Source organism: Pseudomonas sp. MF6747 (assembly GCF_963890955.1).
In the GTDB taxonomy this organism is placed as follows: domain Bacteria; phylum Pseudomonadota; class Gammaproteobacteria; order Pseudomonadales; family Pseudomonadaceae; genus Aquipseudomonas.
In genome coordinates this window covers 1-229370 of record NZ_CAWPSZ010000051.1, presented here as the reverse complement: position 1 = coordinate 229370, position 229370 = coordinate 1, and the positions used below count along the sequence as shown (strand labels likewise).

The following is a 229370-nucleotide window of genomic DNA, read 5'->3' as shown; positions in this document are numbered from 1 at the left end:
TGGGGATTTCGTAGCGCTGGATGATCGCATCAAGCATCTCAAGCATGGCGCAGATCGAGGCGATGCTGTCGGTGGCCGGGTTGATGCCGATCATGGCGTCGCCGTTGCCGTAGAGCAGGCCGTCGAGAATGCTCGCGGCGATGCCCGCCGGCTCGTCCGTCGGGTGGTTGGGCTGCAGGCGCGTCGACAGGCGCCCGCGCAGGCCCATGGTGCCGCGAAACTGAGTGACCACGCGGATCTTTTGCGCAACCAACACCAAGTCCTGCACGCGCATGATCTTGGAGACGGCGGCGGCCATTTCCGGTGTCAGCCCCGGCGCCAATGCGCGTAGGGCGTGTTCGTCGGCCGCGTCACTGAGCAGCCAGTCGCGCAGGCCGCCGACGGTGAGGTGGCTGACCACGCTAAACGCCTGTTTATCGTGGGTGTCGATAATCAGCCGGGTGACTTCGTCGCTTTCGTAGGGGATCAGCACTTCTTCGAGGAAGTGCTTCAACGGGATGTTCGCCAACGCCATCTGCGCCGCCACGCGTTCGCCGTCGTTCTGCGCGGCCACGCCGGCCAGGAAGTCCCCGGAACGCGCCGGGCTGGCCTTGGCCATCACGTCCTTGAGGCTGTTGAAGCGGTAGGTCTGTGCACCCACCGCGTGGGAAAAGCTTGCCATACAGTGTCTCCTTGGCGACGCGGGCCAGCTGCCCGCGTCGAGGTTTACGGCATTCAGTGCAAGGCGGCCTCTGCGGCCTGGATCGCGGCGAATTCTTCTTCGGGCGTGCCTGCTACCAAGTGATGCCGGCTGTAGAAAGCAAAGTAAGCAATTAATACTCCATAGATGATCGCGGCGCCAATCACCACCCGCGGATCCACCAGAAAGCCCGCCACTACGGCCACGCAGGCCAGTACCAGCGCGACACCAGAGGTGAAAATGCCGCCCGGCGTGCGGTACGGACGGTCCATTTTGGGGCGGCGGATGCGCAGGGTGATGTGCGCGGCCATCATCAGTACGTAGGAAATGGTCGCGCCGAAGACCGCCACCAAAATCAGCAAATCACCCTGGCCGGTCAGCGACAGGCCAAAACCGATGATGCCCGGGATCACCAGCGCCAGCACCGGCGCCTTGCTTTTGTTGGTTTGCGACAGCTTGCGCGGCAAGTAACCGGCGCGGGACAAGGCGAAGATCTGCCGCGAATAGGCGTAGATGATCGAGAAAAAGCTCGCGATCAGCCCGGCCAAGCCAACCAGGTTGACGAAGCTGCCCATCCAGGTCGAACCGCCGTAGGACAGTGCCAGCGCCTCAACCAACGGGTTGCCCGACTTGATCAGCGCGTAAGTGCCGGCGCCGCCGGGTGCGATGACCAGAATCAACAGGGCAAAACTGGTCAGCACCACAATGGCGCCGATCAAGCCACGAGGCAGGTCACGCTTGGGGTTCTTGGTTTCTTCGGCAGCCAGCGGCACGCCTTCGACGGCGAGGAAAAACCAGATCGCATAGGGAATCGCCGCCCAGACGCCGACGTACCCGAACGGCAAGAAAGTGCTGGCGCCTTTGGCCTCGGTCACGGGGATGTCCAGCAGGTTCGCAATGTTGAAGTGCGGCACCATCGACACCAGGAACACGCCCAAGGCAATCGCCGCTACAGCGGTAATCACAAACATCAGCTTCAAGGCTTCGCCCACGCCGAAGATGTGGATGCCGATAAAGATGATGTAGAACGCCAGGTAAATCATCCAGCCGCCAATGCCGAACAGTGACTCGCAATAAGCGCCGATAAACACCGCGATGGCCGCGGGGGCGATGGCGTATTCGATCAGGATCGCGGTGCCGGTAAGGAAGCCGCCCCAGGGGCCAAAGGCGCTGCGGGCAAAGCCGTAGCCGCCGCCGGCGGTGGGGATCATGGAAGACAGTTCGGCCAGCGAGAAGCACATGCACAGGTACATGGTGGCCATCAGCAAGGTGGCGAGGAACATGCCGCCCCAGCCACCTTGGGCCAGGCCGAAGTTCCAGCCGGCGTAGTCACCGGAGATCACATAGGCAACGCCAAGGCCGACCAACAGCACCCAGCCGGCGGCGCCTTTTTTAAGTTCGCGTTGTTGGAAGTAGTCGGTGCCGACTTTTTCGAAGTCGACGGAAGAGCCAGTGGGTTCGCTAGGCATGGGAAAGTACCGTCCATTCTTATTGTTTTAACTCGGCCTCTTTGTGCCGAATGCGAGTTGCGAGTACTTGCGTAGATCTAATGTGGGAGCTGGCTTGCCTGCGATAGCATCAACGAGCTGTGCCTGACACACCGAGGTGCCTGCATCGCAGGCAAGCCAGCTCCCACACTTGATTGCATGTCAAGTTGAGAGCTGGTCGCCTGTTACAGGTTTAAGTTAGAAGAAACCCAACGGATTAATGTCGTAGCTCACCAGCAAGTTCTTGGTCTGCTGGTAGTGATCCAACATCATCTTGTGCGTCTCACGGCCCACACCGGACTTTTTGTAACCGCCGAACGCGGCGTGCGCCGGGTACAGGTGGTAGCAGTTGGTCCATACGCGGCCGGCCTTGATCGCGCGGCCCATGCGGTAGGCGCGGTTGATGTCGCGGGTCCACACACCGGCGCCCAGGCCGAACTCGGTGTCGTTGGCAATTGCCAGGGCTTCGGCTTCGTCCTTGAAGGTGGTGATGCTCACCACCGGGCCGAAGATTTCTTCCTGGAACACGCGCATTTCGTTGGTGCCCTTAAGCAGGGTCGGCTGGATGTAATACCCGCCGGCCATGTCGCCGCTGAGCTTCTCGACCTTGCCGCCGGTGAGCAATTGCGCGCCTTCGCCCTTGGCGATTTCCAGGTAGGACAGGATCTTGTCGAACTGCTGCTCGGACGCCTGGGCGCCGACCATGGTGTCAGTGTCCAGCGGGTCGCCGCGTTTGATCTGCTCGATCTTTTTCATCACCACTTTCATGAAGTCGTCGTAGATCGACTCTTCCACCAGCGCGCGCGATGGGCAGGTGCACACTTCGCCCTGGTTGAAAAACGCCAGCACGAGGCCTTCGGCGGCCTTTTCGATAAACGACGGTTCGGCTTTCATGATGTCGGCGAAGAAGATGTTCGGCGACTTGCCGCCCAGCTCAACGGTGGACGGAATAATGTTCTCGGCCGCCGCGTGCATGATGTGCGAGCCCACCGGGGTCGAGCCGGTAAAGGCGATCTTGGCGATGCGTTTGCTGGTGGCCAGGGCTTCGCCGGCTTCTTTGCCGTAACCGTGCACCACGTTCAGCACGCCTGGCGGCAGCAGGTCGCCGATCAGTTCCATCAGCACGTTGATGCCCAGCGGTGTTTGCTCGGCGGGCTTGAGCACCACGCAGTTACCGGCAGCCAGGGCCGGGGCGAGTTTCCACGCGGCCATCAGCAGTGGGAAGTTCCACGGGATGATCTGGCCGACCACGCCCAGCGGTTCGTGGAAGTGATACGAGGCGGTCAGTTCGTTGATTTCGGCGCTGGTGCCTTCCTGCGCGCGGATGCAGCCGGCGAAGTAGCGGAAATGGTCGGCCGCCAGTGGGATGTCGGCGTTGAGGGTTTCACGCACGGCTTTGCCGTTGTCCCAGGTTTCGGTGATGGCCAGCAGTTCGAGGTTCTGTTCGATGCGGTCGGCGATTTTCAGCAGCACCAGCGAGCGGTCCTGAGCCGAGGTCTTGCCCCAGGCATCCGCGGCGGCGTGGGCGGCGTCGAGGGCTTTGTCGATGTCTTTGGCCGTGGAGCGCGGGAAGTCGGCGATGGGCTTGCCGTTGACTGGCGAGGTGTTGGTGAAGTAGTTGCCATCCACCGGCGCGACGAATTCGCCGCCGATGTAGTTACCGTACTTGGCCTTGAACGAAACAATCGCGCCTTCAGTACCGGGATGTGCATAACGCATGGTGGGTATCTCCTGACTTTTATGTTTATTGGAGTACAGCGGTGTTGCGCTTGATAAAGCGTAGAGCAAAGGTCGGGCCACTGCTTTGCAGGCCAGGTAAATCAAGGGCTTGAGGTTTAGTGCAAGGCGTTGCTGTGACAGGGCTGGTACAGGTGGGGTGACAGTGTGTGCCACAAACGGTACAGCCAGTGACCGGCGGGTCTGCCCGGGATTGCAATGCCTGGGTGGCTGGGGGATGCTGGCTGTTCTCACGCAGAGAGAATAATAAGAACATGCAAAACGATCATTTCAGTCGCCATGCCCAGCAAGTCCTCACCGTCACCCGTGGGCAGGACCTTGCCCAAGGCCCCGGCAGCGACCCGTCCATCGCCCGCTCCTGGCTGCGCTGCCTGGAGGATTATCACCTCGACCCCGCGTTGAGCATCGCCCCCACCGTGCTCGAACATGGCCGCCTGCTGGAAAGCCGCGAACGCCTGCAGCAGGTGCTGCACATTGCCGGCAGCGAAATGAACAGCCTGCATCAGCAGCTTTCCGGCGCCGGCCATGCGGTATTGCTCACCGATGCGCGTGGGGTGATTCTCAACTGTGTGACAGCACCTTCGGAACGCAAGATTTTCGAGCGCGCCGGGCTGTGGTTGGGCGCCGACTGGAGTGAGGCGTGCGAAGGCACCAACGGCATCGGCACCTGCCTGGTGGAGCGCCAGTCCCTGACCATTCACCGCGATGAGCATTTTCGCGGCCGCCACACCGGCCTGACCTGTTCGGCGAGCCCGGTATTCGACCCTCAGGGCGAGCTGTTGGCCGTGCTGGACGTGTCGTCGGCGCGCGAGGCCGTGTCGCGTCAGAGCCAATTCCACACCATGGCGCTGGTGAACCTGTCGGCGAAGATGATCGAGAGTTGTTACTTCCTGCGTCATTTTGAAAACCAGTGGTTGCTGCGTTTTCACCTGCAGGCCGAATCCGTGGGGCTGTTCAGTGAAGGGTTGCTGGCGTTCGATGGCGAAGGGCGGATCTGCGCCGTCAACCAAAGCGCGCTGAACCTGCTGGCACAGGTTCGTGGCGGTTTGCTGGGGCAACCGGTGGAAGCGTTTTTCGAGTGTTCCCTTGATCAGCTGCTCGGCCGTGCCAGCGCCAACGCCACGGCCAGTTGGCCACTGCGTACCCGTGATGGCCGGCATTTATTCGCCGCATTGCGCGGCCAGGCACGCAGCGTGCCGGCACCGCAGGCCAAGCCCCAGGCGCCGCGCCTGACGGGCATCTGCTTGGGCGACCCGGTGCTGCAGAATGAGTTTCGCAAGGCGCTGCGGGTGTTCGAGCGCGACGTACCGTTGCTGATCAACGGTGAAACCGGTTCGGGCAAGGAAGCTTTCGCCAAGGCCGTGCATCAGGCCAGTCAGCGGGCTGACAAAGCCTTTGTTGCGCTCAACTGCGCCGCCATTCCTGAGAGCCTGATCGAAAGCGAACTATTCGGGTATCGCGGCGGCAGTTTTACCGGCGCGCTCAAGGAAGGCATGCGCGGCAAGTTACAGCAGGCCGACGGCGGCACCTTGTTTCTCGACGAGATCGGCGACATGCCCCTCGCATTGCAAACCCGCCTGCTGAGGGTGCTGGAAGACCGTCTGGTCGTGCCCATCGGCGGTGAGCCGCAAGCAATCAATGTGCGGATCATCAGCGCAACGCACCGTGATTTGTTGGCGCGTGTGGCCAGCGGCAGCTTCCGCGAAGACTTGTACTACCGCCTCAACGGCCTTGAAATCGACGTGCCGCCTTTGCGTGAGCGCAGCGACAAAGCTCAATTGCTGGACTTTTTGCTGGCCGATGAGGCGCCAGGGCAGGTCGTGTTGCTCGACGAGACGGCGCGCCAGGCGCTGCTGGACTTTGCCTGGCCGGGCAACGTGCGGCAGTTGCGCAACGTCTTACGCACCTTGGCGGCGTTGTCCGAGGATGGGCGAATCAGGTTTGACGACTTGCCGTCAATCATTCGTCAGGCCCGACCCGCCGTAGCCTCTGAACCCGTTTCCGGCCTTGCCTTGAACGATGCGGAGCGCGTGGCCTTGCTTGAAGCGTTGCAGCAACACCATTGGCACATGACCCGCACCGCTGAGCATTTGGGGGTGAGTCGAAATACGCTTTACAGAAAGTTGCGCAAACACGGGATTGAACGCAGTTATTTAACTTAACCAGGCCATTAAACCCGATTAAGTGTTGCGTAATGTAGAGAGAGAAACAAACAGCAATTGACATATCCGAATGCAGACTTTTCGGCAGTTTGTTGTGATGTTTGTAGGTAGTTGCACCACTCAGTGCGTGAACAGTCAGCCAGACTGTTTTGCCTGCGAGGTGTTGAATGACTAATGTTTCGAAGTTTAGTCCACAGCCAATCTTTCCAACTCATGCAGCGGCGCCGGTCGTGAAGTCCGCCCCGGCGCCCGCCGATAAGCCTGCCAGTGGACAGGAGCGCAGTGCCGGGTTGTCGGACAGCACCGAATGCCGCGCCATGGGGGATGCCCAGTTGGCGAGGTTCTTCGCAAGCGCTTTGGCCACGCGCTCCTACCAGACGTCGGGGATGTCGCCTGATGTTCAAGTGCCCGCAGGGTCCACGCTTGGGCGGTGGCGCGCCCAACTGGACAGCGCCTTCAAAGGCCCAGGGTTGCTGGCGTGGGCGAAAGTGCAAGGGCTTGATACGGCGGGCATGCAGCTGGACCCGGCGCGTGGGGAACTTGCCGGCATCGTCGACGGCACAGTGCGCACGTTTACGCTACGGGACGATTCGGGGTGGTCCGATGTTTCCCGAACACTGTTGTCGATTGCCAGGGTGATCGCGCCTCAACCCGGGCAGGGGTTCAGTTACCCCTGGCCGGAAGGCAAAGTGCCGTTGTACACGGTGGGCCAGTTTTACAACCAGCCAATAGACCTCACACCTGCGCAAGCGGCCTTGCACCGCAAGAAACTGGCGAATAAGGCGCTGTTTGCGTTCGCGCCCTCGGCTTATGCGTCGCTGCGGTCTGCAGAGGCGTTGACCCGGCAGCAGACGGCGCTGGGTGATGACGCTAACCGTCATGCGCTCATGACTGCGCTGCGGTCTCAGACCGATGACGCCAGTGGGCGCATCGACCTGGACGCGATCATGCTTCAGATCGACCCGCGTTCCAGCCAATTTACCAGTGAGCAGCGCCCCCGGATGAGCGTGGCGCACATGCTCAGGCAGGAGGGGCATAAAGTGCCCGTCAATAGTCAGCAGGCCCAGGGTTTGGCGCTGGCGTTATCCTTTGACCTGGCCCATCGGGCGCCGCGCGCGAACGCTGGCGGGGCAAGGTCGATCGCTGGTTTATTGAGCGCGACGTCACTGCGCAAGGTCCGCGCAACGGTAGGTCAATGGCACAAGGCCCAGGTAACCCACCGATCAAATCCTCAGGCGGACGCCGGTGCGGGCAGCTTATTACGGCGGTTGATCTGCGAGCTTCCTCAGGCCACCAAGGCAACCATAGCGCGCAACCCTGCGTCGGCATTGGATCTGCTGATTCGATCACCCAAGGCGCGGGCCTTGGGTCAGGAGATACAAAAAAAGATCAAGGTGATCGAGACGCCCACCAGTGTAAACGAGTGTGTGAGTGTCGCCCTGGTGCAAGAGCTTGATCCTGGAATGGGCAAGTCCTGCTTCAACCTGGCGGGCTACAACCTGTATCAAGGGGACAACGCAGGTTGCTCACCTGCAACCATTGTCAAAGGTTTCACCGCTCACCTTGAGCGTAAGGTCGGGGTTGAAGCGGCGCCTGTGGCTGCGCAGTTATTATTAGCGGCCGCCGCCCCGGAGTTCCTGGTAAAAGACATACCGCCCAACCTTGTTTACGGCTCTCATACGTGGGCGAACTTCGCCATAGAAGTTTCACGTATTGAGCAACAAGTGCCTGGCGCTGCGGGGAACATGACGTTCAGCCAAGTAATGGCGTTTGGTGAAGCGCCGCTCACGTCCCTGGAAGGCGAGGATCAGCTGAGCGCCGCGTCGGGCAGTGCAATTATTACCTGGGGCCTGGCCAACGGTGTTATCGCGTTTAAACCCAACCACGACTATGGGTACACAGACGTCAAGCGTTCACAAGAGGCGTTGAATAAACAACAAAAAGAGCTGGCATGGGCAGGTGATACTTTGTCAGCACCTGCGACGACGCGAGAGCAGTTGGCGGTGGCTGAGTTGAAGCGGGTGTTTCCTGAGTTGGACCCCACCCAAAAGGTGTTGCAGGCACCGTGGGTCAAACATGACCCTGTTTCGCTGCTTGATGTGTATATGAGTGGTCCGATCAAACCAGAGCGCTGGCGGTCGCTGAATAATAAGGCGCTGCCTTGGGCGGCGATAACGCCACGCCTTGCTCAACTTGTTCCTGATATCAATCAGGTGTTTTCTACAACCTTTGAGAACTATAAAGTGGCGCATGACAGTGCCTGGGCCATTCAGTTTAAGTATCAGCTTTCGCTATTACCCAGGGTGGACCGAGCGCGTATCGAACAGTCGGCCGTCAGTTTTATCGAGGTGTCTCGCCCCTTTCTTGATACGGCGCCTGCACCGGGATTTTCCTGGAACAGTGCAGAGCCTGTATCAGGGCTCTCCTTGTACGCCGATATCAAGCCCCGAACGCCCACGGTACAAGAGGTCGAGGCACTCAAAGGCCGGCATGGTTTGCTCATGAAAGTAGCGGGGAGTGCGGGCCAGGCCAGCTACTACAGTTACTTCCCGGCATTGGGGCGGTTCGTCAAGGAAAGCGGGTTTCCGGGTGAACACACCAATGCTGACGATGGCGCCTATTTTGGCGGGAGCACCCAAGGTCGTGTTCCGGGCACGTACAACGTCTATACGCAATACGGCGCGACCCATCACGGGCGTGATCCCCTTGAACGCCCTGGTAAATTGAACGGGACGTACTTTTCCGCCAAAAGCGGCGCCCTTGGTATCACGGCGGCCAGTTTTTTTACCCGTGACTATGAAGCGCTGAAGTCCAAGGCGGCCGGGATCACGGCGATAGAAAAAGGAGAACGCTACGACAAACAGTTGAAAGCTTTTTTTCTTGGACTGATCCCTTTCTATGACGGCATTCACGACGCAATCAGGGGCGACGTGTCGGGAGCGATCTTCAATATCGGGTTCGACATTTTAGGCTTTGTTCTTCCGGCGCTTAACACTGCTCGAAAGACCGTCAAGCGCGGTCAGGCGCTCAGCAATGTCATCAAGAGTTCGGTCTTTGCCGGCGTTGGCGCTTCGGTGGGCTATACCGACGCGGCCGATATTGCGAAAAACCTTAATCGAGGCGCGAGTGCTGGGTATAAGGACATCAAGTACGTGCTTGAACATGGCGACCAGGTGTTGTCCCGATTAAGAGGGCACTCGCGCAGCTATGATGTGACAAAGATTTATAAAGACGATGATGTCGTCAAAGGGTTTCATCGCGCGCAAAGCAATAATTTGTGGGTGCCCGTGGTTGCTGTTTTCAAGAAAGGTGCGTGGTACGCCTACAATACGCTCACCAATACGCCGTTTGGCCCCCAGTTACTGCAGTTCGGTGTGGTGAACGCGCTGGCACCTGCGGCCACATAACTTAGTCAGTAATTATCGGGTGTTAAGTAACGGTCTCTGGGTGTTTGAGAAGTTATGGCTGTGGGTAAGTAGTCTGCTCATTAATCGGTTGTATATTTATAGAGTTTAATCGGAACGTTATTGGTTGTTCTGCCACGTATTAAATGAAGGAAATGGATGACTTTCTAATGTTAATCAACCATTAGGTAAATCATTATGATGTTTTCAAATTCAATCTCGCGGCCCTTGGCATTCTCAAAGATTGGGGATCTTTTCTCCTCAGGTTTTACCAGGGTAGACATCTCGGGTGTTCCTTCCGGTTCTACGCGGGTTATTGACGCGCCGAAACTCGAAGGCGGGTCAGGCAGCAAACCCGGGGCAGGTAATCAGGCCTATGATCAGCATTTGGTGGACGCACACGTGAATGGCTTCAGCGCGCCAGGCCACGCGAGCGGTACCCGCACGCCGGGAGAGGCACCTGACACCCCTGACACACCGGAAATGGCCGATTACCACGCCAAGCATCAAAAAGAGTGGCAGGCCCAAAAGGACGCTGGAATGCGAGATAAGTTGTTCGCGCAACCGACGCCCGGTCGAGTAGAGGGCCAGGAAGTCGAACCGTTTTCTGCACGAGGCCTGGAAGAAAACGCAGCGGAGCTGGTGCAGGCCAGCAGTGCGAAAGCGGACCGTGCGCTCCCGCTTCAGCGCAAGGACATTGCAAAAGTCGCCAGCATCACGGCAGTGGTGACAGTACCGCTTTCGACGGTTGGCGTGGTCGCCAGCGGAGCCATTCTGGAGGTCGTAAAACCCCTCATCAGTTCGACGAAGACGGCCGCCACTGAGCAAAGTGTTCAGGATGGGCGTCTGGTGGATCATAGTCAGAAGAGCGTATTTCTGTTGGCAAATACCTTGGCGGATCTTCGTTCCGAGCCGCATGTACAGCCAGGCCTGGAATGGGTCGCGAAAACGAACGAAGAGCGAATGGATTATCTCGAGGAGATGCTTGATTACATCGAGCCGGCATTTGCCAACGAAGCGCAGAAGCTGGGTATTTCCTTTCAGGCCGCCTCAACTGGGGCCGAAAAAGACGACATCAAAAGCCGGGCGCTTGGCTTGGAGTCCAGGATGGCGGCCCTTACCGCGTTGATGGGGGCAATGAAAGTGAAGCACCGGGGCAGCGCCGCCTAGGTGAGCGCCGGCGTCCCAGGCTCTGAGCCACAGAGCCAGCAATGAAAGAAGTGCGGCTGTCTTCGATGGGTTGCGTACTGGCAACCACAGCGTAGGCGGCGGCACTTCTTTTTCGGTAAACGGCCGTCTGGATTGACCCCATCGCCCCAGCACTGCGGCAGCTAAAGAGTGCGATTTTCCCCTCCCTGCGCTAACCTGCCTCGATGTTTTACGAGGTCAACCATGCACATTCATATTCTCGGTATTTGCGGCACCTTCATGGGTTCGATGGCGGTTCTGGCCAAAGAGTTGGGCCACCACGTCACCGGCTCCGACGCCAATGTTTACCCGCCCATGAGCACGCAACTGCAGGCCCAGGGTATCGAGTTGACCCAAGGCTACGATCCGTCGCAATTCGACCCGGTGCCAGACCTGGTGGTGATCGGCAACGCCATGGTGCGAGGCAACCCGGCGGTCGAGTATGTACTCAATAAAGGTTTGCCTTATGTCTCCGGCCCGCAGTGGCTGGCGGACCACGTGTTGCAAGGTCGCTGGGTACTCGCGGTGGCCGGCACTCACGGCAAGACCACCACCAGCAGCATGCTCGCCTGGGTGTTGGAGCACGCAGGCATGAGCCCGGGCTTTTTGATTGGCGGTGTGCCGCAAAACTTTGCGGTGTCGGCGCGCCTGGGTGACACACCGTTCTTCGTGATCGAGGCAGATGAATACGACAGCGCGTTCTTCGACAAACGCTCCAAGTTCGTCCATTACCGCCCGCGCACGGCGATCCTGAACAACCTTGAGTTCGATCACGCCGACATCTTCCCCGATCTGCCGGCCATCGAGCGCCAGTTCCACCACTTGGTGCGCACCATACCGAGCGAAGGCCTGGTCATCCATCCGACCACCGAGCCGGCCTTGCAGCGTGTGATCGATATGGGCTGCTGGACCCCAGTGCAAACCACCGGCGCGGGCGGGCAGTGGCAGGTCAACCTGCTCAGCGAAGACGGTTCCAGATTTGAAGTGCTGTTTGAGGGGCAAGCCCAAGGCATCGTCGAGTGGGGCATGACTGGCCAGCACAACGTCGCCAACGCCTTGGTCACCCTGGCGGCCGCGCGACATGTGGGCGTGGTGCCCGCCATGGGCATCGCCGCGTTGAGTGCTTTCAAAAGCGTGAAGCGCCGCATGGAGAAAGTCGCCGACGTCAACGGGATTACCATCTACGACGACTTTGCCCACCACCCGACGGCCATTGCCACTACGCTGGATGGCCTGCGCAAGCAGGTCGGCGATGCGCCGATCATTGCCATTGTCGAGCCGCGCTCCAATTCCATGAAGCTGGGCGCACACCGTGATGGCCTGCCGGAAAGCGTCAATGACGCCGACCAAGTGGTCTGGTATGCGCCGCCCAACCTTGGCTGGGACCTGCCGGGCATTGCTGCGCTGTGCACCGTGCCCTCAACCGTTTGCGATTCCATTGAGGGCATCATTGAGCACGTCAAGCATCAAGCCACGCCGGGCACCCACATCGTGGTGATGAGCAACGGTGGCTTCGGCGGCCTGCATGGCAAGCTGGCCGAGGCGCTGAAATGAGCGGCCCGGAACGCGTCACCCTGGCGATGACCGGTGCCTCCGGCGCGCCCTATGGCCTGCGTCTGCTCGATTGCCTGGTGCGCGAAGACCGCGAGGTGCATTTTTTGATCTCCAAGGCCGCGCAGTTGGTGTTGGCCACCGAAACTGATGTCGCGCTGCCGCCCAAGGTGCAGATGATGCAAGCCTTCCTCACCGAATACACCGGGGCTGCGGCAGGGCAGATCAAGGTTTACGGCAAAGAGGATTGGATGTCGCCCGTGGCCTCAGGCTCCGGGGCGCCGGCGGCGATGGTGGTGGTGCCGTGCTCTACCGGCACCTTGTCGGCGATTGCCACGGGCGCCTGCAACAACTTGATCGAGCGCGCGGCGGACGTGACCTTGAAGGAGCGCCGTCAACTGATTCTGGTGCCGCGCGAGGCGCCGTATTCGAGCATCCATCTGGAGCACATGCTCAAGTTGTCGAACATGGGCGTGACCATCTTGCCGGCTTCGCCCGGCTTTTATCACCAGCCGCAGACCATTGATGACCTGGTGGATTTTGTGGTGGCGCGGATTCTCAACCTGCTGAACATTCCCCAGGACATGCTGCCGCGTTGGGGCGAGCACCATTTGAGCAGCGATGAATAAAGCCCTGTTAGTGCTGCTGGCGCTGCAACTGACGGGCTGCGCCACCGCACGCACGCTGGACGCAGCGCAGCCTGGCGCGCCGGTGGTGTACGCCGGCACGCGGCTGGATTTGTATGCGATTGACGGTGGCTGTTGCGCCAAGGACAGATTTGGCGCTGAAGCGCCGAGCTATCCGCACATCGACCTGCCGGCCAGCGCGCTGCTCGATACACTGCTGTTGCCGCTGTCGGTTCTGACGGTGTTGGGTGTGGGCTTCAACGCAACCGGTGGTCTGTAGCACCGACCTTGCAGGCAACACAAAACCAATGTGGGAGCGGGCTTGTTCGCGAAGGCGGCGTGTCAGTCGATGCCTAAGTTGACTGATCCACCGCCTTCGCGAGTAAGCCCGCTCCCACCGTTTGTTGTGTGCCAAAGCTGAACGACGTTACTTGCCGAGCTTGCGCAACTCATCCGACTCGACCACCCGCACCCCGTCCTGCTCTTCCAGCGCCAGGCGCCACATGGCCCGAGCCAGCTCGCAGACTTCAATGCCGTGGTACTTGCCCGGAATCAGCCGCGACAACGGCCCGGCGAGCTGTTCAGCCAAACGGGGTTCCAGGCGCTCTCCCAGCAACAGCGAAGGTCGCGCGATGGTCAGTTGCGGCCAGTCCTGGGCCTTCAGCGCCTGCTCCATTTCGCCTTTGACGCGGTTGTAGAAGATCGAGGATTTCGGGTCGGCGCCAATTGCACTGATCACGATCAGGTGCCGCGCGCCCATTTCCCGAGCGCGCTTGGCGAAGGCCACGACCATGTCCAGGTCGACCGCGCGAAAGGCCGCTTCGGAGCCAGCCTGTTTGATTGTGGTACCCAGGCAGCAGAAGGCGATATCGACCTGGCCGCTCAGTTGCGGCAGCAACGCCACTGGATCACCCACCGGGTTTTCCAGGTGCGGGTGTTCAGCCAGCGGCTTGCGGCTAGGCGCCAGTACGCGGGTCACAGTAGGTTCGTTGAGCAGGCGGTCGAGCAGGTGTTCGCCGGTGAGGCCCGAGGCCCCGGCGAGCAAGATATGTTGTGGTGTCAGGTACATGGTGTTTCCCCCTTGTTACACGTTACAGCTTAGTTGCCCTTGGCTTCCTTGCTATTCATTGAGACGCTTTCGAGCGCCTTTCGTGCCTGCTGTTTACGTAATAACTGCCAATGGGCGATCACGCCTTTGGGCGCCCATATCTGCGGTTCGGACGCTTCGAAGTTGTCCGCCTGTTCGCGCTCGGACACGTGCATTTGTGCCAGTTTGAAAGCCTGCTGTAAGTCATCTGTCTGGTTTAAAGCTTGTGCGAAAAGGGCATCGCCAAAGTAGGTGAAGTCCGCTTCCTCGGAGCAGCCGAAGGACACGCGATCGGCACGCGAGGCGGTCATGATCAGCGTGCGCTCATCTTTGAGCGCCGGGATAAACCCACCGGAGTAGCAGGCGGAAATCACGATGACCTTGTCGCGGTTTTTCAGCGGGGCGAGCACGGCGGCCAGTTCATCGGCCGGCAGGTCGGCCAGTTCCATGCGCGGTTGGTCGAGCACCAGTTCGTGTTCGTGAGTGCCATGGCTGGTCATGTAGATAAACACCAGGTCTTCCGGCCCCGTGCGCTCGGCAAGGGTTTGCACGGCGCGGCGCAGGCTTTCGCGCGTGGCCAGCGGGCGGTCGGCAATATGGTCGCGGTGGTTGACCAGGCGAATCTGCCCGCGCGCGCCGAAACGGGTGGCGAGCATGTTGCTCACATAATCGGCTTCGCGCAGGAACACGCTTTGCTTGCCGTCGCCGGCCAGCACCAGGGTGTACAGCTCGACGGCGGGGGTGGAGGTGGGCACGGCGGCGAGGGCGGCATCGAGCAAGCGGCCTTGGGCCAGTATGCCGATTTCCAGCGGGTCGGGCAGCAGCTTGCCGTCGGCGTCGCGCACGCGCATGCCGTTGACCCAGGTGCCGGCCTCTACGGTGCCATCGGTGAGCACGAGGGTGCCCTTGCCTTGATAGCTGTCGCTGTCGAACCCCCCGATATAGAAACTGCCGTCGGTAAGGTTCAAGCGGCCTTCGCCGGTGAAGCGCCAGTCGCTGAACTGGCCGACATAGTGGCTGCCGTCCACGCCGATCAGCTCGCCTTTGCCGCTGAGGGCGCCTTCCTTGAACTGGCCGATCCACACGTCGCCGTCGGCGTTTTCATAGCGGCCTTTGCCGTTGAGCTGGTTCTGTTTGAACTGGCCGACATAGATGTCGCCGTCGGCGCTGTTGAACGTGCCATTGCCTTCGAGTTGGCCATCGACAAAGTGGCCGCTGAACTGGTTGCCACTGTCGTCGTTACGCTGGCCTTCGCCATTCGGTTTGCCGTGGGCGAACTGGCCCTGATACTGGCTGCCGTCGGCCAGCTCGAGGCGGCCGAGGCCGGAATATTGATCGTCCTTGAATTCGCCGCGATAGGTCATTTGCCCCTCTTTGAGGGTGCCCTCGCCGTTGCGCCGGCCATTCTTGAAACCACCGACATAACTGCTGCCCGCCGTGGTCAGGCTGCCCTGGCCATCGAACAGGCCTTGCTGGAACTGACCTTTATAGACCTCGCCGTTACTGCCATGCCATTCACCCTGGCCGTGCCATTGGCCTTTGTCGAACTGGCCGGCGTACCAGCTGCCGTTGGGGTAGTCGACCCGGCCCTGGCCTTGCAGCAAACCATTGACCACATCGCCCCGGTAACGGCCGCCATCGGGCAGGCGCGCATCGGGCGGCAACAGCGATTCGCCGTCTCCGCAAGCGGTGAGCAACAGGGCAAGGGCAAGGGGAGCGAGTGGGCGCATAGCGGGATCCGGATAATTGAGCGCCGAGTATGCCGCAGCTGCGAGTTTCATACATAAATTTACATACGCTGTGGTGAGGTTTATATCCCCACCACAGGCGCGGGCTTACACGAAGTAGAGCGACAACGACTCGGCGACGTAAGCCGGTTTTTCCTGCCCGTCGATTTCCAGGGTGGCGGTGGCTTTGAGTAGCCATTGGCCAGGCTTTTTCTCGGTGACGTCGTTGAGCGTCACGTTCAGGCGCACCTTGGAGTTGACCTTGACCGGTTGGATGAAGCGCACGCTGTCCAAGCCATAGTTGACCGCCATCTTCAGGCCTTCGGGCACGATCAGGAGGTCTTCCATTAGCTTGGGCATCAACGACAGCGACAGGAAACCGTGGGCAATGGTGCTGCCGAACGGGGTCTGCGCGGCCTTGACCGGGTCGACGTGGATGAACTGATGATCGCCGGTGGCCTCTGCGAACAGGTTGATACGCGCCTGGTCGATGGTGAGCCATTCGGAACGTCCCAGTTCCTTGCCGACATAATCTTTGAGCTGCGCTACAGGTACATAGGGCATTGCGACTCTCCTTGGTTCATCGTTTTTATAGGTGGGCCAAATCCAGGGTAGATCATCATGGGCAACCCACCCGGTCAACCCACCATGCTTTTGGCGAATGCCGAAGCATAGAGCCGGCGTGCTTATAATGCGGGCGGGTTTTGAGGGGGAGATAACCGATGCTGTTACGGGGCCTGACATGGCTGGTGCTGTTTCAATTGATCGGTACCGCGATCAACCATTTGCTGGTGCCGGTGCTGCCGGGGCCGATCATCGGCTTGCTGCTGATGCTGGGCTTCCTGATCTGGCGCGGTGAAGTCGGCGAGCCCTTGAGCCTGGCCGCCAGCAGCCTGTTGCGTTACTTGCCATTGCTGCTGGTGCCGCCGGCCGTGGGCGTGATGGTGTACGCCAAGGATATCGCTGCCGACTTCTGGGCTATCGTCGGCGCACTGGTGCTGTCGCTGGTGATCGCCATGGGCTTTGTCGGTGTGCTGATGCAGCAGATGGTCAAGCGCAAGGAGAAGGATCAATGACCTTCGACTGGCAAGGCGCATGGACGGCGGTCATTCATCACCCTCTGTTCGGCATCGGTATTACCCTTGGCGCCTATCAACTGGTGCTGGCGGCCTTCGAGAAAACCCGCTGGATCTTCCTGCAGCCGGTGCTGGTGTCCATGCTGCTGGTGATCGGCGTATTGCTCAGCTGTGGCCTGACCTACGTCGAGTACCGCAAAAGCACCGAGATCATGGGCATTCTGCTCGGCCCGGCGACCGTGGCCCTGGCCGTGCCGCTGTTCCTGAACCTGCGGCGGATCCGCCAATTGTTCTGGCCGATTTTTACTACGCTGGTGGTAGGTGGCGTGTTGGCCACCGGCCTGTGTGTGCTGCTGGGCTGGTGGTTTGGCGCTGAGCATAGGATGCTGATGACCATGGCGCCCAAGTCGGTGACCTCGCCGATTGCCATGCTGGTGGCCGAGCAGATCGGTGGCGTGGCGGCCCTGGCGGCGGTGTTTGTGTTGATCACCGGGGTGGTCGGCGCGATGATCGGCCCGGCGTACCTGTCGCGCCTGGGCGTGCACAGCCCCGAAGCGCGTGGCATGGCCCTGGGCATGACCGCCCATGCGGTCGGCACCTCGGTCGCGCTGCAGGAAAGCGAAGAGTGCGGCGCTTTCGCGGCGTTGGCCATGAGTCTGATGGGCGTGGCCACGGCGGTGTTCCTGCCGCTGGCCGTGTCCGTGATCGTTTAAACCGGGTTTAAGGAAACCTCTATGAGTCTGGCGCTGTTCCCGCTCAATACCGTGCTGTTCCCTGGCTGCACCCTCGACTTGCAACTGTTCGAGGCGCGCTACCTGGACATGATCAGCCGTTGCATGAAAAAGGGCGAAAGCTTCGGCGTGGTGTGCATCTTAAGCGGCAGGGAAGTGGGCATGGCCCCGGACGGCTACGCGCTGATCGGCTGTGAAGCGCTGATTCGCGACTTCAAGCAACAAGACAACGGCCTGCTGGGGATTCGCGTCGAAGGCGGGCGCAGGTTCCGCGTGCGTGACACCGGGGTGCAGAAGGACCAGCTACTGGTCGCCGAGGTGCAGTGGCTCGAAGAACTGCCGGATCAACCGCTGGGCGAAGAGGACGCCGACCTGCTGGCATTGCTCCAGGCGCTGGCTGAGCATCCGATGGTTGCCTCGCTGGACATGGGCACCCACGCCGATGGCCAGCAGGCCTTGGGTAACCAACTGGCCTATCTGCTGCCGTTCACCGAGGCCGACAAGATCGACCTGCTGCAACTCGACGACCCGCAGCAACGCCTGGATGCCATCCAGATGTTGCTCGACGAGTTGCAGGGCGAACTCTTCACTCAGTAGGCGTAGCGCAGCAGGGCGTGGGAGGTGCCGGTCAGGACGATAAAACTCATGAGCGCCACCAGCACCGGCAGCAGCAGCCACCAGGTCTTGCGCGGCATCGCCGGCAGCGAGCGTTGATGCTGGATGACGGTCAGGCTGAACGCACACACCGTCATCGCCAGCAACGTACCGGCCAGGATGTCCGTGGGCCAATGGGCGCCGAGATAGACGCGCGACAGCGCAATGAAGGCCGCCGGAATACAGCCCAGCAGCATCCAGGTCAGGCGCAATCGCGTGGGTTGGCCGCGACCGGCCAGTACCGCGAGCGCCAGGAAAAACGCAAATGCGCCGGAGGCGTGGCCGCTGGGCATGCTGAAACTGGTCAGCGGGTCCGTGAGGATTTCCGGCCGGCCACGGGCGAAAAACAGCTTGGTGCCGGTGTTGATCACCGCCGCGCCGGCCAGTGTAGCGCCGACGAACACCGCATGACGCCACTGCCGCGCCAGCAGCAGCAAGCCGGTGAAGATGGCGCTGGCGACAAACATCTTCCTGAACTCACCCAGCTGGGTAATCCGCACCATCACCTCGTCCAGCCAGGGGCTACGGTGTTCCTGCACCAGTGCGCTCAAACCCTGATCAAAGTCATTGAGGTGTGGGTAGCCAATGAACAGGGCAATCAACAACGTCAGGCTGGCGCAACCCATCCACAAGGTGGCGCGACGATGGCCGCGCAGGCTGCTGTTCAAGCTCAGGCCCAGCAACACCGCCAGGCAGGCCGCGACGATACCTGCCTGCGGCCAGAAACCGGCCGGCAGTGGCAGGCGGAAGGCCGCGCCGGTGGCCCAGCCCGGCAGCAGATAGGCCACCGACCAGCCGGCCGCCGCCAACACGCTCACGGCGGCAAAGCGCGGGAAGGGCATGTCGCACATCCCGGCCACCATCGGCAGCATCGGGCGTAACGGGCCGATGAAACGTCCTACCAACAGGCTGGCGATGCCGTATTTGTGGAAGTAGGTTTCTGCGCCGTTCATCCATTCAGGATGGTGGCGCAGGCCGGGCAAGCGTCGGATGTTCTGATGGAAATGTCGGCCCAGGTAGTAGGAAACCCCGTCGCCCAGCAAGCCGCCGAGGAAACCCAGCAACAGCGTTTCACTCAAGGACAGCGCGCCACTGCCGGCGAGCGCCGCAATGGCAAACAGCAGCACCGTGCCCGGCACGATCAGCCCGGCGATGGCCAGGCACTCCACGCACGCGACGATAAACACCGCGACGGCCAGCCATTGCGGATTCAGGGTCAGCCAGCCGGTAATGCTATCGAGCCATTGGCCCATAAAACGCCACTCCATGTAGGTAATACAGAATCTGAGACAGTGGTCATCACCTGTGGGAGCGGGCTTGCTCGCGAATGCGGTGTCTCAGTGAAGGAATCCGCAGCTGACACACCGCATTCGCGAGCAAGCCCGCTCCCACATTGGATCTGCTGTGTGGCTGGGATCAATGACCGGCGCGAACAGCAGTCTCAGTCTGTTCAAATCAAAAAGTAATCGCGGCCTTCGACCTGGCCCCGGCGCAGCGGGTTCCGGGTGCAGTAAGGCGCGTAGCCAGCATCGACAAAGCGGTACATCAAGTGTTCATCGCGCCCGCTGGGAATGCCCAGGCGCGTGGTCTGGATGATCTGCGACGGCGCCTGGCCCACGTCTTCAACGTAGAGCAGTTCCTGGTCAAAACGCTTGGCATCCCACATTGGCACTTTCAGTCCCAAGGCTTTGCACAGCAGCGTCTGGCCCGCGCAGAGTTTCTGCGCGGGGCGAGGGTGGCCGTTGGCATCGGGGTTGTTCAGCAGCATCTGCGCCAGACTCGCCGGGCCGCAGATCTCATCGACCCACGGATAGGCCGATTTGATCAGCACGGCATTGCCTGGGCCCTGGGCGCTGAAGTTCAGCGAATCGCCGCCACGGGCGTAGTACATGTAGATGTGCCCACCATCCAGAAACAAAGCCTTACGCTTTTCTGTATAGCCGAGCGACGCGTGACTGCCTTTTTCGGCCACGTAATAGGCTTCGGTTTCAATAATTCGCGCTGAAAGCCAGATATCGCCCACGCGGTGGCGTATGACTTTTCCGAGTAATTCGCGCGCGAGTATTTGCGCGTCGCGGTCGAAGAAGCTGTCGGGCAGGGCGCTGGCGGGGAGCTGAGGGGCAAAACTGGACATGGCGATCAGGGTTAATGCGGCTAAATGTGACGGAATAATAACAACTCCCACCTTAATTACCGCTGAACCCCAAGTTTTTACAGTTCATTTCGACCATCCGCCCCTCACCGCTGTCAGTCGGGCGGCGTCACAGCTATAATCTGCCGCTTTCCTCTTTGCCAAGACTCCCTGACCATGACTGAGTCCGTTCTTGACTACATGACCCGCCTGGGTCGCGCTGCCCGGCAGGCCTCGCGGTTGATCGCCCGTGCGAGCACTGCGCAGAAGAACCGTGCCCTGTTGGCCGCCGCCGATGCTCTGGATGCTTCGCGCTCCGAGCTGGCCGCTGCCAATGAACAGGACCTGGCCAATGGCCGCGCCAATGGCCTGGAGCCAGCCCTGCTGGACCGCCTGGCGCTGACCCCGGCGCGTATCGACGACATGATCGAAGGCCTGCGTCAGGTGGCCAAACTGCCTGACCCCATCGGTGAAATCCGCGACATGCGTTACCTGCCGTCCGGTATCCAGGTCGGCAAAATGCGCGTGCCCCTGGGCGTGATCGGCATTATCTATGAGTCGCGCCCGAACGTGACCATCGACGCCGCGAGCCTGTGCCTCAAGTCCGGCAACGCCACCATCTTGCGTGGCGGTTCCGAGGCGATTAATTCCAACCGCGCCATCGCCGCCTGCATTCAGCAGGGCCTGGCCGTGGCCGAGCTGCCGGCTGAAGTGGTGCAAGTGGTGGAAACCACCGACCGCGCCGCCGTTGGCGCGCTGATCACCATGCCGGAATTTGTCGACGTGATCGTGCCGCGCGGTGGCAAGAGCCTGATCGAGCGCGTGAGCCGCGATGCGAAAGTGCCAGTGATCAAGCACCTCGACGGCGTGTGCCACGTGTTCATCGACGTTGCCGCCGACATCGACAAAGCGATCCGCATCGCCGACAACGCCAAGACCCACCGCTACGCCCCCTGCAACACCATGGAAACCCTGCTGTTGCACGTCGGCATTGCCGATCGCGTGCTGCCGCCGCTGGCTGCCATCTACCGTGACAAGGGCGTGGAACTGCGCGGTTGTGAACGTACCCGTGCGCTGTTGGGCGCGGACGTGATCGAGGCGACAGAGCAGGACTGGTACACCGAGTACACGGCGCCGATCCTGTCGATCCGCATCGTCGACGACCTGGACCAGGCCATCGAGCACATCAATAAATACGGCTCCAAGCACACCGATGCCATTGTTTCCGAGCATTTCAGCGATGCCCGGCGTTTCCTCAACGAAGTGGATTCCGCTTCGGTGATGGTCAACGCCTCGACGCGTTTTGCCGACGGCTTCGAATATGGCCTGGGGGCGGAAATCGGCATCTCCACCGACAAACTCCACGCACGCGGCCCGGTTGGCCTTGAAGGCCTGACCAGCGAGAAGTACGTGGTGTTCGGCGACGGTCACGTGCGCACTTGATGGCTAAACGCATCGGGCTGCTCGGCGGTACCTTCGACCCCGTGCACATCGGCCATTTGCGCAGTGCCCTGGAAGTGGCGGACGCCCTCGCGCTGGATGAGCTGCGGGTGATGCCCAATGCGCGGCCACCGCATCGCGATACGCCGCAGGTATCACCGCAACAACGCCTGGAGATGGTGCGCCTGGCGGTAGACGGCATTGCGCCGCTGGTGGTGGACGACCACGAGCTCAAGCGCGATAAACCGTCCTACACTGTCGATACCCTGGAACTGATGCGTGCCGAGTTGGCCGCAGACGACCAGTTGTTTCTGCTTTTGGGCTGGGACGCATTTTGCGGCCTGCCCTCTTGGCATCGCTGGGAGGAACTCCTCCAGCATTGCCACATCCTGGTTTTGCAACGCCCGGATGCCGACAGCGAACCGCCGGATGCCTTGCGCAACCTGCTGGCCGCGCGGTCGGTAAGTGACCCCTTGGCCCTGACCGGGCCGAACGGGAATATTGCATTCGTCTGGCAGACCCCGCTTGCGGTGTCCGCCACCCAGATCCGTCAACTGCTGGCCAGCGGGAAGTCGGTACGTTTCCTGGTGCCTGACGCGGTCCTGGCCTACATCGATGCGCACGGGCTTTACCGTGCGTCGAACTGAAAAGGCGCGTTTGATCGCACGCACAGTCGTGCAGCAAGCGCCCGAACATACGAGCAAAACGAGTTTTATATGACGAACAAAGACGTAAGCAAAGTTAAGCGCAAAGGCACTTTCAAAAGCGCCCCGCTGCCAGTTGAAGCGCACACCGGCCCTGAGCTGGCTGGCGAAGAGCTGGTAAAAGTCGCCGTGGCTGCCCTGGAAGACGTTAAGGCCCAGGACATCCAGGTGCTGGACGTGCGCGACAAGCAGAGCATCACCGACTTCATGATCATCGCCACCGGTACCTCCAACCGCCAGATCGGCGCGATGCTGGACAAGGTTCGCGAAGCCGTTAAAGCCCAGGGCGTAAAGCCGCTGGGTGAAGAAGGCAAGGGCGACAGCGACTGGGTGCTGCTGGACATGGACGACGTCATCGTTCACATGATGACTTCCAATGCCCGTCAGTTCTACGACCTGGAGCGTCTGTGGAAAGGCGCCGAGCAGAGCCGTGCCGCTGATGGCAAGCACCACAGCCCGGAAGTGGGCCACGCGCACTTCGACAAGCTCAACAAAGACCAGGAATAAGGAACGGCTGTGCGCCTGCGTCTGATCGCTGTCGGTTCACGCATGCCCAAGTGGGTGGAAGAAGGTTGGCACGAATATGCCAAGCGTCTGCCCGCTGAGCTGTCGCTGGAACTGGTGGAAATACCGCTCAACACCCGGGGCAAGAATGCCGATGTGGCGCGCTTTATCCGTCAGGAAGGCGAAGCCATGCTGGCCAAGGTCGGCCCCAACGAGCGCATCGTCACCCTCGAGGTGCACGGCAAACCCTGGAGCACCGAGCAATTGGCGGTGGAGCTGGATCGCTGGCGCCTGGATTCGCGCACGGTCAACTTCATGGTCGGCGGCCCCGAAGGGCTGGCGCCGGAAGTCTGTGCGCGGGCGGACCAGCGCTGGTCGCTGTCAGCGCTGACGCTGCCGCACCCGTTGGTAAGGATTCTGATCGGTGAACAGCTGTATCGCGCCTGGACAGTTCTGTCCGGGCACCCTTACCACAAATAATCTGCGCCCCTCCCGATGACCCAGCCGATCCGCATCAAGGACCACGAGAAAGACGCACGTCTGGTACGCGCGCGGGTCGTGTTCGGTGCCTTTCTGGTGGTGGGGCTGATCGGTGTGCTGATTGCGCGCCTGTATTTCCTGCAGGTGATCCAGTACGACTATCACTCCACGCTGTCGGAAAATAACCGGGTGCATGTGCAGCCGATTCCGCCGACCCGTGGGCTGATTTTCGACCGCAATGGCGTGGTGGTGGCCGATAACCGGCCCAGCTTCAGCCTGAGCATGACCCGCGAGCGTTCCGGCGACTGGCAGCAAATCCTCGACGTGATCGTCGAGGTGCTGCAGCTGACGCCGGAAGACCGGGTGATCTTCGAAAAACGCATGAAGCAGGGGCGCCGGCCATTCGAGCCGGTGCCGATCCTGTTCGAGCTGACCGAAGAGCAGATCGCGCGAATCGCCGTGAACCAGTTCCGCCTGCCCGGTGTGGAAGTGGTGGCGCAGTTGGTGCGGCATTACCCGCAAGGGCCGCACTTTGCCCACTCCGTCGGTTACATGGGGCGCATCAACGAGAAAGAGCTGAAAAGCCTCGATCCGGTGAATTACAGCGGCACCCACCATATTGGTAAAACCGGCATCGAGCGTTTCTACGAGCCGGAGCTGCATGGCCAGGTGGGTTACGAGGAAGTTGAGACCAACGCCCGCGGCCGCGTGCTGCGCGTGCTCAAGCGCACCGACCCGGTGCCGGGCAAAGACATTGTGTTGAGCCTGGACATCAAGTTGCAGGAAGCGGCCGAAATGGCCCTGGGTGGCCGGCGCGGCGCGGTAGTGGCACTGGACCCGAGAACCGGCGAAGTGCTGGCGATGGTCAGTCAGCCAAGCTTCGACCCCAACCTGTTCGTCACCGGCATCAGCTTCAAGGCCTACGCCGAGCTGCGTGATTCCATCGACCGGCCGCTGTTCAACCGCGTGCTGCGCGGGTTGTATCCGCCGGGTTCGACCATCAAGCCGGCGGTGGCGATTGCCGGCCTGGATTCGGGCGTGGTCACCGCGTCAAGCCGCGTGTTCGACCCGGGCTACTACATGCTGCCCAACTACGATCACAAATACCGTAACTGGAACCGTACCGGTGACGGCTATGTCGACCTGGACACCGCGATCATGCGCTCCAACGACACCTATTTTTACGACCTGGCCCACAAGCTGGGCATCGACCGGCTGTCAGCCTACATGGGCAAATTCGGCCTGGGTCAGAAAGTCTCCCTGGACATGTTCGAAGAATCCCCCGGCCTGATGCCGTCGCGGGAGTGGAAGCGCGCCACTCGTCGCCAGGCGTGGTTCCCGGGCGAAACCCTGATTCTTGGTATCGGCCAGGGCTACATGCAGGCAACGCCCTTGCAGCTGGCGCAAGCCACGGCGCTGGTGGCCAACAAAGGCGTCTGGAACCGTCCGCACCTGGCCAAGACCATCGAAGGCGAAAAGCCTGTGGATGAAAACCCGATTCCCGACATCGTGCTGCGTGACCCGTCCGACTGGACCAAGGTCAACCACGGCATGCAGCAAGTGATGCACGGCGCCCGTGGCACCGCGCGCAAAGCGGCGGCCGGCGCGCAATACCGCATTGCCGGCAAGAGTGGTACCGCGCAGGTAGTCGCGATCAAGCAGGGCGAGAAATACGACCGCTCCAAGGTTCAGGAACGCCACCGCGACCACGCCTTGTTCGTCGGTTTTGCCCCGGCAGACGACCCGAAAATCGTCGTGGCAGTAATGGTCGAAAACGGCGAGTCCGGCTCCGGCGTGGCTGCGCCCGTGGTGCGCCAGATCATGGACGCCTGGCTGTTGGCCGACGACGGCAGGCTCAAATCCGAATATGGCGGCCCCCCTTCAAGCACCGAGGTTACGGCCCGTGAAGAGTAATTTTGACCGCATCCTCTCCAGCGAGGATGTGATGCGTCGCCGCGCGACGTTATTGCAGCGCATGCACATTGATGGCCCGTTGCTGATCCTGCTGCTGACCTTGGCGGCCGGCAGCCTGTTCGTGCTGTATTCGGCCAGCGGCAAGAACTGGGACCTGCTGATCAAGCAGGCGTCGTCGTTCGGTCTGGGCCTGTTGTCGATGGTGGTGATTGCCCAGCTCGAACCGCGTTTCATGGCGCGCTGGGTGCCGCTTGGTTATGTCGCTGGCGTACTGCTGCTGGTGGTGGTGGACGTGATGGGCCACAACGCCATGGGCGCGACGCGCTGGATCAACATTCCAGGGGTGATCCGCTTCCAGCCGTCGGAATTCATGAAGATTTTGATGCCGGCAACCATCGCCTGGTATTTGTCCAAGCGCACCTTGCCGCCGCAGCTCAAGCACGTGGGCATCAGCCTGATATTGATTGGCGTGCCGTTCATCCTGATCGTGCGCCAGCCCGACCTCGGCACCTCGCTGCTGATCCTCGCGGGCGGTGCGTTCGTACTGTTTATGGGCGGCCTGCGCTGGCGCTGGATCCTCAGCGTGCTGGCCGCCGCCATCCCCGTGGCCGTGGCCATGTGGTTCTTCTTTATGCACGACTACCAGAAGCAGCGGATCCTGACGTTCCTCGACCCGGAGAGTGACCCGCTGGGCACCGGCTGGAACATCATCCAGTCCAAGGCCGCCATCGGTTCCGGCGGAGTATTTGGTAAGGGCTGGTTACTGGGCACTCAGTCGCACCTGGACTTTTTGCCCGAAAGCCACACCGACTTCATCATTGCCGTAATGGGCGAAGAGTTCGGCCTGGTAGGCATTTGCGCGCTGTTGCTGATTTATCTGCTGTTGATTGGTCGCGGTTTGGTGATCACCGCGCAGGCGCAGACGCTGTTCGGCAAACTGCTCGCCGGCAGCCTGACCATGACTTTTTTTGTTTACGTTTTCGTCAACATCGGTATGGTCAGTGGCCTGCTGCCGGTGGTTGGGGTGCCGTTGCCGTTCATTAGCTACGGCGGAACTTCGCTGGTGACATTGCTGTCAGCGTTTGGGGTTTTGATGTCGATTCACACGCATCGCAAGTGGATCGCACAGGTTTGAATAAGGTGAAGATGTCAATGCAAGTAATGCGCGGCTGGGCGACTCGGCATGCGTCCTGGATGAGCCTGATTGGGCTGCTGGGCGCGACGCAAGAGGCGCAGGCCGGTGACTACGATGGCTCACCCCAGGTCGCCGAATTTGTCGGTGAAATGACCCGCGACTACGGTTTCGCCGGTGAACAGCTGATGGGCGTGTTCCGCGAAGCGCAACGCAAGCAGGCGATCCTCGATGCGATCTCGCGTCCCGCCGAGCGCGTGAAACAGTGGAAAGAATACCGCCCTATGTTCCTCACCGACGCCCGCGTGGCGCGGGGTGTGGACTTCTGGCGCCAGCACGAAGCCGCGCTGGCCCGCGCCGAGCAGGAGTACGGCGTGCCGGCCCAGGTCATCGTCGCGATCATCGGCATTGAAACCTTTTACGGGCGCAATACCGGCAGTTACCGGGTGATCGACGCCTTGTCGACCCTGGGCTTCGATTACCCGCCGCGCGCCGAGTTCTTCCGCAAGGAGCTGCGCGAATTCCTGCTGCTGGCCCGCGAAGAGCAGGTCGACCCGCTGACCCTCAAAGGCTCCTATGCCGGTGCGATGGGCTTGCCGCAGTTCATGCCGAGCAGTTTTCGTGCATACGCCGTGGATTTCGACGGCGACGGCCACATCAATATCTGGAGCAATCCGGATGACGCCATTGGCAGCGTGGCCAGCTACTTCAAGCGCCATGGCTGGGTGTCCGGCGAGCCGGTGGTGATCCGTGCCGATGTCACCGGCGAGCGCGCCGACGAAGGTTTGACCCAGGGAATCGAGCCGGTCAAGACCGTCGGGGAGTTGCGAGCCCTGGGCTGGTCGAGTCAGAATGCGCCACGCGATGATATGCCGGTGACGGCGTTCCGCCTGGAAGGCGAAAACGGCCCGGAATACTGGATGGGCCTGAAGAATTTTTACGCAATCACGCGTTATAACCGCAGTGTGATGTACGCCATGGCCGTGCATCAGCTGTCAGACATGCTGGTCCAAGCACGGGGCAACAAGTAATGCGGGCATCGCCGTTCCATAAACCGCTCAAGCTGGTGGCGTTTGCCGCGTTGTCCTTGCTGGTTGTCAGTTGTTCTTCTACCACCACCACAAGCCGCGCGCCGGCGCAGAAGGGCGGTGGCGGTATCGTTCGCGCCCAGCCGGGCCTGGACATCAACCGCGCGCACAAAGACGGCGCGCCGTGGTGGGATGTCGACGTATCGAAAATCCCGGATGCCACGCCGACCCTGCACACCGGGCCTTACAAGGCCAACCCGTATACCGTGTTGGGCAAGAATTACTTCCCGCTGCAGGATTCCAAGACCTACGTCCAATCGGGCACGGCGTCCTGGTACGGCACCAAGTTCCATGGCCAGAACACCGCCAACGGCGAAGTGTATGACCTGTACGGCATGAGCGCGGCCCACAAGACCCTGCCGCTGCCCAGCTACGTACGCGTGACCAATCTGGACAACAACCGCACGGTGATCCTGCGGGTCAACGACCGTGGGCCGTTCTATTCGGACCGGATCATCGACTTGTCCTACGCCGCCGCGAAGAAACTCGGTTATGCCGAAATCGGCACCGCGCGCGTGAAAGTCGAAGGCATCGATCCGGCGCAGTACTGGGCCCAGCGTGGCAAACCGGCACCGTTGATGCTCAACGAGCCACAAACGCCGCAGCCGCAGGTGACCGCGTCAACCGGCAAGATCGAACAGTGGACACCGCCACCGGCGCAGCACGCGCCGGACACGGTGGTCGTGCCGCACGCAGCACCGGGCGCTTCCACGGTGGGCGGTCAGTACCTGCAGGTCGGCGCTTTCGCCAACCCGGACGCGGCAGAACTGTTAAGGTCCAAGCTCAGCAGCATGGTCAATGCGCCGGTTTTCATCAGCTCCATCGTGCGTAACCAGCAGACTCTGCACCGTGTGCGCATGGGGCCAATTGGTTCGCCAAGTGAAGTGGCGCAAGTACAGAACAGCGTGCGCCTGGCTAACCTGGGGCAACCCAGCGTGGTCACCGCCGAATAAGAAAGATTGATGGCTCAGACGCGTGCGCGGGTCTGGGCCCTGGTTGTTGGCTCGTTGAACAATAAAAACCCAGGGGCAAGGGGTGAGCGGGCAACCGAACACGTGACAGTCTGGCAGCGGGCTGTCTGAATAGTTTTGCCCGCGAGGGCAAGTTTCCATAAGCAATTTCGAGAGACGGATGAACATCACCACCTTAGCCAAACGCACGTGCCTGCTTCTTTCGCTGATCATCACCCCGGCCGCCTGGGCGGTTGAAATGGTGCCGGCTTCCCCGCAACTGGCCGCCAAGGCCTGGGTCCTCATGGATGCCGCCAGCGGCAACGTGCTGGTCGAGAACAACGGTGACCAGCGCCTGCCACCGGCGAGCCTGACCAAGCTGATGACGGCGTACATCGCGACCCTGGAAATCCGTCGCGGCCAGATCGGCGAAAACGACCCGGTCACCGTCAGCGAAAACGCCTGGCGTACCGGCGGTTCGCGGATGTTCATCAAGGTCGGTTCGCAGGTGACTGTCAGCGACCTGCTGCACGGCATCATCATCCAGTCCGGTAACGACGCCAGCGTGGCCCTGTCCGAGCACATCGCCGGCAGCGAAGACGCATTTGCCGACATGATGAACAAGACGGCCGGCGACCTGGGCATGACCAACAGCCACTTCATGAACCCGACCGGTCTGCCGAACCCGGAGCACTACTCGTCGGCTCACGACATGGCGCTGCTGGCCCGCGCGATCATCCGCGTCGACCCGGTGCACTACGCGATCTACTCCCAGAAGGAATTCTTCTGGAACAACATCAAGCAGCCTAACCGCAACCTGCTGCTGTGGCGCGACAAGACTGTCGATGGCCTGAAAACCGGCCACACTGACGAAGCCGGCTACTGCATGGTGTCGTCCGCCGTACGTGACGGCCAGCGCCTGATCGCCGTGGTCTTCGGCACTAACAGCGAGCAGGCTCGTGCGGCCGAGACGCAAAAGCTGCTGACCTATGGTTTCCGCTTCTTCGAAACCCAGACCTTCTACCAGAAGGGTGCTGAGCTGGCTCAAGCCCCGGTATGGAAAGGCGCTACCCACCAAGTCAAAGCCGGCCTGGCTGACGACCTGACGTTGACCATGCCTAAAGGCCAGCTGAAAAAGCTCGCTGCCAGCATGACCATGAACCCGCAATTGGTTGCGCCAATCGCCAAGGGTGACGTTATCGGTAAAGTCGAAGTGAAGCTGGACGACAAGGTGGTGCACAGCGCCGACCTGATCGCGCTGGACGCCGTCGACGAAGGTGGTATCTTCCGCCGCGTGTGGGATAGCATTCGTCTATTCTTCTACAGCTTGTTCAACTGATAAGTGTGCACCTGCAAAGCCCCGCGTCGATCTGACGTGGGGCTTTGCCCGTCGCCACGGCTTACGCTTACGAGGCCGTTACGCCATGACCGATAAAGAAGTAGAAGTAAAGGCGCCAAAGATCGAATTCCCTAACGTGGACTATCCCGTCAAGGTGATCAGCGATACGGGTGTGGGCAACAAAGACAAGATTCTGGAGATCGTGCGTAAACACGCGACGATCAACGACAACCGTGTGGACGAGCGTTTGAGCTCCAACGGTAAGTACACCACGATCCAATTGCACATCGTTGCGACTGGTCAAGACCAGCTCTACGACATCAACAGCGAACTGCGGGCCACCGGCTTCGTGCACATGGTGCTGTGATGTCTCAGGTCCTGGGCTTTCGCGAGCTCGGTCAGATGGCCTACGAGCCGGTCTGGCATGCCATGCAGCGCTTCACCAACGAGCGCGGCAGCTCGGCCCCGGATGAAATCTGGCTGGTGGAACATCCGCCGGTATTCACCCAGGGCCAGGCCGGCAAGGCCGAGCATCTGCTGCTGCCGGGGGATATTCCGGTGGTGCAGGTCGACCGAGGTGGTCAAGTGACTTACCATGGGCCGGGTCAGCTTGTTGCTTATCTCTTGCTGGACGTACGCAAGCTGGGTTTTGGCGTACGTGACCTAGTGAGCCGCATGGAAGCTTGCCTGATCGAGCTGTTGGCCAGTTACGGCGTGAGCGCCGCGGCCAAGCCCGATGCACCCGGTGTGTATGTGAACGGCGCGAAAATCGCCTCCCTCGGTTTACGGATTCGCCACGGTTGTTCCTTTCATGGCCTGGCCCTGAACGTGGACATGGACCTGGCGCCGTTCGGGCGCATCAACCCGTGCGGTTACGCAGGGTTGGCGATGACCCAACTGAGCGACCACGCCACACCGATTAAATTTGCCGAGGTAAGTGCCCGGCTGCGTGCGCAGCTCGTCAAACACCTCGACTATGCTGAGCAGACGACCCTTACGGGCGGAATCGACTGATTATGACTACTGATGCAGTGCAAACCATGATCCCGACGCTGGACATCACCGAGCGTCCGGCCCCGCGTGCCAAGGTGGAAGCCGGCGTCAAGCTGCGCGGCGCCGAGAAGGTTGCACGCATCCCGGTCAAGATCATCCCGACCACCGAACTGCCGAAAAAACCTGACTGGATCCGCGTGCGCATCCCGGTTTCGCCGGAAGTCGACCGTATCAAGGCCCTGCTGCGCAAACACAAGCTGCACAGCGTGTGCGAAGAGGCGTCCTGCCCGAACCTGGGCGAATGCTTCTCCGGTGGCACCGCCACCTTCATGATCATGGGTGACATCTGCACCCGTCGTTGCCCGTTCTGCGACGTTGGCCATGGCCGGCCGAAGCCTCTGGACGTCAACGAGCCGCACAGCCTGGCCATCGCCATCGCCGACCTGAAACTCAAATACGTGGTCATCACCTCGGTAGACCGCGATGACCTGCGTGACGGCGGTGCCCAGCACTTTGCCGACTGCATTCGCGAGATCCGCAAGTTGTCGCCGAACGTGATGCTCGAAACCCTGGTGCCGGACTACCGTGGCCGTATGGACGTCGCGCTGGAAATCACCGCGGCCGAGCCACCGGATGTGTTCAACCACAACCTGGAAACCGTGCCACGCTTGTACAAGGCTGCGCGTCCAGGCTCGGACTACCAGTGGTCGCTGACCCTGCTGCAGAAATTCAAGCAGATGATGCCGCACATCCCGACCAAATCCGGCCTGATGCTGGGCCTGGGCGAGACCGACGAAGAAGTGATCGAAGTCATGAAGCGCATGCGCGAACACGACATCGACATGCTGACCCTCGGCCAGTACCTGCAGCCGTCGCGCAGCCACTTGCCGGTGCAGCGATTTGTGCACCCGGACACCTTCGCCTGGTTCGCCGAGGAAGGTTACAAAATGGGCTTCAAGAACGTGGCGTCCGGCCCGCTGGTGCGTTCCTCGTACCACGCTGACGAGCAGGCCAAGCTGGTCAAGGCCAGCCTGGTTTCCTGAGCCTGACCTGGAGTAATTTGGGCGTGGCTTGTGTGGGAGCGGGCTTGCTTGCGAAGGCGGTGTTTCAGTCACCTGATGTGTTGACCGACACCCCACCTTCGCGAGCAAGCCCGCTCCCACATTTCGTTCTGCGTCATAGATGGGAGACTTATGGATGAGCACTGAACTGGCAGCCGCCGTACCTGCCCTTCGAGCCGAAGGCATCATTGGCCTGATCGCCCCCGCCGGCCCTGCCGCCCTTGACGTTGAAAAAGCCGGGCAATGGATGCGTGCCCGTGGCCATGAGCTGCGGATTTTCCCTGGTGTATACGAACGCGACGGTTACCTCGCAGGCAGCGATGACGTGCGCCTGCGTGACCTTCACGCTGCCTTCGCCGACCCCGAAATCGATGCCATCTTCTGCCTGCGCGGCGGCTACGGTACGCCACGCTTGCTGGATCGCCTGGATTACGACCTGCTGCGCGCCAACCCCAAGCCGTTCGTGGGTTACAGCGACATCACCGCGTTGCACCTGGCGATCAGCCGCTACGCCGGCTTCGTGACTTTCCACGGGCCAATGCTCAGTGCCGATTTGCTGGGCGACAAACAACAGCCCACGGAGTCATCGCTGTTCAGCATGCTGCGCGGCCAGCTTGGCGCCGGCAGTGTCGTGGCGCACCCGGTGGCCTACCCATTGACCACCCTTGAGCCGGGTATTGCCTGTGGACGCTTGCTGGGCGGCAACCTGTCGATGATCGCCGCAGTCATGGGCACGGCTTATGAGATTGATGCCGAGGGCATCATTTTGCTGATCGAAGACGTCAACGAGCCGATCTACCGTATCGACCGCCTGCTGACTCATCTGCGCCTGGCCGGCAAGCTGGAGCAAATTGCCGGTGTGCTGGTGGGCGACGTGGCGGGTGTGGATAAAGCAGCGCTGGAGCGGCTGCTGAAGCAGACCTTCGCACCGTTGTGCATTCCGGTGTTGTCCGGCTGGCGCAGTGGGCACTGCGATCCGAACCTGACGCTGCCGATGGGCGCGTTGGTGCGGCTGGATGCGGGGGAGCAGCGGCTGGTGTTGGAGCAGGATGTAGTTTTGAAATAATTGTCGCCTGTGATGCCGTCTTCGCAAGCAAGCCCGCTCCCACATTCGACCGAGTTCCAACCTTGGAATGTCGTTGAATGTGGGAGCGGGCTTGCTCGCGAAGGCGATAGTCGCCATACGCCGACCTATTGGCTTTGCAACGACTCCAGCAGTTTCACCGTCGGATACCCGTCCGCTGGCCAACCCAGCGACTGCTGCGCCGCGCGAATCGCCTTGCGCGTGTTGGCGCCGATGATGCCGTCTGCATTGCCCGCGTCATACCCTTTGGCGCTCAGCACTGTCTGCAAATCGATGCGCTGGGAGCGGCTCAGTGGCAGCTCATCTTTGGGCCAATCGCCACGAATCACACCACCGCCGCCAAACCGTTCCGACAGCAGGCCAACCGCCAGCGCGTAGGACGACGAGTTGTTGTACTTGAGGATCGCGCGGAAGTTGTCCAGCACCAGGAAAGCGGGGCCACGGTAGCCTGCCGGCAGCAACAAGGCGGCGGACAGTTGGTCTACGTTGGGCGGCATGCTCGCGCCAGGTGGCAACTGGATACCGAGTTTCAGCCACTCGGCGACGGTCTTGCGTACGCCGCCGTCTGCCAGGGCGTAATCAAAGTTGGCCGGCAGCTGTTGCACCTCAAAGCCCCACGGCTGGCCTTTTTGCCAGCCAGAGCTTTGCAGGTAATGCGCCGTGGAGGCGAGGGCGTCGGCCGGGCTGTTCCAGATGTCACGGCGACCGTCACCGTCGAAGTCGACGGCGTGGGTGTTGTAAGTAGTCGGGATAAATTGCGTCTGGCCCATCGCGCCGGCCCAGGAGCCTTTCATCTGGTCGGCCTGGATGTCGCCATGCTGGATGATCTGCAGCGCCGCCAGCAGTTGCGCCTGGGCGAACGCCGGGCGACGGCCTTCGTAGGCCAGGGTTGCCAGGGAACGGATCACCGAATTATTGCCCTGGAACTGGCCAAAATTGCTTTCCATGCCCCACACCGAAACCAGCGCCTGGCGGTCGACGCCATAGCGTTGTTCGATGCTTTGCAGGATGTCGGCGTACTTGATCAGCAAGGCTTGGCCATTGCGTACGCGCACCGGCGAGAGGGCGCCGTCGAGGTATTCCCAAACCGGGCGGGAAAATTCCGGTTGGCTGCGGTCAGCGCGAATCACCGCCATGTCGGGGGTGACGCCGGCAAAGGCGTTGTCGAACACCGCAGGCGTGATCCCGGCTTTCAGGGCGTCCACGCGAAAGGCCGCTTGCCATTCGGCGAAGGTCTGGGTCGGTTGGATATCGAGGTTGTCCACGGCCAACGGCGCAACGACGGCGGGCGCGACGGCCGGCACAGTTTGCAGTTTTGGCAGGGGTTGCGCGTCTGCGGCGGTGGGTTTTTCCGCGCAGGCGACAAGCAGAATGAGGCTGGAGGCAGCGATCAATTGGCGAAGGTGCCAACGACGGGAAAGACTAGAGGGCATGCACAGGTCCAGGGATTACAAATCAGGTACAGACCTTATCATGCCGGAGGGGCGCTTGCCTTCAGGCAGCCAGAAAGTAAGAAGCCTCCCAGCTATTAGACTGGAAGGCTTCGCGGCGGTAGCTGCCTTTGCCCTTGCCGGCGCGTTCCTGACGGCTGCGGAACAGTGGCTGGGCGATGATGGATTTGGCCTTGTTGGGGCCATGCTTGGATGGCTTTTTGCTCATGTCGATACTCTCTGTCGGTGGGATGAAGCGGTGCAAATCATCTGCCGAAGTGACGCCGCTGTAAAGCCCGGCGCGGTGTAGGAAAGGTGCACGATCAAAATCGGGGAGCGGGCTTGCTCGCGAAGGCGGTGGGCCAGTCGCCTGATCTATAAACTGATACACCGTCTTCGCGAGCAAGCCCGCTCCCACATTCGGAGTGTGGAGTTTTGAGCGGGGCGTTATTCAGCCGGTAACGACAGGCGCTGACCAGACATCAAAAGTGACAAACGGCTCAGGCTCATCCACGGCGAACCCGCCGCCTGACCCTTGATTTGCGCATCGATGCGCTGCGCTTCAAGTAGCAGCTGTGCCCAGCGTTGCGCCGAGTGCCGTTGCAGGGCTTTGCTCATCAGGGGTTTGCGTTTGTCCCAGACCGGTGGCCGCGCCTGGCTGAAGCATTTGTCCAGCGGAGTGCCCTGGCTGTATTGCAGCGAAATATTGGCCAGCACCCGCAACTCACGGGCCAGGGCCCATAGAATCACCGGGGGTTCCACGCCTTCGCCGCGCAGCCCTTCGAGCATGCGCAGGGCGTGGGCAGGTTCACCATTAAGAATCGCGTCCACCAGCCCGAACACGTCAAAGCGAGCACTGTCGGCCACTGCGCCTTGCACGGTTTCGACGGTGATCTGCCCATCTTCGGCCATCAACTTGAGCTTTTCGATCTCCTGGGCGGCGGCAAGCAAGTTGCCTTCGACCCGGGCGGCGATCAGTTCAACAGCGTCTTGCGTCGCTGACAGCCCCGACTGGGACAGGCGCTGACGAATCCACTGCGGCAACTGGTTGCTGTCCACTGGCCAGATCTGGATGAACTGGGTCTGTGGTCCCTCTACCAGCGCCTTGCCCCATTTGGTTTTCTGCGCACTGCCGTCGAGCTTGGGCAAGCTGATCAGCAGCACTGTGTCTTCAGCGGGACGCGAGCAGTATTCCATCAAGGCCGCCGCGCCCTTGTCGCCGGGTTTGCCCGAGGGCAGGCGCAATTCCAACAGGCGTTTTTCGGCGAACAGCGACATGCTCGCACCGGCTTGCAGCAGCGTGCCCCAGTCGAAACTGGCGTCGGCGCTGAAGACCTGGCGTTCATCGAAACCCTGCTGGCGCGCGGCGCTGCGAATAGCGTCTGCCGCTTCCTGGCACAACAGCGGATCATCACCGCTGACGATGTAGACAGGCGCGAGGCCACCTTGCAGGTGTTTGGCGAGTTGGGCGGGGGCGAGCTTCATAGGCGGGGCAAACGGGGCGCCAGGGGCGCCCCGTCTGGCTTACTCGACAGGGACTTCAACAGGCGATTGTTTCGGCGTGTTGTCTTCGTATTCTTTTGCGGCTTTCAGGGCGTCGGCGTCAGCCTTGGCCTTGTTGTCGGCGGTTTGCTGCAGAGCGGCCAGTTTTTCCGGCGTCAGCTGTTGCAGACGTACCATCAGGCGCTGGATCAGCTCACGACGCATTTCCTTGCGAACCTGAATGATCTCCGAGTCCGAACCCACCAGGTTGTTGCCGTCGTGGCTCACCACTTTCTGGACTTCGAGCTTGTCAGCCATCAAAGGCAGGTGGTCACGGCCTTGTACTTCATAGTTGACGGCCGTATTGAGCTCAACGTCCGACGCGCGGCCGGCGCTGGCGTAGCTCAGGCTACGCTGGGATTCCTGCTCGTCCACCAGGACCAGTTTGTAGGTTGCACCGGTGTAGACGCGCACGCCGCTGTTTTCCAGGGTCTGGCGCAGCTGAACCACCGTGTCGCCATAGGCGTTGCGGGCGCTGACGTCCAGTTCCTTGATGCTCAGTTCATTGGTGCCGGTACCGCGCAGCTGGAAGCCGCAAGCGCTCAGCAGCACAGCGAGGCCCATCACCAGCAAATTGCGTTTGATCATTTTGTTGCTCCCCTTGAAACCATGTGGGCCTTATCGAGGCCTTAAAGGTTTGGTTCGGCGCAGGGCCCAAGCCCTGCGCCCGATCCGATTAGCTGGCGACGATGTTGACCAGTTTGCCAGGCACTACGATCACTTTGCGGATCGTCAGGCCTTCGGTAAAGCGCAGCACGTTCTCGTTGACCCGTGCAGCCGCCTCGACGTCTTCACGACTGGCGCTGGCTGGCATATCGATCTGGCCACGCAGTTTGCCGTTGACCTGGATTACCAGCTGCAGCGTGTCCTGTACCAGCGCGCTGTCATCCTGTACCGGCCAACCGGCGTCGATCACCGCGCCACTGTGGCCCAAGCGGCTCCACAGATCATGGCTGATGTGCGGCGTGATCGGAGCCAGCAACAGGACGACCGCTTCCAGGCCTTCCTGTACCAGCGCGCGGTCCTGTTCGGTCGCCTGCGGTGCTTTTTCCAGCACGTTCATCAGCGTCATCACCTGAGCGATGGCGGTGTTGAATTTGTGGTTCTGGCCCACGTCCTGGCTGGCCTGGCGGATGGCCAGGTGAGTGCTGCGGCGAATGGCTTTCTGTTCATCGCTCAAGGACGCCACGTCCAGCTTGCCCGGCAGGCCCTGGCTGACATGGGCGTGCGCCAGGCGCCAGACGCGCTTGAGGAAACGGTGCGAGCCTTCGACGCCGGAGTCGGACCATTCGGCGCTCATGTCGGGCGGCGAGGCGAACATCATGAACAGGCGGCAGGTGTCGGCGCCGAACTGATCGATCATCGACTGTGGGTCGACGCCGTTGTTCTTGGACTTGGCCATCTTCTCGGTGCCGCCGATTTCCACCGGAAGGCCGTCGGACTTCAGCTTGGCGCTGATCACCTTGGCCTTGCTGTCACGCTCAAGCTCTACGTCCGCCGGGTTGAACCAGGTGTAGGCGCCATTGGCTTCGCGGCGATAGTAAGTGTCGGCGATCACCATGCCTTGGGTCAGCAGGTTCTTGAACGGCTCGTCGGAGCTGACCAGGCCTTCGTCGCGCATCAGCTTGTGGAAGAAACGCGCGTAGAGCAGGTGAAGAATTGCGTGTTCGATGCCGCCGATGTACTGATCCACCGGCAACCAGTGGTCGGCCGCGGATTTTTCCACCAGACCGCCTTCATAGTGCGGCGAGGCGTAGCGAGCGTAGTACCACGAGGACTCGACGAAGGTGTCCATGGTGTCGGTTTCACGCTTGGCCGGTGCACCGCATTTCGGGCAGGCGCACTCGTAGAACTCGGGCATGCGCGCCAATGGCGAACCGGCGCCATCGGGCACCACGTCTTCGGGCAGTACCACCGGCAACTGGTCTTCCGGCACCGGCACGTCACCGCAGGTTTGGCAGTGGATGATCGGAATCGGGCAGCCCCAGTAGCGCTGGCGGCTGATGCCCCAGTCGCGCAGGCGGAACTGGGTGCGCGAGGCACCGAGGTTTTTCTTGATCAGTGCCACTTCAATGGCGTCGAAGGCACCCTGGAAATCCAGACCGTCGAACTCGCCGGAGTTGATCAGTTCGCCGTGCTCGCCGTAGGCGTCTTGCCATGGGGCCGGGTTGGTATCGCCCGAGCTGGTACGCACGACCGATTTGATCGGCAGGCCGTACTTGGTGGCAAATTCGAAATCGCGCTCGTCGTGAGCCGGCACGGCCATTACTGCGCCATCGCCGTAGTGCATCAGCACGTAGTTGGCGACCCACACCGGCAGTTTTTCACCGGTCAGTGGGTGCTCGACGAACAGGCCGGTTGGCAGGCCTTTTTTCTCCTGGGTGGCGACGTCGGCTTCGGCCACGCTGCCGCCTTTGCATTCGGTGATGAACGCCGAAAGCTCTGGATTGTTCTGTGCGGCCTGGGTGGCCAGCGGGTGTTCTGCGGCCACGGCGACGTAGGTCGCGCCCATCAGGGTGTCTGGGCGGGTGGTGAAGACTTTCAGTGCGCCGGCAACGCCAATGGAATCGACGTTGTACGGGAACTGCACTTCCATGCCCTTGGATTTGCCGATCCAGTTGCGCTGCATGGTCTTGACCTGTTCAGGCCAGCCCGGCAGGTCGTCGAGGCTCGACAAGAGTTCATCCGCATAGGCGGTGATCTTGAAGTAGTACATCGGGATTTCGCGCTTTTCGATCAGCGCGCCGGAGCGCCAGCCGCGACCGTCGATGACCTGTTCGTTGGCCAGTACGGTCTGGTCGATCGGGTCCCAGTTCACGGTGCCGCTTTTCTTGTAGATCACACCTTTTTCGAACAGGCGGGTGAACAGCCATTGTTCCCAGCGGTAGTAATCGGGCTTGCAGGTGGTGACCTCGCGCGACCAGTCCACCGCCAAGCCCAGGCTGCGCAGCTGGGTCTTCATGTAGGCGATGTTTTCGTAGGTCCACTTGGCGGGCGCCACGTTGTTTTTCATCGCGGCGTTTTCCGCCGGCATACCGAAGGCGTCCCAACCCATGGGTTGCAGGACGTTCTTGCCGAGCATGCGCTGGTAGCGCGAAATCACGTCGCCGATGGTGTAGTTACGCACGTGCCCCATGTGTAGCTTGCCGCTGGGGTAAGGGAACATCGATAGGCAGTAGTAAGTCTCCTTGCCTGGCTGTTCACTGACTTCAAAGGACTTTTGCTCGTCCCAGAAGGTTTGGGCGGCATTTTCTATTTCACGGGGCTGATATTGTTCGTGCATGGCTACTTTTGAACTGAATAGGGGTGGCCTAATCCTCTTCGGTGCAACGTTCAGGTTGATCGACACCAAAAAGCGGCGCGTCCGTGCCCAAACCCTGCGGGAAGTGGAGTTACAGGAAGCGCCGTAGCATACATGACCCCACTCTATCGAGGGAAACCCTGATTGCGCAGGCAGGGCCGTCTGTCGCGGCGCCGGGCAGGCGCAGCCACGGGGACTACGCTGTTTATTGGGGAGTGAGTCTTATCTTCAATGAGGTGAGGGGATGGTTGAATCGCAGCGAACTTTAACGAAACCGCAGTTGTACCAAGGACTGATCGACCGTTTGGGTCGGGCATTGGATGCCGCCAGAACCGCAGGCCGATTGCGTGATGAACGGCCTCTGGAATTGGAGTTGCGAGGCTTGAGCCAGGCTGAGCTTGAATTGATCAAGGTTTACCTGGAATTGAATCACCACCGTGCCTCTCAAGGGCAGGCTTCCCCGCCAGCCCAGGCGCCATCACGTTCGGCCAAGGTGGTCTGGCTGAAGGATGTGGCGGCCGGTCGCGGCCCCGAAAAGCTTCGGGCCGTTCGGTGAAACATCGCGTTATCCAGTGACCTTCTCGAAATGTGTTGGTAAAGATTGTCGCTAAACCCCGTTGCATCTAGGCTTCGGGCATCTTTGGAGATGCCCGATGCCTTTTCGTTATTTCATTAAACAATTGCTCTTGCCGCCCGGCATTTTTTTGCTGTTGCTGGTGTTTGCCTGGTGGTTTCGTAAAAGCCGCCCGCGCCTGGCCGGGTTTTGCTTTGTAGTGGGGTTGGGCGGGATGTGGCTGATCAGCCTGCCGGTGATGGTGCAATGGGGCGCGCATGCGCTGGAAACCGAGCCACCATTGGCGCGTGACGCGTGGGCAACATTGGCGCAGCACGCCGATGCCATTGTGGTGCTGGGCTCCGGGCGCGAACGCGGTGATCCGGCCTGGGGCAGTGATCAGCCCACCGGCATCGGTCTTGAGCGCCAGCGGTATGCCGCGCGACTGGCCAAGGCCTCCGGGTTGCCGGTATTGACCAGCGGCGGCTTGCACTACGGCACGCCGCCCAGTGAGGCGCAGTTGATGGCCGTGTCGATGCAGGATGACTTCGGCGTGACGGTGCGCTGGAAGGAAGAACGCAGCCGCACCACCTGGGAAAACGCGCAGATGAGTGCCGAGATACTGCTGCCCCAAGGCATCAAGCGCGTGGTGGTGGTGACCCAGGCCTGGCACATGCCGCGCGCGGTGTGGAGTTTTGAGAAGGCCGGCTTCACCGTGGTGCCGGGGCCGGTGGGTTTCTTGGGCGTGGACAATGCCCGGCCACTCGGCGGCTGGATGCCCGAGTTTGTATCGGTGTGGCGCAGCGGGCAGTTGATCAATGAGGCGGTGGGGCAGGTGGGGTATCGGGTGTTTTATCGATAACACCGAGAATCAACGGTGCGGTGGGCTTATGTGGGAGCGGGCTTGCTCGCGAAGCGGTGCGTCCGTCAGCCTGTTCGTTAGCTGATGCACCCTGTTCGCGAGCAAGCCCGCTCCCACATTGATTTTGGGTTTGTCTGTCAGACCGTCTTGGACATCCGGCCCGCCAGCAACGCCCAGCCAAACAGCCCCAGGCAGACGATGATCAACGGCCATGAGCGCCATTGCAGGTACGGCGTGAGGTTATGCATCGGCACCACTTCGCCGTACAGGATCCCGCGCTCGAACTGCGGGATCTGCGCGGTGATCTGCCCGAACGGGTTGATCAGGCCGGTAACGCCGTTGTTGGTCGCCCGAATCATCCAGCGGCCAGCCTCCAATGCGCGCATCTGCGCCATTTGCAGGTGTTGCAGCGGGCCGATGGAGCGGCCAAACCAGGTGTCATTACTGATGGTCAGCAAGAGGTCGCTCTGGGCCGACAGGCCGGCGGCAAATTCCGGGTACACCACTTCATAGCAAATGAAGGGCGCAATCTGATAGCCCTTGGCCTGCAGCATCGCCTGGTCAGCCGGGCCGCGCGCAAAGTCCGACATCGGCAGGTCGAAGAACGCAATCAGCCCGCGCAGCATGTCTTGCAGCGGCACGTATTCACCAAACGGCACCAGCTTCTGCTTAAGGTAGGTGCCTTCGCCTTCACCGACCACGGTGATGCCATTGAAGAAACGCTTCTGGTGGTGCACTTCCTGGCGGATCGGCACGCCGGTGATCAGCGCCGTGTGCCGGTCTGCAGCAAACTTGCCCATCATGCCCAGATAGCCTTCGACGGAATCCTTGAGCACCGGCACGGCGGTTTCCGGCCACACCAACAGGTCGACGCGCTTGGAGCTGAAGCTCATGTCGCGGTACAGCGCCAACTGCGCATTGAGCTGCTCCGGGTCCCACTTCATGCTTTGTTCGACGTTGCCCTGGATCGCTGCCACCGTCAGGGGCGCGCCCGAGGGCGCGGTCCAGGCGTGGTGCTTGAGCGCCAGGCCGATGGCCCAGGGGGCAACCAGCAGAATCAGGCCTGCGCCGATGAACCCGTTGCGCTTGCTCGCCAGCAGGCGTGGCAGGTTGCACAGCACCGCAGCGGTCAGTGCCAGCGCGAAGGAAATCAGCCACATCCCGCCCAGCGGCGCGAGGCCGGTAAGTGGGCCGTCGAGTTGACTGTAGCCAGAGTAGAGCCAGGGGAAGCCGGTGAGGAACCAGCCGCGAAACGCCTCCTGGCCGACCCACAACGCAGCAAACGTCAGCGCGTCGGCCAACGGCGCTTCATTACGGCGCAGCCAGCGCGCCCACAGCCAGGCGGGCAGGGCGAAAAACCAGGCGATGGCGGCGGTAAACAGCAGCATCAAAAAGCCAGCCAGCAGCACCGAAGCGCCGCCGAAATGGTGAATGCTGTAGTAGATCCAGCTGGTGCCGGCGCCAAACAGGCCGAAGCCGAAGCACCAGCCACGGCCCAAGGCCTGACGTGGCGTCAGCTCGCGCAGGCCGATATAGAACAACCCGATCGCCAGCAGTGCAAATGGCCACAGATCGAACGGCGCCAGCGCCAGGGTGGTGATGGCGCCGGCCACCACGGCCAGCAAGTTACCGGGCCAGCCGGGGCGGGTCAGACGGCGCATATCAATCCTTAGCGGGCAATAGGTGTCAGGCGAATCAGATGGATGCGGCGGCTGTCGGCATTCAGGATGCGGAAGCGATAGGCGCCGATCTCGGTGGTCTCGTTACGTTTGGGCAGATGCCCGAACGCGCTCATTACCAGGCCGCCGACGGTGTCGAACTCGTCGTCGGAGAATTCGCTGTCGAAGAACGCGTTGAAGTTCTCGATCGGCGTGAGCGCCTTGACCAGGAAATCACCGCTGGGCAGCGGCTTGATGTAGCTGTCTTCTTCGACGTCGTGCTCGTCTTCGATGTCGCCGACGATCTGTTCCAGCACGTCTTCGATGGTCACCAGACCGGCCACGCCACCGTATTCGTCGATCACGATGGCCATGTGATTGTGGTTGGCGCGAAATTCACGCAACAGCACATTCAGGCGCTTGGATTCAGGCACGAAGGTGGCCGGACGCAGCAGGTCCTTGATGTTGAAGTTGTCGCCGTTCTCCTTGAGGATCAACGGCAGCAGGTCCTTGGCCAACAGGACACCCATGACGTCGTCATGGCTTTCACCGATCACCGGGTAGCGCGAGTGCGCCGAGTCGATCACGGCCGGGAGGAATTCCCGAGGGGTCTGGGTCGCCTTGATGCTGATCATCTGCGAACGCGGGACCATGATGTCCCGGACTTGCAGGTCAGCCACCTGAATGGCGCCTTCGACGATGGCCAGCGCTTCGCTGTCCAGCAACTTGTTCTGATGGGCCTCGCGCAGCAGCTCAAGCAGCTCCTGGCGGTTTTTCGGCTCGTGGGCAAAAGCCTGGGTCAATTTACCCAGCCATGACTTCTGCCCGTTGCTCGATCGGTCTTCGCTCATAGCGATTACTCTAAATCCTTTGTTGTTTCAGTGAGGTGTAGTTTCGATTTCGTCGTCTGCATAAGGGTCGCGGTGACCCAATTCAGCAAGCAACGTTTGTTCCAGTGTTTCCATCTCTAGCGCTTCGTCATCGCCTATATGGTCGTAACCCAAGAGATGCAAGCAGCCGTGGATCACTAGATGGGCCCAATGGGCCTCAAGTTCCTTGCCTTGCTCCTTGGCTTCGCGTTCCACCACCTCGACACAGATCACCAAGTCGCCCAGCAGCGGGATGTCCAGTAACTCATCCGGCACGTCGGCTGGGAAGGACAGCACGTTGGTCGCGTAATCCTTTTGACGCCAAGTGTGATTCAGTTCGCGGCCTTCGGGCTCGTCCACCAGGCGGATGGTCAGCTCCGAGTCGGCGGTGCGCTGGCGCAGGGCCAGCGTGCACCATTGGCGGAACTGTTCTTCGCTGGGGGCGGGCGCTTCGGTGGCCAGCTGCAGGTCAAGCTCAAGCATCGCGGCGAACGTCCTTGGCGGGTGCATCGTCCTTGTGGTCGAAGCGCTCGTAGGCTTCGACGATGCGCTGCACCAGCGGGTGACGCACTACGTCTTTGGGCATGAAATGCGTAAAGCTGATGCCCGGCACGTCCTTGAGCACTTCGATGACCTGGGCCAGGCCCGACTTGGTGCCCTTGGGCAGGTCGACCTGGGTCACGTCACCGGTGATCACGGCGGTTGAGCCGAAACCGATACGGGTCAGGAACATCTTCATCTGTTCGACGGTGGTGTTCTGGCTTTCGTCGAGGATGATGAAGCTGTTGTTCAGCGTACGCCCACGCATGTAGGCCAGCGGGGCGATCTCGATCACCTGGCGCTCGATCAGTTTGGCCACGTATTCAAAGCCGAGCATCTCGTACAGCGCGTCATAGAGCGGGCGCAGGTACGGGTCGATCTTCTGGGCCAGGTCGCCGGGCAGGAAGCCAAGCTTTTCGCCGGCCTCGACCGCCGGGCGCACCAGCAGGATGCGGCGTACTTGCTCGCGCTCCAGGGCGTCCACCGCACAGGCCACGGCCAGGTAGGTCTTGCCGGTACCGGCGGGGCCGATGCCGAAATTGATGTCGTTGCCGAGGATTTCTTTGACGTAGCGCTGCTGATTCAAGCCGCGTGGGCGAATCATGCCTTTTTTGGTGCGCAGGGCCACGCTGGCTTCGGCAACCGGGTTGTTCGCCAGGTCTTGCACGGCAGATTCCTGCAGGTACAGGTGCACGGTCTCCGGCGACAGCTCGCTACCCTTGGTTTCGCGGTAGAGGCGGCGGAGCAGGTTTTCTGCAGACGTGGTGTGCTGAGGTTCACCAATTAGCTCGAACTGATTGCCGCGGTTGCGGATCTCGATGCTCAGGCGTTGTTCGATCAGGCGCAGGTGCTCGTCGAACTGTCCGCACAGGTTGGCGAAACGGCGAGCCTCAAAAGGCTCGAGGAGAAAACGATGAGGTTCTATGGGTGCGTTCAAGGTCGCTTTTAGCCGCCCTTTGGCTGTTGAGGTGAAAGAGAGGATAACGCCAGCCGTCGACGTGCGAAAGCACTTATCTAGCCCAAGTGCAGCACGGTTCCCATGTGGGAGCGGGCTTGCTCGCGAATGCGGTGTGTCAGCTAATCCATGTATCAACTGATCCACCGCATTCGCGAGAAAGCCCGCTCCCACATTTTGATCTCTACCAGTCAGCAATATGGGTGGGTTACTGAACCAACGACCCGCGCAACGAGTGCGGTTGCGCCGCGTCAATGTGCACATCGGCAAACTGGCCGATCAGGGTCGGGTTGTCGCAGCGGAAGTTGACGATGCGGTTGTTTTCGGTACGGCCTTGCAGCTCGCCCGGGTCTTTTTTCGAATAGTCGGTGACCAGGATGCGCTGGATCGAGCCGACCATTTGTCGGCTGATTTCGAAACCTTGCTGGTTCAGGCGATGTTGCAGAGCATTCAGGCGCTCTTTTTTCAGCGCTTCGGGGGTTTCATCCGCCAAGTCGGCAGCCGGGGTGCCCGGGCGCTGGCTGTAGACGAACGAGTAGGAGAAGTCGAAACCGACGTCTTCGATCAGCTTCATGGTCTGCTCGAAATCTTTCTCGGTCTCCCCAGGAAAGCCGACGATGAAGTCCGAACTGATGCAGATACCCGGTACCGCCGCGCGCAATTTGCGCAGTTTGGATTTGTATTCCAGGGCGGTGTGGTTGCGCTTCATTGCCGACAGAATGCGGTCCGAGCCCGATTGCACCGGCAAGTGCAGGTGTTTGACCAGCTCCGGCACTTCGGCGTGGGCCTGGATCAGGCTGTCGGAGAACTCCAGCGGGTGCGAGGTGGTGTAGCGAATGCGCTCGATGCCATCGACGGCGGCCACCACGCGGATCAACTCTGCGAGGTCGGCCAGGCGACCATCGTGGGTCTGGCCGCGATAGCCGTTGACGTTTTGGCCCAGCAGGGTCACTTCGCGCACACCGTTTTCGGCCAGGTGGATAATTTCCGCCAGCACGTCATCAAACGGCCGGCTGACTTCTTCACCACGGGTGTAGGGCACCACGCAGAAGGTGCAGTACTTGCTGCAGCCTTCCATCACCGACACATAGGCGCTCGGGCCGTCGATGCGCGGCTCGGGCAAGTGGTCGAATTTTTCGATTTCCGGGAACGACACATCCACCTGCGGCAGCTTGGTGATACGTGCCGCGTCGATCATTTCCGGCAGGCGGTGCAAGGTTTGCGGGCCGAAGACCACGTCGACGTAGGGCGCGCGGTCGCGGATCGCGGCGCCTTCCTGGCTGGCCACGCAGCCGCCAACGGCAATCACCATGTCCGGGTTGGCCAGTTTCAACTCGCGCCAGCGGCCCAGTTGAGAGTACACACGGTCCTGGGCGCGCTCACGAATCGAGCAGGTATTGAGCAGGATAACGTCGGCATCTTCGGCGCGGGCGGTGACTTCCAGGGCCTGATGTTCGCCCAGCAGATCGACCATGCGCGAGCTGTCGTACTCGTTCATCTGGCAACCGTGGGTTTCGATGTAAAGCTTCTTGGCCATGGGAATCATCAACTGGTGGTAAAGAACCGCGCATTATAGGGGGCATGCCCATTGGTTCCTAGCGTTGTGCATCGGGTGCCATGCTATAGTTCGCGCCCTCTTTTATATCCCCGATGTGTTATTCGCCCACCATGACCAAACGTGAAGCTCCAATCTATAAGGTGATTTTCCTTAACCAGGGCCAGGTGTTCGAAATGTACGCCAAGCAGATCTATCAAAGTGATCTGTGGGGCTTCCTGGAAGTGGAAGAGTTCGTCTTTGGCGAGCGCACCCAGTTGGTCGTCGATCCGGGCGAGGAAAAGCTGAAGGCGCAGTTTGAAGGCGTGGTGCGCAGCTTTGTGCCGATGCATTCGATTGTGCGCATCGACGAAGTCGAGCGCCTGGGCACGCCGAAGATCAGCGAGGCGCGTGGTACCAGCAATGTCATGCCGTTTCCGATGCCGATGCCTGAGAAGTAGGGCGTTAGACCGAGGTGTGCCCATCGCAGGCAAGCCCGCTCCCACACTCGACCGCGTTCCTATGCTGGAACTCGGTCAAGTGTGGGAGCGGGCTTGCTCGCGAAAGGGCCTAAAAAGGCACTGAAAATTTAAGGCAATGGCGAGAACGGCGAACGCCCATCCGCACTCTGCAATTCCTGCAAGTAATTGCGGAAGATCTGGCCCAGCACCTGGGTTGCCACTTCCAACTCATCACGCTGCATGTGCTCGGCGACTTCGTCGGCGGTGTCCAGCGCGTCTTCAGCGCCGTTGACCGCGGCCATTTTCAGCACGATGTACGCCTGGACGTTGTTGGCCGGCACGCCTTCGCCTTTGAAGAACATGTTGCCCAACTGAAATTGCGCCTGGGCGTGGCCCTGCAACGACGCTTTCTCGAAGTAGCTCAAGGCTTTGTTGAGGTCGCGCGCGGTGTTTTTGTCGTCGTGGTAGTACTCGCCCAACTCGTATTGCGCCTGCGCATCCCCGCCGTCGGCCTGTTTCTGGCACGCGCTCAGGGCTTCGGCCTGGCTGTCTGGCTGGGTATTGAGGGTGCAACGACCCATCGCTGGGATTAACAACGAGTTGCCGCCTGCTTGTGCTTGTGCATGTGCCAGCAGCGGCTGAAGGAGCAACAGGCAGCCCAGAACCAGGGTGCGGCCGGTGCGTTTCATGGGAATCGACTTACCTCTGACGGGGCGCGCGGACCCTCGGGGGTCCAATAAGCGCGCATTATGAAATAAGCAGGCCTCTGCTTACAAAGTCTTTACTCGTTTTTCTGCTGCGTGGGCAAGTTATCTGCCGGATTGCAGGTGATTTCTCGAAAAATGCAGGAAAGCGCTGTAAGCAAAGTAGCAAATTCTGACGTCACCCAAGGCAACGTCAGCTTGATATGCCCCTTATTTCAGGGCCGCGAAGGCGCGCTCGGCAGCATCCAGGGTCAATTTCAACTCTGTATCGCCATGGGCGATCGAGGTGAAGCCCGCTTCAAAGGCGCTCGGTGCCAGGTAAACGCCGCCTTCCAGCATCAGGTGGAAGAAGCGCTTGAACAGGTCGGCATCGCTGCCCATCACGTCATCGAAGGTGACGATATCGTCGGCACCGCTGAAGTACAGGCCGAACATGCCGCCGGCTTGCGTGGTGACGAACGGGATACCGGCAGCATCGGCGCGCTGTTGCAGGCCATCGAGCAGGCGCGTGGTGTAGTCGGTCAGCTCGGCGTGAAAACCCGGGCGGCTGATCAGGCGCAAGGTGGTCAGGCCGGCCGCCATCGCCAATGGGTTACCCGACAAGGTGCCCGCCTGGTACACCGGGCCCAGCGGCGCGATGTGCTGCATGATGTCGCGCTTGCCGCCGAAGCAACCCACCGGCATGCCGCCGCCAATGATCTTGCCGAAGGTGCTCAGGTCCGGCGTGACGCCGTAGTAAGCCTGGGCGCCACCGAGGGCGACACGGAAACCGGTCATGACTTCGTCGAAAATCAGCACTACGCCGTGCTTGTCGCACTGCTCGCGCAGGCCTTCAAGGAAACCAGGCGCCGGCGGTACGCAGTTCATGTTGCCGGCGACCGGCTCGACGATGATGCATGCCACCTCTTGGCCTACTTCACTGAGCATCTGCTCGACCGCGGCGATGTCGTTGAAGGGCAGGGTCAGGGTGTGCTTGGCGAAGGCCGCCGGTACACCGGCCGAGCTTGGTACGCCCTGAGTCAGCGCGCCGGAACCGGCTTTTACCAGCAGGCTGTCGGAGTGGCCGTGGTAGCAGCCTTCGAACTTGATGATGCTGTCGCGGCCGGTAAAACCACGGGCCAGGCGAATCGCGCTCATGGTGGCCTCGGTGCCGGAGCTGACCATGCGCACCATTTCCATCGACGGCACGATCGAGCACACCAAGTCCGCCATTTCGGTTTCCATGGCGGTCGGGGCGCCGTAGGACAGGCCGTGTTGCAACTGCTGGCGCACTGCATCGAGCACGTCCGGGTGGCTGTGGCCGAGGATCATCGGGCCCCAGGAACCCACGTAGTCAACGTAGCGCTTGTCATCTTCGTCGGTGACGTAGGCGCCTTCGGCATGCTTGAAGAACAACGGCGTGCCGCCCACGCTCTTGAACGCACGCACGGGGGAGTTCACACCGCCGGGAATGTGTTTCTGGGCATTGGCAAACAGGGTTTCGGAACGGGACATGGTCGGGCTCTCTAAACTGAAATTTTAAGAAGATCGTTGAATGCGCGCGCGCGGCGCGTGACTTCCTGGGTGCTGTCGGCACCGAACAGGCCGTGCACCACGGCGAGCAGGTCGGCGCCGTGGGCCACCAGCGGTTCGGCGTTTTCCAGGGTGACGCCGCCGATCACGCAGATCGGCAGCTGCAGGCGCGCGCGGGCCTGCGCCAGCATTTCAACGGTGGCGGCGGGTGCGCCGGGCTTGGTGTTGGAATTGAAGAAGCGGCCGAAGGCGACGTAGCTGGCGCCTTCTTTGGCGGCCTGTTCGGCCAATTCGATCTGGCTGTGGCAGGTGGCGCCGATGATCGCTTTGGAACCGAGCAACGCTCGAGCCGGAGTCAGTGGGCCGTCGGTTTGGCCCAGGTGTACGCCCACGCCCAGGCGCGCGGCCAGTTCGGCGTCGTCATTGATAATAAGCTGGGTCTTGTAGCGCGAGCACAGCTCGCGCAGTTTCTCCGCTTCTCGCAGGCGGCGGGCTTCATCGCTGCTTTTGTCGCGGTACTGCAGCAGGGTTAAGCCGCCGTCCAATGCCGCTTCGACGTAGGCGAGAAATTTGCCGGCCAACAGTTGGCTGTCGGTAATGGCATACAGGCCACGTAGTTTCATCGGGCAGGCCTCTTGTGCTTTAAGAGCAGAAATCCAGCGGCAAACGGCGCGGCACGAACTGGCCCTGGCCGAGTTGTTCGGCGTCACGCAAAGTGCGCCAAGTGTAGTTGAGCGCTGACTGCACGGCGCTGACCAGGCCTTCGCCCTGGGCGATGCGACCAGCCAGTGCGCTGGCCAGCGTGCAGCCCGAACCATGATAGCTGCCGGGCAGGCGCTGGCAGGTAAAGGTCTGGCGCGTGCCGTCGCGGCTGTACAGGCGATTGTGCACTTGATGCTCGTCGCCGTGGCCGCCGGTGATCAGCAAGTGCTTGATAAACGGCAGCAGCTTCTCGGCGCATTCGTCCGCGGTGCCCTCAGGCAATTCGGCGAGGATGCGCGCTTCAGGCAAGTTGGGCGTGGCGATCAGCGACAACGGCAGCAGCCGCTCGCGCATGGCGTAGCCGACTTCGTCCTTGCCCAGGCTGCCACCGCCGCCGGCCCGCAGCACCGGGTCGCACACCACCGGCAGGTGCGGGTGAGCCTGCAGCAGTTCGACCACGGTGTCGACCATCGCGGTGGAGCCGAGCATGCCAAGCTTGACCGCCGCCACCTCGGAATCGCCGAGCACGGCATTCGCCTGGGCCAGGACCCACTCGCGGTCGAGCACGCGGAAATCGCTGACATTGACGGTGTTCTGCACGGTCAGGGCGGTGACGGCGGGAGCCGCATGACAGCCTTGGGCGAGCAGGGCTTCGATATCTGCCTGCAGGCCGGCGCCACCACTTGGGTCATGGCCGGAGAGACAGAGGACAACGGGGCGAGAGCTGTAGATATTCATGGTGCGCGAGCTTAACACCAAACGCTTTTTGCGTGGCTGTCTGGCGATGGTTGAATTTTGCCGCTGCCCAGGTGTAATTGTGGCCGATAGCCATTATCGAGCGTTGCGGCATAAATCCGTTGAAAGCCGCGTTCTAGAGCCTTTCAAAAAATTATTTCAATGGTGTCTAATGGCCTCCAGCGGCTATGCTAGAGTGGATCCAAACAACTTACTGTATCGCCGGTATACGTCTTCTCAAAAGGAATGGGGGCTTTTGACATAACCGGACAGGCCACGCTGGGGCTCTATGCGCTATTTGCTGATCTTATTATTGTGCGGGCTGCCAATGCTCGCCGGCGCCGTCGAGTTCAATCAGAGCACTCGAAGCCTGCCGCTGGGCCGGGTCATGCAGGTACTCGAAGACCCTACCGACGCCCTCACCATCGCCCAAGTCAGTTCCCCCGCCTACGCCGCCCAGTTCAAGACCCACGACCAAGCCACCCTCAATGCCGGCTATTCACGTTCGGTGTTCTGGCTCAAGGTCGACCTGCATTACACCGCCACTGACCCGCGCGCGCCGCGTACCTGGTTCCTGGAGCTGGCGTACCCGCCGCTGAACCGCCTGGACCTGTACCAGAACGACGGCACCGGCGGCTACCGACTGACCACTCGCACCGGCAGTGCACTGCCCTTTTCCAGCCGTGAAGTGCGCCAGAGCAACTACCTGTTCAAGCTCAACTTTGTGCCCGACCAGCAGCAAACCGTGTACCTGCGCCTGCAAAGCGAAGGCTCGATCCAGGCGCCGTTGACGCTCTGGGCCGGCACCGCCTACCTGGAAGAACAGCCGCTGCGCCTGTATGTACTGGGCGCTATCTACGGCGTACTGCTGGGGATGCTGGTCTACAACCTGTTTATCTACCTCAGCGTGCGCGACACCAGCTACCTCTATTACATCCTTTATATCGCCTCGTTCGGCCTGTACCAGCTGTCGGTCAATGGCGTGGCCGTGGAGTACTTCTGGCCGAACAACCCGTGGTGGTCGAATGCGGCGGTGCCGTTCCTGATCGGGTCGGCGGCGCTGTTCGGCAGCCTGTTTGCGCGCAGCTTCCTGCACACCACGCAGCACAGCCGCTGGCTCGACCGGATCTTGCTGGCGCTGGCGACCTGCGGCGCGTTGGTGATGGTGCTGGCGCTGCTGACCAGCTATGCAGTGGCCCTGCGCCTGGCTACCGGTCTGGCGCTGGTGTTTACCGTGACCATCTTTGTTGCCGCGATCAAGGCGTGGTATTGCGGCCAGCGCATGGCGCGGTATTTCATCATCGCCTGGTCGGCATTCCTGCTCGGCGGGGTGGTCAACACCCTGATGGTGTTGGGCTACTTGCCCAACATGTTCCTCACCATGTACGCCAGCCAGCTCGGTTCTGCGATTGAGGTGGCGCTGCTCTCGTTGGCCCTGGCGGACCGCATCAATGGCATGCGTGAGCAGCAGGCGCAAATCCTGTTCGACGCCAGCCAGAAACTCGAAGTGCTCAACCAGCAGCTCGCGCGCAGCAATCGTCTGAAAGACGAATTCCTCGCTACCCTGACCCATGAACTGCGCACCCCGATGAACGGCGTGATCGGCTCCCTTGAGCTGATGCAAACCGTGCCGCTGGACGATGACCTGGCGCAGTACCAGCAAACCGCCGCCGGCTCGGCGCGGGACATGATGCGCATGGTCAACGGCATTCTCACTCTGACCGAACTGCAGGCCGGGCGCCTGACCGCCCAACCCCAGGTGTTCAGCCTGCGCGGCGCGCTCGACACCTTGCGTCAACAGTTCAGTACCGGCGCCCAGAACAAGGGCCTGGCATTCTCCATCGACGTAGCGGACGAGTTGCCGGACCGCGTGATCGGCGATGCCGACAAACTGATCCAGTGCCTGGATTGCCTGCTCGACAACGCGTTCAAGTTCACCCACGAAGGCGCCGTGCGCGTGCGTGTGGTGGGGGTTCCACAGAGCGATGGCAGCTTGCGCCTGAGCTTTATCGTCACCGACAGTGGTATTGGCTTCGCTTTCCTCGACGAGGCCACGCTGTATCAGCGCTTCTTCCAGCTCGACGGCTCGACCACCCGCGAATACGGCGGCCTGGGCATCGGCCTGGCGATCTGCCGACAGCTGATCGAGCTGCTCGGTGGGCGCCTGACCCATCATTCGGAGCCGCGCAAGGGCAGCCGGTTCCAACTCGAAGTGACGGTGAGCCCGGTGCCTCCCGAACCCAAAGCGACGCCCCAGGAAACCTTGACGCAGCGCGCGCCCCACGAGTGCGCGGTGCTGCTGGTGGACGACAACAGCGTCGGCCAGTTGGCGGTGCGCGGCATGCTGCTCAAGCTGGGCTATCGGGTGAAAACCGTGGACAACGGTTCGTCTGCGCTGGCGATGTTGCAGAGTGAAACGTTTGATGCGGTGCTGCTGGATGTGCCTGAAGGCGGGTTCTCATTGTGCTGTCAGATCCGTGCACTGCCTGGGTGTGGCGAACTGCCGGTGATCGCCCTGACGACGTCCCTCAATGGCACGGACCGCGAGCGCTGCCATGGCATTGGCATCACGGACCGGCTGGCCAAGCCTGTGCGTTTTGAAGCGCTGAAGGCGGTGCTGGAGCGTCGGCTGCTGTGCCCGTTAGAGGGCGAAAGCGCCGGACATTAGGCGGGTATGCCACTTTTTTAAGCCCGGTGACGGTGCTTAACTGAAATTCAGGCCTCAACTGCACGTGGCCTTTTTCCAGGAGGCCCGTCATGAACCTGCATCAGTTCGCCGAAACCCACGACGTCACCAATCAGCCACCGTCCCTGGACGGCACCAACCTGTACCGCATTGACGTGCCCCTGCAAGACTGGTCGCGCCGCTTTGGCGCCGGCTGGGCACATGCGCGTATCGATGCGTATGGCGCACTGGCGGGCGGGCCGTTGATGGCAGCCGGGTTCCTGGCAAACGAGAACAAGCCGGTGTTCAACAGCCATGACCGTTATGGCCATCGCATCGACTGGGTGGCGTTTCATCCGGCGTACCACGAGCTGATGCGCACCGCCGTCGAACATGGCCTGCCGTCGCTGCCGTGGGCGCACCCGCAACCCGGCGCCCATGTGGCGCGCGCCGCCATGACCTACCTGCACAGCCAGGCCGAAGCGGGCACCGGTTGCCCGCTGACCATGACCTTCGCCTGCGTGCCGGCCCTGCGCCTGCAACCGGATCTGGCGCAGACCTGGCTGCCGAAAATCCTCAGCACCGAATACGACCCGCGCAATGTCGGCATCGCCCACAAGGCCGGGGCCACCATCGGCATGGCCATGACCGAGAAGCAGGGTGGCACCGACGTGCGCGCCAACACCACCCGCGCGTATCCGGTGGGCGCGGGCGGCCCAGGGCAAGCTTATGAATTGGTGGGGCACAAGTGGTTCTGCTCGGCGCCGATGTGTGACGCGTTCCTCACGCTGGCGCAGACCGACAAAGGCTTGACCTGTTTCCTGCTGCCCCGGCACCGCCCGGATGACACCCGCAACGAGTTCTACATCCAGCGCCTGAAAAACAAACTCGGCAACTGCTCCAATGCCTCCAGCGAAGTGGAATTTCGTGGCGCGCTGGCCTGGATGATCGGCGAAGAGGGCCGTGGCGTGCCGACCATTATCGAAATGGTCGCCATGACCCGCTTCGACTGCATGGTTGGCTCCAGCGCGCTGATGCGTCAGGCGTTGACCCAGGCCAGTCATCATTGTGCGCACCGCTTGGTAAGTGGCCGTGTGTTGAGTGAGCAGCCGCTGATGCAAAACGTATTGGCTGACCTGGCCCTGGAAAGCGAGGCGTCGCTGGCATTGAGCATGCGCATGGGCCGGGCACTGGACCATCTGGATAACGAGCAGGAAGCCAAATTCGCCCGGCTGGTGACGGCAGTGGGCAAGTATTGGATCTGCAAGCGCGCGCCAGCAATGATCAACGAGGCGGCCGAGTGCATGGGCGGTGCCGGGTATGTCGAGGACAGCATCCTGCCGCGCTTGTACCGTGAGGCGCCGGTTAATTCAACGTGGGAAGGTTCCGGCAATGTGCAGTGCCTGGACGTGTTGCGGGCACTGTCGAAAGAACCGGGCGTGCTCGAGGCGCTGTTTGTCGAACTCGGGGACGGGCATGGCCACACGCAACTGGCGCGGCATATCGAGCAGCTTAAGTCGGCGTTTATGGATACCCAGGATATTCAGTACCGTGCGCGCCAATTGACCGAGGACATTGCCGTGGCGTTGCAGGCCAAACTGTTGCTGGAGGCCGGGAACGCGGCGGTCAGTGATGGGTTTATTGCCAGCCGCTTGGGGGAGTCGTCCGGTCGGGTGTATGGCACCTTGCCGCGTGGCGTGGAGGTGGAAGCGATCGTTGCTCGTTCAACCCCAACCCTCTGACTACACGCGGTCAAAATGTGGGAGCGGGCTTGCTCGCGAATACGGTCTGTCAGTGACTGATTAGGTGACTGATACACCGCATTCGCGAGCAAGCCCGCGCCCACATTATTAATCGCATTCCAATCCTACTGTTTCAGTGAGGCCGGGATACAGGCAAGATAAAGGCCTGCAAGTCAGAACACAGGATGCTTACCGTGACCGAAGCTTTTGTTGTCGTTCAAACCGCCGAAGAAGCCGTGGATCGGCTGGCGGCTCTTCACGAGCGTGCTACCGGTGCGCTCAATCAAGCCCTCAAGCAATACCTCAAGGACCGCGTCGAGCCCGACGCCGCGCAACGCGCGTTGTTTCGCTATCCAGAACTGCGCCTGACCTACCACTGCCACGGCGAAGTCCCTCAGACCACTCGGGCGTACGCCAAGGTTCAGCTGCCGGGAACCTACAGCGTCACCGTCACCCATCCGGCCGCGTTCCGTAAGTACCTGCTGGAGCAACTGGTGCCGCTGATGCACGACTTCACCGTGACGGTAGAAGTCGGCGTGAGCCAACAGAATATTCCTTACCCGTATGTGGTGGAGCAGGGCGACGAACTGGCCGGCTCCGGCGTGACTGCCGCAACCCTGGCGCGGGTGTTCCCCAGCACCGACCTGTCCGCGGCCACCGACGGTATCGCCGATGGCCTATACGACTGGGAAAACACCGACCCGCTGCCGCTGGCGCTGTTCGATGCCGCCCGCGTGGACTTTTCCCTGCGCCGCCTGGTGCACTACACCGGCAGCGACTGGCGCCATGTGCAGCCGTGGATCCTGCTGACCAACTACCATCGCTATGTTGACCAGTTCATCCTGCATGGCCTGGAGCAATTGCGCAGTGACCCGCGGTTTATCCGCATGGTGCTGCCGGGCAACGTGATCATCGACAAGAGCATGGACCACGGCGAAGCCTCGGCCATTGCGGCGGGCGTGGTCTGGCACCGTTATCAGATGCCGGCCTATCACCTGCAGGCCACTGATGGCCACGGCGTGACCCTGGTGAACATCGGCGTTGGCCCATCAAATGCGAAGAACATCACCGATCATTTGGCCGTGCTGCGCCCGCATTGCTGGCTGATGATCGGCCACTGCGGCGGTCTGCGCCAATCCCAGACCATTGGCGATTACGTACTGGCCCACGCCTACATGCGCCGCGACGGGATTCTGGACCGCGTGGTGCCGCCGAATATTCCGATCCCGGCCCTGGCCGAAGTGCAGATGGCCCTGCAGCAAGCGGCGGCCAACGTCACTGGCGAGAAAGGCGAAGAGCTGAAAAAGCGCCTGCGCACCGGCACCGTGTTGACCTACGACGACCGCAACTGGGAGCTGCGTTGGGCCCAGGAACGGCCGCTGATCAACCTGTCCCGCGCCGTGGCCGTGGACATGGAAAGCGGCACCATCGCCGCCCAGGGCTATCGTCTGCGGGTGCCGTATGGCACGTTGCTGTGCGTCTCGGACAAGCCGCTGCACAGCGAGATCAAGCTGCCGGGTTCGGCCAACGCGTTCTATGAGCGTGCGGTCAGCCAGCACTTGAAGATCGGCATCGAGGCGGTGGACCTGTTGCGCACCGAACTCAACTCGCTGCACTCGCGCAAACTGCGCAGCTTCGACGAGCCGCCGTTCCGCTAAGCGGTTGGGATGGTCATTTAGCGGTCAGGCCACTAGCATTGTCGGTCCTGACCGTTAGATGTTCCTTTGCCATGTCCCGTCCCACCCGTCCCGATTCGCGCCGCCCTGGCGTGAAACCTGCGTATTGCGCTCCCCGTCGTGTCGCCAAGGCGCCACCGGCCGAGCCGAAGTTGATCCTGTTCAATAAACCCTTCGACGTGCTGACCCAGTTCAGCGACGAAGGCGGGCGCGCGACCCTCAAGGATTTTATCGACATCCCCGGTATCTACCCGGCTGGCCGCCTGGACCGTGACAGCGAGGGCCTGCTGCTGCTGACCAACGATGGCCAACTGCAGGCCCGGATTGCCGACCCCAAGCACAAGCTGGCGAAAACCTACTGGGTGCAAGTCGAGGGCGAACCGACCGAAGAGCAATTGCAGCGCCTGCGTGACGGCGTGGAGCTTAACGACGGCATGACTTTGCCCGCCGAGGCACGCCAGCTGGATGAGCCTGAGTTGTGGCCGCGCAATCCGCCGGTGCGTTTTCGCAAGAGCGTGCCCACGCACTGGTTGGAGTTGGTGATTCCTGAAGGGCGTAACCGCCAGGTGCGGCGCATGACCGCAGCGGTGGGCCTGCCGACTTTGCGCTTGGTGCGCGTACGTATCGGGGACTGGTCGATTGACGGCCTGGATCAAGGCCAATGGAAGGAAGTGCCGGCGCGTTTATAAGGCGCCGGATTCGATCAGGCCGATCACCACGCTCTTGATGATGAACGCGGCCACGCCCAGGCCCAGTACGAAGAACAGAATGAACGAGCCAAAGCGCCCGGCTTTGGATTTCTTCGCCAGGTCCCAAACGATAAAGCCCATGAAAATGATCAGAATGGTGACCAGGCCGGTCATCATCCATTCTTCAAACACGGCGGGGTCGATGTTGTTCATGTGAGCATTTTCCGGCAGGGCAGGCGGGAAGTATAAAGCAGGGCTTCAGGCGCAACATTGACCTGAGTCGAAGTGCAATCCAAATGTGGGAGCGGGCTTGCTCGCGAATGCGGTCTGTCAGTTAACGAATAGGTAACTGATCCACCGCATTCGCGAGCAAGCCCGCTCCCACATTGGATCTTCATTGATTTCGCGATCAGGTACGCAGGTGGGTCAGCGGCAACTCGGTGCTGTTCAATACTTGGTTAAGCACAAAACTCGATCGCACGCTGGTCACGCCTTCAATGCGGGTCAGGTGGCCCAGCAGCAGTTTCTGGTAGTGATCCATGTCCGGCACCACCACTTTCAACTGATAGTCCGCATCCATGCCAGTGACCAAACTGCATTCCAGCACTTGCGGCAGGGTGCGGATGGCCGCTTCGAAATTCTCGAAACGCTCGGGTGTGTGGCGGTCCATGCCGATCAGCACATAGGCCGTGAGGCTCAGACCGAGCATCTTGCGATCGAGCAAGGCGACCTGGCGCGCGATGTAACCATCGTCCTCAAGCTGCTTGACCCGGCGCGAGCAGGGCGAAGGCGACAAGCCGATGCGCTCGGCCAACTCCTGGTTGGAGATCCTCGCGTCGCGCTGCAATTCCGCCAAAATACTCAGGTCGTATCGGTCAAGCTTGCTCATTGGGTTGGCCTTTGTCGTAACTATTGCGGCGAATTATCTATGAAGGGTTAAAAATTGCGCAAGCACTGTTTATTGACGCAATCTTCGCAATCATCTGTCGGCGCGGCGGGCCTATGATTACCAACAGAATCACCGCCTGGACAACAGTCCACTGCAGCCCGCCCAATCAGGCCCGCTGCGGCCGCCGCCCCAGCAGGGTTGAGCCGGCCTCCAGGCTGCACACTGTCCACAAGACGGCGTGAGGTGAGCCAACGTCAAAAGCGTTGAGCACGGACGAAATTCTCAAGGGGTGGCCGACGGGTCACCCCTTTTTCTTTGCGCGCGTTTTTACCCGAAAAAATACTTCTCGTGACTGATAACCTGTCTCAGAACCGGGCGAGGCTTTTCCAGTCTCATCTATGAGGCCGGACGTTCTAGGCCCTTATCCGCAGTGAGGAATAGCATGAAGCGCATCTGGCGTATGGCAGGTGTAGGTTTGCTGATGATGACCGTTGGCTCGCACGTGATGGCCGACGACCCGCGCTCTGAAGGGGGCGGTCAGCATGAAAGAGGTCCCGAAGGCGGACGGCAAGGCAACGAACAGCCGCGACCGCAAAATAACCAACCACGTCCGCAAAACAATCAACCGCGCCCGGAAATCAACCAGCCGCGCCCGCAGAACCCGCATGTCGAGAACAACCAGCCTCGGCCGCAAAACCAGCATTTTGATCGCGCCGAGCAACAGCAGCACGGCGGTGGGCAATGGCAAGGTCGCCCGCAAGGTGCCGAACAGCCTCGGCCGGCGCCGCAGCCCGTGAATAACCTGCCGATTCAGGGGCGCCCGGACACGGTTCGGCAAACCCAGGAGCCGCGCCAGGGTCACTATCAGGACATCCCGCGCCGTAACGATAGCAACCAGCATTGGCAGGCCGGCAATGGCCCCGGGCGCCCGGGTGGCGGCTTCAACAATGGTCACCCCAACGACAACCGCTGGCCGGGTCGCCCCAGTGGGCACGGCAATGGTTGGGGCCCTGGCCCGCAATATCGCCCCGGCTATACAGTGGATCGGTTTCCCGACCGCAACTACCGCGTGCCTTACCGTGGCCAGGATTACTTCTTCTCCGGCGGTTACTGGTATCGCCCGCAAGGCCCGCGTTATGTCGTGGTGACGCCGCCGTACGGCATCCGCGTGCAATACCTGCCGGACTATGCGCGCGAAGTGTGGGTGGGAAGCGCGCTGTTCTTCCTTGCAGCGGGTTCGTACTACACCTATGAAAACGCCACCCAGCAGTACGTGGTGGTGCAGCCGCCGACAGAGGTGCCGGCACCGCAACCTGCGCCGCAAGGCAATGGCTATGACGTGGTGGCCTACCCGGCCAACGGCCAGTCACCGGCGCAAGTGCAGCAGGACGGCTACGACTGTTATCGCTGGGCAGTGCAACAAAGCGGTTTCGACCCACGGACCGTCACCTACGCCCCGGACCCTGCGGTGGTGCAAACCTACCGCCAGGCCCAGGGCAACTGCCTCACCAGTCGCGGGTATCAGGTGCAGTACTAAGCCTTATTGCCCGTGACCACTTCCCGCGGGTCGGCGTGCACCAGCACTTCGGCGCGCGGGTAGGCGTTGTGAATGGCATCGGCGGCCTGGTCGCTGATGCCGTGGGCAACCGACAACGATAATTCCCCCGGCAACTCCAGATGCAGTTGCACGAACCAGTGGCTGCCGGAAATCCGCGTGCGCAAATCATGCGCACCCAACACGCCCGGCACACCGCGCGCCAGTTCCAGCATGTGCTGGCTCACTTCGGCTGGCAGTTCCTCGTCCATCAACACCGCAAAGCTTTCGCGGGCGATCTGGATGGCGCTCCACAAAATGTACGCGGCGATACCCAGGCCGAACCACGCATCGACCTGATTGAAGCCGAACCCCGCCAACACCAACGCCACCAGAATGCTGCCATTGAGCATCAAGTCCGAACGGTAGTGCAGCGAGTCCGCGCGCACGGCGTTGGAGCCGGTTTCGCGGATCACCCGGTGTTGCAGCATCAGCAGCGCCACCGTCATCACCAGTGAAAACACGATGACCCCGATGCTCAGCCATGGCGCGCCGACCGGTTCCGGATGGTGCAAACGCTGGTACGCCTGGAACGCAATCAGCACCGCGCTGCCGGCGATAAACAACGCCTGGGCCATGCCCGACAGCGACTCCGCCTTGCCATGCCCGTAACGGTGATCATCGTCGGCTGGGCGCAGCGCGTAATGCACTGCCAGCAGGTTCAGCAACGAGGTCACGCCATCGAGCAGCGAGTCGGTCAACCCGGCGAGCATGCTCACCGAGCCACTGAACCACCAGGCGATGGCCTTGATAATAATCAGCGCACAGGCCACGCCCACCGACGCGCGGGTGGCCAGGCGCAAGAGCCTTGCGTGTTCGGGACTGCTGGTCATAAGCGGGTCGAATCCTTAAGCGGCGGGCTGCAGGCCCAGGGAGGCGAGTTGCTGCACGCTGCCCTTGAACTGGATCATGCGCGGGTCATCCAGCGGCAGGGTGCGGCCGGTTTCCTTCTGGATGATGGTTTGCAGCTTGGCGTTATCGACCTTGCCGTCGGCGCCGATGGCTTCGTGCAGTTTCTCGGGTGCGACTTGAGCCGTTTTGCCGGGCTCGAAGTAAATCGCGCCGGTGGCGAAGTCCACGCCGAATGCGATCAGGCCGGGGATTACGTAGAACAGCAGGCCCACGGCGTCGAGTACGGCAATCGCCGGGTCGATCTTGCCGTCGATCTGGCCGCGGCGGTCCGGGTAGAAAATCGAACCGCAGGCGGTCAGTTGGCTCAGCAGGGTGACGGCGAGGACACCGCCGATGACACGGGAAGCGATACGCATGAAAACTCTCCTGAACACGGTTGATACGAAACTATAAGCCAGATCTACCGGACGACGACTATCCAATGTGGGAGCGGGCTTGCCCGCGAAGACGGCGTGTCAGTCAATACATGTGTCGACTGATACACCGCCTTCGCGAGCAAGCCCGCTCCCACACGTAACCGCGTTACCCGTGGGATTGGGAGGTCTCGTTGAGACCAGCACCGGCATCCGGCAGTTCGCCGTTATACTCGCCGCTCTGCTTTGGAGCCAGTATGAATTCGTTGCCGATCGATGATGTTTTACCCGCCCTGCGTGACGCCTTGGCGATTCGCCATGAAGCCGTGCTGGAAGCGCCGCCCGGCGCCGGTAAAACCACCCGCGTGCCCTTGGCCTTGTTGAACGAGCCATGGCTGGCCGGGCAGACCATCCTGATGCTCGAACCCCGACGCCTGGCCGCGCGTGCGGCCGCCGAACGGTTGGCCAGCGAGCTGGGCGAAAAGGTCGGCGAAACCGTCGGCTATCGCATCCGCCTCGACAGCAAGGTCGGGCCCACTACGCGTATCGAAGTGGTCACCGAAGGCATCCTCACCCGCCGCTTGCAGGACGACCCGGCGCTGGAAGGCGTGGGCCTGCTGATCTTTGACGAATTCCACGAGCGCAGCCTCGACGCCGACCTCGCGCTGGCGCTGAGCCTGAATGGCCGCGATCTGTTTCGCGACGAACAACCGCTGAAAATCCTGCTGATGTCCGCCACCCTCGAAGGCGAACGCCTGTCCGGCCTGCTGGATGACGCGCCGATCCTGCGCAGCGAAGGGCGCATGTTCCCGGTGCAGATGCGCTGGGGCCGCCCGTACCAGGCCGGTGAATTTATCGAGCCGCGCGTGGTGCAGACCGTCCTTGAGGCCGTGCATGACGAGACCGGCAGCATTCTCGTGTTTCTGCCGGGGCAGGCCGAGATTCGCCGGGTTAATCAACAACTGGCCGACGCTTTGGGTGATCGCCCGGATGTGCTGCTGTGCCCGCTGCATGGCGAGCTTGACCTCAACGCCCAACGCGCCGCCATTGACCCGGCGCCCGCCGGCAAACGTAAGGTGGTACTGGCCACCAACATCGCCGAGACCAGCCTGACCATCAACGGCGTGCGCGTGGTGATCGACGCCGGGCTGGCGCGGGTCCCGCGTTTCGACCCTGGCAGCGGCATGACCCGCCTCGACACCCAGCGCATCTCCCGCGCCAGCGCCACTCAGCGTGCCGGCCGGGCAGGGCGCCTGGAGCCGGGCGTGTGTTATCGGCTGTGGTCCGAAGACCAGCATGAAGGCCTGGCGGCGTATGGCAGCGCGGAAATCCTCGCCGCCGACCTTGCCGGGCTGGCCTTGCAATTGGCGCGTTGGGGCGTCACGCCCACGCAACTGGTGTGGCTGGATGTGCCGCCGACTGCCGCGTATGCCCAGGCTCAGGATTTGCTCGTGCGTCTGGGTGCCTTGAGCGACGACAAACTCACCGCCCATGGCCAGAAGATGGCCGAGTTGCCCGCGCATCCGCGTATCGCCCACCTGTTGCTGCGCGGTCAGGACCTGGGGCTCGCGGCCACGGCGTGTGATGTCGCCGCGCTGTTGGGCGAGCGTGACATCTTGCGCGGCGCCGGTGCCGATTTGCACAGCCGGCTGGCGCTGATGTCCGGCGAAGAGCGTGCGCGAGGTACCCAAGGCGGCGTGCAGCGCGCCAAGCAACTTGCCCGGCAATACCGCAGCTATTTGAGAGGCCAGGCGACTCAGGCGGTGTCCGATCCCGATCACCCGCGCTGGCTCGGCGCCTTGCTGGCGCTGGCCTACCCGGACCGCGTCGCCCAGCAACGTCGCCCCGGCGGCGCCGAATACCGCCTGGCCAATGGCCGTGCCGCGCTGTTCGCCGAGGCCGACAGCCTGATGAAACAAGCGTGGCTGGTGATCGCCGACCTCGGCAGCCGTCAGGGCCAGCGCGAAGAGCGCATCTACCTCGCGGCCGACTTCGATCCGGCGCTGTTCGACACAGTGCTTGCCGAGCAAGTGCGCAACGTCGATCAGCTCGATTGGGACGAGCGCGAAGGCGTGCTGCGCGCGGAGCGTCAGCGCAAAGTCGGCGAACTGGTGCTCAGCCGCGAACCGCTGACCGGCCTCGACGAGTCCGCGCGCAGCCAGGCGTTGGTCAACCTCGTGCGCCGCAAAGGCCTGGAATTGTTACCGTGGACGCCTGAACTGCGCCAATGGCAGGCCCGCGTCATGCTGCTGCGTCAGCTGGACGCCGGCAAAGCCAGTGAATGGCCGGATCTCAGCGACAAGGCTTTGCTCGCCAGCCTGGAGCATTGGTTGATGCCCTACCTCGGCAAAGTCTCGCGCCTGAGCCACTTCGTCAACCTGGATATTTCCAGTTTCCTGCACAACCTGTTGCCCTGGCCGCTGCCTCAGCGCCTGGACGAGCTGGCGCCGCAGCACGTGAAGGTGCCCTCGGGCTCCTCGGTGCGTTTGGACTACAGCGAGCAGCCGCCGATTCTGGCGGTGCGCTTGCAGGAATTGTTCGGGCTGGCGGACACGCCGCGCATTGCCGGTGGGCGCCAGGCAGTCAAGCTGCACCTGTTGTCTCCGGCGCGCCGGCCGGTGCAGGTGACGCAGGACTTGGCGAACTTCTGGCGCAGTACCTACGCCGAAGTGAAGAAGGATTTGAAAGGAAGATACCCCAAGCATTACTGGCCGGACGACCCCTTGGTGGCCGAACCCACCGCCCGGATCAAACCCCGCAAGTAGGTCGTGTGCAGATCAAATGTGAGAGCTGGCTTGCCTGCGATGCAGACGACTCGGTCTATCGGGTTCACCGCGGTGAAGCTATCGCAGGCAAGCCAGCTCCCACACAAGCCAGCTTTCCACAAAGTGTTAAGTGTGGGTTATTGCGCGGCCGGGAGCAGGAACCGGGCGATCACGGGTAGGTGGTTGGAGATACGCAGTGTGTCTTCTTGCCGTACTTTGGCCTCTACCCGCTTGATCCTTGGGCTGTAGAACAAATAATCCAAGGTCCGATCCGGCCCATCCACACTCGGGTCATTGGGGAAGTGCGTAAGCCACTTGGCCCGGTCAATCCCGCTGGATTCACTGTTACTGGGGATCATCGGGTATTTATCCCAGAGCAGGTGCAGCTCGCTGTCCGGCGAATACTGCCCGCGCTTGCCCGCGTCCAGGCGCAGGAATTGCCCCAGCGGCAGCAAGTTGAAATCCCCACCAATCAACCACGGCGTGCCACGGCCTTCGAACTTGTCCAGCAGCTTAACCGTGGCTTTTACCTGCTCCTGCACCGCCGACCGCCCAGGCTTATCGCCGTCCAGCCGGGTGTTGAGCACGGCCAATTGGCCACCATCGCTCAACGGCAAGTAGGTCAACAATAAGGCGGGTTTGGGTTGGAACTGGCGACTGATGAAGTTGGCCGGAGACACCGGCAGTTGCAGGCGTTCGGCGTGTTCGATCTGGTAGCGGCTGAGCGTCACCAGCTTGCGGCCGACGCTGCCGAAAATATGCAGGCTGGGCACAAAGTCGGCTTTCCAGTCGAAGGCCTGGGCGCTGCACGGGTAGAGATCGACCAGGCGTTCCTGCAGCAGGGCGATCTGGTCCTGGTAATGGGAGGGCTTGGCGTTTTCGTCGAGTTCCTGCAGCAGCAGGATGTCGGGTTGTTCGTCGCGGATCACCCGCGCCACTTCGTCGAGGCTGGAGGCCATGTCTTCCACGGTAGGGCGATCATCCGGGCCATTGCCGTCGGCGGTGTCGTACCAGAACACATAGTTCTTGCCCGCCAGGTATTGCACATTCCAGGTCATGACCTTCAGCGCCTGCCCGGGCAGCAGCGTTGGCGCACGCGGCGCGACGCAGCTTACGGGCAGGATTTGTTTGTCGGCGGGGCGCCAGGTCAGGCTGTAGATCAGGGCGGCGAGCAGGCCCGCGATAATCAGCAGGCTCAACAGGGTGATGCGCAATAAACGGGTCATCGGCTCGGCTTATGGCGTTTCAGGAGTGGCAGGAGCATATCACCGCGCGTCGGCATCGCCACCGATCAGCATGAATAAACGGAACAGCACCACGCTGGTAAACAGTTGCAGGAAGCTGTGGGCGCTGTCGATCAGTACGCCCAGCAACGGCGCGGGGTCAGGGTAGGCCGCCACGCTGGCGCCTTTGAGCAGCCACAGCGGCGTCATCACGCACAGCAGGCACACCAGGATTCGCCAGAAATGCCCACGGGTCAGGCGAAAACTTTCCTTCATCGCCTCCAGCGCCGACATACCGCGTAACACCAACAGGTACTCGGCAAACGCCAGCACCACCATCAGCCACAGGCCCGGCAGGAAATACAGCGACAAGCCCAGCAGGATCAGCAAGGTGCTGATGGCCGTGAGCAGCGCGAAACGCGGCCACAGGGTCAGTGCCATGGCCCACACGTCTTTGGTCCGCGGCGACTCCCCACGGGTGCGCGCATCCAGAAACAGGATCAACGCGCCGGTGTACAGCGGGTACACCAACAGCCCCACCACCACGCTGTAGCCGGGGAAGGCGTCCGGGCCCAGCGTGTGATCGAGCACTTGTTGCAGCAGGGCTTCGAGAATCACCAGCGGCAGGCACAGCTGGACGATAGCGCCCAGATTGCGTTGGGTGAAACGGAAGGAGTCGCGCAAAACGTCTAACGGATTCATCAGGTTCATCACAGGCCGAAAAGCAAGGCCCATACTTTAACCGATCATGACGAAAGGTAAGCAAACGTAAACCTTGCGTAAAGACCATTGAAACGTCTGGTAACAACCCCATAACTAGTGTGTAGCTCGCCTGATCACAGGCGGACCCATGATTTTTACCGGCAATCTAACGAGGTCGCCATGAACAGCGAAGAGCAAACCCTGATCGATGGACTGTTTTCACGGCTGCAGCAAGCCGAAGCGGACTCAGCCCCCCGCGACGCCCTGGCTGAAGCGCGGATCAAGGAGCACATGACTCGCCAACCGGCCGCTGGGTACTACATGACCCAGTCGATCCTGGTGCAAGAACACGCGATCAAGAGCCTCGACGCGCAGAACAAGCAACAGGCGCAGCAGATCCAGCAGTTGCAGGATGAGTTGCAGCAGGCCAAGGCTCAGGCAGCACAGCCGGCGCCGAGCAGTGGCGGTTTTCTGTCGAGCATCTTTGGCGGCGGCTCCCGTGACCCGCAACCCACGCAAAGTGCGCCGGCGGCTTCCGGTGGCGGTTGGCGTGAGCCTGGGCGGCCGTCGTTCGGCCAGCCTGCGCCGCAGCAAAACTACGGCGCGCCGCCGCAAAACTATCAACAGCCCCAACAAGCGCCCGCAGCACCGATTGGCAGTGGCTTCCTCGGCGGGGCGTTGAAAACCGCTGCCGGCGTGGCCGGTGGTGTGATGTTGGCCGAAGGCATCAGCAGCTTGTTCAACCACAACTCGCAACAGCCGCAAGTGGTGGAAGAAATCATCCGCGAAGAACCGGCGCCCGCCAGTGATAACGGCAATTGGGGCAACGACGACCAGAAGTTTGCCGGCAATGACAGCTGGGGCCGCGACAATGCCTCGGACAGCTTCGCCGACAGCGACTTTGGCGACGATTCCTCCTCGTTTGGTGACGACGATTCCTTCGTCTGACTCGCCTTCAACCGGGGCGCTTCGTCGCCCCGGGCTGATTTTTCGCTGAAACTTTCCCATGGCTGGCATACTGGCGCCTTTGCGGGCTCTCACGTCCGAGGTCCAAGTGGCAACCATGGGGAAGTGCGGTGAAGAAAATTGCGGTGTTCGCCGATGTACAAAACCTCTACTACACCGTGCGCCAGGCCTACGGTTGCCACTTCAATTACGCCGCCCTGTGGGCTGACATCAGCGCACGCGGGCAGATCGTCGAAGCCTATGCGTACGCCATCGACCGTGGCGACAGCAAGCAGCAGCAATTCCAGCAGATCCTGCGCAACCTGGGCTTCACGGTAAAACTCAAACCCTACATCCAACGCAGCGACGGCTCGGCCAAGGGCGACTGGGACGTGGGCATCACCCTCGACATCATGGACGCCGCCGACCACGTCGACGAAGTGGTGCTGGCCTCCGGCGACGGTGATTTCGACATGCTGCTCGAGCGCATCATCCAAAAGCATGGCGTCGAAGCCGTGGCCTATGGCGTCCCGGGGCTGACGGCCAACTCGCTGATCCGCGCCGCCAGCCGCTACGTGCCGATCGAAGGCGCGCTGCTGCTTAAATAAGTCAATTGTCAGACGGAGTTGGAACAGGTTTGGAACGTATAGCGGTCATCGACTTTGAAACCACCGGCATCACCCCGAGTAGCCACTGCCGGGCCACGGAAATCGCGGTGGTCATCCTTGAACGCGGGCAGATCGTGGACCGCTACCAGAGTCTGATGAATGCCGGTGTGCGCGTGCCGGGCTTTATCGAACAGCTCACCGGCATCAGCAACGCCATGCTGCGCAGCGCGCCACCGGCCGAGCGCGTGATGAACGAAGTGAATGAATTCGTCGGCACCACGCCACTGCTGGCGCACAACGCCGCGTTCGACCAAAAGTTCTGGGATTTTGAGCTGGGCCTGATCCGCCGCACTCGCCTGCAAAAATTCGCCTGCTCGCTGCTGCTGGCCCGCCGCTTGATGCCGTCGGCGCCGAACCACAAACTCGGCACGTTGAATTCATTCGCCCAACTGCCCCACACCGGCAAGGCTCACCGGGCGATGGCAGATGCCGAAATGGCAGCTAACTTGACGGCGCACCTGGCCGAGCAATTGCGCGGTACGCATGGGTTGCGCGAACTGTCCCACGACCTGCTGTGCACCTTGCAGAAAGTGCCGGCAGCGAAGATCAATGAGCATCTGAAGAAGCACCGCGGGTTCTAAACCGACCACACTCCATAAGAACACTGAAGATCAAATGTGGGAGCGGGCAAGCCCGCTCCCACAGGGGTTATGCCGTGTTCATCGAGGCTGCACGCATTCCAACGCCCGACCCACCACTTCTTTCGCCATCCCCACCAAATGCATCACCGCCCGCTGTTGCGCATTCATCGCCCCAGCCGACCCGTGCGCCGTTTCCACCGCGCAATGCAGCAAGTCGGTTGCATGCGCGAGCGCGTCTTCGAAGCTCAGGTTGTCGTTCAGCACAAAGTTGGGCGCGTCCGGGGCGGATGCTTTGAGGTAGTAGTCGATGGCTCGGCGGTTGAGCTGGGCGTCTTCGCTGAGGAAGTTGGGTGGATTGGGGGTGACTTTGACCATGGTGAAACGGGATCCACGTCGGCTCCAGCAAAACGACGAACCTGGCGAGCCTTATTGGAATGCGCTTTTTCCCTCGTAAGCTGATCAGGCAGCCAACAGCGGCCAGGTTGGCAAAAGCAACGTGTGGCACCGTCCGCGTATTTGGCATTATTGGGCGAGGCATTCCCTTCGTTGCTGTGGGGCTGGCTATTTTTGACCTGATCAGTATTGGCAAGTGTGCCTATGAGGCGAGAAATGGAAGGTAGCCCGACCCGAGCCGAGATCTGCGAAAAGGTGATTCAGCTGTTCGTCGATATCATTGGTTTTATCGACCGAAGCCACGTGACGGAACACACGGATTTCATTCATGACTTCACGATCATTGATGACGATTTGACCTGCTTCGTTATGCAGATGAAGTGGCAATTCAACCTGCAGGCGACTCAGGAAGACTGGGATCACATCACGACCATCAAGCAGGTTGTCGAGTTGATTGCTCAGCGCTCAAGTCTTCGCTGAAGCAACTGACGCCATCGCAGGCAAGCCAGCTCCCACGGTTGACCGAGTCGCCAGGGCTGGATGCAATCTACTGTGGGAGCTGGCTTGTCGGGGCGCCGCATCGCAGCGATGACGGTGTATCAGCCGCCATTTTTCCCATTGCGTTCCAACTGCCCCAACGGCACCCGCCGCGCTATCGCGCTCGACAAAATGATCGAGGTCTTGCTGAAGCCAAACTTCGCCACCCGGTTGATCAGGTTCTCCAACTCCGGCATCGAGCCCACCGCTGCTTGCATGATCACGCACGGGTCGCCTGTTACCCGGTGGCATTCGGTCAGCTCGGGGATTTCCGCGAGGGCGTCGTAAACCTTTTGGCTGCCATTGTTGGTCAGGCGCAGCTCTATCGTGCATTGGATCGGCAAACCGATTTTCGACAGGTCGACCTTGGCCTGATACCCGGTGATCACGCCGCTGGCTTCCAGCTTGGCCACGCGCTCGGCCACGGCGGGGGCGGAGAGGTTTACAGTGCGTGCCAACTGCGCATAGGACGCGCGGCCATCCTCGAGCAGGGCGCTGAGCAGCATGCGGTCGTATTTGTCCATGATAAGGCTCCGGCGATGCGTGGCTTTCGAATACACGGGTTATAGCCTTCAGAACCATGTTTTGAAAAGTGTATGGGCGCTTTAAACAGGTTTTGTAACTTATGTTCAGCGTGCTGCCTTTTTAGAATAAGCCTCCAATATTCTGCCGCAGAGCTGCCCAATGCCTGGCCCACGTCGTTTTCCCTTACCGTTGATCGCCGCTTTTTTTGCGCTGTATGTCATCTGGGGTTCTACCTACTTGGTGATTCGAATCGGCGTGGAGTACTGGCCGCCGTTGATGTTGGGCGGGATTCGATTCCTGGTGGCGGGGCTGGCGATGTATGGCTATTTGCGCTGGCGCGGGGCGCCTGCGCCGACGTGGGTGCAGTGGAAGGCCGCGGCCAAGATCGGCGTTTTGCTGCTGACCTTTGGTAATGGTGCGGTGACGGTTGCCGAGCACACCGGCGTTGCTTCCGGCGTGGCCGCGTTGGCGGTGGCGACGGTGCCGTTGTTCACGTTGCTGTGTGGGTATTTCTGGGGCGCACGCAATACGCGCCTGGAGTGGGCCGGCGTGGTGCTGGGGATTATCGGCATTGCCATGCTCAACATGGGCTCCAACCTGCAGTCGAGCCCCACCGGTGCAATGTTGCTGCTGTTCGCCGCCGCCTCCTGGGCCTTCGGCTCGGTGTGGAGCCGGCACTTGCCGCTGCCGGCCGGCGCCATGGCCAGTGCGGCCGAGATGATCATCGCCGGTGCCTTGCTGCTGGTGGGCAGTGCGCTGACCGGTGAGCGCCTGCATTCAATCCCGCCGATTGAAGGCTGGCTGGCCTTGGCTTACCTGGCCGTGTTCGGCTCGATCATCGCCTTCAATGCCTATATGTACCTGCTCAAGCATGTACGCCCGGCAGCGGCGACCAGCTATGCCTACGTGAACCCGGCCGTCGCGGTGTTGTTGGGTATTGTGTTCGTCGGCGAGACCATCGGCATGGAGGAAGCCTTGGCGATGCTGGTGATCATCAGCGCGGTGTTGCTGATCAGCCTGCCCCAGTGGCGAAAGCCCAAGCCGGAAATAAGGTAAACTGCCGCGCATTACGCCCTTGCGCTGAATTTTTCCTACGGTAAACACATGACTTTCGCCACCCTTGGCCTGATCGAACCCTTGCTGCGCGCCCTTGAGACGCTTGGCTACCAGACCCCGACGCCGGTGCAGGCGCGAGCCATTCCGGCGGTGCTGGCCGGTCGCGACCTGATGGCCGCGGCCCAGACCGGCACCGGCAAGACCGCAGGTTTCGCCCTGCCGCTCCTGCAACTGTTGACCATGGAAGGGCCGAAAGTCGCCGCCAACTCGGCGCGTGCGCTGATTCTGTGCCCGACCCGCGAGCTGGCCGAGCAGGTTCACGCCAGCGTCGCCGAGTACGCCCAACACCTGCCGCTGACCACGTACGCGGTGTACGGCGGCGTGAGCATCAACCCGCAGATGATGAAGCTGCGCAAGGGCGTCGACATTCTGGTCGCCACGCCTGGCCGCCTGATCGACCTGTTTCGCCAGAACGCGCTGAAGCTCAACCAGTTGCAAACCCTGGTGCTGGATGAAGCCGACCGCATGCTCGACCTGGGCTTCTCGGAAGAACTGGCGAACATTTACCGCATGCTGCCGAAAAAGCGCCAGACCTTGCTGTTCTCCGCGACCTTCTCCGATGAAATCCGCTCGCTCGCCGGGCAGATGCTCAACGACCCGCTGAGCATTGAAGTCAGCCCGCGCAACGTCGCCGCCAACACCGTGAAACAGTGGGTGGTACCGGTGGACAAGAAGCGCAAGGCGGAGCTGTTTGTGCACCTGATGCGCAAAGGTCGCTGGAAGCAGGTGCTGGTGTTTGCCAAGACCCGTAACGGCGTGGATGCGCTGGTAGACAAATTGCAGGGCCTGGGCATCAATGCCGATGGCATCCATGGCGACAAACCGCAAGCAACCCGCCAGCGTGCGCTGGACCGCTTCAAATCCAGCGAAGTGCAGATTCTGGTAGCCACCGACGTGGCAGCCCGTGGCCTGGACATCGAAGACTTGCCGATGGTGGTCAACTTTGACCTGCCAATCGTGGCCGAAGACTACATTCACCGTATCGGTCGCACCGGCCGTGCGGGCAACACCGGCGAGGCGATTTCGCTGGTGTGTGCCGATGAGGTGAACATGCTGTCGGCCATCGAGATGCTCACGCGTCAGACCCTGACCCGCAAAATGGAGCCGGATTTTGAGCCGGAGCACCGCGTGCCGGACACCGATGCCAGTGGGCAGGTGGTGAAAAAACCGAAAAAGCCGAAGAAGCCAAAGACGTCGGGAGGTGGTGGCGGTAAGCGCAATCTGGGTAAGTGGGTGGACAGTGGGGACGTAGCGCCGGCTGAGCCGTCGATCAAGCCGGTGCGCAAGGTGCCGGTGTTCAACACTGGGCCGCGCAAGAAGAAGTGATTTTGCGGCGCTGCTGATGGCCTCATCGCAGGCAAGCCAGCTCCCACATTTTGAATGTATTCACAGCTCAAAATGTGGGAGCTGGCTTGCCTGCGAAGGCGGCTTTGAAGTGGCCACAGACCTCAGCGCTTAAGCCATTCCAACATTCCCCGCCCAGCCGCTCTGCCGCTGGCAAAACACCCGGTCAGCAAATAGCCGCCCGTCGGCGCTTCCCAATCCAGCATCTCCCCGGCGCAAAACACCCCCGGCAATTGCTTGAGCATCAACCGCTCATCCAGCGCCTCAAACGGCACACCCCCCGCCGTGCTGATGGCTTCATCCATCGGCCGGGTTTTCACCAGTGTCAGCGGCAATGCCTTGATATCCACCGCCAGTTGCGCCGGATCATGGAAGTGTTCCGCAGGCGCCAGCTCACGCAACAGCGCCGCCTTGACCCCGTCCAGGCCCAATTGGCTGTGCAAGTGCTTGCTCATCGAGCGCGAACCACGCGGCTTGGCCAGTGCAGCCTGGACCTTGTCCAGCGGCTTGCTCGGCAGCAGGTCGATATGCACCGTGGCTGAGCCATCGCGATTGATCGCTTCACGAATCGGCGCCGACAGCGCGTAGATCAAGCTGCCCTCGATGCCCATGGCGGTGACCACGCATTCCCCCAACCGAGGCTTGTCATCCGCCACGCCGATGGCGACGTTTTTCAACGGCGCGCCGGCGAATTTGCTCACCATCAATTCGCTCCAGGCTGACACCTCAAAGCCGCAATTGCTCGGTTGTAACGGCGCGAAAGGCACGCCTTTGTCTTCCAGTAACTTGAGCCAGGCACCATCGGAGCCCAGGCGCGACCAGCTGCCGCCGCCCAGGGCCAGCAACACCGCATCGCTGTGGACAGTTTTTTCGCCGTCCGGGCTGTGGATAAGTAAACCGCCGTCGGCCGTCCACCCCAGCCAGCGATGCCGGGTGTGGATAACCACGCCTTGATCGCGCAGGCGTTTGAGCCAGGCGCGCAGCAGCGGGGCGGCTTTCATGTCGGTAGGAAACACGCGGCCGGAAGTGCCGACGAAGGTTTGTACGCCCAGCCCATGAATCCACTCGCACAACGCCTCGGCACCAAAGGCTCGCAGCAGCGGCGCCATGTCCGGCGCGCGTTCGGCGTAGCGCGACAGGAACGCCGGGTACGCCTCGGAGTGGGTGATGTTCATGCCGCCCACACCCGCGAGCAGAAACTTGCGGCCCACTGACGGCATGCCGTCATACAGGTCTACCCGCACGCCCGCCTGGCTCAGGACTTCAGCGGCCATCAGCCCGGCTGGGCCGCCGCCGATAAGAGTGACGTGTCGAGAAGGGTGCTGAGGCATGGGCAAGGCTACGGTCGTTGAATAGGCCGAGCATTCTACCCGACGGCAGCGTGGCTGCCTGATCAAAAAACGTACACTTTCCTACAGGCCATACGGCTGTGCGCTTTCAGGCGCTTACGCTCAAGTTATCCACAGGCCGTTCCACAGGCATTGTGGGTAACGCGCACAGTTCAATGACACCCTGATGACGTCCACACCCGCTGAGCGCTGTGGTGCAGGATGCCGTGGCGGCGGGCCAGGGCCGGGCGGTCTTTGCTGTAGCCGCCACCGATCACGCCCATCACCGGAATGTCGCGGCCCAGGCAGTGGCGCATCACGCTCTCGTCGCGGGCGGCGACGCCTGCGTCTGTCAGCTTGAGGTAACCGAGGGCGTCGTCCTTATGCACATCGACACCGGCGTCGTACAACACCAGGTCAGGCTGGTAGAGCGGCAGCAGGTAGTTGAGCGCATCGTCCACCACCTTGAGGTAATCGGCGTCGCCCATGCCCATGGGCAGCGGGATGTCCCAGTCGCTCTGGGCCTTGCGTGCGGGGAAGTTCTTTTCACAGTGCAGCGACACGGTGATGGCATCCGGCGTGTCGTGGAGGATGCGTGCAGTGCCGTCGCCCTGGTGCACGTCGCAGTCGAAGATCAGCACGCGGTTGACCCGGCCGCTGGCCAGCAGGTAATGGCTGATCACCGCCAGGTCATTGAAGATGCAAAAGCCGGCGGGGTAATCGTAATGGGCGTGGTGGGTGCCGCCCGCCAGGTGGCAGGCCAGGCCGTGTTGCAGCGCTTGTTCGGCCGCGAGGATCGAGCCGCCGACCGCGCGCACGGTGCGTCGCGCCAGGGCTTCGTTCCACGGCAGGCCGAGGCGCCGTTGGTCTTCGCGCGACAGCTCACCGCTCATGTAGCGCTCGATGTACCCCGGTTCATGCGCGAGGGCCAGAATCTGCGCCGGGCATACCTCTGGTCGCAGCAATTGGCTGTCCTCGGTCAGCCCGCTGTCCACCAGGTGGTCGCGCAACAGGCGAAACTTGTCCATGGGAAACCGGTGGTCTGCCGGGAACTCAGGGCTGTAGTCATCGTGGTAGATCAATGGCAATGGCATGGGATTTTCTGACGGGAACCTGCGAAGGATCTTACCAGCGCTGTACACTCACGCACATGGCAAGGGAGGGGACCCATGGAGCCGATACTGGAATTGGAAAGCGCGCGCTTGCTGCTGCGCCAATGGCGCGACAGCGACTTACCGGAATTTGCGCGCATGTGCGCCGACCCGCAGGTGATGCGTTATTTCCCGGCCAAGTTGAGCCACTTGGAAAGCGCGGCGTTGATCGGCCGGATTCGCGGGCATTTCGCTGAATACGGCTTTGGCCTGTGGGCCTTGCAGCGCAAGGACACCGGCGAATTTATCGGCCTGACCGGGCTGCTGAATGTCAGCTTTGAAGCGGACTTTACCCCGGCGGTGGAAATCGGCTGGCGCCTGGCCCGCGAACATTGGGGGTTGGGGTACGCAAGTGAGGCGGCGTGGACCGCGCTGCGGTGTGGTTTTGACCGACTGCAGCTGGATGAAATTCTCGCCTTCACCACCGAAACCAATCTGCCATCACAAAAAGTCATGCAGGCCATCGGTATGCATTACGATCCCCAGGCAGATTTTGAACACCCCAAGGTCGCAGCCGATGATCCGCTGCGCCATCATGTTTTGTATCGCATCACCCGCGCCCAATGGTTGGACACGCTGCACGGATAAGCAGCCCGGAATGCCCTCTCGATTGTTGTAGGAGTTGCTCTATGAGCCAAGTATTGGAAGATCTGGTGGACTTGCTGACCCTGGAGCCGATCGAGGAAAACCTCTTTCGCGGCCGCAGCCAGGACCTGGGTTTTCGCCAACTGTTCGGTGGCCAGGTGCTGGGCCAGTCGTTGTCGGCTGCCAGCCAGACCGTAGAAGAAGCGCGACATGTGCATTCCCTGCATGGTTATTTCCTGCGCCCCGGCGACGCGTCATTGCCGGTGGTTTACTCGGTTGACCGTGTGCGCGATGGCGGCAGTTTCAGCACGCGCCGCGTCACGGCGATCCAGAAGGGCAACCCGATTTTCACCTGCACCACGTCGTTCCAATATGACGAGAAGGGCTTTGAGCACCAGAGCACCATGCCTGTGGTGGTCGGCCCGGAGAACTTGCCGTCCGAACTGGAACTGACCCAGCAGCGTGCGCACCTGATCCCCGAGCACATGCGCGACAAGTTGCTGTGCCCCAAGCCGATCGAAGTGCGCCCGGTGACTGAAAAAGACCCTTACAACCCACAGCCGTCCGACCCGGTCAAGTACGTGTGGTTCCGAGCCGACGGCGCGCTGGCCGACGCGCCCGCGCTGCATAAATACCTGCTGGCCTATGCCTCGGATTTTGGCTTGCTGACCACCTCGTTGCTGCCCCATGGCAAGACCGTGTGGCAAAAGGATATGCAGGTCGCCAGCCTCGACCACGCGCTGTGGTTTCATGCCGACCTGCGCGCCGATGACTGGTTGCTGTACGCCATGGACAGCCCGTGGGCCGGTAACTCGCGCGGTTTCTCGCGCGGCAGCGTGTACAACCGCGCCGGGCAACTGGTGGCCTCGGTGACCCAGGAAGGCTTGATTCGCCATCGCAAGGACTGGGCATGAGCCTGTCGGACGTCAAGCATTGGGTGTTTGACATGGACGGCACCCTCACGGTCGCCGTGCATGATTTTGCAGCGATTCGCGTGGCCCTGGAGATTCCGCCCGAGGACGACATCCTCACGCACCTGGCGGCGTTGCCGGCGGACGTGGCGGCAGCCAAGCACGCGTGGCTGCTTGCGCATGAGCGCGAGCTGGCTGTGGGGTCAGTGGCGGCGCAAGGTGCGGTGGAGCTGGTGCGCGAGCTGGCCGGGCGCGGTTATCGCCTGGGCATCCTGACGCGCAATGCGCGCGAGTTGGCGCACATCACGCTGCAGGCGATTGGCCTGGCGGACTGCTTTGCCATCGACGATGTGCTGGGGCGCGAAGATGCGCCGCCCAAGCCGGACCCGGGTGGTTTGCTGAAACTGGCGCAGGTTTGGAAGGTGGCCCCGAGCGAGATGGTGATGGTCGGGGACTACCGCTTTGACCTGGATTGCGGGCGGGCGGCGGGGACCAGGACGGTGTTGGTGAATGTGCCTGAGAACCCTTGGCCGGAGTTGGCGGATTGGCACGCTGAGGATTGCGCGGCCCTGCGCCGGATGATCCAGCCCCAGCACTGAAGATCGAATGTGGGAGCGGGCTTGCCCGCGAAAGCGGTGGATCAGTCACTGATGAGTCGACTGAAGATCCGCCTTCGCGAGCAAGCCCGCTCCCACATTTTTATCCGGTTTTGTCAGTCACTTTGCAAACAACACCTTCTCGCCCTGAGGCGAAGTAAACATCTTGTCCCCGTCGTGCCCAACCCCTGGCACTTCCACCAGCCTCTGAGTCAGCTGCGGATGACGCTGCTTGAGGTAGTCAAAGTAGTTGTGCCCACGAATCAGGCGATACGCACCCTGGGTTTCGGCCTCGCAGCTTTTATCCAGCGCCGGGTGGTTGGGGTCGGTGTCCTGTTGGCCGAGCAGGTAGGTGATGTCGCGTGACACGTAAGCCTGCTCAAGCTGCTGCGCACTCTGGCCCTTGGCGTAGTCCGGCAGGTTTTGCATGCCGTACTTCCAATCGTTGAAGCCAGGGCAACTGGCCGTGTCGAATTTCACCGGGCGTTGTGGGCTGAAGTAGGCGTAGGACGACGGATTGGCCACCACGTAACGCAGGCTGATGCCTTCGGTTTGCAGCTGCGGGTGGTCGTGGCCGGTGAGGGCGAAACGCTGCACCACCTGGCCGCCGCCGGAATGGCCGGCCACTACGATTTCCTTCAACGCCGGGAACAGCTTGCGGTTGCCCAGGTGCTTGATGATCTGGTCCAGCGCGCCGTAGGAACTGAGCTGGCCAGGGCCCGTCGAGGCGTCGCCGGCCATCCAGTCATTGCCGTTCCAGCGCAATACCTGGGTGCCCAAGTGGTTGCGCTTTATGTCGGACTCGTTGAGAAATTGCGGCGCGATCACCAGGGTGGTGGCAGCAACCCCGGCGTGTTCGGCTGCGTCTTCGCCGCTTTGCAGGTAGGTCTGTGCGTTGCGCAGGCGGCCATGCACGATGATCAGCGCGCGGGTCACGTTGGGCAGCGGCTGGCTCCAGTCCTGGCTCAAGCCCAGGCTGAGGTCACCGGCGTCCAGGTGGAAACGATCGGGGCTGACCACCTTGACGCCGTGTTCTTTCTCGGCGGCCCAGGTGGCGGAGGAACAGGCAATCATCACGCCGAACAGCAATCCCAATCGTTTATTCATCTAAAGACTCTTCGCTGTAAAAGTGTCGCATTGAGTGATCTGGCCCGCTGCGAAGCCGGTCTTGAACCAGCGAACGCGCTGCGCAGAGGTGCCGTGGGTAAACGAGTCCGGCACCACGCGGCCCTGACCCTGCTGTTGCAAACGGTCATCGCCGATGGCGTTGGCCGCATTCAGTGCTTCTTCAATATCGCCGGGCTCCAGCCAGTTCAGGCGTTTTTGCGCACGGTTGGCCCACACCCCGGCAAAGCAATCGGCTTGCAGTTCCTGGCGTACCAGCAGGCCGCCGTCGCCTTGCATCTGGCGGCCTTGTTGGCGCGCAGCTTGAATCTTGGCCGAGATGCCCAGCAGCGTTTGCACGTGGTGCCCGACTTCGTGGGCGATCACGTAGGCCTGGGCGAAATCGCCGGCGGCCTGGAAGCGCTGCGACATTTCCCGGAAGAAATCCAGGTCCAAATACACCTGCTGGTCAGCCGGGCAATAAAACGGGCCGCTGGCCGAGGTGGCGCCACCGCAGGCGGAATTGACCCGACCACGGAACAGAATCAGTTTCGGGTTCTTGTAGACCAACCCGTTTTCCTTGAACACCTGGCCCCAGGTGTCTTCCGTATCACCCAGAATCGCGCGGACGAAATCGGCCTGCTGGTCATTGGCCGGCGGTGCCTGGCGCGGCTGCGTGCTCACTGACGGCGCTTGCTCCGCCTGGCCGGTCAATTGGCCGAGGATCTGCAGCGGGTCCTGGCCGGTCAGCCAGCCAATACCGACGATCAACACAATTGCCGTCAGGCTCAGCCCCTTGCCGCCGCCAAACCGCATGCCGCCACCGCCGCCGCCACTGTCATCGCGGGCATCTACCACGTTGTCGCTGCGTCGGCCTTTTTTCCATAGCATGGGGCAATCCTCTCGTTAAACCTGTCGAACACTTTTCTAAGAGCAGTGTTGTTGGTGCGTATGAATGGCGCCAGCCCGGCTGTCCGACAAGCAACGAGAGTTGCCTAGTATCGTTGCTGTCAGGCCGTGCGGGCAGGGGCGCCAGATGAAAGTTGTGTCACGTTGATTGGGTCAGTCGCGGCAATAGCCTTCGCCGGTATCGACGATCAGGCAGTCCTTTTTATCCGCCAGCCATTTCAGGCCAGTGGCCTCACCGTCACCGGCGCTCAATTGTTGCGGGCCGTCCGGGCGGGTAAAGGCGATACCGTCTTCGTTGGCTTCACCTTTGAAGGTGCCTTCGTCGTCGGCGTCAAGGCCGTACTTCATGGTCAGAACGTAGTGGCCGCGGCCGATGCTGTCGTCCTTGGCGATGGTCAGGTTCAGGCCTTCGACGCCGATCCACTTGCCGACCCATTTGTCGGTGGGCGGCGTGGCCGGTACCAGGGTGGCTTGCACCGAAGCCGGGGCGGGCTTGGGCGCTTCTTTGGACTCTTGGTTACAAGCAGTGAGCAGGACGAGAGCAGAAAGAACAAAGAGTGTCTTTTTCATAGCGGCAAGGCCTTGGTTAAAAAGTGCAACGCGCGGGCAAAGGTGCAGCGTTGGACTCGAATCCGGTGATTTAGTGCGCTGTTCGCACGGTGTTTGGTTATGCTCTTGGGGCGCACGCAGGCCCGCCTGCTAGATTACCGGGTTGAGTGCCTGCGTGTTCAGTGCTCAGTGCTCAGCGTTCAGCCCGCCATGCAAGAGAATTCAATGACTGTCAGTACACCCCTTTCCGGCGTCAACCATCCCTTCAAAGGCATCCTGCTGATTGTGGTGGCGACGTTTCTGTTTTCCAGCCACGACGCCTTGTCCAAATACCTGGCCGGGTTCTACCCGATTGTGATGGTGGTGTGGGCGCGGTACCTGGTGCACACCTTGCTGATGGCCGGCATTTTCCTGCCGCAGTCGGGTTTGCGCGTGCTGCGCAGCAAACGCCCGGGCATGCAGGTGGTGCGTGCGTTGTGCCTGCTGGGCACCAGCCTGTTTTTTACCGCGGCGCTGCATTACATCCCCTTGGCGGAAGCTACGGCGGTGAACTTCCTGGCGCCGATCCTGGTGACAGCGTTGTCGGTGCCCTTGCTCGGTGAACACGTGACACGTGGCCAATGGCTGGCGGTGATCTGCGGGTTTGTCGGCGTGCTGATCATCATCCACCCCGGCGGTGAGCTGTTCACGCCTGCGGTGCTGCTGCCGCTGTGTTCGGCGTTGTTCTTCTGCTTCTACCAGTTGCTCACGCGCATCCTCAGCCAATACGACACGCCGACCACCAGTAACTTTTTCGCCGGCCTGTGCAATACCCTGGTGATGAGTGCGCTGGTGCCGTTCTTCTGGCAGTTGCCCACGGTGTGGCATGGCGTGCTGATGCTGGCGTTAGGCACGTGCGGCATGACCGCGCACTTGATGTTGACCCAGGCCTTCCGCTTTGCGGCGCCGGCCTTGCTGGCACCGTTCGGCTACTGCCAGATCGTGTTTGCGGGTTTGTTGGGCTGGCTGGTGTTCAACCATACCCCCGACATGACCACGGTGGTCGGCATCGGGGTGATCTGCATGAGCGGGTTGGCCGCTGCCTGGCAGCAGCGGCGGCGTTGAATCAAACCTCGACTGTCGGAATCTTGCGCGGTGCCATGAAGTACATCCAGGTCAGCGCGATGAAGTACATCGCTGGGATCAGGGTGAACAGCACGGTGTAGTTGTTGTTCGTGACCGTGAGGATGTGGCCGACAATCTGGGTCATGAACATGCCGCCGATGGCCGCGCACATGCCGCCGAAACCGAACACCGTGCTCATCATGTGCTTGGGCGTGTAGTCCATCACCAGGCTCCAGATGTTGGCGGTCCAGGCCTGGTGCGCGCCGATGGCCAGGGAGATGGCGAACACGGCGACCCACAACTGGCTGGAGCCGGCGGCCATGATCACGCCGACGATGCAGCAGGCAAACAGCAGCATCGACAACAGGCGCGCCTTGATCGGATTCATCCCACGGCCGATCAGGAATGACGACAGAATCCCCCCACCCACGCTGCCGAAGTCGGCTGTCAGGTAAATGATGATCAGCGGGATGCCCATTTGGGTCACGTTGATGCCCAGGTTGTATTGCTGGTTCAGAAACGGCGGCAGCCAGTACAGGTAGAACCAGAACACCGGCGCGGTCATTGCGTAGGCAAGGGCGAAGGCCCAGGTGCCGCGCATGCGCAGGATGCGGCTGAAGGGCACGCTGGGTTGCGGCGGTTCGACTTCCTGCTGCACGTAGTCCAATTCGGATTGTTTGACCGTCGGGTGGTCTTCCGGGTTGTAGTACTTCAGGCCCCAGCACACCAGCCAGATCCCGCCCAGTGCCGACATGCATAGAAACGCCGCCTGCCAGCCCCAGACGTGAAGGATCAATGGCAGCAGCATCGGCGTCATCATCGCGCCCACATTGGTGCCAGCGTTGAAAATACCGGTGGCCACTGCGCGCTCGCCGGCCGGGAACCACAACCGCGTGGTCTTGACGCAGGCCGGGTAGTTGGCGGCCTCGGTCAGCCCGAGAATGAAGCGGCACACCATAAAGCCCACGGCCGACGTGGCCAGGCCATGGGCGCCCGTGGCCAGGCTCCACAGCAGCACGGCGCAGAAAAACACGCGCTTCACGCCAATTCGATCAATCAGCCGGCCTTGCAGCACAAAGCCGATGGCGTAGCCAACCTGGAACCAGAAGTTGATGTTGGCGTAATCCATCGCCGTCCAGCTCATCTCCTTGGCCAGAATCGGTTGCATCACGCCCAGCGCGGCGCGGTCGATGTAATTCAGGGTGGTGGCGAAGAACACCAGGGCCAGCATGCCCCAGCGGGTTTTGCCCACGGCCATGGCGCCGCGGATTTTGTCGCCGATGCCGCTGTGCGGATTGCTGTGGCGCACGGCCACGGCGGGAGTTTGCGAAGGCATGAGGTCGTACCCGTTTTTTGAAATTTTTATGGTGTGTTCTGGGTCTTGATACGTGTTCGATGGTGCGCAGTGGCTAAAAACTCGTCAATTCGCGGATTGCCATTTTGTTCGATAATCGCCCAAAAAACTAACCGGTTCGTACATTTCAATTGCTGTGCACAGTTTAGCGGCCAATAATTTGCCGTAAATAAGACGAGCCTCATTTGCCGGGAGTCGCCCCATGCAACGCTCCATTGCCACTGTTTCCTTGAGTGGAACCCTGCCGGAAAAACTCGAAGCCATTGCCGCTGCCGGGTTTGATGGTGTGGAAATCTTCGAAAACGATCTGCTGTATTACGACGGCAGCCCACGGGAAGTTAGGCAGATGTGCGCCGACCTGGGTATCGCCATTACCTTGTTCCAGCCGTTTCGCGACTTCGAAGGCTGCCGCCGCGACCGCCTGGCGCGCAACCTGGAGCGCGCCGAGCGCAAGTTCGACTTGATGCAGGAGCTGGGCACCGACCTGGTGCTGGTGTGCAGCAATGCCTCGGCCGATTGCGTCGGCGATGAGCAGATTTTGCTCGACGACCTCAGCCTGCTCGCTGAGCATGCCGGTCGCCGTGGCCTGCGCATCGGCTATGAAGCGCTGGCCTGGGGCAAGCACGTGAATACCTGGCAGCAGGTGTGGAACCTGGTGCGCCAGATCGACCACCCGAGCCTTGGCGTGTTGCTCGACAGCTTCCACACCCTGTCGCTCAAGGGCGACCCGAGTGCAATCGCCCAGATCCCGGGGGACAAAATCTTCTTTGTGCAAATGGCCGACGCACCGATCCTGGCCATGGATGTGCTGGAGTGGAGCCGGCATTTTCGCTGCTTCCCGGGGCAGGGTGAGTTCGATCTGGCGGGGTTTCTCGCGCCGATTATCCAGAGTGGCTACAGCGGGCCGTTGTCCCTGGAAATTTTCAACGATGGTTTTCGCGCAGCCCCGACGCGGGCGAATGCGGCGGATGGCTTGCGCTCGCTGTTGTACCTGGAAGAGAAAACCCGCGAGCGCCTCAAGCAGCGAGCGCCTGCTCAACCGGTCGACCTCCTGTTTGATACGCCGGCCGCCAGCGAGTACGACGGCATCGAATTTCTTGAGTTTGCCGTGGATGAAAACCTCGCAGCCAAGCTCACCCAATGGCTGGAACGCCTGGGTTTCGTCAAGGCCGGGCAGCACCGTTCCAAGAGCGTGAGCCTGTTGCGCCAGGGCGATATCAACCTGATCCTCAATTGCGAACCCTATTCTTTTGCCCACAACTTTTTTGAAGCCCACGGGCCGTCGCTGTGCGCCACTGCGATTCGGGTCAAGGACAGCGCCAAGGCGTTGCAGCGGGCGGTGGCTTACAAGGGCCAGCCATATCGTGGGCTTGTAGGGCCAAATGAACTGGAGTTGGCCGCCGTGCGTGCGCCGGACGGCAGCCTGATTTACCTGGTGGATCAGAACGAAGGCGGGCTGTACGGCACCGACTTCAATCTGCAACCGACTACCGCCTCAAGCGGCGGCCTGCTGCGCATTGACCATATGGCCATGGCCTTGCCCGCCGACAGCCTCGACAGTTGGGTGTTGTTCTACAAGAGCCTGCTGGATTTCGAAGCCGATGATGAAGTGGTGCTGCCTGACCCCTACGGCCTGGTGAAAAGCCGCGCGCTGCGCAGCCGTTGCAGCTCGATTCGCCTGCCGTTGAACATTTCCGAGAACCGCAACACGGCGATTTCCCACGCGCTGTCGAGCTACCGCGGCTCGGGTGTGCACCACATCGCCTTCGACTGTGCAGATATTTTCGCCGAGGTGAGTCGGGCCAAAGAGGCAGGTGTGCCATTGCTGGACATCCCGCTCAACTACTACGACGACCTGGCGGCACGCTTTGATTTTGACGACGAGTTCCTCAGCGAGCTGGCGTACTACAACGTGCTGTACGACCGTGACGCCCAGGGCGGTGAGCTGTTTCATGTGTACACCGAGCCGTTCGAAGGGCGGTTTTTCTTCGAGATCATCCAGCGCAAAAACGGCTACGCCGGGTATGGCGCAGCCAACGTGGCCGTGCGCCTGGCGGCGATGGCCAAATCGCGTAGCGGGGCGCCGCGACAAGCACGGTTATGACGGCGCGGCCAGGTGCTTCCTTCGGGAAGCGCCTCGGCCCATAATCGCGGCCTGCACAACAAAAATGGCCGTGAGCGCACCATGACCCTGACCCCCGATCTCTCCGCTGTGTCAGACGCACCGCGCAAGAGTCGTAAGAACAATCCGGAAAAGACCCGCGAAAACATCCTGCAGGAAGCGATCGTCGAGTTTGTCCAGCAGGGCCTGTCCGGCGCTCGCGTGGATGCCATCGCCGAACGCATCCACACCTCCAAACGCATGATTTATTACTACTTCGGCAGCAAGGAGCAGTTGTACGTCGAGGTGCTGGAGAAGCTCTACGGCGACATTCGCAATACTGAAACCCGCATGAACCTCACCGCCCTGGAGCCGCGCGAAGCGATCCGCCGGCTAGTGGAATTCACCTTTGATCACCATGACCAGAACGTGGATTTCGTGCGCATCGTCAGCATCGAAAACATCAACAACGCCGAATACGTGAAGCGCTCGGATTCGATCAAGGCGATGAACAGCAATATTCTCGAAGGGCTTGGCGCCACGTTGCAGCGCGGCGCCGAGCTGGGCGTGTTCCGCCAAGGGCTGGACCCGTTGGACGTGCACCTGCTGATCAACTCGTTCAGCTTTTACCGGGTGTCCAACCGCCATACGTTCAGTGAGATCTTTCAGATCGAGTTGTCGGACGAAGCGGTTAAGCAGCGGCATCGGGAGATGATCTGTGAGTCGGTGATGCGTTACCTGCAAGCCTAAATCTATCGAATAACCCGGGTGGGAGCGGGCTTGCCCGCGAATGCAGAGTGTCAGCCAATACAGCCGGCGACTGACACAGCGCTTTTGCGAGCAAGCCCGCTCCCACATGGGGTTCGGTTTCAGCAGTCAGGTATTCATGCTCTGGAAGTGCGCCAACATCCTCTGCGCATCCGGCCTCTGGCCACTGAACAGTTCAAACGCCTTCACTGCCTGAAACACCGCCATGTTGCCGCCATCCAGCGTGCGGCAGCCCAGGGCGCGGGCATCGCGCAGCAGCTCGGTTTCCAGCGGGAAATACACGATTTCTGCAACCCATAATGCCGCCCGCAACAGCTGGGCCGGTACCGGCGTGCCGGGCAGCTTGGCCATGCCCATCGGCGTGGTGTTGACCAGCCCGTCGGCCTCGGCCATGGCGCTTTCCAGGTGGTTGCCGACCTGCGCGCGCCCGGCGCCAAAACGCTGGGCAAGGTTATCCACCAGGTCCCGAGCGCGGGCGACGTCCACGTCGAAAATGCTCAAGTGGTGCACGCCTTCGGCCAGCAGCGCGTGGGCCACCGCCGCGCCCGCCCCGCCGGCGCCCATCTGCACCACATGCTGGCGCGCGACGTCATTCAAATTGCGCCGGAACCCTTCGGCGAAGCCCAGGCAGTCGGTGTTGTGGCCGATGCGTTTGCCGTTTTTGAACACCACGGTGTTGACCGCGCCTATACCCATGGCTTCGTCGGACAATTCGTCGAGCAATGGCAGAATCGCCTGTTTGCACGGGTAGGTAATGTTCAAGCCGGTGAACTGCATCATCTCGGCGGCGTCCAGCAGGTCGGGCAGGGCATTGAGGTTCAGCTGCAGCGGTTCCAGGTCGATCAGGCGATACAGGTAGCGCAAGCCCTGGGCATCACCTTCGTGTTCATGCAGGGCCGGCGTGCGGGAGGCCTGGATACCTGCGCCGATCAGGCCGGCGAGGATGCGCGGTTTCATCGGGCTCACCCTTTCAACGTGTGGCTGAAGTGTTCCAGGGCCAGGTGGTAACCATGGCTGCCGAACCCGGCGAGCACCGCCTTGGCAATGGGCGACACAAACGAGTGATGCCGAAACGCCTCACGCGCGTGCACATTGGATAAATGCACTTCGATCACCGGCACTTCGCTGGCCACCAGTGCGTCGCGAATCGCTACCGAGGTGTGGGTCCAGGCTGCCGGGTTGATCACGATGCCAGCGCAACGGGCGCGGGCGCTGTGGATCCAGTCGAGCAGTTCGCCTTCGTGGTTGGTCTGGCGGAATTCGATTTTCAACCCGAGTTTTTCCGCGCTGCGCCCACACAGGGCGGCGATGTCGGCCAGGGTTTCATGGCCGTAGGTGGCGGGCTCGCGGGTGCCGAGCAGATTGAGATTGGGGCCGTTGAGCACCAGCACGATGGGCGGCATTGGGGTATCTCCACAGTTATTATTGGTTGTGGAGATAAAATGTACTGGATGGTTAATTTGGTCAATTGACGGCAGCGGATCTGTTCGATTATCGAACCGTAAATCAGCGCGGGGGAGGGGGTTCGGTGGTCGGCGACCGCCCTTGCCAATAGCCAGGGGGCGGTCGCACGCGCAAGAGACGGGTTACCGGCGGGTCAACAACACGCCGGATTCCATATGGTGAGTCCATGGGAACTGGTCAAACATCGCACACTGGGTAATCCGGTGCGTGTCATGCAGTTGCGCAATGTTCGCCGCCAACGTCTCCGGGTTGCAGGAGATGTACAGGATGTTGTCAAAGCGCCGCGTCAGCTCGCAGGTGTCCGGGTCCATGCCGGCGCGCGGCGGGTCGACGAACACGCTGCCGAATTCGTAGCTTTTCAGATCGATGCCATGCAGGCGGCGGAACGGGCGCACTTCGTTGAGCGCCTCGGTGAGTTCTTCGGCTGACAAGCGCACCAGGGTGACGTTATCCACCGCGTTTTCATCGAGGTTGCTCAACGCCGCATTCACTGAGGTCTTGCTGATCTCGGTCGCCAGCACTTTGCGTACACGGGTCGCCAACGGCAGGGTGAAGTTGCCGTTGCCGCAGTACAGCTCGAGCAAATCATCCGGACGATCGCCCAAGGCTTCATACGCCCAATTGAGCATCTTCTGGTTCACCGTGCCGTTGGGCTGGGTGAACGCGCCTTCAGGTTGGCGATAGCTGAACGTGCGCCCGCCGACGGCGAGTTTTTCCACCACGTAGTCGTGGCCGATCACATCACGCTTGCCCTTGGAGCGGCCGATGATGCTGACATTCAAATCGGCAGCGAGTTGGTTGGCGGCCGCGTGCCAGTGCTCGTCCAGCGGGCGGTGGTAGCACAGGGTGATCATCGCGTCGCCGGCCAGGGTAGTGAGGAACTCCACTTGGAACAGCTTGTGACTCAGGGCCGCGCTGGCTTGCCAGGCGGCTTTGAGTTGCGGCATCAACTGGTTGATGCGCTGGCTGGCAATCGGGAATTCTTCGATCAGAATCGGCGTGCGCTTGTCGTCCTGGGAAAACATCGCGTAGTGGCGCTCACCGCCTTCGCGCCACAGGCGAAACTCCGCGCGCAGGCGGAAGTTCTGCAGCGGCGAATCGAAAACCTGCGGCTCGGGTGCGTCGAACGGTGCCAGCAGGTCACGCAAGCGCGTGACCTTGTCTTGCAGTTGAGCGGTGTAGCTTGCGGCGTCAAAAGTCATGCGTTGAACCAGCCCAGCTTGATCACAAACAGAATCGACAGGATCACCAGTGCCGGGTTCAGCTCACGGTAGCGGCCCGAAAGCAGCTTGATGGCGGTCCAGGCGATGAAACCGAAGGCAATGCCGTTGGCGATGGAGTAAGTGAAGGGCATCGCCAGGGCGGTGATCACCACCGGCGCTGCAACCGTAATGTCATCCCAGTCGATTTCGGCCAGGCCCGAGGTCATCAGCACGGCCACGAACAGCAACGCAGGCGCGGTGGCAAAGGCCGGAACGCTGGCCGCCAGTGGCGAGAAGAACAGCGCCAGCAGGAACAGGATCGCGACCACGACGGCGGTCAAACCGGTACGGCCACCGGCACTCACGCCCGCAGCAGACTCGATGTAGCTGGTGGTGGTCGAGGTGCCCAGCAGCGAGCCGGCCATGGCCGCGGTGCTGTCGGCGATCAGCGCACGGCCCATTTTTGGCATGTGGCCGTCCTTGCCCATCAGGCCGGCGCGCTTGGCGACGCCGATCAGGGTGCCGGAGTTGTCGAACAGGTCAACGAACAGGAACGCGAAGATCACGCTGACCAGGCCGATATCCAGCGCGCCTTTGATATCCAGCTGCAGGAAGGTCGGGGCCAGGGACGGAGGCATCGAGATCACGCCGCCGAACGGGGTGACATTCAACAGGATCGAGACAATGGTCACGGCCAGAATGCCGATCAGCACTGCACCGCGTACGGCCAGGGCTTCCAGCGCAACGATGAGGATAAAACCAAAGGTGGCCAGGATAGGCGCCGGTTTTTTCAGGTCGCCCAGGCCCACCAGGGTGTTCGGATTGCCGACCACGATGCCGGCGTTGTGCAGGGCGATCAGCGCCAGGAACAGACCGATACCGGCGGCAATCGCCGAGCGCAGGGGCAAGGGGATGCTGTTGATGATCCACTCACGGATGCGGAAGATCGACAGCAGGAAGAACAGCACCGCCGAAATGAACACCGCGCCCAGCGCCACTTGCCAGGTGTGGCCCATGTGCAGCACCACGGTGTAGGTGAAGAAGGCGTTGAGGCCCATGCCCGGCGCCAGTGCGATCGGGTAATTGGCGATCAGGCCCATCACGGTCGAACCGATGGCAGCGGCCAGGCAGGTCGCGACAAACACTGCGCCCTTGTCCATGCCCGTCTCGCCAAGGATGCTCGGGTTCACGAACAGAATGTAGGCCATGGCCAGAAAGGTCGTGATCCCCGCAAGAATCTCGGTGCGCACGTTGGTGTTGTGTGCGTTGAGTTGAAACAGCTTTTCCAGCATGCCGGCTCCCTGTGACGCTATTTTGCGTCGTTATTTGTTGACCTCTAAGTCAAAGCACAAACTGCGCCAAGCGGCTGTGGTTTCAGAGAGGATCGGAAAAAGCGGCGCATCATACCAGCAGCCGAAGGCCAATGGCGCATAGGCTTGGTTTTGTGGGTGGATGGCCTTGAGGCATACTGCGTCGACGTTTAATCCAGAGTCGTCAACAGCATGAAAAAAGCCAACGCCAGCAGTCTAGCTCTGTTCGCCCTAATCGGCCTGGGGCTGGCGGCACCGGCTTGGGGCGCGACTGCACCGGCGTTGAGCGAAGTGCGCGTGTTCAAAGTGGAGTCTGCCGCTTGCGCTGAAACCATCCCGGAGCGCGCGACCAGCACGCAGATGTGCGCCCATCGCGGCCCAACCAAGGTGTCGGTGATGGAAGTCGGCCTGGGCAAAAGCCCGATGGGCCGTTTCGATGGCGCCGAGTTGAACGGGCAACGCTCGCCGGTATGCCAGGTCGGCAATATCAGCCAGGCCTGTAATGGCGTGGGCACTGTGATGGGCTACATCTATGTGTTTGACCTGAACGTCCAGGCCCCTGGCTGGTTCGAGTACAGCAATTCCTCGATCAACGGCTCGCAAACCCCGCTGACGACGATGCTCAACATCCGCTGATCAATCCTCTTGAACGCTCAATACCCCGGGAAGTCGTACCCCTGAGACGGCGACTTTCCTGAACGCCGCGGATATACCCCAACCCGTGAGGTGTTTATGAGCGCAACCCCCAATGGCGCGGCGGCCAGACCGTTCGTCAGCCACCCGATTCGTCTGACCCTGAACGGCCAGAACCGCCAACTTGACGTTTTGCCCTGGACCACCTTGCTGGACCTGCTGCGCGAACAGTTGGACCTGGTCGGCAGTAAAAAAGGCTGCGACCACGGCCAATGCGGCGCCTGCACAGTGTTGCGCGACGGCAAACGCGTCAACGCCTGCCTGACCCTGGCGGTGATGTGCGATGGCGCCGAATTGACCACCATCGAAGGCCTGGCCGACGGCGACGCGTTGCACCCGATGCAGCAAGCCTTTATCAAACATGACGCCTTTCAGTGCGGCTATTGCACCCCAGGACAGATCTGCTCCGCCGTCGGCCTGGCCAATGAAGGCCGCGCCCACGACACCGCGCAGATTAAGGAGCTGATGAGCGGCAACCTGTGCCGCTGCGGCGCCTACAGCAACATCCGCGATGCCATCGAAGATGCCTTGCCGGCCTGCCGTGCCCAGGGAGGTGAGCAATGAATCCCTTCCAGTACAGCAAGCCAGCCGATGTGCACGAGGCCGTGCACATGAGCAGCGCGGCTTCACGTTTTATCGCCGGTGGCACCAACCTGCTGGACCTGATGAAAGAAAACATCAGCCGCCCCGAGCACTTGATCGATATCACCGGCCTGCCGCTGCAGGGCGTTGAAGAGACCGCCAGTGGCGGCGTGATGATCGGCGCGCTAGTGAGCAACGCCGACCTGGCCTGGCACCCCGTGATCGAGGCGCGTTACCCACTGCTGTCCCAGGCCATCCTGGCCGGAGCCTCGCCGCAGTTGCGCAACATGGCCAGCACCGGCGGCAACTTGTTGCAGCGCACTCGCTGCTACTACTTTTATGACGCCAGCGTGCCCTGCAACAAGCGCGAACCCGGTAGCGGCTGCCCGGCGCGCACCGGCTTGAACCGTATTCACGCGATCCTCGGCGCCAGCGAACACTGCGTCGCCACGCACCCGTCTGACATGTGCGTGGCCTTGGCGGCGCTGGAGGCGCGGGTGCATGTCGAAGGCCGCGCGGGTGCGCGCGTCATCGAATTTGCTGACTTCCATCGACTGCCCGGCGATACGCCGCAGCGCGACAACCTGCTGGCCGACGATGAGTTGATCACCGCCATCGAGCTGCCCGCCAACCAGCTGGCCCGTCACAGCCATTACCTGAAAATCCGCGACCGCGCCTCTTACGCTTTTGCCCTGGTCTCCGTGGCCGCCGCCCTCGAACTGGACGGCGACCAAATCATCGACGCCCGCGTTGCGCTGGGCGGCGTGGCCCACAAGCCTTGGCGTGACCGCGCGGTGGAAGCCTCGCTGATCGGCCAGACGGTCAGCCGCGAAACCTTCAGCAACGCCGCCGACGCCTTGCTGCAAGATGCCGTACCGCTGGAACACAACGGCTTCAAAATCAAGCTAGCGCGCCGTGGCATTATTCGCGCCCTGAGCGACGCGGCTGTCGCAGGAGAACGCCCATGACCGCTATCGGCAAACCTCTGGACCGCGTCGACGGTCTGCTCAAGGTCACCGGCCAGGCGCGATATGCCGGCGAGTTTCCAGACAAAGACTTGCTGCACGGCAGTGTGGTCTCCAGCACCATCGCCAAGGGCCGGGTGATCAAGATCGATGCCTCAAAGGCCCTGGCGCTGCCGGGCGTAGTCATGGTGCTGGATCACCACAATCGCCCCAGGCTTGCCAGCTACGATGACGCGTTCGCCGACGACGATGCGGCGGATGGCTCGCCGTTTCGCCCGCTCTACAACGACCGCGTCCTTTATAGCGGCCAGCCCTTGGCGCTGGTGATTGCCGACAATTTGGAGCTGGCGCGACATGCCGGTTCTCTGGTCGAGATCGAGTACGCAAGCGAAGCCTTTGAAACCGACTTGCTGGCCATGCAGGAGCAGGCGCACCCCTCGCCACAAACGCCGCCCGCGCCCCGCGGTAACTTCCAGGCCGAGTGGAGCGCTGCCGCCGTCAGCCTCGACGTGCACTACAGCACGCCCATCGAACACCACAACCCGATGGAACCCCACGCCAGTACGGTGCTGTATCAGCCGGACGGCACCCTGCATATCCACGACAAAACCCAAGGCCCACAGAACTGCCAGGCCTATGTGCAAAAAATCTTCGGCCTGGATAAGAGCCAGGTGAGGATTTTTGCCGCGTTCGTCGGCGGCGCTTTCGGTTCCGGCCTGCGCCCGCAATACCAGTTGCCCCTGGCGGTGATGGCGTCATTGGCGCTCAAGCGTTCGGTGCGCGTCACCCTGACGCGTCAACAGATGTTCACCTTTGGCTACCGACCACGCACCTTGCAGCGGTTGCAGATGGGCGCGGCCGCCAACGGTCGGCTGCTGGCGTTGGGGCACACCGCAATTGGCCAGACCTCGCGCTTCGAAGACTTCAGCGAGCACGTGGTGGAGTGGAGCGGCATGCTCTATCACTGCGATAACGTGCAGCTGACCTACAACCTGGTGCCGCTGGATGTGTACACCCCGCTGGACATGCGCGCGCCAGGCGCCGCGCTGGGCGTGATCGGCCTGGAGTGCGCCATGGACGAACTGGCCTGTGCCTTGGGCATGGACCCAGTGCAGTTGCGCCTGATCAACTACGCCGAGCGCAACCAGAACGAAGACAAACCCTGGTCGAGCAAAGCCCTGCGCGAATGCTACAGCGAAGGCGCCGAACGCTTCGGTTGGGGCCAGCGCAACCCGGAGCCACGCAGCATGCGTGACGGCAACCAGTTGATCGGCTGGGGCATGGCCGGCGGCGTGTGGGAAGCCATGCAGATGAAGGCCAGCGCCAAGGCGAGCATCGACGCCGAAGGCAAATTGACAGTCAGCAGCGCCACCACCGATATCGGCACCGGCACTTACACGGTCATGACCCAGATTGCCGCGCAGGCCAGCGGTGTGGCGATGGGCGATATCCAATTTTTGCTGGGGGACTCGTCCTTGCCCACCGCGCCTTTGCAGGGCGGCTCGTTTACCGTGTCGTCCGTCGGCACTGCCGTGCAACAGGCGTGCGAAGCGCTCAACGCCAAACTGCTGAAGATTGCCCGGCAGACGTACCCGGTGTTCAAAGACGCCGAGTCCGTGCGCTTTGAAGACGGCCAATTGCACACAGGCGACGTGAGTGTGTCGTTGGCCCAACTGGTTAAAGACAGCGGTGAGGACGCGCTGCAAGTGCAGGTCGACAGCGAGCCCGACAAAAAACGCGAGGGCTACGCCACGGCCACTCACTCGGCGGTATTTGTGGAAGTGCGGGTCGATGAAGACCTGGGCACCATCAAGGTCAGTCGCGTGGTCAGCGCGATTGCCGCCGGTCGCGTGGTCAATCCGAAGATGGCCCGCAGCCAGATCCTCGGCGGCGTGGTGTGGGGTATTGGCATGGCGCTGCATGAAGAGACGCAGATCGACCACCATCTGGGGCGCTACATGAACCACAGCCTGGCCGAGTACCACATCCCGGTGAACGCCGACATTGGCGAGATTGACGTGATCTTTGTCGAAGAACACGACGACGTGGTCAATGCCCTGGGCTCCAAAGGCGTGGGCGAAATCGGCATCGTCGGGGTGGCGGCGGCGGTGGCGAACGCGATTTATCACGCCACCGGCAAACGGGTACGCGACTTCCCTGTCACCCTGGACAAGGTGCTCTAGCACACACCTCAAAACCACTGTGGGAGCGGGTTAGCCCGCGAAAGCGCGGCGTCAGTCAATGACTGTATCGACTGATGCACCGCCTTCGCGAGCAAGCCCGCTCCCACAGTGTTCTGTAGTGCTGCCTCCGGTCAGGCGGCGGTGCTCAGACCTTCGCCGCTTCAGCCTTCGGCTCTTCTACCGCCACATGCATCCGGTCGCGATTGGCCAGGGTTGGGAACAGTTTTATCCACACCCCGGTCACCAGCAGCGTGCCGATTCCGCCCATGACCACGGCGGGCACGGTGCCGAACCAGTGGGCGGTGATCCCCGATTCGAACTCGCCCAGCTGATTGGACGCGCCGATAAACAGGCCGTTGACCGCACTGACGCGGCCGCGCATTTCATCCGGCGTTTCCAGTTGCACGAACGACGCGCGAATTACCATGCTGATCATGTCTGCTGCGCCCAGCACCACCAGCACCGCCAGGGAAAACCAGAACGAGGTCGACAGGCCGAACGCGATGGTCGCCACGCCAAACACGCCGACGGCAGTAAACATCACGCGCCCGACATGCCGGTCCACCGAGAACCGTGCCAGCCACAACGACATCAACAACGCGCCCACCGCCGGTGCCGAGCGCAGCAGGCCCAGGCCCCAGGCGCCGGTCAGCAGGATGTCCTTGGCAAACACCGGCAGCAACGCGGTGGCGCCGCCCAACAGCACGGCGAACAGGTCCAGCGAGATGGCGCCGAGGATGTCCGGGCGGCTGCGGATAAAGCGAATCCCGGCCAGCAGCGAGTCCATGGTGGCCTTGGCTTTGTTCAGCGGGGTCTGGCGTGCGGGCAGGTTGAGGGTCAGCACGCAGGCGATCAGGTACAACGCCACTGTCGGGCCATACACCCACACGCTGCCAAATGCATAGAGCAGGCCGCCCAAGGCCGGCGCGACAATGGTCGCCAGTTGCTGCGCCGATTGCGACGAGGCCACGGCCCGCGGGAACAGTGCGCTGGGCACGATGCTTGGCAGCAGCGCCTGGGTGGTCGGCATTTCAAACGAACGCGCGGCGCCGAGCAGGAAGGCGAGGATAAAGATCATCTCGCGCGTCACGTTGCCGGTCAGGCCGCCGATGGCCAGGGACAAGGCAATCAGCGCCTGCACGGTCTGGCAGATGGCGGCGACCTTGCGTCGTTCATAGCGATCGGCCACATGCCCGGTGTGCAGCATGAACAGTACGCGCGGGATGAATTCCACCAGGCCGACCAGGCCCAGGTCCAGCACGTTGCCGGTCAGTTGGTAGAGGTTCCAGCCGATGGCCACGGTGAGCATCTGGAAGCCGCTGGCGGTGAAGATCCGTGCCAGCCAGAACGCGATGAAAGGGCGATGGTGACGCAACAGCAACGCGGGTTCACTAGTAGGCATCGGGAATTCAGGTCGGGAGCAGAGGGAACGGCGAGATTAGCATCATGCTGTAACAAATAGTTGCAAGGGTTTGCTGTGCACCGGTATGAGGCAAGCTGTCACGCGGCAAAAGACCACGCCTTCCTACAGCGAAAATGGGACTACTCTTTCAGCAATGCTTGATCCAGATCAAAACCGGCCCCGGGATTGTTCTGGAGGCCGAAAGGCCCGATTCCCTACGTGGTGGTTTAAAAAAAGAAACGAATTGAAATTCGCCACACTCCATATCCGTGGGGGCAGTGGGTGCAGGCTCCCAGCCAGCAGCCGGTATTACCTGACAGAGGAAGACTTATGTTCGGTTTGGAGGCGCTAGATCTCGCCCGAATTCAATTCGCATTCACCATCTCGTTCCACATCCTGTTCCCGGCGATCACTATCGGCCTGGCCAGTTACCTTGCGGTGCTGGAAGGTTTGTGGCTCAAGACCCATAACGACACCTACCGTGACCTCTACCATTTCTGGTCGAAGATCTTTGCCGTCAACTTCGGCATGGGCGTGGTCTCGGGCCTGGTCATGGCCTACCAGTTCGGCACCAACTGGAGCCGCTTCTCGGACTTCGCCGGCGCTGTAACCGGGCCGTTGCTGACGTACGAGGTGCTCACGGCCTTCTTCCTGGAGGCGGGTTTCCTCGGCGTGATGCTGTTCGGCTGGAACAAGGTGGGGCGCAAGCTGCACTTCTTTGCCACGGTGATGGTGGCCGTCGGCACGCTGATCTCGACCTTCTGGATTCTTGCGTCCAACAGCTGGATGCAGACCCCGCAAGGCTTTGAAATCGTCGACGGGCGCGTGATTCCGACCGACTGGCTGGCGGTGATCTTCAACCCGTCGTTCCCGTACCGGCTGATGCACATGGCCACGGCGGCCTTTGTGGCCACGGCGTTCTTCGTCGGTTCGTCGGCGGCCTGGCACCTGCTGCGCGGCAAGGACAACCCTGCGATCCGCACCATGCTCTCGATGGCAATGTGGATGGCGCTGATCGTGGCGCCTATCCAGGCGGTGATCGGTGACTTCCACGGCCTGAATACCCTCAAGCACCAGCCGGCGAAAATCGCCGCGATTGAAGGCCACTGGGAAAATATCGGCAACGAGCCGACGCCGCTGATCCTGTTCGGCCTGCCCGACATGAAGGCCGAAAAAACCAAATACGCGGTCGAAATTCCTTACCTGGGCAGCCTGATCCTGACGCACTCCCTGGACAAACAGGTGCCGGCGCTCAAGGAGTTCCCGCCTGAAGACCGTCCCAACTCGACGATTGTGTTCTGGTCGTTCCGGGTCATGGTTGGCCTGGGTTTCCTGATGATCTTCACCGGCCTGTTCAGCCTCTGGCTGCGTCGGGGCGACAAGATGTACACCTCCAGGCCGTTCCTGTACCTGGCGCTGTGGATGGGCCCGTCCGGCCTGATCGCGATTCTCGCCGGTTGGTTTACCACCGAAATCGGCCGCCAGCCGTGGGTGGTCTACGGTTTGATGCGCACGGCGGACGCTTCCTCCGGGCATAGCCTGGCGCAGATGACGATCACCCTGGTGCTGTTCGTGGTGGTGTACTTCGCGCTGTTCGGCGCAGGGCTGGGCTACATGATGCGCCTGGTGCGCAAAGGGCCGCAGACCCACGAAGGCAGCGAGCCTACCCATGGTGGCCCTGGCCAGAAACGCACGCCGGCCCGTCCGTTGTCCGCCGCCGATGATGGCAGCGACGACGACCACGCCCACATTCAGCACAAGGGGAATTGAGATGGGTATTGATCTTCCGCTGATCTGGGCCGTGATCATCATCTTCGGCATCATGATGTACGTGGTCATGGACGGCTTCGACCTGGGTATCGGCATCCTCTTTCCGTTCATTCCCGGCAAAGTCGACCGTGACGTGATGATGAACACGGTCGCCCCGGTATGGGACGGCAATGAAACCTGGCTGGTACTGGGCGGCGCGGCGTTGTTCGGCGCGTTCCCGCTGGCCTACTCGGTGGTGCTGTCGGCGCTTTACCTGCCACTGATCCTGATGTTGATCGGGCTGATTTTCCGTGGCGTGGCTTTCGAGTTCCGTTTCAAGGCCAAGGACGACAAGCGCCATTTGTGGGACAAGGCGTTTATCGGCGGTTCCATTGCGGCGACCTTCTTCCAGGGCGTGGCACTGGGGGCGTTCATCGATGGCATTCCGGTGGTCGACCGTCAGTTTGCCGGTGGCTCGCTGGATTGGCTCACGCCGTTCACGATGTTCTGCGGCGTTGCGCTGGTCATCGCGTATGCCTTGCTCGGCTGCACCTGGCTGATCATGAAGACCGAAGGCAAGTTGCAGGAGCAGATGCACAACCTGGCGCGGCCGTTGGCGTTCGTGGTGTTGGCGGTGATCGGCGTTGTCAGCTTGTGGACGCCTCTGGCGCACCCGGAAATCTCCTCGCGCTGGTTCACCCTGCCGAACCTGTTCTGGTTCCTGCCCGTGCCGATTCTGGTGCTGGTGACCATGTACGGCTTGATCCGCGCAGTGGCGCGAAATGCGCACTACACGCCGTTCCTGCTGACGCTGGTGCTGATATTCCTCGGCTACAGCGGTTTGGGTATCAGCCTGTGGCCGAACATCATTCCGCCGTCGGTTTCCATCTGGGACGCCGCTGCACCGCCGCAAAGCCAGGGCTTCATGCTGGTGGGCACGTTGTTCATCATCCCGTTCATCCTGGGCTACACCTTCTGGAGCTACTACGTGTTCCGCGGCAAGGTCACCCACGAAGACGGCTATCACTAGGAGGGTCGTTTCATGTCCGGCAAACCTTCGTTGCACGAGATCGAACAGGCCGAGAAACAGCCGTTGTGGCGGCGCCTGGGGTGGCTGGCGATGATCTGGACCGGCAGCGTGCTGGCCCTGTTTGTCGTGGCCAGCCTGATGCGCATGTTCATGAGCGCGGCGGGCTTGACCACCCACTGACATCCCAATCCGGGCCTCGCGGCCCGGCTTTTCAGCCCTGCCACTCGCAAGAGCGGCAGGGTTTTTTTATTTGCGCGCTTTGAGAATCACAAACTTTGGCGTGGCCGCGACTTGCTCGACGCCACGGAACAGCTTCGCCAATTTGCTGTGATAGCCCAAATGGCGGTTGCCCACGATATACAGCGCGCCACCAACGACCAGGGCATCACGCGCCTGCTGGAACATGCGCCAGGCAAGGAAGTCACCGACCACCTGCTGCTGGTGGAAGGGCGGGTTGCACAGCACCACGTCCAGCGACTGCGGCGCCTGACCGGCCAGGCCGTCGTCGGCGCGCAGGGTGACCGCGCGAGCGCCCAGGGCGGCCTGCCAGTTCTCGGCCGCCGATTGCACGGCCATGTAGGACTCATCCACCAGCGTGTACTGCGCGTCGGGGTTTTGCAGGGCGCTGGCGATCGCCAACACGCCATTACCGCAGCCAAGGTCTGCCACGCGGGCGCTGCCGAGGTTGTTCGGCAGGTGCGGGAGGAAGGCGCGGGTGCCGATGTCCAGGCCTTCGCGGCAGAACACGTTGGCATGGTTGAGCAGCTCGATGGCCGGTGCGTCCAGGGTGTAGCGGGTAGGGTAGGGCGACACGGCGGTTGGGCGAGCATCTACGGTGGCGATCAGCAGCCGGGCTTTTTTGACCGCAAGCGAGGCGTGCATGGGCCCTATGTAGCGCTCCAGCAGTTCACCGGCGGCCCGTGGCAGGTGTTTGATCATCGCCCCGGCGATCACTTCGGCGCCTGGCGCCAGTTGGCCTTGCAGGCGAATCAACTGTTCTTCGAGCAAGGCCAGGGTTTTCGGCACGCGGATCAGCACGCGGTCGAAAGGCCCGGTGGCTACGTGCGAGGCTGGCACAAACGCCACGGCATCAAACGCCTTGGCGTTGCGCACCAGGTTTTTCTCAAGGCCAAGGGCTGCCAGAAACGAATCGCCACTGGAGGTCACCTGCACCTGGCCTTCGAGGCTGGCCGCCAGGGCGCCGAAGCTGTCATTGAGCACCAGCACGCGGGTTGCCGAATTCAGCGACTGTTCGGCCAGGTAGTTGAGCAAGTACTCATCGGCGGCATCAAAGGCCTGCAGCGGGTCATTGTGTTGCTCTGGCTGGCGGATCAGATCGAGCTGGGCGAAGGGGCTGTCAAGCAGGGGCATGGCGGGGGAGACTCTGGTCATCGATGGGCGTTCGACGGGCGTGGTACCCGGCGTAACCGTCTGAGTGTACGGCGAGGCGGCACCCAAGGCGCAGCGTCAACACTCAGAATTGGCCGTAAATGTTACGTTTTTTTCAAGGGGATTACATGCGGTGTTTCCAGGTTGGCTAAAACCACCCCGCTTTTGAGGCGCGCAGTACAGCCGCGATCTTGTTGGTAACGCCCAGTTTCTTGAGGCAACTGCTGATATGAAAGCCCACGGTCCGCTCTGACAGGCAAAGAATCGTGGCGATTTCCGAGGCGGTCTTGCCGATGGCTGACCACCTGAGAATTTCTATTTCCCGTGGGGTCAGTTTGCAGGGCGGCGTGATACTGGGTGTGTCGGCATATGTTTGCGCTACGACGGCGTGCATGGCGTGACATAGCCACAGTACCTGGCCTGCTTTTTCGTACAGTTCTTCAGGGCTGACGCTGCCGGTACTTCGGCCCAGGGTCAGCATGCTGAACACACCCTGGAAGTCATGCACGGCTTGAGTCCATCCCAGGTGCACACCAAACGATTGGGCCAGCGTCCATAGATTCGGCGCGGTGCTGAACGCTTTTTCATCCCAGACCAGCGGCATTACGCTGCGTTTGCAGTGGGCGACTATGGGATCCACATCAAAAAAATGCGCTTGGTTGTACAGTGCATTCCATTCATTTGGATAGTTGTTTAATCGAATAGGTTGTGTCTGGTTGGCAGGTTGTTGGGAACTCATCGTAAATGAGCAATATTCAAAACCGAGCTGGAAAGTTTGATTGACGATCATCTCGTAAACAGTGGTGATCTTGTTCTCGCCTTCCAGTTTTGGGAGTCTCGTGTTGCGCCAGTTAACCATAGGGTGAATCTCCATGGGGTAGGTGTGAGTTGGGGACGTCCTGGCTCCCAATGCGCCACGAACAGGAGTGTAGGATAAAGCCCACATACTGAGATGAAAAAGTTGTCAGAAAGATCGGGTATTTATACTTGTTGAGCTTGTACAACAACTGAGTTTTTGTGGAGGTTAGTTGTTGGGTGAAGAAAAATTATTGAATTTAACAGGTTGTGGAAATGGCCTATTCAGGGCTGTTTTTATGAACGCCATCATCTAATGGCCTATTGGATGAGGGGCAATAGCTAAATAATTAGTGTGAGCACCAAAACCCCGGCGACGGTTCAATTGCGTTGAAAGCATCAGCGTTTCATTGGCGTTACATTCGCGAATGCCCGAGCAATGAAAATGCCAGTACAAACCACCGGTGTTTCCCAACGCCGCTTTGAGGGACACTAGGGCACCTGTTCAACGGAGCCCCCCATGACGGCCAGTGCTGAGAAATTTACCCGCCAGACCTTGCTCGATGTGCAATCGCTGACCCCCAGCCTGTTTACTTTGCGTACCACTCGCGACCCGGGTTTTCGGTTTACCGCCGGCCAGTTCGTGCGCCTGGGGGTGACCAAGGCGGATGGCAGCACCGTCTGGCGGGCTTATTCGATCGTGTCCTCACCGTTTGACGAGCACCTCGACTTCTTCTCCATTGTTGTTCCGGGCGGCGAGTTCACCAGTCAATTGAGCCGCCTGCGAGTGGGCGACACCTTGATGGTCGAGCGCCAGGCCACAGGCTTTCTGACGCTGAACCGATTTTTGGACGGGCGAGATTTGTGGCTGCTGGGCACTGGCACAGGCGTGGCGCCGTTCCTGTCGATCCTGCAGGACTTCGAGGTCTGGGAGAAATTCGAGCGCATTGTCCTGGTGTACAGCGCCCGCGAGGCCAAGGAGCTTGCGTATCAGGAACTGATCCACGCGTTGGGCGAGCGTGAGTACCTGGCCGAGTATGCGCACAAGCTGGTCTACATCCCCACCGTCACCCGTGAGCAACACCCTGGCGCCCTGAATGGTCGCATCACCACCTTGATCGAGAATGGCGAACTGGAGCGCGCGGCCGGCGTCGAGTTGACCCCGGAACACTCCCGCGTGCTGATCTGCGGCAATCCGCAGATGGTCGACGACACGCGTCAATTGCTCAAGCAACGCGACATGCAACTGAGCCTGAGCCGTCGCCCAGGCCAGGTGGCAGTAGAGAATTACTGGTAGTACGGCGCATAAAAAAAGGCGCCTGCAACAGGCGCCCTTTTTGCCAAACCAGTGCCGGTTAAAGCGGCTTGTCGTTCTGTGCCTTGAGCAAATCGCGGATCTCGCCCAGCAACACCTCTTCCTTGGTCGGGGTCGGCGGCAAGCTTGGGGCCACAGCCTCTTCACGCTTGAGGCGGTTGATCGCCTTCACGCCCATGAAGATTGCAAACGCGACGATCAGGAAGTCGACCACGCTCTGGATAAACTTGCCGTAAGCCAACACCACCGCAGGGACGTTGCCCTGAGCGGCCTTGAGTGTTATTGCCAAATCGCCGAAGTCCACACCACCGATCAGCAGACCGAGCGGCGGCATTACGACGTCGCCTACAAACGAGGAAACAATTTTGCCGAAGGCGGCACCGATGATGATACCGACGGCCATATCGACCACATTGCCTTTGACCGCGAAGGCCTTGAACTCACTGATCACGCCCATAGGTTATTCCTTGTTACAGATGAGAAGGGTGGAGGTCAGTGTAAGTCAGTCGTAGAGGGCTTGCGCGACACAACCGTTAACACTGTCAGCTTTTATCGACACATTAAAACGCAAATAGTTTGCAAAGTGCCACCAATCGCGCGCGAAATACTCGCTATTTCAGTGGCTTACCACCGTATTTTCTTAATCGTCCCGGTGGGGTTTTTCTATTTATCTTCTGCGTCGCGGGTCACTAGCCTCTGGCAAGCACAACTGAATGTGCACTAGAAAAACCAGAGGAAACCTCGATGAAGAATCCAATCAAGCGCCGCCCGGTTATCGCGCGACACGCGCTGATACTGGCGAGCGCCACCCTGCTTTCACTCTCCGTACACGCTGCCAACCTGACCCGCGATAACGGCGCGGCGGTGGGCGACAACCAGAACTCGCAAACGGCCGGCGCCAATGGCCCGGTGCTGTTGCAAGACGTGCAACTGATTCAAAAACTGCAACGCTTTGACCGTGAGCGCATTCCGGAGCGCGTGGTGCATGCCCGTGGCACCGGCGCCCACGGCACCTTCACCGTCACTGACGACCTCAGCGACCTGACCAAGGCCAAAGTGTTCGCCGCAGGCGAGGCCACGCCCGTGTTCGTGCGCTTCTCGGCCGTGGTGCACGGCAACCACTCTCCGGAAACCCTGCGCGATCCACGCGGCTTTGCCACCAAGTTCTATACCGCCGAAGGTAACTGGGACTTGGTCGGCAATAACTTCCCGACTTTCTTTATTCGCGACGCCATCAAGTTTCCGGACATGGTTCATGCGTTCAAACCCGACCCGCGCACTAACCTGGACGACGACTCCCGCCGTTTCGACTTCTTCTCCCATGTTCCAGAGTCCACTCGTACACTCACCGAGTTGTACTCCGACGCCGGCACCCCGGCCAGTTATCGGGAAATGGACGGCAACGGCGTACATGCCTACAAGTTGATTAACGCCAAGGGCGAAGTGCACTACGTCAAGTTCCACTGGAAGAGCCTGCAGGGCATCAACAACCTTGACCCCAAGCAAGTCACCGAAGTGCAAGGGCGTGACTACAGCCACATGACCCATGACTTGGTGAACCACATCAACAAGGGTGACTTCCCCAAGTGGGACCTGTACGTGCAAGTGCTCAAGCCTGAGGACCTGGCCAAGTTCGACTTCGACCCGCTGGACGCCACCAAAATCTGGCCGAACGTACCGGAGCGTAAAGTCGGGCAGATGGTGCTGAACCGTAACCCGGCGAATGTCTTCCAGGAGACCGAACAAGTGGCCATGGCGCCGGCCAACCTGGTGCCAGGTATCGAGCCCTCTGAAGACCGCCTGCTGCAAGGCCGGGTGTTCTCCTACGCCGACACGCAAATGTACCGCCTGGGGCCGAACGCCCTGCAACTGCCGATCAACGCCCCACGGGTAACCGTTAACAACGGTAACCAGGACGGCGCGATGAATGCAGGCAAAACCACTACCGGCGTGAACTACCAGCCAAGCCGCCTGCTGCCGCGCGAAGAGCCGCAAGCCGCGCGCTACAGCCAGTCGGCGCTGTCGGGCAGCACCCAGCAGGCGAAGATCCAGCGTGAGCAGAACTTCAAGCAGGCCGGTGATTTGTACCGCTCGTACAACAAGAAAGAGCGTCAGGACTTGATCGACAACTTTGGCGGCTCGCTGGCCACCACGGATGACGAGAGCAAGCACATCATCCTGTCGTTCCTCTACAAGGCCGACCCGGAGTACGGCACCGGCGTGACCAAGGTCGCCAAGGGTGATTTGGCTCGCGTGAAAGCGCTGGCAGAAAAACTCACTGACTGACGTTGGTTCCGGTCGGCGCCCTTGCACGGGCGTCGACCCCTGGCAGGAGAACACCCCCATGCGTATTTCGATTGGTTTACTGATGGCGATGCTGGCCTTTGTCGCCCATGCCGAGTCGCCTGACCCGGTCGCGCTCAAGGCACAGCTGCAGGACTACTATTTCGACGCCGCCCGCCGTGGCGATATCGACATGCTCAACACCTTCATCGAGTCCGGCTACGGCCTCAACACCCAGGACGACAAGGGCTACACCGCGCTGATCCTTGCCGCCTATCACGGCCAGGGCCCTTTCGTGGAGCGCCTGCTCAGCGCCGGCGCCGACGCCTGCGTGCAAGACAAACGCGGCAACACCGCCCTGATGGGCGCAATTTTCAAAGGCGAGCTGAAAATCGCCCAGCGTCTGCTGGCCACTGACTGCAACCCCGACCAACGCAACGGCGCCGGGCAGACCGCGGCCATGTATGCCGGGTTGTTCAAGCGCGTCGAGTTGTTGGATGAGTTGAAAGCCAAAGGCGCCGACCTCAACGCTGAAGACCCGATCGGCAACAGCGCTTCACGATTGGCCAGTGGTGAAATCCGGACCCCGGCGCCGCGCTGAGCTATCATCGCGGTTTTTCGGTTGGAGGTTCTCAAATGGCAAAGGCCAAGCGCATGTACGGCTGCACAGAGTGCGGCGCGACCTTTCCCAAGTGGGCCGGCCAATGCACCGAGTGCGGCGCGTGGAACACCCTGACGGAAACCATGATTGAAAGCGGCGGCGCCGCAGCGCCCACCGGCCGTGCCGGCTGGACCGGGCAACAGGCGCAGATCAAGACCCTGGCGGAAGTCAGCGTCGAAGAAATCCCGCGTTTCTCCACCGCGTCCGGTGAGCTCGACCGCGTGCTCGGCGGCGGCCTGGTGGACGGCTCGGTGGTGCTGATCGGCGGCGACCCGGGCATCGGCAAATCGACCATCCTGCTGCAAACCCTGTGCAGCATCGCCAGCCGCATGCCGGCGCTGTACGTCACCGGCGAAGAATCCCAGCAGCAGGTGGCGATGCGCGCCCGCCGCCTGGGCTTGCCCCAGGACCAACTGCGGGTAATGACCGAAACCTGCATCGAAAGCATCATCGCCACGGCGCGCATCGAAAAGCCCAAGGTCATGGTGATCGACTCGATCCAGACGATTTTTACCGAACAGCTGCAATCGGCGCCGGGCGGCGTCTCCCAAGTGCGCGAGAGCGCGGCGCTGCTGGTGCGTTATGCCAAGCAGAGCGGCACGGCGATCTTCCTGGTCGGCCATGTAACCAAAGAAGGTGCGCTGGCCGGCCCGCGGGTACTGGAGCACATGGTCGACACCGTGTTGTATTTCGAGGGTGAATCCGATGGCCGTTTGCGGTTGCTGCGGGCGGTGAAGAATCGCTTCGGCGCGGTGAACGAACTGGGCGTGTTTGCCATGACCGACCGTGGGCTTAAAGAAGTCTCCAACCCCTCGGCGATTTTTCTCACACGCGCTCAGGAAGAAGTCCCAGGCAGCGTGGTGATGGCGACGTGGGAAGGCACTCGCCCGATGCTGGTGGAAGTGCAGGCACTGGTGGATGACAGCCATTTGGCCAACCCGCGCCGCGTGACCCTTGGCCTGGACCAGAATCGCCTGGCAATGCTGCTGGCGGTGTTGCACCGTCACGGCGGCATTCCCACCCACGACCAGGATGTGTTTCTCAACGTGGTCGGTGGGGTGAAGGTGCTGGAAACCGCCTCCGACCTGGCGTTGATGGCGGCGGTGATGTCCAGCCTGCGCAATAAACCGTTGCCCCACGATCTGCTGGTGTTTGGTGAGGTTGGCCTGTCGGGCGAAGTGCGCCCGGTGCCGAGCGGCCAGGAGCGTCTGAAGGAGGCGGCCAAGCACGGCTTCAAGCGCGCGATTGTGCCCAAGGGCAACGCGCCCAAGGAAATGCCGGCAGGGTTGAAGGTGATCGGTGTAACCCGCCTGGAGCAGGCGCTGGATGCACTGTTCGAATAATTCATGGATCAGTCAGGGATGAGTGCAATGCACAACTCGAATCGCTGGGCAGCCGTTGCCCTGTTCATGGCTTTGGTTGGGTTGCCGATGGGCGCTTTGGCCGAGCCGGCCAAGCTGCCGGTCGGTTACCGATCGGCGCAAACGTTGGCAACGCAAGACGCCAGCGTGTTGCAGGTACTGGAAGACCAGCGCATCAGCGCCCAGTTGCACAAAGACAGCTGGGGCAATGGCCTGGATGAGGACTCGTTTGACGAGCCCGGTGATCTGGTTGAGCACCCGCTGCTTAACGCCCGACTGCGCTTGCTGTCGGCGTCCGGAGAAGTGCTGGCAAGCGAAGAACTCGGCTACCCCTTGGCCCAGGTGGAGAAGGCCCCCATCAAAGGGCTGCCGGAACCTGTGTATTTTTTGACCATCGATCAAACCGCGCCGATGGGCAGCTACAGCGGCCCCGCGACACAGCTGCTGCTGCCGAGCCGGCAGCAACTCACGCCGCTGAATTACAAAAGCGCCGACGCTAAGGTCGAGCCATTGACCCTGGCCCAGACCGGCAAAGCCGCGTGGCAGATCGCAACGCCCGCCGAAGGTGGCGCGGATGAGTTGTTGCAAGTCTCGTCATTCATGGACGGTGACGGCGATGATGATTTTGCCACCCGGTTTGAAACCTACCGTTTTGTCGACGGGCAATGGCAGGCCACGTCGAGTCAGAAGGCGGGCTACTGGGACGCAGAAAACGAGTTCCCTGCGCGTACGGCGTTTCCCTGACGTGTCACACCTGCAGCAGTGCGCCAAGTTCGCGCTCAAGTTCTTCCTGATCGCCGAGGTTCAGTTCGATCAGCCGGCGTAAATGGCGTCCAGGTCGATGTGCTCGCACACAAACCCCAATTGCCCGTGATCGTCATGGGCCAGCTTCACCTGCATCTTTATATGCGCCTGCGGGTCAAGGCGGATATCCACGTCGAACGACTCCGTGCGATTGCCCTGCCAGTCATCCGGGCGCTGCACCAGCAAACCTTTGAGCGACAAGTCCACCAGTTGCACCGGCCAATTCCAGCCGTTCTGCGCAATGGTCGTTCGTGCATCGAAGGCGATACGCCGAAAACGGCGTCGATCAGACGACTGTTCGTTCATGTCAAATCCTCTGTGGATAGAAGGATTGTAGCCCTGCGCCATCATCGAGCTTTTATTTGTGCTTTTTTTGCCCGTGCAAGGCTCTAGACCAATGTAGGGGGGTGGCCTTTAAAGCCAACAGCGCTAAACTCGGACTGGCTGTCCTTTCTGTCCACCCTGGCTGGAATATAAAAATGAAAAATAATAATAGCCTGCTACGCCACCTACCCTGGCTGGTGCTGGCAATCGTAGGAGCGTGCGCCCTGGGCGTAGTGGCCTTGCGCCGCGGCGAGGCGATCAACGCCTTGTGGATTGTGGTCGCTGCTGTGGCCATCTACCTGGTTGCGTACCGTTACTACAGTCTGTTCATCGCTAACAACGTGATGCAACTCGATCCACGGCGGGCCACCCCCGCAGTGCTCAACAATGACGGTCTGGACTATGTGCCGACCAACAAACACATCCTTTTTGGCCACCACTTTGCGGCGATTGCCGGTGCAGGCCCGCTGGTCGGCCCAGTACTGGCGGCGCAGATGGGCTACCTGCCCGGCACCCTGTGGCTGATTGCAGGCGTGGTGCTGGCCGGTGCAGTGCAAGACTTCATGGTCCTGTTCCTGTCCACCCGTCGCAATGGCCGTTCACTTGGCGACATGGTTCGCGAAGAGATGGGCCGCATCCCGGGGACCATCGCGTTGTTCGGTTGCTTCCTGATCATGATCATCATCCTCGCGGTGCTGGCGCTGATCGTGGTCAAAGCCCTGGCCGAAAGCCCATGGGGCATCTTCACCGTAATGGCGACCATCCCGATTGCGATGTTCATGGGCGTGTACATGCGCTACATCCGCCCGGGCCGCATTGGTGAAATCTCGGTGATCGGCGTGCTGTTGCTGCTCGGTTCGATCTGGCTGGGCGGGCAGATTGCCGCTGACCCGGTATGGGCCAAGGCCTTCTCCTTCACCGGGATCCAAATCACCTGGATGCTGATCGGCTACGGCTTCGTTGCCGCAGTACTGCCGGTTTGGCTGATCCTGGCGCCGCGTGACTACCTCTCCACCTTCCTCAAAATCGGCACCATCATTGCCCTGGCGATTGGCATTCTGGTCACCATGCCAGAGCTGAAAATGCCAGCGCTGACCCAGTTCATCGACGGCACCGGCCCGGTGTGGAAGGGCGGCCTGTTCCCGTTCCTGTTCATCACCATCGCCTGTGGCGCGGTCTCGGGTTTCCACGCGCTGATTTCCTCGGGCACCACGCCCAAGTTGCTGGACAACGAAGTCAACGCCCGTTACATCGGCTACGGCGCGATGCTGATGGAATCGTTCGTGGCCATCATGGCAATGGTTGCCGCGTCGGTGATCGAACCTGGCGTGTACTTCGCCATGAACAGCCCCGCCGCCGTGGTCGGTGGTGATGTGATGGCCGTGGCACAAACCGTCAGCAGCTGGGGTTTTGCGATTACGCCGGAAGCGCTGCAAGCAGTGGCCCATGACATCGGCGAAACCACCATCCTGGCACGTGCCGGCGGTGCACCGACCCTCGCGGTGGGTATCGCGCAGATCCTGCACAGTGTGTTGCCGGGTGAAAACACCATGGCGTTCTGGTACCACTTTGCGATCCTGTTCGAAGCGCTGTTCATCCTGACGGCGGTTGACGCCGGTACCCGTGCCGGTCGCTTCATGCTCCAGGACTTGCTCGGCTCCTTCGTGCCGTCGCTCAAGCGTACCGAATCCTGGACTGCCAACCTGATCGCAACCGCAGGTTGCGTGGCAATGTGGGGTTACCTGCTGTACCAAGGCGTGATCGACCCACTGGGCGGCATCAACACCTTGTGGCCGCTGTTCGGTATTTCCAACCAGATGCTGGCCGGGATCGCACTGATGCTCGCCACGGTCGTGCTGATCAAAATGAAACGCCAGCGCTACATCTGGGTGACCATGCTGCCGGCGGTCTGGCTGCTGATCTGCACCACCACGGCGGGCTTCATCAAACTGTTCGACGCGAACCCTGCGATCGGCTTCCTGTCGCTGGCCAAGAAGTACAGCGATGCCCTGGCGGGCGGCCAGATCCTGGCGCCAGCCAAGAACATCGACCAGATGCAACACGTGATCTGGAACGCCTACACCAACGCAACGCTCACGGCGCTGTTCCTGTTCGTGGTGTTCAGCATCCTGTTCTATGCGCTCAAGGTTGGCGTCGCCGCCTGGGGCAACAAAGAACGTACGGATAAAGAAGCCCCGTTCCAGGCGGTTCCGGACGCGTAATCGAGGATTGCAACCATGTTCAATGACATCAGTCGCCTCGGTAAATACCTCGGTCAGGCCGCGCGCCTGATGGTCGGCATGCCCGACTACGACACCTACGTCGAGCATATGCAAACCAAACACCCGGACAAACCGGTGATGGACTACAAGGCGTTCTTCCGGGAGCGCCAGGAAGCCCGTTACGGTGGCAAGAGTGGGCCCAAGTGCTGCTAGCCCGCCTGTCGGGTTAGCGAGTCCCCTTGTGGGGGCAGGGCTTTATGTGGGAGCTGGCTTGCCTGCGATGGCACACCTCGGTCTGACTGAAAGACCGAGTTGTCTGCATCGCAGGCAAGCCAGCTCCCACATTTGTTTTGTGTTCCTTCAGTTATTTCATTAAACAGGAGAATAGTTTTGTCCTCTCCCATCCCTGTCACCATCCTCAGCGGCTTCCTCGGCGCCGGCAAAACCACCTTGCTGCGCCACCTGCTCAAGGCCGAGCACGGATTGAAAATCGCCGTGATCGAAAACGAATTCAGTGACGCCGGTATCGACACCCAGCTGCTGGGCACAGAACCGGTGCAAGTCATGACCCTGTCCAACGGTTGCGTGTGCTGCACCATCCACACTGACCTGACCAAAGCCCTGTACCTGCTGCTCGAGCGCCTGGACAGCGGCGAGATTGCCTTCGACCGCCTGGTGATCGAGTGCACCGGCCTGGCCGACCCGGCGCCAGTGGCCCAGACCTTTTTCATCGACGAAGAACTGCGCGAGCGCTACCTTCTCGACGGCATCATCACCCTGGTGGACGCGGCCCACGCCGAACACCACCTGACCCAGACCATCGCCCAGGCCCAGATCGGTTTTGCCGACCGCTTGCTGGTGAGCAAGCGCGACCTGGTGGACGAGGCCACCTTCGACGGCCTCAGCCAGCGCCTGACCCGCATCAACCGCCGCGCGCCGATCCGCGTGGTGGATCATGGCGCCATCGACCTGGCCGAATTGCTTGATGTGCGCGGCTTCAACCTCAACGCCGGCATGAGCTTGCGCCCGGTCAGCGCGGCGCCGGCCATCGACCGCATTTCCAGCCTGGTGCTGCGCACCGACCAGCCGCTGGATATCGACCGTCTCAGCGAGTTCATGAACGAGCTGCTGGAAGACCACGGCAAGCAACTGCTGCGCTACAAGGGCGTGCTGAATATTGCCGGCGAAGACCGGCGCATGGTGTTTCAAGGCGTGCTCAAGCTTTACGGGTTCGATTGGGACACCGAATGGGCCGAGGGCGAGGCGCGCGAAAGTGTGATTGTGTTTATTGCCGATGAGTTGCCGGAAGACAAAATCCGCGAAGGATTTGCGAAGGTCTACCAACAATCCTGACTTGAAATGCAGCCCTGTGTGGGAGCTGGCTTGCCTGCGATGGCGGTGTATCAGTCACAGCTGTATCAGCTGACAAACCGCCATCGCAGGCAAGCCAGCTCCCACAGTGAACCGTATTTCACTTTGAGATCGCCCATAAAAAAGCCCGGCTCAAGAGCCGGGCTTTTTATTCAAGCAACTGCAATCAAGCGCCGTACACCGGCAGCTTTTTGCAGATGGCCTTGACCTTCTCACGCACCGCGTCGATCACGGCTTCGTTGTTCAGGTCAGCCAGGATGTCGCAGATCCAGCCGGCCAGTTCCTTGCACTCTGCTTCTTTAAAGCCACGAGTGGTCACAGCCGGGGTGCCGAAGCGCAGGCCGGAGGTGACGAACGGCGAACGTGGGTCGTTCGGCACGGAGTTTTTGTTCACGGTGATGAAGGCTTTGCCCAGGGCAGCGTCAGCATCTTTACCGGAAATGTCCTGCTTGATCAGCGACAGCAGGAACAGGTGGTTTTCAGTACCGCCGGAGACCACGTCGTAGCCGCGTTCGATGAACACACCGGCCATGGCCTTGGCGTTCTTGACCACTTGTTGCTGGTAAGTCTTGAACTCAGGCTGCAGGGCTTCTTTGAAGCAGATCGCTTTGGCGGCGATTACGTGCTCCAGCGGGCCACCTTGGGCGCCTGGGAATACGGCGGAGTTCAGCTTCTTCTCGATCTCGGCGTTGGCGCGCGCCAGGATCAGGCCGCCACGTGGGCCGCGCAGGGTTTTGTGCGTAGTGGTGGTGACCACGTCAGCGTAAGGCACCGGGTTCGGGTAGACGCCAGCGGCGACCAGACCGGCTACGTGAGCCATGTCAACGAACAGGTAAGCGCCGACCTTGTCAGCGATTTCGCGGAAACGTGGGAAGTCCAGGATCTGCGAGTAGGCAGAGAAACCGGCCACGATCATTTTAGGCTTGTGCTCGACCGCCAGACGCTCGACTTCGTCGTAGTCGATCAGGCCGTTGGCATCGATACCGTACTGAACGGCGTTGTACAGCTTGCCGGAGGAAGAAACGCTGGCGCCGTGGGTCAGGTGACCGCCGTGGGCCAGGCTCATGCCCAGGATGGTGTCGCCGCCTTGCAGCAGGGCCAGGTACACGGCGCTGTTGGCTTGGGAGCCGGCGTGTGGCTGGACGTTGGCGTAATCGGCGCCGAACAGTTCCTTGGCACGGTCAATGGCCAGCTGCTCAACCACGTCGACGTACTCGCAACCACCGTAGTAGCGCTTGCCAGGGTAGCCTTCAGCGTACTTGTTGGTCAGAACCGAACCTTGAGCCTCCATGACCGCAGGGCTGGTGTAGTTTTCCGAAGCGATCAGCTCAATGTGCTCTTCCTGGCGCACGGCTTCTTGCTCCATGGCGGCAAAGAGATCGGCGTCGTACTTGGCAATAGTCAAATCACGGCTGAACATGGCGGTCCTCAAGGATCGGGGGCAGAAAAGGAGGGCATTCTAACCCAATGGGTTTTAGATGGCATATGAAAGGACATCATGTCGCGGACAAGTGGGGCTCATCTGGGGATAAGCGGTGACTGTGCTGGCCCTATCGGGGGCAAGCCCCCTCCCACACTTGAATGGGTTCACAGATCAAAATGTGGGAGCGGGCTTGCCCGCGATGAGGCCATCAGCCGCACTGCAAGGTTTCAGTCGAACATGAACAGCGCATCATTACTGAACTGCGCTTCAAACCGATTCGCCGGCATCGGCCGCCCAAACAGATACCCCTGCACTTCATCGCAGCCATGTTCGCGCAGGAAGTCCAGCTGCTCATGGGTTTCCACACCCTCGGCGATCACCGCCAGGTTCAGGCTGTGGGCCATGGCGATAATGGCGCGGGCGATTTGCGCGTCTTGCTCGCCGGAGGGCAGGCCGTCGACAAAGGTGCGGTCGATCTTCAGCACGTCGATGGGGAATTGCTTGAGGTAGTTGAGCGACGAATAACCCGTGCCAAAGTCGTCCACCGCGATGCTCAGCCCGAGGTTTTTCAGGCTGGCGAGGATCTGCATGGCTTCGTTGACTTCGCGCATCAGGATGCTTTCGGTCAGCTCCAGCTCCAGGCATGCCGGCGGCAGGCCGGTGTCCCTGAGAATGGTGGCGATGCGCTCGCCCAGTTGGCCATCGGAGAACTGCCGCGCCGAGATGTTCACCGAGACCTTCGGCACCCGCACCTTGTTCTGGTGCCAGGTCTTGAGCTGGCGACAGGCCTCGCTGAGCACCCAGTCGCCCACGTCCACCACCAGTCCCAACTCCTCCAGCACCGGAATGAAATCACCCGGCGGCACCAGCCCGCGGCGTGGGTGGCGCCAGCGCAGCAGGGCTTCGGCGCCGGTCAGGCGTTTGCCATCGCCACTGAACTGCGGTTGGTAATACAGCACGAATTCGTTCTGATCCAGCGCGTGGCGCAGGTCGCTTTCCAGCTCCAGGCGCTCCAGGGCGCTGGCGTTCATGTCCGCCTGGTAGAACTGGAAGTTGTTTTTGCCGCGTTCCTTGGCGTGGTACATCGCGGTGTCGGCGTTCTTCATCAACTGGCTCAGCTCGTTGCCGTCCTGCGGGCTCAAGGCGATACCGATACTGGCGGTCACAAAGAACTCGCGGCCTTCAAGCACAAACGGCCTTACCAGGCTGGCCAGGATCTGCTCGGCCACGTGAATCGCGCGGTTCAGCGCCATGTCACGGCTCACCCGTGGTTGCAGGAGCAAGGTGAACTCGTCGCCGCCCATACGCGCCACGGTGTCGTCTTCGGCCACGCAGCCCAGCAGGCGCGTGGCCATTTCCTTGAGCATGCGGTCGCCGGCGGCGTGGCCCAGGGAGTCGTTGATCGGCTTGAAACGGTCGAGGTCGAGGAACATCAGCACCACCCACGACTTCTGCCGTTCCGCTGCCTGCAGGGCAGTGTGCAGGCGGTCCTGGAACAGCGTGCGGTTGGGCAGGTGGGTCAGGGCGTCGTAATACGCCAGGCGGTGGATGCGCTGTTCGCTGGCCTTGCGCTCACTGATGTCACTGAAGAAGCACACGTAGCTGGCCAGGTCGCCTTCATCATCGAACACGGCGGTAATGCCGACCCACGCCGGGTAATGCTCGCCGTTGCGGCGCTTGAGCCACACTTCGCCTTCCCAGGTGCTGTGCTGGTGCAGTTGCTTGAGCACATAACGCAGGTGGGCTTCCTGTTGTTCGTCAACGGTGAGCATGTTCGGCAACTGGTCGAGCACATCCGCGACGGCATACCCGCTGACCCGGCTGAAGGCCTCGTTGGCCTGCACGATATAACCGGCCGGGTCGGTGATCAGAATCGCTGAGGTGGAGTGTTCGAATACCGTGGCCGCCATGCGCAGGTCTTTTTCGGCGCGCCGTTGCTGGCTGATATCGCGGCCCACGCCGAGGATGCCCTCAAACGCGCCGTGCTCGTCCCACACCAGCACCAGGCGCAGCTCTATCGGCACCTTGCGGCCATCGGCGCGCAGGCAGTCGAACAGGAACAGCTGGGTTTGCACGTCATCGCGCAGCTTGTTCAGCGCCGCAGTGTCGCCCAGCGAGCGGCTGACCTGCTCCACCAGGCTATAAATGCCGGACAGTTGTTGCGGGTTGGCGATGATCGACTGCCAGCCATTCTTGAACACCCAATCCACGTCATAACCCAGCACGGCATTGACCGACGGGCTGACGTAATTGAGCGCAAGCTGGCTGTCGGTGGAGCAGATCACGTCGCTGATGCTTTCGGCCAGCATGCGGTAGCGCTGCTCGCTGTCGCGCAGGGACTCGCTGGCTTCTATCTGATCGGTAATGTCTTTGGCCACGCCGATAATCCGCGTGACCACCGCCGTCTTGTCGCGGGCCAGGGCTTGCTCGCGGATATCGAAGCGGCGCCATTGGTTGTTGCGGTGCCGAAAGCGCAGTTGGCAATGCAGCTGCGTGGTGTAGCCGACTTCACGTTGTTGCTGACGCAGGTCGTGGTAATACTCCGCATCGTCGGGGTGCAGCAGGATTTCCCAGAAGTACTCGCCCATTTGCTGCAGTTCGGCTCTGTTATAGCCGAGCGTGTGGCCCAAGTGGTGGTTGCTGAAAATCATCCGCTGGCTGATCACGTCCTGCACATACAGGTGATCCGGCACGGTGCGCACCACGTCTGACCAGAAACTCTCACGCTCCACCAGCGACAGCTCGATCAGCTTGCGGCTGGTGATGTCACTGATACTGAGGATGACCGCCTTGAAGTCGTCCTGCTGCTCCGGCAGGCGCATCACCAGCCACAGGTACTGGTCGTTGCCGGCAACGTCGTTGAGCTGAATTTCCAGCTCCAGCTGTTTTTGCTGGGTCAGTACGGCTTCCAGAACCTGATAACCGATGGCCGTGGCGTTGCGCGGGCAGTCATCGATCAGACGCTCCCAGGCTTGCTCGCAAGAACTGACGTTCAACAGGCGCACAGCCACCTGGTTGACCTCGGTGACGCGTAACTCCTTGAGCAGTTGTTGGCGTTCTTCGACGTGGGTGTGCAGCCAGGCCTGTAATTGCTCACGGGTGTGCAGGTTGGTTTTGTCGAAAAACGTCTTCAACCCCGACAGGTCGAGCACGCAAAGCGCCACGCCGGTGCCTTCGAAAATATCCTGATAGCGGCGCCGGCCTTCATGCACCTGGCGCTGGCGACGACGCATGTTCAGCAGCACGATCACCGGGATCAGCGAAAAGGCGAGGCCCAGCAGGCATTTGCCGATGAAGGCCGGCAGCAGTTGCTCCAGCACGGCGCTGCGGTCGAACAGCCCGCGCAACTGCCAGTCACTTTTGCTCAGGGGCGTGACCAGTACGCTTTTGTTCAATTCGTCCGGCGTCAGCGCGGAGGCCCACTGCGCCGGCATGCCGCTGTCACGGCTAACCACGCGGTAGTTGAGGCGGTTCTCGATGGCCCACATCGGGCGCTGGCCCTGGCCGTCCTGGCGGGTCAGGTTGCTCAGGTAGTTGGGCGCCAGGCGCAGCGCCCAATACATTCTCGAGCCGCCGCTGGGCTGGTGCAGCAGCAGGTAAATGATCGTGCCGTCCGGGTTGTTGCTCAGGTAATAAGGTTGCGAGTGACTGCGCTGTACCAGCTCTTCAAGCCAGGCACTGTCCTGGCTGTCTTTGGCGCTGTCGCTGATCATCGCGCCGCTGGGGGCGAGCAGGGCGACACTGCGCAGTTCCGGCAGCGAACTTTGCAAGGTGCGCATCAGCGTCTGTTGCTGTTCGTCATTGCGCGGCGGCTCGACCATCGGCAGCAAATTCAGGGCGATTTTGGCGCTCAGGGCCATGTTCAAGCTGATCTGTTCAGCCAGGTCGGCGCTGTAGTCGATGGTGTATTGCTGTTGGTTCTTCTGGTTTTGCTGCAGTTGGTCCAGCAGTTGCCAGAACAATAACGCGAGCAGCAGCAGGACAAGCGTCGCCAATGCGCCTTTGAGGGTGCCGTGCAGGGGCGCTCCCGGCGCTATATGAGCGGCGCGCAGGGGAGTGGGCGGCGTGACTTTGGACAAGCTGTGATCCTGCGGTTTGGCTGGACTGGCGCGCGACGTGCACTATAAGCCGGACGCCCGGAGGGCGGCTAGCATGCCTTGACTTGTGGCAAAGTGCCAGCCCTGCCTGGCTGGACTGACCAAGCGCATTCAGGTAGCTTTGCCGGTTACGCGGGGGCGTTCCAGCCCCAGACATTCAGGCTTTTTGCGCACGAAGGCATTGACCACCGTCAACGGCCCGCGCGGCGCATGGCCTGCACGGGCTTCGCCCGCTCAATTCATCAGTCACTGACGCTAGGTTCACCATGGCTCAATACGTCTTCACCATGCATCGGCTGGGAAAAGTTGTTCCGCCGAAGCGGGAAATCCTGAAAAACATTTCACTGTCCTTCTTCCCAGGCGCCAAGATCGGCGTGCTCGGCCTCAACGGTTCGGGTAAGTCCACGCTGCTGAAAATCATGGCCGGCGTCGACACCGAGTTCGAAGGCGAAGCCCGCCCGATGCCCGAGCTGAACATCGGCTACCTGCCGCAAGAGCCGATCCTGGACCCGACCAAGACCGTGCGTGAAGTGGTCGAAGAGGCCGTGGCCGTGATCAAGAACGCCCAGGCGCGCCTGGACGAGGTCTACGCCGCCTACGCCGAAGAAGACGCCGACTTCGACAAACTGGCCGCCGAACAGGCCAAGCTCGAAGCCATCCTGCAGGCCGGCGACGGTCACAACCTGGAGCGCCAGCTGGAAGTCGCCGCCGATGCGCTGCGCCTGCCGGCGTGGGACGCCAAGGTCGAATTCCTCTCTGGTGGTGAAAAGCGTCGCGTGGCCCTGTGCCGCCTGCTGCTGTCGGCCCCCGACATGCTGCTGCTCGACGAACCGACCAACCACTTGGACGCCGATTCCGTCGCCTGGCTGGAACACTTCCTTCACGATTTCCCGGGCACCGTGGTTGCGATCACGCACGACCGGTACTTCCTGGACAACGTCGCCGGCTGGATTCTGGAACTCGACCGTGGCGCCGGTATTCCTTACGAGGGCAACTACTCCGGTTGGCTGGAAGCCAAGTCCGACCGTCTGGCCGCCGAATCCAAGCAGCAATCGGCCCACGAAAAAGCCATGAAGGAAGAGCTGGAGTGGGTGCGCAAAGGCGCCAAGGCCCGCCAGTCCAAATCCAAGGCTCGTCTGCAACGCTTTGAAGAAATGCAGTCGCAGGAATTCCAGAAGCGCAGCGAAACCAACGAAATCTACATCCCGGCCGGCCCGCGCCTGGGTGACAAGGTCATCGAGTTCAAGAACGTCACCAAAGGCTATGGCGACCGCGTGCTGATCGACAACCTGTCGTTCTCCATGCCAAAAGGCGCGATCGTCGGCGTAATCGGCGGTAACGGTGCGGGTAAATCCACTCTGTTCCGCATGCTGATGGGCAAGGAAACGCCGGATTCGGGCACCATCGAAGTCGGTGAAACCGTGCAACTGGCCTGCGTCGACCAGAGCCGCGAAGACCTGGATGGCAGCAAGACTGTTTTCCAGCAAATCTCCGACGGTTCCGACCAGATCCGCATCGGCAACTATGAAATCCCGTCGCGCACCTACGTCGGCCGTTTCAACTTCAAGGGCGGCGACCAGCAGAAGTTCGTCAAGGACCTGTCCGGTGGTGAGCGCGGCCGCTTGCACCTGGCCCTGACCTTGAAAGAAGGCGGCAACGTGTTGCTGCTCGACGAACCGTCCAACGATCTCGACGTTGAAACCCTGCGTTCCCTGGAAGAAGCCCTGCTGGACTTCCCGGGCGCCGCCATTGTGATCTCTCACGATCGCTGGTTCCTTGACCGCGTCGCGACTCACATCCTGGCGTACGAAGACGACTCCCAAGCGGTGTTCTTCGAAGGTAACTACACCGAGTACGAAGCGGACCGTAAAAAGCGCTTGGGCGATGCGGCTGCCCAGCCGCACCGTGTGCGTCACAAAAAACTGGCCTGATTTGGGCTGGTTGGAACAAACGGAGCCTTCGGGCTCCGTTTTTTTTGCGCGTTTTTTCAAAGAGACCGAGGTGGATTCATTCGCGAGCAAGCCCGCTCCCACATTCGAGCGCATTCCATAGTTGGAAATCGATCAAATGTGGGAGCGGGCTTGCTCGCGAAGGTGGTTTAACGGCTGGTGCATGCGTCAGGTTGAAATCCCTCTCATGGTGCAAAAAAAGCCCATTTATTTATATCCAATGCACCATTTAAATTCACAAAGGCGACATTTTGCGCTTTTCAGGTGCAACTTGAGTTGCTAAGGTCCGGCTCAATCTCCTTTAAAAACAATCAATTTGCCGAGACTTCTTCATGATCGAATCCGTTGAATCCTTCCTCGCCCACCTCAAGAAACGCGACCCTGACCAGCCGGAATTTCACCAGGCCGTGGAAGAAGTCCTGCGCAGCTTGTGGCCGTTTCTCGAAGCCAACCCCCATTACCTGACCTCGGGCATTCTGGAGCGCATCTGCGAGCCGGAACGCGCGATTACCTTCCGGGTGTCGTGGGTGGATGATCACGGCAAGGTCCAGGTCAATCGCGGCTTTCGCATTCAGATGAACAGCGCCATCGGCCCCTACAAAGGTGGCTTGCGCTTTCACCCCTCGGTGAACCTGGGCGTACTGAAATTCCTCGCCTTCGAGCAGACGTTCAAGAACTCCCTGACCTCGCTGCCCATGGGCGGCGGCAAAGGCGGCGCGGACTTCGACCCCAAGGGCAAGAGCGACGCCGAAGTGATGCGCTTCTGCCAGGCGTTCATGAGCGAGTTGTACCGCCACATCGGCGCCGACGTGGACGTGCCGGCCGGCGATATCGGCGTGGGCGCGCGCGAAATCGGCTTCCTGTTCGGTCAATACAAGCGCCTGAGCAACCAGTTCACTTCGGTGCTGACCGGCAAGGGCATGACGTACGGCGGCAGCCTGATCCGCCCCGAAGCCACCGGTTTCGGCTGCGTGTACTTCGCTGAAGCAATGCTCAAGCGCAACGGCCAGCGGGTTGAAGGCAAGCGCGTGGCGATCTCCGGTTCCGGCAACGTCGCGCAGTACGCGGCGCGCAAGGTCATGGACCTGGGTGGCAAAGTGATTTCCTTGTCCGACTCCGAAGGCACCCTGTACGCCGAAAGCGGGTTGACCGAGGAGCAATGGTCGGCCCTGCTGGAGCTGAAAAACGTGCAGCGCGGGCGCATCAGCGAATTGGCTTCCCGTTACGACCTGGAATTTCGCGCCGGTAAAACGCCCTGGGAACTGGCCTGCGATATTGCCCTGCCATGCGCGACCCAAAACGAACTCGACGCCGATGCCGCGCGCACCCTATTGCGCAACGGCTGCCTGTGCGTCGCAGAAGGCGCCAACATGCCAACCACGCTTGCGGCTGTGGATATCTTTATCGAAGCCGGCATTCTGTTTGCCCCGGGCAAAGCCTCCAACGCCGGCGGTGTGGCCGTCAGCGGCCTGGAAATGTCGCAGAACGCCATGCGCCTGCTGTGGACCGCAGGCGAAGTCGACAGCAAGTTGCACAACATCATGCAGTCGATCCACCACGCCTGCGTGCACTACGGCGAAGAAAACGGCCGGGTCAACTACGTGAAAGGCGCAAATATCGCAGGCTTCGTAAAAGTCGCGGACGCGATGCTGGCCCAAGGCATCGTCTAAACCTGTGGCTCGACGCGCAGCACTTCGATCACCTGATCACCGACGGGGCGCTTCCACAGCACCTCGTCGCCGACCTCGGCGCCCAGTAATGCGCGGCCCAGCGGCGAACCCCAGTTGATCAGGTTGGCGGCGGCGTCGGCCTGGTCTTCACCTACCAACTGAATGCGCTGCTGCTCGTCCTGTTCGTTGGCGAAGGTGACCCAACTGCCGATCTGCACCTTTTCGGTGGAAGTCGCCGGCGCCACCACTTGGGCGCTTTGCACCCGCTGATTGAAGTAGCGCAGGTCCCGCTCAAGATCCGCCTGACGCTGTTTATCGTCCTTGGCAGATTCAAGGCTGTATTCGTGCTGCAACTGCGCGACCTTGGCCTGCAATTGCGCCAACCCTTGCGCGGTGAGGTGGTTGGGTTGCTCACTGACCTGGCGCTCTACCGGTTGGTCGGCCTGGGCGGCGGCGTTGTCTTCATTAACAAAAGCTCGGCTCATGACATTCTCCCTCTATGGAGTTTGGGCCATGGTCGCCGCGCTTTAGTTTCGATGGATGTCTGAAAGCGACCTACTGCGGGCGATAAGCTTTGGCGGCGTCGCGGTCTTTTTCCTGCTGCCAGTCCCGTTCACGGTCATCCCAGTGGTTGTCCTTGTAGTCGCGCAACTCTTCGTTCTCGCGCATGGCCTTGCACTGTCGAAAGCCGTCTTCCCAGCCTTCGGCGTACTGGCGGTCTTTGAGATACCGCGGCACGTTCTTGCGAAACTCCCCGCTGATCACACCGGCGGCCTGGCGACCGCTGCTGCAACCGTCATCAAATCCATCGGCAAAGGCCGGTGGATAACCTTTGGCCAGCAAATCCTGGTGGGTTGATTGGCAACCTGACAACCACACTACTGCGCACAGCATTACCGCAGACCGCCACATGGCGTACTCCCTGACCGTTTCACGGCTTATAGGGTGAGTCTAGTCAGGGATTTGTCGGGCAGGTGTGAAAGAGAGGTGAGAAAGGTGTTGGGTTAAAGGCCCATCACGACGCGGCGAACAATATGCCTGGGCCGCGCATTAGCTGTGCGAGAGGGGCAAAGCCGTTGTGGACGACCCGACCCAAGCGATAACACCCGCCACCCAACGCCTGACACCGCCACAGGTGCTGATCCGGCCTATGTGGCGAGCAGGCTTGCCCTGCGTCGGGCTGCGCAGCCGCCCTGATAAACAGGAACGCGGAGTATCTGATACTCCCCGACAGACTGCTTGGGGCTGCTGCGCAGGCCAACGTGGGGCAAGCCCGCTCGCCACAGCGGGGGTTATGTCGTCTGGTTGGACGTCAGCTCGGCATGCTCGGCCAATTCCTGCTGGATAAACGCCGCAATCATCGCGCGATACACCTGCTCAGTGACCTCAGGGTTGGCGCCCACCGCCTCGGACAAACCCCGCACCTTGGCAATCACCTGTTCAACCCGTTGCGGCGCCTTGACGCCGTCGGCGTCTTTTTTGAAGCGTGCCGCCTGGGAGACGTAATGACCGCGCTCGGCCAGCAGGGTGACGATGTGTTGGTCGAGGCGGTCGATGTTTGCGCGGACTTCTTCGAGGGTGGTGCAGTTAACGGCCATGTTGATGAAACTCCTGATGGGGTGGGCAATGCGATGCGCCTGAATGTACGCGAGCCAAATGTGGGAGCGGGCTTGCTCGCGAATGCGGTGGTTCATTCAATACATCATCGCCTGACCGAGCGCCATCGCGGGCAAGCCCGCTCCCACCTTTGAACTGCGGCGGTCGCAGGATTCAGGCCAGGCACAAAACCAGTGTGGGAGCTGGCTTGCCTGCGATGGCGGTGGGGCAGTCAGCCTGGTTGTTACTGATACACCGCTATCGCGGGCAAGCCCGCTCCCACCTTTGAACTGCGGCGTGCGTAGAATTCAGGCCAGGCACAAACCAGTGTGGGGGCTGGCTTGCCTGCGATGGCGGTGGGGCAGTCAGTCTGGTTGTTACTGATACACCGCTTTCGCGAGCAAGCCCGCTCCTACCTTTGAACTGCGGCGGGCAAGGGATTCAGGCCAGGCACAAACCAGTGTGGGAGCTGGCTTGCCTGGGATGGCGGTGGGGCAGTCAGTCAGGTTGTTACTGATACACCGCTATCGCGGGCAAGCCCGCTCTCACATTTGAACTGCGGCGTGCGCAGAATTCAGGCCAGGCACAAAACCCGTGTGGGAGCTGGCTTGCCTGCGATGGCGGTGGGGCGGTCAGCCTGGTTGTTACTGATACACCGCTATCGCGGGCAAGCCCGCTCCCACCTTTGAACTGCGGCGTGCGTAGAATTCAGGCCAGGCACAAACCAGTGTGGGAGCTGGCTTGCCTGCGATGGCGGTGGGGCGGTCAGTCTGGTTGTTACTGATACACCGCTTTCGCGGGCAAGCCAGCTCCCACAGTGGGTCTTCGCCCGGTCTCACAGGTCAGTAGTGATACCACTTCACTTCAAGCATCACTTCATTCACGGGGGTGGACAGGTGGCTGTACTCGCGCTGGGCGCTCAGGCGCAGGCCCAGGTTGCGCGACAATTCCCACTGCTGGTTCAAGCTGACACTGCGCCGCACTTCGCCATTGGTGAAGAAATCCCCTTTGGCTTCCAGGCTCAAATTCCCCAGCGGGTTTTTCCACAGCACGCCGGTGTTGAACCCGGCAGCCGGGGAGATGGCTTCGCTGAAGTCGTTGTTGTGTTCCACGCGCACGGTGCCGAGGGCGAAGCCGAGCATGTCGTCGGTGAGTTGCCAGGTGCCGCCGGCGCCGCCGTTGACGTGGGCCACGAGGGTTTCGTCGTCGTGTTTGCCTGGCACGCGCTCCAGGCCGCCAGTCACTTGCCATGACCACGGCTGCAGTAGGGCGTTGCGCGGGGTCAGGGAGCGGATGGTGGCCAGGTCCAATTGCTGCAGTTGCCAGTGGTTGCCTTCGTACTGGCGCAGTTTCATCTGCAGGATTTCAATCTGTGCGCCCAGCGGGAAGCCTTCGGCGTTGTCGTTGAGGTCGTGGTAGGCCATGCGCAGGCCGTATTCGCCGAAGGTCTTGCTGCCACGGGTGCCGATGCCGGCCTGCCAGGTGCGGGACTCATGGCCGTCTTCCGGCAGGCCGGGGCGTTCGACTTTCAGGTCTGGCGCCGGGTTCTGGTTGATCGCGCGCAGCAGTTCGAAGCTGCGTTGCGAGCGTTCGGTGTCGCGCTCAAGACCATTGGCGCGGTAGCGGCCCAGGCGATAGGCGGCGTCGATGATCAGCGCCTGACGGTCGCGGGGCAGCGCCTTGAAGGCGGGCTCCTGCAGCTGCTTCTGGTCGTCGCTGATGTTCAATACCCATTGCTGCTCATCACTATCAAGCGGCTTGGCACGTTCGAGCAGTTCGCGTTCACGGGACGGGCGATAGTCGATTTTCTCTACCAGGCCAGCCTCTTTCACCGCCTTGACGGTGTCGGTGGGGATCGCCGTCAGCGGGAATTGTTCGGTCAGGCGCAGGCTTGGGCGCGCCACTTGCAGCAGCTCCAGCAGGCGATACGAGCAGTTTTCGTCGAAAAAGAAATAGTCGAACTGGATCTGCTTGAGCTCCCATACGTGCCGGACCATGCGTTCGGTCTCGACTTGGGTAAGGTTCAGGCGGTATTCCCACAGATCACGGTTCTCGAGGCTACGGTACTCCGAGAGCTTTTCCTGGTAGGGCACCAACGCAAACAGGCCCGGATAGCCGCCCATCAGGCCTTTCCAGGCGTAGAGAATGCTGTTGTCGGAGCCTTCGATGTAGGCGCCGAAGTTGATCGCGTAGCTGAGCAGCGCGGTCTTGTCTCTTTGCACGTCAGCCTGGTCGATGCGCAGCAACGTGTGGCCGAACATCGACGACGGGCTGTTGAGGTAGGCCGCCGGGAAGATCATCACCGCGCTGTGGGGCGCGACGTCCTTGAACCACTGGGTGAATTCTTTGCACTCCAGGGTAGGCAAGTCGGTCAGCTGCAACTGTTCCTTGAGCCAGCGCGTACGTGCGGGGTAAACGCATTGGGCGTGTTTTTCGCCGAGGCTGGCCGGGGCGTACAGCGCCTCTACGGTCGCCTTGAGTTCCTGGTCCGGATGGTGGGCGCCATCAGGGGCGAGGAAGAATTTCTTGTCGCTGACATAACTGCGCCAGCCCTTGAGCTTGCCGGCTTCGTAATGGCCCAGAGATAGCCAGAACGGATCGTTGGCCAATTGCTGCAAACGTTGATCATCAATATGCGGGGCCGCATACAGCGGGGCGCAGGCGAAGAGTGCCAACCAGGCAAAGCGTTTGAGCATAGGGGCAACTTAAGTCGGAAATAGTGAGACCCAAAGGGGAGGCGGGTCCAAAATAAAACCCGCGCCTCGAAAGGCGCGGGCGGGTCGAGCTTAAGCCTGGGTAGCGTATTTTGCCAGGCGGGCATCGCTTTTCAGTACAGCCAGGGTGTTGTTGTGCACGTCATCGGCGGTCACGTCAGCTTTGCTGAAGATCTGCTGGAAGTGCTCGTGGGTCACGGCCGCGAAGTGATCGCGATCTTCCGGTGCAACGCCCAGTACCACCGCGTAGGTGGTCAGCGCTTCGCCGTTGCCTTTGGCCATGTCTTCGGACAGCTCGTTCATCATGCCATTCATGGCAATCCAGGACTTGCCGCCGTAGGTCAGGGCGCTGTTGGTGCTGCAACCGTTGGTGCCCGAGGTCATGCCGAAGGTGGCGTTACCCGAGGTGCCGTTGGTGGTGGAAGCGAGGAAGTGAGCTGGAGTACCGCGCTGGCCTTCAAACAACATGTTGCCCCAACCGCAGTTCGGGCCACCTGGTGCTTCTGCCATTGCATTGAGGGAGACGACGGTGAAGAGAGTACCAAGAAGGATCCGTTTCATAGCTTTGTTCTCTTTGTGTGCAAACCAATGGACAAGGGTTCAGGCGCGTCGCAGCGCCCTAGGGGCCAGTTATTAGTCCAACCCGCGCAGTTTGGAGTTTAGGCACGTTCCTGGGGTTCCGTTATTTTTTATAAAACAATCGGAGTGATTGCGCACCGTTGTCGCGATTTTTTTGTAGGACGCCTCCCGTGTCTACGCTTTCCCACAGGCGCGCCTTGCCAGAGCGCGCAACCGAGAGCCAGAATGCCGTCATCTGCCCCGCCTGATGTAAGGAAGCCCGATGCCTGATCCTGTTGCTGCCAGCTTGCGTCTAGCGCCTGAAGCGCTGACTCGCCCTTTCTCCGCTGAACAGTTCAGCTTCTCGACCACCAATGATTTGGAGCCCTTTCGCGGTGTGCTTGGCCAGGAACGCGCAGTTGAAGCGTTGCAGTTCGGTGTGGCGATGCCACGCCCCGGTTACAACGTGTTTGTCATGGGCGAGCCCGGTACCGGCCGCTTTTCGTTCGTCAAACGCTACCTGAAAGCCGAAGGCAAACGCCTGCAGACCCCGTCGGACTGGGTCTACGTCAATAATTTTGATGAGCCGCGTGAGCCACGCGCCCTGGAATTGCCGGGCGGCGGCGCAGCGGCGTTCATCGCCGATATCAACGCTCTGGTCGACAACCTGGTCGCCACCTTCCCGGCGGTGTTCGAACACCCCACCTATCAACAGCGCAAAAGCGCCATCGACCGCGCCTTCAACCAGCGCTACGACAAGGCTCTGGACGTGATCGAGCGTCTGGCCCTTGAAAAGGACGTGGCGCTGTACCGCGACAGCACCAACATCGCGTTCACGCCGATGCTTGATGGCAAGGCGCTGGACGAGGCCGAGTTTTCGCAGCTGCCGGAAGCTGATCGTGAGCGCTTCCACACAGATATTTCCGAGCTGGAAGAGCGCCTCAACGAAGAGTTGGCCAGCCTGCCGCAGTGGAAACGTGAGTCCAACAACCAACTGCGCCAATTCAACGAAGAAACCATCACCCTGGCCCTGCAGCCTTTGCTGGCGCCGCTGTCCGAAAAGTACGCAGAAAACGCAGCGGTGTGCGGCTACTTGCAAGCCATGCAGGTGTACCTGCTTAAAACCGTGGTCGAGCAACTGGTGGATGATGCCAAGACCGACGCCCAGGCCCGCAAGCTGCTCGAAGAGCAATACTGCCCCAGCCTGGTGGTCGGCCACCCGGTCAATGGCGGCGCGCCGGTGGTGTTCGAGCCGCACCCGACCTACGACAACCTGTTTGGCCGTATCGAATACAGCACTGACCAGGGCGCGCTCTACACCACGTATCGTCAGTTGCGCCCGGGCGCCTTGCACCGTGCCAATGGCGGTTTCCTGATTCTGGAAGCCGAAAAAATGCTCGGCGAGCCGTTTGTGTGGGACGCACTCAAGCGCTCCCTGCAGTCGCGCAAGCTGAAGATGGAATCGCCGCTGGGCGAGCTGGGCCGCCTGGCCACGGTGACCCTCAACCCGCAGATGATTCCGTTGCAGGTCAAAGTCATCATTATCGGTTCGCGCCAGCTGTACTACGCGCTGCAGGACGCCGATCCGGACTTCCAGGAGATGTTCCGCGTCCTGGTGGATTTCGACGAAGACATCCCGATGGTCGACGAAAGCCTGGAGCAGTTTGCCCAGTTGCTTAAAACCCGCACCTCGGAAGAAGGCATGGCACCGTTGACGTCGGACGCGGTGGCGCGGCTGGCGACTTACAGCGCACGCCTGGCTGAACATCAGGGGCGGTTGTCGGCGCGCATTGGCGACTTGTTCCAGCTGGTCAGTGAGGCGGATTTCATTCGCCACCTGGCGGGCGACGAGATGACTGACGCGGGGCATATCGAACGCGCGCTCAAGGCCAAGGCCACGCGTACCGGGCGGGTGTCGGCGCGGATTCTCGACGACATGCTTGCCGGCGTGATCCTGATCGACACCGCTGGTGCGGCGGTCGGCAAGTGCAACGGGCTGACGGTGCTGGAGGTCGGCGATTCGGCGTTCGGCGTGCCGGCGCGGATTTCCGCCACGGTGTACCCCGGCGGCAGCGGCATTGTCGACATCGAGCGCGAAGTTAACCTCGGCCAGCCGATTCACTCCAAGGGCGTGATGATTCTTACCGGTTACCTGGGCAGCCGTTATGCACAGGAATTCCCGCTGGCGATCTCGGCGAGTATCGCGCTGGAGCAGTCCTACGGTTATGTGGACGGCGACAGTGCCTCGCTGGGCGAGGCGTGCACCCTGATTTCGGCGCTGTCGAAGACGCCGCTCAAGCAGTGCTTTGCCATCACCGGCTCAATCAACCAGTTTGGTGAAGTGCAGGCGGTGGGCGGGGTCAACGAGAAAATCGAAGGTTTCTTCCGCCTCTGCGAAGCACGCGGGTTGACCGGTGAGCAGGGCGCGATCATCCCGCAGGCCAACGTGGCTACGCTGATGCTTGACGAGAAGGTGCTGCAGGCCGTGCGCGACGGGCAATTTCACATCTACGCCGTGCGTCAGGCGGACGAGGCGTTGAGCTTGTTGGTCGGTGAGCCTGCCGGTGAGCCGGACGAGGAGGGCCAATTCCCTGAAGGCACCGTGAATGCGCGCGTGGTAGAGCGTTTGCGCGCGATTGCCGAGATGATCAGCGAGGATGACTTGAAGGAGGCGGAGAAGGAGCTGGCGCAGCAGGCGTTGGCGGAAGCCAAACCCACCTGATTGTTGTCAGCACGCGGTTAATGTGGGAGCGGGCTTGCTCGCGAAGGCGGTGGATCAGTCAGTATCAATGTGTCTGACAAATTGCATTCGCGAGCAAGCCCGCTCCCACATTTGATCAGCGGTGTATCGACCACCTCGGTAAATTCGCCACTAAATTGACTCCATCCTCAGGCACCAACGCCCGTTGGTCCCTACAAGCTTGGTTTGTACTGGTTTTCTTCTATTCTCACTTCAAGGGATATCCACAGGAGTCGCTGGACAGAGACAGCCTTGCCCTGCGCGAGGTTGAACACCGATCTACCGAGGGTCGCCGCCATGCCGCGCAACCTTTGCCTTACCCGCCAATGCCTGGGCCTGGTCACCCGTATCGAATGCTCCATTCGCCCTCTCGCCGGGGATAACGGGATGTGGACGCTGTTGTTTGCTGCCGGGATGACCGGCGAACAGCCTTCCACCATCAAGTCTCAAGGCCCGTTTCATGGGCCCTTCGTGGCAGAAACCATTCTGGGATCGATCGTCGAAAGCTTGACGCTGCACGGCTACGAGCTGGCGGACGACCCGCAGATCTGGTGCCTGCACCTGCAGGCACATCTGCGGCAACTCAATGGCGGGCGAGCCCAGACGCTCAGTGATATTCGCCACTGAGCGTTTATTTGCTGTCGGGCTTGTCCAGTTTGACCTCAAAGCCGTATTGCACGGTGTCGAGGTCGGTGCGCTGGTAGCTTTCCAGGCTGGTCGGCTGGCCGTAGAAATAGTGCACGTCAAACAACGCTGTGCCGTATTCCTCGGCACGGTGGCTGACGCCGAGAATTTCCTTCAGGTAATTGCCGCTCGCGTCCTTGGCGTAGAAGCGCCAGCTGTCGGCGGGAAATTCCTTTTGATCGACGATCAATGCGTTGTCCTTGAGCGACAGGCCCTTGGGCAGCTTGGCAACGTCGATCGTGGCTTTCTCGATGGTGGCGAGAAACAGCGGAATCGAGCCCACCACAAACGCCGGGGTTTCCGGGAACAGGTTGAGATCGTAGGTGAGCGTGCCGGTGGCGGCGTTCAGCTCGAAGGCCTCGGCCGGCAGCTCGATGGGCTCGCCGCGTTGACCTTTGTCGTCCGCCGCAAAGAAGGTGATGGGCGCGTCGCTGTTGTTGCGATCGGCACCGACCAGGTCGTCATTGAAGGTGAACGGGTGGTCAAAGACAATCTTCGCAGCGCTGGCGTCTTCGGTTGATTGGCTGATCGTCACGCTGTTTTTCAGCTGGTCTTCCGTCATTGCCGCGTCTTTGAGCCAGCTGGCAGCGCTGTCGTCGTACACGGTGACCGGCATCGGCAAGGCTTGCACGGTCTTTTGCAGGCTGTTCTTGTCAAAACGCAGCACCGGCAGGTCGAGGTCCTTGCGGGTGACGGTGGCCTTGGAAAAATCCAGGACGTCGACCTGCAGGGTGTCGATCAGGCCATTGAAATACACCTTGGCGTAATGGCTGCTTTGTTTGTGCTCGAAGGCTTTTTGCTCGTCCGTCAGCTGTTTTTCAAAGGCCTCCGACCAGGCTTTCTGCTTTTGCATCTCGGCCAGTTGTTTCTCGTAAAACGCCACTTGCGCGGCATTTTCGTTGATCGAGCCTGAGCGGGTGAGAAATTGCCCGGTGCTGTCGCGCGCCTGCACCAGCAATGGGTTTGGCGATTCGTCGCCGACTTCCGGCGCCAGGGGCTCGCTGTTGGTCAGCTCGATCTCGGCGTAGTTTTTCTCAAGCAGCAGCAGGTTGAGGGTGATGTTGCCCTCGGTGCGTTTGTGGCCCACGTCTTTTTTCGACAAATCGAAGGTCAGCACTTTGCCCGGCGCCATCACCTCGACCGCGCCCTTGAGACTGACGGGCTGCGGCTGGCTCTTGTTCTCGGTTTCTACGCCCTCGATAAACGGGTAAGTCACCGTCAAGTCATCGGGGTTGGTCAGGTTGGAACTGCTCGGGCTGAGCTGGATACCCGGATCTGTTTCCGACCATTCGGGCTGAAAGGGAATGACCTTGTTGTTGCTCAACGTCACCGACTGCCATTCAAGGCCGTGGGGGAAGGGGAATTGGTCCGGGGTGTTGAAGTTGAAGGGGAACACCGGCTGCAAATCGGTCAGGTAGTCGGAATGCGAGGCTTTGCGCAGCACGAACAGGCCATTGATGTAGGTGTCCACCAAGGCCTGGGGCGTGGGGTAGTGCTTGAGCAGGGCCAGGGTGTCTTCGCCGTATTCGGCTTCGATGGGCTTGTTGGCGAGCTTGACCCGCGCCCGCTCCAGCAACAGCAGCGAGCCACCAAGGTCGGCGATGGCGTCTCTGAGCTTGGGGTCTTGAATGCTGTCCAGCGATTGTTCGAACTTCGCGGTTTTCTCTTCGAGGGTGGCCTGCTTCTGCTCTTCTTTGGGCGAGCAGCCGCCAGCCATCAGCAACACCGCACACAGGCCGAAAGTGGCCAAAGGGGATCGCACATCCATTATTCGAGTCTTCCTGTTCGTCAGCATCGAGCCGATTTGATGGGCTCGACACTAGCAGAAAAATTCTCTTACAGATGCCGCTCAGGTCAGTTTTCTCGCGGTTACAGGTGTTTGGTAGCGGCTGGTATACTCGCGGCCATTTTTAGCCAGGCTGTGTGAGATTCAATGGAACGCTTTATCGAAAATGCCATGTACGCCTCGCGATGGCTGCTGGCGCCGATTTATTTCGGCTTGTGCCTGGGGTTGCTGGCGCTGGCGCTGAAGTTCTTCCAGGAAGTGATTCACCTGCTGCCGAGCGTGTTCTCGATGGCCGAGTCCGACCTGATCCTGGTGCTGCTGTCGTTGATCGACATGGCCCTGGTCGGCGGCTTGCTGGTGATGGTGATGATTTCCGGCTACGAGAACTTCGTCTCGCAGCTGGATATCGATGAGAGCAAGGAAAAGCTCAACTGGCTGGGCACCATGGACTCTTCATCGCTGAAGATGAAAGTGGCGGCGTCTATCGTGGCGATCTCGTCCATCCACCTGCTGCGTATCTTCATGGACGCCAAGAACGTCGATCCGCAGCATTTGATGTGGTACGTGATCATCCACATGACCTTTGTGATCTCGGCGTTCGCCATGGGTTACCTGGACAAGCTCACCAAGCACTGATGCCCCGCGCCAGCCTTACTGCTCGACGAAGTAGTAAGGCTGACGGTTGATCGAGATTTCCTTGATCACCGTGACCTTCTCGGCCAGTTGCTCCGTGCGGTCCAGCAACGCGATGTTGCCGGGCTTGGCCGTGAGATAGCTGCGCAGCTCAGTTTCGGTTTGCAGGATCGGCAAGTAGGCCTGCAGATAGAACACGCTGGCCCCGGCGATACGTTCGTTGGGCTGGAACAGCACCACGTCCTTGCCTTGGGCCTGGTAGGCCTGAACCTCACTGATGACGGGCACAAACGACTGGCGCACGTCGGCTTTGGGCGCAAACCAGAACGCCGCCGCCAGGTAACAGGCTATCGCCAGGGTGAACACGCCACCGATCACGCCTCGGTGGACGCGGTACAGCGCCGGTTTGTTGGCTTTGAGCCACGCCAACAATACCCCTGCGTATTCCGCTGCCAGTACGGCGGCGGCAGGCGTGAGTGCCATCAGGTAAACCACGCGCTTGCTCGAAGCCAGGGTCAGCAGGGTGAACTGCGCCACCAGCCACACGCTGAAAAACAGCCGGTAGCGGTTACGCACCAGGCTTTTGCGAAAGTGCCACAGGCCCAGGTACACCAGGATGTTCCACGGCAGGAAGGCTTCGGGCAGTTTGGCGATGTAGTAGTAGAAGGGTTCATAGTGCCCGGCCTCGACAAACGAGCCGCTGAAACGCCCGACGCTGTTGGTCCACAGCACTTCGGCCACAGCCTGCATGCCGCCGCGCTGGAACAGGAAGCTCAACCAGATGAGCAACGGCACCAGGGCCAGCAGCGTGAACAGCGCTGGCTTGAGCCAGTCGCCAATGCGCACACGCTTATCCATCACGCTGGTGCTGGCCAGGTACACAAAGATCACGATGCCCGGCATCGCCAGGCCCAGTACACCTTTACTCAGGGTCGCGATGACCATGCCGACGGTGAACAACGCCCAGGCCCACGTACTTGAACCTTCGCGGTCCGGCCGCACAGCTTGATAGAACGCCAGCAGCGCGGTGGTCACGCCGAGGCTGAGCAGCGAGTCTTCCCCCACGCCCCGCACGTTGCCCCAGTAACTGGCCATGGTTGCCAGAATCAGCGCCGCGCAGAATGCCATTGGCTTGGGCCGTCCAAACTTGCGCAGCATCGCGTAAAACAGCATCACGCTGAACAGGCCGGCAAATGCCGACGCCAGGCGCACGGCCCACGTCGTGCCGCCGAACAGGCGAATGGCGCCGGCGTCCAGCCATAGGCTCAGGGGCGGTTTTTCCAGGAAGGGTTCGCGGAACAGGCGCGGGATGACCCAGTCATTGTCCAGGTGCATGGCCATGGCGATCCCGGCGACGCGGGCTTCGGTGGAGCCTTGCAGCTCATGGCCACCCAAGGCAAAGAAGAACAACAAACCAGCGAGAAGGAGCAGCAGAGGGGCGGGACGCGTCATGGTTTCTGGCTACCGGAGCAAGGGACCGTTCGGGGGAACGGCCGTGGCGATCGGCTAGTATCTGCCAGCACTTCTGAACATTTCATGAATGAGTGTCAGTTTTTTGTAAGGCTGGCCGACGTGCAACTCAGGGCAGTTTCAAGCTTGGCACGGCTGCCTTGCCTTGCGCTGTGAGTACCGGCTCCAACTGCTCCCAGGTGAAAGACAAGTCATTGTCGCAGCCGTCTCCCGTGGCCGGTGTCGAGAGTTGCAGGCCTTGGGTGTTGAAGCTCAGGTCAAAGGAGGAATAGCGGTTGATGGCCGGGCAGCCCTCGTCAGTGGTGGTTTGCTTGGCCAGCCAGCGGCTGAATGCGCTGGGCAGCTTGATTTGGCCGGAGTACGGGCTGTCCCATTCTTCGCGCCCACCCAGCCAGGTCCACGGGTCTACGCTGTCGCCGGTTTGCAGGTTCCAGCTGTGCAAGCCCCAACTGATGCCGCCGCGACCGTAACCGGCTGTCCAGCGGTAAAACCGCACGGTGATCCACTGCGACGACCAGTAGAAGGGCTCTACGGTGATTTCACTGGTTGAGGTGCTGCCGCTTTGATCCAGCGCGTTGCGCCGCTCGCGGTAGAAGTCTGCCTGGCCGTCGGGACTGATTGCCAGGCGCGCCAGGTCGCGGTTGATCTTCTCGATCGCCGGCCCGTCGCCTTCGAGTTTCAAAGTGACCTGCCCGCCCTGGGTTTTCACCTGGTAGGCGTGCTCGCCGAACGTCTTCTTCTCGACCGTCACCGCCGGCGGCACCGCCTCGAGCGGGTTGTTATAGGTGTCGCTGGCGCAGCTGTCCGAATCCGCCCGCTTGAGCGCCAATGCCAGGCTTTTACCGCCCAGTGTTTTACTCCAGGTTCCCGTCAGCGTGTCGCCTTGCGGTTCGTCCAGTTGCCAGAAACCGGTATTGCCCTCTTCGGCCCACGGCTCGCTGGCGTTGGCTTGTGTCAGCTGGATGGGGGTGAGAATGCGCTGGTAGTAATAACTGCCATTGGCCCCGTGAGCCCCGTTGAAACAGGCCGTAATGGAGGACTTGCCCAGTGTGCCTTTCCAGACACCTGCCAGGTCGGCAGCAGAGACGAGCAACGGCGCGCAGGCGAGCGCGAGGACAGCGAGAGGCTTGAGCACGGGTATCGGACTTCCGGTTGTCTGATAAAGGCCGTCAGGGTAATGGGAAGTGCGAGGGGTTTCCAGAGGGCGAGGCGTTGTGAGGCGGCTCGCCCTTTTACGTCGCTTAGGGCTGAGGCGTGTGGCTGGGGAAGGGGTGGGTGCTCAACACACGGTCGATGAGTAGCTCGCCCAAAACGGTCAATTGCTGAGCGGCCAGCAGCGTGTGGCGATGCGAGCCTTCAAGCTTGAAGGCCAGGTCTGTGGTCATGGCGTTCAGGGAGGCGAGGGTTTCGCTGGCTTGGATCAGCAGGGTTTCGGGATCGACGCCTTCAGTAATTGTGAAGAGCGTTGTTGGAGGATTGGGGGTGATTTTTTTCATGGCGCAAACTCCTTGATTGATGGAGTCGCCAGACATCGCTGCTAAACGAAAAGGGTGGCGACTGTACGCGGGTTAGCAGACCAGGAATCAAGGAACCCAGCGCACCCGAAAGTGCCCCACGCACAGCCGCCATAATGCAGTCCAGCGGATGCTGGACAGGTGGTGGCGTTGCAGGCCTTGATATTAACCGAGCTGCTAAACCCGGTCGCTGATTTTGCAGCGACTGGGGGAGGTTAGCGGGGAGGGGAGAGCGCGGCCAGTTCACCAACAGCGCGACATATCGAAGGAAAAATCCGAAGGCCCGCCGGCTGGGCTTTCCACCCTCCAGAAACAACAAAACCCGCACTGGGCGGGTTCTGTTGATGCGTCGAATGGGTAAATACCCACTGCAATACCGTGCGAAATGGCATTTCACTTGAGCACCCACAGACACACTCGCCATCAGTCAACGCTATCGTCAGCTACGTGGGGTTTGGAGTGCGTGGTAACCATAGTCGGCCCGAGCCTGGCGCAACGGCACGCCTGCCTCGATAGCCGCGCGGATATGCTCTTCGGCCTGGTGGACTTCTTCGGCCACCGCCAGCACTTCGCTCAGCGAACCGGCCGGAATCACCACCAGGCCATCGCCATCGCCGCGCAACCAATCATCCGGTTGTACCCGCACGCCGCCCAGCGTCACGGGCGCCTGGATCGCCTCAACACGCACCCGATCCTTGCCGGTGCGCATCCAGTTACCCCGGGAAAAGATCGGGTAATCAAGCGCCAGCGCACGGTCGACATCGCGGCAGATACCGTCAATCACCGTCCCGGCCAACTGCTTACGGGCGGCGGTAGAGGTCAGCAAGTCGCCCCACACGGTGGTGTCGAGCCGCGCCTGGTTGTCGATCACCACCACCTGGCCGGCCTCAAGGTCGTCGATGTAGTCCCCCACCGAACCGCCATCCCGGCCAATAGGGCCGTAGCGCAGGGTCCAGGCTTTGCCGGTGAGATTGAACGTGCGATCCAGGGGCATGATGTCGGTGCACTGGCAAACGATTTTCAGGCGGTCCATCGCATCGCTGAGGTCGGTGCAACTCAGGGCGTTCAGACGGGTAAAAATAGAGGTTTGCATGGTGTGGCCTTCCTTGTGTCCGATAGGTTAAAGCACGCTGGCGGCGTTACTGAATGCATGGATCTTGTCGACGATCTGGCGCGATGCCGCCCTGATTGCCGTGGTGGTATTGCCGGCGATATGTGGCGTCAATTGCGCGCAGGGAATGCCGGTCAGTGGCGACTCGAACCGGTCCTTTTCCAGGGCAAAGGTATCGATGGCGACCGCCTTGATATGCTTGGGAAACTGGCGCATGAAGGCTGCCAGCTGGTGTTCGTCGACGATCCCGCCGCGTGCGGTATTGATCAGGATTGAACCTGGGCGCATCTGCCGGAACTCGGCAGTGCCGAACAAGCCTCGGGTCAGCGTGGTGAGCGGGACGTGGATCGAAACGATGTGCGCCTCGGCCAGTAACTGCGCAAGGTTTGCTCGTCGCTCAAGCTCAAGGCTGCGTGCCACCTGTTCGGTGAAGCGCTCCGACCCGGTGGCGATCACCTTGATGCCCAGCGCCGCCGCCTTGCGTGCCACCTGCCGGGCAATGCTGCCGGTGCCCACCAGCCCAAGCGTGAGTTCGGCGTATTCGGGGGTAGGTGCCAAGGTGCCTTTTGCCCAATGGCCGTTGTGGGTTTGGGCGTTGTAGTAATCCAGGTCGCGAGACAGAAACAGCGTCTGGGCCACGACGTACTCGGCAACAGCGGTCGCGTTGGAACCTGGCGTGTTGAGTATCGCCACGCCGCGCTGCTCGCACTCAAGCCGATCAATATGATTAACCCCGGTGCCGGCCTGGGCAATAGCGCGCAGTGGCGTGGCCAACGCGGGCGAGCTGGCGGCGCGGATCAGGCTGGCGCCCAGGGGGATGTTCAAGCGCGTCTTGAACACGCTGTAACCCCCGGCCCGACTCACGGCGGCAATAAAGGCAGGCTCGTCGTGGCAGTTGATCTCGGCATATTGAATGCGCGTGGTGTAGTGCTGCCGGATGCGCTCTTTGTCTGCGAAATAGTGCAGGTTGAGGGTGACGGCCATGCCCAGCTCAAGAAAGCGATCAACTTCCTCAAACAGTAACGGTGGGCCGGGGGCATCGAGTATCAGGGTAGTAAATGCCATACAGTTGATCCTCTTGGAGGGTAGCGCCTGCCGATACCCAGGTTGCCCTGGGTATCGGGGCTGATCACCAGGTGAAATGGTGGGCGCTGATGGGATCGACCAGACCTGCATCGGTACTCACGGCCGCGAGGAACCCGCTGTAGAAATCATTCAGCGATGAAGACTGGATGAACTCGGGATTGCTCTTGGCGTAGATAAGAAACAACCGATAGATTCTCAGGTTCTTTTCCTTGCGGTAGACCTCTGCCTTGAGGCTAGGCCACAGGTTGAGCAAGCTGCCTTGTCCAGATACGACAGCGTATCGATTTCGGCGTAGATCCTCAGGCAGGCGCGAGTGTGAGGGGTTTGCGAAGCATCATCCGTGTTTGCCTTGAGTGCGTGCTCCAATGCTCGCCATAGAACGTCATGCAGTAACGCAGGGTTGGTATGGCCGATTGATGGGCGAGTTGATGCATTTTCCAGTATGGAGTTGATCACATGATTCATGGGTTCAAGCCTCGATAATTACAAATCCCTTATTTGCATTGCGCCAAACAGGCACAAGCAAAATCATCAATGTCCTAGGCTTAACCCACTGCGTCGCAACGAACGGAACTCACCTGTTCGCCGACAGAAAGCCCCCCTTGTCGGTACCGAAAAACGGTAAAAATTGAAATAACTCGTTACATCTTTGAGCAATAAAGCATGTCCCCGTTTTCCCGACAAAAGACCTTTTTGGAATAAACGGCATCAAAAAAATGATAGGGAGCTATTCAATATTGTTGGATGAAGTTCTGATTTTGAGCGCCGATATTTTCTTAAGCGTCTGTTTTTTCGAGATGAAAAAAGCTAAAAGAAAAAATAGCCAGAAAAGCGTTGGTGCAACGGCGAGGTATTTTTTAGAGGGATATGAAAAAAGTTTCATGAGGCGAACAGCCGCTCTCCGCTCCCATACATGCGCCTTTATATGATCCAAATGAACTCTCGGAGGTTAAATACGCCCGTTGGCGCTTTGAACCTCGTCTTTAACGACATGCGCCAGCGCGACTTCGATCAGCTCCGGATCCCACCCATGCTCATTCAGGACGGTGCTGGCCATGGAGCGCATGCGGTGGCTGACCAATCGGTCCTGAAAACCCATGCGTTTCAATGCCATGTTGCCGGTCTGGCTATTGGCGACCATCGGGGCATTCACTTCTGATAAGGGCGTTGATTTCATGCTCGGACATACACGCAGCGTGAGTGAGCACCAGATGTCTTCGGCATATGCGGGAGTGACGCAATCCTTCTTCAATTACGCGGTGGCCACGTTCTCGAACGTATATTGCGTGTCCGCTCGTTTAGCTTCCTGTAGCTCATCGCGTTGAGCTTTGGGGCCGATACCCTGCGCAAACAGCTCTCTGGCCTCAACGGTTTTCTTCCTGGCTTGCGCAAGAAAAACCTCGGGGTATGAGCCGAGTGCCATGTTGATTCGATTCTTGGTGACGTGCATCGAGCGATTGACTCTGACACGCAGCTGAAGCCCGTCGCCATCGGTGAGGACGTCTTCCTTGTCTCTCGGTTTGATCGCCTTGAGCTGGCGGTCGGAGAGGGGCGGCTGGTTTGAGCGCACATGAGAAGTACTCCATGACACCTTTTGGTATTCCCAGGATTAGCCCTAGGTAGCCGGGAATACCATTGGGAACACCAAACTGCCTGGAGTTCAGAAAACCTGGAAAGCCTCCAGCAGCCCTGAAACCCCCGTATTCACTGGATTTCAGGCACAAAAAAAGACGTCCGTGGACGTCTTTTTTTGATCATTTGGTGGGCCGGGGTAATCTGAATTCGGTCGGTAAGATATTGATTTAGAACATTTATATCTTTTTTTATTTTTGTTTGGAATACCAATTGGAATACTGCACTCCACTTGACCACCCGCTTGCATTCGATTTTACCAGAACGCTTCGTAACCATGATTGGCAGTGAACTGCCCATAACCGCGCTTCGCGCTGCTAGACAGACCTGCACGTTTGAGTCGGTCATCCGCCAAACCTGCGCGGATTTTTGTAGGTCACCTGACCGCTGGCGATCAGTTCCTGCCGTTGCTCTTTGGTCAGGTGCAGCGTTTTCGCCGCAGTTTCCTGAGCATGCCGAGTAGGCGCGCCTTCTGGCTTGGTCGCTAAAAAACGCAGCACTGGTTCGATGACTGGTCGTAAGTGGGAACGGGCATCTTGCTTCCCATTGGCGGAGGTGTTTATCGGGGTGAGTCACCTGAGCAGCTTGCAGGAGAAGGTGAAATCTCAGCTGACCAGTTGAGCTCTATCGAGGAACTTAGTGGGGTATCCTATGGCATTTTTGCACGGACATCTCTCAGGTGTTTCGTTGCCCCCAATTAGCGCACCGTTCGACGTTATGACAGGAATCTGAATACTTATGGCAAGCGCCAAATTGACACTCGCACGGCTTGAAAACCTGCTGCTGACTGCCTGTGACGACTTACGCGGCAACATGGATGCCAGTGAATACAAGGAATACATTTTCGGCATGCTGTTCCTCAAGCGTGCCAGCGATCTGTTCGATCAGCGCCGCGAAGAGATTGCCGCAGAGGGCAAGGCTGTAGGCCTGAGCGATGCGGATATCCAACTCAACCTAGAAGATCCTGATCAGTACTCCGGCAAGTATTTCTTTGTGCCGGAGCGGGCTCGATGGAGTCAGAGCTGGGTCGATAGCACCTGGAACCTCCATCCAGCGCTCAAGCACGTCAAAGAAAACGTTGGCACTGCACTCAACAAAGCGCTTGAAGCGTTGGAAGAGGCCAATCCAGAGGCCTTACAGGATGTGCTTAAACACATCAACTTCAACAAGAAGATAGGCCAGAACACGCTGGATGACGACACACTGGTCAACTTTATTCAGAACTTTGAAAAAATCCCGCTGCGCGACGAGGACTTCGAATTTCCAGATCTACTGGGCACTGCATATGAATGGCTGATCAAGCATTTTGCCGACTCTGCAGGTAAGAAGGCTGGCGAATTTTATACCCCAGCTGAAGTGGTGCGTATCTGTGTTGAGATCTGCGATCCCCAGGAAAATATGAGTGTGTACGACCCTACTGTTGGGTCGGGCGGCATGCTGATCCAGGCGCGTGATTACCTGCGCGAGTGCGGGGCGGATGCATCCGAGCTGGCGTTGTACGGTCAGGAAAAGATGGGTACCACCTGGTCCATCTGCAAAATGAATATGCTGCTGCATGGCATTTCCCACGCGGTGATTCGTCAGCAAGATACCCTGCGGGAGCCCCAGCATCAGGCCGAAGATGGTCAACTCAAGCGCTTCGATCGCGTGTTAGCCAACCCGCCGTTTAGCCAGAACTACATCAAAAAAGACATAAAATTCCCCGGTCGCTTTCCGGTGTGGATGCCTGAAAAAGGCAAAAAAGCCGATTTGATGTTTGTGCAACATATGCTAGCCGTGCTCAAAAACGATGGCCGGATGGCGACGGTGATGCCCCATGGTGTGCTGTTCCGCGGCGGCGAAGAGCGTGAGGCGCGCAAATACTTTATTGAAAAGGGTTATCTCGAAGCAGTAGTTGGCCTGCCGAGTAATTTGTTCTATGGCACTGGAATCCCTGCCTGCATTCTGGTGCTGAATAAGGCAGGGGCGGCTGAGCGTGACCACGTGCTGTTTATCAACGCCGATCGTGAATACCGCGAAGGTAAGGCTCAGAACCATCTGCGGCCCGAAGATATTGACAAGATCGTGCACGCTTATCGCGCCGGCCAAAATATTCCTGGTTATGCGCAGCGAATTCCGGTGGCGGCGATTAGCGCTGAAGACTACAACTGCAATATTCGCCGCTATGTGGATAACGCTCCGTCGCCCGAGCCCCACGATGTGCGGGCCCATCTGCATGGCGGTGTGCCTGTCAGCGAGATCGATGCGCTGGGGCACTTTTGGGAAAACTATGTTGGGCTGCGTGAGAGCTGCTTTGTGCCTCGTACCGCACCCGCCAGCGGCGTGGCTTACGCTGACTTATCGACTGAGCTGCAAGATAAGCGCTCCATTGCCGATTACGTCAATGCACACCCTGGAGTCATCCAACGCCAAACTCAATTTATGTCCGAGTTGCATAGCTGGTGGCAACAGCACCTGCCTATCGTTGAAGCACTGGCACCGGATACCACGAACCAGCAAGCTCGTGCCAACAATGTCTACCAGATGCGCGCCACGTTGCTAGACAGCGTCGAGCGCATCTTTGACCATCAGCACTTGCTGAACCGATATCAAGTGCGCGGCGCGTTCGCTAACTATTACAAGTTGCTGGCTGCCGACTTTAAATCCATCGCAGCCAGTGGTTGGGGGCCGGAGCTGATTCCCAACGAGGATATCCTGCAGAGCCAGTTTCCGGAACTATTAGCCGAACTGGAACAACAGTACAGCCGTCTGGCCGAGCTGCAAGCGTTGTTCGCCGCAGCGGGCGAAGAAGATTTTGAAGATACTGATGACAGTGGTGTGCTGCCACCTGATGAAGTGAAGACTCTCAAGGCTAGCCTGAAAGAAGCCCGTGGGTTGATGAAACTGGCCAAGCGCGATACCAGCTTTGGTGACTGGAAAAATCACCAAAGCGAGGCAGAACGCATTGAGGTACAACTGGCTCGTCATAAAACGCTAGAAGACGAAGCGAAACGCCTTAAGGTTCTGATCAAGGCGACGGAGCAAAGCCGCGATGAGTTGGTGGAAAAAGCCCGAGAGAAGATCAGCAGCGACGAGGCCCGTGTGGTGATTGTCGAGCGGCTGGGCAAGGTGCTGTTCGACAGTTACCGCCAATATCTACGAGCCGATCAGCGGGCCTGTGTTGCTTTGATTGAGAATCTGTGGGGCAAGTATGCGGTGACTGCCAAGCAGATTGAGGCAGAGCACGATGAGGCTGCACAGGCATTGCAGAGCTTTATGATGGAGTTGGGGTATGAGTGATTTATCGTTTGTACCGCTCACGAGGTTTGCCGATGTCACCATGGGGCAGTCGCCGGGAGCTGAACTCTGCAACACAGATGGCAAAGGGTTGCCATTTTTGCAAGGATGCGCAGAGTTTGGTGCGAGTAATCCACAGACTTCAGTCTTTTGCGACCCACCTTTACGTACGGCGAAAGCTGGCTCTGTATTGATCAGTGTGCGTGCGCCGGTTGGCACGATGAACTATGCCGATCAGGACTATTGCATTGGCCGTGGACTCGGCTCCTTTAAGGCCAAGCCAGGTCTATCGAACACTGTTTTTTTGAAGCACGCGGTAGAACACTGTAGTGGCTATCTGCACCGGCGCAGCCAAGGTTCCACATTCGCTGCCGTCTCGACTGGAGACGTACAAACCATACCGATACCGGTATTTACTTTTTTGGTGCAGAACAAAATCGCCAAAATATTAATAGGCATCGACACTGCCATCGAAAAAACAGAACACTTGATTGCCAAATACCTGCAGATCAAGGCTGGTTTGATGCGCGATTTGTTCACTCGTGGTGTATTACCAAATGGTCTCCTACGGCCCTTCGAAAAGTCAGTACAGACTCCATTCGGGAAAATGCCGTCAGAGTGGCGTCTAGGATCAATTCTTGAACTAACCGATTCGCAACGACAGCCAATTCTCACTGGACCTTTTGGGGCCGATCTTGGTAGTTCGGATTTCGTAGCAGAGGGGATCCCAGTTCTTAGAATTGGAAACGTTCAGCAAGGAAGGCTTGATCTGGATGACCTGCTTTATGTTTCAGTTCGAAAGGCCGCCACACTGAGCCGTTACCGCATAAAAAATGGTGATTTGCTGTTTGCCAGGCAAGGTGCGACGACTGGTAGAAATGCCTTGGCGGATGAGCGTGTCGAGGGCTTTTTAATAAACTATCACGTGATTCGAGTGGCCCTAGATCATGGCCGTTGTTCGCCGTTGTTTGTTGAGGCGGCATTCGCGAACGAGATAGTTATGCGTCAAATCGAGCGAGACAAAGGGCGAGGCACTCGTGAAGGGATCAACACGGCCCAATTGACGTCACTCGCGTTTCCTATTGCTCCTTTAGCAGAGCAACGGTTGATTGCTGGAATTCTCTCTAAACACAATCGATTTCTATTGTCAGCCGAAGCCAAACTTCAAGTACTGCAGAAGCAGAAGCGCGGATTAGTACAAGACCTCCTCACTGGTAAAGTCCCCGTCAAGGTTGATGCCCCGGAGACAGCCGATGCCTAACAAGCTGCCCATAAACTTCAACGATCTGTTGCGCCAGCACACGGTGGAGGGCGAACGTATCGAATACAAGGCGGGCTGGAATCCGGACGCCATTCTTCGCACGCTTTGCGCCTTCGCCAATGACTTTGAAAACCTGGGCGGCGGTTATGTGGTGATTGGGCAGGATTGCGATGCCAACGGTCAGCCGCTATTTCCTCCGGTGGACCTGACCGCCACAGGCCAGCACTGGTTGCAGACCAATAGCCAAAGAAGCACACGATGAGTGAGTACAGCGAAGTCGAACAGCCCTTTCTGCAGCAGTTGGCCGAACAGGGTTGGACGGTGGTAGACCAAGGAACAAGTATTCCGCAGAGCGCACACGGAAGCTTGCGTACTAACTTTCGCCAATGGTTGTTGCCCGAAGTATTCAATAACGCCGTCCGGGAGAACAACCGCACGGATGAAGGCCAGCTGTGGCTGACCGATCGGCAGCTGGAAGATTTACGCAGCCAATTGCTGCGCCAGCCCAACCGTACCCTGCTGGAAGCGAATGAAACGATCCAGGCTTTGCTGTTTAAAGCGCAGGTAGATATCAATGAGCTGACCGGCGAAGCCGATCCCGTGGTGCGGCTGATCGATTTCAAAACGCCTGAAAATAACCAGTTCCATGCTATCAATCAGTTCCGTATTGATACGCCAGGGTGCGTAAAGGACTTCATCATTCCGGACATCGTGCTGTTCGTGAATGGGATCCCCCTCGGAGTGGTCGAATGCAAAAAAGCCTCTCACACCTGCGCCAATCCAATGCAGGAAGCCTTCGTGCAGTTACAGCGCTATATGCGCAAACGCCCCGAAACCCAAAATGCTGGACTAAAGGAGGGTGAACCGGGCCTGTTTCACAGCAACCTGCTACTGATCCGCAGCAGCGGTCTGCAAGCGGATTACGGCACAATAACTTCGGAAGAGGAGCATTTCTATACCTGGAAGACGCTCTATCCGCAGGACGATGCGGGACTCGAAGGATTAAACCCGCAGCAGCAACTGATCGCCGGGATGTTGAGTCGAGCCAACCTGCTGCAGATCCTGCGCACAAGTTCGGTGATCATGGATAACGATGGTGGTTCTCGTGTGAAGGTGGTATGCCGCTACCAGCAATTCCGTGCGGCGAGAAAAATCATGGAGCGCCTGCGTAAAGGCTCCACGGCCATGGAACGCAGTGGTGTGGTATGGCACACCCAGGGCTCGGGGAAATCGCTGACGATGGTATTTCTGGCGCGGATGCTGCGGGCTAGCCGTGATCTTGCTGACTACAAGATTGTGTTGGTCAATGATCGGCAAGATCTGGAAGAGCAGCTAGGCAAAACCGCGACATTGATTGGTGGGCGGGTTAATGTGATCGAGAGCCGTCAAGCGTTACGGCAACACCTGGCCACCGAAAGTTCTGACATCAATATGGTCATGGTGCACAAGTTTCAGGAACACAAACAGACCTTGAGTAATACCGTGGCTGAGGCGCTGGGTACCTACCTGGCCATACCGGCAGGCAAGACCTTTGGTGTGGTCAATCCTTCAGAGCGGATCATCCTGATGATCGACGAGGCGCACCGAACTCAAAGTTCGGATTTGGGTGAAAACCTGTTTGAGGCTTTTCCCAATGCCACTCGATTGGCCTTCACCGGCACTCCGTTGCTGACCGAGCGCCACGGTGAGCGCAAAACCCGCAAACGCTTTGGTGAGTACATCGACACTTACCGGCTGATGGACGCGGTCAAGGATGGCGCCACCCTGCAGATTTTATATGAGGGTAAAACGGCTGATAGTGCGCTGAATGAAAAACATGCTTTTGATGAGGCCTTTGAAGACCTGTTCCGCGACCGCAGCGAAGAAGAGCTGCTGGCGATCAAAAAGAAGTATGGCGCTACCGGCGACATCCTGGAGGCCGAGAACCGCATCAACGCGATTGCCCGCGACCTAGTTAAGCATTACGTCGACAACATCTTGCCCAACGGTTTTAAGGCGCAGGTGGTGTGCCATTCCAAGCTGGCCTGTGTGCGCTATCAAGCAGGTATCAAAGCGGCGTTGTCCGACCGCATCAAACAAGAACAGGCCGGGGCACTGCCTGACGCAGAACTGATCCGACGGCTGAGTTTTTTGAAAACAGCCGTCGTGGTGTCGTCAGACGGCACTAACGAGGCGGCGTTCATCACTGATGCGCGCAAACAGGCCGTGCGGATGAACGCGGTTGATAATTTTTGCCGTAGTTTCGATTTTGACGATCCGGACAAAGAGCACACCGGCATCGCGTTTCTGATTGTCTGCGACATGCTGCTGACGGGCTTCGATGCGCCCATCGAGCAGGTGATGTACATCGACAAGAAACTGCGCGAGCACACCTTGCTTCAAGCTATTGCCCGTACTAATAGGGTCAAGAGGGGCAAGCAGCGCGGCTATATCGTAGATTACATCGGCTTGGCCAACCATCTGACCGATGCGCTGACGCTGTACGCAGCCAGTGATGAGCTACAAGAGCTGCAGGACGGTATGCAAAACATCACCTCCGAGTTGCCGGTGTTGGAGGAGCGTTATCAACGATTACTGCAACATTTCACAACCTTGGGTGTGAATAACATCAAGGCCTTTGTCACGGGTGCTTTACCCTCATTGGATGCCGATGCAGCGGTGGTGCATGAGGCCGTCAAGGCCCTGAAGGATGAAAAGCAACGGGCGGATTTCGAGGTTTACCTCAAGAAATTTTTGATGAGCCTGGACATCATTTTGCCTCACTCGTCTGCACAGCTCTACCGCGTCCCCGCCAAGCGTTTTGGTTATATCCTGCAAGTCACCAAGGAGCGCTACAAAGATTCCAGCCTCGATTTGGGCAGCGCAGGTGAAAAAGTGAAGGCGTTAATCAACGAGCACTTAATTAGCCTAGGAATTAACCCCAAGATTGAACCGGTGGAGCTATTAGCCGAGGACTTCCTGGAGAAACTCAATGCCCATGCTGGTAAAAACAGTGAGGCCAAGGCCAGTGAGATGGAGCATGCCATCCGTAAGCATTGCACTGTCCATCATGATGAGGATCCATCCTTCTTCAAGAGCCTGTCGGAAAAGGTTGATGCCCTCATTGAGAAGCACCACGACGAGTGGGATTTGTTAGCGGAAAAATTGGCCGAACTTAGAAACCAAGCTATCGCTGGCCGTCAGCAGGGCGAAGAGGGGATGAGTAAGGAGGTGACGACCTTCTACGAGCATATCGTCCAGGTTGGCTTTCCAAACGGCACAGTTGAAGGTGGGGATAAACCCAAGTTCAAAGCATTGATGGGCGTTACGGTGGAGATTTTGCAGGAAACGATTGCCAGCATTGATTTTTGGCAAAATCCGGACAAACAAAAGCGTGTTCGAGGACTGCTCAAGGCTGAAATCACTAAAGCGGGCATCGAGGAACTCAAGCAGAATCGTGAACGCGTGGCAATTGAAGTCATGAAATTGGCCAAGAACCGTCATGATGAGCTAATCCGAGCCCTGCGCCGGGGAGACGCATAAATGCTACTTCGTCAGGTTCGAGACATCGAGTATCAGTTACTGCCAGGCTCAGACCGCCAGACTACAGATATCGTGATTGAGCGAGATGGTTTGATCACAGTGCGCCCACCCAGGCGTATGACCCCTGAGCAGGTGGATGAAACCGTACTCAGCAAACGTATGTGGATCTATCGCAACCTTGCCGATTGGCGTGACCTCAACGCCACTCGCGTGACACGTGAGTGGGTCGGTGGCGAGTCTTTTCTGTACCTGGGCAGCAGCTATCGCCTGCAGCTGGTGCAAGAGCAGGATGAGTCTCTGAAACTCAAGGATGGACGGTTCTGCCTGTTGCGGTCCGTTGTAGAAACGGGGGGGCACGAACTTGCGCAGCAGATCTTTGAATCCTTCTATAAGGAAAAAGGTCTTGCCCGGCTGAGCAAGCGGGTTGCTTTCTTCGCCAGCAAGGTGGGGGTGACGCCGGGCAATGTTCACGTTAAAGATATCGGTTACCGCTGGGCATCCTGTCTGAAAAACGGAGATTTGCATTTTCACTGGAAGTGCCTGATGGCTCCGCTGACCATCATTGACTACATAGTCGTTCATGAGCTGTGTCACTTGCATCATCGTGATCATTCTGATGCGTTCTGGAATGAGGTCGACAAGGTGCTACCCGATTATCGCGACCGGAAGGAGTGGCTGCGGGGGCGTGGAGCTGGTCTTGACCTTTAACGAGTAAGCGAAGATTTACCTTTGCATGCGCGTTGCCATCTCAACTTTGCCCAGACGTCTGAGGATCAGTAGTACGCTCTCCTTCAGGTAAAGCTGCGCAACCCAGCGTTTGACTGTCTCCACCATCTACCTTGCCGCACTGACACGCTGCCTTGGAGTCTGGGAGCCAAGCCGCCCAAAGCTGGAGGTTTGTCAAATTGACCCAGCTTAGTGTTTGGCTAGAGTGCACCGTGCCAGCATTGTGCTACTCTGCGCACGGTTGCGGCGAATTATCCGCTGCCAAGCCAGGGAGCGGCCACTGATGCACAATCGCGAGCGACAGCTACGGTTTCGCCAATCCGTGATGAAGTTTGAGCTTTATATAATATCGCTCTGGCTCCTATTTGTCTTAATGATCGTTGTCAAAGTTAATTTTCCGATTTGCTTTGGTGCGGATTGTCATTACATCGGTACCAAGACGTTGATCAGTACCAATGTTCTTCCAATTATATCCTTGATATTGATTGCGGTCGTTGCGGTCTGCTACTTTCGATTTAAATACAGATTGCAGTCCAATGTCGGCTTGCCAGTTATTGCGAAGAAAGTGGAGGACTTGAGTTACGAACATCTGACCTTCCTGACGACCTATATTGTCCCCCTGATTTGTTTTAATCTAGATAATATTCGTTACATCATGGCTTTGTTCATATTGCTGATTGTGATCGGGCAGATTTACGTTAAAACCGATAAGTTTTACGCTAATCCTACATTGGCAATATTGGGCTTCAGGCTGTACAAAATTGAGGTCGACGGTGTCAGCAAGGTATTGATTACGACTCACCGAATCGCCGAGTCAGACAAGATTGTTTTTTCTACAATTGACGAGAAGTTCGTATCTGGAAGGAAAGCATGAGCATTGACGCACTGAGTCTGACCGCACAAACCTTAGCAACCGACCCTCAAACTGTGGGGATCATGTTTTTCATTTTGAAGCAGCAAAACCAGTTTGTTGCTCGGAAGGTGGAACTATCTGCCGTTGCCCAAGCCGCACTTACCGCTGAAGTGAAGCTTGAACTGGAAGAGTTTTTTGAAGGCAGCTACGTATTGAGAGATCTCACCGCCGCTGACCAGCGTCAGGATGCCATTTACCGTTACAACCTTCAAAACTATCCTCCACAAGTGGAACGGCTCATTGAGACGCTTGACGCAGCCGCCGCGATCCCTGACTTTAATCACGCTAACGACCAAGTTACCGACCTTAAGGCCATCGTGGTGGTACTCGGCAATGGCATCGATACCTTGGCAATCTATAAGCATCATTACCCAACAAATACCTTTCGACGGAATGGCTTCAGCTTATTACGCGTGGGTATAGGTCAGGATCGATTCGAAAAGCTGAATCAAGATATTATACGAATGGGTCACACGATTGACTTTGTTTACGATGGCGCTGAGGTATTCGTTACCAACTTCAAAATTCTTGAAAAATTCTTTGGTTACAAAGAAGCTATGAAAGCTGACGCGATTGTTAAGCTTGAAACACTTGCCGGTCGCGATATCATTGAAGGTATCTCCCTGCTAAGAGAGAGAATTAGTGTTCAAGGTGATGTGACGTTTGCCAAAAAGGTGATAAGAGCAATCGCTCATTCCAGGGTACTCGACACTGTTGGTAATGATCAGATTATTCAGTTCATTAAGCAGCACCACAGCCTCAGCAAGAAAATCAAAATCAACGACCTTGAAACTCGAATCATAATTGAAACCAAAGTTTCTCAGAATTTCTTCATGAAACTTCTTAATGACGACTACCTGAGGTCTGAGCTTACCAATTTTGAATATGACGCGGACAATAAGGACTTGGTGGAGGCCCCGTAGGGGGCGTAGAGCGGTAGGAGCCGCCGATAGCGCGACTCGCTATTTTTAACCAGAAGTACTGCGATCAACGAGTCGCTGAGTTGTCGCTAATTTCCTATATCCATTCGACGGTCTGCTTTTGGCCGTTTCTGCCCGACGCTACCCGTCGCTACCCTCGGCTGCGGGGAGTGGACTGGCTTCAGATAGGCATCGAGACTTTGGACGGTTATGTCTGGCCGACAGTTTTCATTCAGATGCCGAGCTTATTGGTGCTGCACGCTTGTGTTGTTCCGGCTTCACATTTACGCTTTGCTCCGTCGCGGTCAATCCCGTGGCCGGGTGTCAGAACCTGAATTGTTCGAGGCGCATAGCGCCATAGCCAGCGATTAAGTGCTTACAGAGGCTTAGCTGCTGCTTTTCTATGGCGGTCCGTGCGGGGCAGGCTTCGGCCTGGCCGGTTCCCTCGGACGCCGGTTTCTGACCCCCGTACGGTCCGCCACCCATTTCGTGTCAGAACGGCTGGGTGGACGGCTCCTTAACTGTCCGAGGAGATAAGGAAAATGACCTGTCCCCCTTTTAAGCTCGTGCGCCGCCCTGGCCGTTTTTTTAGTACCGCAAACTATCTCGGAGGATTCCGTGATGTTTGATCTCTCGCTTCTCATTGGCCTCCCCAAACCCAGCAGCATCGATACCGCGTTGCTTACCCCTGAAGATGCCGCGATTAAACTACGGCAGGCTGCCACTCTTCGGCTTAATGGAGCACAGAGTATTCTGCTTCATTTTCCGCAAGACGTTGAGCTGGCGGTAGAGCTGTTGGATGGCGCGGCAGTGCTATTCGACAAGGCATTCCGATATCTGTCGGGTATCCCTGCTCAGCGCGTTCATCAACAGATTGGTGAGTACGTCTCTGTCCCTTCCGCTGAAGGCTGTCCCGGTATCCGAACACCATGGGGCAATGAATTCCGCCCGATGATTGAGGACGGCGTTCGGTGTGCTGAGACCTGGCTCGATGGCTCATCATTGCCGCTGTGGTGGGCACTGGCGCAAAACCGAAAGCATCATCGTCCAGGTGATCCCCAAGAAGCATTTGAAGCAGGTTTTCTGCTGCGATTGCAGCAAACGCTGATCATGCGACGTGATGCAGTCACTTCCCAGTCACGCAGCATCGATGCCTGAGTTTGTAATTGACGTTTGAGACTTTGCTTTTCCCGCCAAACCCTCCGATTAAGCGATCTTTGATCGCGCCGATCGGAGGGTTCACTCGCTTTTCCTTGCAGCCACCGCGTTCCCCTCTTTCATTTCAAATTTGATCAGCGCCAGCCTTCTTTTACCCGTCAGTAATTGCTCGTGATCTGTATCGGGCGCAGGGCCATTTCAGTGTCAAAGCGGATCCTTTCGTTGGGCATGGATATAGGTACGGCGACAGCGGCGACAGTGGCGACAACTCGCGTATAACGTGGTCTGGAGCATGGCGACAGAAGTGGCGACAGTCGCCACTTTCTCAGCGCATTGGAGGTGCCGCTTGACCGCCTTTTCGAGTGGGTATAACAATTGGCGCACGGATCGCTGTCGTTGACAGCTCCTGCCCAGGTAGCCAGAACCTTTAAGGCTACGCCACTCGCGTGGTGGTTCTTCCCCAAGTGCGATTAGCGTCCGGCGGCTCGCACGGTCACTCCCAAGAGTGATGGATGCCTACTCGACCAATCTGCCTACTGCGGCAGACGATGGACCTTCCTCGCTGCACTGCAGCAACCTCACCTCTCGGCACACTTCGCTGCGCCAATCCGCGCCCGTCTCTTTCTTTTGGAAAGAGACGGGCGCTCGTACCACTGCTGCAAGCCACGTCGTACAGGGCATTGCCGCAACTCTCCTCGTGACAATCGGCCTGACAAATCCGATTCGTCGCCATCCGCAACGACACAGGCACCGGTGCCGCAGCCAATGGAAAGGCTGCATCTGACTGACAGTCAGGCATGCCCCAGGTGTCCATGTCGTTGCCTTCTCCTACTCCAGATCTCCAGGTGCCGAACTCGTCAGTCGGCACAGCCTCTACCCGCCCGCATCTTCGGATGCGACTAAGGAGGCCAGATTCATGGGTTATGCCCTCGCTCCCGGTTGTAAGGAGCCGTTTGTTCCGCGTCAGTGAACACCTCACAGGCCGCAGGGGCCTTGATCCCTGATAACACTCAACAGTCGTGGCGGGACTACGTGAGGACAACTAGCAATGATTGAGGAGAGGGCCCATGCAGCAGTTAGATCCGAAGCTTGAACTACCACGACCACCTCAACCGTTGATTGAGTCGAACCCCGTGCCCCAGCCTTATCCCGTACAGGCACTGGGTGGGATTCTCGGGCTTGCGGTGGAGCGCATGGCCGAGGTCATCGGCGTGCCCCAAGCACTGGCAGCGCAATCGGTGTTGGCCGCCTCGGCCCTGGCTGCCCAAGGTCATGCCGGCTTACAGCTCGACGGGAGAAATTATCCCCTGTCGCTGTACCTGATCACGGTGGCAGCTTCGGGGGATCGTAAAACGGCGGCAGACCGATCTGCATTACTGCCAGCACGGCAATGGGAGCGAGAGCAGTGGCAGCGCTACCGTGAACAACTCGCCCGGTACCGTGTCGCGCAGCGACAGGCGCAGCGTATCAACCCTGGCGATCCCAACCCCACAAACGGCGTACCGCTTGAAGCGGAGCCCTCTGCACCTAGGCTGATCACCACGGATCCGACTATCGAGGCCCTGATCAAGGGACTCTGCCATGACTTGCCGAGCATGGGCCTGTTCTGTGACGAGGGGGGACAATTCCTCGGTAGCAGCACCATGAGTCGGGATAACCGTTTGAAAGCGGTCACGACCTTGTCGTCACTCTGGGACGGCAGTCCGATAGATCGCGCGCGGTCTATGGTGGGTGAAAGCTTGCGAGCTTACGATCGACGCTTAAGCCTGCACCTGATGCTGCAACCGTATCTAGCCATGCAGTTACTCAGTGACCCATTGCTGCAGGGGCAAGGCATTCTCGGTCGCTGCCTCATGACCTGGCCCACCAGCCTGGCCGGACAACGCAGTTACCAGGCTGTCGACTTGTCCAAAGACCCCGCCCTAAAGCGATATCACCACCGTCTTTCGGCCTTGTTTCATCAGCCTTGGTCACTTTCCGCTGACGGTGCCTTGCGGCTATCACCGCTGACACTCAGCCCGTTAGCCCGCCGTCACTGGATTGATTTGCATGATGCCATCGAAGCTCAACTGGGTGAGTTTGGTGAGCTGGCCAGCGTGCGGCCCAGCGGATCGAAGGCCGCCGACAACCTGCTGCGCGTCGCCGGCATCCTGGCAGTGGTGGAGGAGAGCAGTGTCGTGGACGTCGACCATATCCAACGGGCCTCCACCTTGGTGGGCTACTACCTCACCGAGATCCAGCGCCTGACCGAACAGGAACCGGTGTGCCGGGTAAAAGAAGAGGCAGACCGGCTGCTGCGTTGGCTGCAGGTCAAAGATTGGAAGCGCTTCAGTATTCGGGAGCTGAACCGCAACGGTCCCCGTTTTGCCCGTAAGAGCAGTCGTCATACCGCCAAGCTGTTGGTCGAGTTGATTGATCATCAGTGGCTCATCACCGACGGCCACACCTTCGAGGTGCGCCATGTTCAATCTTGATGAAGCGCTGCGCAACCATCTGGCTCAGCGCCAAAAGGAGCCGAAAGCGCGGTTTGTCGCCGCGACTGTCGCCACTTTGTCGCCACGCTCAAAGCCAGACAAGGCAAGGGTTGTCGCCGGTGTCGCCGATGTCGCCATCACCCGTAAAGCTAGCACTACGACGACAGCCATCATCCAATGGTTGAAAAAGGAGGGCGCGCATCTATACGTCGCCGGCAATACGCTGTGTTTTCGCCCGACTGATTGGGCCCAGCTCGCTATTGTGAATGCACACTGGCGAGCCCTTTTTTATGAGCTCGCAGCAGTCGATCAGGAGCAGGAAAATGGCTCGGGTCGATAAGCGAGCGGGTCGTAATTTTGGCTTTGGTCGCCAGCTCAGCTATGCCGGACCGCAAGCACTGAAAGATCTATTTGGCGATGGCCATTTTGCTACCGTCAAAGCCCATAGCGATCGGTGGCAGGCCTTCGTGAATTGGTGTCGATCCGATGAAGGTCCGGGACTCAATGACGCGCGACAGATCGACCGTGAGATCCTCATGCGGTACGCCACGTATGTGCGTGAGCAGGTTGATCGGGGCAACATCGGCATTGCCACCGCGCAGAACCGACTGTCCAGCGTGAACCGAACGATGGCTGCGCTGCGCGGTGATCAGTACGTCAAAATCCCGAGTCCGAGTAAGGCGCTTGGCTTGAAGCGCTCAAGCGTGCGTAGTGAGGCTCCGCAAGGCCAAGACCGTGCGCAGGTGGAGTTGATCGCGCGGACGCTGTCAGATCGTCAGCAATCGAGGGTGAGTGCCATTGTGCTCCTCGCCCGTGAGACTGGTATGCGCCTGCGTGAAGCGATCTTGGCGGACCTGCCCCGTCTGCAACGTGAGGCCGGGCAACTGGGCAAGATCAACATCCAGGACGGCACCAAAGGCGGTCGATCAGGCGCGTCAGCACCGCGTTGGATCACGGTCACTGATCAAATCCGTGGCGCCTTGGATAGGTCCTGGGAGGCTTCACCCAGTGGCAGTCGGAATCTGTTAACACCTGATGAAAGCTACAAAGATTTCCTACAGACAATCGTGCGACCGGCACGGGACATCCTGCATGAGCATGGATTGAAAGGCTTTCATGAACTGCGGGCGGCTTACGCCTGTGAGCGCTATGAGCAACTGACCGGTTTCTCCGCGCCCATCAATGGCGGTCGTGGTCATCGAGAGGATCGAGCACTCGATCAGCGTGCACGCCTGCAGATCAGCCGCGAGTTGGGGCATAACCGCATCGACGTGGTGAGTGCCTACATCGGAGGTCGTCGATGAAGTCCGAGTTCGATATGGCGTTGTTTCTGAGTCCCGTACTCAAAGGTGCGCATGCCACGCGGCAGCGGCACATCAGGCAGGCCGAAAGGATGCACGAGGCGATTCGTGAGCGCTGGAGTTGTGAGACCCCCTGGTCCTGGAAGGAAAAGCACACCAGATGGTTTTTAGAGCACTATCTGCGTTACTCAGCACCAGCGACCGTCTATTACTATGAATTAACAGCAGGATTGATCCGCCGCAGAAAGGCGCAACTCGTGGTTCTCTGATAGACCTTTTAAGCGTGAGCCCCTGAGTATGGGAATGCGGAGCCTTCCCATACTCAGGGGCTTGGCTGAAGAGGCGCAGGCATACCAGAGATTTAGCGACAGTCGTCACTCCTGTCGCCCTGCTGCACGACACGGGTCGTAGCCGGTGGCGCATACCTTTTGGATGTTTAGCGAATCGGTACGACGTTGCGGTCCCTGGTTTGATTGATGGCCGATGCCGACAGGCTGCCGGTGGCCGCCTTCTGGATATGTTCACTCCACCAGGCCATCATCGGACGCCGGCGTTCGATGTAATCCGCCCGGTTGTAGGCGCTACGAACTTCGTCCTTGTCGACGTGCGCCAGCGCGACCTCAATCAGCTCCGGATCCCAGCCATGCTCATTCAGGATGGTGCTCGCCATCGAGCGCAAGCCGTGGCTGACTAGACGGTCCTGAAAGCCCATGCGCTTCAACGCCATGTTGGCGGTCTGGCTATTGGCATGGGTGCGGGGGTTTCTATCTGAGGGGAACACGTACTCTCTGTTACCGCTGAGTTGCTTGAGCGTCTCCAGCAACGAAAGTGCCTGATCGGTAAGAGGGATTGTGTGCGTCCGACGCTTTTTCATGCGCTCTGGCGGAATGGTCCAAATGCGCTTGTCGAAGTCGATATCTGCCCATCGTGTGGTGGCTGCTTCGGCAGGGCGGGTCATCGTGTGCAGTTGCCATTCGATCAGGCAGCGGGTTGTGCGCTTGATGCTGGCGTTCGCGATTTCCATCATGAGCTCGGGAAGCTCCTCAGGTGGTAGCGCAGCCATGTTCTCTTTCTTGGGTTTCTTGAACACCGCCCGAATTCCATTAAGGGGGTTCGCAAATATCAGCCCGGAGTTGACCCCGTAGGTCATGATCTCGTTTAGTCGTTGACTCAATCGTTTCACGGTTTCGAGACTCCCTTTGGCCTCGATTGGGCGAAGGATCTTGATAACCATCGGAGCAGTGATTTGAGAGAGCGGCGTTGTTTTCATGCTTGGGAAAACATGGAGCGTCAGCGATCTCCAAATGTCTTCGGCGTAGGCTTTGGTTACGGAGTCTTTCTTCAGCTCGAACCAGGCGGTGGCCACCTTTTCGAACGTGTGTTCAGTCTCAGCAAGTTTGGCTTGCCTTACCTCATCACGCTGGGTTTTGGGATCAATGCCCAAAGCGAGCAGCTCACGCGCCTCTGCTGCTTTCTTCCGGGCGTTGGCTAACGAGAGGTCGGGGTATGGACCAAGCGCCATGTTGATACGGCTTCTGGTCAACGGCTCGCGGTAATTGAAATTCCACATCATCGAGCCGCTCGCGCGTACTCGAAGCTGCAAGCCATCGCCGTCGCTGAGGACGAAGTCTTTACCAGTTGCCTTGACTGCCTTGAGCTGGCGATCGGAGAGGCGGGTTGCGTTAGTAGGCATGGGGCTACCTCCAGCACCGTTTTGGTATCCTGAAAATAGCATTTGGTAACCCGGGATACCACCTGGGATACCAAAGCGCCTGGAACTCAGAAATCCTCCAAAGCCCCCGTAAGCGCTGAAGCCCCTGTATTCAGTGGATTTCAGGCACAAAAAAAGACGTCCGTGGACGTCTTTAGATGATGAAGTGGTGGAGCCGGGGGGATTTGAACCCCCGTCCGCCAGTACTCCGCTGTCGGTACTACATGCGTAGCCGTATCTATTAAGTTAACCCTCAGCGACCCGAAGGGCAGGGTGCTTTGGGCGAGTTGTGTAAGTTTTAGCCGCTTCGTCCACAACGTACTGCACGGCGATTCTGTTCTATATGACAATCACTTTGGGTTTACAGACATCCCCTGGTGATTGCTGGACCCGAAGGTACCAGAAGCTCAGGTCTAAGGCTGCTTACGCAGCGATAGCGAATTCCTGGCCGTAGTTTTCGTCATTGGCAACTATAAGAAGTTGCAACAGTGGATTTACGAGTTCTGTTACCAACTCGGCATGCACCTAAAGTTTCGCGACCGGCGTCGAATCCTAAACGGCCCCGTGCTTGTAACTCGTTGTTTCATAGTGAGTGACAAGCCTGTGCAGTGTACGCCAAACCGTCACAGAAGGCCAACCCGAAGGTTGACCTCTGCGGCTGGCGTGGTTACTGATTGCCGCCTTTGTCGCTGTTCTGCAGGTCTTGCAGGGCTTTGGAGGTGATCTCGATGCACTTCTTGTCATCACCGGCCGCGTGCGCGGCTTTGGCTTGGGAGACAGCGGTATCGATTTCGCCTTTTTTGCCACTGGTATCGGTTGCGAGCAGGGCTTGGCCGTTATTGATTTTGTCCAGGTTGATTTTGCACAGATCAGGCTCACCGGCAGCAAAAACAGGGGAGGCCATCATCGCAGCGGTAATGAACAAGCCAGCAAGAGCGGAACGCTTCATAGGGTATCTCCTTGCGAAAAAGGGCTCGACGCTGCTGGCGTTCAGAGGCGGCCAGCGACATCACTGTTAAGCCTCGTACGCCGAGGCCTATTCAAATGACTACGCAGACGCACAGGCGTTCGGTTTAGTGGCTATTTAATGCACTCGAGCTTGCGTTACCCGGTCCACCAGGTACACCAACCCGTGATAATCAATGCCTCCATGCTGGCTCAGGCCGATCTCGCAGGTGCGGCTGGTGGAAATGCCTTCGCTGCAATGTTGCACGGCGTCCTTGAGCGACCGCAGTGAGTGGGCGTTGAGCTCGGGCGTGGTAAAGCCTTTGTCGCCGGCAAAACCGCAGCAATGGATGCCTTCCGGGATCACCACGTTTTTTGAGCAGCGTCGCGCGAGATCAATCAACGCCTGGCTCTCGCCCAGGTGCTGAGTGCTGCAGGTGACGTGCACAGCGATGGGCGCCTCCTGCGGGGTGAAGTCTAGACGGTCCATCAGGTGGGTGCGGATAAAACGCACCGGGTCGTAGAAGTCCAGGCGTGTTTCGCCCAGGTCTTGTACCAGGCGCAGGGTGCAGGGGCTGGTGTCGCAATAGACCGGGTCGAGGCCGCCGCGGCTGGCGTGGAGCAGGGCGCCGATCAGTTCCTGACGTTTGTGCTCAGCCTGTTCGGCATAGCCTTTGGAGGCGAATGGCTGGCCGCAGCACAGGCTGTCCTGATTATCGGGGAAGACTACTTGGTAACCGGCTTTTTCCAGCAGCCCACGGGTCTTGTCGTACAGCGACATCTGCTCTTTATCGCCAGCCGCTGGGCCCATGGCGCGTGAGACGCAGGCTGCCAGGTAGACCACGCGCGGCCGCTCATCCGTCACGGCCGGACTGAAACGAATGGCTTTTTCCGGCTGTGGCATGGCGCTGCTCCACTGCGGGATTTGCCCCTTGGACAGCTTGGTTACTCTGGCTGACAGTTTGGCCAGACGCGGCGCGCCCAAGAGCATGCGCGCGCCATTGGCGACATGCAGGGTAAAACGCGCACCTTGCAGTGCCGTGGCGAAATGGCTGGCGAGCCATTCGGCGGTTTTCTGACTGTCGGCGTCACGGGCGCGCAGCTTTTTCACCAGGTCGCCGGTATTGATGCCTACAGGGCAGCGTTGAGCGCATAACCCGGTGGCGGCGCAGGTGTCGATGCCCTGGTAGTGGTAAGCCGCTTCCAACTCGGTGGTGTCTGCACCCGCGCGCTTTTTCGCCTGGATATCGCGCCAGATCACAATGCGCTGGCGCGGGCTCAAGGTCAGGCCCTTCGAGGGGCATACCGGCTCGCAGAACCCGCACTCGATGCACTTATCCACAATCTCGTCGGCCGCAGGCAATGGCTTGAGGTGTTTAAGGTGAATGTGCGGGTCTTCGCTGAGCACCACGTCGGGGTTGAGAATGCCGTTGGGGTCGAGCAAGCGTTTGAGCTGCCACATCAATTGATACGCATCGCTGCCCCATTCCAGTTCAACGAACGGGGCCATATTGCGGCCAGTACCGTGTTCGGCTTTCAGCGAGCCACCGAACTCGACTGCTACCAGTTGCGCAACGTCGTCCATGAACGCTTTATAACGTGCGATTTCTTCAGTGCTGTTGAAGCCTTGGGTGAACACAAAGTGCAGATTACCTTCCAGGGCATGTCCGAAAAGGATGGCTTCGTCGTAGTGATGTTTGTCGAACAACTCGATCAAGCGGTTCACGCCGATGGCCAGCTGCTCGACCGGGAAGGTCACGTCTTCGATGATTACGGTGGTGCCGGTTTTACGTACAGCACCGACGGCGGGGAAGGTGTCTTTGCGGATGGCCCACAGCCGTGCGTTCTCAACCGGGTCTTCGGTGAAGTCGACCTGTTTTTCCACAGGGAAAGGTGCCAGGGACGCCATGATCAGCGACAGTTGCTCGTGCAGCAATGACGGCGACGCGGCGCGGGATTCGATCAGCAGCGCACAGGCGTTTTCCGATAACTGCTGTACGAAAGCGGGCATGCCCGGTTTGTCCTGTACCGAACGCATGCTGCGCCGGTCCAGCAATTCGACGGCCGAGACCGGCTGGGTTTTCAGCACCGTCACCGCGTTGCAGCAGGTTTCGACATCCGGGAACACGATCAGCGCCGAAGCTTTGTTCGGGTGATCGATCACCGTGTTGTAAGTCACCGCGCTGATAAAACCCAGGGTGCCTTCGGAACCCACCAGCAAGTGGCTGAGGATATCCAGTGGCTCGTCGAAATCCACCAAGGCATTGAGTGACAGGCCGGTGGTATTTTTCAGACGGTATTTGTGGCGGATTTTGGCCGCCAACTCAGCGTTTGCCCGCGTCTCACGTCCCATCGTCGCCAGGCGTTCCAACAGCGCGCCATGTTGGTTACGAAAGGCCGCGACGCTGGCTGCATCTTCGGTATCCAGGCGGCTGCCATCGGCCAGTACCAGCCGGATGCCAGCCAGGGTGTGATAAGTATTCTGCGCCGTACCGCAGCACATGCCGCTGGCATTGTTGGCGACGATGCCGCCAATTTTGCAGGCATTGATCGACGCGGGGTCCGGGCCAATCTTGCGTCCGAACGGCGCAAGCCACGCATTGGCCTGCGCGCCAATCACGCCGGGTTGCAGGCGGATCTGTGTGCCTTGTCCACGAATCTCGCGACCGTTCCAGTTGTCACCCAGCACGATCAGCACCGAGTCGCTGATGGCTTGGCCTGACAGACTGGTGCCCGCCGCGCGGAAGGTGACGGGTACGCGATCACGCTGAGCCAATTGCAGCAGTGCGACTACTTCGTCTTCCGACTCCACGCGGATCACCAGCTGTGGGATCAGTCGGTAAAAACTGGCGTCGGTGCCGAAGGCTAGCGTGGAAAGTGGATCGTCGAAGCGACGATCTTTCGGGATCAGTTGTGCGGCGTCGCTCAGAAAAGCAGCAGGCAGGCTCATCGGTCCTCCAGAAATAGCTGACGCCGGCATGAGTGTCCGGCGCCGATTCTTACCCTATTACGTGCAGGTTTCAGTGCACCAGCATACCGGTGAACCAGTAGGCCTGCGCCAGCGTGATCAGCCCGACAATGGTGGCAAAAAACAGGCTGTGCTTGAGGGTAAAGCGGAACAGATCGGATTCCTTGCCCACCAGGCCGGTGGCGGCGCAGGCGACGGCGATCGACTGCGGCGAAATCATCTTGCCGGTCACGCCGCCGCTGGTATTGGCGGCGACCAACAGCACGTCGTTGACGCCGATCTGGTGGGCAGTGGTGGCTTGCAGCGAGCTGAACAGGGCGTTGGACGATGTGTCGGAGCCTGTCAGGAAAACGCCCAGCCAGCCAAGGAATGGCGAGAAGAACGGGAATGCCGCACCGGTTCCGGCCAGCACCAGCGCCATGGTCGAGGACATGCCGGAGTAGTTGGTGACGAAAGCAAACGCCAGCACCATACCAATTGAGAGGATTGGCCAGCGCAGTTCGTAGAAGGTCTCTTTTAAAGTGGTAAGACCAGTTTTTACGTCGATCTTGAGTACCAGCATCGACACGAGTGCGGAGAAGAAAATCGCCGTGCCGGTAGCTGAAATGGGGTCCAGTTTGAACACGGCTGGAATCGCCGTTGGGGCGGTGACGATCGGGGCGACCTTGATTACCAACTGGTCCAGGTGCGGGATCGCGAAGTTGAAAACCCAGCTGTACATCGAACCGCCCGCCGCGAACATTGCCTTGAAAGGTTTGAGGGTCCAAATGGTGACCAGGACGGTCAGGATCAGGAACGGCGACCAGGCTTTGAAAATCTGCCCTAGGCTGTAGGGCGAAGCGACCGTTTGGCGTGGTTGGCCGAAGCCGCCGACACTGGCGGTAACCGCGGCGCTGGATGTCGCGCCGGCAATCTGCGCGCCCGCGGTGCGCTTGGGCTGCCAAACTTTCAGGAACAACGTCAGGGCTACCAGGCTGGCCAGCGCGGAAGTGATGTCCGGCAGCTCCGGGCCGATGAAGTTGGAGGTGAAATATTGGGTGACGGCAAAGCTCAGGCCTGCCACCAAGGCTGCCGGCCAGGTTTCACGAACGCCACGCAGGCCGTCCATCATAAACACCAGCCAGAACGGCACGAACAGCGACAGCAGGGGCAGCTGGCGGCCGGTCATGGCGCCGATCTTGAATGCGTCAATGCCGGTGACCTGGCCTGCGACGATGATTGGAATGCCTAGCGCGCCGAAGGCCACCGGCGCCGTGTTAGCGATCAGGCACAGGCCGGCGGCGTACAGCGGGTTGAAACCCAGGCCGACCAGCAGTGCGGCGGTGATCGCCACTGGTGCGCCGAAACCGGCCGCGCCTTCGAGGAAGGCGCCGAAGCAAAAGCCGATCAGCAGCACTTGCAGGCGCTGGTCGTCGGTAATCGACAGAACTGAGCTGCGGATGATCTCGAACTGGCCGCTCTTGACCGTCAGTTTGTAGAGAAACACGGCTGCGACGATGATCCACGCGATAGGCCACAGGCCGTAGGCAAAGCCATAACCAGCGGCGGCCAGTGCCATGTCCACGGGCATCTGGAAGGCAAAGATAGCCACCAGGACCGACAGCCCCAAGGTGATGCTCCCGGCGACGTGGCCTTTGAGGCGAAACACGGCCAGGGCGAGGAAGAAAAATACGATTGGAATAACGGCGGCCAATGCGGACAGGCCGAGGCTGCCGAGCGGGCTGTAGAGCTGTTGCCAGGTTTGCATATGGGGTGGCCCCTGATTGTTGTTGTTAGGTCAGCTTGGATAATTGGTAATACCAATTTACAGTTGCTGTTGGCTAGAGTAAAAGCCTGGGATGGGGTGTGTCAATTTGCCGCTCGCGAAACTTTGGTCGTAACGGTGCGGTGCAGAGGTTCTGCTCGGGTGAATCGAGGGCGTTCTGATAGGTGCCGCAAGCGCGGCGATAGGCCAGAATAGAGGGCCCGGCGAGTGGTCGGGATTGTGGAGAGTGAGTTATGGGGTTTGATCAGGTGCGTCAGCGCCGTTTGTCTGACGATATCGTCGAGCAGCTTGAGGGCATGATCCTCGAGGGCACGTTGAAGTCAGGCGAGCGCTTGCCGGCCGAGCGCGCTTTGGCTGAGCAATTTGGCGTGTCGCGCCCGTCGTTGCGCGAGGCGATCCAGAAGCTGGCGGCCAAGGGGTTGCTGGTCAGTCGCCAGGGCGGCGGCAACTATGTGGCGGACTCCCTAGGGTCGACGTTCAGCGACCCGTTGCTGCACCTGCTGGAAAATAATCCCGAGGCTCAGCGGGATTTGCTCGAGTTTCGCCAGACGCTTGAAGCGTCGTGTGCTTATTACGCCGCGCAGCGCGCCACCGAGGTGGATCGTGAGCGACTGACCGCAGCGTTTGAGGCGTTACAGGATTGCTATACGCGCGTTGATGAGGTGAGCCGGGTGGAGGAGGGTGCGGCGGATGCGAGGTTTCATTTGGCTATCGCCGAGGCGAGCCATAATGCGGTGTTGCTGCACACCATTCGCGGTTTGTTCGATCTGCTCAAGCGCAATGTGGTGACCAATATCGGTGGTATGTATCAGCAGCGCACGGAAACCCGCGACATGTTGATCAGTCAGCACCGGGATTTGTACCTGGCGATTATCGAAGGGCGGGCCGAGCAGGCGCGTGAGGTTTCAACACGCCATCTGCTGTATGTGCAGGAGGTGTTGGAGGAGGTGCGTCAGGAGGTCCAGCGCGTGGCGCGGGCGGAGCGACGTAAAGGCCTGTAGCCCGGGTGAGTCACCCAGGGCTACATCGTCACAAGGATTATTCTTCCTTGCCCTTGTTGCGAACGGCGCGATGCAGCTCACGATTGGAATCACGCTCGCGCTCGGTATCGCGCTTGTCGTATTCCTTTTTACCCTTGCCCAATGCGATCTCGCACTTGACCAGGTGCTTGCTCCAGTACCAAGACAGGCAGATGCAGGCATAGCCCTTCTGCTGTACAGCGGCGGCGAGCTTTTCGAGTTCGCGGGCGTTGAGCAACAGCTTGCGTGTGCGCACCGGGTCAGCAATCACGTGGGTGCTCGCGGTGGTCAGCGGGGTGATATGACTGCCGAGCAGCCATGCCTCGCCATCCTTGAGCAATACGTAGCTGTCGACCAGTTGCAGCTTGCTGGCGCGCAGACTTTTTACTTCCCAGCCGGCCAGGACCAGACCAGCCTCGAACCGATGTTCGATGAAGTAATCGTGTCGCGCCTTTTTATTTTGCGCGATGGTCCCTGTGGGGTGTTTCTTTTGTTTAGCCATAGGGGCGGCATTATAGGGAGTTGCGAGCGTGTCGGCTACGGTCAACCTGCGTGCTTGAGCGTGTTGGACGAATCCCGGACAATACCGGCAGTTCTTTGGTTTTTTTCTCTCGCGGATTGGGCTGTTCTTTCGCGATGTTTGCCTCAGCAGTGGAAGTAACGCTCACATGACGACGCATATTCAACGTTCGGCTTTATTGCCTTATCCGGCGCAGGCGCTCTATGACCTGGTCAACGACGTGGCGCGTTACCCGGAATTCCTGCCATGGTGCAACACCGCCGAGGTGCTGGAGAGCAGTGCTGAGCACATGGTTGCCAGTGTCGGGGTGGCGAAGGGCGGCCTTAGCCAGCATTTTGTTACACGCAATGTGTTGGTCCCTGGGCAATCCATCGAAATGAATTTGCAGGAAGGGCCGTTCACTCAGCTTCATGGGGTATGGGTGTTCAAGGCGCTGACTGACAAGGCCTGCAAGATCAGCCTGGACCTGTCCTTTGATTATGCAGGGCCGATTGTGCGGGCAACGTTGGGGCCGTTGTTCAACCAGGCGGCCAATACGCTGGTGGATGCGTTCTGCCAGCGGGCCAAGCAGCTGCATGGTTGAGATTGAGGTGGTGTATGCCGCCGAGGACCGCCAGGTCTTATTGGCGGTCACGGTGCCGGCGGGCACAAGCCTGAGGGCTGCGGTGCAGGCGTCGGGTATTGCGGTGCAGTTTCCAACAGTGGTCTTGGCTGATTGCCCCTTGGGCATATTCGGCAAGGTAGTTGCGGATGCGGATATGCGCGCTGTGCAGCCGGGTGACCGTATCGAGATTTACCGGCCCTTGCTGGCAGACCCCAAGGAAGTACGCAGGCTGCGCGCAGCCAAGGCGGCGATAGCCAGGCAGAAAAACTCATAACCCTGCTAAAAGGGCAGGCAACAAAAAGCCCGGCATGCCGGGCTTTTTATCGAGCGCCGCAAACTTACTGCGGGCCGGTGTCCAGAGGCTGAGGCGTCGGGACTGGAACGGTTTGCACGCCGTCCACGTCCTTCTGGATCTGATCCAGCAAGGAGCCTGGTTTGGCCGGTACTTCCGACTTCGGCTTTTCTGCTTCCTGCGCGGGCGCAGTCACATTGGTGCCGTTGTCCTTGCCCAGCAAGGCTTCATCGCGGCTTACGCCAGGCATGAAGTCACCGGACAAGCTGACGAGCTGGTCATTGCCATTAAAGATGACACTGACGCGTTCCTGCTGGCGTTCACCGCCACCAGGCTGGATGCTGTAGAGATAATCCCAGCGATCGGCATGAAAAGTGTCGGTCAGCAGGGGGTTGCCCATAATAAACCGTACTTGCCGTCGGGTCATTCCCGGGCGTAACTGGTCTATCATGTCCTGCGTGACGACATTGCCCTGCTGGATGTCGATTTTGTAAACCCCGGGGAATGAACAACCGGCGAGTGCGAGCAGTCCCACAAGGGTGAAACTGGTTAGCAAGAGCTTGGTGTTTTGCATCGGTGGGCGACTTCCACTATCTTGGCTGGGACAACGTAAACGCCGATCATACCCGTATTAAGAGAAGCTGCGAAGCAGCATCCGCGAGAAAGCTAACCATGGTTGAAAATAGCGAACTACGCAAAGCCGGTCTTAAAGTGACTCTGCCACGAGTCAAGATTCTACAAATGCTCGATTCTGCTGAGCAGCGCCACATGAGTGCCGAGGATGTTTACAAGGCGCTGATGGAGTCTAACGAGGACGTTGGCCTGGCCACGGTTTACCGTGTGCTGACCCAGTTTGAAGCCGCAGGGCTGGTGGTTCGTCATAATTTCGACGGCGGTCATGCGGTGTTCGAATTGGCTGATGGTGGTCATCACGACCACATGGTTGACCTTGATACCAATGAGGTTATCGAGTTCACCAGTCCGGAAATCGAGAAGCTCCAGAAGGCTATCGCCGAAGAGCATGGTTTCGATTTGGTGGACCATAATCTGGTGCTGTACATCCGTAAGAAAAAGTAAAAATCGACGCAGATTTGCTCTGCAAAACGATTGAAGGCGACCCTAGGGTCGCCTTCGTGCTTTCTAAATAGAAGAAATTACCGGGTTAGGCCTTGGCTGCCACGACCATTTTCTTCGCATGGGCCAAAGACTCTTTGGTCAGGTCGATCCCGCCAAGCATCCGCGCCACCTCTTCCACACGTTCCGACTTGTTGAGTTTGGAGACGGCTGTGTGCGTCGCATCGCTGCCGCGTACTTTGTGTACAAACAGGTGCTGATGCCCTTGAGCGGCCACTTGCGGTAAGTGGGTCACGGTCAAGACCTGGCCACGTTCGCCCAAGCGGCGCAGCAACTGGCCAACAATTTCCGCAGTCGGCCCGCCGATACCCACGTCTACTTCATCGAATACCAGTGTGGGTACCCGTGAGGTTTGGGCGGTAATGACCTGGATCGCCAGGCTGATTCGCGACAGCTCGCCGCCTGACGCCACTTTTGCCAACGCCTTGAGCGGCTGACCGGGGTTGGCGCTCACCAGCAGTTCCACCTGTTCCAGGCCGTGGGGTTGCAGCTCGTTGCTGGTGTTGGCATGCAGTTCGATGGTGAAGCGCCCGCCTGGCATGCCCAGGCGCTGAATTTCTTGTTCTACCGCTCCGGCCAGGCCTGTGGCCGCCTGCTGGCGCAGGTCGCTTAATTCGCGAGCTTTCTCATGGTAGTGGCGAGCAAAGGAGGCGAGCTCGTCACCGAGGCGCTCAATGGATTCGTCATTCGCGTTCAAGGTTTCGATTTCATCCAGCAACTTCTGCTGCATCGTCGCTACTTCGGTTGGCTGGATTCGGTGTTTGCGGGCCAGGGTGTAAATAGTGTCCAGGCGTTCTTCGATTTCTTGCAGGCGCGCTGGGTCCGCGTCGAAGTGATCCAGGAAGCGATTCAGTTCGCCCACGGCCTCTTCGACTTGGATTTGTGCGCTGGTCAACAGAGTTGTGGCTTCACTCAGCGAACCGGACGCGTTGTTCACGCTGGACAGTCGATTGAGGCTGGCAGTCAATGCGTTAAGGACATTGCCCGAATCACTCTCGCTGCATTGCTCCACCACTTGGCGACAGATACCCAGCAGGGTTTCGGCATTGGTGAGGTTCTTGTGCTCCTGCTCGAGCTGCTCCAGCTCTGTTTCGCCAAGGCCCAGGCTTTCGAGTTCTTCAAGCTGATAGCTGAGTAACTGATGGCGAGCGCGCTGTTCGTCGCCAGAGTTGGATAGGCGCTCCAGCTCCTGACGAGTCTGACGCCAGCGCTGGGCGGCAAGCTGTACCTGCCGGGCCAGGTCGGTGGCGCCGGCATACTCATCGAGCAGGCGGCGATGGGTATCGGTTTTCAGCAGGGATTGGTGTTCGTGCTGGCTGTGGATATCGATCAGCAGCTCGCCCAGGGCTTTCAAGTCGCCGAGAGGGCAGGGCGTGCCGTTGATGTAGCCGCGCGAGCGGCCTTCTGCTGTGATGACCCGGCGCAGGATGCACGGGCCTTCATTATTAAGGTCGCGCTCGGCCAGCCAGGCTTCGGCTTCCGGAATGTCTGCGAGGTCGAAGGTCGCCAGGATATCGGCCTTGTCCGCACCGGGTCGCACCACGCCGCTGTCGGCGCGGTCGCCAAGCGTCAGGCCCAGGGCGTCGAGCATGATCGACTTGCCGGCACCGGTTTCGCCTGTGATTACGCTCATCCCGCGATCCAGTTCAAGGTCCAGATGTTCAACGATGGCGTAGTTATGTACAGACAGGTGCACGAGCATGGCGGCCGCTCCGAGGCGTTAGGTCTGGTTATTTATACAGTGTTTTGTTTGAGGCTGACAATCCTGATGCTTAGCTCGATTTGCTTGATTGCAGGAGTTTTTTAGCTCAATGAGGAATGAGTGCGAAGGAATTGATCCAGAGCAGGCGAAAGACTTTTGGTAACGCCTGCGCTCTTGAACCTGGAAATTGTGGCCCCATATACCGGAACAGAAGCGCGAGTTGAGTTCGCGCATGATTTTGAAAGGAGAAATCTATGGCTGACGAACAGACGCAGGATACGCAAACTCCAGACGCCAATTCGGCTGCCGGTGATGAGCTGGCGACTCGTGTGCAAGTGCTCGAAGAGCAATTGGCTGCTGCGCAGGATCAGTCTTTGCGTGTTGCCGCCGATCTGCAGAACGTCCGCCGCCGTGCCGAGCAGGATGTCGAGAAGGCTCACAAATTCGCGTTGGAAAAATTCGCCAATGACTTGCTGCCGATTATTGACAGCCTGGAACGTGGCCTTGAGCTGTCCAATCCGGACGATGAAAACATCCGCCCGATGCGCGAAGGGATTGAGCTGACGCTGAAAATGTTCCAGGACACCTTGAAGCGTTATCAGCTGGAAGCTATCGATCCGCAAGGCGGCGAGCCGTTCAATGCAGAGCATCACCAAGCCATGGCCATGCAGGAAAGCCATGACCTGGAGCCCAACAGCGTATTGAAAGTGTTCCAGAAGGGTTATCAGCTTAACGGTCGCTTGTTGCGCCCGGCGATGGTGGTGGTGAGCAAGGCTCCTGCACCTATCGCACCTTCTATTGATGAGCAGGCTTGAAATCAGTCGTAACGACCCCATCTATAAGTCAAGCGTTTAAGTGCTACCGCAGTTGGCCACCACTGCTGCGGCAACCAAATTAAAGTTTCGGGAGAGTAAATCATGGGCAAAATTATCGGTATCGACCTGGGGACTACCAACTCCTGCGTCTCCGTGCTGGAAAACGGCGTTGCTAAAGTTATCGAAAACGCCGAAGGCGCGCGTACCACGCCGTCGATCATTGCATACGCCAACGACGGTGAAATCCTCGTGGGTCAGTCGGCCAAGCGTCAGGCCGTGACCAATCCGCACAACACCCTGTACGCGGTGAAGCGTCTGATCGGTCGTAAGTTCGACGAAGAAGTCGTACAGAAAGACATCAAGATGGTCCCATACAAAATCGCCAAGGCTGACAACGGTGACGCCTGGGTTGAAGTAAATGGCCAGAAAATGTCGCCGCCGCAAATCTCGGCTGAAATCTTGAAAAAGATGAAGAAAACCGCCGAAGACTACCTCGGTGAAGCAGTGACTGAAGCGGTGATCACCGTTCCGGCCTACTTCAACGACAGCCAGCGCCAGGCGACCAAAGACGCCGGCCGCATCGCGGGCCTGGATGTAAAACGTATCATCAACGAGCCAACCGCAGCCGCTCTGGCCTACGGCATGGACAAGGCCAAGGGCGACCACACTGTGATCGTTTACGACCTGGGTGGCGGTACTTTCGACGTCTCCGTGATCGAGATCGCAGAAGTTGACGGCGAGCACCAGTTTGAAGTGTTGGCCACCAACGGCGACACCTTCCTGGGCGGTGAAGACTTTGACATTCGTCTGATCGACTACCTCGTTGACGAATTCAAGAAAGAAAGCGGCATGAACCTCAAGGGTGATCCGCTGGCCATGCAGCGTCTGAAAGAAGCCGCTGAGAAAGCCAAGATCGAGCTGTCTTCCGCTCAGTCGACCGACGTGAACCTGCCGTACATCACTGCAGACGCCACCGGTCCTAAGCACTTGAACGTGAAAATCTCGCGTTCCAAGCTGGAAGCACTGGTTGAAGACCTGGTTCAACGCACCATCGAGCCTTGCCGCATCGCGCTGAAAGACTCCGGTATCGACGTTGGCTCGATCAACGACGTGATCCTGGTTGGCGGTCAGACCCGTATGCCACTGGTTCAGAAGCTGGTCACCGAGTTCTTTGGCAAAGAAGCCCGTAAGGACGTGAACCCGGACGAAGCTGTTGCCATGGGTGCTGCTATCCAAGGTGCGGTACTGGCCGGCGACGTGAAAGATGTGTTGCTGCTGGACGTGAGTCCGCTGACTCTGGGTATCGAAACCATGGGCGGCGTGATGACTGCGCTGATCGAGAAAAACACCACGATTCCTACCAAGAAATCGCAAGTGTTCTCGACTGCCGACGACAACCAGGGCGCTGTGACCATTCACGTGCTGCAAGGTGAGCGTAAGCAAGCGGCGCAGAACAAGTCTCTGGGCAAGTTCGACCTGGCTGAGATTCCACCAGCACCACGTGGCGTGCCACAAATTGAAGTGACCTTCGACATCGACGCCAACGGCATTCTGCACGTAGGCGCCAAAGACAAGGCCACTGGCAAAGAGCAGAAGATCACGATCAAGGCCAACTCCGGTCTGTCTGATGAAGAAATTCAACAGATGATTCGTGATGCTGAAGCTAACGCTGATGCGGATGCCAAGTTTGCTGAGCTGGCCGGCGCCCGTAACCAGGGTGATGCCCTGGTTCACTCGACGCGCAAAATGATCTCCGAAGCAGGCGACAAAGTGACTGCTGAAGAGAAAACCGCAATCGAAGCGGCTGTAGTTGCCCTGGAAGCCGCCATCAAAGGCGACGACAAGGCTGCCATCGAAGCCAAGGTTGAGGAGCTGTCGAAAGTCTCCGCACCGGTTGCTCAGAAAATGTACGCCGAGCAAGGCCAGCCGGCAGAAGGCGCTGCGCAGCATGCAGAGCCTGAAGCCAAGCACGACGACGTTGTCGATGCCGAGTTCGAAGAAGTTAAAGACCAGAAGTAAGTTGGTCGCCCGGTTGACCGCTATCAAGCGGTGACTGGTAGGATGTCGCCGCGCGGGAGCTTGCTCCCGCGTTGGCGTGTCTGGGGTATGCGAATTTTTACAGCATGCGACAAGGTTCGGATGCTGGCGGTGTGATCGGGAATGCTCCTGCTTCCTGGCGACAGTCACCGCGTTTTTGGCCGGGTCTCTGGCTAAAAGCAGTTATGACCAGGATCGTTGAATTGACGTGAGTTGGGTCCGGGCCGGTATTGGGGCTCAACGAGTTTGGCGAGGCTCAGGAGGGTCTGGCTGAACGTCCTTAAGAGTGTAAAGACTTATGGCAAAGCGTGACTATTACGAAGTATTGGGTGTGGAGCGCGGCTCCAGCGAGGCAGACCTGAAAAAGGCTTACCGTCGCCTGGCGATGAAGCACCACCCGGACCGTAATCCGGATAGCAAAGAATCCGAAGAGCTGTTCAAAGAGGCCAATGAGGCCTACGAGTGCCTGTCTGATCCCAACAAGCGTGCGGCCTACGACCAGTATGGTCACGCAGGTGTTGACCCAAGCATGGGTGGCGGTGGTGCTGGTTTTGGTGGTCAGAACTTCTCCGATATCTTCGGCGACGTATTCAGTGACTTCTTCGGCGGAGGCCGTGGCGGCCAGCGTGGCGGCGCTCAGCGTGGCAGCGATTTGCGCTACACCCTGGAGCTGAACCTGGAAGAAGCCGTGCGCGGCACCAGCGTCAATATCCGTGTGCCGACGCTGGTCAATTGCAAGCCGTGCGATGGCTCGGGCGCGAAGAAAGGCTCCTCGCCGATCACGTGCCCAACCTGCGGCGGTATTGGCCAGGTCCGTATGCAGCAGGGCTTCTTCTCGGTGCAGCAGACCTGCCCGCGTTGCCATGGCCAAGGCAAGATCATTTCCGATCCTTGCGACTCCTGCCACGGCGAAGGCCGCGTTGAAGAGTACAAGACCCTCTCGGTGAAAGTGCCGGCGGGTGTCGATACCGGTGATCGCATTCGCCTGTCGGGCGAGGGTGAGGCGGGTACTCAGGGCGGCCCTACCGGCGACCTGTATGTGGTGATCAATGTGCGCGAGCACTCGATCTTCCAGCGCGATGGCAAACACCTGTTCTGTGAAGTGCCAATCAGCTTTGTCGATGCGGCCCTGGGTGGCGAGTTGGAGATTCCGACGCTCGATGGTCGGGTCAAGCTCAAGATTCCTGAAGGCACGCAGACCGGCAAGCAGTTCCGTATTCGTGGCAAAGGCGTTGCGCCGGTGCGCGGTGGCGGTGCTGGCGACCTGATGTGTCGCGTAGCCGTGGAAACACCGGTCAACCTCGGGCGTCGTCAGCGCGAGCTGCTGGAAGAGTTCCGCAGTTCGTTGGAAGGTGATGACTCCCATTCGCCGAAAACTACCGGCTTTTTCGATGGCGTGAAGCGCTTCTTCGGCGACCTGTAAGGAAGTGAGTATGCGACGTATAGCCGTAATGGGCGCTGCCGGGCGCATGGGCAAGACGCTGGTCGAAGCGGTGCAGCAGCGCTCGCCGGCCTCTGGGCTGACGGCGGCGATTGTTCGCCCGGGCAGCACGTTGATCGGTGCGGATGCGGGTGAGCTGGCCTCGCTGGGGCGCATCGGCGTTTCGTTGTCGGGCAACCTGGAGCAGGTGGCCGACGAGTTCGACGTGCTGATCGATTTCACCCTGCCGGAGGTGATGCTGAAAAACCTGGCGTTCTGCCGCAAGGCGGGCAAAGCCATGGTGATCGGTACCACGGGCTTGAGTGCTGAGCAGAAGCAGTTGCTGGTGGAGGCGGGTAAGGTTATTCCGATCGTCTTCGCTGCCAATTTCAGTGTGGGCGTGAACCTGTCGCTCAAGTTGCTGGACCTGGCTGCTCGTGTGCTGGGTGATGAGGCGGATATCGAGATCATCGAGACCCATCATCGCCACAAGATCGACGCGCCGTCGGGTACCGCACTGCGCATGGGTGAAGCGATCGCCGATGCGCTGGGGCGTGATCTGTCGAAAGTCGCGGTGTATGGCCGTGAAGGTCATACCGGGGCGCGTGCACGTGACACCATCGGTTTCGCCACTGTGCGCGGTGGCGATGTGGTGGGTGATCACACCGTGCTGTTCGCCTCCGAAGGCGAGCGCCTGGAGATCACGCACAAAGCCTCAAGTCGCATGACATTCGCCAAGGGGGCGGTACGTGCCGCCCTCTGGTTGGAAGGTCGTGAGGCGGGGCTGTACGACATGCGTGATGTGCTGGATCTGCACTAATCAGTAGCTAAAACGGGGCCTCAGGATTATCCTGAACCCCCGTTTTTACCAGCTAAGCGACTTCCTGTCGCATTCCCCTGCCTTTAAGGCTCATTAGCGGTGGACCAAAAAAGCCTTTTTCTGTAAGCTACAGCTTTAGTGTGTCCACTAAAAGCGCGCAGAATAATTCAGTGAAGAAGCGGGGTGACGTGTCCATACGTCACTCCGCTTTTTTACAACCTGCGATCGCCCTTTCAGGCTTTATTTACGGGAGGTCTTCTTGACTAAGCCAGCCATACTCGCCCTTGCTGATGGCAGCATTTTTCGCGGCGAAGCCATTGGAGCCGACGGTCAGACCGTTGGAGAGGTAGTGTTTAACACTGCCATGACCGGCTATCAGGAAATCCTTACCGATCCTTCCTACGCCCAACAGATCGTTACCCTGACCTATCCGCACATCGGCAACACCGGTACTACACCGGAAGACGTCGAGTCTGATCGTGTGTGGTCGGCTGGCCTGGTCATTCGTGACCTGCCACTGGTTGCGAGCAACTGGCGTAACACGATGTCGCTGTCCGATTACCTGAAAGCCAACAATGTGGTGGCAATCGCCGGTATCGACACGCGCCGCCTGACACGCATCCTGCGTGAAAAAGGCTCGCAGAATGGCTGCATCATGGCGGGTGACAATATTTCCGAAGAAGCGGCGATCGCCGCAGCGCAAGGCTTCCCCGGTCTGAAAGGCATGGACCTGGCGAAAGTTGTCAGCACCAAAGAGCAGTACGAGTGGCGCTCCACTGTCTGGGATTTGAAGACCGACAGCCACGAGACCATCGCTGCAGCTGACCTGCAATACCATGTGGTCGCCTACGACTACGGGATCAAGTACAACATCCTGCGCATGCTGGTAGAGCGCGGTTGCCGCGTGACCGTAGTGCCGGCGCAAACCCCGGCCAGCGACGTGCTGGCCCTGCAGCCGGACGGTGTGTTCCTGTCCAACGGCCCGGGTGATCCCGAGCCTTGCGACTACGCCATCAAGGCGATCAAGGAAGTGCTGGAAACCGAGATTCCGGTATTCGGTATCTGCCTCGGTCACCAACTGCTGGCCCTGGCCTCCGGCGCCAAGACTCTGAAAATGGGTCACGGCCACCACGGCGCCAACCACCCTGTGCAGGACCTGGACACTGGCGTTGTGATGATCACCAGTCAGAACCACGGTTTTGCGGTGGATGAAGCGACTTTGCCGGCTAACGTGCGCGCGATTCACAAGTCGCTGTTCGACGGTTCCCTTCAAGGCATCGAGCGCACTGACAAGAGCGCGTTCAGCTTCCAGGGCCACCCTGAAGCAAGCCCGGGCCCGAACGACGTAGCGCCGCTGTTCGACCGTTTCATCAATGAGATGGCCAAGCGACGCTGACTGAGCGGCTTGCGGGCGGCCCCGAATCTCGGTGGCCCCCGCAGGCTCTTCAAAGAGTGTTCAAGACGGCTTGCCGACTGACCTGCGGATTTGAGTGACAAACCCATGCCAAAACGTACAGACATAAAAAGCATCCTGATTCTCGGCGCTGGCCCGATCGTGATCGGCCAGGCCTGCGAATTCGACTACTCCGGCGCCCAGGCCTGCAAAGCCCTGCGCGAAGAGGGTTACCGCGTCATCCTGGTGAACTCCAACCCGGCCACCATCATGACCGACCCGGATATGGCCGACGCCACCTACATCGAGCCGATCAAATGGCAGACCGTTGCCAAGATCATCGAGAAAGAGCGTCCGGACGCGCTGCTGCCAACCATGGGCGGCCAGACCGCACTGAACTGCGCCCTGGACCTGGAGCGCGAAGGCGTCCTGGAAAAATTCGGCGTAGAGATGATCGGCGCCAATGCCGACACCATCGACAAGGCTGAAGACCGCTCGCGTTTCGACAAGGCCATGAAGTCCATCGGCCTGGATTGCCCGCGTTCCGGTATCGCCCACAGCATGGAAGAGGCCAATGCGGTCCTCGAGAAGCTCGGCTTCCCGTGCATCATCCGTCCGTCCTTCACCATGGGCGGCACGGGTGGCGGTATTGCCTACAACCGTGAAGAGTTCGAAGAAATCTGCGCCCGTGGTCTGGACCTGTCGCCGACCAAAGAGCTGCTGATCGACGAATCCCTGATCGGCTGGAAAGAGTACGAGATGGAGGTTGTCCGCGACAAAAAGGACAACTGCATCATCGTCTGCTCGATCGAAAACTTCGACCCGATGGGCGTGCACACCGGCGACTCGATCACCGTTGCTCCTGCGCAGACCCTGACGGACAAGGAATACCAGATCATGCGTAACGCCTCGTTGGCGGTACTGCGTGAGATCGGCGTGGAAACCGGCGGTTCCAACGTTCAGTTCGGCATCTGCCCGGACACCGGCCGTATGGTCGTGATCGAGATGAACCCGCGTGTATCGCGTTCTTCGGCGCTGGCATCGAAAGCCACCGGCTTCCCGATTGCGCGCATCGCTGCCAAGCTGGCGATCGGTTACACCCTGGACGAATTGCAAAACGAAATCACTGGCGGCGCTACGCCGGCATCTTTCGAGCCGTCCATCGACTACGTCGTGACCAAGCTGCCACGGTTTGCCTTCGAGAAATTCGCCAAGGCTGACGCTCGCCTGACCACCCAGATGAAATCCGTCGGTGAAGTCATGGCCATCGGCCGGACCTTCCAGGAGTCCCTGCAGAAAGCCCTGCGTGGCCTGGAAGTGGGTGTTTGCGGTCTGGACGAGAAGCTCGACCTGAGCAACCCGGAAAGCATGAGCGTGCTCAAGCGCGAGCTGACCGTGCCGGGTGCCGAGCGCATCTGGTACGTGGCCGATGCTTTCCGCGCCGGCATGACTGTCGAACAAATCTTCGGCATGAACATGATCGACCCGTGGTTCCTGGTGCAGATCGAAGATCTGATCAAGGAAGAAGAGAAGGTCAAGACCCTTGGTCTGTCCTCCATCGACCGCGACCTGATGTTCCGCCTCAAGCGCAAAGGTTTCTCCGATCAGCGTCTGGCCAAGCTGCTGGGTGTGACCGAGAAGAACCTGCGTACGCATCGCCACAAGCTGGATATCTTCCCGGTCTACAAGCGCGTTGACACCTGCGCGGCCGAGTTCGCCACCGACACTGCTTACCTGTACTCCACCTACGAGGAAGAGTGTGAAGCCGCGCCGTCGGGCCGCGACAAGATCATTATTCTGGGCGGCGGTCCAAACCGTATCGGCCAGGGCATCGAGTTCGACTACTGCTGCGTACACGCCGCTCTCGCCCTGCGCGAAGACGGGTACGAGACCATCATGGTCAACTGCAACCCGGAAACCGTTTCCACTGACTACGACACTTCCGACCGTCTGTACTTCGAGCCGGTAACTCTGGAAGACGTGCTGGAAATCTGCCGGGTCGAGAAGCCAAAAGGCGTGATCGTCCAGTACGGTGGCCAAACTCCGCTGAAACTGGCTCGCGCTCTGGAAGCAGCCGGCGTGCCGATCATCGGCACCAGCCCTGACGCCATCGACCGTGCCGAAGACCGTGAGCGCTTCCAGCAGATGGTTGAGCGCTTGAACCTGCGTCAGCCGCCAAACGCCACCGTGCGCAGCGAAGACGAAGCCATCCGCGCAGCCAGCAAGATCGGTTACCCGCTGGTGGTGCGTCCGTCCTACGTGCTGGGCGGCCGTGCGATGGAAATCGTCTACGAAGAAGAAGAACTCAAGCGTTACCTGCGTGATGCAGTGAAAGTGTCCAACGACAGCCCAGTGCTGTTGGATCACTTCCTCAACTGCGCCATCGAGATGGATGTGGATGCTGTCTGCGACGGCACCGACGTAGTGATTGGCGCGATCATGCAGCATATCGAACAGGCGGGCGTTCACTCCGGTGACTCCGCATGCTCGCTGCCGCCATACTCGCTGCCGGCGCACATCCAGGACGAGATGCGCGAGCAGGTCAAGAAGATGGCTCTGGAACTGGGCGTGGTCGGCCTGATGAACGTACAGTTGGCGCTGCAAGGCGAAGACATCTACGTGATCGAAGTCAACCCGCGTGCTTCGCGTACCGTGCCATTTGTTTCCAAGTGCATCGGTGTTTCCCTGGCGATGATTGCTGCCCGTGTGATGGCCGGTAAGACCTTGAAGGAAATCGGCTTCACCAAGGAAATCATTCCTAACTTCTACAGCGTGAAAGAGGCGGTGTTCCCCTTCGCCAAATTCCCTGGTGTGGACCCGATCCTGGGCCCAGAGATGAAGTCCACCGGTGAAGTGATGGGTGTGGGCGACACCTTCGGTGAAGCGTTCGCCAAAGCCCAGATGGGTGCAAGCGAAGTGCTGCCGACCGGCGGTACCGCGTTCATCAGTGTGCGTGATGATGACAAACCGCTGGTTGCAGGCGTGGCCCGTGATCTGATCAACTTGGGCTTTGAAGTCGTGGCCACCGCCGGGACCGCCAAGCTGATCGAAGCTGCCGGCCTGAAAGTGCGTCGCGTGAACAAGGTGACGGAAGGCCGTCCGCACGTGGTCGACATGATCAAGAATGACGAAGTCACCCTGATCATCAACACCACCGAAGGTCGCCAGTCGATCGCGGACTCCTACTCCATTCGTCGTAATGCCTTGCAGCACAAGATTTACTGCACCACTACCATTGCTGCTGGCGAAGCCATCTGCGAAGCGCTCAAGTTCGGTCCGGAAAAGACCGTGCGTCGCTTGCAGGATCTACACGCAGGATTGAAGGCATGACCAAATACCCAATGACTGTCCAGGGCGCCAAGGCCCTGGAAGAGGAACACGCCCATCTGACCAAGGTCGTCCGTCCGAAGCTGAGCCAGGACATCGGTACGGCTCGCGAGCTGGGTGACTTGAAGGAAAACGCTGAATATCATGCTGCTCGCGAGCAGCAGGGTATGGTCGAAGCGCGGATCCGTGACATCGAAGGCCGTATGCAGAACGCTGTGATCATCGACGTCACGACCATCCCGCATACTGGCAAAGTGATTTTCGGTACCACCGTGGAAATCGCCAACGTCGAAACGGATGAGCGCGTTGTTTATCACATCGTCGGCGAGGACGAAGCTGACTTCAAACTCGGCAAAATCTCGGTTGGTTCGCCTCTTGCCCGCGCCTTGATTGCCAAGGAAGAGGGTGATGTGGTGGCGGTGAAAACACCTGGTGGCGTGATCGAGTACGAGATTGTTGAAGTTCGTCACATCTGAAAGACGGCGCCCGCTTCGTGCGGGCGCCATGCTTTGGCAGCTTGCCCAGATGCTTTGGGTGGGCGGCGTGTGGTTGTTACACATTGGTTTACTGCCGACGCTGGGCCTGATTGGCCTGGCGCCGTTGTTGATCGATGAAATCGACGGATTGCTCAGCGCGCTGCTGGTAGGTTTTGCGGCGGCGTGCGTGACGCTCCAGGTGCTGGTGCTGATCAAGGCCGAAGGCTTGGGGAGTTTGTGGCGGGATATTCGCGGCCAACTGCTGTTGATGGCGCTGTACGCATGCGCAATGTTTTGCGTGGTGCATACGTGGCTGCCGGAAGCGTTGCGCTGGCAGCTATTCAGCTATCTTGTGCTAGGGTTCTCCGGCTTGATGCTGGTGTTGCAACCGGCGCCAGGATGGAGTGGCGGGGCGCGCGAAGCACGCCCGTGACCCTTTTATTACTTGAAGCGGTGTACGTTCGACAGTTGCTTGTTGACGCTGAAGTTCTTGCGATACAGCAGCGCCATCTTGCCAATGACCTGAACCAGATCCGCTTTGCCGACCTTGCACAGTTCTGCAACGGCGGCCAAACGCGCTTCGCGGTCAAGGATGTTGACCTTGATCTTGATCAGTTCGTGATCGCCCAATGCGCGTTCAAGTTCGGCTAACACACCTTCAGTCAAACCGTTGTCTGCCACAATCAGAACTGGTTTCAGATGGTGGCCAATGGATTTGTACTGTTTCTTCTGCTCTTGAGTGAGCGGCATAATCTGACCCCTGCGTCTGATCTTGTAAAAAGCGGCGGCCAGTTTACCCGAGCGAGTCCGGGACCGCCCAGTTAATCACGACCCGTTTTATTTTTCGAGGTGGCCCGTGGCCCGTTCCAAAACTAGCCTTAAGTGGCTGCAAGAGCATTTCAACGATCCTTACGTCAAAAAGGCGCAAAAGGACGGGTACCGTTCGCGGGCCAGCTACAAGCTCCTTGAGATCCAGGACAAGGACAAATTGATTCGCCCCGGCATGAGCGTTATTGATCTTGGCGCGGCCCCTGGTGGTTGGTCCCAGGTGACCAGTCGTCTGATTGGTGGGCAGGGCCGTTTGATTGCTTCCGACATCCTGGAAATGGACAGCATCCCGGATGTGACCTTTGTTCACGGTGACTTCACCCAGGACGCCGTGCTCGCAGAGATCCTCGAGGCGGTGGGAAATTCGCAGGTAGACCTTGTGATTTCCGACATGGCCCCCAATATGAGTGGATTACCGGCCGTCGATATGCCGCGCGCAATGTTCCTGTGTGAACTGGCGCTGGATTTGGCGGGTCGGGTGTTGCGTCCGGGTGGGGATTTTCTGGTGAAAGTCTTCCAGGGCGAAGGTTTTGACGAGTACCACAAGAACATTCGCAAGTTGTTCGACAAGGTGCAAACGCGCAAGCCAGACTCTTCTCGGGACAGGTCTCGAGAGCAATACCTGTTGTGCCGCGGCTTCCGCGGTGTTGAAGGTGCGGCGAGTGAAGAGCGTTTTTGAGGAATTCGAGGAAGGCGATAGGTTTTTTTATATCGCTTTCGTCACGAAGCTTTACGAATATTGTGTAGTCAAAGTTTCACAAAGGGTTACAGACGGCGCCTGCCAGAGTTGTAGGTAATGTAGTAAGTTAGGCCGGTGAATATCATGCGAAGCGCGCGCCAGTAGCGGAGCTTGCTTCAGAGGGTAGTTAATTGAACGATATGGCAAAGAATCTGATCCTGTGGTTGATCATCGCGGCAGTCCTGGTGACGGTGATGAACAACTTCTCCAGCCCTAACGAGCCGCAGACCCTCAACTATTCCGACTTCATCCAGCAAGTTAAGGATGGCAAGGTCGAGCGCGTAGCGGTTGATGGCTATGTGATCACCGGCAAGCGCAACGATGGCGACAGCTTCAAGACCATTCGTCCCGCTATTCAGGACAACGGTCTGATTGGCGATTTGGTGGATAACCACGTGGTCGTCGAAGGCAAGCAGCCTGAGCAGCAGAGCATCTGGACTCAACTCCTGGTGGCCAGCTTCCCGATCCTGGTAATTATTGCTGTGTTCATGTTCTTCATGCGCCAGATGCAAGGCGGTGCGGGAGGCAAGGGCGGGCCGATGAGCTTCGGCAAGAGCAAGGCGCGCCTGCTCTCCGAGGATCAGGTGAAGACCACCCTGGCTGACGTTGCGGGTTGCGACGAAGCCAAGGAAGAAGTTGGTGAGTTGGTCGAGTTCCTGCGCGATCCGGGCAAGTTTCAACGCCTGGGTGGCCGTATTCCACGCGGCGTGTTGATGGTTGGTCCTCCGGGTACCGGTAAAACCTTGCTCGCCAAGGCGATTGCCGGCGAAGCCAAAGTGCCGTTCTTCACCATTTCCGGTTCTGACTTCGTCGAAATGTTTGTTGGTGTGGGTGCCAGCCGTGTTCGCGATATGTTCGAACAGGCCAAGAAGCACGCACCGTGCATCATCTTCATCGATGAAATCGACGCTGTTGGTCGCCATCGTGGTGCTGGCATGGGCGGCGGTCACGATGAGCGTGAGCAGACCCTCAACCAGTTGCTGGTGGAGATGGACGGCTTCGAAATGAATGACGGCATCATCGTCATTGCTGCGACTAACCGCCCTGACGTATTGGACCCTGCGCTGCTGCGTCCAGGTCGTTTTGACCGTCAGGTGGTGGTTGGCCTGCCGGATATCCGCGGTCGCGAACAGATTCTGAAAGTGCACATGCGCAAAGTACCGATGGGCGACGATGTGGCGCCTGCCGTGATTGCTCGTGGCACACCAGGTTTCTCCGGTGCAGACCTTGCCAACCTGGTGAACGAGGCTTCGTTGTTCGCTGCCCGTACCGGTAAGCGCATCGTTGAAATGAAAGAGTTCGAGCTGGCAAAAGACAAGATCATGATGGGCGCCGAGCGCAAATCCATGGTCATGTCTGAAAAAGAGAAGCAGAACACCGCTTATCACGAAGCCGGTCACGCCATTGTGGGTCGTGTTGTGCCTGAGCATGACCCGGTTTACAAAGTGTCGATCATCCCTCGTGGTCGCGCGCTGGGTGTCACCATGTTCCTGCCGGAAGAGGATCGTTACAGTCTCTCCAAGCGAGCGCTGATCAGTCAGATCTGCTCGCTGTACGGTGGCCGAATTGCTGAAGAAATGACCTTGGGCTTTGACGGTGTGACCACCGGTGCCTCCAACGACATCATGCGCGCCAGCCAGATTGCGCGAAACATGGTGACCAAGTGGGGCTTGTCGGAGAAACTTGGTCCATTGATGTATGCCGAAGAAGATGGCGAAGTGTTCCTGGGGCGTGGCGGCGGCGGTCAAAGCGCCAGCTTCTCCGGTGAGACGGCCAAGCTGATCGACTCCGAGGTGCGCAGCATCATTGACCAGTGCTACGGCACTGCCAAGCAGATCCTGACTGACAACCGCGACAAGCTGGATGCAATGGCTGATGCGCTGATGAAGTACGAGACCATTGACGCCGACCAGATCGACGACATTATGGCCGGTCGTACGCCTCGTGAGCCTCGCGACTGGGAAGGCGGTTCAGGCACCTCTGGCACCCCGCCAGTGGTTCAGAACGAACGCCCTGAAACCCCGATCGGTGGCCCTGCGGCTGACCACTAAGGTTTGAAATGACTTCTGCGTCGTCCTCCACCCGGTTGCCTTGCGGCAACCGGGTTCTTGATTTGGCCCATACACACGTCATGGGCATTCTTAATGTAACTCCTGATTCCTTTTCCGACGGCGGCCGTTTCAGTCAGCAGGACGCCGCGTTGCGTCACGCCGAGGCTATGGTGCTGGCGGGGGCAACGTTGATTGATGTTGGTGGCGAATCGACCCGCCCCGGAGCGCGTGTTGTTTCTCCCTTGGAGGAGCTGGAGCGCGTTGCACCGATAGTTGAGCGTATCGCCCGCGAGCTTGATGTGATCATCTCGGTTGATACATCCACGCCAGCAGTAATGCGTGAGACGGCGCGCCTGGGTGCGGGCCTGATCAACGATGTGCGCTCCCTACAGCGAGACGGAGCCCTGGATGCCGCGGCGGCAACCGGCCTGCCGGTGTGCCTGATGCATATGCTGGGAGAGCCCGGCAACATGCAGGACAGCCCGCATTACGACGACCTGGTGAGTGAAGTGAGTGGGTTTCTTGCTGAAAGGATCGCTCAGTGCGCCAAGGTGGGAATCGCTGCCGATAAGATCATCCTTGATCCCGGATTTGGCTTCGCCAAGACGCTTCAGCACAATTTGAGCCTCTTTAAACGTATGGAAGCCCTGCACGCCCTTGGTCGGCCTTTGTTGGTCGGTGTTTCGCGCAAGAGCATGATAGGGCTGGCCTTGAACCGCCCGGTAGGCGAGCGGCTGTACGGCGGTCTGGCGCTTGCTGCGCTTGCCATGACCAAAGGCGCGCGAATTTTGCGCGTGCATGATGTCGCCGAGACAGTCGATGTGGTGCGTATGATTGCCGCTGTAGAATCAGCCGAATAAGAATGACGGAGCACTTATGACTAAAAAATATTTTGGCACCGACGGTATTCGCGGTCGGGTCGGTGAATTCCCGATTACTCCTGACTTCATGCTCAAGCTGGGCTGGGCGGCAGGCATGGCGTTCCGCAGCATGGGCGCTTGCCGGATTCTGGTGGGCAAGGACACCCGTATTTCGGGTTATATGTTCGAATCCGCGCTGGAGGCGGGTTTATCCGCCGCCGGTGCTGATGTGATGCTGTTGGGGCCAATGCCGACGCCTGCGATCGCTTACCTGACGCGTACCTTTCACGCTGAAGCCGGTATCGTGATCAGTGCGTCGCACAATCCCCATGATGACAATGGCATCAAATTCTTCTCGGGCCAGGGCACCAAGTTGCCGGACGAGATCGAGTTGATGATTGAAGAGCTACTGGATGCACCGATGACGGTGGTTGAGTCCAGCAAGTTGGGCAAGGTGTCGCGTATCAACGACGCATCGGGCCGTTATATCGAATTTTGCAAAAGCAGCGTGCCGAGCAGTACCAATTTTGCCGGGCTGAAGATCGTTATCGACTGTGCCCACGGTGCAACCTATAAGGTGGCTCCAAGTGTATTCAAAGAGCTGGGTGCGGACGTGACGGTGCTGTCGGCGCAACCGAACGGCTTGAACATCAATGATAATTGCGGCTCTACCCACATGGGGCAGCTGCAGGCGGCCGTTCTGGCTGAGCATGCCGACCTGGGCATCGCCTTTGATGGCGATGGTGACCGTGTGTTGATGGTGGATCACACCGGTACCGTGGTTGATGGTGATGACCTGCTGTTTATCATTGCTCGCGACCTGCATGAGCGTAACAAGCTGCAAGGTGGTGTCGTCGGCACATTGATGAGTAATCTTGGGCTTGAGCTCGCTCTGGCTGAGCTGGGTATTCCGTTCGTACGCGCCAACGTCGGTGACCGGTATGTGATCGCCGAGCTGCTGGAGCGTAATTGGCAGGTGGGGGGTGAAAACTCCGGGCATGTTGTCTGCTTCCAGCACACCACTACGGGCGATGCCATCATTGCTGCTCTGCAAGTGTTGTTGTCGTTGCGTCGCCGTGAAGAGAGTCTCGCTCAGGCGCGACAGGCGCTGCGTAAGTGTCCGCAGGTTCTGCTCAATGTGCGTTTTGCCGGTGGCGAAAACCCGATTGAGCACCCAGCTGTCAAAGACGCGTGCGAGCGCGTGACCCTGGCAATGGCGGGGCGTGGACGGGTGCTGTTGCGCAAGTCCGGCACAGAGCCTCTGGTGCGCGTCATGGTCGAAGGCGAAGACGAAACACAGGTTCGTGGCCATGCCGAAGACCTGGCAAAACTGGTAACTGAAATTTGCGCCTGAATTCGGCTTGCCAGTGATGATGTGGTTGGGTAACATCTGCGCCCACTTTGACCGACGAGGTACAGCATGCGTCGCACTATGGTAGCTGGTAACTGGAAGATGCACGGTACCCGCGCCAGTGTCGCTGAGCTGATCAATGGCCTTCGTCACTTGGCCTTGCCTAGCGGTGTTGATGTTGCGGTTTTCCCGCCTTGCTTGCATATCAACCAGGTTGTTGATGGCTTGAAAGGTAAGTCGATTCAGGTCGGCGCGCAGAACTCTGCGGTGGAGCCCATGCAAGGTGCGTTGACCGGCGAGATTTCGCCGAGTCAGCTGGTAGATGCGGGTTGTTCCTATGTGCTTGTCGGGCACTCCGAGCGCCGTCAGATGATGGGCGAGCGTGATGGGACGCTCAATCGCAAGTTCGCAGCGGCACAGGCTTGTGGCTTGATTCCAGTGTTGTGTATAGGGGAGACCCTGGAGCAGCGTGAATCGGGCAAGACTCTTGAAGTTGTCTCGCGTCAGTTGGGCAGCATCATCGAGGAGCTGGGTGTTGGTGCGTTTGCAAAGGCAGTCATTGCTTACGAGCCGGTCTGGGCCATTGGCACCGGGCTGACTGCTACACCGCAACAGGCGCAGGATGTGCACGCAGCCATCCGCGCTCAGTTGGCGGCAGAGAATTCTGAAGTCGCGCAAGGTGTGCGGCTTCTATACGGCGGCAGCGTGAAGGCGGCCAATGCGGTCGAACTGTTCGGCATGCCGGATATCGATGGGGGGCTCATTGGTGGAGCTTCCCTGAATGCAGATGAGTTCGGTGCGATCTGTCGCGCCGCGGGAAACTGAAAAAATGCTGGAAACAGTCGTAGTCGTTTTTCATCTGTTGGCTGCCCTGGGCGTAGTTGCCCTGGTTTTGTTGCAACAGGGTAAAGGTGCGGATGCTGGTGCGTCTTTCGGTGCAGGTGCTTCAAATACTGTGTTCGGAAGCCAAGGTTCCTCTACCTTTCTTAGTAAGTTTACTGCTATACTTGCCGCCGGTTTCTTCATAACCAGCTTGGGGTTAGGTTACTTTGCTAAAGAGAAAGCTCATGTGCTGACTCAAGTAGGTCTCCCAAATCCAGCAGTGTTGGAAGTACCAAAAGCAAAACCGGCTTCTGATGATGTCCCGGTGCTTCAAGAGCAAAAGTCGGCTACTCCAGCGACTGACGTACCTCCAGCTCAAGAGCAGAAGTAAGAAGGGTTGTAAACGCTGTATTGCCGAGGTGGTGGAATTGGTAGACACGCAACCTTGAGGTGGTTGTGCCCATAGGGTGTAGGGGTTCGAGTCCCCTTCTCGGTACCAATTATCAGGAGAGCCCGCTGTTGCGGGCTTTCTTGTAGGTGGAAGGTTACATTGACCCTGTAAGGGATCGGTCGTATACTTCCGCCCCAGCTTTGTCGCGGGGTGGAGCAGTCTGGTAGCTCGTCGGGCTCATAACCCGAAGGTCGTCGGTTCAAATCCGGCCCCCGCAACCAGTTTTAGCGGAGCCCCTTTTAAGGGGCTTTTTGTTAGCTGGACACTTTCAACGCCGCTGTTCGACGGCGTTTCAAGGATGGGCGTTTCGCCCATTTTTTTATTTTGCACAGCATGCACATACATGCACGAGGGGGTTCAGGTGTCGAGCAAGCTAGAAGAGTTGCAGGCCTTGCTGGCCCCGGTGGTCGTGGCCCTAGGCTATGAATGCTGGGGTATTGAGTTTTCGGCTCAAGGTCGCCACTCAATGTTGCGCGTTTATATCGATAAAGAGGGCGGCGTGCTGGTGGACGATTGTGCCATTGTCAGCCGTCAGATCAGCGGTGTCCTGGATGTTGAAGATCCGATTTCCGTTGAATACACCCTCGAAGTTTCCTCGCCTGGCATGGAACGCCCACTGTTCACTATTGATCAGTTTGCAAAATTTGCCGGTGAACAAGTGAAGATCAAGCTGCGTTCTCCCTTTGAAGGGCGACGCAACTTTCAGGGCCTTCTGCGCGGTGTAGAAGAACAGGATGTCGTGGTGCAGGTAGAAGACCATGAATTCCTGTTGCCGATCGATATGATCGACAAGGCCAACATTATTCCCAGTTTTGACTGAGACGCGGATCCCGCGGATCCAATGGCTTGCGAAAGGCGAGGCGTACGATGAGCAAAGAAGTACTGCTGGTTGTTGAGTCGGTATCCAATGAAAAGGGCGTACCGGCAAACGTGATTTTTGAAGCGCTGGAGCTGGCCCTGGCCACTGCTACCAAAAAGCGTTTTGAAGACGAAGTTGATCTGCGTGTGGAAATCAACCGCCACACCGGTGCCTATGAGACTTTCCGTCGCTGGACGGTCGTCGAAGAAGCCGATCTTGATGATCCGGCCATCGAAACCTGGCCGAGCAAGGTTGCTGAAACGCATCCTGGCGCCAAGGTCGGTGATGTCGTCGAAGAAAAGATCGAGTCGATCGAATTCGGCCGTATTGCTGCACAGACCGCCAAGCAGGTCATCGTGCAGAAGGTTCGCGAAGCTGAGCGCGCTCAAGTCGTTGACGCTTATCGCGAGCGCCTGGGTGAAATCATCTCCGGTACCGTGAAAAAAGTAACCCGCGACAACGTGATCGTTGACCTGGGCAACAACGCTGAAGCGTTGCTGGCCCGCGAAGACATCATCTCTCGCGAAACCTTCCGTGTCGGCGTGCGTCTGCGTGCGCTGCTCAAGGAAATCCGCACCGAGAACCGCGGCCCTCAGTTGATCCTGTCGCGTACCGCGCCGGAAATGCTGATCGAGCTGTTCCGTATCGAAGTGCCGGAAATTGCCGAAGGCCTGATCGAAGTAATGGCTGCGTCCCGCGACCCGGGTTCGCGCGCCAAGATCGCGGTCCGCTCCAAGGACAAACGCATCGACCCGCAGGGCGCTTGCATTGGTATGCGCGGTTCGCGCGTCCAGGCAGTGTCGGGCGAGTTGGGCGGTGAGCGTGTAGACATCGTCCTGTGGGACGATAACCCGGCGCAGTTCGTAATTAACGCCATGTCGCCGGCTGAAGTGGCGGCAATTATCGTTGACGAAGATGCCCATGCAATGGACATCGCCGTTGGCGCAGATAATCTGGCTCAGGCCATTGGTCGTGGTGGTCAGAACGTGCGTCTGGCCAGCCAACTGACCGGCTGGACCCTGAACGTGATGACCGAATCGGACATCCAGGCTAAGCAGCAAGCTGAAACCGGTGACATCCTGCGCAACTTCATCGACGAGCTGGAAGTCGACGAAGACCTGGCGCAGGTGCTGGTAGATGAAGGCTTCACCAGCCTGGAAGAGATTGCCTACGTACCGTTGGAAGAAATGCTCAACATCGACGGCTTTGACGAAGACACCGTCAACGAGCTTCGCGCTCGGGCCAAGGATCGTTTGTTGACTAAAGCCATCGCTACTGAGGAAAAGCTGGCAGACGCCCATCCGGCCGAAGACCTGCTCTCGCTTGAGGGTATGGACAAGGATTTGGCGATGGAACTGGCGGTGCGCGGCGTAATTACCCGCGAAGACCTGGCCGAGCAGTCTATTGACGATCTGCTCGACATCGACGGCATTGACGATGATCGTGCCGGCAAGTTGATCATGGCCGCCCGAGCCCATTGGTTCGAGTAACTAGGCGCGGCCTGAGGAGAGAAGTGCATGACGCAAGTCACGGTGAAACAACTGGCCGATGAGGTCAAAACACCGGTAGAGCGCCTGTTGCAGCAGATGCGTGAGGCAGGTCTGCCGCACACCGCCGCCGATGAAGGTGTGAGCGACAGTGAGAAGCAGTCTTTGCTGACTCACTTGAAGAGCAGCCACAAGGCGAAAGTGGAAGAACCGCGCAAGATTACATTGCAGCGCAAAACCACCAGCACCCTGCGTGTTGCTGGTAGCAAGAGCATCAGCGTTGAAGTACGCAAGAAGAAAGTCTTCGTACAGCGCAGCCCGGAAGAAATCGAAGCCGAGCGCAAACGCGAACTGGATGAACGTCGCGCAGTAGAAAATGCTGCTCGTCAGAAGGCTGAAGAAGAAGCCAAGCGTCGCGCCGAAGAAGAAGCGCGCCGCCAGCCTGCTGCTGCGCAACCTGCTGGTACTGACGCGGTCGCCGCTCCTGTAGCGCCTGTTGAAGCTGTGCGTGAGGCTGCTCCTGTTGCCGCTGCACCTGCTCCTGCAGCAGACGCTCGCAAGCGCGACGAGCCTCGTCGTCCGGACAAGCCACGTGCCGACGATAACAATCGTCGCGGTGGTGGTGGCGATGGCGAGCGTAAAAACGCTCCACATCGTGCCTCGGTCAAAGAGAAAGCGCCTGCTCCACGCGTTGCCCCACGTACTACCGACGAAGAAAGCGATGGCTTCCGTCGTGGTGGTCGCGGCAAGGCCAAGCTGAAAAAGCGCAATGCCCACGGTTTCCAGAGCCCAACCGGCCCTGTCGTGCGTGATGTGCAGATCGGCGAGACCATCACGGTTGGCGATCTCGCCAATCAGATGTCGGTCAAGGCTGCTGAAATCATCAAGTTCATGTTCAAACTGGGTACTCCAGCGACCATCAACCAGGTACTGGACCAGGAAACTGCCCAACTGGTTGCTGAAGAGCTGGGCCACAAAGTGACCCTGGTCAGCGACACCGCCCTGGAAGATTCCCTGGCCGAGTCGCTGAAGTTTGAAGGTGAGTCGTTCTCCCGTGCGCCAGTTGTGACCGTAATGGGCCACGTTGACCACGGTAAGACCTCGCTGCTCGACTACATCCGTCGTGCCAAGGTAGCTGCTGGCGAAGCCGGCGGTATCACCCAGCACATCGGTGCATACCACGTTGAAACCGAACGCGGCATGGTCACTTTCCTCGACACCCCTGGTCACGCCGCGTTTACCGCAATGCGTGCCCGTGGTGCCAAGGCGACTGACATCGTGATTCTGGTGGTTGCAGCGGACGACGGCGTGATGCCGCAGACCATTGAAGCTGTCCAGCACGCCAAGGCCGCTGGTGTTCCACTGGTTGTTGCCGTGAACAAAATCGACAAGCCGGGCGCCGATCTCGATCGCATCCGTAGCGAGCTGTCGGTTCACGGCGTGACGTCCGAAGAGTGGGGCGGTGATACGCCGTTCGTTTCGGTCTCGGCAAAAGTCGGTACCGGTGTAGACGAGCTGCTCGAAGCGGTCCTGCTGCAAGCTGAAGTACTCGAACTGAAAGCAACGCCATCGGCCCCGGGTCGCGGTGTTGTGGTTGAATCGCGTCTCGACAAAGGTCGTGGCCCGGTTGCAACCGTTCTGGTTCAAGACGGTACGCTGCGCCAAGGCGACATGGTGCTGGTCGGTTCGAACTACGGCCGTGTACGTGCCATGCTCGACGAGAACGGCAAGCCAATCAAGGAAGCCGGTCCTTCCATCCCTGTCGAGATTCTCGGCCTGGACGGTACCCCGGACGCTGGCGACGAGATGAGCGTAGTAGCCGACGAGAAGAAAGCCCGTGAAGTGGCTCTGTTCCGTCAAGGCAAGTTCCGCGAAGTCAAACTGGCCCGTGCTCACGCCGGCAAGCTGGAAAACATCTTCGAAAACATGGGCCAGGCAGAGAAGAAGACGCTTAACATCGTCCTCAAATCTGACGTCCGTGGTTCCCTCGAAGCGTTGAACGGCGCCTTGAACGGCCTGGGTAACGACGAAGTGCAAGTGCGCGTTGTCGGTGGCGGTGTCGGTGGTATCACCGAGTCCGACGCCAACCTGGCACTGGCTTCCAACGCTGTACTGTTCGGCTTCAACGTGCGTGCAGATGCTGGCGCTCGCAAGATCGTCGAGCAGGAAGGCCTGGACATGCGTTACTACAACGTCATCTACGACATCATCGAAGACGTCAAGAAAGCCCTTACCGGTATGCTTGGCAGCGACGTTCGGGAGAATATCCTGGGTGTTGCCGAGGTGCGTGACGTGTTCCGCTCGCCGAAATTCGGCGCGATCGCCGGTTGCATGGTTATCGAAGGTGTTGTGCACCGTAACCGTCCAATCCGTGTACTGCGTGAAGACATCGTTATCTTCGAAGGCGAGCTGGAATCCCTGCGCCGCTTCAAGGATGACGCTTCCGAAGTGCGTGCCGGCATGGAATGCGGTATCGGCGTCAAGAGCTACAACGACGTCAAAGCTGGCGACAAGATCGAAGTCTACGAGAAGGTTCAGGTTGCTCGCAGCCTCTAACTCGCGCACTTCCGGAGCCACGCGGCGCGTGGGCATGCAGATGCCCCGCGCAGCGTACGGACTCTAAACGCAACGCCCGGTCTGGCTTTTGTCAGGCCGGGCGTTTGCCGCTTTCAGACCCCACGGGTTTCACCGTGTGGCAGTAACAGGTAACAAGACATGGCAAAAGAATACAGCCGTACCCAGCGTATCGGCGATCAGATGCAGCGCGAGCTGGCCCAACTGATCCGTCGCGAAGTCAAAGACCCACGCGTTGGCCTGGTCACCATCACCGCCGTTGAAGTGAGCCGCGACGTAGGTCACGCGAAGATCTTCATCACCGTGATGGGCCAGGACAGCAGCGAAGAAATCGCGCAAAGCATCAAGGTGCTCAACTCGGCTGCAGGTTTCCTGCGCATGCAGTTGGCCCGCGAAATGAAGCTGCGCAGCGTGCCTCAGTTGCACTTCCACTACGACGAAAGCGTCGTGCGTGGTGCGCACCTGTCGGCGCTGATCGAGCGCGCCGTGGCTGAAGACAGCCAGCACCCGTCCACACCTGAAGACGCCAAGGAGTAAGCGGTGGCTCAGGTCAAACGTATCCGTCGCAACGTCAGCGGCATCATTCTGCTCGACAAGCCCATTGGCTTTACCTCCAATGCTGCCTTGCAGAAAGTGCGCTGGCTGCTCAATGCCGAGAAGGCCGGGCACACCGGCAGTCTCGACCCCCTGGCCACCGGCGTGCTGCCGTTGTGCTTTGGTGAAGCGACCAAGTTCTCGCAATACCTGCTCGATTCCGACAAGGGTTACGAAACCCTGATGCAACTGGGCAAGACCACCACCACGGCCGATGCCGAGGGTGATGTTCTGCAGGTTCGTGACGTGACCGTTGGTCGTGCTGATATTGAAGCTGCTTTACCCGGTTTTCGTGGGCAAATCAGTCAGATACCGCCGATGTACTCGGCCCTCAAGCGTGATGGCCAGCCTCTGTACAAGCTGGCACGTGCGGGTGAAGTAGTGGAGCGCGAACCGCGTTCTGTTACTATTGCGCGCTTGGAATTGCTCGCCCATGAAGGCGACACTGCCCGCTTGGCCGTGGACTGCAGCAAAGGCACCTATATCCGTACCCTGGTGGAAGATATTGGTGAAAAGCTCGGTTGCGGCGCGTACGTTGCAGAATTGCGACGCACCCAGGCCGGTCCTTTCAGTCTGGCCCAGACGGTCACGCTGGAAGAGTTGGAAGCAGTACATGCCGAAGGCGGCAATGAAGCAGTTGATCGCTTCCTGATGCCATCGGACAGCGGTTTGCTGGATTGGCCATTGCTGCACTTCTCGGAGCACAGCGCGTTCTACTGGCTCAACGGCCAACCGGTACGTGCCCCGGATGCTCCGAAGTTCGGTATGGTGCGGGTACAGGATCATAACGGTCGCTTCATCGGTATCGGTGAAGTGAGCGAAGACGGGCGCATCGCGCCGCGTCGACTGATTCGGTCAGAATGACCGAACGAGTGTGGCTGTTAACAGGCACGGTCAACACTCATTTTTAGATACAGGGATTTGTCCCTGGCCTGTTGAGATCACCCTTTGGGTGGTTTCCTGAAAAAAGGATTGCCTCATGGCTCTCGACGTTCAAGAAAAAGCACAAATCGTAGCTGACTATCAGCAAGCTGTTGGTGACACTGGTTCGCCAGAAGTGCAAGTTGCACTGCTGACTCACAACATCAACAAGCTGCAAGGTCACTTCAAGGCCAACGGTAAAGATCACCACTCCCGTCGTGGTCTGATCCGCATGGTAAACCAGCGCCGTAAGCTGCTGGACTACCTGAAAGGCAAGGATCTGGGTCGTTATCAGGCTCTGATCGGTCGCCTGGGTCTGCGTCGCTAATCAGCGATTGCGCTAGAGGTTGGTTGTCTGCCGTGTGTCAGTGGGATTCCCGCTGGCCCATGGCAGGCTCCCAGCCTCAAGTTTTATCTGGATACACGTTTTACCCTGGACGAGCGTCGGGCCGATTCCCGGCATTGCCCAAGAATTTCGCAAGAAGACAAGTTCCCCAAGAGCCACAAAGAAGGTAGGACACCGTGAACCCGGTTATCAAAAAATTCCAGTTCGGTCAGTCGACCGTTACCCTCGAGACAGGCCGTATCGCCCGTCAAGCCTCCGGCGCAGTGCTGGTCACCGTTGACGACGACGTTACCGTATTGGTGACCGTTGTTGGCGCCAAGACCGCTGACCCAAGCAAAGGCTTCTTCCCTCTTTCTGTTCACTACCAGGAAAAGACTTACGCTGCCGGTAAGATCCCTGGCGGTTTCTTCAAGCGCGAAGGCCGTCCTTCCGAAAAAGAAACCCTGACTTCCCGACTGATCGACCGTCCGATCCGTCCGCTGTTCCCAGAAGGCTTCATGAACGAAGTGCAGGTTGTCTGCACCGTCGTTTCCACCAGCAAGAAGACCGATCCGGACATCGCTGCGATGATCGGTACTTCGGCTGCCCTGGCCATCTCCGGTATTCCTTTTGATGGTCCGATCGGCGCAGCTCGCGTTGCTTTCCATGAAAGCACTGGCTACCTGCTGAACCCGACTTACGAACAACAGAAAGCGTCGAGCCTGGACATGGTCGTTGCCGGTACGTCGGAAGCCGTGTTGATGGTTGAATCGGAAGCCAAAGAGCTGACCGAAGACCAGATGCTGGGCGCGGTACTGTTTGCTCACGACGAGTTCCAGGTTGTGATCAACGCTGTTAAAGAACTGGCCGCCGAAGCTGCCAAGCCGACTTGGACCTGGGCTCCACAAGCCGAAGCGACTGAACTGCTGGGTGCTATCCGCTCCGAGTTCGGCGCTGCGATCTCCGACGCCTACACCATCACCGTCAAGGCCGACCGCTACGCTCGCCTGGGCGAGCTGAAGGAACAGGTTGTGGCCAAACTGTCCGGCGAAGAAGGCCAGCCTTCTTCCAGCGACGTCAAAGCTGCCTTCGGTGAAATCGAATACCGCACCGTTCGCGAAAACATCGTTAACGGCAAGCCGCGTATCGATGGTCGCGACACGCGCACCGTACGTCCGCTGAACATCGAAGTCGGCGTTCTGCCGAAGACCCATGGTTCGGCCTTGTTCACCCGTGGTGAAACTCAGGCTCTGGTAGTTGCAACGCTGGGTACTGCCCGTGACGCACAGCTGCTGGACACCCTGGAAGGCGAGAAAAAAGACCCGTTCATGCTGCACTACAACTTCCCTCCGTTCTCGGTAGGTGAGTGTGGTCGCATGGGTGGTGCTGGTCGTCGCGAAATCGGTCACGGCCGTCTGGCCCGTCGTTCGATTGCAGCCATGCTGCCTGCTGCCGACGTGTTCCCGTACACCATCCGTGTGGTGTCGGAAATCACCGAGTCCAACGGTTCCAGCTCCATGGCTTCGGTCTGCGGTGCTTCCCTGGCGCTGATGGACGCTGGTGTGCCGATGAAGGCACCGGTTGCCGGTATCGCCATGGGCCTGGTTAAAGAAGGCGAGAAGTTCGCCATCCTGACCGACATCCTGGGCGACGAAGACCACCTGGGCGACATGGACTTCAAAGTAGCCGGTACCGCTAAAGGTGTTACCGCGCTGCAGATGGACATCAAGATCAAGGGCATCACCGAAGAGATCATGGAAATCGCTCTGGGCCAAGCCCTGGAAGCGCGCCTGAACATCCTCGGCCAGATGAACCAGATCATTGGTCAGTCGCGCACTGAGCTGTCGGAAAATGCTCCGACCATGATCGCGATGAAAATCGACACCGACAAAATCCGTGATGTTATCGGTAAAGGCGGCGCGACCATTCGTGCGATCTGTGAAGAGACCAAGGCTTCGATCGACATCGAAGACGACGGCTCGATCAAGATCTTCGGCGAAACCAAAGAAGCTGCAGAAGCTGCACGTCAGCGCGTTCTGGGTATCACCGCAGAAGCCGAGATCGGCAAGATCTACGTCGGTAAAGTTGAACGCATCGTCGACTTCGGCGCATTCGTCAACATCCTGCCGGGCAAAGACGGTCTGGTTCACATCTCCATGCTGAGCGACGCTCGTGTTGAGAAAGTGACCGACATTCTCAAAGAAGGTCAGGAAGTGGAAGTGCTGGTACTGGACGTGGACAACCGCGGCCGTATCAAGCTGTCCATCAAGGACGTAGCAGCAGCCAAGGCTTCGGGCGTTTAATTACCCAGGTCTCACGCTGAAAAAAGGACTCTTCGGAGTCCTTTTTTTATGCGCGTGGGAAAATGCCGATAAATCAGATGCTTAGTAAATCCCAAAAGCCGCAACTTGCATGCAAGGACGGTCTTCTTCATGCAAGTTGCACGATTCCGAAAATTGGCGATTTTTATAAGTCATTGTTTTATAAGGATTTAATTCGAAAGCGTGACTTGGCACACTGCCTGCAATAACCCTGTTAACGCTGCAGCATCAAGGTTTACCCACTGCAGACTTTCAATAAAACAGGAGTTACTCGTATGAAGAAGTTCGCTCTCGCTACTGCTACCGCTCTGACCCTGGCCATGGGTGCTAACGTGGCCTTTGCTCAGACTTCCCAAGCTCCAATGACCATGGCCGCTGGCGAAGTGACCAAAGCCAAAGAATCCACTTCGGATACTTGGATCACCACCAAAGTCAAAGCTGACCTGCTGACCGAGAAAGGCATTCCTGGTTCGGACATCAAGGTTGAAACCAACAAAGGTGTGGTTTCCCTGTCGTCGACCGTAGCGATCTCTGATTCGCAGAAAGCCACTGCGGTAGCAATCACCAAGCGCATCAAAGGTGTGACCGCTGTATCTGCTGACGGCCTGCTGGCAGGCGGCGCAACTAAAGCCGACAACGTCGACAAAACCAAAGGCGCAGCAGCTGACGCCAAGGGCGCCACTTCCGATACCTGGATCACCACCAAAGTAAAAGCTGACCTGGTAACCGAGAAAGGCATTCCTGGCACCGACATCAAAGTCGAAACCAACAAAGGCGTAGTGTCTCTGTCCTCTTCCGTCGCAGTGACTGAAGCACAGAAAACCACCGCGGTGAATATCGCCAAGAAAATCAAAGGCGTTAAAGCTGTATCGGCCGATGGCCTGAAAGCAGAGTAACGCTCCACTGTTCGTCTGAACTGAATGGCGGCGGCTTAGGGTGAGTTAGATATCCACCCAAGGCACCTCTGGAGTTCATGCGACCGACCACACGGATGTGGTCATTACAGGCCCCGGCACTTGTGTCGGGGCCTGTTCTATTCTGAGCAGAAAAAACCCAAGTCGATTACACACAAATATGGGAGCTGGCTGGCCCGCGATAGCATCACCTCGATTCAACTGAATGATCCAGGTGTGTGCATCGCAGGCAAGCCAGCTCCCACGTTTGGATGGGTGTCGCTCAGGTGTTACTCAGCATCCAGATGCATTGGGGTTACTACCCGGCCATCCTTTTCCGCCTGCCCCAGGTTGGCATCAATGAAGTACACCCGGTCATCTTCCAGCTGGCCCTTGTCCACCAGGTAGTCCTTGATGGCACTGGCTCGGTCTTGCCCCAGTTGACGCAGCAGTACATCACTGGCGCCCCAGAACTTGATCAGCCCCTCACGCAGCTTCGCGGTGCGTTCATCGCTGCTCAAGTCTTTCCACTCGGCCGGCGGTTGCTGTTTCAGGCGGGTGCGGTAGATGCCTTCCAGCAATGGCGCTTTTTCCTTCTCGGGTACGACCAGCAGCGAAGCCTGGGCCGGAACCTTATCGCCACGGCGCTGCAGTATCTTGTAGTAGTTGTACTGATATTCACGTTCCAGTCGCTCGGCAGCGAGCAAGGGGCCGTCACTGCTGGCAGCCGCCGTGCCTTCGATTTCAAGGCGCAGGGTAGGGCGCTCTTTGAGTGCCTTGGCCAGGGTGTCCAGCGCGCCTTGAGCGTCTTTGTTCAACTCGCTGGAGCCTGGGGCGAACGACACATTGCCCAAGTCTTCCGAGCCTCCGCCCGTCACCAGCCCACCGATGAACTTGAACGGCGCCGTCGCCGCGCGCACCACCAGGTTACGCAGGGTTTGCCAGACGATCGGCATCACACTGAATTGCGGGTTGTTCAGGTCGCCGGTGACCGGCAGTTCGATGGAGATCTTGCCGTCGGAGTCCTTGAGCAGGGCAATGGCCAGGCGAATCGGCAAATCCACGGCGTCGGCGCTGTCGACTTTCTCACCCAGTTGCAGTTGCTCAACCACCACTTTGTTTTCAGCCTTCAATTGGCCTTTGGTGATCACATAATGCAGGTCCAGGTTAAGCCTGCCCTTGCGGATGCGGAAACCGGCGAACTTGCCGGAGTACGGCGTCAACGTGGTCAACTCGACGCGTTTGAAGTTGGTGGCGATATCCAGCGCCGCCATCGGATCAAACGGGTTCACGCTGCCTTTGATGGTCACTGGCGCATAGCGATCCACCTTGCCCTTGATGTCGACGCTGGCCGGTTTGGCTTGGCGACTGTCAATGGTGCCGATCTGCCCGTTGAGCTGTTGAATGGCCGTGGCAAAGTTGGGCGTGAGGCTGAAGTCGGCAAAGTTGGCCGAGCCGTCATTGATCGCGATCTGCCCTATATGGATGCCCAGCGGCTTATCTTTGCTGGCCACTGGCTTGGCTGCCGATTTAGCGCCACTGTCGGCCGGCTGCGGGATCAACAGGTCATCGATGTTGGTGGTGCGGTCATCATTGATCATGAAGCGCGCGTACGGTTGCAGCAGGTTGACCTTGTCGATCGACAGGCTGTCGCCGTGTTGATAATTGACACCTTCGAGCACCAGGCGCTGCCATTTGAGGAAGTCGCGGGTCTTGAGCGTGTCCAGGGTGTGCAATTGGTCGACCTGGGCGCGGCCGGTGACCTGAAGCGCCAAGGGCTCGGTGCTCTTGAGGTTTACATCCAGGTTGCTGCCCAACATACCGCTGCGCAGTTCCAGCCGAATGAACGGGCTGATATAGGACTGAGCAACCCGCAGGTCGATGTCCTGGGTATTCACTTTGAGTTTGGCGCTGACCGGGTTGAGATTGACCTCGCCGGTTGCCTGAATCTTGCCTTGTTTACCCAGGCCGGAGTCGACCTTCAAGGTAAACGGGCTTTGGTTCAGGCTGTCGAAGTTCTGCACATCGACGTTCAAGGGCCCCAGTTCCAGCGCTACCGCAGGTTTGGCCTGACGGTCGGCCAGGTGCACCTGATAGTTACGCAGCTGCACATCCTTGAGCAGTACCTGCCAGGGCTTGCTAGGTGCGGCCGGTTCAGCCTTTGGCGAGTCGGCCGTCGCCGGCGCGGTGGCGGGCTCGGGCGCCTTGGCCGGTTTGCTCGGTTGGCTGGCGAACAGTTTTTGCCAGTCCAATTGCCCATCGGCTTCGCGGGCGGCCCAGGTTTCCAGCTTGTTGCTGCGAATCTTGCCGACCACCACGTGCTGCTTGGCCAGGTCCACCGTGGTGTCACTGACGTCCAAGCGTTCCAGGCGTACCAATGGGCGGCCATCGGGCGCCTTGATAGCAAACGGCGCAATGCTGGCGGCCGTGTTGGTCAGGTTCAGTTCGGTTTCTTTGGCGAGGCTGAATGTGTAGTGGGTGCTGAAATTCAGCACACCGTCTTCCAGCACAAGCGGCACGGCGTCACGGACATACGGCCACCAGGCTTTCATCTTGCCGTCGGTGACTTTCAGCGTGCCCTCGGAGGTGATCGGTACCAGGCTGAAGTTGCCTTTCCAGTCGATCTGCCCACCCTCGGGGCCGGCGGCCACCAGCGTCATGTCGGCGTTGTCTTCCGGCAAGGTGCTGAGGTTTTTCAGTTCAAAGTCGAGTTTGTCGTAAAGGAATTCGATCGGTTCGCTGGGACGCAGGTCTTGAAAATGCACATAGCCGCCCGCCAGCTTGATGCTGTCGATGCGCAGCGGGAATGGCTTGGCGTTCGGGTCGGCCGGGGTCGGTTCGCTCGGCGGCAGCTTGAACAACTGCGCCAGGTTCAGCTGGCCGGATTTGTTGAACAGCAGCTCAGTCTTGGGTTGGTCGAGTTGCACATCGGCCAGGTGCAGGGCACGAGTCCACAGGCTGTCGATCTGCAGGTTGGCGTAGAGACGCTCGAAACCCACTTGCTCCTTGCCCGGTTCACCGATTTTCAAGCCCCAGGCTGTCAGTTCCAGGCTGAACGGATTGAGTTCGATACGCTCGATGCGTGCCGGCACCGTGGCGTAATGGGCCAGCTGTTGATTGGCAATACGAAGGGCGATGCCCGGCAGAATCAGAAAACCCAGCAAGCTGTACAGAGCCAGGGCGGTCAACAAGGCGCCAGCGGCGCGGATCAATCCTTTGGGCATGAGTGACGCCATCTATGTCGAACAGGAGTGCCTTGGAGTATGGCACGGGATTTCGGTTCCGAAGCACCGGGCCTCTTGGGAAAAGTACTACAGCTGCAGGATGAGGGTTTTCAACGGTGGCTGCTGGTCCTGGGAAGGGAAGTCGGCGCCCGGCGTCATGATTTGCCAATCGCGTACCGGGCGACCGGCTTTCTCAGCGCAGCGCAGCACCTGCTCGCGCCAGTCATCCATGCTGACTTTCGCCAAGTTGTTGCAGCAGATCAGCACGCCATTGTCGGCCGTCGCGAGCAGCGCAGGCTTGAGCAGGCTCTGGTAGTCACGCAACAGGTCAACGGTGCCGAAGGCGCTCTTGGCCCATGCCGGTGGGTCGAGCAATACCAAGTCATATTGGCGCTGCTCGAGGCGGGGATAGCTCGGCAGTTTCTGCCCGCGACGTTGAGTGATCGGCAAGCCCGCCAGTTGGCGAATCGCCGGGAAGTAGTCGGACTGCACGAATTCCATGGTTGGCAATTGTGGGTTAAGCAGACCGTTTTCGCGACCGACCGCCAGGTTGCCCTCGGCGAAGTCCAGGTTGCACACCTCACGCGCACCACCAGCCGCCGCGCCCAGGCCGACGCCGCAGGTGTAGGCGAACAGGTTGAGCACGCTCTTGCCGGCGCTGTGCGCCTTGACCCAGCCGCGGGTGTTGCGCAGGTCCAGGAACAGCAACGGGTCTTGCCCGGCGTGGCGCCCACGCACGCGATAATTGAGGCCCCATTCGTGGCCAACCAGGTCTACCAGCGCGGCAGGCTCGGCGCGGTACACCGTGTCTTCACGGTCGATGCGCGAGTTGCCACGGGAGCGGTCGTTGTAGACCAGCAGCAATTCCAGGCCCATGAACTGGTTGATCAGTTGGTGCAGGTCCAAGAGGTCAGCTGTTTCCAGGGGTTGGTGGAAACTCTGCACCAGCAACTGTGGGCCGTAACGGTCGACAGTCAGGCCGCCGGCGCCTTCCTGGCTGCCATGAAACAAGCGGTAGCAGTCAGTGCCTTGGGCGTGCAACTCGTTGATCAGGTCTTGGCGATAATCGAGGGCGGCGCGCAGCGCCTGATTCAAGGGAGTCATGGAGCGCGCCTTGCTGTAAATGGGGCGCGGAGTTTAACAGCTATAAGCGCCGGCCTACATCAACCCCATCCGCCGATGGGCACGCTGCACCGAGCCATTGCGCATCGCCCAGCGCAGCAACGGCGCACTGCGCTTAACCCCGGCGCGGACCATTTGCCGTTGCAGCGTGCTTTGGTGTTGCCCGAGCAGGCTGCTTGCCCAGTCCGGCAGCAAGTCGATCCCCGCCTGCATCATCAGCGCGCCAAAAGGTTTGGCCAGCGTGCTGGGGGACGGTGCATTGAGCAGCAGACGCAACACTTCGCGGCTGCGCTCGTCGCACAGCAGTTGCGGACGAATGCGTGCCAGGTAATCCGAAATTTCCTGCCGTGAACGCGGAACATGCCGCGCGCCCAAGCGTTCGGCCACCAACGCAATTTCACTGTAGTAGCGGTCCTGATCCCGACCCGAAAGGCGCGGGTTGCAGTAACGCAGGTGGGCCGCGAGGAAGTTGCTGACCTCCGCCACATGCACCCACGTCAGCAGCGCCGGATCACTGGCCGCGTAAGGTCGCCCGTCCGGGGCATGCCCCGTCACTTGCAGGTGAATGGTGCGCACTTTTTCGATCAGCCATTCGGCGTCTTTGCGCGAGCCGAACGTGGTGCCGGAAATAAACTGCGAGGTGCGCCGTAAGCGCCCGAGCATGTCCTGGCGAAAATTCGAGTGGTCCCACACACCCGCCAGTGCCAGCGGGTGCAAGGCTTGCAGCATCAAGGCGCTGATGCCACCAATCAACATGCTGCTGAAATCGCCATGGACCTGCCAACTGACCGAGTCCGGCCCGAACAGGCCTGGATCGCCCTTGGGGTTTTCCAGGTCCAGCTGGCCCAGCGACAGGCCGGTGAGGCTCATCAACTGGGTTTCGATACGGTTGCGGATAAATTCCATGGCGACTCGAGGGTTCCTAGCGGTTCAGGCGTTTGTCGATCAGGCCATCCACGACGCTGGGGTCGGCCAGTGTCGAGGTGTCACCCAGGCTGTCCAGTTCATTGCAGGCGATTTTGCGCAGAATCCGCCGCATGATCTTGCCGGATCGGGTTTTCGGCAAGGCCGGCGCCCATTGGATCAGTTCCGGCTTGGCAAAGCTGCCGATTTCCTTGCTGACCAGCTCAAGCAGGTTTTTCTTCAACGCATCGCTGGGTTCAACCCCATTCATTGGGGTGACGAAGGCATAAATTCCCTGGCCTTTGACGTCGTGGGGATAGCCCACCACGGCGGCTTCGGCCACTTGGTCATGCAACACCAGCGCGCTTTCCACCTCGGCAGTGCCGATGCGATGGCCAGACACGTTGATCACATCGTCGATGCGCCCGGTGATCCAGTAGTCGCCGTCCTCATCGCGGCGTGCGCCGTCCCCCGTGAAGTAGTAGCCAGGGTAGGGTTTGAAATAGGTGTCGATCATGCGCTGCGGGTCGCCGTAGACGCTGCGAATCTGCCCCGGCCAGCTGGCCTTGATAGCCAGCACGCCACTGCCGGCGCCGCTGATTGGCTTGCCTTGCTCATCCAGCAGCACCGGCTGCACGCCAAACATCGGCTGGGTTGCGCAGCCGGGCTTGATCCGCTGGGCGCTGACCAGGGGGCTGAGCATGATGCCGCCGGTTTCGGTCTGCCACCACGTGTCGACAATCGGGCAGCGTTGTTCACCGACGGCGTTGAAGTACCAGTCCCAGGCTTCGGGGTTGATCGGCTCGCCGACACTGCCCAGCAGGCGCAGGCTGGCGCGGGAGGTATTCTCCAGTGGCCCGTGACCCTCACGCATCAGGGCGCGCAGGGCGGTGGGCGCGGTGTAGAAGATGTTCACCTGATGTTTGTCGATCACCTGCCAGAAGCGCGAGCTGTCCGGGTAGCTCGGCACGCCCTCGAACATCAGCGAGGTAGCGCCATTGGCCAGCGGGCCGTACACGATGTAGCTGTGGCCGGTCACCCAACCGACGTCGGCGGTGCACCAGAACACTTCGCCGTCGCGGTAATCGAGCACGTACTTGAAGGTCATCGCCGCTTGCAGCAGGTAGCCGCCGGTGGTGTGCAGCACGCCTTTGGGTTTGCCGGTGCTGCCGGAGGTGTAGAGGATGAACAGCGGGTCTTCGGCGTCCATGGGCTCGGGCGGGCAGTCGTCGCTGGCGGCATCCAGAGCTTGCTGGTACTTGAGATCGCGGCCTTCGTGCCAGGCAAGGTCAGCGCCGGTGCGCTCCACCACCAGCACGGTGCTGACGTTCGGGCAACTGGCCAGGGCCTGGTCGACGTTCTTTTTCAGCGCCACCGGTTTACCGCCGCGCACGCCTTCATCGGCGGTAATTACGGTGCGGCAGTCGGCGTCGAGAATACGGTCACGCAGGGCGTCCGGTGAGAACCCGCCAAAAACCACCGAGTGCACCGCGCCAATGCGTGTGCAGGCCAGCATTGCGTAGGCGGCTTCCGGGATCATCGGCATGTAGATGCACACGCGGTCGCCTTTTTTCACGCCACGGTTTTTCAACACATTGGCCAGGCGGCTGACGTTTTGATGGAGCTGGCGGTAGGTGATTTTTGCAGACCGTGTCGGATCATCGCCTTCCCAGATGAAGGCAGTCTGGTCGGCGCGTTGCGCCAGGTGACGGTCGATGCAGTTGTAGCTGACGTTCAGTTGGCCGCCGGCAAACCATTGGGCGGCGCCGGTGTGAATGTCTGAATGCTGGACGGTGTGCCAGGGTGTGATCCAGTCGAGAAAGCTTTTGGCCTGTTCTGCCCAAAAGGTGTCGGGTTGCTCGATGGACTGGCGATAAAGGCGCTGGTAGTCGGCTTGACTGAGCTGCGCGGCCTGGCGGACGGCATCGGCGTTGGGGAATGTGCTGATATCGAACATGAGCGGTCCTTATTCTTGTTTTGGCGACAAGTCATAAAGATGCACGCAGTGGGGGGAGGGTACAAGGCCAACGTCCAAACGGACGTTGGCCTTGGTGTACCGGCTTCAGCCGCGGTGACGACCGCGGAAGTAGTTGATCAGGCCCTGGGTCGAAGCATCCTCGGCCGAGGTTTCTTCGGCACCGGTCAGGCGGTTATACACGCCTTTGCCCAGCTCTTTGCCCAATTCCACGCCCCATTGGTCGAAGGCGTTGATACCCCAGACCACGCTTTGCACAAACACCTTGTGTTCATACATAGCCACCAGTGCGCCCAGGCGACGCGGGCTGATGCGTTCAACCACGATGGTGTTGCTCGGACGGTTGCCCGGGATCACCTTGTGCGGGGCCAGCTTCTGGACTTCGGCTTCGGGAAGGCCTTTCTCACGCAACTCGGCTTCGGCTTCGCTGCGGGTTTTGCCGAGCATCAGTGCCTGGCTTTGGGACAGGCAGTTGGCGAACAACCACTGATGGTGGTCGGACACCGGGTTGAAGCTGACAATCGGCACAATGAAGTCGGCCGGAATCAGTTGGGTCCCTTGGTGCAACAACTGGTGGTAGGCGTGCTGGCCGTTGCACCCTACGCCGCCCCAGATGACCGGGCCGGTATCGGTGGACACTGGCGTACCGTCCTGGCGCACACTCTTGCCGTTGGATTCCATGTCCAACTGTTGCAAGTGTTTGGTGATGTTGCGCAGGTAGTGGTCGTACGGCAGGATCGCGTGGCTCTGCGCACCCCAGAAGTTGCCGTACCACACGCCCAGCAGACCCAGCAGCACGGGCATGTTGGCTTCGAATGGGGCGTTCTGGAAATGCTGGTCCATGGTGTAGGCACCGGACAGCAGTTCCTTGAAGTTGGACATGCCGATCGCCAGGGCGATGGGCAAGCCGATGGCCGACCACAGCGAGTAACGCCCGCCGACCCAGTCCCACATCGGGAAGATGTTTTCTTCGCGGATACCGAAGGCCACGGCCGCTGCGTTGTTGCTTGAGACGGCGATGAAGTGGCGATACAACTCGGCTTCCGAGCCACCCTGGGCCAGGTACCAGGCGCGGGCGGCCTGGGCGTTTTTCAGGGTTTCCAGGGTGTTGAAGGATTTTGACGAGACGATAAACAGCGTGGTCTCGGCGCGCAGCTTCTGGGTCAGCTCGTGGAACTCGCTGCCGTCAATGTTCGCCAGGTAGTGGCAGCGCACGCCTTTGTGGGCGTAGGACAACAGCGCTTCGGAGACCAGCTCCGGGCCGAGGAACGAGCCGCCGATGCCAATGTTCACCACGTCGGTGATCGGCTTCTCGGTGTAACCGCGCCACAGGCCATCGTGGATGCGGCCGACCAGGTCAGTGATCTGGTTCAGCACCTTGTGCACGTCCGGCATGATGTTCACGCCGTTGACCGACAACTTGTCGCCAACCGGGCGACGCAGTGCGGTGTGCAGGGCCGGACGGCCTTCGGAGGAGTTGACCGGCTCGCCAGCGTAGAGCGCGTTGATCGCGTCTTTAAGGCCGAGTTCATTGGCCAGCTCGACGAGCAAGGCGCGCGTTTGGGCAGTGATGAGGTTTTTCGAGTAATCGAGGAAAAGCCCGCAGCTGCTCAAGGTGAATTGGGAGAAGCGCTGGGGATCGGCATTGAATGCGTCGCGCATGCTGAAATCCTGCATGGCTTGGCGATGTTTATCGAGCGCTTGCCAAGCGGGCAGAGCGGTAACGTCATGAGGAGTGCGGTAATACGCCATCGCTGCGGGTTTCCTTTTTATTACGGGGACTTGCCTTTAGGACACTTCTAAATCCGGAACGTCCAGTCTTTCATCAGGCGTTGGGTTCCGGTCAGCGCCAACAATGGCACAGGGCGTTTACATTAAACCTAGCGTGTCGATATGTCTTGGCTTTGTCTGCGTTGTAGCCGGTACTTTTTTATACCGGCACAGCGGGGAGGGCAACAGGCGCGCTTGTTTTCAAGGGAGAAAATGCAGGGTCAGGCCAGGGTCAGGTGCAGGTTGTCGATCAGGCGTGTGGCGCCCAAATACGCAGCCACCAGGATCACTACATCGCGATCCTCAGGCGTGGCGGGACGCAGGTGTACACCCTGGCGCACTTCCAAGTAGTCGATGCGCAATCCGGCCGCTTCGATCTGCTGGATCTGCTCGGCACGCAGTTTGGCAAAATCGTGGTCGCCTCCCTTGATGGCGGCGGCAATCTGGCTGAGGCTGCGGTACAGCACCGGCGCGATGGCGCGTTGTTCTTCGCTGAGGTAGCCGTTGCGCGAGGACAGCGCGAGGCCGTCAGCGGCACGCACAGTGGGCTCGCCGATGATCTGGATCGGCATGTTCAGGTCATGCACCATGGCGCGAATCACTGCCAGTTGCTGATAGTCCTTCTGGCCAAACACGGCCATATCCGGCTGGACCATGTTGAACAGCTTGCTGACCACCGTCGCTACCCCTTCGAAGTGCCCGGGGCGGCTGGCGCCGCAGAGGCCTTCGGACAGTTGCGGGACGCTGACGCGGGTCTGGCCGGTCATGCCGCCGGGGTACATTTCTTCGACGGATGGTGCGAACAGCAGGTTGCAACCGGCTTGCAGCAGTTTTTCCTGATCGGCGGCCAAGGTGCGAGGGTATTTGTCCAGGTCCTCGCCGGCACCGAACTGCAACGGGTTGACGAAGATACTCGCCACCACGAAATCCGATTGCTGGGCGGCCTTGGTCACCAGGGTGGCGTGGCCGCTGTGCAGATTGCCCATGGTGGGCACAAAGCCAATGCGCTTGCCGGCGCTGCGCGCGTGGGCGACTGCAGCGCGCAGTTCTCGTACGGTTTTAACGGTGTTCATGCAGAGAATCCGTGTTCGGCGCCTGGGAAAGTAACGGCTTTGACTTCGTCGACGTAAGCGCTCAACGCGGCCTGGATGCTGTCTTTACCTGCCATGAAGTTTTTCACGAACTTGGGGGCTCGCCCGGTCAGCGACAGGCCGAGCATGTCATGCAAGACCAGAACCTGGCCGTCGGTGGCAGAGCCCGCGCCGATGCCGATTACCGGCACTTTGACCGCCTGGGTGATCTCTGCCGCCAATTCGCTCGGCACGCATTCCAGCAGGATCATCGCGGCACCGGCTTGTTCCAGGGCAATGGCATCGGCGCGCATCTGACGCGCCTGGGCTTCATTGCGGCCTTGTACCTTGTAGCCGCCGAGGATGTTCACCGACTGTGGCGTCAGGCCCATGTGCACGCATACCGGCACACCGCGCTCGGCCAGCAGTCGGATCGACTCGGCGAGCCATACGGCGCCTTCGACCTTGATCATGTGCGCGCCGGCCTGCATCAGTTTGCCGGCGTTCTGAAAGGTCTGTTCCAGCGTGGCGTAACCCATGAACGGCAGGTCGGCGATGATGAAGGCACCCTCATTGCCGCGCTTGACGCTGGCAGTGTGGTAGGCGAGTTCATCGGTGGTGACGGGCAGGGTGCTGTCATTCCCTTGAAGAACCATGCCCAGCGAGTCGCCGATCAACAGCACTTCAACACCGGCCTGGCAACTGGCGTGGGCGAAGGTGGCGTCGTAGCACGTCAGCATGGTGATTTTTTCACCTTTGAGCTTGAGGCTCTGCAAGGTGGTCAGGGTAATGTCTGGCATGAAAAGGGTCCTCGTTCAGGCGCTTGGAAACAGCGAGTAACGCGCGTGAGTCTTCGTTTATACAGGCGCACTGTCTTGAGAGCAGTGCTTATAAGGCCTGGATTGCGCCCTTCAGCGCCGCGTTGGCGGCAGCGGGACGCCTATAGTCGTGATGAGGACTCGGGAAGTCAATTGGATGTGTTACCGCATTGTTACGATGGCGGTGTTACCGCTGTTACTGACGCGTTTCAGCACGTTGAAGACCAATTTTGACGGCCTGTGAGATCAAATGTGGGAGCGGCTTGCTCGCGAATGCGCTGGGTCAGTCAATGCTTGTAGCGACTGGGTTCGCCGCATTCGCGAGCAAGCTGCTCCCACGCGGACTGCATCAGGCGCTAGAGAGGCGTTCCAGGCCGACAAACGGGCAGGACTTCAACAGCTCCGCGAGGGTTCGGCCGTCGGGCAGTTGCAACTCAGCGGGGGCCAGTTCGGCCAGCGGGTACAACACGAACGCGCGCAGGTGCATCTGGTAGTGAGGCACTTTGAGGCGCGGCTCGTCGATCAAGCGATCGCCAAACAGCAGGATATCCAGATCCAGCGTACGCGGGCCCCAACGCTCGAGACGTTCGCGGCCCTGGCCGTTTTCGATGGCTTGCAGTGCATCGAGCAGCGCCAGTGGCGCAAGGCTACTGTCCAGGGCCGCGACCGCATTGGTATAGCGCGGCTGACCGGGGAGCAGGGAGTCACTCTGATAGAAGTCGGACACACCGACGAGGGCGGTGCCTGGCAATAGCGCCAACGCCGCAATGGCGCTGCGCAATTGCTGGTCCGGGGCAGCGAGGTTGCTGCCCATACCGATGTAGATACGTTCCACGTTTATTCGCCTGCAGCGCCCGAGGCATCGGCAGACGTGCGTTTGCGCTTGCTGGAGCTGCGACGACGCTTCTTCGGCCCATCGCTGGCGCCATCACCTTTGCTGCCAAGGTCACGAATCATGTCGCGGCGCTGGCTGTCGTTGGCGTCCTGGTAGTCGGTCCACCATTCGCCCAGGCCGTCGGTCTGCTCGCCGGCGCTTTCGCGCAGCAGCAGGAAGTCGTAGCCAGCACGGAAGCGCGGGTTGTCCAACAGCAGGTCGGCGCGTTTGCCGCTGCGCCGTGGCAGGCGCTCCTGCATGTCCCAGATCTCGCGGATCGGCAGGGTGAAACGTTTTGGAATGGCGATGCGTTGGCATTGCTCGGCGATCAGCTCGTGCGCAGCTTCCTGCATGGCAGGAATCGGCGGCATGCCACGGTCCTGCAGGCGCAGTACGCGTTTGGGCAGGGCCGGCCACAACAGGGCGGCAAACAGGAACGCCGGGGTCACCGGTTTGTTCTGTTTGATGCGCAGGTCGGTATTGATCAAGGCTTCGCTGATCAACGTGTGGGTGTACGTCGGGTTGTATTCCAGAGCCTCGGCGCTGGCCGGGAACAATGGATCGAACAACTGCAGGTCGACGAGCATTTCGAACGTGTCGGCGGCGTACCCCGAGAGGAACAGCTTGAGCACTTCTTCGAACAGGCGTGCTGAAGGGATTTCCCGCAGCATGGGCGCCAGTTCGCGAATCGGCGCGGCCGTGTGTTTCTCGATACCGAAATTCAGCTTGGCGGCAAAACGCACCGCTCGCAGCATGCGCACCGGGTCTTCCTGGTAGCGCTGCGTCGGGTCGCCGATCAAACGGATCAGGTTGTTGCGAATGTCGTGTACGCCATTGGCGTAATCGAGGATGCGCTCGCTGACCGGATCGTAATACAAGGCGTTGATGGTGAAGTCGCGGCGTTGCGCGTCTTCTTCCAGGGTGCCGTAGACGTTGTCGCGCAGGATGCGGCCGCTCTCGTTGCGGGAAGACTGGTTGGTGTCTTCCTCTTCATCGTTTTGCGGGTGGCCGGCGCGGAACGTGGCGACCTCGATGATTTCGCGGCCAAAGTGGATATGCACCAATTTGAAGCGGCGACCGATGATTCGCGCGTTGCGAAATTCGGCACGCACTTGCTCGGGCGTGGCGCTGGTGGCGACGTCGAAATCCTTGGGCGTGATATTGAGCAACATGTCACGTACACAGCCGCCCACCAGATAGGCCTGGTAGCCGGCGTTCTGCAAACGTTCGACGATGTTCACCGCATAGCGGCTGAATTGAGCACGCTGCAATGAATGCTGATTGCTGTTAAGCACTTCAGGCGTGCTGCGAATGTGTTGCGTACGACGCAAGGGAGAACGGAATGACTGGAACAACTTCTTCAGCATGGGATGCACTGTTTGAAGGAATGTTCGGCCATAACGAAGAATGACCGCATGATGGGCCGGGATTCTAGCATTTAGTCGAGGGATGGTGTAGGAACAAGCTGCAGGCCTTGCGCCATAAGCTTAAAAGAAAGGGGAACCGGCCAAATGCCGGAAACTACAAGGGGAGCCGAAGCTCCCCCAGAAGTAGTTGCGTGCTCTATTTTTATTATTGATTTCGGGCTTCTTGTTTTTGTTGATCGCCCTCGCCATGAAGCTTCACCTTCATGACACTCCCAATCGGGAGCCAAGAGCAAACGGATTGCTTTGGTCGCTGTGTTGCTGATCTACGATCCAACCAGTTCAGGCTCTGCCTTAGGGCAGTTTTTGTTGTTCTCGGCCTGGTTGCGGGGCAAGCCCCAAATGCAACGCCTCTCCAAAAGAATCAGTTAGCTGCGCCTCCGCCGTGTTGTTTTTATTGTGCGTGAGTCGATACGTCTTATTTTTATTGTCTGGTACTAAGCTTGTTATTGTTTTTGTACTAAGCATATAGCAGGGTGCGTGCCAACTTTTGTGCCGTCCAGCAAAACCGGGGGTGTGAGGCGCTTTCGGCGTTTTTGGGGGGGGAAAAAAGCCGGGGCTTCGTTACCGTAAGCCCCGGCTTTTGTTACGTGAAAATTCAGCGGTAACAGTTTTTTCACATCTGAGGGTGTTACCTGTGGGGGCGCACCCTCAACTCTCGCTGGCCACCCCGGTCTTGCGTCGCGGAATGCCCAGGCGCTGGCGGCGTTCCCACAGGCACTTGCGGCTCACGCCCAGCTTGCGTGCCAGCTCGGTCTCGGTCATGTGGTCCTGGTGCTCAAGAACGAAGTGCTGGAAGTAATCTTCCAGTGACAAATCTTCCGTCGGCTCGTGGCTGGTATTGCTACCGCCGCCCTGTTGTGGGGCCAGGCCGATGAAATCGTCGTCTTCCAGGTCACTCAGCTCGATGTCGATGCCCAGCAGCTCGGCAGAAATCTCCGGGCTCTCCGACAGAATGACCGCGCGCTCGACCGCGTTCTCAAGCTCTCGCACGTTACCCGGCCACGAGTAGTGACGAATCGCCTGCTCGGCGTCCGGGGCAAACTTGAGGTCGGTACGGTTGATCCGTGCGCTCTGGCGCAGCAGGAAGGCGCTGGCGATTTCGTTGACGTCGGCGCCACGCTCACGCAGTGCCGGCAGCTTGAGGGCGATCACGTGCAGGCGGTAATACAAGTCTTCACGGAACTGGCCGATCTTGGCCAGGCTCTTGAGGTCGCGGTGGGTCGCTGCGATCAGGCGAACATCGACTTTTTGTGATTGCACCGAACCCACGCGGCGAATTTCGCCTTCCTGCAACACGCGCAGCAAGCGCGCCTGGGCTTCCAGCGGCAGTTCGCCGATTTCGTCGAGGAACAAAGTGCCGCCGTCCGCCGCTTCGACCAGGCCCGCACGCCCGGCGCTGGCGCCGGTAAATGCGCCTTTCTCGTGGCCGAACAGTTCGGACTCGATCAGTGATTCAGGGATCGCCGCGCAGTTCACCGAGATCATCGGCGCCTTGGCGCGCTTGGACAGGTTGTGCAGGGCACGGGCGACCAGTTCTTTACCGGTGCCCGACTCGCCCTGAATCAATACATTGGAGTCGGTGGGCGCGACTTTGCGAATCTTGCTGTACAGGTCCTGCATCGGTGGGCAGGAGCCGATAATGCCGATTTCGCCGTTGCTGTTGTTGACGCCCGGCTTGTCCGCACCGTTGGCGGTCTTGCCGGCGGGGCGCTGTTCGGCGGGCGCGCTGCTGGCCGACTGACGGTCGCGCAGAATGCGGGCCACGGCCTGCAGCATTTCGTCGTGGTCGAAAGGCTTGGCGATGTAATCCACCGCGCCCATCTTCATCGAGTCCACCGCCGAACGCAGGCTGGCGTAACTGGTCATGATCAGCACCGGGGTGCCCTGGCCAAGCTTGATCAGCTCGGTGCCTGGCGCGCCCGGCAAGCGCAGGTCGCTGACAATCAGGTCGAACGTGGGAATGCTGAATCGCTCTTGGGCTTCCTGCACCGAGCCGGCTTCGCTGACCTGGTACTGATTACGTTCAAGCAGGCGACGCAAGGCAGAGCGGATAATTGTTTCGTCTTCGACGATCAAAATGTGCGGCATTGATTCAATTCTCTCGACGGTCTCAGTTCACAGCGGACGTCGCTTCGACATGACGCGGCAAGGTCACCCGAATACGGGTGCCGCGTTGGCTTTCGGTGTCAGCCGGGCTGTCGATGGTGATTTGTCCATAATGCTCTTCAACGATGGAATAGACCAGTGCAAGGCCCAGACCGGTACCTTCACCCGGGTCCTTGGTGGTGAAGAAAGGTTCGAACAATCGGTCCATGATGTTCTGTGGAATACCGCTGCCTTCGTCCTCCACGATCAGATCGACCGTGTGCTCGAAAGCCTCGCTCTTGACGCGTACCGCGCTGTGCGGCGGGGAAGCGTCACGGGCGTTGGACAGCAAGTTGATCAACACCTGCGCCAAGCGTTGGGAATCGCCGTCGACCCAGTGGTCCGGGTCGCACAGATTGAAGAACTGTACTTCGAAATTGCGCCGGTTCAAGGCCAGCAGCCCTATGGCATCCTGCGCAACTTCGGCCAGGCACACGGCCTCGTCCTGATTCTGATGAGCGCCGGCATGGGCGAAGCTCATCAACGACTGCACGATGCGGGAAACGCGCTTGGTCTGCTCAAGGATTTGCCCGCTGATTTCGGTGATTTCGCCGTCCTCTTCGCGCTCTTCCCGCAGGTTCTGCGCCAGGCAGGCGATACCGGTGATCGGGTTGCCAATCTCGTGGGCCACGCCTGCCGCCAAACGACCAATGCTGGCCAGGCGCTCGGAGTGCACCAGCTTGTCTTCCAGCATTTGCGTGTCGGTCAAGTCTTCGACCAGCAGCACCAGGCCGCTGTTGCCGGGTGCCAGGGGTTCGTCGATCGCCGCTTTGTGCAGGTTGAGCCACCGCGTCTGGCCGTCGAGTGCCAAGTGCTGCTTGTGCAAATGCTCGTCGGGCAGGTTGATAAAGCCTTGCAGCAGTTCCTTCCACGGATCGCCCAAGGTGTTCAGGCGCGAACCCACTACCCGCTGGGCGGCGATGCCGGTCAATTCTTCCATGGCCTTGTTCCACATCAGGATCTCTTGATCCTTGGCCAGGGAGCACACGCCCATCGGCAGCTCCTGCAGGGTCTGGCGGTGGTAGCGGCGCAGCGCATCGAGTTCGGCGGCAAGGCCGGTGAGGCGCGAGTGGTAATCCTCCAGCCGGCTCTCGATGAAATGGATGTCTTCGGTGACGTAGTTTTCGCCGCCAGCCTTGTAGGGCAAGAACGTTTCGACCATGTCTTGGGACACACTTGGCCCCATCAGGCCGGACAGGTTGGCCTCGATACGGTCACGCAAGCGCCGCAGCGCATACGGGCGGCGCTCGTCGAACGGCAGGTAGAGGTCGCGCAGGGCCTGTTCGACTTCCTTTTGCGCGGCTTTCGCACCCAGCGGCTTGGCCAGTTGCGTGGCGAACTCCTGGGGCGAGGCGGCGTGCAGCTCGCGGCGTTGCGGGCGGCGCACGTTGTCCACCGCGCAGGCTTCGGCGGCGCTGGTTTCTTCGGGGCTGGCGTTGGTGAACAGCGAGATCAAGGTGAACATCAAGACGTTGGCAGCCAATGAAGCGATGGCGGCCATGTGCCAACTGGTGTCGTCCAGCACGTAAATCATGTTCAGCAACGGAATGTAGAAACCCTGCAGGTTGCCGACCAGCGGCAGCAGCATGGTAACGATCCACACCAGAATCCCCGCCAGCAGACCGGCGATAAAGCCGCGGCGATTAGCGGTCGGCCAATACAGCACCGACAACACGCCCGGCAGGAACTGCAAGGTGGCAACGAACGCAACAATGCCGAGGTTGGCCAGGTCTTGCCCGGCGCCCAGCAACAGGTAGAAGCCATAGCCGGCCATGATGATCGCGACAATCAGCGCGCGGCGCGTCCACTTCAGCCAGCGGTAGATGTTGCCTTCGGCTGGCGGCTGATACAGCGGCAGCACCAGGTGGTTGAGCGCCATGCCCGACAACGCGAGCGTGGTGACGATGATCAAGCCGCTGGCCGCCGACAAACCGCCGACATACGCCAGCAACGCCAGGGATTTGCTGTTGGCGGCAATACCGACGCCGAGGGTGAAGTATTCCGGGTTGGTGGTTGCGCCCAGTTTGAGGCCGGCCCACAGGATCAGCGGCACCGCCAGGCTCATCAGCAGCAGAAACAGCGGCAGGCCCCAGCTGGCGCTGACCAATGAGCGCGGGTTGAGGTTCTCGGTGAAGGTCATGTGGTACATGTGCGGCATCACGATCGCCGAGGCGAAGAACACCAGCAACAGCGTGCGCCATGGGCCTTCCTGCAACGGCGTGTGCAGGGCGGCGAGGGCGGTCTGGTTTTGCAGCAGCCACAGCTCCAGCTGTTGCGGGCCGTCGAACACGCCATACAGCGCATACAGGCCGACGCCGCCGATGGCGATCAGCTTGATCACCGACTCAAAGGCAATCGCAAACACCAGGCCCTCGTGTTTTTCACGGGTGGCGATATGGCGTGAGCCGAAGAAAATCGTGAACAGCGTGATCAACGCGCAAAAGGCCAGCGCGACGCGATGCTGCACCGGCTCACGGGTCAAGATGCTGATGGAATCCGCCACGGCCTGGATCTGCAGGGCCAGCAGCGGCAATACGCCGAGCAACATGAAAATCGTGGTCAGCGCGCCGGCCCAGGTGCTGCGAAAACGGAAGGCAAACAGGTCCGCCAGGGATGACAGCTGGTAGGTGCGGGTGATTTTCAGGATCGGGTACAGCAACACCGGCGCCAGCAGGAATGCGCCGGACACCCCAAGGTAGCTTGACAGGAAGCCGTAGCCGTACTGATAGGCCAGGCCCACGGTGCCATAAAACGCCCAGGCGCTGGCGTAAACGCCCAGGGACAAGGTGTAGGTCAACGGATGGCGAATGATCGCCCGCGGAATCATTCCGCGCTCACTGATCCAGGCCACGGCGAACAGCGCGGCCAGGTAGGCGGCGCTGATCAGCAGCATCTGGGTGAGGCTAAAGCTCATCGGCATCTTTTTGGCTCTGCAGGATGAAGGTCACGACGATCAGGATCAGCCACAGCAGATAAGGGCGATACCAGGCGCCCGTGGCGTCGATCCACCAATCCATGATGGCGGGGGAAAACAGGTAGATCCCGACGACCAGCAGCAGGACCAATCGATAGATGTACATGTTGGCCTCTGATTAAAAAACTGCGGCGATGGTAACGGATGGCTGGCAAGCTGCAAGCGCCTTCAGCTCAATTGCGCTTCGGCCAGCGTGAGTGTGCGCGGGATCAGGGTTGCATCCCAGTGCGCAATGCCCCAATCGAGCAGCTCCCGTGGGCTGGCGTGCAGCAGTTCAGCGCCGGCGGGCTGGCCGAGGGCGCGCAATGCCCTTAACAGCAAAGGCGTGGCTTGGTCCGGTGTCAACGGCGCAGAACGGTAGGTTTTGCCCAACTTGTTACCGTCCGGCTGCACGATCAACGGCACGTGCAGGTAGCGCGGCTGGCGCAGGCCCAGCAGTTCTTGCAGGTAGAGCTGGCGTGGCGTGGAATCGAGCAGGTCGGCACCGCGCACGATGTCGGTCACACCTTGCCAGGCGTCGTCGAGCACGACGGCCAATTGATAGGCATACAAGCCGTCGCGACGACGGATGACAAAATCGCCTACATCGCGCCCCAGGTGCTGTCGGAATTCACCCTGTACGCGGTCGGTAAAGTGGTATTCCAGCTCGGGCACGCGCAGGCGGATGGCCGCGTCTTGCTGATCGTGCCCGGCATTGCGGCATAAACCCGGGTAAATCCCGTGGTAGGGCTCCAGCTGTTTGCGCGAGCACGTGCAGGCGTAGGCCAGGCCGTGGTTGAACAGGCCGTCGAGGACTTTGGCGTAGGCATCATGCCGCTCGCTTTGTCGGACCAGTTCGCCATCCCACTCAAAGCCGTAGCTTTCCAGGGCGTGCAGGATCGCCGTCTGGGCGCCGGGTTCTTCACGCGGTGGGTCGAGGTCTTCCATGCGCATCAGCCAGCGGCCTTGGTTGGCGCGGGCATCGAGGTAGGAAGCGAGGGCGGCAACCAGCGAGCCGAAATGCAAATGGCCGCTGGGCGTGGGGGCGAAACGCCCGATATAGGTAGAGGCTGTCATGGGCCGGATACTACTGGAAAATCGGTAAACGCCAGAAACAAAAATGGGGCGTTTGCACGCCCCATTCGTTCAGCCCGGCAGGATTATTTGCCGACCTGTTTTTCCTTGATTTCAGCCAAGGTCTTGCAGTCTACGCACAGGTCCGCGGTTGGGCGGGCTTCCAGGCGGCGAATACCAATCTCGACGCCGCAGGATTCGCACCAGCCATATTCCTCGTCTTCGATCAGTTGCAGCGTTTTGTCGATTTTCTTGATCAGCTTGCGTTCACGATCACGGGCGCGCAGTTCGAGGGCGAATTCCTCTTCCTGGCTGGCACGGTCTGCCGGGTCCGGGAAGTTGGCGGCTTCGTCCTTCATGTGGTCAACGGTGCGGTCGACCTCTTGCATCAAGTCCTGCTTCCACTTTTGCAGGATCTTGGTGAAGTGCTGGCGCATGGGCTTGCCCATGTACTCCTCACCTTTCGTTTCGACGTAAGGTGTGAAGCCACTGAGGCTCTGCTGCTGTTGCTTTGCTTGGGTGGACATGAATAGACCGCCTCTCACTCTTCTAATCCATTGCGCAGGATTGCAACGTCACCGACACCTGCCGGCCCTGCGGCTGCAAGCGGGCGAACTTACCAGATAGATTCGGGGTGCGCCACTCCCGGTTGTCGAGGCCCAACTTGGCGGGGGTGCAAACTGCAACAGCCCGCCATGGCTGGGTATAGCGTGTCTCGAATGTTGATTTTAGTCGTTTTGCAAGCGCTTGCTCGGTTCGTCATGGACGGCCGAGCAGGCAATAGAGCATGTTTTACCGCGAGGGTTCGGTAGAATCCTGATTTTGTCCACACCGTTAAGGAAGGCTAATGGCTCAGCCCTACAGTGCGCGCAGTCGCGCCATCGAACCTTTTCATGTCATGGCGCTGCTGGCGCGAGCCAATGAGCTGCAGGCAGCCGGCCATGATGTGATCCATCTGGAGATCGGCGAGCCGGATTTCACCACGGCCGAGCCCATCATCCAGGCCGGCCAGGCGGCGTTGGCCAACGGCAAGACCCGCTACACCGCAGCACGCGGGTTGCCGGAGTTGCGTGAGGCCATCAGCGGTTTCTACCAGCAGCGCTACGGGCTGAACATTGATCCTGAACGCATTCTGATCACCCCCGGTGGTTCCGGTGCGTTGCTGCTGGCGAGCAGCCTGCTGGTCGATCCGGGCAAACATTGGTTGCTCGCCGACCCAGGCTATCCGTGCAACCGACATTTTCTGCGCTTGGTGGAAGGCGCGGCGCAGCTGGTGCCGGTTGGCCCGGACGTGCGCTACCAATTGACTGCCGAGCTGGTGGCCAAACACTGGGACCAGGACAGCGTGGGCGCGTTGGTCGCGTCTCCGGCCAACCCCACCGGCACGATCCTTACACGCGACGAGTTGGCGGGGTTGTCCAGTGCAATCAAGGCGCGCGACGGCCACTTGGTGGTGGATGAGATCTATCACGGCCTCACGTACGGCACCGATGCCGCCAGCGTGCTGGAAGTGGACGACGACGCATTCGTCCTGAATAGTTTTTCGAAGTATTTCGGCATGACCGGCTGGCGCCTCGGTTGGCTGGTGGCGCCGCCTGCGGCGGTGGGTGAATTGGAAAAGCTTGCGCAAAACCTCTACATCAGCGCGCCGAGCATGGCCCAGTACGCGGCACTGGCGTGTTTTACCCCGCAAACGTTGAGCATTCTGGAGCAGCGCCGCGCCGAATTCGGTCGCCGTCGGGATTTCCTGCTGCCCGCCCTGCGCGAACTAGGATTCGGTATCGCCGTTGAGCCGGAAGGGGCGTTCTACTTGTATGCCGATATCAGCGCGTTCGGCGGTGATGCCTTCGCGTTCTGTCGTCATTTCCTCGAAACCGAACACGTGGCGTTTACGCCTGGGCTGGATTTTGGCCGCTATCAAGCCGGCCACCATGTGCGTTTTGCCTACACGCAAAACATCGATCGGCTACAACAGGCGGTAGAGCGTATCGCCCGTGGTTTGCGGAGCTGGCAAGGCTGATGCGTTTTCATCCTCCTCTCGAAGAAGCGCGGCTTATCCGCCGCTACAAGCGTTTTCTCACCGATATCGAGACCGTTACCGGCGAGTTGCTGACGATTCACTGCCCGAATACCGGCTCGATGCTCAATTGCATGGTGGAAGGTGGCCAGGTCTGGTTCAGTCGCTCTTCAGACCCCAAGCGCAAGTTGCCCGGCACCTGGGAAATTGCCGAAACGCCGCAGGGCCGATTGGCGTGCGTCAACACGGCGCGCGCCAACCAATTGGTCGAGGAGGCATTGCGCGCCGGAGTCATCACTGAGCTCAACGGGTTTACCGCCTTGAAGCGCGAAGTGCCTTATGGCCAGGAGAAAAGCCGCATCGATTTTCGTCTCGATTACCCGCAAGGCGCGGCGTTTGTCGAAGTCAAAAGTGTCACCCTGGGCTTTGATGGCACGGCGGTAGCAGCCTTTCCCGATGCGGTAACGCAGCGCGGCGCCAAGCACCTGCGCGAGTTGGCGCACCTGGCGCGTGACGGGGTGCGGGCGGTGCAGTTGTATTGCGTGAACCTGTCGGGAATAGAGGCAGTACGCCCAGCGGTTGAAATCGACGCCGGTTATGCTGCGGCATTGCGGGAGGCCAAGGCCGCCGGTGTGGAGGTGTTGGCCTACGGTGTTCGCGTCACGCCTGAGGAAATTGTTGTGGAACGTCGTTTGGACGTACTGATCAGCGACTAGAGTTGCACCCACAGGCCCTGTGCGTCTTCGCGGCCGGGCAGGGCGGTGAGGCTCTGGCCCGCGCAGGGACCGGCGATGCACTCGCCGCTTTCGATCAGGAACAGCGCGCCGTGAGTGGCGCACTGGATCAGGCTGGCGCTGGTGTCGAGGAACTGATCGGGTTGCCATTCCAGCGCGATGCCGCGATGGGGGCAACGGTTGATATAGAAGTAGGCGACGCCGTCCCGGCGCACGGCCAGCAGTTTGCAACCGTCGATCTCAAAGCCGAGGCTGCTGTTGGCTGCAAGGGCGTCGGAGGTGCAGAGAAACTTCATTTCAATCCTTAAGTGCCTTGACGTTCAAATGCAAACAATTATCAAATGCCGGCTTCGCCCCGCCCCTGGAAGGAAACCCTGTCATGCGTCTGAGTACCAGCGCTATTGCGTTTGTTGCCTCACTGCTGGTCCACCATGGGGCGCAAGCCTCTGAACTGCCGCAACGCTGGGTGAGTGCCGGTGGAGCGCTATCGGAATGGGTGACAGCCTTGGGCGGCGAATCGAAACTGGTGGGCGTGGATACTACCAGCCAGCACCCGGAATCGCTGAAGGCCTTGCCGAGCATAGGTTACCAGCGCCAGTTGTCGGCGGAGGGCATTCTCAGCCTGCGCCCGCAAGTACTGGTCGGCACCGAGGAAATGGGGCCGCCGCCGGTACTTGCGCAGATTCGCGGCGCCGGCGTGCAGGTCGAAATGTTTTCGGCCGAGCCGGACCTCCCGACCCTGAAAGGCAACTTGCAGCACCTTGGCAAGTTGCTGGGCAGCGAGGCTAAAGCCAACGAATTGTTTACTGGATATGAACAAGCGCTCGAGCAGCAGAAGCGCTGGGTCACTCAGGCCCAGGCCACGCAAAAAGCCCCGGGTGTGCTGTTGGTGCTCGGTCATGCAGGCGGCAAGCCGCTGATCGCAGGTAAAGACACCGCCGCCGACTGGTTGTTACAGCAGGCGGGCGGGCGCAACTTGGCCACCCATACCGGCTACAAACCTTTTTCGGTGGAGTCGTTGGCGGGACTGAGCCCTGATGTGCTGGTATTCGCTGACCGTGCCTTGACCGGCGATGCCGCGCGCGCGGCTCTGTTTAAGGAAAACCCGATTTTGGCCTCAACGCCGGCGGCCAAAAATGGCCGGGTGTTTGAGCTGGACCCCACCCTGCTGGTGGGCGGCCTGGGCCCGCGTGTGCCGCAAAGCCTGGTGCAACTGTCTGCCGGGTTCTTTCCGTCCCAGGCTAAACCTGCTCCATGACCACTCTGGTTAAGCCGAAAACGCTGTTTGTCGGCCTGGCGCTGTTGTGTGTATTGGCGATCTGGCTCTCATTAGCCTTGGGGCCGGTCAGCCTGCCGTTGCTGGATACACTCAGGGCCGCGTTGCGCTTGATGGGCGTGCCGATTGCAGCCGACGGCCTGGAGCAGGCCGAATTGATCCTGGGGCAGATTCGCCTGCCGCGCACATTGCTTGGCCTGGCAGTCGGCGGCGTGCTGGCATTGTCGGGCGTGGCGATGCAGGGTCTGTTTCGTAACCCGCTGGCGGATCCTGGGCTGGTTGGGGTGTCGAGTGGCGCGGCGCTGGGGGCGGCGATTGCAATTGTCGGTGGCTCGTTTTTTGGCGGGCTGCCGGACGCGTTCGGGCCTTACCTGCTGTCGCTGTGTGCGTTTCTCGGTGGTTTGGGGGTGACTGCCCTGGTCTATCGTCTGGGGCGCCGTAACGGCCAGACCAATGTTGCGACGATGTTGCTTGCCGGCATCGCGCTCACGGCCCTCGCCAGCTCGGCGGTCGGGCTGTTTACCTATTTGGCCGACGACGCCACCCTGCGCACCCTGACTTTCTGGAACCTGGGCAGCCTCAATGGCGCGAGCTACTCGCGGTTATGGCCGTTGCTGCTGGTGAGCGCTGGTGTCGCGCTCTGGTTGCCGCGCCGCGCCAAGGCGCTGAATGCATTGTTGCTGGGCGAGTCCGAGGCCAGTCACCTGGGGATTGATGTGGAAGGGCTCAAGCGTGAGCTGGTGTTCTGCACCGCCCTGGGTGTAGGGGCGGCAGTGGCGGCGGCGGGGATGATCGGGTTTGTCGGGCTGGTGGTACCGCACTTGGTGCGGCTGCTGGCGGGGCCCGACCATCGAGTGCTGTTGCCCGCCTCGGTGCTGGCCGGCGCGAGTTTGCTGCTGTTTGCGGATTTGGTGGCGCGCCTGGCCTTGGCACCTGCGGAGTTGCCGATCGGCATTGTGACGGCGTTTATCGGTGCGCCGTTTTTTCTTTATCTGTTGTTGCGAGGACGCGCCTGATGCTGCGAGTGGAAGCGCTGCAGATCCGGCGTGGTCGCAAGACTGTATTGGCCGATGTCAGCCTGGACCTGTTGCCGGGCCAGGTACTTGGCGTGCTGGGCCCTAATGGTGCTGGCAAAAGCACCTTGCTCAGCGCGCTGTGCGGTGAGCTGCACCCTGATCAGGGCAAGGTGTGGCTGGATCAGCAGGCGCTCAAGAGCTGGACCGGCCCGCAGCGTGCCCAGCGCTTGGCGGTGTTGCCGCAAACCTCGACCCTGGATTTTGCGTTTCGCGTGGAAGAAGTTGTCGGCATGGGGCGTTTGCCGCATCAGACCGGGCGCGTGCGTGATGACGAGATCATCCGTGCGGCCTTGCAGGCGGCGGACATCGGCCATTTGAGCGGCCGCAGCTACCTGGCGTTGTCTGGCGGGGAGCGCCAACGTGTGCACCTGGCGCGGGTATTGGCGCAACTATGGCCGGGCGAGGCGGGACAGACGTTGCTGCTGGATGAGCCGACGTCGATGCTTGACCCTCTGCATCAGCACACGACGTTGCAGGCTATTCGCAGTTTTGCCGATCGAGGCGCGGCCGTACTGGTGATCCTCCATGACCTGAATCTGGCAGCGCGTTACTGTGATCGCATTCTGCTGCTGGAAGGCGGGCGTCCGCACGCCTTGGATACGCCCGCAAACGTCTTGCGACCTGAACCGCTCAAAGCGGTGTTTGGGCTGGATGTGTTGGTGCAGCCGCACCCGGAGCGTGGGCATCCGTTGATTATCGCGCGCTGAGACTCGCGGCTTTATAGGCGTTTTACAGGCAAAAAAAGACCCGGCAAGAGCCGGGTCAAATAACCGTGATTAGCCTGATGAGGAGATAATCTGAGAGTCCGAACCAATGGTCTTTCAGTTATCGGCTGATCTCGCGACCAGTTGTGATAATCATAACGATTCTCATTTGAGAGTCAACATTTGTTTTTGCTCGACCTGCGGAATTTCTCAAACAGGCGTTCGTAATGCCCGTAAACGTTGAGTTTTATCGCTGAGCTAATTCTTCTGACGTGCCGAAATCGCATCCAACTGGCGGTTCAGCGCTTCCTTTCGCTCCACGGGAATGTCGTTCCAGTGCACATCCATCAATGCGCCTTCAATGGCATACAGCAATACTTTCGAGGCCCGGAAACCGCGAGTTCGCACTGCCCGGTAGGCATCGACCGCTCCCAGGCGGCGCAAGTCGGACGCGCTGTGGATGCCCACCGCATGCAGCCACTGCGCCGACGTCTTGCCAAGGTTTTTCAGGTGTTGCAGCTCATCGTTCATCAAGCCTCCTTGCGACGGCCGAATGGTGCGGTGGGTATCGTGACCAGGCAAGCCTGAAAAGGAGTGTAGCGCTCAGTAGGAAAAGCGTAGTTCTTTGGTCAGGAACGGCTCAAACGCTTATAAGAATGGTCAGGAGGTTTTAAGCAAGGGCAGGGCGAACCACCCGGCACGCTTGATGCGTAGCCGGGGGCGGGCATGTGACGTCACTTGGTGCGATAGCGCAGGCGAGTACCGAAATTAACCGACATGAGAATCTCGTCAGCGGTCAGTTCAGGTGGAAAGTAAGTGCCGGAAATTTGTGCATGCGCCAGGCTGGCGCCTTCCAATGAGCAGTCGCGTAGATCCAGGCCACGCAGGTCGGCAGAACGGAAATACGCGTCGGTGAAATCTACACCCGTGGCGTTCAGGTCGCGCAGGTCCAGCCCGCGAAAGTCACCGCCACGCATGTCGATGCTGCCGTCTTTAGGCCGTTCCTGGTTGAAGCCTCGAATGTCGTCCTTGTGCAGGAGCGCGTAGAGCGGAGTATCAAGAAGCTTGGGCTGACTCATGACGGCGACTCCTGTTGGAATTATGACGCCATTATAGTGCCACTATTGCTTGGTCGTGCACCGTAGATCGGTGACACGACCAAGAAATATTTCTTACAGGCCTGGCAGGCGCTGGCGGATATGCGCCACCAAGGCATCCAGGGTTCCGCTTTCATTGGTCTCTACGCGCTTGCTCAGCAGCAGTTCTTCAGCGGTCAGCGGGTCGCGGTTGGCCTGCTGCTCTTCGATGATGGTCAGCGTCGCGTCGGAAGGGTCGTTCTTATCCGCCTGACGTTGTGCCAACCAGCTGGCGATAACGGCTTGCGGTGCGTTGCAATCCAGGATCAGGAATGGCGCGCCGGTGGCCTCGGCAATCTTCGCAGCAGCGTCGCGCTGTTCACGTTTGAGGAAGGTGGCATCCAGTACGACCGGGTAGCCGGCGCGCAAGACGATATCGGCGATTTCATTCAGGCGAGCATAGGTTGCTGCGCTGGCGTCGGCAGCATAGATGCCGGCCTGTGGTGTGTTTTCCACGTGCTGTTCGCCAAACAGGCGTTTGCGTTCCACGTCCGAGCGCAGGCGCACGGCACCCAACGCTTCCACCAGGCGCATGGCTACGTGGCTCTTGCCGACTGCCGATACGCCGTGGGTAATCGCCAGGAAGCGCGAAGGAATAGTGCTGTAGCTTTCGGCCAGGTTGGCGTAGTTGCGGTACTGGCGCAGGGTGGTGGCGCGCTGCACCGGGCTTGCCTCGCTCGGCATGCTGAACAGTGCAACCTTGGCGCGTACCAGCGCCCGGTACGCTTTATAGAAGTTAAGCACTTCCAGGCCTTGGTAATCGCCGGTCAGTTCCAGGTATTGGCTGATAAAGCGACGCGCCAGGGATTTGAGGCCACGGTCTTCCAGGTCCATCGCCAGAAAGCCGGTGTCGGCGTACACGTCGGTGAAGCGGAACGGCTCGTTGAACTCGATGCAGTCGAAGATGACGACTTGGCCGTCGATCATCGTCGCATTGCCCAAGTGGATATCGCCGTGACATTCACGCGTGAAGCCATCCTGCTTGCGCTGCGCCAGCAGAGGCTTGAGGCGCTCGAAGCTGCTTTCGGCCCAGGCCTGCAGAGCTTCCAGCTGTGCCAGATCGGCCTTGTCGCTGAGGAAAGGGCGGATCTGATCGAAGTTCTGGCGCACTGGCGCCATCACCTCGTCCGGGGTGCCGGCCGGATGCGCCTGTGGAACCTTTGGTGCGGTGAGGTGGAAGTGCGCAATCTGCTTGGCCATTTCGTCAATATGCGCGCTGGTGAGTTCGCCGTTGGCTTGCAAGGTGCTCAGCAGTTGGCTTTGCGGGAACTGGCGCATTTTCAGCGCGTACTCGATTACCGGGCCATCGCCGCCCAGTTGCGGGGCCTCGGCGGTGCCGGTGATCGGCAACACTTCAAGGTACAGATCTTCGGTCAGGCGCTGGTTGAGGCGAAGTTCTTCGTTGCAGAAGTGCCCCCGGTCGTCCAGCTGGGTGAAATCCAGAAAGCCGAAGTTCATCGGCTTCTTCAGTTTATAAGCGAAGGGGCCAGTCAGAATGACCCAGGAAATATGGGTCTCGATAACGTGAAACGCTTCAACCGGATGGGGATACAAAGCCGGGTTTTGCAGGGCGGCGATCAGGGACTGGCTCACGGGCGATCCTTCAAAGTCTGGGGGAAATCATGGCGGGCATTATGGCTGTTACAGCCGGTCGTGCAAACCGCTGTCCGGCTCATGTTGATCATCAATAAAGTGCGTATAATCCGCCGCCATGACTCGAACCCGATCTCCCCGTTCCCGTAAAAAACCTCCTTCCCGCGGCCTGCGCCCGTGGCTCGGCTGGGCGCTCAAGCTCAGCCTGGTGGGCCTTGTAGTGCTCGCCGGCTTCGCGGTGTACCTCGACGCTGTGGTCCAGGAGAAGTTCTCCGGCAAGCGCTGGACCATTCCGGCCAAGGTGTACGCACGCCCGCTGGAACTGTTCACTGGCCAGAAGCTGAGTAAAGATGATTTCCTGACCGAGCTCGACGCGTTGGGTTACCGCCGCGAAGCCGTGAGCAATGGTCCTGGCGCTGCGGCCGTCAGCGGCAATACCGTCGACTTGAACACCCGCGGCTTCCAGTTCTACGAAGGCCTGGAAAAAGCCCAGCCGGTACGCGTGCGCTTCTCTGGCGATTACGTCGCCGAGCTGTCCTCGCTCAATGGTTCGAAGTTGCCTGTGGTGCGCCTGGAGCCGCTGCTGATCGGCGGCATTTACCCAAAGAACCTGGAAGATCGCATCCTGATCAAGCTCGATCAGGTGCCGCCGTATCTGCTTGAAACACTCGTTGCCGTCGAAGACCGCGACTTCTACAGCCACTGGGGTGTGTCGCCCAAGTCGATTGCCCGCGCCATTTGGGTCAACACTTCTGGCGGCAAGATGACGCAGGGTGGCAGTACGCTGACGCAACAATTGGTCAAGAACTTCTACCTGACCAACGAGCGCAGCCTGACCCGCAAACTCACCGAAGCCATGATGGCGATGCTGCTGGAGCTGCATTACAGCAAGCAGGAAATCCTCGAGGCTTACCTCAACGAAGTATTCGTCGGTCAGGATGGCCAGCGCGCCGTTCACGGCTTTGGCTTGGCCAGCCAGTTCTTTTTCGGTCAGCCATTGTCCGAGTTGAAATTGCATCAAGTCGCGTTGCTGGTGGGGATGGTCAAGGGGCCGTCCTATTACAACCCGCGTCGCAACCCGGAGCGTGCGCTTGAGCGTCGCAACCTGGTGCTGGATGTACTCGAGCAGCAGGGCGTGGCTACCGCTGAACAAGTCGCGGCCGCGAAGAAAATGCCACTGGGTGTGACAACCCGCGGCAAGTTGGCCGACAGCTCCTTCCCAGGCTTTATCGACTTGGTCAAACGTCAACTGCGCGAAGATTACCGCGACGAAGACTTGACCGAAGAAGGCTTGCGGATCTTCACCAGCTTCGACCCGATTTTGCAGATGAAAGCCGAAGCGTCGGTCAACGACACCTTCAAACGCTTGACCGGCCGCAAGGGCTCCGATGAAGTCGAGGCGGCCATGGTGGTGACCAACCCCGAAACCGGTGAAGTCCAGGCCATGATCGGCAGTCGCCAGGCCAGTTTTGCCGGTTTCAACCGCGCGCTGGATGCCGTGCGGCCGATCGGCTCGCTGGTCAAGCCTGCGGTCTACCTGACGGCACTGGAAAAACCGAGCAAATACACCCTGACCAGTTGGCTGTCGGATGACCCGTTGTCGGTCAAAGGTGCTGATGGCCAAGTGTGGACGCCGCAGAACTTCGATCGCCGCTCTCACGGGACGGTGTTCCTGTATCAGGGCCTGGCGCATTCCTACAACATCTCCACGTCGCGCCTCGGGCTGGAAGTTGGGGTGCCGAATGTGTTGAAAACCCTGGGTCGCCTGGGCATCAATCGTGAGTTCCCGTCGTTCCCATCGATGCTGTTGGGCGCTGGCGCCATGACCCCGATGGAAGTGGCCACGATGTACCAGACCCTCGCCAACGGCGGCTTCAATACCCCGATGCGCGGTATCCGCAGCGTGCTGACTGCCGAGGGCGAGCCGCTCAAGCGCTATCCGTTCCAGATTCAGCAGCGCTTTGATGCAGGCTCCATTTACCTGATCCAGAACGCCATGCAGCGCGTAATGCGCGAAGGCACCGGGCGTTCGGTTTACAGCGTGCTGCCGTCGAACCTCACGTTGGCGGGCAAGACCGGTACCAGTAACGATTCGCGTGACAGCTGGTTCGCGGGCTTCGGCCAGGACGTGCTGGCCGTGGTTTGGCTGGGGCGTGACGACAATGGCAAGACGCCGTTCACCGGTGCTACCGGTGCGCTGCAGGTCTGGACCAGCTTTATGCGCAAGGCCGACCCGTTGCCGCTGAACATGCCGCAACCGGACAACATCGTGCAGGCCTGGATTGATCCGCACACGGGGCAGGGCTCCGATGCCAACTGTCCGGGCGCGGTGCAGATGCCGTATATTCGCGGCAGCGAGCCACCACCCGGCGCCGCATGCGGTGGCAGTGCCCCTGCTGACGCGGAATCGGTGATGGATTGGGTCAAGGGCTGGATGAACTAAGCAAAGAGGGTTTCACGTGAACAAGTGGTTGATTCCAGCTATTACAGCTCTGGCAGTGCTCAGCGGTTGCTCCAGCGTGCAGCGCGGTTCGATTCCCGTGGTGGATTCGAGTACCACCGTTTCCAATAACGATCGCATTTCGGCCAACGGCGGCTTCCGTCAGACCGTGGTCAAGCGTCCTACGCAAGCCGCACCGCAAGCCATGCCGCAGGATTCGGGTGTGGTAGTGATGGTGCCGGGCGGTGGTGCTGCAACGTCGGCGCCGATCAGCGCCGAGCCGTGGACCCCAGGTCCAAGCACATCGGGGCCGGTTGATTCCACGCCGATCCAGACGGCGCCGGTCAATCAGGGCACCTACAACATGCCGTCGACGCCGAGCGGTATTCCGTCGTCGTCAAGCGCGGGCGGCCTGTCGGCTGATGAGCAACTGGACGGACCCGTGTTGTCGCTGTTGACTACTGCCCAGCAACAGCAGGCCGGTGGTGATTTGAACGGTGCTTCGTCCAGTCTTGAGCGTGCCCAGCGCGTGGCGCCTCGCGAGCCGCAAGTGTTGTATCGCCTGGCCCAGGTGCGTATGGCCCAAGGTGATGCGCCGCAAGCTGAACAGTTCGCCCGTCGCGGCCTGAGCCTGGCCAATGGTCGTCCCGATCTGCAGGCCAACCTGTGGGCCTTGATTGGTGACGCGCGTGCTGCCCAAGGCGATGCCGCCGGTGCTGCGCAGGCTCGGCAGAAAGCCAAGGTCAGCCTCTGATGGATGCACGGTTTCCCGCGATTGCCGAACAGTTATTGCTGATCGAGCGCGAATTGCGCGTGCAGGGCTGGTGGGACGAGGTGTCCCCCAGCGCAGAGGCGCTCAGCAGTGTCGAGCCTTTTTCGGTTGATACCCTGGATTTTCACCAGTGGCTGCAATGGATCTTCCTGGTGCGCATGAAGCAGATCCTCGAGCAGGATCTACCGTTGCCTAATGCGTCGGGGATCCTGGAGATGGCGGAGATGGTTTACGCCGATCGCCCGCTTGAGAGCCTCGGTTTGCGTAACGCGCTGAAAAAGTTCGACCAATTGATCGTCGACGCTCGTTAATTGCCTGACTGCCGGGTTTTCCGGCAGTCTTGCGCACATTTCTACCGCTTGACGACATTCAGGCGAGTTTTATCCCTCCTCAAACCCCTTTAATCTACGTTCTCATGCGCTTAGTTGGAAAAAAGCGCAATTATTGCTTGACTTGAAGGGGCTGAAACAGAAGAATCCAAAGTCCGCTGTATCGGGACTGCCAGAAGCAGACCCGCTCAGCAGATCATGAGGCGCATATCCGCGCCGACCTGTAACACCCGCAACGCGTTACCTCGCGCTGGGTGGGAAAAGCCCGCAACACTTGGGACGATCCCAATACTTGCTCAGTCAGTGCTGACGTAGTCGGCGACCACCGTCGCTCATGCTCTGTTGAGAAGTAAACCTATTAAGACCCGTCGGTTTTTAACGGACGGTATTCTGGCGTTTTAGAGGTGAACAACGTGGAGCTTTTATCTGGCGGTGAGATGCTCGTCCGCTTTTTGCGTGACGAAGGCGTCGACTATATCTACGGGTACCCAGGTGGTGCTCTGCTGCATGTTTACGACGCACTGTTCAAGGAACCGGCTGTTACCCACATCCTGGTTCGCCACGAACAGGCCGCGACCCATATGGCTGACGGTTACGCCCGTGCCACCGGTAAAGCCGGTGTGGTACTGGTGACGTCCGGCCCAGGCGCAACGAATGCCATTACCGGCATCGCGACTGCGTATATGGACTCTATTCCGATGGTGATCATTTCCGGCCAGGTCGCAAGCACCATGGTGGGGACCGATGCATTCCAGGAAACCGACATGATCGGTATCTCCCGGCCGATCGTGAAACACAGCTTCATGATCAAGCATGCCTCGGAAATCCCGGAAGTCATGAAAAAGGCGTTCTACCTCGCACAGTCCGGTCGTCCGGGCCCTGTTGTGGTCGATATCCCGAAAGACATGACCAACCCGGCTGAAAAGTTCGAATACATCTTCCCGAAGAAAGCCAAGCTGCGTTCCTACAGCCCGGCTGTTCGTGGGCACTCGGGGCAAATCCGCAAGGCAGCAGAAATGCTGCTGGCGGCCAAGCGCCCGGTGCTGTACTCGGGTGGTGGCGTGATCCTGGGCGGCGGTTCTGCTCCGCTGACCGAGCTGGCCAAGCTGCTCAATTTGCCAGTCACCAACACGTTGATGGGCCTCGGCGCATTCCCGGGCACGGACCGTCAGTTCGTCGGCATGCTCGGCATGCACGGCAGCTACACCGCCAACCTGGCCATGCACCACGCCGATGTGATTCTGGCAGTGGGCGCGCGTTTTGATGACCGTGTGATCAACGGCGCGAGCAAGTTCTGCCCGAATGCCAAGATCATCCACATCGACATCGACCCTGCGTCGATCTCCAAGACCATCAAGGCTGATGTGCCGATTGTGGGTCCGGTAGAAAGTGTGTTGACCGAGATGGTAGCCGCGCTCAAGGACATCGGCGAAACGCCGAACAAGGAGTCCGTTGCCAGCTGGTGGAAGCAGATCGACGAATGGCGCGGTGACCGCGGCCTGTTCCCTTACGACAAAGGCGACGGCAGCGTCATCAAGCCACAAACCGTGATCGAAACCCTGTGCGAAGTGACCAAGGGCGATGCCTTTGTAACCTCCGATGTGGGTCAGCACCAGATGTTCGCCGCGCAGTACTACAAGTTCGACAAGCCTAACCGCTGGATCAACTCCGGTGGCCTGGGCACGATGGGCTTTGGTTTCCCTGCGGCCATGGGTGTGAAGCTGAGCTTCCCCGACACCGACGTCGCGTGCGTCACCGGTGAGGGCAGCATCCAGATGAACATTCAGGAGTTGTCGACGTGCTTGCAGTACGGCCTTCCGGTGAAGATCGTCTGCCTGAACAACGGCGTACTGGGCATGGTGCGTCAATGGCAGGACATGAGCTACGGCAGCCGTCACTCCCATTCCTACATGGAATCGCTGCCAGATTTCGTAAAATTGGTTGAAGCCTACGGCCACGTCGGCATTCGCATCACCGATTTGAAAGATCTGAAGCCGAAGATGGAAGAGGCGTTCGCCATGAAGGACCGCCTGGTGTTCCTCGATATTCAAGTGGATACCAGTGAGCACGTCTACCCGATGCAGATCAAAGACGGCTCTATGCGCGACATGTGGCTGAACAAGACGGAGCGTACTTAATCATGCGGCACATTATCTCCCTGCTTCTGGAGAACGAACCCGGCGCTCTGTCTCGTGTTGTCGGCCTGTTTTCGCAACGCAACTACAACATTGAAAGCCTGACCGTGGCACCGACCGAAGACCCGACCCTGTCGCGTCTGACGTTGACCACCGTGGGCCACGATGAGGTGATCGAGCAGATCACCAAGAACCTCAACAAGTTGATCGAAGTGGTCAAGCTGGTCGATCTTTCGGAAAGTGCCCACATTGAGCGTGAGCTGATGTTGGTTAAGGTCAAGGCTACGGGTGCCCAGCGTGCCGAGATTAAACGGACTACTGATATTTATCGCGGGCAGATCGTCGATGTGAGCGCCAGCGTTTATACCGTTCAACTGACCGGTACAAGCGACAAGCTGGACAGCTTCATCCAGTCGATCGGGACGGCCTCGATTCTGGAAACCGTACGCAGTGGTGTCACCGGGATTGCCCGTGGCGACAAAGTACTCAGCATCTAACCCAAATTAGCGAATGGCCTTACGGCCTGGATATATAGAGGAACCTCATGAAAGTTTATTACGATAAAGATTGTGACCTGTCGATCATCCAGGGCAAGAAAGTCGCCATCATCGGCTACGGTTCCCAGGGCCACGCCCAAGCGTGCAACCTGAAAGATTCCGGCGTTGACGTCACTGTCGGCCTGCGCAAAGGCTCGGCCACTGTTGCCAAGGCTGAAGCCCATGGCCTGAAAGTGACCGACGTTGCTTCCGCCGTTGCTGCTGCTGACCTGGTCATGATTCTGACCCCGGACGAGTTCCAGTCCGCGCTGTACAAGAATGAAATCGAGCCGAACATCAAGAAGGGCGCCACCCTGGCCTTCTCCCACGGCTTCGCGATTCACTACAACCAGGTTGTTCCACGCGCTGACCTCGACGTGATCATGATCGCGCCGAAAGCCCCGGGCCACACCGTGCGTTCCGAGTTCGTCAAAGGCGGCGGTATCCCTGACCTGATCGCGATCTACCAGGACGCCTCGGGCAACGCTAAAAACGTTGCACTGTCCTACGCAGCTGGCGTGGGTGGCGGTCGTACCGGCATCATCGAAACCACCTTCAAGGACGAGACTGAAACCGACCTGTTCGGCGAGCAAGCCGTTCTGTGCGGCGGTACCGTTGAGCTGGTCAAAGCTGGTTTCGAAACACTGGTTGAAGCTGGCTACGCGCCAGAGATGGCCTACTTCGAATGCCTGCACGAACTGAAGCTGATCGTTGACCTCATGTACGAAGGCGGTATCGCCAACATGAACTACTCGATCTCCAACAACGCCGAATACGGCGAGTACGTGACTGGCCCGGAAGTGATCAACGCCGAGTCCCGTCAGGCCATGCGCAACGCCCTGAAACGTATCCAGGACGGCGAATACGCCAAAATGTTCATCAGCGAAGGCGCAACCGGCTACCCTTCGATGACCGCCAAGCGTCGTAACAACGCCGCTCACGGTATCGAAGTCATCGGCGAGCAACTGCGCTCCATGATGCCGTGGATCGGTGCCAACAAGATCGTCGACAAAGCCAAAAACTAAGTCGTACGCATCAACAGAAAACGCGGCTTAGGCCGCGTTTTTTCGTTTGAGGGGCTGGTTCTGGTATAAAGCTGCATCGTTTGCGGGCGAACACTCGCCGCAAGTTTCTGTCGAATTTTTTCACACCGTTGCAAGGTAAAATCCATGAGCGAACGTCCCGAAGAGCCACACCAGGCCTCTGACGCCGAAAGCCTGCTGCCGATCGATGAGCATGTCGAAGAAGGGCATGACGCGGAAGGTCGCAAGGTCCGGCATCGTGGCATCTATCTTCTGCCTAACCTGTTCACCACCGCGAACCTGTTTGCCGGCTTCTATTCCATCATCAACTCCATGAGCGCCCAAAGTGCGCTGGCGGCGGGTGATGCGGTAAGTGCCAGCAAGTATTTCGGTTTTGCCGCCATCGCAATCTTTGTGGCCATGGTGCTTGATGGCCTTGATGGCCGCGTGGCGCGCATGACCAACACGCAAAGTGCCTTTGGCGCCGAGTACGACTCGCTGTCGGACATGGTCGCTTTCGGGGTTGCACCGGCGCTGCTGGCGTTTGCCTGGGCGCTGGGAGATATGGGCAAGGTCGGCTGGATGGTCGCCTTCATCTATGTCGCCGGCGCCGCTTTGCGTCTGGCGCGCTTCAATACCCAGGTGGGTACCGCTGACAAGCGTTACTTCATTGGCCTTGCCAGCCCCGCGGCTGCAGGCGTCGTGGCAGGTATTGTCTGGGCATTCAGTGACTATGGAATCCAGGGCTCGAAAATGTCGTTCCTGGTGGCCTTGATGGTGGCTGCGGCTGGCATGCTGATGGTCAGCAACATCAAGTACAACAGCTTCAAGGAGTTCGACCTCAAGGGCCGCGTGCCTTTCGTAGCGATCCTGGTGGTGGTGCTGGTGTTTGCTGTAGTGTTCAGCGACCCGCCGCGTATCCTGCTGCTGGCGTTCCTGGTCTACGCCGCTTCGGGGCCGATTCAGTACTTGCTGCATCTGCGCCGCGACAAAACATTGTCTTAATGTAATGTCCGCCATACTCCGCAGTCTATTGGTGCATCAGTCCTCCAATGCTGCGGAGTTGCCATGTTAATCAAGATCCCCAAAGCGTCCGATTGTCACGAATCGGATGTCACGCCTGAATCCTTCTATTTATCTCGCCGTAGCTTGCTCGGTGGTGCGCTTGCTGGCGTCGCTGCCAGTACCTTGCCGCGCTGGGCCAGTGCTGACGATGCAGCGCGTTACGCCGACGTCGAGCCTGGCAATGCGCCGAGTTGGTTTGCCCAAAAGCTGCCAGGCACCCAGTGGCAGGCTGTTACGGTAAAGGACGAAGCCATTACGCCGTTCAAGGACGCAACCCACTACAACAACTTCTATGAATTCGGTACGGACAAGGGTGACCCGGCGAAGAACGCGGGTTCACTCAAGACCGAGCCCTGGAGTGTGGTGATTGATGGAGAGGTGGGCAAGCCGGGGCGTTATGCCCTGGAAGACTTCATGAAGCCTTATCAGTTGGAGGAGCGCATCTACCGTTTGCGCTGTGTCGAGGCGTGGTCGATGGTGATTCCGTGGATGGGTTTCCCCCTTTCAGCCTTGCTCAAGCAGGTGGAGCCGACCTCTAAAGCCAAGTTCATCCGTTTTGAAACGCTCCAAGACCCCAAAAGTATGCCGGGGCAGCGCTCAAGCTTTGGCTTGATCGACTGGCCATATGTCGAAGGGTTGCGCCTGGATGAGGCGATGAACCCATTGGCTATCCTTGCCGTTGGCATGTACGGGCGTGAACTGCCTAACCAGAACGGCGCACCACTGCGTCTGGTGGTGCCGTGGAAGTATGGCTTCAAGAGTGTGAAGTCGATTGTGCGGATCAGTCTTGTAAGCGAACAACCCAAGACGACCTGGCAGAGCATCGCGGCCGATGAGTATGGGTTCTACGCGAACGTGAATCCTACGGTCGACCATCCTCGCTGGACTCAGGCGCGAGAGCGTCGTCTGCCCAGCGGCCTGTTCAGCCCGAACGTGCGTGAGACGCAGATGTTCAATGGCTACTCGGATGAGGTCGCTTCTCTTTATACGGGCCTCGATCTGCGGAAGAATTACTGATGCGTTATCCGATCTGGCGTGTCGGCGTCTTTATAGCCGCGGCGATTTGGCCATTTTTCTGGTTGTACGAGGCATGGAATTCTGTGCTCGGGCCTGATCCAGGCAAAGTGCTGATGGATCGGTTGGGGCTTGGGACCTTGATTCTGTTGCTGATCACGCTGGGCATGACACCATTGCAGAAGCTCAGCGGTTGGGCGGGGTGGATTGCTGTCCGCCGACAGCTGGGACTCTGGTGTTTTGCGTATGTGGTTTTGCACCTGGCGGCTTACTGCGTCTTTATCTTGGGGCTTGATTGGTCGCAACTCGGGGTGGAGCTGCGTAAGCGGCCCTACATTATTGTGGGCGCGTTGGGCTTCCTCTGCTTATTGGTGTTGGCAGTGACCTCCAATCGCTATAGCCAGCGTCGACTTGGCAGTCGTTGGAAGAAGCTGCATCGCTTGGTGTATGTGATCCTTGGGCTAGGTTTGCTGCATATGCTGTGGATTGTGCGGGCCGATCTGAAGGAGTGGGCGATATATGCATCTATAGGTGTGCTGCTTTTGGTGCTGCGTATTCCGCCTGTCATGCGCTGGATTCCCCGCCTTATCGCGAAAAAACCAGTTTCTGCACCAAAAGCGTAATTAGTGCTTGACGGCAGATTCTGGAAGTCTATAATTCGCCCCACTTCCGGCGCAGTCGAAACGGAAAACTCCTTGGTAAACAAAGAGTTACGCAGAATTCGACAGCGAGTTGCTTCAGTTCATCGAAGCCCAGA

General features: G+C 59.7%; 200 protein-coding genes, 2 tRNA genes, 1 other RNA gene and 2 pseudogenes (1 of these 205 running past the window's edge). 117 read left to right on the top strand and 88 right to left on the bottom strand.

All coding sequences use genetic code 11. The annotated features are described in order from the left end of the window. The 3 genes from AACW30_RS28105 to exaC all read right to left on the bottom strand — a co-directional run. A protein-coding gene (locus tag AACW30_RS28105) for an ethanolamine ammonia-lyase subunit EutB (RefSeq protein ID WP_124418537.1) crosses the window boundary here: on the bottom strand, positions 1 to 661 show its 5' portion. It extends 734 nt beyond the left edge of the window; 661 of the gene's 1395 nt are visible here — the first part of the coding sequence; the start codon lies at positions 659 to 661; the stop codon falls past the left edge of the window. Positions 662 to 714: 53 nt separating this feature from the next. Continuing rightward, positions 715 to 2148 carry an ethanolamine permease gene (gene eat / locus AACW30_RS28100; protein WP_106579393.1) on the bottom strand — a complete coding sequence of 478 codons (1434 nt, stop codon included), beginning with the start codon at positions 2146 to 2148 and terminating at the stop codon, positions 715 to 717. 216 nt (positions 2149 to 2364) lie between these two features. Then, positions 2365 to 3885, bottom strand: a complete 1521-nt coding sequence (gene exaC, locus AACW30_RS28095; protein ID WP_106579392.1) for an acetaldehyde dehydrogenase ExaC — start codon at positions 3883 to 3885, stop codon at positions 2365 to 2367. Positions 3886 to 4157: 272 nt separating this feature from the next. Here exaC and AACW30_RS28090 point away from each other — a divergent pair, with 272 nt between their 5' ends. From AACW30_RS28090 to AACW30_RS28065, 6 genes are all read left to right on the top strand, one after another. After that, positions 4158 to 6065, top strand: coding sequence for a sigma-54-dependent Fis family transcriptional regulator (locus AACW30_RS28090; protein ID WP_179676643.1), 1908 nt, complete (start codon positions 4158 to 4160; stop codon positions 6063 to 6065). 230 nt (positions 6066 to 6295) lie between these two features. Further along, a complete protein-coding gene (locus tag AACW30_RS28085) occupies positions 6296 to 9472 on the top strand; it encodes a hypothetical protein (RefSeq protein WP_200623943.1) in 3177 nt (1058 codons plus the stop codon). A 195-nt stretch (positions 9473 to 9667) separates the two neighbouring features. Further along, entirely contained in the window at positions 9668 to 10639 is a 972-nt protein-coding gene (locus AACW30_RS28080; RefSeq protein ID WP_200623942.1) for a hypothetical protein, read from the top strand. Between the two features lie 222 nt (positions 10640 to 10861). Then, positions 10862 to 12211 (top strand): UDP-N-acetylmuramate:L-alanyl-gamma-D-glutamyl-meso-diaminopimelate ligase, encoded by a 1350-nt coding sequence (gene mpl / locus AACW30_RS28075; protein WP_119740877.1) that lies wholly within the window; start codon positions 10862 to 10864, stop codon positions 12209 to 12211. Then, positions 12208 to 12837, top strand: coding sequence for a flavin prenyltransferase UbiX (ubiX, locus tag AACW30_RS28070; protein WP_003219402.1), 630 nt, complete (start codon positions 12208 to 12210; stop codon positions 12835 to 12837). Before mpl ends, ubiX begins: the two co-directional genes overlap by 4 nt. Continuing rightward, the gene (locus AACW30_RS28065; RefSeq protein WP_106579387.1) at positions 12830 to 13114 is read left to right on the top strand and encodes a YceK/YidQ family lipoprotein; all 285 of its coding nucleotides are present in this window, start codon (positions 12830 to 12832) and stop codon (positions 13112 to 13114) included. Before ubiX ends, AACW30_RS28065 begins: the two co-directional genes overlap by 8 nt. A 147-nt stretch (positions 13115 to 13261) precedes the next feature. Here AACW30_RS28065 and AACW30_RS28060 read toward each other — a convergent pair whose 3' ends face one another. The 3 genes from AACW30_RS28060 to AACW30_RS28050 form a co-directional block, all read right to left on the bottom strand. Continuing rightward, a complete protein-coding gene (locus AACW30_RS28060; RefSeq protein WP_106579386.1) occupies positions 13262 to 13903 on the bottom strand; it encodes an oxidoreductase in 642 nt (213 codons plus the stop codon). A 29-nt stretch (positions 13904 to 13932) separates the two neighbouring features. Then, entirely contained in the window at positions 13933 to 15651 is a 1719-nt protein-coding gene (locus AACW30_RS28055; RefSeq protein ID WP_200623941.1) for a C13 family peptidase, read from the bottom strand. Positions 15652 to 15756: 105 nt separating this feature from the next. After that, positions 15757 to 16212 (bottom strand): MaoC family dehydratase, encoded by a 456-nt coding sequence (locus tag AACW30_RS28050; protein WP_106579384.1) that lies wholly within the window; start codon positions 16210 to 16212, stop codon positions 15757 to 15759. 158 nt (positions 16213 to 16370) lie between these two features. On the opposite strand from AACW30_RS28050, the gene AACW30_RS28045 reads away from it, so the two are divergent. The 3 genes from AACW30_RS28045 to AACW30_RS28035 are packed head-to-tail and all read left to right on the top strand — an operon-like array spanning position 16371 to position 18052. Further along, positions 16371 to 16724 (top strand): CidA/LrgA family protein, encoded by a 354-nt coding sequence (locus tag AACW30_RS28045; RefSeq protein WP_106579383.1) that lies wholly within the window; start codon positions 16371 to 16373, stop codon positions 16722 to 16724. Next, positions 16721 to 17437 (top strand): LrgB family protein, encoded by a 717-nt coding sequence (locus AACW30_RS28040; protein ID WP_106579382.1) that lies wholly within the window; start codon positions 16721 to 16723, stop codon positions 17435 to 17437. The genes AACW30_RS28045 and AACW30_RS28040 overlap by 4 nt, the downstream gene beginning before the upstream one ends. Positions 17438 to 17458: 21 nt before the next feature. Next, positions 17459 to 18052 carry an LON peptidase substrate-binding domain-containing protein gene (locus AACW30_RS28035; protein ID WP_106579381.1) on the top strand — a complete coding sequence of 198 codons (594 nt, stop codon included), beginning with the start codon at positions 17459 to 17461 and terminating at the stop codon, positions 18050 to 18052. Here the strand turns inward: AACW30_RS28035 and AACW30_RS28030 are convergent. Then, positions 18046 to 19362, bottom strand: coding sequence for a bifunctional DedA family/phosphatase PAP2 family protein (locus AACW30_RS28030; RefSeq protein ID WP_179676647.1), 1317 nt, complete (start codon positions 19360 to 19362; stop codon positions 18046 to 18048). The two genes, AACW30_RS28035 and AACW30_RS28030, sit on opposite strands and share 7 nt — an antisense overlap. Positions 19363 to 19559: 197 nt before the next feature. Beyond that, entirely contained in the window at positions 19560 to 20243 is a 684-nt protein-coding gene (locus tag AACW30_RS28025; RefSeq protein WP_200623940.1) for a DNA-3-methyladenine glycosylase, read from the bottom strand. A 174-nt stretch (positions 20244 to 20417) separates the two neighbouring features. Between AACW30_RS28025 and AACW30_RS28020 the strand changes: the two genes are divergently transcribed. From AACW30_RS28020 to AACW30_RS27960, 13 genes are all read left to right on the top strand, one after another. Beyond that, positions 20418 to 21683 carry a glutamate-5-semialdehyde dehydrogenase gene (locus AACW30_RS28020; protein WP_200623939.1) on the top strand — a complete coding sequence of 422 codons (1266 nt, stop codon included), beginning with the start codon at positions 20418 to 20420 and terminating at the stop codon, positions 21681 to 21683. Continuing rightward, positions 21683 to 22327 carry a nicotinate-nucleotide adenylyltransferase gene (gene nadD / locus AACW30_RS28015; RefSeq protein WP_106579377.1) on the top strand — a complete coding sequence of 215 codons (645 nt, stop codon included), beginning with the start codon at positions 21683 to 21685 and terminating at the stop codon, positions 22325 to 22327. The genes AACW30_RS28020 and nadD overlap by 1 nt, the downstream gene beginning before the upstream one ends. 69 nt (positions 22328 to 22396) lie before the next feature. Next, positions 22397 to 22891, top strand: a complete 495-nt coding sequence (gene rsfS / locus AACW30_RS28010; RefSeq protein WP_003215432.1) for a ribosome silencing factor — start codon at positions 22397 to 22399, stop codon at positions 22889 to 22891. A 9-nt stretch (positions 22892 to 22900) separates the two neighbouring features. Further along, complete coding sequence (gene rlmH / locus AACW30_RS28005) at positions 22901 to 23368, top strand: 23S rRNA (pseudouridine(1915)-N(3))-methyltransferase RlmH (protein ID WP_003176297.1); 468 nt, start codon at positions 22901 to 22903, stop codon at positions 23366 to 23368. Positions 23369 to 23383: 15 nt separating this feature from the next. Beyond that, positions 23384 to 25282 (top strand): penicillin-binding protein 2, encoded by a 1899-nt coding sequence (gene mrdA / locus AACW30_RS28000; protein ID WP_169367679.1) that lies wholly within the window; start codon positions 23384 to 23386, stop codon positions 25280 to 25282. Between the two features lie 31 nt (positions 25283 to 25313). Beyond that, positions 25314 to 26417, top strand: a complete 1104-nt coding sequence (gene rodA / locus AACW30_RS27995; RefSeq protein ID WP_057703348.1) for a rod shape-determining protein RodA — start codon at positions 25314 to 25316, stop codon at positions 26415 to 26417. Positions 26418 to 26434: 17 nt separating this feature from the next. Continuing rightward, the gene (mltB, locus tag AACW30_RS27990; RefSeq protein ID WP_124418530.1) at positions 26435 to 27445 is read left to right on the top strand and encodes a lytic murein transglycosylase B; all 1011 of its coding nucleotides are present in this window, start codon (positions 26435 to 26437) and stop codon (positions 27443 to 27445) included. Then, a complete protein-coding gene (locus AACW30_RS27985) occupies positions 27445 to 28455 on the top strand; it encodes a septal ring lytic transglycosylase RlpA family protein (RefSeq protein WP_200623938.1) in 1011 nt (336 codons plus the stop codon). The genes mltB and AACW30_RS27985 overlap by 1 nt, the downstream gene beginning before the upstream one ends. A gap of 178 nt (positions 28456 to 28633) precedes the next feature. Continuing rightward, positions 28634 to 29791, top strand: a complete 1158-nt coding sequence (locus AACW30_RS27980; protein WP_106579372.1) for a D-alanyl-D-alanine carboxypeptidase family protein — start codon at positions 28634 to 28636, stop codon at positions 29789 to 29791. Between the two features lie 85 nt (positions 29792 to 29876). Further along, on the top strand, positions 29877 to 30158 hold the full coding sequence (locus tag AACW30_RS27975) for a DUF493 domain-containing protein (RefSeq protein ID WP_017136054.1): 282 nt from the start codon (positions 29877 to 29879) through the stop codon (positions 30156 to 30158). After that, on the top strand, positions 30158 to 30805 hold the full coding sequence (gene lipB, locus AACW30_RS27970) for a lipoyl(octanoyl) transferase LipB (protein WP_200623937.1): 648 nt from the start codon (positions 30158 to 30160) through the stop codon (positions 30803 to 30805). Before AACW30_RS27975 ends, lipB begins: the two co-directional genes overlap by 1 nt. 2 nt (positions 30806 to 30807) lie before the next feature. Continuing rightward, positions 30808 to 31827, top strand: coding sequence for a lipoyl synthase (gene lipA, locus AACW30_RS27965; RefSeq protein WP_442793494.1), 1020 nt, complete (start codon positions 30808 to 30810; stop codon positions 31825 to 31827). A 166-nt stretch (positions 31828 to 31993) separates the two neighbouring features. After that, positions 31994 to 32911: a S66 peptidase family protein gene (locus AACW30_RS27960; RefSeq protein ID WP_442793495.1), complete on the top strand. Its 918-nt coding sequence runs from the start codon at positions 31994 to 31996 to the stop codon at positions 32909 to 32911. A gap of 125 nt (positions 32912 to 33036) precedes the next feature. Here the strand turns inward: AACW30_RS27960 and AACW30_RS27955 are convergent, their stop codons facing one another. The 5 genes from AACW30_RS27955 to leuS all read right to left on the bottom strand — a co-directional run bounded on the left by AACW30_RS27955 (position 33037) and on the right by leuS (position 39184). Beyond that, positions 33037 to 34362: a lytic murein transglycosylase gene (locus AACW30_RS27955; RefSeq protein ID WP_200623935.1), complete on the bottom strand. Its 1326-nt coding sequence runs from the start codon at positions 34360 to 34362 to the stop codon at positions 33037 to 33039. 61 nt (positions 34363 to 34423) lie between these two features. Continuing rightward, positions 34424 to 34588 carry an alternative ribosome rescue factor ArfA gene (gene arfA / locus AACW30_RS27950; protein ID WP_003176285.1) on the bottom strand — a complete coding sequence of 55 codons (165 nt, stop codon included), beginning with the start codon at positions 34586 to 34588 and terminating at the stop codon, positions 34424 to 34426. Positions 34589 to 34806: 218 nt separating this feature from the next. Beyond that, positions 34807 to 35844: a DNA polymerase III subunit delta gene (holA, locus tag AACW30_RS27945; RefSeq protein ID WP_106579369.1), complete on the bottom strand. Its 1038-nt coding sequence runs from the start codon at positions 35842 to 35844 to the stop codon at positions 34807 to 34809. A 39-nt stretch (positions 35845 to 35883) separates the two neighbouring features. Then, complete coding sequence (locus AACW30_RS27940) at positions 35884 to 36489, bottom strand: LPS-assembly lipoprotein LptE (RefSeq protein ID WP_106579368.1); 606 nt, start codon at positions 36487 to 36489, stop codon at positions 35884 to 35886. An 88-nt stretch (positions 36490 to 36577) separates the two neighbouring features. Next, positions 36578 to 39184: a leucine--tRNA ligase gene (gene leuS / locus AACW30_RS27935; protein WP_200623934.1), complete on the bottom strand. Its 2607-nt coding sequence runs from the start codon at positions 39182 to 39184 to the stop codon at positions 36578 to 36580. 262 nt (positions 39185 to 39446) lie between these two features. On the opposite strand from leuS, the gene AACW30_RS27930 reads away from it, so the two are divergent. After that, positions 39447 to 39758, top strand: a complete 312-nt coding sequence (locus AACW30_RS27930) for a hypothetical protein (protein ID WP_119740902.1) — start codon at positions 39447 to 39449, stop codon at positions 39756 to 39758. A gap of 97 nt (positions 39759 to 39855) precedes the next feature. Next, positions 39856 to 40617, top strand: coding sequence for a YdcF family protein (locus AACW30_RS27925; RefSeq protein ID WP_200623933.1), 762 nt, complete (start codon positions 39856 to 39858; stop codon positions 40615 to 40617). 137 nt (positions 40618 to 40754) lie between these two features. Here the strand turns inward: AACW30_RS27925 and lnt are convergent, their stop codons facing one another. The 5 genes from lnt to miaB all read right to left on the bottom strand — a co-directional run bounded on the left by lnt (position 40755) and on the right by miaB (position 46176). Further along, a complete protein-coding gene (gene lnt, locus AACW30_RS27920) occupies positions 40755 to 42278 on the bottom strand; it encodes an apolipoprotein N-acyltransferase (RefSeq protein WP_106579364.1) in 1524 nt (507 codons plus the stop codon). A gap of 8 nt (positions 42279 to 42286) precedes the next feature. Then, the gene (locus tag AACW30_RS27915) at positions 42287 to 43126 is read right to left on the bottom strand and encodes an HlyC/CorC family transporter (RefSeq protein WP_200623932.1); all 840 of its coding nucleotides are present in this window, start codon (positions 43124 to 43126) and stop codon (positions 42287 to 42289) included. Between the two features lie 27 nt (positions 43127 to 43153). After that, complete coding sequence (ybeY, locus tag AACW30_RS27910) at positions 43154 to 43627, bottom strand: rRNA maturation RNase YbeY (RefSeq protein WP_200623931.1); 474 nt, start codon at positions 43625 to 43627, stop codon at positions 43154 to 43156. After that, the gene (locus AACW30_RS27905; protein ID WP_106579362.1) at positions 43620 to 44621 is read right to left on the bottom strand and encodes a PhoH family protein; all 1002 of its coding nucleotides are present in this window, start codon (positions 44619 to 44621) and stop codon (positions 43620 to 43622) included. Before AACW30_RS27905 ends, ybeY begins: the two co-directional genes overlap by 8 nt. A 226-nt stretch (positions 44622 to 44847) precedes the next feature. Beyond that, positions 44848 to 46176 carry a tRNA (N6-isopentenyl adenosine(37)-C2)-methylthiotransferase MiaB gene (miaB, locus tag AACW30_RS27900; RefSeq protein ID WP_106579361.1) on the bottom strand — a complete coding sequence of 443 codons (1329 nt, stop codon included), beginning with the start codon at positions 46174 to 46176 and terminating at the stop codon, positions 44848 to 44850. A 131-nt stretch (positions 46177 to 46307) separates the two neighbouring features. Between miaB and AACW30_RS27895 the strand changes: the two genes are divergently transcribed. Beyond that, positions 46308 to 46634 (top strand): DUF1820 family protein, encoded by a 327-nt coding sequence (locus tag AACW30_RS27895; RefSeq protein ID WP_003194436.1) that lies wholly within the window; start codon positions 46308 to 46310, stop codon positions 46632 to 46634. A 128-nt stretch (positions 46635 to 46762) separates the two neighbouring features. Here AACW30_RS27895 and AACW30_RS27890 read toward each other — a convergent pair whose 3' ends face one another. The 4 genes from AACW30_RS27890 to AACW30_RS27875 all read right to left on the bottom strand — a co-directional run bounded on the left by AACW30_RS27890 (position 46763) and on the right by AACW30_RS27875 (position 50290). After that, positions 46763 to 47323, bottom strand: a complete 561-nt coding sequence (locus AACW30_RS27890; RefSeq protein ID WP_200623930.1) for a tetratricopeptide repeat protein — start codon at positions 47321 to 47323, stop codon at positions 46763 to 46765. Between the two features lie 225 nt (positions 47324 to 47548). Continuing rightward, entirely contained in the window at positions 47549 to 48832 is a 1284-nt protein-coding gene (hemL, locus tag AACW30_RS27885; RefSeq protein ID WP_200623929.1) for a glutamate-1-semialdehyde 2,1-aminomutase, read from the bottom strand. 11 nt (positions 48833 to 48843) lie between these two features. After that, the gene (gene thiE, locus AACW30_RS27880) at positions 48844 to 49473 is read right to left on the bottom strand and encodes a thiamine phosphate synthase (protein ID WP_200623928.1); all 630 of its coding nucleotides are present in this window, start codon (positions 49471 to 49473) and stop codon (positions 48844 to 48846) included. 19 nt (positions 49474 to 49492) lie between these two features. Beyond that, the gene (locus tag AACW30_RS27875; protein WP_106579357.1) at positions 49493 to 50290 is read right to left on the bottom strand and encodes a hydroxymethylpyrimidine/phosphomethylpyrimidine kinase; all 798 of its coding nucleotides are present in this window, start codon (positions 50288 to 50290) and stop codon (positions 49493 to 49495) included. A 286-nt stretch (positions 50291 to 50576) separates the two neighbouring features. On the opposite strand from AACW30_RS27875, the gene AACW30_RS27870 reads away from it, so the two are divergent. The 4 genes from AACW30_RS27870 (at position 50577) to AACW30_RS27855 (ending at position 57059) form a co-directional block, all read left to right on the top strand. Continuing rightward, positions 50577 to 52955, top strand: coding sequence for a hybrid sensor histidine kinase/response regulator (locus tag AACW30_RS27870; protein WP_200623927.1), 2379 nt, complete (start codon positions 50577 to 50579; stop codon positions 52953 to 52955). 89 nt (positions 52956 to 53044) lie between these two features. Continuing rightward, positions 53045 to 54694, top strand: coding sequence for an acyl-CoA dehydrogenase family protein (locus tag AACW30_RS27865; RefSeq protein ID WP_200623926.1), 1650 nt, complete (start codon positions 53045 to 53047; stop codon positions 54692 to 54694). Positions 54695 to 54879: 185 nt separating this feature from the next. Further along, positions 54880 to 56352: an AMP nucleosidase gene (gene amn / locus AACW30_RS27860; RefSeq protein WP_164487962.1), complete on the top strand. Its 1473-nt coding sequence runs from the start codon at positions 54880 to 54882 to the stop codon at positions 56350 to 56352. Between the two features lie 71 nt (positions 56353 to 56423). Continuing rightward, entirely contained in the window at positions 56424 to 57059 is a 636-nt protein-coding gene (locus AACW30_RS27855; protein WP_234452539.1) for a pseudouridine synthase, read from the top strand. On the opposite strand, the gene AACW30_RS27850 is transcribed toward AACW30_RS27855, so the two are convergent. Then, positions 57054 to 57263 (bottom strand): DUF2788 domain-containing protein, encoded by a 210-nt coding sequence (locus AACW30_RS27850; protein ID WP_007975837.1) that lies wholly within the window; start codon positions 57261 to 57263, stop codon positions 57054 to 57056. The genes AACW30_RS27855 and AACW30_RS27850 overlap by 6 nt on opposite strands. Positions 57264 to 57468: 205 nt before the next feature. Continuing rightward, positions 57469 to 57948, bottom strand: a complete 480-nt coding sequence (locus tag AACW30_RS27845; RefSeq protein ID WP_003194418.1) for an Lrp/AsnC family transcriptional regulator — start codon at positions 57946 to 57948, stop codon at positions 57469 to 57471. A 442-nt stretch (positions 57949 to 58390) separates the two neighbouring features. Between AACW30_RS27845 and AACW30_RS27840 the strand changes: the two genes are divergently transcribed. Beyond that, positions 58391 to 59485: a DUF6515 family protein gene (locus tag AACW30_RS27840; RefSeq protein ID WP_200623925.1), complete on the top strand. Its 1095-nt coding sequence runs from the start codon at positions 58391 to 58393 to the stop codon at positions 59483 to 59485. Here AACW30_RS27840 and AACW30_RS27835 read toward each other — a convergent pair. Next, positions 59482 to 60375, bottom strand: coding sequence for a cation diffusion facilitator family transporter (locus tag AACW30_RS27835; protein WP_200623924.1), 894 nt, complete (start codon positions 60373 to 60375; stop codon positions 59482 to 59484). The genes AACW30_RS27840 and AACW30_RS27835 overlap by 4 nt on opposite strands. 15 nt (positions 60376 to 60390) lie before the next feature. Beyond that, positions 60391 to 60810 carry a polyribonucleotide nucleotidyltransferase gene (locus AACW30_RS27830; protein WP_106579351.1) on the bottom strand — a complete coding sequence of 140 codons (420 nt, stop codon included), beginning with the start codon at positions 60808 to 60810 and terminating at the stop codon, positions 60391 to 60393. Between the two features lie 254 nt (positions 60811 to 61064). On the opposite strand from AACW30_RS27830, the gene hrpB reads away from it, so the two are divergent. Next, positions 61065 to 63572 (top strand): ATP-dependent helicase HrpB, encoded by a 2508-nt coding sequence (gene hrpB, locus AACW30_RS27825; protein ID WP_200623923.1) that lies wholly within the window; start codon positions 61065 to 61067, stop codon positions 63570 to 63572. A 137-nt stretch (positions 63573 to 63709) separates the two neighbouring features. On the opposite strand, the gene AACW30_RS27820 is transcribed toward hrpB, so the two are convergent. Both AACW30_RS27820 and AACW30_RS27815 read right to left on the bottom strand, forming a co-directional pair. Then, complete coding sequence (locus AACW30_RS27820; RefSeq protein ID WP_179676688.1) at positions 63710 to 64798, bottom strand: endonuclease/exonuclease/phosphatase family protein; 1089 nt, start codon at positions 64796 to 64798, stop codon at positions 63710 to 63712. 39 nt (positions 64799 to 64837) lie between these two features. Continuing rightward, positions 64838 to 65497 carry a YciC family protein gene (locus AACW30_RS27815; RefSeq protein ID WP_119742768.1) on the bottom strand — a complete coding sequence of 220 codons (660 nt, stop codon included), beginning with the start codon at positions 65495 to 65497 and terminating at the stop codon, positions 64838 to 64840. A gap of 180 nt (positions 65498 to 65677) precedes the next feature. On the opposite strand from AACW30_RS27815, the gene AACW30_RS27810 reads away from it, so the two are divergent. From AACW30_RS27810 to AACW30_RS27800, 3 genes are all read left to right on the top strand, one after another. Beyond that, the gene (locus AACW30_RS27810) at positions 65678 to 66445 is read left to right on the top strand and encodes a DUF2076 domain-containing protein (protein WP_200623922.1); all 768 of its coding nucleotides are present in this window, start codon (positions 65678 to 65680) and stop codon (positions 66443 to 66445) included. Positions 66446 to 66573: 128 nt separating this feature from the next. Continuing rightward, on the top strand, positions 66574 to 67050 hold the full coding sequence (locus AACW30_RS27805) for a LabA-like NYN domain-containing protein (RefSeq protein WP_119740929.1): 477 nt from the start codon (positions 66574 to 66576) through the stop codon (positions 67048 to 67050). 29 nt (positions 67051 to 67079) lie between these two features. Next, a complete protein-coding gene (locus AACW30_RS27800; RefSeq protein WP_106579327.1) occupies positions 67080 to 67691 on the top strand; it encodes a 3'-5' exonuclease in 612 nt (203 codons plus the stop codon). A gap of 78 nt (positions 67692 to 67769) precedes the next feature. Here AACW30_RS27800 and AACW30_RS27795 read toward each other — a convergent pair whose 3' ends face one another. Beyond that, a complete protein-coding gene (locus AACW30_RS27795) occupies positions 67770 to 68066 on the bottom strand; it encodes a DUF3077 domain-containing protein (protein ID WP_200623921.1) in 297 nt (98 codons plus the stop codon). A gap of 234 nt (positions 68067 to 68300) precedes the next feature. Between AACW30_RS27795 and AACW30_RS27790 the strand changes: the two genes are divergently transcribed. After that, positions 68301 to 68564, top strand: coding sequence for an acyl carrier protein (locus tag AACW30_RS27790; protein WP_200623920.1), 264 nt, complete (start codon positions 68301 to 68303; stop codon positions 68562 to 68564). A 119-nt stretch (positions 68565 to 68683) separates the two neighbouring features. Here AACW30_RS27790 and AACW30_RS27785 read toward each other — a convergent pair whose 3' ends face one another. Continuing rightward, complete coding sequence (locus AACW30_RS27785) at positions 68684 to 69145, bottom strand: Lrp/AsnC family transcriptional regulator (RefSeq protein ID WP_106579324.1); 462 nt, start codon at positions 69143 to 69145, stop codon at positions 68684 to 68686. A gap of 160 nt (positions 69146 to 69305) precedes the next feature. Here AACW30_RS27785 and yedA point away from each other — a divergent pair, with 160 nt between their 5' ends. Then, positions 69306 to 70202, top strand: a complete 897-nt coding sequence (gene yedA, locus AACW30_RS27780) for a drug/metabolite exporter YedA (protein WP_200623919.1) — start codon at positions 69306 to 69308, stop codon at positions 70200 to 70202. 48 nt (positions 70203 to 70250) lie between these two features. Continuing rightward, entirely contained in the window at positions 70251 to 71588 is a 1338-nt protein-coding gene (locus tag AACW30_RS27775; protein ID WP_200623918.1) for a DEAD/DEAH box helicase, read from the top strand. A 122-nt stretch (positions 71589 to 71710) separates the two neighbouring features. On the opposite strand, the gene AACW30_RS27770 is transcribed toward AACW30_RS27775, so the two are convergent. Both AACW30_RS27770 and AACW30_RS27765 read right to left on the bottom strand, forming a co-directional pair. Continuing rightward, on the bottom strand, positions 71711 to 72937 hold the full coding sequence (locus AACW30_RS27770) for a TIGR03862 family flavoprotein (RefSeq protein ID WP_200623917.1): 1227 nt from the start codon (positions 72935 to 72937) through the stop codon (positions 71711 to 71713). 170 nt (positions 72938 to 73107) lie between these two features. Further along, positions 73108 to 74028, bottom strand: a complete 921-nt coding sequence (locus AACW30_RS27765; RefSeq protein WP_106579320.1) for a histone deacetylase family protein — start codon at positions 74026 to 74028, stop codon at positions 73108 to 73110. A 75-nt stretch (positions 74029 to 74103) separates the two neighbouring features. Between AACW30_RS27765 and AACW30_RS27760 the strand changes: the two genes are divergently transcribed. The 3 genes from AACW30_RS27760 to AACW30_RS27750 are packed head-to-tail and all read left to right on the top strand — an operon-like array spanning position 74104 to position 76180. After that, positions 74104 to 74673, top strand: coding sequence for a GNAT family N-acetyltransferase (locus AACW30_RS27760; RefSeq protein WP_106579319.1), 570 nt, complete (start codon positions 74104 to 74106; stop codon positions 74671 to 74673). 41 nt (positions 74674 to 74714) lie between these two features. Then, positions 74715 to 75584, top strand: a complete 870-nt coding sequence (tesB, locus tag AACW30_RS27755) for an acyl-CoA thioesterase II (RefSeq protein ID WP_119740941.1) — start codon at positions 74715 to 74717, stop codon at positions 75582 to 75584. Further along, the gene (locus AACW30_RS27750) at positions 75581 to 76180 is read left to right on the top strand and encodes an HAD family hydrolase (protein ID WP_200623916.1); all 600 of its coding nucleotides are present in this window, start codon (positions 75581 to 75583) and stop codon (positions 76178 to 76180) included. Before tesB ends, AACW30_RS27750 begins: the two co-directional genes overlap by 4 nt. A 117-nt stretch (positions 76181 to 76297) precedes the next feature. On the opposite strand, the gene AACW30_RS27745 is transcribed toward AACW30_RS27750, so the two are convergent. The 3 genes from AACW30_RS27745 to AACW30_RS27735 all read right to left on the bottom strand — a co-directional run bounded on the left by AACW30_RS27745 (position 76298) and on the right by AACW30_RS27735 (position 78760). Beyond that, positions 76298 to 77284, bottom strand: coding sequence for an alpha/beta hydrolase (locus AACW30_RS27745; RefSeq protein ID WP_200623915.1), 987 nt, complete (start codon positions 77282 to 77284; stop codon positions 76298 to 76300). Then, positions 77285 to 78172, bottom strand: a complete 888-nt coding sequence (ypfJ, locus tag AACW30_RS27740; RefSeq protein WP_200623914.1) for a KPN_02809 family neutral zinc metallopeptidase — start codon at positions 78170 to 78172, stop codon at positions 77285 to 77287. Positions 78173 to 78343: 171 nt separating this feature from the next. After that, complete coding sequence (locus AACW30_RS27735) at positions 78344 to 78760, bottom strand: membrane lipoprotein lipid attachment site-containing protein (RefSeq protein ID WP_106579314.1); 417 nt, start codon at positions 78758 to 78760, stop codon at positions 78344 to 78346. Between the two features lie 204 nt (positions 78761 to 78964). Between AACW30_RS27735 and AACW30_RS27730 the strand changes: the two genes are divergently transcribed. Then, the gene (locus tag AACW30_RS27730; RefSeq protein WP_106579313.1) at positions 78965 to 79843 is read left to right on the top strand and encodes a DMT family transporter; all 879 of its coding nucleotides are present in this window, start codon (positions 78965 to 78967) and stop codon (positions 79841 to 79843) included. 1 nt (position 79844) lies between these two features. Here the strand turns inward: AACW30_RS27730 and AACW30_RS27725 are convergent, their stop codons facing one another. After that, the gene (locus AACW30_RS27725) at positions 79845 to 81179 is read right to left on the bottom strand and encodes an MFS transporter (RefSeq protein ID WP_119740953.1); all 1335 of its coding nucleotides are present in this window, start codon (positions 81177 to 81179) and stop codon (positions 79845 to 79847) included. A gap of 220 nt (positions 81180 to 81399) precedes the next feature. On the opposite strand from AACW30_RS27725, the gene quiC reads away from it, so the two are divergent. After that, positions 81400 to 83301, top strand: a complete 1902-nt coding sequence (gene quiC / locus AACW30_RS27720; protein WP_200623913.1) for a 3-dehydroshikimate dehydratase QuiC — start codon at positions 81400 to 81402, stop codon at positions 83299 to 83301. A gap of 81 nt (positions 83302 to 83382) precedes the next feature. Next, the gene (locus AACW30_RS27715; protein WP_124418513.1) at positions 83383 to 84048 is read left to right on the top strand and encodes a TetR/AcrR family transcriptional regulator; all 666 of its coding nucleotides are present in this window, start codon (positions 83383 to 83385) and stop codon (positions 84046 to 84048) included. A gap of 126 nt (positions 84049 to 84174) precedes the next feature. Here AACW30_RS27715 and AACW30_RS27710 read toward each other — a convergent pair whose 3' ends face one another. The 4 genes from AACW30_RS27710 to AACW30_RS27695 all read right to left on the bottom strand — a co-directional run bounded on the left by AACW30_RS27710 (position 84175) and on the right by AACW30_RS27695 (position 88024). Continuing rightward, positions 84175 to 85023 carry a shikimate dehydrogenase gene (locus tag AACW30_RS27710; protein ID WP_106579309.1) on the bottom strand — a complete coding sequence of 283 codons (849 nt, stop codon included), beginning with the start codon at positions 85021 to 85023 and terminating at the stop codon, positions 84175 to 84177. 5 nt (positions 85024 to 85028) lie between these two features. After that, complete coding sequence (aroQ, locus tag AACW30_RS27705; protein WP_106579308.1) at positions 85029 to 85469, bottom strand: type II 3-dehydroquinate dehydratase; 441 nt, start codon at positions 85467 to 85469, stop codon at positions 85029 to 85031. Between the two features lie 183 nt (positions 85470 to 85652). Beyond that, positions 85653 to 86732 carry a tRNA (uridine(54)-C5)-methyltransferase TrmA gene (gene trmA, locus AACW30_RS27700; protein ID WP_106579307.1) on the bottom strand — a complete coding sequence of 360 codons (1080 nt, stop codon included), beginning with the start codon at positions 86730 to 86732 and terminating at the stop codon, positions 85653 to 85655. Further along, on the bottom strand, positions 86729 to 88024 hold the full coding sequence (locus AACW30_RS27695) for an NCS2 family permease (RefSeq protein ID WP_119740963.1): 1296 nt from the start codon (positions 88022 to 88024) through the stop codon (positions 86729 to 86731). The genes trmA and AACW30_RS27695 overlap by 4 nt, the downstream gene beginning before the upstream one ends. 210 nt (positions 88025 to 88234) lie before the next feature. Here AACW30_RS27695 and AACW30_RS27690 point away from each other — a divergent pair, with 210 nt between their 5' ends. The 4 genes from AACW30_RS27690 to AACW30_RS27675 all read left to right on the top strand — a co-directional run bounded on the left by AACW30_RS27690 (position 88235) and on the right by AACW30_RS27675 (position 92465). Beyond that, the gene (locus tag AACW30_RS27690; protein WP_106579305.1) at positions 88235 to 88678 is read left to right on the top strand and encodes a DUF4879 domain-containing protein; all 444 of its coding nucleotides are present in this window, start codon (positions 88235 to 88237) and stop codon (positions 88676 to 88678) included. Between the two features lie 96 nt (positions 88679 to 88774). Continuing rightward, positions 88775 to 89299: a (2Fe-2S)-binding protein gene (locus AACW30_RS27685; protein WP_200623912.1), complete on the top strand. Its 525-nt coding sequence runs from the start codon at positions 88775 to 88777 to the stop codon at positions 89297 to 89299. Continuing rightward, on the top strand, positions 89296 to 90285 hold the full coding sequence (locus tag AACW30_RS27680; RefSeq protein ID WP_106579303.1) for an FAD binding domain-containing protein: 990 nt from the start codon (positions 89296 to 89298) through the stop codon (positions 90283 to 90285). Before AACW30_RS27685 ends, AACW30_RS27680 begins: the two co-directional genes overlap by 4 nt. After that, positions 90282 to 92465, top strand: a complete 2184-nt coding sequence (locus AACW30_RS27675) for a xanthine dehydrogenase family protein molybdopterin-binding subunit (protein ID WP_169367663.1) — start codon at positions 90282 to 90284, stop codon at positions 92463 to 92465. The genes AACW30_RS27680 and AACW30_RS27675 overlap by 4 nt, the downstream gene beginning before the upstream one ends. A 145-nt stretch (positions 92466 to 92610) precedes the next feature. Here the strand turns inward: AACW30_RS27675 and AACW30_RS27670 are convergent, their stop codons facing one another. Then, entirely contained in the window at positions 92611 to 93867 is a 1257-nt protein-coding gene (locus AACW30_RS27670; RefSeq protein WP_119740971.1) for an MFS transporter, read from the bottom strand. 330 nt (positions 93868 to 94197) lie between these two features. Here AACW30_RS27670 and AACW30_RS27665 point away from each other — a divergent pair, with 330 nt between their 5' ends. Genes AACW30_RS27665 through AACW30_RS27655 form a run of 3 tightly spaced genes read left to right on the top strand, consistent with a single transcriptional unit; the run spans position 94198 to position 96826 of the window. After that, positions 94198 to 95637 carry a cytochrome ubiquinol oxidase subunit I gene (locus AACW30_RS27665; RefSeq protein WP_106579300.1) on the top strand — a complete coding sequence of 480 codons (1440 nt, stop codon included), beginning with the start codon at positions 94198 to 94200 and terminating at the stop codon, positions 95635 to 95637. A 1-nt stretch (position 95638) separates the two neighbouring features. Beyond that, the gene (cydB, locus tag AACW30_RS27660; protein ID WP_200623911.1) at positions 95639 to 96646 is read left to right on the top strand and encodes a cytochrome d ubiquinol oxidase subunit II; all 1008 of its coding nucleotides are present in this window, start codon (positions 95639 to 95641) and stop codon (positions 96644 to 96646) included. A gap of 12 nt (positions 96647 to 96658) precedes the next feature. Then, positions 96659 to 96826 carry a DUF2474 domain-containing protein gene (locus tag AACW30_RS27655; protein ID WP_071489954.1) on the top strand — a complete coding sequence of 56 codons (168 nt, stop codon included), beginning with the start codon at positions 96659 to 96661 and terminating at the stop codon, positions 96824 to 96826. A 66-nt stretch (positions 96827 to 96892) separates the two neighbouring features. Here AACW30_RS27655 and AACW30_RS27650 read toward each other — a convergent pair whose 3' ends face one another. Both AACW30_RS27650 and AACW30_RS27645 read right to left on the bottom strand, forming a co-directional pair. Further along, positions 96893 to 98017, bottom strand: a complete 1125-nt coding sequence (locus tag AACW30_RS27650; RefSeq protein WP_119740973.1) for a methyltransferase — start codon at positions 98015 to 98017, stop codon at positions 96893 to 96895. 166 nt (positions 98018 to 98183) lie between these two features. Next, positions 98184 to 98894 (bottom strand): helix-turn-helix transcriptional regulator, encoded by a 711-nt coding sequence (locus tag AACW30_RS27645; RefSeq protein ID WP_200623910.1) that lies wholly within the window; start codon positions 98892 to 98894, stop codon positions 98184 to 98186. Between the two features lie 456 nt (positions 98895 to 99350). On the opposite strand from AACW30_RS27645, the gene AACW30_RS27640 reads away from it, so the two are divergent. Continuing rightward, complete coding sequence (locus tag AACW30_RS27640; RefSeq protein ID WP_200623909.1) at positions 99351 to 100127, top strand: ferredoxin--NADP reductase; 777 nt, start codon at positions 99351 to 99353, stop codon at positions 100125 to 100127. Between the two features lie 58 nt (positions 100128 to 100185). Here AACW30_RS27640 and mscL read toward each other — a convergent pair whose 3' ends face one another. Beyond that, on the bottom strand, positions 100186 to 100602 hold the full coding sequence (mscL, locus tag AACW30_RS27635; RefSeq protein ID WP_106579295.1) for a large-conductance mechanosensitive channel protein MscL: 417 nt from the start codon (positions 100600 to 100602) through the stop codon (positions 100186 to 100188). 287 nt (positions 100603 to 100889) lie between these two features. Here mscL and katB point away from each other — a divergent pair, with 287 nt between their 5' ends. From katB to AACW30_RS27615, 4 genes are read left to right on the top strand one after another with little or no spacing between them, the layout of a single operon-like run. Then, entirely contained in the window at positions 100890 to 102431 is a 1542-nt protein-coding gene (gene katB, locus AACW30_RS27630) for a catalase KatB (protein WP_200623908.1), read from the top strand. 58 nt (positions 102432 to 102489) lie between these two features. Beyond that, complete coding sequence (locus AACW30_RS27625; protein ID WP_106579293.1) at positions 102490 to 103029, top strand: ankyrin repeat domain-containing protein; 540 nt, start codon at positions 102490 to 102492, stop codon at positions 103027 to 103029. A gap of 35 nt (positions 103030 to 103064) precedes the next feature. Beyond that, positions 103065 to 104432 (top strand): DNA repair protein RadA, encoded by a 1368-nt coding sequence (gene radA / locus AACW30_RS27620; protein ID WP_017139308.1) that lies wholly within the window; start codon positions 103065 to 103067, stop codon positions 104430 to 104432. Between the two features lie 27 nt (positions 104433 to 104459). Then, the gene (locus tag AACW30_RS27615) at positions 104460 to 105194 is read left to right on the top strand and encodes a hypothetical protein (RefSeq protein ID WP_178125294.1); all 735 of its coding nucleotides are present in this window, start codon (positions 104460 to 104462) and stop codon (positions 105192 to 105194) included. 4 nt (positions 105195 to 105198) lie between these two features. Here the strand turns inward: AACW30_RS27615 and AACW30_RS27610 are convergent. Next, positions 105199 to 105560: pseudogene (locus tag AACW30_RS27610) on the bottom strand (PilZ domain-containing protein). Positions 105561 to 105733: 173 nt separating this feature from the next. Here AACW30_RS27610 and AACW30_RS27605 point away from each other — a divergent pair. The 3 genes from AACW30_RS27605 (at position 105734) to yjiA (ending at position 109153) form a co-directional block, all read left to right on the top strand. Continuing rightward, a complete protein-coding gene (locus tag AACW30_RS27605) occupies positions 105734 to 107800 on the top strand; it encodes a carbon starvation CstA family protein (protein WP_106579291.1) in 2067 nt (688 codons plus the stop codon). A gap of 15 nt (positions 107801 to 107815) precedes the next feature. Then, positions 107816 to 108013 carry a YbdD/YjiX family protein gene (locus tag AACW30_RS27600; protein WP_200623907.1) on the top strand — a complete coding sequence of 66 codons (198 nt, stop codon included), beginning with the start codon at positions 107816 to 107818 and terminating at the stop codon, positions 108011 to 108013. Between the two features lie 177 nt (positions 108014 to 108190). Continuing rightward, positions 108191 to 109153: a GTPase gene (gene yjiA / locus AACW30_RS27595; RefSeq protein ID WP_200623906.1), complete on the top strand. Its 963-nt coding sequence runs from the start codon at positions 108191 to 108193 to the stop codon at positions 109151 to 109153. Between the two features lie 184 nt (positions 109154 to 109337). On the opposite strand, the gene glyA is transcribed toward yjiA, so the two are convergent. Together glyA and AACW30_RS27585 are read right to left on the bottom strand one after the other, a co-directional pair. Beyond that, positions 109338 to 110591: a serine hydroxymethyltransferase gene (gene glyA / locus AACW30_RS27590; RefSeq protein ID WP_119740983.1), complete on the bottom strand. Its 1254-nt coding sequence runs from the start codon at positions 110589 to 110591 to the stop codon at positions 109338 to 109340. A 230-nt stretch (positions 110592 to 110821) separates the two neighbouring features. Beyond that, positions 110822 to 114673, bottom strand: coding sequence for a sensor domain-containing protein (locus tag AACW30_RS27585; protein ID WP_200623905.1), 3852 nt, complete (start codon positions 114671 to 114673; stop codon positions 110822 to 110824). Between the two features lie 284 nt (positions 114674 to 114957). Between AACW30_RS27585 and ettA the strand changes: the two genes are divergently transcribed. Continuing rightward, on the top strand, positions 114958 to 116622 hold the full coding sequence (ettA, locus tag AACW30_RS27580) for an energy-dependent translational throttle protein EttA (protein WP_106579286.1): 1665 nt from the start codon (positions 114958 to 114960) through the stop codon (positions 116620 to 116622). Positions 116623 to 116972: 350 nt separating this feature from the next. Continuing rightward, entirely contained in the window at positions 116973 to 118310 is a 1338-nt protein-coding gene (gene gdhA, locus AACW30_RS27575; RefSeq protein ID WP_200623904.1) for an NADP-specific glutamate dehydrogenase, read from the top strand. Here the strand turns inward: gdhA and AACW30_RS27570 are convergent. The 5 genes from AACW30_RS27570 to AACW30_RS27550 form a co-directional block, all read right to left on the bottom strand. Continuing rightward, the gene (locus AACW30_RS27570; protein WP_124418500.1) at positions 118307 to 118795 is read right to left on the bottom strand and encodes a GreA/GreB family elongation factor; all 489 of its coding nucleotides are present in this window, start codon (positions 118793 to 118795) and stop codon (positions 118307 to 118309) included. The two genes, gdhA and AACW30_RS27570, sit on opposite strands and share 4 nt — an antisense overlap. 70 nt (positions 118796 to 118865) lie before the next feature. Then, positions 118866 to 119222: a hypothetical protein gene (locus AACW30_RS27565; RefSeq protein WP_106579283.1), complete on the bottom strand. Its 357-nt coding sequence runs from the start codon at positions 119220 to 119222 to the stop codon at positions 118866 to 118868. A 380-nt stretch (positions 119223 to 119602) separates the two neighbouring features. After that, a complete protein-coding gene (locus AACW30_RS27560; RefSeq protein ID WP_200623903.1) occupies positions 119603 to 119908 on the bottom strand; it encodes a chorismate mutase in 306 nt (101 codons plus the stop codon). Between the two features lie 840 nt (positions 119909 to 120748). Next, positions 120749 to 122602 carry an Lnb N-terminal periplasmic domain-containing protein gene (locus AACW30_RS27555; protein WP_106579282.1) on the bottom strand — a complete coding sequence of 618 codons (1854 nt, stop codon included), beginning with the start codon at positions 122600 to 122602 and terminating at the stop codon, positions 120749 to 120751. Positions 122603 to 122692: 90 nt separating this feature from the next. Beyond that, complete coding sequence (locus tag AACW30_RS27550; RefSeq protein WP_083356699.1) at positions 122693 to 123181, bottom strand: DUF3015 domain-containing protein; 489 nt, start codon at positions 123179 to 123181, stop codon at positions 122693 to 122695. 280 nt (positions 123182 to 123461) lie between these two features. On the opposite strand from AACW30_RS27550, the gene AACW30_RS27545 reads away from it, so the two are divergent. Beyond that, positions 123462 to 125900, top strand: coding sequence for a Lon protease family protein (locus AACW30_RS27545; RefSeq protein WP_106579281.1), 2439 nt, complete (start codon positions 123462 to 123464; stop codon positions 125898 to 125900). Positions 125901 to 126215: 315 nt separating this feature from the next. Further along, positions 126216 to 126545, top strand: a complete 330-nt coding sequence (locus AACW30_RS27540) for a PA4575 family protein (RefSeq protein WP_106579280.1) — start codon at positions 126216 to 126218, stop codon at positions 126543 to 126545. A 4-nt stretch (positions 126546 to 126549) separates the two neighbouring features. Here the strand turns inward: AACW30_RS27540 and AACW30_RS27535 are convergent, their stop codons facing one another. Next, on the bottom strand, positions 126550 to 128370 hold the full coding sequence (locus AACW30_RS27535) for a hypothetical protein (RefSeq protein ID WP_179676702.1): 1821 nt from the start codon (positions 128368 to 128370) through the stop codon (positions 126550 to 126552). 165 nt (positions 128371 to 128535) lie between these two features. Between AACW30_RS27535 and AACW30_RS27530 the strand changes: the two genes are divergently transcribed. Then, positions 128536 to 129024 (top strand): TIGR00645 family protein, encoded by a 489-nt coding sequence (locus AACW30_RS27530; protein WP_200623902.1) that lies wholly within the window; start codon positions 128536 to 128538, stop codon positions 129022 to 129024. A 15-nt stretch (positions 129025 to 129039) separates the two neighbouring features. Here the strand turns inward: AACW30_RS27530 and AACW30_RS27525 are convergent, their stop codons facing one another. From AACW30_RS27525 to AACW30_RS27490, 8 genes and pseudogenes are all read right to left on the bottom strand, one after another. After that, on the bottom strand, positions 129040 to 130473 hold the full coding sequence (locus AACW30_RS27525) for an ArnT family glycosyltransferase (protein ID WP_169367650.1): 1434 nt from the start codon (positions 130471 to 130473) through the stop codon (positions 129040 to 129042). A gap of 127 nt (positions 130474 to 130600) precedes the next feature. Beyond that, positions 130601 to 131626: a hypothetical protein gene (locus tag AACW30_RS27520; protein ID WP_179676704.1), complete on the bottom strand. Its 1026-nt coding sequence runs from the start codon at positions 131624 to 131626 to the stop codon at positions 130601 to 130603. Between the two features lie 106 nt (positions 131627 to 131732). Then, complete coding sequence (locus AACW30_RS27515; RefSeq protein WP_119740999.1) at positions 131733 to 131987, bottom strand: DUF6124 family protein; 255 nt, start codon at positions 131985 to 131987, stop codon at positions 131733 to 131735. A gap of 457 nt (positions 131988 to 132444) precedes the next feature. Next, positions 132445 to 133098: an RraA family protein gene (locus AACW30_RS27510; protein ID WP_200623901.1), complete on the bottom strand. Its 654-nt coding sequence runs from the start codon at positions 133096 to 133098 to the stop codon at positions 132445 to 132447. Between the two features lie 27 nt (positions 133099 to 133125). Continuing rightward, positions 133126 to 134181, bottom strand: a complete 1056-nt coding sequence (locus AACW30_RS27505) for an NAD(P)-dependent oxidoreductase (RefSeq protein ID WP_200623900.1) — start codon at positions 134179 to 134181, stop codon at positions 133126 to 133128. Between the two features lie 64 nt (positions 134182 to 134245). After that, complete coding sequence (locus AACW30_RS27500) at positions 134246 to 134455, bottom strand: hypothetical protein (RefSeq protein ID WP_200623899.1); 210 nt, start codon at positions 134453 to 134455, stop codon at positions 134246 to 134248. Between the two features lie 702 nt (positions 134456 to 135157). Then, positions 135158 to 135772, bottom strand: a pseudogene (locus AACW30_RS27495) (integrase arm-type DNA-binding domain-containing protein); the annotation flags it as partial. Between the two features lie 134 nt (positions 135773 to 135906). Next, the gene (locus AACW30_RS27490) at positions 135907 to 136182 is read right to left on the bottom strand and encodes a hypothetical protein (RefSeq protein ID WP_200623898.1); all 276 of its coding nucleotides are present in this window, start codon (positions 136180 to 136182) and stop codon (positions 135907 to 135909) included. Positions 136183 to 136572: 390 nt separating this feature from the next. Here AACW30_RS27490 and AACW30_RS27485 point away from each other — a divergent pair, with 390 nt between their 5' ends. The 12 genes from AACW30_RS27485 to AACW30_RS27430 all read left to right on the top strand — a co-directional run bounded on the left by AACW30_RS27485 (position 136573) and on the right by AACW30_RS27430 (position 151654). Further along, positions 136573 to 139113 carry a type I restriction-modification system subunit M gene (locus AACW30_RS27485; protein WP_200623897.1) on the top strand — a complete coding sequence of 847 codons (2541 nt, stop codon included), beginning with the start codon at positions 136573 to 136575 and terminating at the stop codon, positions 139111 to 139113. After that, complete coding sequence (locus AACW30_RS27480; protein WP_200623896.1) at positions 139106 to 140371, top strand: restriction endonuclease subunit S; 1266 nt, start codon at positions 139106 to 139108, stop codon at positions 140369 to 140371. The genes AACW30_RS27485 and AACW30_RS27480 overlap by 8 nt, the downstream gene beginning before the upstream one ends. Next, positions 140364 to 140633, top strand: a complete 270-nt coding sequence (locus AACW30_RS27475; protein WP_200623895.1) for an AlbA family DNA-binding domain-containing protein — start codon at positions 140364 to 140366, stop codon at positions 140631 to 140633. The genes AACW30_RS27480 and AACW30_RS27475 overlap by 8 nt, the downstream gene beginning before the upstream one ends. Then, the gene (locus AACW30_RS27470; protein ID WP_200623894.1) at positions 140630 to 143893 is read left to right on the top strand and encodes a type I restriction endonuclease subunit R; all 3264 of its coding nucleotides are present in this window, start codon (positions 140630 to 140632) and stop codon (positions 143891 to 143893) included. Before AACW30_RS27475 ends, AACW30_RS27470 begins: the two co-directional genes overlap by 4 nt. Further along, entirely contained in the window at positions 143894 to 144601 is a 708-nt protein-coding gene (locus AACW30_RS27465; RefSeq protein ID WP_200623893.1) for a M48 family metallopeptidase, read from the top strand. Positions 144602 to 144902: 301 nt separating this feature from the next. After that, positions 144903 to 145493: an anti-phage protein KwaA gene (gene kwaA / locus AACW30_RS27460; RefSeq protein WP_200623892.1), complete on the top strand. Its 591-nt coding sequence runs from the start codon at positions 144903 to 144905 to the stop codon at positions 145491 to 145493. Continuing rightward, the gene (gene kwaB, locus AACW30_RS27455; protein ID WP_200623891.1) at positions 145490 to 146455 is read left to right on the top strand and encodes an anti-phage protein KwaB; all 966 of its coding nucleotides are present in this window, start codon (positions 145490 to 145492) and stop codon (positions 146453 to 146455) included. Before kwaA ends, kwaB begins: the two co-directional genes overlap by 4 nt. A gap of 618 nt (positions 146456 to 147073) precedes the next feature. After that, a complete protein-coding gene (locus AACW30_RS27450) occupies positions 147074 to 147610 on the top strand; it encodes a LasR-specific antiactivator QslA (RefSeq protein WP_200623890.1) in 537 nt (178 codons plus the stop codon). Between the two features lie 1067 nt (positions 147611 to 148677). Then, positions 148678 to 150084: a YfjI family protein gene (locus tag AACW30_RS27445; protein ID WP_150596481.1), complete on the top strand. Its 1407-nt coding sequence runs from the start codon at positions 148678 to 148680 to the stop codon at positions 150082 to 150084. Next, positions 150071 to 150424, top strand: coding sequence for a hypothetical protein (locus AACW30_RS27440; protein WP_150596482.1), 354 nt, complete (start codon positions 150071 to 150073; stop codon positions 150422 to 150424). Before AACW30_RS27445 ends, AACW30_RS27440 begins: the two co-directional genes overlap by 14 nt. Further along, positions 150408 to 151388: an integrase domain-containing protein gene (locus AACW30_RS27435; RefSeq protein WP_150596560.1), complete on the top strand. Its 981-nt coding sequence runs from the start codon at positions 150408 to 150410 to the stop codon at positions 151386 to 151388. The genes AACW30_RS27440 and AACW30_RS27435 overlap by 17 nt, the downstream gene beginning before the upstream one ends. After that, positions 151385 to 151654, top strand: a complete 270-nt coding sequence (locus tag AACW30_RS27430) for a hypothetical protein (protein ID WP_150596483.1) — start codon at positions 151385 to 151387, stop codon at positions 151652 to 151654. The genes AACW30_RS27435 and AACW30_RS27430 overlap by 4 nt, the downstream gene beginning before the upstream one ends. 167 nt (positions 151655 to 151821) lie before the next feature. On the opposite strand, the gene AACW30_RS27425 is transcribed toward AACW30_RS27430, so the two are convergent. From AACW30_RS27425 to AACW30_RS27405, 5 genes are all read right to left on the bottom strand, one after another. Next, the gene (locus tag AACW30_RS27425; RefSeq protein WP_150596484.1) at positions 151822 to 153078 is read right to left on the bottom strand and encodes an integrase domain-containing protein; all 1257 of its coding nucleotides are present in this window, start codon (positions 153076 to 153078) and stop codon (positions 151822 to 151824) included. 185 nt (positions 153079 to 153263) lie between these two features. Then, positions 153264 to 153660, bottom strand: a transfer-messenger RNA (tmRNA) gene (gene ssrA / locus AACW30_RS27420). A 103-nt stretch (positions 153661 to 153763) separates the two neighbouring features. Beyond that, the gene (locus tag AACW30_RS27415; RefSeq protein ID WP_106579272.1) at positions 153764 to 154045 is read right to left on the bottom strand and encodes a hypothetical protein; all 282 of its coding nucleotides are present in this window, start codon (positions 154043 to 154045) and stop codon (positions 153764 to 153766) included. A gap of 135 nt (positions 154046 to 154180) precedes the next feature. Then, a complete protein-coding gene (locus tag AACW30_RS27410) occupies positions 154181 to 156991 on the bottom strand; it encodes an FAD-binding and (Fe-S)-binding domain-containing protein (RefSeq protein WP_200623889.1) in 2811 nt (936 codons plus the stop codon). A gap of 70 nt (positions 156992 to 157061) precedes the next feature. Beyond that, positions 157062 to 158756: a lactate permease LctP family transporter gene (locus AACW30_RS27405; protein ID WP_200623888.1), complete on the bottom strand. Its 1695-nt coding sequence runs from the start codon at positions 158754 to 158756 to the stop codon at positions 157062 to 157064. A gap of 251 nt (positions 158757 to 159007) precedes the next feature. Between AACW30_RS27405 and AACW30_RS27400 the strand changes: the two genes are divergently transcribed. After that, complete coding sequence (locus AACW30_RS27400) at positions 159008 to 159775, top strand: FCD domain-containing protein (protein ID WP_106579269.1); 768 nt, start codon at positions 159008 to 159010, stop codon at positions 159773 to 159775. Between the two features lie 37 nt (positions 159776 to 159812). Here AACW30_RS27400 and smpB read toward each other — a convergent pair whose 3' ends face one another. Then, positions 159813 to 160295, bottom strand: coding sequence for an SsrA-binding protein SmpB (gene smpB / locus AACW30_RS27395; protein WP_003176160.1), 483 nt, complete (start codon positions 160293 to 160295; stop codon positions 159813 to 159815). A 166-nt stretch (positions 160296 to 160461) separates the two neighbouring features. Between smpB and AACW30_RS27390 the strand changes: the two genes are divergently transcribed. Together AACW30_RS27390 and AACW30_RS27385 are read left to right on the top strand one after the other, a co-directional pair. Then, positions 160462 to 160896, top strand: coding sequence for a type II toxin-antitoxin system RatA family toxin (locus tag AACW30_RS27390; protein WP_200623887.1), 435 nt, complete (start codon positions 160462 to 160464; stop codon positions 160894 to 160896). Next, the gene (locus AACW30_RS27385; protein ID WP_106579267.1) at positions 160889 to 161191 is read left to right on the top strand and encodes an RnfH family protein; all 303 of its coding nucleotides are present in this window, start codon (positions 160889 to 160891) and stop codon (positions 161189 to 161191) included. Before AACW30_RS27390 ends, AACW30_RS27385 begins: the two co-directional genes overlap by 8 nt. 64 nt (positions 161192 to 161255) lie before the next feature. On the opposite strand, the gene AACW30_RS27380 is transcribed toward AACW30_RS27385, so the two are convergent. Beyond that, positions 161256 to 161783, bottom strand: a complete 528-nt coding sequence (locus AACW30_RS27380; RefSeq protein WP_106579266.1) for an outer membrane protein assembly factor BamE — start codon at positions 161781 to 161783, stop codon at positions 161256 to 161258. A 98-nt stretch (positions 161784 to 161881) separates the two neighbouring features. Here AACW30_RS27380 and fur point away from each other — a divergent pair, with 98 nt between their 5' ends. Continuing rightward, positions 161882 to 162286, top strand: coding sequence for a ferric iron uptake transcriptional regulator (fur, locus tag AACW30_RS27375; RefSeq protein WP_024077449.1), 405 nt, complete (start codon positions 161882 to 161884; stop codon positions 162284 to 162286). 85 nt (positions 162287 to 162371) lie between these two features. On the opposite strand, the gene recN is transcribed toward fur, so the two are convergent. Continuing rightward, a complete protein-coding gene (gene recN / locus AACW30_RS27370) occupies positions 162372 to 164045 on the bottom strand; it encodes a DNA repair protein RecN (protein ID WP_119741040.1) in 1674 nt (557 codons plus the stop codon). A 254-nt stretch (positions 164046 to 164299) separates the two neighbouring features. Between recN and grpE the strand changes: the two genes are divergently transcribed. The 8 genes from grpE to AACW30_RS27330 all read left to right on the top strand — a co-directional run bounded on the left by grpE (position 164300) and on the right by AACW30_RS27330 (position 174766). Then, on the top strand, positions 164300 to 164860 hold the full coding sequence (gene grpE / locus AACW30_RS27365; RefSeq protein WP_200623886.1) for a nucleotide exchange factor GrpE: 561 nt from the start codon (positions 164300 to 164302) through the stop codon (positions 164858 to 164860). 102 nt (positions 164861 to 164962) lie between these two features. Next, positions 164963 to 166879: a molecular chaperone DnaK gene (dnaK, locus tag AACW30_RS27360; protein ID WP_106579264.1), complete on the top strand. Its 1917-nt coding sequence runs from the start codon at positions 164963 to 164965 to the stop codon at positions 166877 to 166879. A gap of 316 nt (positions 166880 to 167195) precedes the next feature. Next, positions 167196 to 168320, top strand: coding sequence for a molecular chaperone DnaJ (gene dnaJ, locus AACW30_RS27355; protein ID WP_119741042.1), 1125 nt, complete (start codon positions 167196 to 167198; stop codon positions 168318 to 168320). A gap of 10 nt (positions 168321 to 168330) precedes the next feature. Beyond that, on the top strand, positions 168331 to 169137 hold the full coding sequence (gene dapB, locus AACW30_RS27350) for a 4-hydroxy-tetrahydrodipicolinate reductase (protein WP_106579262.1): 807 nt from the start codon (positions 168331 to 168333) through the stop codon (positions 169135 to 169137). 259 nt (positions 169138 to 169396) lie between these two features. Then, positions 169397 to 170533, top strand: a complete 1137-nt coding sequence (carA, locus tag AACW30_RS27345; RefSeq protein WP_124418491.1) for a glutamine-hydrolyzing carbamoyl-phosphate synthase small subunit — start codon at positions 169397 to 169399, stop codon at positions 170531 to 170533. 105 nt (positions 170534 to 170638) lie between these two features. After that, positions 170639 to 173860: a carbamoyl-phosphate synthase large subunit gene (carB, locus tag AACW30_RS27340; RefSeq protein WP_106579260.1), complete on the top strand. Its 3222-nt coding sequence runs from the start codon at positions 170639 to 170641 to the stop codon at positions 173858 to 173860. Beyond that, complete coding sequence (greA, locus tag AACW30_RS27335) at positions 173857 to 174333, top strand: transcription elongation factor GreA (RefSeq protein ID WP_083356716.1); 477 nt, start codon at positions 173857 to 173859, stop codon at positions 174331 to 174333. Before carB ends, greA begins: the two co-directional genes overlap by 4 nt. Before the next feature lie 28 nt (positions 174334 to 174361). Beyond that, positions 174362 to 174766, top strand: a complete 405-nt coding sequence (locus AACW30_RS27330) for an MFS transporter (protein ID WP_200623885.1) — start codon at positions 174362 to 174364, stop codon at positions 174764 to 174766. A gap of 8 nt (positions 174767 to 174774) precedes the next feature. Here the strand turns inward: AACW30_RS27330 and AACW30_RS27325 are convergent, their stop codons facing one another. Then, the gene (locus tag AACW30_RS27325) at positions 174775 to 175083 is read right to left on the bottom strand and encodes a YhbY family RNA-binding protein (RefSeq protein WP_106579258.1); all 309 of its coding nucleotides are present in this window, start codon (positions 175081 to 175083) and stop codon (positions 174775 to 174777) included. Positions 175084 to 175189: 106 nt separating this feature from the next. Between AACW30_RS27325 and rlmE the strand changes: the two genes are divergently transcribed. The 16 genes from rlmE to AACW30_RS27245 all read left to right on the top strand — a co-directional run bounded on the left by rlmE (position 175190) and on the right by AACW30_RS27245 (position 191412). Further along, positions 175190 to 175840 carry a 23S rRNA (uridine(2552)-2'-O)-methyltransferase RlmE gene (rlmE, locus tag AACW30_RS27320; RefSeq protein ID WP_034117848.1) on the top strand — a complete coding sequence of 217 codons (651 nt, stop codon included), beginning with the start codon at positions 175190 to 175192 and terminating at the stop codon, positions 175838 to 175840. A gap of 200 nt (positions 175841 to 176040) precedes the next feature. Beyond that, on the top strand, positions 176041 to 177951 hold the full coding sequence (gene ftsH, locus AACW30_RS27315; RefSeq protein ID WP_106579257.1) for an ATP-dependent zinc metalloprotease FtsH: 1911 nt from the start codon (positions 176041 to 176043) through the stop codon (positions 177949 to 177951). Between the two features lie 8 nt (positions 177952 to 177959). Beyond that, complete coding sequence (gene folP, locus AACW30_RS27310) at positions 177960 to 178811, top strand: dihydropteroate synthase (RefSeq protein ID WP_200623884.1); 852 nt, start codon at positions 177960 to 177962, stop codon at positions 178809 to 178811. A 16-nt stretch (positions 178812 to 178827) separates the two neighbouring features. Continuing rightward, on the top strand, positions 178828 to 180165 hold the full coding sequence (gene glmM, locus AACW30_RS27305; protein ID WP_106579255.1) for a phosphoglucosamine mutase: 1338 nt from the start codon (positions 178828 to 178830) through the stop codon (positions 180163 to 180165). 66 nt (positions 180166 to 180231) lie between these two features. Then, complete coding sequence (gene tpiA / locus AACW30_RS27300) at positions 180232 to 180987, top strand: triose-phosphate isomerase (protein ID WP_003194193.1); 756 nt, start codon at positions 180232 to 180234, stop codon at positions 180985 to 180987. 4 nt (positions 180988 to 180991) lie between these two features. After that, on the top strand, positions 180992 to 181375 hold the full coding sequence (gene secG / locus AACW30_RS27295; RefSeq protein ID WP_010206600.1) for a preprotein translocase subunit SecG: 384 nt from the start codon (positions 180992 to 180994) through the stop codon (positions 181373 to 181375). Between the two features lie 22 nt (positions 181376 to 181397). Then, positions 181398 to 181483 (top strand) — tRNA-Leu (locus AACW30_RS27290). A 96-nt stretch (positions 181484 to 181579) separates the two neighbouring features. Beyond that, a tRNA-Met gene (locus tag AACW30_RS27285) sits at positions 181580 to 181656 on the top strand. 140 nt (positions 181657 to 181796) lie between these two features. Next, positions 181797 to 182255: a ribosome maturation factor RimP gene (gene rimP, locus AACW30_RS27280; RefSeq protein WP_003235029.1), complete on the top strand. Its 459-nt coding sequence runs from the start codon at positions 181797 to 181799 to the stop codon at positions 182253 to 182255. Positions 182256 to 182302: 47 nt separating this feature from the next. Further along, on the top strand, positions 182303 to 183784 hold the full coding sequence (gene nusA, locus AACW30_RS27275; RefSeq protein ID WP_008057419.1) for a transcription termination factor NusA: 1482 nt from the start codon (positions 182303 to 182305) through the stop codon (positions 183782 to 183784). 27 nt (positions 183785 to 183811) lie between these two features. Then, on the top strand, positions 183812 to 186337 hold the full coding sequence (gene infB / locus AACW30_RS27270; protein ID WP_106579254.1) for a translation initiation factor IF-2: 2526 nt from the start codon (positions 183812 to 183814) through the stop codon (positions 186335 to 186337). Positions 186338 to 186496: 159 nt separating this feature from the next. Further along, a complete protein-coding gene (gene rbfA, locus AACW30_RS27265; protein ID WP_016973761.1) occupies positions 186497 to 186892 on the top strand; it encodes a 30S ribosome-binding factor RbfA in 396 nt (131 codons plus the stop codon). A 3-nt stretch (positions 186893 to 186895) separates the two neighbouring features. Beyond that, positions 186896 to 187813: a tRNA pseudouridine(55) synthase TruB gene (gene truB, locus AACW30_RS27260; protein WP_106579253.1), complete on the top strand. Its 918-nt coding sequence runs from the start codon at positions 186896 to 186898 to the stop codon at positions 187811 to 187813. 115 nt (positions 187814 to 187928) lie between these two features. Beyond that, positions 187929 to 188198, top strand: coding sequence for a 30S ribosomal protein S15 (gene rpsO, locus AACW30_RS27255; protein WP_003176135.1), 270 nt, complete (start codon positions 187929 to 187931; stop codon positions 188196 to 188198). Positions 188199 to 188392: 194 nt separating this feature from the next. Next, positions 188393 to 190498, top strand: coding sequence for a polyribonucleotide nucleotidyltransferase (gene pnp, locus AACW30_RS27250; RefSeq protein ID WP_119741048.1), 2106 nt, complete (start codon positions 188393 to 188395; stop codon positions 190496 to 190498). A 293-nt stretch (positions 190499 to 190791) separates the two neighbouring features. Further along, the gene (locus AACW30_RS27245; protein WP_119741050.1) at positions 190792 to 191412 is read left to right on the top strand and encodes a BON domain-containing protein; all 621 of its coding nucleotides are present in this window, start codon (positions 190792 to 190794) and stop codon (positions 191410 to 191412) included. Positions 191413 to 191699: 287 nt separating this feature from the next. Here AACW30_RS27245 and AACW30_RS27240 read toward each other — a convergent pair whose 3' ends face one another. The 14 genes from AACW30_RS27240 to dksA all read right to left on the bottom strand — a co-directional run bounded on the left by AACW30_RS27240 (position 191700) and on the right by dksA (position 211291). Beyond that, entirely contained in the window at positions 191700 to 194633 is a 2934-nt protein-coding gene (locus tag AACW30_RS27240) for a DUF748 domain-containing protein (RefSeq protein WP_200623883.1), read from the bottom strand. An 87-nt stretch (positions 194634 to 194720) separates the two neighbouring features. After that, the gene (locus tag AACW30_RS27235; RefSeq protein ID WP_200623882.1) at positions 194721 to 195737 is read right to left on the bottom strand and encodes a class I SAM-dependent rRNA methyltransferase; all 1017 of its coding nucleotides are present in this window, start codon (positions 195735 to 195737) and stop codon (positions 194721 to 194723) included. A gap of 54 nt (positions 195738 to 195791) precedes the next feature. After that, complete coding sequence (locus AACW30_RS27230; protein ID WP_200623881.1) at positions 195792 to 196661, bottom strand: oxygenase MpaB family protein; 870 nt, start codon at positions 196659 to 196661, stop codon at positions 195792 to 195794. Between the two features lie 16 nt (positions 196662 to 196677). Beyond that, a complete protein-coding gene (acs, locus tag AACW30_RS27225) occupies positions 196678 to 198615 on the bottom strand; it encodes an acetate--CoA ligase (RefSeq protein WP_200623880.1) in 1938 nt (645 codons plus the stop codon). A 105-nt stretch (positions 198616 to 198720) separates the two neighbouring features. Beyond that, positions 198721 to 200385 (bottom strand): glucose-6-phosphate isomerase, encoded by a 1665-nt coding sequence (gene pgi, locus AACW30_RS27220; protein ID WP_200623879.1) that lies wholly within the window; start codon positions 200383 to 200385, stop codon positions 198721 to 198723. 239 nt (positions 200386 to 200624) lie between these two features. Then, positions 200625 to 201476 carry a pantoate--beta-alanine ligase gene (gene panC, locus AACW30_RS27215; RefSeq protein WP_200623878.1) on the bottom strand — a complete coding sequence of 284 codons (852 nt, stop codon included), beginning with the start codon at positions 201474 to 201476 and terminating at the stop codon, positions 200625 to 200627. Further along, positions 201473 to 202273 (bottom strand): 3-methyl-2-oxobutanoate hydroxymethyltransferase, encoded by an 801-nt coding sequence (gene panB / locus AACW30_RS27210; protein WP_106579244.1) that lies wholly within the window; start codon positions 202271 to 202273, stop codon positions 201473 to 201475. Before panB ends, panC begins: the two co-directional genes overlap by 4 nt. Positions 202274 to 202640: 367 nt before the next feature. After that, a complete protein-coding gene (gene folK, locus AACW30_RS27205; RefSeq protein ID WP_200623877.1) occupies positions 202641 to 203126 on the bottom strand; it encodes a 2-amino-4-hydroxy-6-hydroxymethyldihydropteridine diphosphokinase in 486 nt (161 codons plus the stop codon). Positions 203127 to 203128: 2 nt separating this feature from the next. After that, a complete protein-coding gene (locus tag AACW30_RS27200) occupies positions 203129 to 204532 on the bottom strand; it encodes a polynucleotide adenylyltransferase PcnB (protein WP_106579242.1) in 1404 nt (467 codons plus the stop codon). 708 nt (positions 204533 to 205240) lie between these two features. Further along, positions 205241 to 206680: a sigma-54-dependent transcriptional regulator gene (locus AACW30_RS27195; RefSeq protein ID WP_106579241.1), complete on the bottom strand. Its 1440-nt coding sequence runs from the start codon at positions 206678 to 206680 to the stop codon at positions 205241 to 205243. A gap of 22 nt (positions 206681 to 206702) precedes the next feature. Continuing rightward, on the bottom strand, positions 206703 to 209657 hold the full coding sequence (locus tag AACW30_RS27190; RefSeq protein ID WP_162530298.1) for a sensor histidine kinase: 2955 nt from the start codon (positions 209655 to 209657) through the stop codon (positions 206703 to 206705). Further along, positions 209641 to 209817, bottom strand: coding sequence for a hypothetical protein (locus tag AACW30_RS27185; RefSeq protein WP_003176118.1), 177 nt, complete (start codon positions 209815 to 209817; stop codon positions 209641 to 209643). Before AACW30_RS27185 ends, AACW30_RS27190 begins: the two co-directional genes overlap by 17 nt. A 62-nt stretch (positions 209818 to 209879) precedes the next feature. Further along, entirely contained in the window at positions 209880 to 210767 is an 888-nt protein-coding gene (gluQRS, locus tag AACW30_RS27180; RefSeq protein WP_169367627.1) for a tRNA glutamyl-Q(34) synthetase GluQRS, read from the bottom strand. A gap of 83 nt (positions 210768 to 210850) precedes the next feature. Then, a complete protein-coding gene (gene dksA / locus AACW30_RS27175) occupies positions 210851 to 211291 on the bottom strand; it encodes an RNA polymerase-binding protein DksA (protein ID WP_034100675.1) in 441 nt (146 codons plus the stop codon). A 320-nt stretch (positions 211292 to 211611) separates the two neighbouring features. Here dksA and AACW30_RS27170 point away from each other — a divergent pair, with 320 nt between their 5' ends. Further along, positions 211612 to 212784, top strand: a complete 1173-nt coding sequence (locus tag AACW30_RS27170) for a pyridoxal phosphate-dependent aminotransferase (RefSeq protein WP_106579238.1) — start codon at positions 211612 to 211614, stop codon at positions 212782 to 212784. Further along, entirely contained in the window at positions 212784 to 213497 is a 714-nt protein-coding gene (gene sfsA, locus AACW30_RS27165) for a DNA/RNA nuclease SfsA (RefSeq protein WP_179676715.1), read from the top strand. The genes AACW30_RS27170 and sfsA overlap by 1 nt, the downstream gene beginning before the upstream one ends. Here sfsA and AACW30_RS27160 read toward each other — a convergent pair. After that, entirely contained in the window at positions 213494 to 213811 is a 318-nt protein-coding gene (locus AACW30_RS27160) for a Rieske (2Fe-2S) protein (protein WP_119741079.1), read from the bottom strand. The two genes, sfsA and AACW30_RS27160, sit on opposite strands and share 4 nt — an antisense overlap. An 83-nt stretch (positions 213812 to 213894) precedes the next feature. Between AACW30_RS27160 and AACW30_RS27155 the strand changes: the two genes are divergently transcribed. Genes AACW30_RS27155 through AACW30_RS27145 form a run of 3 tightly spaced genes read left to right on the top strand, consistent with a single transcriptional unit; the run spans position 213895 to position 216574 of the window. Further along, entirely contained in the window at positions 213895 to 214773 is an 879-nt protein-coding gene (locus AACW30_RS27155; RefSeq protein WP_179676716.1) for a heme/hemin ABC transporter substrate-binding protein, read from the top strand. Next, positions 214770 to 215807 carry a FecCD family ABC transporter permease gene (locus AACW30_RS27150; RefSeq protein WP_106579234.1) on the top strand — a complete coding sequence of 346 codons (1038 nt, stop codon included), beginning with the start codon at positions 214770 to 214772 and terminating at the stop codon, positions 215805 to 215807. Before AACW30_RS27155 ends, AACW30_RS27150 begins: the two co-directional genes overlap by 4 nt. Then, the gene (locus AACW30_RS27145) at positions 215807 to 216574 is read left to right on the top strand and encodes a heme ABC transporter ATP-binding protein (RefSeq protein ID WP_106579233.1); all 768 of its coding nucleotides are present in this window, start codon (positions 215807 to 215809) and stop codon (positions 216572 to 216574) included. Before AACW30_RS27150 ends, AACW30_RS27145 begins: the two co-directional genes overlap by 1 nt. A 255-nt stretch (positions 216575 to 216829) precedes the next feature. Here AACW30_RS27145 and AACW30_RS27140 read toward each other — a convergent pair whose 3' ends face one another. The 3 genes from AACW30_RS27140 to AACW30_RS27130 form a co-directional block, all read right to left on the bottom strand. Beyond that, positions 216830 to 217102, bottom strand: a complete 273-nt coding sequence (locus tag AACW30_RS27140; protein WP_105698742.1) for a TfoX/Sxy family protein — start codon at positions 217100 to 217102, stop codon at positions 216830 to 216832. Between the two features lie 203 nt (positions 217103 to 217305). After that, positions 217306 to 217650, bottom strand: coding sequence for a pentapeptide repeat-containing protein (locus tag AACW30_RS27135; RefSeq protein WP_106579232.1), 345 nt, complete (start codon positions 217648 to 217650; stop codon positions 217306 to 217308). A 93-nt stretch (positions 217651 to 217743) separates the two neighbouring features. Further along, positions 217744 to 219300, bottom strand: coding sequence for a bifunctional aminoglycoside phosphotransferase/ATP-binding protein (locus AACW30_RS27130; protein WP_119741082.1), 1557 nt, complete (start codon positions 219298 to 219300; stop codon positions 217744 to 217746). A gap of 118 nt (positions 219301 to 219418) precedes the next feature. Between AACW30_RS27130 and mrcB the strand changes: the two genes are divergently transcribed. The 9 genes from mrcB to msrQ all read left to right on the top strand — a co-directional run bounded on the left by mrcB (position 219419) and on the right by msrQ (position 229236). After that, positions 219419 to 221743, top strand: coding sequence for a penicillin-binding protein 1B (gene mrcB, locus AACW30_RS27125; protein ID WP_106579230.1), 2325 nt, complete (start codon positions 219419 to 219421; stop codon positions 221741 to 221743). 16 nt (positions 221744 to 221759) lie between these two features. Next, positions 221760 to 222494, top strand: a complete 735-nt coding sequence (locus tag AACW30_RS27120; RefSeq protein WP_119741084.1) for a tetratricopeptide repeat protein — start codon at positions 221760 to 221762, stop codon at positions 222492 to 222494. Beyond that, entirely contained in the window at positions 222494 to 222823 is a 330-nt protein-coding gene (locus AACW30_RS27115; protein ID WP_095013553.1) for a YqcC family protein, read from the top strand. The genes AACW30_RS27120 and AACW30_RS27115 overlap by 1 nt, the downstream gene beginning before the upstream one ends. Before the next feature lie 431 nt (positions 222824 to 223254). Then, complete coding sequence (locus AACW30_RS27110) at positions 223255 to 224979, top strand: acetolactate synthase 3 large subunit (protein ID WP_106579404.1); 1725 nt, start codon at positions 223255 to 223257, stop codon at positions 224977 to 224979. A 2-nt stretch (positions 224980 to 224981) separates the two neighbouring features. Next, positions 224982 to 225473, top strand: coding sequence for an acetolactate synthase small subunit (gene ilvN, locus AACW30_RS27105; RefSeq protein ID WP_003176102.1), 492 nt, complete (start codon positions 224982 to 224984; stop codon positions 225471 to 225473). 47 nt (positions 225474 to 225520) lie between these two features. Further along, positions 225521 to 226537, top strand: coding sequence for a ketol-acid reductoisomerase (gene ilvC / locus AACW30_RS27100; protein WP_003176099.1), 1017 nt, complete (start codon positions 225521 to 225523; stop codon positions 226535 to 226537). Between the two features lie 144 nt (positions 226538 to 226681). Further along, entirely contained in the window at positions 226682 to 227539 is an 858-nt protein-coding gene (gene pssA / locus AACW30_RS27095; protein ID WP_145162066.1) for a CDP-diacylglycerol--serine O-phosphatidyltransferase, read from the top strand. Positions 227540 to 227602: 63 nt separating this feature from the next. Continuing rightward, entirely contained in the window at positions 227603 to 228616 is a 1014-nt protein-coding gene (msrP, locus tag AACW30_RS27090; RefSeq protein WP_119741086.1) for a protein-methionine-sulfoxide reductase catalytic subunit MsrP, read from the top strand. Next, positions 228616 to 229236: a protein-methionine-sulfoxide reductase heme-binding subunit MsrQ gene (gene msrQ / locus AACW30_RS27085; protein ID WP_200623876.1), complete on the top strand. Its 621-nt coding sequence runs from the start codon at positions 228616 to 228618 to the stop codon at positions 229234 to 229236. Before msrP ends, msrQ begins: the two co-directional genes overlap by 1 nt. Positions 229237 to 229370 lie beyond the last annotated feature (134 nt).

What these genes read in the sequence shown, in the direction of transcription:
- eat (WP_106579393.1), bottom strand. Translation starts at nt 2,148, where the DNA reads ATGCCTAGCGAACCCACTGGCTCTTCCGTCGACTTCGAAAAAGTCGGC.
- exaC (WP_106579392.1), bottom strand. Translation starts at nt 3,885, where the DNA reads ATGCGTTATGCACATCCCGGTACTGAAGGCGCGATTGTTTCGTTCAAG.
- AACW30_RS28090 (WP_179676643.1), top strand. Translation starts at nt 4,158, where the DNA reads ATGCAAAACGATCATTTCAGTCGCCATGCCCAGCAAGTCCTCACCGTC.
- AACW30_RS28080 (WP_200623942.1), top strand. Translation starts at nt 9,668, where the DNA reads ATGATGTTTTCAAATTCAATCTCGCGGCCCTTGGCATTCTCAAAGATT.
- mpl (WP_119740877.1), top strand. Translation starts at nt 10,862, where the DNA reads ATGCACATTCATATTCTCGGTATTTGCGGCACCTTCATGGGTTCGATG.
- ubiX (WP_003219402.1), top strand. Translation starts at nt 12,208, where the DNA reads ATGAGCGGCCCGGAACGCGTCACCCTGGCGATGACCGGTGCCTCCGGC.
- AACW30_RS28065 (WP_106579387.1), top strand. Translation starts at nt 12,830, where the DNA reads ATGAATAAAGCCCTGTTAGTGCTGCTGGCGCTGCAACTGACGGGCTGC.
- AACW30_RS28060 (WP_106579386.1), bottom strand. Translation starts at nt 13,903, where the DNA reads ATGTACCTGACACCACAACATATCTTGCTCGCCGGGGCCTCGGGCCTC.
- AACW30_RS28055 (WP_200623941.1), bottom strand. Translation starts at nt 15,651, where the DNA reads ATGCGCCCACTCGCTCCCCTTGCCCTTGCCCTGTTGCTCACCGCTTGC.
- AACW30_RS28050 (WP_106579384.1), bottom strand. Translation starts at nt 16,212, where the DNA reads ATGCCCTATGTACCTGTAGCGCAGCTCAAAGATTATGTCGGCAAGGAA.
- AACW30_RS28045 (WP_106579383.1), top strand. Translation starts at nt 16,371, where the DNA reads ATGCTGTTACGGGGCCTGACATGGCTGGTGCTGTTTCAATTGATCGGT.
- AACW30_RS28040 (WP_106579382.1), top strand. Translation starts at nt 16,721, where the DNA reads ATGACCTTCGACTGGCAAGGCGCATGGACGGCGGTCATTCATCACCCT.
- AACW30_RS28035 (WP_106579381.1), top strand. Translation starts at nt 17,459, where the DNA reads ATGAGTCTGGCGCTGTTCCCGCTCAATACCGTGCTGTTCCCTGGCTGC.
- AACW30_RS28030 (WP_179676647.1), bottom strand. Translation starts at nt 19,362, where the DNA reads ATGGGCCAATGGCTCGATAGCATTACCGGCTGGCTGACCCTGAATCCG.
- AACW30_RS28025 (WP_200623940.1), bottom strand. Translation starts at nt 20,243, where the DNA reads ATGTCCAGTTTTGCCCCTCAGCTCCCCGCCAGCGCCCTGCCCGACAGC.
- AACW30_RS28020 (WP_200623939.1), top strand. Translation starts at nt 20,418, where the DNA reads ATGACTGAGTCCGTTCTTGACTACATGACCCGCCTGGGTCGCGCTGCC.
- nadD (WP_106579377.1), top strand. Translation starts at nt 21,683, where the DNA reads ATGGCTAAACGCATCGGGCTGCTCGGCGGTACCTTCGACCCCGTGCAC.
- rsfS (WP_003215432.1), top strand. Translation starts at nt 22,397, where the DNA reads ATGACGAACAAAGACGTAAGCAAAGTTAAGCGCAAAGGCACTTTCAAA.
- mrdA (WP_169367679.1), top strand. Translation starts at nt 23,384, where the DNA reads ATGACCCAGCCGATCCGCATCAAGGACCACGAGAAAGACGCACGTCTG.
- rodA (WP_057703348.1), top strand. Translation starts at nt 25,314, where the DNA reads ATGCGTCGCCGCGCGACGTTATTGCAGCGCATGCACATTGATGGCCCG.
- mltB (WP_124418530.1), top strand. Translation starts at nt 26,435, where the DNA reads ATGCAAGTAATGCGCGGCTGGGCGACTCGGCATGCGTCCTGGATGAGC.
- AACW30_RS27985 (WP_200623938.1), top strand. Translation starts at nt 27,445, where the DNA reads ATGCGGGCATCGCCGTTCCATAAACCGCTCAAGCTGGTGGCGTTTGCC.
- AACW30_RS27980 (WP_106579372.1), top strand. Translation starts at nt 28,634, where the DNA reads ATGAACATCACCACCTTAGCCAAACGCACGTGCCTGCTTCTTTCGCTG.
- AACW30_RS27975 (WP_017136054.1), top strand. Translation starts at nt 29,877, where the DNA reads ATGACCGATAAAGAAGTAGAAGTAAAGGCGCCAAAGATCGAATTCCCT.
- lipB (WP_200623937.1), top strand. Translation starts at nt 30,158, where the DNA reads ATGTCTCAGGTCCTGGGCTTTCGCGAGCTCGGTCAGATGGCCTACGAG.
- lipA (WP_442793494.1), top strand. Translation starts at nt 30,808, where the DNA reads ATGACTACTGATGCAGTGCAAACCATGATCCCGACGCTGGACATCACC.
- AACW30_RS27955 (WP_200623935.1), bottom strand. Translation starts at nt 34,362, where the DNA reads ATGCCCTCTAGTCTTTCCCGTCGTTGGCACCTTCGCCAATTGATCGCT.
- arfA (WP_003176285.1), bottom strand. Translation starts at nt 34,588, where the DNA reads ATGAGCAAAAAGCCATCCAAGCATGGCCCCAACAAGGCCAAATCCATC.
- holA (WP_106579369.1), bottom strand. Translation starts at nt 35,844, where the DNA reads ATGAAGCTCGCCCCCGCCCAACTCGCCAAACACCTGCAAGGTGGCCTC.
- AACW30_RS27940 (WP_106579368.1), bottom strand. Translation starts at nt 36,489, where the DNA reads ATGATCAAACGCAATTTGCTGGTGATGGGCCTCGCTGTGCTGCTGAGC.
- leuS (WP_200623934.1), bottom strand. Translation starts at nt 39,184, where the DNA reads ATGCACGAACAATATCAGCCCCGTGAAATAGAAAATGCCGCCCAAACC.
- AACW30_RS27930 (WP_119740902.1), top strand. Translation starts at nt 39,447, where the DNA reads ATGGTTGAATCGCAGCGAACTTTAACGAAACCGCAGTTGTACCAAGGA.
- AACW30_RS27925 (WP_200623933.1), top strand. Translation starts at nt 39,856, where the DNA reads ATGCCTTTTCGTTATTTCATTAAACAATTGCTCTTGCCGCCCGGCATT.
- lnt (WP_106579364.1), bottom strand. Translation starts at nt 42,278, where the DNA reads ATGCGCCGTCTGACCCGCCCCGGCTGGCCCGGTAACTTGCTGGCCGTG.
- AACW30_RS27915 (WP_200623932.1), bottom strand. Translation starts at nt 43,126, where the DNA reads ATGAGCGAAGACCGATCGAGCAACGGGCAGAAGTCATGGCTGGGTAAA.
- ybeY (WP_200623931.1), bottom strand. Translation starts at nt 43,627, where the DNA reads ATGCTTGAGCTTGACCTGCAGCTGGCCACCGAAGCGCCCGCCCCCAGC.
- miaB (WP_106579361.1), bottom strand. Translation starts at nt 46,176, where the DNA reads ATGGCCAAGAAGCTTTACATCGAAACCCACGGTTGCCAGATGAACGAG.
- AACW30_RS27895 (WP_003194436.1), top strand. Translation starts at nt 46,308, where the DNA reads ATGACCAAACGTGAAGCTCCAATCTATAAGGTGATTTTCCTTAACCAG.
- AACW30_RS27890 (WP_200623930.1), bottom strand. Translation starts at nt 47,323, where the DNA reads ATGAAACGCACCGGCCGCACCCTGGTTCTGGGCTGCCTGTTGCTCCTT.
- hemL (WP_200623929.1), bottom strand. Translation starts at nt 48,832, where the DNA reads ATGTCCCGTTCCGAAACCCTGTTTGCCAATGCCCAGAAACACATTCCC.
- thiE (WP_200623928.1), bottom strand. Translation starts at nt 49,473, where the DNA reads ATGAAACTACGTGGCCTGTATGCCATTACCGACAGCCAACTGTTGGCC.
- AACW30_RS27875 (WP_106579357.1), bottom strand. Translation starts at nt 50,290, where the DNA reads ATGAATATCTACAGCTCTCGCCCCGTTGTCCTCTGTCTCTCCGGCCAT.
- AACW30_RS27870 (WP_200623927.1), top strand. Translation starts at nt 50,577, where the DNA reads ATGCGCTATTTGCTGATCTTATTATTGTGCGGGCTGCCAATGCTCGCC.
- AACW30_RS27865 (WP_200623926.1), top strand. Translation starts at nt 53,045, where the DNA reads ATGAACCTGCATCAGTTCGCCGAAACCCACGACGTCACCAATCAGCCA.
- amn (WP_164487962.1), top strand. Translation starts at nt 54,880, where the DNA reads ATGCTTACCGTGACCGAAGCTTTTGTTGTCGTTCAAACCGCCGAAGAA.
- AACW30_RS27855 (WP_234452539.1), top strand. Translation starts at nt 56,424, where the DNA reads ATGTCCCGTCCCACCCGTCCCGATTCGCGCCGCCCTGGCGTGAAACCT.
- AACW30_RS27845 (WP_003194418.1), bottom strand. Translation starts at nt 57,948, where the DNA reads ATGAGCAAGCTTGACCGATACGACCTGAGTATTTTGGCGGAATTGCAG.
- AACW30_RS27840 (WP_200623925.1), top strand. Translation starts at nt 58,391, where the DNA reads ATGAAGCGCATCTGGCGTATGGCAGGTGTAGGTTTGCTGATGATGACC.
- AACW30_RS27835 (WP_200623924.1), bottom strand. Translation starts at nt 60,375, where the DNA reads ATGACCAGCAGTCCCGAACACGCAAGGCTCTTGCGCCTGGCCACCCGC.
- AACW30_RS27830 (WP_106579351.1), bottom strand. Translation starts at nt 60,810, where the DNA reads ATGCGTATCGCTTCCCGTGTCATCGGCGGTGTCCTCGCCGTCACCCTG.
- hrpB (WP_200623923.1), top strand. Translation starts at nt 61,065, where the DNA reads ATGAATTCGTTGCCGATCGATGATGTTTTACCCGCCCTGCGTGACGCC.
- AACW30_RS27820 (WP_179676688.1), bottom strand. Translation starts at nt 64,798, where the DNA reads ATGACCCGTTTATTGCGCATCACCCTGTTGAGCCTGCTGATTATCGCG.
- AACW30_RS27815 (WP_119742768.1), bottom strand. Translation starts at nt 65,497, where the DNA reads ATGAATCCGTTAGACGTTTTGCGCGACTCCTTCCGTTTCACCCAACGC.
- AACW30_RS27810 (WP_200623922.1), top strand. Translation starts at nt 65,678, where the DNA reads ATGAACAGCGAAGAGCAAACCCTGATCGATGGACTGTTTTCACGGCTG.
- AACW30_RS27795 (WP_200623921.1), bottom strand. Translation starts at nt 68,066, where the DNA reads ATGGTCAAAGTCACCCCCAATCCACCCAACTTCCTCAGCGAAGACGCC.
- AACW30_RS27790 (WP_200623920.1), top strand. Translation starts at nt 68,301, where the DNA reads ATGGAAGGTAGCCCGACCCGAGCCGAGATCTGCGAAAAGGTGATTCAG.
- AACW30_RS27785 (WP_106579324.1), bottom strand. Translation starts at nt 69,145, where the DNA reads ATGGACAAATACGACCGCATGCTGCTCAGCGCCCTGCTCGAGGATGGC.
- yedA (WP_200623919.1), top strand. Translation starts at nt 69,306, where the DNA reads ATGCCTGGCCCACGTCGTTTTCCCTTACCGTTGATCGCCGCTTTTTTT.
- AACW30_RS27775 (WP_200623918.1), top strand. Translation starts at nt 70,251, where the DNA reads ATGACTTTCGCCACCCTTGGCCTGATCGAACCCTTGCTGCGCGCCCTT.
- AACW30_RS27770 (WP_200623917.1), bottom strand. Translation starts at nt 72,937, where the DNA reads ATGCCTCAGCACCCTTCTCGACACGTCACTCTTATCGGCGGCGGCCCA.
- AACW30_RS27765 (WP_106579320.1), bottom strand. Translation starts at nt 74,028, where the DNA reads ATGCCATTGCCATTGATCTACCACGATGACTACAGCCCTGAGTTCCCG.
- AACW30_RS27760 (WP_106579319.1), top strand. Translation starts at nt 74,104, where the DNA reads ATGGAGCCGATACTGGAATTGGAAAGCGCGCGCTTGCTGCTGCGCCAA.
- tesB (WP_119740941.1), top strand. Translation starts at nt 74,715, where the DNA reads ATGAGCCAAGTATTGGAAGATCTGGTGGACTTGCTGACCCTGGAGCCG.
- AACW30_RS27750 (WP_200623916.1), top strand. Translation starts at nt 75,581, where the DNA reads ATGAGCCTGTCGGACGTCAAGCATTGGGTGTTTGACATGGACGGCACC.
- AACW30_RS27745 (WP_200623915.1), bottom strand. Translation starts at nt 77,284, where the DNA reads ATGAATAAACGATTGGGATTGCTGTTCGGCGTGATGATTGCCTGTTCC.
- ypfJ (WP_200623914.1), bottom strand. Translation starts at nt 78,172, where the DNA reads ATGCTATGGAAAAAAGGCCGACGCAGCGACAACGTGGTAGATGCCCGC.
- AACW30_RS27735 (WP_106579314.1), bottom strand. Translation starts at nt 78,760, where the DNA reads ATGAAAAAGACACTCTTTGTTCTTTCTGCTCTCGTCCTGCTCACTGCT.
- AACW30_RS27730 (WP_106579313.1), top strand. Translation starts at nt 78,965, where the DNA reads ATGACTGTCAGTACACCCCTTTCCGGCGTCAACCATCCCTTCAAAGGC.
- AACW30_RS27725 (WP_119740953.1), bottom strand. Translation starts at nt 81,179, where the DNA reads ATGCCTTCGCAAACTCCCGCCGTGGCCGTGCGCCACAGCAATCCGCAC.
- quiC (WP_200623913.1), top strand. Translation starts at nt 81,400, where the DNA reads ATGCAACGCTCCATTGCCACTGTTTCCTTGAGTGGAACCCTGCCGGAA.
- AACW30_RS27715 (WP_124418513.1), top strand. Translation starts at nt 83,383, where the DNA reads ATGACCCTGACCCCCGATCTCTCCGCTGTGTCAGACGCACCGCGCAAG.
- AACW30_RS27710 (WP_106579309.1), bottom strand. Translation starts at nt 85,023, where the DNA reads ATGAAACCGCGCATCCTCGCCGGCCTGATCGGCGCAGGTATCCAGGCC.
- aroQ (WP_106579308.1), bottom strand. Translation starts at nt 85,469, where the DNA reads ATGCCGCCCATCGTGCTGGTGCTCAACGGCCCCAATCTCAATCTGCTC.
- trmA (WP_106579307.1), bottom strand. Translation starts at nt 86,732, where the DNA reads ATGACTTTTGACGCCGCAAGCTACACCGCTCAACTGCAAGACAAGGTC.
- AACW30_RS27695 (WP_119740963.1), bottom strand. Translation starts at nt 88,024, where the DNA reads ATGCTGGAAAAGCTGTTTCAACTCAACGCACACAACACCAACGTGCGC.
- AACW30_RS27690 (WP_106579305.1), top strand. Translation starts at nt 88,235, where the DNA reads ATGAAAAAAGCCAACGCCAGCAGTCTAGCTCTGTTCGCCCTAATCGGC.
- AACW30_RS27685 (WP_200623912.1), top strand. Translation starts at nt 88,775, where the DNA reads ATGAGCGCAACCCCCAATGGCGCGGCGGCCAGACCGTTCGTCAGCCAC.
- AACW30_RS27680 (WP_106579303.1), top strand. Translation starts at nt 89,296, where the DNA reads ATGAATCCCTTCCAGTACAGCAAGCCAGCCGATGTGCACGAGGCCGTG.
- AACW30_RS27675 (WP_169367663.1), top strand. Translation starts at nt 90,282, where the DNA reads ATGACCGCTATCGGCAAACCTCTGGACCGCGTCGACGGTCTGCTCAAG.
- AACW30_RS27670 (WP_119740971.1), bottom strand. Translation starts at nt 93,867, where the DNA reads ATGCCTACTAGTGAACCCGCGTTGCTGTTGCGTCACCATCGCCCTTTC.
- AACW30_RS27665 (WP_106579300.1), top strand. Translation starts at nt 94,198, where the DNA reads ATGTTCGGTTTGGAGGCGCTAGATCTCGCCCGAATTCAATTCGCATTC.
- cydB (WP_200623911.1), top strand. Translation starts at nt 95,639, where the DNA reads ATGGGTATTGATCTTCCGCTGATCTGGGCCGTGATCATCATCTTCGGC.
- AACW30_RS27655 (WP_071489954.1), top strand. Translation starts at nt 96,659, where the DNA reads ATGTCCGGCAAACCTTCGTTGCACGAGATCGAACAGGCCGAGAAACAG.
- AACW30_RS27650 (WP_119740973.1), bottom strand. Translation starts at nt 98,017, where the DNA reads ATGCCCCTGCTTGACAGCCCCTTCGCCCAGCTCGATCTGATCCGCCAG.
- AACW30_RS27645 (WP_200623910.1), bottom strand. Translation starts at nt 98,894, where the DNA reads ATGGTTAACTGGCGCAACACGAGACTCCCAAAACTGGAAGGCGAGAAC.
- AACW30_RS27640 (WP_200623909.1), top strand. Translation starts at nt 99,351, where the DNA reads ATGACGGCCAGTGCTGAGAAATTTACCCGCCAGACCTTGCTCGATGTG.
- mscL (WP_106579295.1), bottom strand. Translation starts at nt 100,602, where the DNA reads ATGGGCGTGATCAGTGAGTTCAAGGCCTTCGCGGTCAAAGGCAATGTG.
- katB (WP_200623908.1), top strand. Translation starts at nt 100,890, where the DNA reads ATGAAGAATCCAATCAAGCGCCGCCCGGTTATCGCGCGACACGCGCTG.
- AACW30_RS27625 (WP_106579293.1), top strand. Translation starts at nt 102,490, where the DNA reads ATGCGTATTTCGATTGGTTTACTGATGGCGATGCTGGCCTTTGTCGCC.
- radA (WP_017139308.1), top strand. Translation starts at nt 103,065, where the DNA reads ATGGCAAAGGCCAAGCGCATGTACGGCTGCACAGAGTGCGGCGCGACC.
- AACW30_RS27615 (WP_178125294.1), top strand. Translation starts at nt 104,460, where the DNA reads ATGCACAACTCGAATCGCTGGGCAGCCGTTGCCCTGTTCATGGCTTTG.
- AACW30_RS27605 (WP_106579291.1), top strand. Translation starts at nt 105,734, where the DNA reads ATGAAAAATAATAATAGCCTGCTACGCCACCTACCCTGGCTGGTGCTG.
- AACW30_RS27600 (WP_200623907.1), top strand. Translation starts at nt 107,816, where the DNA reads ATGTTCAATGACATCAGTCGCCTCGGTAAATACCTCGGTCAGGCCGCG.
- glyA (WP_119740983.1), bottom strand. Translation starts at nt 110,591, where the DNA reads ATGTTCAGCCGTGATTTGACTATTGCCAAGTACGACGCCGATCTCTTT.
- ettA (WP_106579286.1), top strand. Translation starts at nt 114,958, where the DNA reads ATGGCTCAATACGTCTTCACCATGCATCGGCTGGGAAAAGTTGTTCCG.
- gdhA (WP_200623904.1), top strand. Translation starts at nt 116,973, where the DNA reads ATGATCGAATCCGTTGAATCCTTCCTCGCCCACCTCAAGAAACGCGAC.
- AACW30_RS27570 (WP_124418500.1), bottom strand. Translation starts at nt 118,795, where the DNA reads ATGAGCCGAGCTTTTGTTAATGAAGACAACGCCGCCGCCCAGGCCGAC.
- AACW30_RS27565 (WP_106579283.1), bottom strand. Translation starts at nt 119,222, where the DNA reads ATGTGGCGGTCTGCGGTAATGCTGTGCGCAGTAGTGTGGTTGTCAGGT.
- AACW30_RS27560 (WP_200623903.1), bottom strand. Translation starts at nt 119,908, where the DNA reads ATGGCCGTTAACTGCACCACCCTCGAAGAAGTCCGCGCAAACATCGAC.
- AACW30_RS27555 (WP_106579282.1), bottom strand. Translation starts at nt 122,602, where the DNA reads ATGCTCAAACGCTTTGCCTGGTTGGCACTCTTCGCCTGCGCCCCGCTG.
- AACW30_RS27550 (WP_083356699.1), bottom strand. Translation starts at nt 123,181, where the DNA reads ATGAAACGGATCCTTCTTGGTACTCTCTTCACCGTCGTCTCCCTCAAT.
- AACW30_RS27545 (WP_106579281.1), top strand. Translation starts at nt 123,462, where the DNA reads ATGCCTGATCCTGTTGCTGCCAGCTTGCGTCTAGCGCCTGAAGCGCTG.
- AACW30_RS27540 (WP_106579280.1), top strand. Translation starts at nt 126,216, where the DNA reads ATGCCGCGCAACCTTTGCCTTACCCGCCAATGCCTGGGCCTGGTCACC.
- AACW30_RS27535 (WP_179676702.1), bottom strand. Translation starts at nt 128,370, where the DNA reads ATGGATGTGCGATCCCCTTTGGCCACTTTCGGCCTGTGTGCGGTGTTG.
- AACW30_RS27530 (WP_200623902.1), top strand. Translation starts at nt 128,536, where the DNA reads ATGGAACGCTTTATCGAAAATGCCATGTACGCCTCGCGATGGCTGCTG.
- AACW30_RS27525 (WP_169367650.1), bottom strand. Translation starts at nt 130,473, where the DNA reads ATGACGCGTCCCGCCCCTCTGCTGCTCCTTCTCGCTGGTTTGTTGTTC.
- AACW30_RS27515 (WP_119740999.1), bottom strand. Translation starts at nt 131,987, where the DNA reads ATGAAAAAAATCACCCCCAATCCTCCAACAACGCTCTTCACAATTACT.
- AACW30_RS27510 (WP_200623901.1), bottom strand. Translation starts at nt 133,098, where the DNA reads ATGCAAACCTCTATTTTTACCCGTCTGAACGCCCTGAGTTGCACCGAC.
- AACW30_RS27505 (WP_200623900.1), bottom strand. Translation starts at nt 134,181, where the DNA reads ATGGCATTTACTACCCTGATACTCGATGCCCCCGGCCCACCGTTACTG.
- AACW30_RS27490 (WP_200623898.1), bottom strand. Translation starts at nt 136,182, where the DNA reads ATGACCGACTCAAACGTGCAGGTCTGTCTAGCAGCGCGAAGCGCGGTT.
- AACW30_RS27485 (WP_200623897.1), top strand. Translation starts at nt 136,573, where the DNA reads ATGGCAAGCGCCAAATTGACACTCGCACGGCTTGAAAACCTGCTGCTG.
- AACW30_RS27480 (WP_200623896.1), top strand. Translation starts at nt 139,106, where the DNA reads ATGAGTGATTTATCGTTTGTACCGCTCACGAGGTTTGCCGATGTCACC.
- AACW30_RS27475 (WP_200623895.1), top strand. Translation starts at nt 140,364, where the DNA reads ATGCCTAACAAGCTGCCCATAAACTTCAACGATCTGTTGCGCCAGCAC.
- AACW30_RS27470 (WP_200623894.1), top strand. Translation starts at nt 140,630, where the DNA reads ATGAGTGAGTACAGCGAAGTCGAACAGCCCTTTCTGCAGCAGTTGGCC.
- AACW30_RS27465 (WP_200623893.1), top strand. Translation starts at nt 143,894, where the DNA reads ATGCTACTTCGTCAGGTTCGAGACATCGAGTATCAGTTACTGCCAGGC.
- kwaA (WP_200623892.1), top strand. Translation starts at nt 144,903, where the DNA reads ATGCACAATCGCGAGCGACAGCTACGGTTTCGCCAATCCGTGATGAAG.
- kwaB (WP_200623891.1), top strand. Translation starts at nt 145,490, where the DNA reads ATGAGCATTGACGCACTGAGTCTGACCGCACAAACCTTAGCAACCGAC.
- AACW30_RS27450 (WP_200623890.1), top strand. Translation starts at nt 147,074, where the DNA reads ATGTTTGATCTCTCGCTTCTCATTGGCCTCCCCAAACCCAGCAGCATC.
- AACW30_RS27445 (WP_150596481.1), top strand. Translation starts at nt 148,678, where the DNA reads ATGCAGCAGTTAGATCCGAAGCTTGAACTACCACGACCACCTCAACCG.
- AACW30_RS27440 (WP_150596482.1), top strand. Translation starts at nt 150,071, where the DNA reads ATGTTCAATCTTGATGAAGCGCTGCGCAACCATCTGGCTCAGCGCCAA.
- AACW30_RS27435 (WP_150596560.1), top strand. Translation starts at nt 150,408, where the DNA reads ATGGCTCGGGTCGATAAGCGAGCGGGTCGTAATTTTGGCTTTGGTCGC.
- AACW30_RS27430 (WP_150596483.1), top strand. Translation starts at nt 151,385, where the DNA reads ATGAAGTCCGAGTTCGATATGGCGTTGTTTCTGAGTCCCGTACTCAAA.
- AACW30_RS27425 (WP_150596484.1), bottom strand. Translation starts at nt 153,078, where the DNA reads ATGCCTACTAACGCAACCCGCCTCTCCGATCGCCAGCTCAAGGCAGTC.
- AACW30_RS27415 (WP_106579272.1), bottom strand. Translation starts at nt 154,045, where the DNA reads ATGAAGCGTTCCGCTCTTGCTGGCTTGTTCATTACCGCTGCGATGATG.
- AACW30_RS27410 (WP_200623889.1), bottom strand. Translation starts at nt 156,991, where the DNA reads ATGAGCCTGCCTGCTGCTTTTCTGAGCGACGCCGCACAACTGATCCCG.
- AACW30_RS27405 (WP_200623888.1), bottom strand. Translation starts at nt 158,756, where the DNA reads ATGCAAACCTGGCAACAGCTCTACAGCCCGCTCGGCAGCCTCGGCCTG.
- AACW30_RS27400 (WP_106579269.1), top strand. Translation starts at nt 159,008, where the DNA reads ATGGGGTTTGATCAGGTGCGTCAGCGCCGTTTGTCTGACGATATCGTC.
- smpB (WP_003176160.1), bottom strand. Translation starts at nt 160,295, where the DNA reads ATGGCTAAACAAAAGAAACACCCCACAGGGACCATCGCGCAAAATAAA.
- AACW30_RS27390 (WP_200623887.1), top strand. Translation starts at nt 160,462, where the DNA reads ATGACGACGCATATTCAACGTTCGGCTTTATTGCCTTATCCGGCGCAG.
- AACW30_RS27385 (WP_106579267.1), top strand. Translation starts at nt 160,889, where the DNA reads ATGGTTGAGATTGAGGTGGTGTATGCCGCCGAGGACCGCCAGGTCTTA.
- AACW30_RS27380 (WP_106579266.1), bottom strand. Translation starts at nt 161,783, where the DNA reads ATGCAAAACACCAAGCTCTTGCTAACCAGTTTCACCCTTGTGGGACTG.
- fur (WP_024077449.1), top strand. Translation starts at nt 161,882, where the DNA reads ATGGTTGAAAATAGCGAACTACGCAAAGCCGGTCTTAAAGTGACTCTG.
- recN (WP_119741040.1), bottom strand. Translation starts at nt 164,045, where the DNA reads ATGCTCGTGCACCTGTCTGTACATAACTACGCCATCGTTGAACATCTG.
- grpE (WP_200623886.1), top strand. Translation starts at nt 164,300, where the DNA reads ATGGCTGACGAACAGACGCAGGATACGCAAACTCCAGACGCCAATTCG.
- dnaK (WP_106579264.1), top strand. Translation starts at nt 164,963, where the DNA reads ATGGGCAAAATTATCGGTATCGACCTGGGGACTACCAACTCCTGCGTC.
- dnaJ (WP_119741042.1), top strand. Translation starts at nt 167,196, where the DNA reads ATGGCAAAGCGTGACTATTACGAAGTATTGGGTGTGGAGCGCGGCTCC.
- dapB (WP_106579262.1), top strand. Translation starts at nt 168,331, where the DNA reads ATGCGACGTATAGCCGTAATGGGCGCTGCCGGGCGCATGGGCAAGACG.
- carB (WP_106579260.1), top strand. Translation starts at nt 170,639, where the DNA reads ATGCCAAAACGTACAGACATAAAAAGCATCCTGATTCTCGGCGCTGGC.
- greA (WP_083356716.1), top strand. Translation starts at nt 173,857, where the DNA reads ATGACCAAATACCCAATGACTGTCCAGGGCGCCAAGGCCCTGGAAGAG.
- AACW30_RS27330 (WP_200623885.1), top strand. Translation starts at nt 174,362, where the DNA reads ATGCTTTGGCAGCTTGCCCAGATGCTTTGGGTGGGCGGCGTGTGGTTG.
- AACW30_RS27325 (WP_106579258.1), bottom strand. Translation starts at nt 175,083, where the DNA reads ATGCCGCTCACTCAAGAGCAGAAGAAACAGTACAAATCCATTGGCCAC.
- ftsH (WP_106579257.1), top strand. Translation starts at nt 176,041, where the DNA reads ATGGCAAAGAATCTGATCCTGTGGTTGATCATCGCGGCAGTCCTGGTG.
- folP (WP_200623884.1), top strand. Translation starts at nt 177,960, where the DNA reads ATGACTTCTGCGTCGTCCTCCACCCGGTTGCCTTGCGGCAACCGGGTT.
- glmM (WP_106579255.1), top strand. Translation starts at nt 178,828, where the DNA reads ATGACTAAAAAATATTTTGGCACCGACGGTATTCGCGGTCGGGTCGGT.
- tpiA (WP_003194193.1), top strand. Translation starts at nt 180,232, where the DNA reads ATGCGTCGCACTATGGTAGCTGGTAACTGGAAGATGCACGGTACCCGC.
- secG (WP_010206600.1), top strand. Translation starts at nt 180,992, where the DNA reads ATGCTGGAAACAGTCGTAGTCGTTTTTCATCTGTTGGCTGCCCTGGGC.
- nusA (WP_008057419.1), top strand. Translation starts at nt 182,303, where the DNA reads ATGAGCAAAGAAGTACTGCTGGTTGTTGAGTCGGTATCCAATGAAAAG.
- infB (WP_106579254.1), top strand. Translation starts at nt 183,812, where the DNA reads ATGACGCAAGTCACGGTGAAACAACTGGCCGATGAGGTCAAAACACCG.
- rbfA (WP_016973761.1), top strand. Translation starts at nt 186,497, where the DNA reads ATGGCAAAAGAATACAGCCGTACCCAGCGTATCGGCGATCAGATGCAG.
- rpsO (WP_003176135.1), top strand. Translation starts at nt 187,929, where the DNA reads ATGGCTCTCGACGTTCAAGAAAAAGCACAAATCGTAGCTGACTATCAG.
- AACW30_RS27245 (WP_119741050.1), top strand. Translation starts at nt 190,792, where the DNA reads ATGAAGAAGTTCGCTCTCGCTACTGCTACCGCTCTGACCCTGGCCATG.
- AACW30_RS27240 (WP_200623883.1), bottom strand. Translation starts at nt 194,633, where the DNA reads ATGCCCAAAGGATTGATCCGCGCCGCTGGCGCCTTGTTGACCGCCCTG.
- AACW30_RS27235 (WP_200623882.1), bottom strand. Translation starts at nt 195,737, where the DNA reads ATGACTCCCTTGAATCAGGCGCTGCGCGCCGCCCTCGATTATCGCCAA.
- AACW30_RS27230 (WP_200623881.1), bottom strand. Translation starts at nt 196,661, where the DNA reads ATGGAATTTATCCGCAACCGTATCGAAACCCAGTTGATGAGCCTCACC.
- acs (WP_200623880.1), bottom strand. Translation starts at nt 198,615, where the DNA reads ATGTTCGATATCAGCACATTCCCCAACGCCGATGCCGTCCGCCAGGCC.
- pgi (WP_200623879.1), bottom strand. Translation starts at nt 200,385, where the DNA reads ATGGCGTATTACCGCACTCCTCATGACGTTACCGCTCTGCCCGCTTGG.
- panC (WP_200623878.1), bottom strand. Translation starts at nt 201,476, where the DNA reads ATGAACACCGTTAAAACCGTACGAGAACTGCGCGCTGCAGTCGCCCAC.
- panB (WP_106579244.1), bottom strand. Translation starts at nt 202,273, where the DNA reads ATGCCAGACATTACCCTGACCACCTTGCAGAGCCTCAAGCTCAAAGGT.
- AACW30_RS27200 (WP_106579242.1), bottom strand. Translation starts at nt 204,532, where the DNA reads ATGCTGAAGAAGTTGTTCCAGTCATTCCGTTCTCCCTTGCGTCGTACG.
- AACW30_RS27195 (WP_106579241.1), bottom strand. Translation starts at nt 206,680, where the DNA reads ATGCCGCACATTTTGATCGTCGAAGACGAAACAATTATCCGCTCTGCC.
- AACW30_RS27190 (WP_162530298.1), bottom strand. Translation starts at nt 209,657, where the DNA reads ATGCCGATGAGCTTTAGCCTCACCCAGATGCTGCTGATCAGCGCCGCC.
- AACW30_RS27185 (WP_003176118.1), bottom strand. Translation starts at nt 209,817, where the DNA reads ATGTACATCTATCGATTGGTCCTGCTGCTGGTCGTCGGGATCTACCTG.
- gluQRS (WP_169367627.1), bottom strand. Translation starts at nt 210,767, where the DNA reads ATGACAGCCTCTACCTATATCGGGCGTTTCGCCCCCACGCCCAGCGGC.
- dksA (WP_034100675.1), bottom strand. Translation starts at nt 211,291, where the DNA reads ATGTCCACCCAAGCAAAGCAACAGCAGCAGAGCCTCAGTGGCTTCACA.
- AACW30_RS27170 (WP_106579238.1), top strand. Translation starts at nt 211,612, where the DNA reads ATGGCTCAGCCCTACAGTGCGCGCAGTCGCGCCATCGAACCTTTTCAT.
- sfsA (WP_179676715.1), top strand. Translation starts at nt 212,784, where the DNA reads ATGCGTTTTCATCCTCCTCTCGAAGAAGCGCGGCTTATCCGCCGCTAC.
- AACW30_RS27160 (WP_119741079.1), bottom strand. Translation starts at nt 213,811, where the DNA reads ATGAAGTTTCTCTGCACCTCCGACGCCCTTGCAGCCAACAGCAGCCTC.
- AACW30_RS27155 (WP_179676716.1), top strand. Translation starts at nt 213,895, where the DNA reads ATGCGTCTGAGTACCAGCGCTATTGCGTTTGTTGCCTCACTGCTGGTC.
- AACW30_RS27150 (WP_106579234.1), top strand. Translation starts at nt 214,770, where the DNA reads ATGACCACTCTGGTTAAGCCGAAAACGCTGTTTGTCGGCCTGGCGCTG.
- AACW30_RS27145 (WP_106579233.1), top strand. Translation starts at nt 215,807, where the DNA reads ATGCTGCGAGTGGAAGCGCTGCAGATCCGGCGTGGTCGCAAGACTGTA.
- AACW30_RS27140 (WP_105698742.1), bottom strand. Translation starts at nt 217,102, where the DNA reads ATGAACGATGAGCTGCAACACCTGAAAAACCTTGGCAAGACGTCGGCG.
- AACW30_RS27135 (WP_106579232.1), bottom strand. Translation starts at nt 217,650, where the DNA reads ATGAGTCAGCCCAAGCTTCTTGATACTCCGCTCTACGCGCTCCTGCAC.
- mrcB (WP_106579230.1), top strand. Translation starts at nt 219,419, where the DNA reads ATGACTCGAACCCGATCTCCCCGTTCCCGTAAAAAACCTCCTTCCCGC.
- AACW30_RS27115 (WP_095013553.1), top strand. Translation starts at nt 222,494, where the DNA reads ATGGATGCACGGTTTCCCGCGATTGCCGAACAGTTATTGCTGATCGAG.
- ilvN (WP_003176102.1), top strand. Translation starts at nt 224,982, where the DNA reads ATGCGGCACATTATCTCCCTGCTTCTGGAGAACGAACCCGGCGCTCTG.
- ilvC (WP_003176099.1), top strand. Translation starts at nt 225,521, where the DNA reads ATGAAAGTTTATTACGATAAAGATTGTGACCTGTCGATCATCCAGGGC.
- pssA (WP_145162066.1), top strand. Translation starts at nt 226,682, where the DNA reads ATGAGCGAACGTCCCGAAGAGCCACACCAGGCCTCTGACGCCGAAAGC.
- msrP (WP_119741086.1), top strand. Translation starts at nt 227,603, where the DNA reads ATGTTAATCAAGATCCCCAAAGCGTCCGATTGTCACGAATCGGATGTC.
- msrQ (WP_200623876.1), top strand. Translation starts at nt 228,616, where the DNA reads ATGCGTTATCCGATCTGGCGTGTCGGCGTCTTTATAGCCGCGGCGATT.